This window comes from Pseudomonas sp. KH_017, assembly GCF_057840285.1.
In genome coordinates, this window is record NZ_CM174509.1 from 1294002 (window position 1) to 1515741 (window position 221740).

Here is a 221740-nt window from a genome sequence, read left to right on the forward strand (position 1 = left end):
CTGGAATTCATCCTGCCGGCCGGATGCTTCGCCACCGTATTGGTGCGTGAGCTTGTTGATCTGGTGCCGGTGGGGCAGACGGACAGCCCATGCGTATTCTGATTTCTAACGACGATGGGGTAACCGCACCCGGTCTCGCCGCGCTTTATGCTGCGCTGGCGGATTACACCGAATGCGTGGTTATCGCCCCGGACCAGGACAAAAGCGGCGCCAGCAGTTCGCTGACGCTCGACCGTCCGTTGCACCCGCAAACCCTGGCCAACGGCTTTATCAGCCTCAACGGCACGCCCACCGATTGTGTGCACCTGGGCCTCAACGGCCTGCTGGAGCGCGAAGCGGACATGGTGGTTTCCGGGATCAACCTGGGCGCGAACCTGGGGGACGATGTCCTGTATTCCGGCACGGTGGCGGCGGCCCTTGAGGGGCGTTTCCTGAAACACCCCTCGTTTGCCTTTTCGCTGGTCTCACGCCAGGTAGATAACCTTCCCACAGCTGCCTATTTCGCGCGCAAACTGGTTGAAGCCCATGCTGACCTGGATCTGCCACCGCGTACGGTACTGAACGTGAACATTCCCAATTTGCCGCTGGACCGCATCCGCGGTATCCAGCTGACCCGCCTGGGCCATCGCGCCCGTGCCGCGGCACCGATGAAAGTGGTGGATCCGCGGGGCAAGTCCGGTTACTGGATCGCTGCGGCCGGGGATGCCGAAGACGGTGGCCCGGGTACCGATTTCCATGCAGTGATGCAGGGTTATGTTTCGATCACGCCGCTGCAACTGGATCGCACCTTCAATGATGCCTTCAGAAGTCTGGACGGCTGGCTGGAGGGGCTGCGCTGATGGGTCGCGAACAAGACGATATGCTGCGTCGCGGCATCGGCATGACCTCCCAGCGAACCCGGGAGCGGCTGATCCAGCGCCTGTACGAGGAAGGTATCTCCAACGCCAGGGTGCTGGAGGTCATTCGCCGGACCCCGCGCCACCTGTTCGTCGACGAAGCGCTGGCGCACCGTGCCTATGAAGACACGGCGCTGCCGATTGGTAATAACCAGACCATCTCCCAGCCTTATATGGTGGCGCGCATGAGCGAGCTGCTGCTGGAGGCCGGTCCCCTCGACAAGGTGCTGGAGATCGGCACCGGGTCGGGTTATCAGACGGCGGTGCTGTCGCAACTGGTCGAGCGTGTGTTCTCGGTCGAGCGCATCAAGGTTCTGCAGGACCGGGCAAAGGAACGCCTGGTCGAACTGAACCTGCGCAACGTGGTGTTCCGCTGGGGCGACGGCTGGGAAGGCTGGCCGGCACTGGCGCCGTACAACGGGATTATCGTCACCGCAGTGGCCACCGATGTGCCCCAGGCTCTGCTTGACCAGTTGGCACCGGGAGGCCGGATGGTGATCCCGGTCGGGGCCGGCGAAGTCCAGCAATTGATGCTGATCATCCGCGAGGAACAAGGTTTTTCCAGGCATGTTCTGGGGGCGGTGCGCTTCGTGCCATTGCTCAATGGGCCACTGGCCTGAGCATTTGTTTCGGCACGCTGAATTCTCTTCGATTGCCTTTGTCTTACAGCGGCATTGTTCGGTTGAACGGGATTCATCGTCAGGCAGCAAACGTGTGCGCGACACCGATTCGCCACATTAAAGGTAAAGCGTGCACGGCTCGTTATACTTGCGACAGTTCATTGCCGGACTCCGGTATTTCACATTTTCAGCCACCACAGAGGGAGCGGCGGGTGAGTCTCACAGTCATTGCGCAGCGTATGAGTAAAACGAGCTTTCAGCGCCTGGTGACTGGCCTTGTCTTGAGCACGTTGCTGGTCGGTTGTTCCAGCAACAAGTCCAGCGATGTTCGTGTCCTGGACCGCAACAATGCCGCGGCTCAGCGTCCAGCCGTAACCACCGGACAATACGTCGTTCGGCCCAAGGACACCCTGTTCTCCATCGCCTTCCGTTACGGCTGGGACTACAAGGCCCTGGCTGCGCGTAACAACATTGCTGCGCCTTACACCATCCGTCCGGGTCAGACGATTCGCTTTGATGGTCGTACCGATTCAACGTCGACAGCGGTGGTCAGTTCGTCCAGTTCAACACCTTCGTCGTCGAGTAAAACCACGGTCATCCGTCGTCCGGTAAACGGTGCGACCACCAGCACAACGACGGTTTTACCGTCCGTCGCCAACAAGCCAGCACCCGCTCCGTTGCCCCCTCCCGGGCCAGCCCCGACGGGCTGGGGATGGCCATCTAATGGCATTCTGATCGGGAAATTCTCTTCAAACGGTAGTTTGAATAAAGGAATTGATATCGCCGGTGATTTGGGACAGCCTGTTTTAGCTGCGTCTGATGGGACGGTGGTGTACGCCGGGAGTGGCTTAAGGGGCTACGGCGAACTAGTGATCATCAAACACAGCGAAACTTACGTCAGTGCCTACGGACATAACCGCAGGCTGTTGGTTCGGGAGGGGCAGCAGGTCAAGGTCGGACAGACAATTGCCGAAATGGGGTCAACGGGTACAGACCGGGTGAAACTGCATTTTGAAATTCGCCGCCAGGGTAAACCTGTAGATCCGCTGCAATTCCTGCCACGTCGTTGATCGCTTACCAGCCTGTTCCGTCGCGTAGAGGGGACAGGCTCCAGCGTTGCCAGGGATGAAGGCGCCGCTTGAGCTTGAGGTCGAACTCACCAAAGGACTATAACAATGGCTCTCAGTAAAGAAGTGCCGGAGTTTGACATCGACGATGAGGTTCTCCTGATGGAGAGCAGCATCGATACGGATTCGATGTCGAATGATGAAGGGGCGGCTCCACCTTCCGTTCGTGCCAAATCCAAACACTCCGCATCGTTGAAACAACACAAGTACATTGACTACACGCGGGCACTTGATGCCACGCAGCTGTATCTCAATGAAATTGGTTTCTCTCCCCTGCTGTCCCCCGAAGAAGAAGTTCATTTTGCGCGCCTGTCGCAAAGTGGCGATCCTGCCGGGCGCAAACGCATGATTGAAAGTAACCTGCGGCTGGTGGTGAAAATCGCCCGGCGTTACGTCAATCGTGGGCTGTCGCTGCTGGACCTGATCGAAGAGGGCAACCTCGGCTTGATCCGGGCGGTGGAGAAGTTCGATCCGGAACGCGGTTTCCGCTTCTCGACCTACGCGACCTGGTGGATTCGCCAGACCATCGAACGCGCAATCATGAATCAGACCCGGACCATCCGGCTGCCGATCCACGTGGTCAAAGAGCTGAATGTGTACCTGCGGGCTGCGCGGGAACTGACGCAAAAACTCGACCATGAACCCTCACCCGAAGAAATCGCCAACCTGCTGGAAAAACCTGTGGGAGAGGTCAAGCGTATGCTCGGCCTTAACGAACGGGTTTCTTCGGTCGATGTCTCGCTGGGTCCGGATTCGGATAAAACCCTGCTCGATACCCTGACTGACGACCGTCCAACCGATCCATGCGAACTGTTGCAGGACGACGACCTGTCCCAGAGCATCGATCAATGGCTCTCGGAACTGACCGACAAGCAACGCGAAGTGGTTGTACGCCGCTTCGGCCTGCGCGGTCATGAAAGCAGCACCCTTGAAGACGTAGGCCTGGAAATCGGCCTGACCCGGGAACGGGTTAGACAGATTCAGGTGGAAGGCTTGAAGCGACTGCGCGAGATCCTGGAAAAAAATGGTCTGTCGAGCGAGTCGCTGTTCCAATAAGGCGCTCACTGCGATGGCACGAAAAACCCCGACTGGCTCGGGGTTTTTTATTGCCTGGCCAAGAGACCGAATCCCCTCGGGATTCTGGTTTCCTGCTGTAAGCCTTGGCTTACTCTTGCGTAAGTGTTCGTTATTTTTACACTCTGGCAGTCGTCCATGTTGAACTCTGACTGTATCTATCTTTTTGATTTATATAACTATTTTTTATTATTAATGACGTGTGACAGTTGGATTTCGCGCCAAAGGGCGATTGATCCAAGCGGGGAAAGGTCTAGTATTCAGGTTGTGTCGATGGACAGGCACGTCCTTCATGGATGAGGGATATGGATATCGCAGGACGCGATTCATCAGGACGATGAAAAGGAACACAGGGAATAGGGAAAAAATGTGGGCGGGTCAAACCGCCCCTTTTTTTGCCTGCAGAAAAGCAAAAAAGGCCCTTGTGAGGCCTTTTTCGCGAACGCGGGGGTAATCAGCGTTCGAGGTCTGCGATCTTGCCTTTCTTGCCATCCCACTCTTCAGCGTCGGGCATCGAATCTTTCTTCTCGGTGATGTTTGGCCAGATATCGGCCAACTCAGCGTTCAGCTCGATGAAGTTTTCCATGCCGGCCGGAACCTCATCTTCGGAGAAGATAGCCACGGCAGGGCATTCAGGTTCGCACAGCGCGCAATCGATGCACTCATCCGGGTGAATCACCAGGAAATTCGGGCCTTCGTAAAAGCAGTCCACCGGACAGACTTCTACGCAGTCGGTGTACTTGCACTTGATGCAGTTGTCGGTGACGACGAAGGTCATTTCTAATTTTCTCCTCAGGCGCGGCTTGCTGCGCCCCTTCTCGTAGGGGTCGCCAGGTTCGGGAGCGATAGTCTGCTGGCCAGGCTATTAGCCAGCAGCATCCCAAACCGCGCGAGATTCTAACAGCTTGCAAGCCGCTGCGTTAGATCCGTGTCTTTAGTGTATAGAGCATTTCGAGAGCACGACGTGGCGTCATGTCGTCCAGATCGAGCTTGGCCAGGTCATCCAGCACCGGATGCGGCAGGCTGGCGAACAGGTCGCTTTGCAGCGGTGCGGCCGGTTTGCCTTTGGCCGGTGCAGGTGTTTCATGGGGCAGGGCGGTGTCTTCCAGGCGGCTCAAATGCTCGCGAGCGCGCGTGATGACTTCACTCGGTACGCCTGCCAGCTGCGCAACGGCCAGGCCATAACTCTGGCTGGCCGGCCCGGGCAGCACGTGGTGCAGGAACACGATGCGCTCGTTGTGCTCAGTGGCATTGAGGTGCACGTTGGCCACCAGCGGTTGTGCTTCCGGCAGGACGGTCAGTTCAAAGTAGTGGGTGGCGAACAGCGTGTAGGCACGCAGATGCGCCAGGCGCTCGGCCGCCGCCCATGCCAGGGACAGACCGTCGAAGGTGCTGGTGCCGCGTCCGACTTCGTCCATCAGCACCAGGCTGCGCTCGGTGGCGTTGTGCAGGATGTTTGCGGTTTCGCTCATTTCCACCATGAAGGTCGAACGTCCGCCGGCCAGGTCATCACTGGAGCCGATCCGGGTGAAGATGCGGTCGACCAGCGACAGTTCGCAACTGGCTGCCGGCACGAAGCTGCCGATGTGCGCCAGGAGCACGATCAAGGCGGTCTGACGCATGTAGGTGGATTTACCGCCCATGTTCGGACCGGTGATCACCAGCATGCGGGTGTTGTCATCAAGGCTCAGGTCGTTGGCCACGAACGGCGTGGTCAGCACTTGTTCGACCACCGGGTGACGACCCTGGGTGATGCGCATGCACGGCTCACTGACGAAGCGAGGGCAGTTCAGGTCGAGGTTCAGCGCGCGTTCGGCAAGGTTGCTCAAGACGTCCAGCTCGGCCAGGGCGCCAGCGGTGTCCTGCAAGGGTGGCAATTGGGAGATCAGGTCTTCGAGCAGCGCTTCGTACAGCATCTTCTCGCGGGCCAGAGCGCGGCTCTTGGCTGACAGTGCCTTGTCTTCGAACGCCTTGAGTTCCGGCGTAATGAAACGCTCGGCGCCTTTGAGCGTCTGGCGGCGAATATAGTCGGCCGGTGCCGATTCCGCCTGCTTGCTTGGCAGCTCGATGAAGTAGCCGTGGATGCGGTTGTAACCGACCTTCAGGTGCGACAGGCCGGTGCGGGCCTTTTCCCGTGCCTCGAGGTCGATCAAGAATTGCCCCGCGTTTTCGCTGAGCGACTGCAGTTCGTCGAGTTCGCTGTCGTAGCCGGTTTTCAGCACGCCGCCGTCACGAATGACTGCGGGCGGGTTGTCGATGATAGCTTTTTCCAACAGTGCCGCCAGTTCCGGGTAGGTGCTGGTGATGGTGGCGAGTTGTTGCAGGTGCGGGGCTTCGAGCTCCGTCATTGCCACTTGCAGTTCCGGTAGTGCGCCGAGGGCGTCACGCAAACGGGCGAGGTCGCGCGGGCGGGCATTGCGCAGGCCGATCCGCGCAAGAATCCGTTCGATGTCACCGATTTCCTTGAGCTGCGGTTGCAGCCTTTCGAAGCGGTAACCGTCGAGCAGGCAGGTGATCGAGGTCTGACGCGCCAACAGCACCGTCAAATCGCGTAATGGGCGATTCAGCCAGCGGGTCAGCAGACGGCTGCCCATGGCGGTCTGGCAGCGGTCCACCACCGATTGCAGGGTATTGTCGCGGCCGCCGGCCAGGTTGGTGTCGAGCTCCAGGTTACGACGGCTGGCGCCATCGAGCACTACGGTGTCGTCCAGGCGCTCATGACGCAGGCTGCGCAAATGGGGCAGGGCGGTGCGCTGGGTTTCCTTGGCGTAGGCCAGCAGGCAACCGGCGGCGCCGATCGCCAGGGTCAGGTTTTCGCAGCCAAAGCCCTTGAGATCCTGGGTCGAGAATTGCTGGCACAGGCTTTTGAGCGCCGAATCGCGCTCGAAGTCCCACGGCGCACGACGACGCACACCACGGCGTTTTTCCGCCGGCAAGTCTTTGGGCCAGTCATCCGGAATCAGCAGTTCTACCGGGTTGACCCGCTCCAGCTCCGCCAGCAGATTTTCCCAACCCTTGATTTCCAGCACGCTGAAGTTGCCACTGGTGATGTCCAGCACCGCCAGGCCGAACAGGCGCTCATCACCCAGGACGGCGGCGATCAGGTTGTCCCGACGCTCGTCGAGCAGCGCCTCGTCACTCACCGTCCCCGGTGTGATGATGCGCACGACCTGACGCTCCACCGGCCCTTTGCTGGTCGCCGGGTCGCCGACCTGCTCGCAGATCACCACCGATTCGCCAAGCTTCACCAGTTTTGCCAGGTAACCCTCGGCGGCATGGTAAGGAATCCCGCACATCGGAATCGCCTGCCCGGCCGACTGCCCGCGGGCCGTCAGGGTGATGTCCAGCAACTTGGCGGCTTTCTTCGCGTCTTCATAGAAGATCTCGTAGAAGTCGCCCATGCGGTAGAACATCAGCTGGTCCGGGTGCTGGTTTTTCAGGCGCCAGTACTGCTGCATCATCGGGGTGTGGGAGGACAGGTCGGAGACGGCTTTATTCATCGGATTGTCAGGACGCTCGTTGAAAGAGATGGGGCAAAAGCGGGGCAACGGCCGGGCTTTTCCGCGATGGGCGCAAGGTTACCATGGGCGGTCTACCCGACGCAGGCATCACGGCCGGGTGACTCCTTTGCCATTTAAAATCTGGATATGCATGGGTTATGCAAATCAGCATTGTCTTCTTCGAGAAGAGCAAGCACTATGCGCGTTATGCAAAAACGCAACGTATCTACCGTATTAAGAGCATTGCTCGATCAGCACGGGATCTCCCCCACGGAGCTTCACCGTCGAACCGGCGTGCCTCAATCCACGCTCTCGCGCATTCTCAGCGGGAAAATCGTCGATCCTTCGGATAGGCACATTTCGAAAATTGCCGACTATTTTTCCGTGAGTACCGACCAGTTGCGAGGTCGCGCGGACGTCGCGTCTGCCGCTAATGCCGGGCGCACTCCTGTGCATTCGGAACTCAAGGATATAAGTCTGTGGGACGACGATACCCCTGTCGATGACGACGAGGTGTCGGTTCCCTTTCTTCGCGAGGTTGAATTGGCCGCGGGATCAGGAAGATTCGTCATCGAGGAGAGCGAGCGCTCCAGCCTGCGCTTCGGCAAACGAAGCTTGCGCCATAACGGCGTGCAGTTCGACCAGGCCAAATGCGTGACAGTGCGGGGCAACAGCATGTTGCCGGTGCTGCGCGACGGCGCCACGGTCGGGGTCAATGCCGGCAAGTGCGGCATTGGCGATATCGTTGACGGCGACCTTTATGCAATCAATCACAACGGCCAACTACGGGTGAAGCAGCTTTATCGTCTGCCGACCGGAATCCGTCTGCGCAGCTTCAATCGTGACGAACATCCAGACGAAGATTACACCTTTCAGGAAATCCAGGAGGAGCCGATTGTTATCCTCGGACATGTCTTCTGGTGGGGCATGTACGCCCGCTAACACCCCCTGCGTTCAGATAAAACCCGCTTCCCGAGCGGGTTTTTTTCGTGTGCTGAAAGCATCGGATTGTCTTCTTGTATGCGTTTGCGCATTGACTTAATATGCATAAATGCATAGTCTTGTTGCCTATCTATTCAAGAACACGGAATGACCGTTCACTCAAAGGAGGCATGAAATGACCGCTGAGCAATATGCGTTGCTGGACATGCCTTTGTGGCTGGTCATCAGCCTGCCAATACTCGGTGGTGTTGCCGGTGAAATGTGGCGTGCCGATAAAGAGGGCGTTCGTGGCTGGCCCCTTGTCCGGCGCCTGAGCCTGCGGTCTGGCTCCAGCATGATCTGCGGCGTCTCGGTCATCATGCTGCTGCACGCCGCCAATGTTTCCATCTGGGCTGCCTGTGCGGGTGGTTGTTTAGCGGCGATGGCCGGGACAGACGTGGTTCTAGGGTTGTATGAGCGTTGGGTGGCCAAGCGTATGGGGGGCGGACATCTTCCGTCCGGTGACGTCGAAGATTGATTCCCCGACAGGCCTTTTCCAGAGCCTCTGGTTCTTTACATTTTGATCGGTCCCGTCGCTTGCAAGTGCGGTCTGCTCGTGTACGGTTAACCTCATCCCGCCCGATCAGGAGATGACCGTGAACGAAATCACCCAGCTCGCCGCCGAACTCGGCAGACGCCTGCAGGTTCTCAATGCCCACGTCACCACGGCGGAGTCCTGCACCGGCGGAGGCATCGCCGAGGCTATCACCCGTATCCCCGGGAGTTCGGCCTGGTTCGAGGCCGGTTATGTCACCTACTCCAACCGGCAGAAAACCCTGCAACTGGATGTCCCGGTGGAGTTGTTCACCACCGTGGGCGCGGTCAGCCGCGAGGTGGTCGAGGCCATGGTCCGGGGGGCGCAGAAGAAAAATAGCGCGTATTTCTCCGTGGCGGTCAGTGGTATCGCCGGTCCGGATGGTGGAACGGCGAACAAGCCGGTTGGCACGGTGTGGCTGGCCTGGGGCGTCGGAGATCAGGTGTTCTGCGAGCGGCAGCACTTCCCGGGTAATCGCGACGACGTCCGCCGACAAACGGTGAAGGCCGCGCTAGAGGGGCTGCTGCGGTATGCCGCGGCAGAAATCTCAAATCAGGGGTAGGCGATCCGGAAACGCTGTGGAATAATACTGGCTACTTATACAGGTGTTGGCCGTCAGGCCTTATTGATTACGTGAGGACTTTAATGGACGACAACAAGAAGAAAGCCTTGGCTGCGGCCCTGGGTCAGATCGAACGTCAATTCGGCAAGGGTGCCGTAATGCGTATGGGCGATCAGGACCGTCAGGCGATCCCGGCCATCTCCACTGGCTCTCTGGGGCTGGACATCGCTCTCGGCATCGGCGGTCTGCCAAAAGGCCGTATCGTTGAAATCTACGGTCCTGAATCTTCCGGTAAAACCACGCTGACCTTGTCTGTGATCGCCCAGGCTCAAAAAGCCGGCGCGACCTGCGCATTCGTCGACGCCGAGCACGCCCTCGACCCTGAGTACGCCGGCAAGCTGGGCGTCAACGTCGACGACCTGCTGGTTTCCCAGCCGGACACCGGCGAGCAGGCCCTGGAAATCACCGACATGCTGGTGCGTTCCAACGCGGTTGACGTGATCATCGTCGACTCCGTGGCCGCCCTGGTGCCAAAGGCTGAAATCGAAGGCGAAATGGGTGACATGCACGTGGGTCTGCAAGCCCGTCTGATGTCCCAGGCGCTGCGTAAAATCACCGGTAACATCAAGAACGCCAACTGCCTGGTGATCTTCATCAACCAGATCCGTATGAAAATCGGCGTGATGTTCGGTAGCCCGGAAACCACCACCGGTGGTAACGCACTGAAGTTCTACGCATCGGTTCGTCTGGACATCCGTCGTACCGGCGCGGTGAAAGATGGTGATGAAGTCGTCGGTAGCGAAACCCGCGTCAAGGTTGTGAAGAACAAGGTAGCCTCGCCGTTCCGCCAGGCCGAGTTCCAGATTCTTTACGGCAAGGGCATCTACCTCAACGGCGAGATGATCGACCTGGGTGTTCTGCACGGTTTCGTCGAGAAGTCCGGCGCCTGGTATGCCTATGAAGGCACCAAGATCGGTCAGGGCAAGGCCAACTCGGCCAAGTTCCTGGCAGACAACCCGGAAGTCGCGGCAAAGCTGGAGAAGCAACTGCGTGATAAGCTGCTGTCGCCTGCATCGGTTGCGGACGCCAAAGCTTCTGCGGTCAAAGAGACCGAAGACGACCTGGCTGACGCTGATATCTGATCGAAGCGATGACCGCCGTACTCGATACACTCGTCGCGGTGCGGCGAACCGCAATGGACCTGCTCGCACGGCGCGAGCACGGTCGTGTCGAGCTGACGCGTAAACTGCGTCAGCGCGGCGCCATCCCCGAAATGATCGAAACAGCACTCGACCGGTTGACGGAAGAGGGGTTGTTGTCCGAAACCCGTTACCTCGAAAGTTTTGTTTCCTACCGTGCCCGTTCCGGTTATGGCCCTTTACGCATTCGTGAAGAGTTGGGCCAGCGTGGTCTGCAGCGCACCGATATTGAACTTGCCCTGCGAGAGAGCGGTATCGACTGGCAGGAGCAATTGATCGATACCTGGCGGCGCAAGTTCTCCGGACAATTGCCGGCAGACGCCCGGGAGCGAGCCAGGCAAGGCAGGTTCCTGGCGTATCGGGGATACTCCATGGAAATGATCAACCGCCTGTTCAGCGGTCGAGGGATGGACGATTGAACTGAAACGGCCTGCTATTTCGATAGCGGGCCGTTTTTTTATGCCTCACGAAACCTTTGACGGCTCCCGGGTGCGTTGTTGTACCTGGGGTTTTGATTGTGCCCAGTTTTCCGGCAGGTTGATGTAGTCCACAAGCTCGCGCAAGCGGCCATGATTGCGGGCGTTGAAGTTGAAGACCAGTCGCGCCAGATGGCTGAACTCGGCTTCGTCGTGTTCCTCGCCGCTGTAAGTGTGCTGATGGAAATGATCGCTCAGGCACAGGTCGGCGAAAGCCTCCTGCATGTGTTCGAGTGCGTGGTCGCTGAGTGTGTGATTCATGCGAATCAGGAACTGGTGCTTGAGCCAGCGACTGGAGTGGAAGTTACTGTAGAACTGGTTGATGTGCTCTACCGCTTCTTCGACGTTGTAGACCAGTTTCACCAGCTTCATATCAGTGGGCAGGATGTAGTGGTTTTCTTCCAGTTGCTGGTGAATGAAGTCCAGTGCGCCTTGCCAGAATTTGCCACCCGGTGCGTCGAGCAGCACCACGGGCACCAATGGACTCTTGCCGGTCTGGATCAACGTCAGCACTTCCAGCGCCTCATCCAGCGTACCGAAGCCACCCGGGCACAGCACCAGGGCGTCGGCTTCCTTGACGAAGAACAGCTTGCGGGTGAAGAAAAAGTGGAAGGGCAGCAGGTTGGTCGTGCCGTCGACAGTGGGGTTGGCATGCTGTTCGAAGGGCAGGGTGATGTTGAAACCCAGGCTGTGTGTCAGGCCGGCGCCTTCATGCGCGGCGGCCATGATGCCGCCACCGGCGCCGGTAATGACCATCATGTCCGAGCGCGTCAGAGCGGCGCCGAGTTCCCGGGCCATGCTGTAGAGCGGATGTTCCATGGGCGTACGGGCCGAGCCGAATACCGTGACCTTGCGCCGCCCCTTGAATTGTTCGAGTACGCGGAAAGCCTGTTCCAGTTCGCGCAGGGCTTGCAGGGTGATTTTGGCATTCCAACGGTTGTGGTCTTCCTGGGCCATGCGCAGCACGGTCAGGATCATGTCGCGGTAGATCGGGGTGTTCGGGCTGTTGGGTGAAATCAGCTTGAGCTGTTCTTCGACCTTGCTGATGAGGTCATGGCCGCTTTCTTCAAAATGACGGCTCAGGAGGTCATTCGGTTGGTAAGGCATTCAACTTCTCCTTCTGCACAGAACCCTCGGCCCGACAACGTACGTCGGTGCCACGACACTTCATGTGTCGCTGTCTGCCCAGGCCCATGCCTGGGCGATCTACTTGACCCGAAAGGTATCGGATCATCCAAACAGGCTCTGTTTTCCCTTGGATGAAAGAAACGTTCGCACAACACGACAAGCGACGGCCAGCCCCTTTCCAGCCTGAAAGAGTGAACGTGGATACCCTGAAATCTAGACCTTTACAGTGATTTGCGCTGTCTTGATCATTGCGCCACAAAGTCTTTCCTGGCAACCGCTTATTGACGATTTGCAAGGTGCTTTCACCGCTCGTCTGAACGTACGTCGCATGTGCGGCACTCTGATTTACTAAGTTACAGGTGTCACACGACAGCTTTGCGTCAACGGCAGGGCGCACGGTACAAGCGGTTCAAGGATTTATCGCTCAAACATGAGTGAAGTGCAGGGAGGCGGGAAACCATGACCAGAGTCGTTCTGGAGATCGATACGCAACTGTATCGATTGCTGAAGGCATCAGCCGAGACCCATCAGTTAAGTCTCGAAGAGGAGTGCTGCCGACGTTTGCGCGGTGGCGAACGTCGTTCGCATTACTTGCAGGCGCTGCTGGCGGAATTGCGCGCCGAAGATGAACAACGACGCGCCAATACCCGGTGATTACTTTTTCTTCTTCGCCGGTTGCAGGCAATCCGATTCCTGGAAGCTCGCGGAGCCGACCGGGCGGTTGGTCTTCACCTCGGTGAAGTCGTAACGCATGATCGCGCCCTTGGCCATCAGCTTGCGAAACCCTTCGTTCCTGCAGACAGAAGCTCCCAGCTGGAAGTACACGGCTTTCGGGTCTGCACGCATCTTGTCGGCGTGGCTGCTCTGCACGCTCAGATGGTTGATCAGCTGTTTGCCTTCAACGGTGTAGCCTTGATCGAGTATGTCTTCGTTGATCGCTCGTGGAGTGCCGACGCTGCTCTGGGTGGCGACGTTTTGCAGCATTTTGCTCAGTTCCGTGTCTTTCAAGGACGCAGCCTGAGCGTTGAAGGACGACGCCAGCAAAATGGCCGCGGTAGGAACGATAAGGCGCAGCATGAAACTCTCCTGGTTCAGTGATGGGGGTTGGACCCGTCACGTGACTGTGCGTTCAGTGGCGGCGAATTATAGGGGAGGCAGGCTGGACGGTACAGGCTTGCGCCGGGCGCTCTGGTAAACTGCTGGCACTTTTTACCCTGTCGAGTGTTTTTCGTGTCGATTTCCCTTCTCTGTGGGCGTTGCCCGCCATGAGTCATACCCCTGCGCGCTTTGCCTTGAATGCCGTAGCCCGCTTGCGCGATCAGCGCGAGGAGGAAGGCATCAAGCCGATTCAGGCCCGCGGCTGGCGCGCACCGCGCTGCCGTGACTGCCGGGTGATCGAGAGCCATTGCCTGTGCGCATGGCGTCCGCAGGTCGCTACCCGCTCCGGCGTGTGCCTGATCATGACCAACAAGGAAGTGTTCAAACCGAGCAACACCGGTTGGCTGATCGCCGACGTGGTGCCTGACAACCATGCCTTCATCTGGTCCCGTACCGAGATCGATCCGAAGTTGCTGGCGCTGTTGTCCGACCCGCAATGGCAGCCTTACCTGGTGTTTCCGGGTGAGTACGTCGAACCTGAGCGCGTGACAAACAGCGTGGACGTCGATGGCACGAAGCGCCCGCTGTTCATTCTGTTGGATGCGACCTGGACAGAAGCGCGAAAGATCTTTCGCAAGAGCCCCTATTTCGACCGACTGCCGATCCTCAGCCTGCTGCCGGAGAAACTCTCCCGCTACCGGTTGCGCCGCTCGACCCGCAGCGAGCATCTGTGTACGGCGGAAGTGGCGGCGCTGTGCCTCGACCTTGCAGGCGATGTCGCCGCAGCATCGGCGCTGGATGCCTATTTCGATGTGTTCAGCCAGCATTACCTCGACGCCAAACACCAGTTGGACATGAACGTTTCGACCCCGGCGCACGCCGAGTTGATGCCCTATGTCCGGTCGGTCACCCCATTGATGGACTGATTGTCGCGCATACTGCAATAAAGTGTACCGGCCATGCTGCTTGACCACCCCGGCTTCGCTGGGCATGCTTGGCGCCGATTAGGGTGCGGCCGGAATTTTCGACGCCGTTTTTTGCGTTGAGCGTGCCTTGTCAGTGCAGCTCCGTGGCTGTGTCTTGACTTGCTTTGGCGAGGTCCGAATGCATCGGGCGGCCCATGAAAAAACAGGATCATTTGAAAAATGGCCACATACGAAATCCTGATTGCCGATGACCACCCACTTTTTCGTAGTGCCTTGCATCAAGCGCTGACCCTGGGCCTTGGCCCGGACGTCCGTCTGGTGGAAGTGGCGAGCATCGCCGAACTGGAAGTCCGCCTGACGGAAAAGTCCGACTGGGATCTGGTGCTGCTGGACCTGAACATGCCGGGGGCCTACGGTTTTTCCGGACTGGTCCTGCTGCGCGGGCAGTATCCGCAGATTCCGGTGGTCATGGTCTCGGCCCAGGAAGAGCCGACCATCATGGTCAAGTCTCGTGAATTCGGCGCCAGTGGCTTCATTCCCAAATCCAGCGACTTGAGTGTGATCCAGAAAGCTGTGCGTGCGGTTCTCGATGGCGACGTGTTCTGGCCGCCGCAGGCGTTCGAAGCGGTCAGCGTCTCGGATGAGGCCAAGGCGGCCAGCGAAGGTCTTGCCAGCCTCACCCCGCAACAATTCCGCGTGCTGACGATGGTCTGCGAAGGCTTGCTGAACAAGCAGATCGCCTACGAGCTCAGTGTTTCCGAGGCGACTATCAAGGCGCACGTGACCGCGATTTTCCGTAAACTGAATGTGCGGACCCGGACCCAGGCTGCGCTGCTCTTGCAACAACTTGAGTCAATTTCCAGCCATTAAAGGCTGGCAAATTCACGCTTTTTTGACTTTGGTTGAACTAGCTTTCCCACTTCTTTTTTGTCAGTTGCCCACTCTATGTCACCTTTCAAAGGCCAGACCGGCCTGAAACGTATTCTCAATGCTTCCGGTTATTCGCTGGACGGCCTGCGTGCAGCCTTCACCGGTGAAGCCGCCTTTCGGCAATTGGTGTTGCTCAACGTCATCCTGATTCCTTTGTCGTTCTTCCTGAATGTCAGCCGGGTCGAACGGGCGTTGTTGATCGCGGTATGCCTGCTGGCGTTGATCGTCGAGTTGCTCAACTCGGCCGTGGAAGCGGCCATCGACCGCATTTCCCTTGAGCGGCACCCGCTGTCCAAGAATGCCAAGGACATGGGCAGTGCCGCCCAGGCCGTGGCATTGAGCATGATTGCCCTGGTGTGGGCGGTGATTTTGCTCTAGGCGATCGTCGGCAGCACGATCTCGTCGCTGCGCTGGACCCCGGCGGTGAAGGCGCGGCACAGATCGAGGAACTCGCGCATCGCCGAGGTCTGATATTTCTGTTTATGCCAGATGAAATAGAACTGTCGCGCCAGATCCAGATCCGGCGTCTCGACAGGCACCAGGCTGCCGCGGCGGAATGCGTCGCGCAAAGCCAGCCTGGAAATGCAACCAATCCCCAAACCAGACTCCACAGCGCGTTTGATCGCTTCGGTGTGCTCAAGCTCGAGGCGGATGTTTAACGAAGTGCGGTGATGGCGCATGGCTTGATCGAAGGTCAACCGCGTGCCTGAACCCTGTTCGCGCAAGATCCAGGCTTCGTGGCTCAACTCGTCCATGGTGGCTGTGCCACGCTTGGCCAACGGATGCTGAGGGGCGCAAAACACCACCAATTCGTCCTCGACCCAGCTTTGCACTTCGATGTCCGGGTGGCTGCAGTCGCCTTCGATTAGACCCAGATCAATTTCATAGTGGGCCACTTGTTGCACGATATTGGCAGTGTTCTGCACATGCAGCTTCACCTGGCTTTCCGGGTGGCGCTGCATGAAGCTGCCGATCAACAATGTGGCCAGGTAGTTGCCGATGGTCAGGGTCGCGCCCACGGCCAGCGAGCCGAAACCGGACTTGCCGTTGAGCAGGTCTTCGATTTCCTTGGCCTGGTCCAGCAGCGCCACCGCTTGCGGCAACAGTTGTTTACCGAGGGCGTTCAGACTCAACCGTTTGCCGGCACGGTCGAACAACTGGCAGCTGCACTGGCGCTCCAGTTCGGTGATCGAGGTGCTCGCCGCCGATTGCGAGAGGTTGAGCAGGCCCGCGGCGCGGGACACACTTTCCTGCTGGGCGACGGCGACGAATACTTGAAGTTGACGGAGAGTAAATCGCATATCGATATAACCGATAACCCTTATCTTAATAATCCATTTAACAGATATTGTCTCTGCCTTTAGAATGCGATGCAATTGCGCAGAGCTGGCTTTTTTTGCAGAGCAGGCGCCGAACACGCGCAGACAAATCTCCAGGAGTCCCACGTACATGAGCAACATGAACCACGAGCGTGTCCTCAGTGTTCACCACTGGAACGACACTCTGTTCAGCTTCAAGTGCACCCGTGATCCGGGCCTGCGCTTCGAGAACGGTCAGTTCGTGATGATCGGCCTGCAACAGCCCAACGGCCGCCCGCTTATGCGCGCTTACTCGATTGCCAGCCCGAACTGGGAAGAGCATCTCGAGTTCTTCAGCATCAAGGTGCCTGATGGTCCGCTGACTTCGCAGTTGCAGCATCTGAAGGAAGGCGACGAGATCATCATCAGCAAGAAGCCTACCGGCACGCTGGTACTGGATGACTTGAAGCCTGGCAAACATTTGTACCTGCTCAGCACCGGTACCGGCCTGGCGCCGTTCATGAGCGTCATCCAGGACCCGGAAACCTACGAGCGTTTCGAAAAAGTGATCCTGTGCCACGGCGTGCGTTACGTCAACGAAGTCGCTTACCGCGAGTTCATCACCGAGCACCTGCCGCAGAACGAATTCTTCGGTGACGCGCTGCGTGACAAGTTGATCTACTACCCGACCGTGACCCGCGAGCCGTTCGAGAACGAAGGTCGCCTGACCGACCTGATGCGCAGCGGCAAGCTGTTCAGCGACATCGGTCTGCCACCGATCAACCCGCAGGACGACCGCGCCATGCTGTGCGGCAGCCCGAGCATGCTCGACGAGACCAGCGAAGTGCTGAACAGCTTCGGCCTGAAGGTTTCGCCGCGGATGCGCGAGCCGGGTGATTACCTGATCGAGCGTGCGTTCGTCGAGAAGTAAGCAACCACTCAACGGTTCTGCTTTCCCTGTGGGAGCGGGCTTGCTCGCGAAGGCGGTGTGTCAGTCAACGTTAATGTCGACCGACACACCGCCTTCGCGAGCAAGCCCGCTCCCACAGTTGTTTATTGTGTTGAGATGTTTGCGGGAATGACTTCGAGAACGCGAATAACCCCGGCTTCGGGGTAATGCCAACGCACATCGACATCCCAGAACTGCGCGCCGTACTCCCGCTCGGGTGCAGGCGTTTGATAGGCCGGGCGCGGATCTTGCGCCAGGCATTGCTCGATCAACTCGACCAAAGGCTCTGCAAGGCGCTGGGCATGCTCGTGAGCCTGTTGTAGCGCTGTGTCCGTCCACTGCACAGGAATCAATTGCGGCGCAGCGCTGGCGATGCTGTTGACGGCGGTATCGATGATGTCGGCATAGGGCACGTAGGGTTTGATATCGAGAATCGGCGTGCCATCCAGCAGATCGATGCCCGAGATCCACAGCCGGCCGGCTTCGACCTTGTCCAGTTTCACCACCGACTGCCCGATGGCATTGGGGCGGTGGGTGGCGCGGGTGGCGAACACGCCCATGGATTTGTTGCCGCCGAGGCGAGGAGGGCGGACCTTCAGGCGAGGCTTTTCTTCCAGGGCCTGGTGGAACAGGAACAGCAGCCACACGTGGCTGACCTGCTCCAGGCCCTGCACTGCGTCCCCTTGATCGAACGGCGCCACCAGTTCCAGCACGCCACGGGCGGCCGGGGCCAGTTGCGGTTGGCGCGGAATGGCGAACTTCTCCTTGAAGCAGGAGCGCACGAAGCCGATGGGGGAAACGCTGTAGGTCATGGTTTGGGGTCGAGGCGGGAAGAGGGTGGGCATGATAACCCGACCAGCCCAAGTCAGGTGGTGACTGCTCCGGCCTCTTCGCGGGCAAGCCCGCTCCCACAGGTTTTGTGGTCTACCCAATTCCTGTGGGAGCGGGCTTGCCCGCGATGGCCGCACCGCCGATCTACAGACTGAATCCGCCATCCAAAGGAATAATATTTCCGGTCATATAGGCTCCGGCAGTGCTGGCCAGACTGATCGCCAGCGCCGCCATCTCTTCCTCGCGCCCCCAACGCTTCATCGGGATCAACGCCGTATCCTGCGCCAGCGCCTGTTCATCATTGCCAATGTGCTGGGTCATCTTGCTCGGAAAGCGCCCCGGGGCGATCACGTTGACGTTGATGTGCTGGCTCACCAGTTCGCGCGCCAGAATCCTCGACAGTTGGTGCAACGCAGCCTTGCTCGGCCCGTAGGCATACGCCTGTTCGCCGAAGGAGGAAATCCCGGCCACCGATCCGATGTTGATGATCCGCGCCGGATTCGCTTCGGAACCGGCCTTGCGCAGCAGGGGCAGGAATTGCTGGATGCAGTTGAACACCGAGGTCACGTTGAGCTGCATGACCTTCTCCCAGCCCTTGATCGGGTAGCTCTCCAGCGGCGCGCCCCAGGTGGTGCCGGCATTGTTCACCAGAATGTCCAGATGAGTGATCTGCTCGCCCAGGCGGGTGGCCAGTTGCAGGACGCCCTCTTCGGTGGCGAGGTTGGCCGCCATGGCGTGGCAGCGTCCAAGCGCTCCGAGTTCGCCAGCGGTTTGCAGGCAGGCTTCAACGTCGCGGGCGCAGACGTACACGGTGGCGCCCGCCTCGACGTAGGCCTTGGCGATCATCTTGCCGATACCACGGGTGCCGCCGGTCACCAGGGCGGTGCGGCCTTGCAGGGAAAAGTAGGGATGCATGGCGAATCCTTCAGAACTGAGGTCTTTACACCCTAGTCGTCAGCCGCCAGAAGCGGAGCCACTATTTTTGCGCGGAATGAGGGGCCATATGGCCCGGCCTTGAACTGCATGCATGCAGTTCAAGGCCGGCGGGCGTTTACTGCGGGCGAACGCGCAGGGTCAGGCCCTTGAGGAAGTTGCGCAGCAGCTGGTCGCCGCACGGGCGATAGTTGGTGTGGCCGAATTTGCGGAACAGTGCGCTCAGCTCAGGTTTGGACACCGGGAACTCGGCGGCCTTGAGGATCGCGTGCATGTCGTCTTCTTTCAGCTCGAACGCCACCCGCAGTTTTTTCAGGATGATGTTGTTGGTCACCGGCACTTCGATCGGCTGCGGCGGACGGCTTTCGTCCTTGCCGCGTTTGAAGATCACCAGGCCGTCGAGGAAGTGCGCCATGACTTCGTCCGGGCAGCGTACGAAACCTTCCTCGTCTTCCTCTTTCTTGTCGAGGTAGGTCAGCAGGTCCGGCAGGGTCACGTTCATGCCGCCGAGCTTGATGATCTCGATGACTTTCTTGTCGCTGATGTCGAGCATGTAGCGCACGCTGCGCAGTACGTCGTTATGAATCATGTGTGCAGTCCTGATATTCAGCTGTGGGCGTCGCGGCCAGGCGCGGCGCCGAAATGTGTGGCGGCGAGAAAAGCCTTAGAACTTCTCTTTGCCGGACAGGTAGCGCCATTGCCCCAGCGGCACTTTGCCGATGGACACGCCGCCGATGCGGATGCGACGGATGGCGATGACCTTGAGGCCGACCGCCTGGCAGAGCAGGGCGATGATGCCCGGTTGCGGGTTCTTCATGGCAAAGCGCAGGCGGTTCTCGTTCTGCCAGCTGGCCTTGACCGCCGGCAACTCCTTGCCCTTGTAGGTCAGGCCGTGGTTCAGGCGGTTCAGGCCGTGGGCCACCATCTCGCCTTCAACCTCGACCACATACTCTTGTTCGATCTTGTTGGAGTCGGCGGTGAGTTTGCGCAGGATTTTCCAGTCCTGGGTGAACACCAGCAGACCACTGGCGTTGGCCTGCAGGTCGGTGCTGGCGGTCAGGCGCAGGAAGTGCCCGCGCAAAGGGCGCTTGCCGTAACGGTGCTCTTCGCTCAGGGTCTCGGCGCCGAGGGTGGCCATGGCGGTGTCTGCGTCCATGCCGGCTGGCACATTCAGCAGCAGCGTCACCGGTTCCGGTGCAGTGGCCTTGGCTTCGGGATCAAGCTCGACTTTCTGGGTGTCGACCTTGAATTGCGGCTCGTCGATGACCACACCGTCGACGGTGACCCAGCCGCCCTCGATGAACAGCTCAGCCTCCCGACGGGAACAGCCGACGAGTTCGATGAGGCGTTTGGAGAGACGAATCGGGTCAGTCATGTCAGGGCCGTAACAAAAAGGGGGTGGGCATTGTACCTGCCTGGCGCCGGTTAATCCCGGTTCCATTTACGCCGTAAGGTTTTTTGTGGGAGCGGGCTTGCTCGCGAAAGGGCCATCAGCCTCAACATGTATGTTGGCTGACACACCGCCTTCGTCGGAACGCCGCCCGGAGCAAGCCCGCTCCCACATTTGATCTGTGTTGTGTCATCCGTGCCGCGATTTTTGCTGGTTCTGGCGCATACGCATGTGCAGCAGTGGATACGGCTGGCCCATGCCATCGACTTCCGAGCGACCGATGACCTCGAAGCCCTGCTTGAAGTAAAAGCCGAGGGCTTGCGGGTTCTGTTCGTTGACGTCCAGTTCGCAGGCGTTCAAGTGTTCCAGGGCATAGCGCAACAATTTCTTGCCCAGGCCTTGGCCGCGATGGTCCGGGTCGATGAAGAGCATTTCGATCTTGCCGGCCGCGACGCCGGCGAACCCGGTGATGCGCTGGTTCGAATCCTTGGTGCAGATCAGCATCACCGAGTCGAGGTAGCGGGTCAGCACCAGGTTTTTCAGCAGTTCGATGTAGCTGTCTGGCAGAAAGTCGTGGGTGGCACGTACCGAGGCCTCCCAGACCCGGGTCAGTTCTTCGTAGTCGCCGAGTTTCGGCGTGTGGATGACCGAATGCTGACGCATGCCCGTCTGCCCCTTTTGCAGTGGTTGATAGGAATCCTTCCATGTGCAAACGATAGCCGTAAAAAAGCCCCGCATCTCGTCAAGAGAGCGGGGCTTTGCGTATTTTCTGCGTTTAGATCTGTTCAGCCCACAGATCGTATTCGTCGGCGTCGGTCACTTTGCACCAGACCTTGTCGCCCGGCTTGAGGTTGCTGCCGTTGTCGATGAATACGTTGCCGTCGATTTCCGGGGCATCGAAGAAGCAGCGGCCGACCGCGCCTTGCTCGTCGACTTCATCGACCAGCACTTCGATCTCACGGCCAATGCGCATTTGCAGGCGCGCCGAGCTGATGGCCTGCTGGTGCGCCATGAAGCGGTCCCAACGGTCCTGCTTGACGTCGTCCGGGACGACTTCCAGGTCCAGGTCATTGGCCGGTGCGCCTTCTACCGGTGAGTACTGGAAGCAGCCGACGCGGTCGAGCTGGGCTTCGGTCAGCCAGTTCAGCAGGTACTGGAAGTCTTCTTCGGTCTCGCCCGGGAAGCCGACGATGAAGGTCGAACGGATGATCAGGTCCGGGCAGATTTCGCGCCAGTTCTTGATCCGTGCCAGGGTCTTGTCTTCGAAGGCCGGGCGTTTCATCGACTTCAGCACTTTCGGGCTGGCGTGCTGGAACGGGATGTCCAGGTACGGCAGGATCTTGCCGGCGGCCATCAGCGGGATCAGCTCGTCAACGTGCGGGTACGGGTAAACGTAGTGCAGACGAACCCAGACGCCGAGGGTGCTCAGGGCTTCGCAGAGTTCGGTCATGCGGGTTTTCACCGGCGCGCCGTTCCAGAAACCGGTGCGGTATTTCACGTCGACGCCGTAGGCGCTGGTGTCTTGGGAGATCACCAACAGCTCTTTGACGCCGGACTTGACCAGGCGCTGGGCCTCGTCGAGCACGTCACCCACTGGACGGCTGACCAGTTTGCCGCGCATAGACGGGATGATGCAGAAGCTGCAGCTGTGGTTGCAGCCTTCGGAAATCTTCAGGTAGGCGTAGTGGCGCGGGGTCAGCTTGATGCCTTGTGGCGGCACCAGGTCGATCAGCGGGTTGTGGTCCTGGCGTGGCGGCACGACTTCGTGCACGGCGTTGACCACTTGCTCGTACTGCTGCGGACCGGTCACGGCCAGCACGCTCGGGTGTACGTTGCGAATGTTGCCTTCTTCGACGCCCATGCAGCCGGTCACGATGACCTTGCCGTTTTCCTTGATGGCTTCGCCGATCACTTCCAGGGACTCGGCCTTGGCCGAATCGATGAAGCCGCAGGTATTGACCACTACAACATCGGCGTCCTGATAGGTGGACACGACGTCATAGCCTTCCATGCGCAGCTGGGTAAGGATGCGCTCGGAGTCGACCAGTGCTTTGGGGCAACCCAGGGATACGAAGCCAACCTTTGGATTGGCCGGCGCAGGAGTGGTGGACATGTCTAACCTCGGTATTTTGTGACGCCGCTTGCCGGGCAGGGCAAAACCGACGGACGGGCGCTTGAACTGCGCCTCTGATCAAAAAGTGCGCAATTCTAGCGATGAGTCGTTCACTTGACCAGCTTTATGCAGGGAAATACGACGAGTGCTGCGCTATGCTTCGCGCCGTTGGGCTTTACTGATTTTTTACTGTCAATAAAACGTCTGTAACGTGAAGTAAAACAGCGCATGCTGCACGACAAAGCATAGTGCTTCTTTCAAAGAAGCCTGGGTCTGAGAATCAGGAGTGGTGGATGGGTCAGGCAAGTAGTCAGGCTGCCGGTGCCGAACATTCGGCGGTGAAGCCGATCGGCATGCTGGTCGCGGCAGTCGGGGTTGTTTATGGCGATATAGGCACCAGTCCGTTGTACACCCTCAAGGAAGTGTTTTCCGGCGGCTATGGCGTGCCGGTCAACCATGACGGGGTGCTGGGGATTCTGGCTCTCATTTTCTGGTCGCTGATCTGGGTCGTGTCGATCAAGTACATGATGTTTGTAATGCGCGCCGACAACCAGGGCGAAGGCGGGATCATGGCCTTGACCGCACTGGCCCGGCGGGCGGCGGCGGGGCACGCCAAATTGCGCACGTTTCTGGTGGTCTGCGGACTGATCGGCGCAGCGTTGTTCTATGGCGACAGCATGATTACCCCGGCGATTTCCGTGCTGTCGGCGATTGAAGGCCTGGGGCTGGCCTTCGAAGGTATCGACCATTGGGTCGTGCCGCTGTCGGTGGTGGTGCTGGTCGCGCTGTTTCTGATCCAGCGTCACGGCACGGCGCGCATCGGCATTCTGTTCGGGCCGATCATGGTCACCTGGTTCCTTGTGCTGGGTGCGTTGGGCGTCTATGGCATCAGCCAGCATCCGGAAGTCCTGCAAGCGATTAACCCGGTGTGGGGCGTACGTTTCTTCGTGGTCCATCCGGGCATGGGTGTGTCGATTCTCGGCGCTGTGGTGCTGGCATTGACCGGTGCCGAGGCGCTGTATGCGGACATGGGCCACTTCGGCCGCAAGCCGATCGCTCGTGCCTGGTTCATCCTCGTGCTGCCGGCGCTGGTGCTGAATTATTTTGGCCAGGGTGCTTTGCTGCTGGGCGACCCGGAAGCTGCCCGCAACCCCTTCTACCTGTTGGCGCCAAGTTGGGCGTTGATCCCGCTGGTGGGGCTGTCGACCCTGGCGACGGTGATTGCCTCGCAAGCGGTGATTTCCGGTGCGTTCTCCCTGACCCGCCAGGCGATCCAGCTTGGTTACATTCCGCGCATGCACATCCAGCACACCTCCAGCGCCGAACAGGGCCAGATCTACATCGGCGCGGTGAACTGGGCGCTGATGGTCGGCGTGGTGCTGTTGGTGCTGGGTTTCGAATCCTCCGGAGCCCTGGCCTCGGCCTACGGTGTGGCGGTGACCGGGACCATGCTGATGACCAGCATTCTGGTGTCGGCGGTGATCCTGCTGCTGTGGAAGTGGCCTCCGGTCCTTGTGGTGCCGATCCTGTTGGGTTTCCTGTTGGTAGACGGTGTGTACTTCGCCGCCAACGTGCCGAAAATCGTTCAGGGCGGTGCATTCCCGGTCATCGCCGGTTTCGCGCTGTTTGTGCTGATGACCACCTGGAAACGCGGCAAGCAGTTGCTGGTCGAACGTATCGATGAGGGTGGATTGCCGCTGCCGATCTTCATCAGCAGCATTGCCGTACAACCACCCCATCGAGTTCAGGGCACTGCCGTGTTCCTGACGGCGCGGCCGGATGCCGTACCCCACGCGCTGTTGCACAACCTGCTGCATAACCAGGTACTGCACGAGCAAGTGGTGCTGCTGACGGTGGTGTACGAAGACATCCCGCGGGTGCCGCCAACACGACGGTTCGAGGTCGATGCCTATGGCGAAGGTTTCTTCCGGGTGATCCTGCACTTCGGCTTTACCGACGAGCCGGACGTACCGAAAGCGCTGAAGCTGTGTCATCTCGATGAACTGGATTTCAGCCCGATGCGCACCACGTACTTCCTCAGCCGCGAAACGGTCATCGCCTCCAAGCTCGAAGGCATGTCCCGCTGGCGTGAGGCGCTGTTTGCGTTCATGTTGCAGAACGCCAACGGCAATCTGCGATTCTTCAATCTGCCGCTGAACCGGGTGATTGAACTGGGGACGCAGGTGGAGATGTAAGCCCCATCAAAAAGCCCCCGTTGCCATCGCGGCAGCGGGGGCTTTTTTGTGGGCGAGTGCAAAACTGGAAGACTCTGAAGATCCAGTGTGGGAGCGGGCTGGCTCCGGGCGGCGTTCCGACGAAGACGGTGTGTCAGATACATCTATGTCGCCTGACACGCCCCCTTCGTCGGAACGCCGCCCGGAGCCAGCCCGCTCCCACAGGGGATGTGTGGTGTGTGGTGGAATGAAAAAGCCCCCGCAACCGTAAGGCAGCGGGGGCTTTTTGCTGACCGTCAGATCACTCTGTAGCAGCCGTTTCCTTCACCTGCCGCTTCTCGATCACATCCACCAGACGCTTGGCCAGCGCCGGGTAGTTCTCGTCGAAGTGGTGGCCGCCAGGCAGCTTGATGGCTTCGCCCACCGCCGTCTTGTCGGTGCAGCCACTCTCGTCGGTTTCTTCCTCGCCGTAGATGCACACCACTTTGGCGGCTGGCAGCTTGGCCATTTCCGGGCCGGTGGCGGCTTCCTTGCCGGCGTTGCCGAGCCAGCCTTCTACTTCGATCTCGAAGCTGCCGGTGCGGGCGAAGGCCAGCAGGATAATGGCGTCGACGCGTTGCTGTTCCGATTCGGTCAAGCGGTTGTAGATCGCCGGCAGTACGTCGGCACCGAATGAATAGCCGGTCAGGATGAAGCGCTTGGTGCCCCATTTCTGCCGGTAGTGTTGCATCAGTTCGGCCAGGTCCAGCGCGCTTTGCTCCGGGCTCTTGTGCTGCCAGTAGTAGCGCAGGGTGTCGATGCCGACCACCGGGTAGCCGATCTTGGCCATCTCGCCCGCCACGTCGCGGTCGAGGTCGCGCCAGCCGCCGTCACCCGACAGGAACAGGGTCACCGTGTCGCTGGCCTGGCCTGCTGGCACTTCGACCACCGGGATCTGCAGGCCGCCAGCAGCTTTGTCGCCGCCGACGAGGATCTTGCGCAGTTCGTTGTTCAGCACTTGCGGCAGGTTGATGTCGTAGTCGCTGATGCTGGTTTCGGCGTTCGGTTGATCACGCACGAAGCCGGCACTGGTGTCGTCCGGGTTGTCGTTCCACGCGACCAGCCAGTGACCGTGGGCAGCGCTTTTGGGCAGCAGGTGCGTGCAGCCGCCCTTTTCCAGAGCCAGGTCGACGGAGACGGCGTAGGCCTTGTCGTCCTTTTGCTCGGACAACCAGCGCCAGGCCAGCACGGCGCCAGGGCCGATGCCGCTGACCAGCGTCGCCGGGCCTTTCAGTTCTCGCAGGCCCGATTGCAGGGCGCGGCTTTGCAGCAGGCAGTCCTTGGGCAGGATCACCTGGACAATCTGCGCCGAAGCACTGCGGCTCAGGGTGATCAATTGCTTGTCGCTGAGTTTCTGGTCTTCGTTTACCGCCACCAGCACCTGGGCGCGTGGCGTGGTGCCGGGGATGACACGGGTCATCGCCGCACCATCGGCCGGAGTCAGCAATTCGAGGGTCGGTTCCGGTGCCGGGCGTTTCAGGTACCAGAAACCGCCACCGAGAATCAGGGCCACTATCACCAGTGTGCCCAATACATACCGCAAGGAGCGTTGAATCATCAGCGTTTCACCAATCCGGTCAAGCCGCCCGCGATCAGGGCGGCAGTGTCGGCCAGCGCAACCAGCGGATCGAGTCCGGCGGGCACGGCCATATAACGGGGTTCCCAATCAGGCTGGAACTTGTCTTTGAAGCGGCGCAAGCCCTGGAAGTTGTACAGCTGCTCACCACGGCGGAATACCATCGAGCCCAGGCGCTGGGTCAAAGGTGCGCCGCGGCGGGGTTGCAACCCCGACAACGGCACCATGCCCAGGCTGAAACGCGCGTATCCATGGTTTTTATAATGCTGAATCAGGCCGACCATCATGAACTCCATGGTCAGCTTCGGGGCATCCGGGTGGGCGCGCATCAGGTCGAGGCTGGCCAGGTCATGGCCGTAGGTCTCGAGCAGGTTGGCGAACGCCACCGGGCGACCTTCGAAACGGATCACTGCGATGCGGAAGTGCTTGAGGTAGTCATCGCTGAAGCGGCCCAGCGAAAAGCCTTTCTCCCGGACGTTCTTGCCGGTCAACCAGGCATCGGAAATCACCTTGAGTTCATCCATTGGCGCCCGGCCCGGCTCATGGATTTCCAGGGACAGGCCGTCACGGGTGCCTCGGTTCCAGGTGTAGCGCAGGTCCTTCATCTCTTTGCCCTTGGCTTCGAGATCAAAACGCTTGAGGTCGACCCGGGCTTCTTCGCCGAGCTTGATCGCGGTCAGGCCGATGTCCATGTAGTACGGCAGGTTCTCGGCGCGCACTTGATAGAACACGGGACGGGCGTGGTGGATGTCGCACAGGTCGCGGAACTGCCAGATCATTTCCGCCCGTTGCTGGCCCGGGCCGATCGGGTCATACAACGCCACCAGGCTGCGACCGCGACGGGCGTACATCAGGAACGCTTCGTCATTGGGGTGAAACAGCAGCGCCTTGTCACCGGTCAGGGCCAGGCCGCCATCCGGTTGGGCCGATGCCATGAGGATCTTGCTGGCGCGCTCCAGTTCATCGGGCGTCGGCAGGTGAATGACCGGCCGCGCGGTGCGCAGCAGCCAGGTCAGCGATACCACCACCAGTAGCACAGCAGCGCCGAGCAGCGAACGCAGGCCGCGAGGGGCATCGGCGTCGAGGGTGAACTGCCACCAGAGTTGGTGGCTGTACGGAACGTCCTGATAGGCGAACAGCAGCAACCAGATCGATGCACCGAGCACGCACAGGCTGGCCACCAGGTACAACGGCGAGAACGGTACTTCGGTCAGGCGGCTGGGGCGATAGAACGAGCGGCGGAATACCCCGAGCAGGCTCGCCGTCAGCACCATCAGGCTGGCTTCTTCCCAGTCGAAGCCTTTGAGCAGTGAGAGCAGGGCACCGACCAGCAACAGAATGGTGGTCAGCATCCATGCGGCCGACAGCCGGCGACGCAGCCCCTGGGCCAGCAACAGGCAAAGAACGCCGACCAGGCTGGCGCCAAAGTGCGAAGCATCGACCAGTCGATGGGGGATCAGAAAACCGATGTGTTCCAGACGGGTATCGATTTCCGGGGTGGCGCCGGAGAACAGCAGGACAACACCGGACAGGAATACCAGCAGCGCCAGTATCGGGGCCGCCAGGCCTGAGGCCGCGCGCAACGTCTGGCGTGTCTGGAACAGGCGCTGGCCTTCGTTGATCAGCAATAGCAGGCAGGCCACCAGCAAGGGCAGGACCACGTAGATCAAGCGATAGAGCAGCAGGGCGGCCGCCAGTGGCGCAGCGCCAAGGGTGTCGGAAAACGCCGCCAGCAAAATCGCCTCGAACACCCCGACGCCGCCCGGCACATGGCTGAGCACGCCAGCGGCCAGGGCCAGCAGGTAAACCAGAAGGAACGCACCGAAGGGCGGTGCTTCCGGCAGCAGCAGATAGAGCACGATCGCGGCGGCTGCTACGTCGAGGGCGGTGATGATCAATTGCAGGAACGTCAGGCGACGCCCGGGTAGACGCAAGGTGCGGCGCCCGACCCTGACCAGCAGGTTGTCCGGGTAAGGCTGTTCCGGCAGCCGACGACGGTAGATACCGATGGCCAGAACGGCAAACAGCACGAGCACGGCGCTCGCCACCACGCCCAGCAAAGTCTCGGAGAGACCCAGGGCGGTGGACGCAGCTGGCAGGTCGCTGAGCGTCGCCAGGGCGGCCAGCGGCGGCAGGGCGCAACCCAGCGAGAGGCTGGCGAACAGCGTCATGCGGGCGACTTCAGCCGCTCCCAGGCCATGACGGGCATAGAGGCGATAGCGAACCGAGCCGCCCGACAACATTGAAAGACCGATGGCGTTGCCGATGGCAAAGGCCGTGAAACCACCCAGCGCCAACGTGCGCGGTGCCAGGCTCACCCCGGCATAGCGGCTGGCCGACCATTCGTAGCCGAGCAGAATGATGAAGCCCACCACGGTTGCGGCCAGTGCGCCCATCAAGGCAGGTTTCGGAACTTCGAGGATTGAGTCGTGCAGCGCGTAAAGGTCGAGTTCGCTCAACAGGTGGTGACAGGCAATCAGCGCGATCGCGAACAACAGCAGGGTGACCGCCAGGCCAATGGGTTGACGGTATTTGCTCAATCGATCAAGCAGGCGCAGCCGCTCGGCATTGATCGGTTGTGTCGCTGTGACAGTGTCTTGTGAATCAGACGAGTTGGCGCGCATCAATCACCTCTTGGATTGTGCGCGACAGGATGGGGGTATCCAGCCAAGTTACCAATCCCTGCAGAAAAAAATAATCACAAATATTAACGCCTATCACCGGGCAGCGGAGACGGCGCGTCATCAGTCGTGAAGGCTTCAGCGTGCAATAGAGCATAGTCTGAACCCGGCGCATGGGGGCTCCCCAAACGGCTTGCTACACAGTGGCAGGTCATTGTTGCGAAAGGACTTTTTCAACAGATACAAAAAAGGCCACTCTTTCGAGTAGCCTTTTTTGATGTTTGGTTGCGGGAGCCGGATTTGAACCGACGACCTTCGGGTTATGAGCCCGACGAGCTACCAGACTGCTCCATCCCGCGTCTGTGTGGCGGCATTCTATAGAGATACGCCGGGGTGTCAACCGTTAATCCTGAAGCAGGTCAAAAAAACGTTGAATCGCGGCAAACGGTCGCAGGGATGGCCTAAGTTTCGGAATCAGAACGATTTCCGGTTCCGGTTCCATTGAGTGTCCAGGCCTTGTTTCGGCGTTCGGTGCTACAAAACGAGCGCGCACAAAAAAGGCCACTCTTTCGAGTAGCCTTTTTTGATGTTTGGTTGCGGGAGCCGGATTTGAACCGACGACCTTCGGGTTATGAGCCCGACGAGCTACCAGACTGCTCCATCCCGCGTCTGTGTGGCTCATTCTATAGAGATGCGCTCGGGTGTCAACCTCCAATTCCGATAAAACCTCTTCCCGTTCAATCGGTTAGCGTTCAAAAGGGGAGGGCGACCGGTCTGTGAGGCAGGCAGGACAAGGCCTGGGCGTCTATTGAAAGTAATTTTTCGATTGAAAAAATAAATTCACAATCGACTCTTCCTACGATTGGAAAAGAACATTCAGACTACTGGTGCTATATACAGGTGTCGGTGAGATACTGTTTGTCCGGCACGCCATGACGCCTTTTCTTTGCCATGAACACGGCTTTGCTATGACTCAACGCAAGATCATCCACGTCGATTGTGACTGCTTCTATGCAGCCATCGAAATGCGCGACGACCCACGCCTCGCCGGTAAACCACTGGCGGTAGGTGGGGCGGCGGACCGGCGCGGGGTCATCGCCACCTGCAATTATGAGGCGCGAGCGTACGGGGTGCGTTCGGCGATGTCCTCCGGGCATGCCTTGAAGCTGTGCCCGGACCTGACCATCGTCAAGCCACGCATGGACGCCTATAGAGAAGCGTCCAGGGAAATTCACACGATCTTTCGCGATTACACCGAGATCATCGAGCCGCTCTCGCTCGATGAGGCGTACCTCGATGTGTCGGACAGTGCGCATTTCGGTGGTAGCGCAACGCGCATCGCCCAGGACATCCGGCGCCGGGTCTCCAACCAGTTGCATATCACCGTGTCGGCGGGCGTGGCGCCGAACAAATTTCTGGCCAAGATCGCCAGTGACTGGAAAAAGCCCAATGGCCTGTTCGTCATTACTCCGGATCAGGTGGAAGACTTTGTCAGCGGTTTGCCCGTGAGCAAATTGCACGGGGTCGGCAAAGTCACCGCCGACAAGCTCGGCAGGCTGGGTATCACCGATTGCCTGCAGTTGCGCGAGTGGGACAAGTTGGCGCTGGTGCGTGAATTCGGCAGCTTTGGCGAGCGACTCTGGAGCCTGGCCCGTGGGATCGATGACCGCGTGGTGCACAACGACAGTCGTCGTCAGTCGGTCAGTGTTGAAAATACCTACGACGTTGACCTGCCTGACCTGAAGAGCTGCCTGGATAAATTGCCCGAGCTGCTGGAGACCCTGGCGGGTCGTATGGCACGAATCGACAGCAGTTATCGTCCGGGCAAGCCATTCGTCAAAGTGAAATTCCATGACTTCACCCAGACGACATTGGAGCAGGCCGGGGCAGGGCGGGATCTGGGGAGTTATCAGTTGATGCTGACCCAGGCTTTCAATCGCGGCGGTAAACCGGTGCGGTTGTTGGGGGTTGGCGTGCGGCTGGAGGACTTGCGGGGCGGGTTTGAGCAGATGGAGTTGTTTGAGCGGTAGTTGAGTGGTGAATGTGCAGACCCCTTCGCGAGCAAGTCGGATCGCCGCACCGCCGCTCCCACAATGGACCGCGTGATCAACTGTGGGAGCGGGCTTGCTCCGGGCGGCGATCCGACGAAGCTTTTAGCTTTTAGCTTTTAGTTCAGCCCCGGATTCGCCACCAGTCGCTCGCCATTCTGGGCCAGTGACTTCAGGAATTCGGTCTGCAATTCGGGGTCATTGCGCGTCAGTTCGATCAGGCTCTGTTCCAGTTCGCTGGCTTCCTCTTCAAGACCCAGCTCCGACAGGCGTTTGACCCGGTGGACCCACTGATTGACTTCGTCGCCTTCGAGATCGTCATAAATCAACCCGTGGGCTTCATAGAGCTTGCTGCGCAAGTTGCTGCTGATGGCCAGGGTGGAATCGTTGTGCACGTTGCCCTTGGCATCCTCAACACGGATCAGCAACCGGCTCAGATGATTGATGTCATGTTCGGCGAACGGGTTGTCCAACAGATTCAGACGCAATACGCCGTTTTTGTCGGTGGTCAGTTCGAAGGTTTCCTTGCCGGCCTTGACCTCGACCGGACGCTCGCTCCAGGGCAGGCTTGAGTACTCCGTGCGTTTGTCGCGCTGGACCTCACCAATAGCGGCCAGGTTTTGCTGCGCGCGGCCATGGGACTGCACGTTCATGAACGGGTTGAGCCCGGCGAAACCGTAGCTCAGCCAGTCCTTGGTCACACTGTCCGGCAGATTGCCGAGGGCGAACACATTGACCACGTTGGCACCGATACCCGCCACCACGGCTACCGCGCCCAGCGGGATTTCGTAAATCTCCCGCCAGGGTTGGTACGGCGTATAGCGATCGTAATGACGCGTGACTTCGTACTCGGTGACTTCGAAAGTCTTCTGCTCGAGAATTTTCACCCGCCGTTGCGGCAGCTCAAGCACCTTGGGCTCACCGACATCGATCTGCAGGCTGTGATCGAGCAATTTGCGCTCGATCCGCTCCTCTTGCTCGCTGCGTTGCGACATGTGGTTGGCACAGCCGCTGACCAGCAGTGCGCCGCACAAGGCGGCGCCACCGAGGCCTAAGGTGTTTCGCTTGAACATGACGTCTCTATATCTGGTATCAGCGGCGGATGCGGGCCTGAAGGAACGACAGCACGTCGGCGACTGGCAGCGCTTGTGCGTCGGCCTCGGTACGGCTCTTGTATTCCAGGTTGCCTTCGGCCAGGCCGCGGTCGCTGACCACGATCCGGTGTGGAATGCCGATCAGCTCCATGTCCGCGAACTTGATGCCCGGGCTGGTTTTCTTGTCGCGGTCGTCCAGCAGCACTTCGAAGCCGGCAGCGGTGAGTTCCGCGTACAGTTTGTCGGTGGCTTCACGAACCTGTTCGGTTTCGTAGCGCAGCGGCACCAGGGCAATCTGGAATGGCGCGAGGGTGTCGCTCCAGATGATCCCGTTTTCGTCGTTGTTCTGCTCGATGGCAGCCGCCACCACGCGGGACACGCCGATGCCGTAGCAACCCATTTCCAGGGTGACCGGCTTGCCGTTCTCGCCCAGCACTTCGCACTTCATCGCTTTGCTGTACTTGTTGCCCAGCTGGAAAATGTGCCCGACTTCGATGCCGCGCTTGATTTCCAGGGTGCCTTTGCCGTCCGGGCTCGGGTCGCCGGCCACGACGTTGCGCAGGTCGGCAACGGTCGGAACAGGCAGGTCGCGTTCCCAGTTCACGCCGAAGTAGTGTTTGTCATCGATGTTGGCACCGATGCCAAAGTCGCTCATCAGCTCGACCGAACGGTCGATGATGATCGGCAGTGGCAGGTTCAACGGGCCGAGGGAACCGGCACCGGCACCAATGGCGTCGCGCAGTTCGCTTTCCGAAGCCATGACCAGAGGGCTGGCAACGCCTGGCTGGTTGGCGGCCTTGATTTCGTTCAGCTCATGGTCGCCACGGATGATCAGGGCAATCAGCTTGCCTTTCTCTTCTGCGTGCACCACGAGGGTCTTGATGGTTTTCTCGATCGGCAGGTTGAAGCCTTCGACCAGTTGCGCGATGGTCTTGGCGTTCGGGGTGTCGACCAGGCGCAGTTCTTCGCTCGGTGCGGCACGCGAGGTCTCGCGAGGCACGGCTTCGGCTTTCTCGATGTTCGCTGCGTAGTCGGAACCGTTGCTGAACACGATGTCGTCTTCACCGGACTCGGCCAGCACGTGGAACTCGTGGGAGCCGGCACCGCCGATGGAGCCGTTGTCGGCATCAACAGGGCGGAACTTCAGGCCCAGGCGAGTGAACACGTTGCAGTAAGCCTGGTGCATGCGGTCGTAGGTGACCTGCAGCGAAGCCTGGTCAGCGTGGAACGAGTAGGCGTCCTTCATGATGAATTCGCGGCCGCGCATCAAGCCGAAGCGTGGGCGGATTTCGTCACGGAATTTGGTCTGGATCTGGTACAGGTTGATTGGCAGCTGCTTGTAGCTGCTCAACTCATTGCGCATCAGATCGGTGATGACTTCTTCGTGGGTCGGGCCTGCGCAGAAGTCGCGACCGTGGCGATCCTTGAAGCGCAGCAATTCAGGGCCGTACTCTTCCCAGCGCCCGGATTCCTGCCACAGCTCAGCCGGTTGCGTGCTCGGCATCAACACTTCGAGAGAGCCGGCGGCGTTCATTTCTTCACGAACGACGGCTTCGACCTTGCGCATTACCCGCAAGCCCATCGGCAGCCAGGTGTACAGGCCCGAGGCGAGTTTTCGGATCATGCCGGCGCGCAGCATCAGCTGGTGGCTGATCACGACCGCGTCGGAAGGCGTTTCTTTTTGTGTGGCGAGCAAAAATTGACTGGTGCGCATGGTTGGCCGTTATCGATTGCTGATGACGAGAAATGACGGAGCATTGTACGGGCGAGTTCCGCTGGCGTACAGGCGTGCGGTCGCTGGTGTGGCAGGAGGGCGCGATTCACTCGGCCCTCCGCGATTCTTCCTGCGTAAGAGCCTACGACTCTTCGACGACCGGAGTCTGCACCGGTTCCGGTGTCGGTGTCGGGCCTTCTCGGCGGTTTTCCTGGAACCAGTGCAAGGCGATCAACAGCAGGGTCGGGACGCCCAGCAGGGCGGTGATCAGGAAGAAGTCATGGTAACCGAATTTTTCCACCATGACCCCGGAGTAGCCGCCGATCAGGCGTGGCAGCAACAGCATGATCGAGCTGAGCAGGGCGTATTGGGTGGCGGAGAACTTGAGGTTGGTCAGGCTCGACAGGTAGGCCACGAAGGCCGAGGTCGCCAGGCCTGAACTGAAGTTGTCCAGGGAGATGGTCAGCACCAGCATGTTCAGGTTGGGGCCCATGTCGGCGAGCATCAGGAACAGGATGTTGGTCGCCGCGGATGCGATACCGCCGATGAACAGGATCGGCAGAATACCGAAACGCACGATCAGCAGGCCGCCCATGCCAGCGCCGACCAGTGTCATGATCAGGCCGAAGATTTTACTGACGCTGGCGATCTGGTCCTTGGTGAAGCCCTGGTCGATGTAGAACACGTTGGCCATCACACCCATGACCGTATCGGACATCCGATAGGTGGCGATCAAGCCGAGCAGCAGCAGCGCTTGCCAGCGGTATCGCAGGATGAAGTCGTTGACCGGCGTCAGCACTGGCGCCAGGCCACGACGGCCCATGGCCGAGAGGCACAGGGCGGTGAGGGTGGTGTAGAGGATCGCGCGCAGGAAGGCGCGGTCTTCGAGCAGCAGGTCAAGCAGGCTCACGCCCTGGAACAGCACGCTGGCGAAGTCGGTGTTGTAGAACTGGGTGAACATCGCCGGTACCGAAACCAGCAGCACGATCAGCACGAAGACCGACGCCAATTGATGCACGAAGCTGTAACGACCGGCCTGCAGTTGCGTGCGCAATGGCACCGGCGGTTCGCGCATGAACATGGAGGTCAGCAGTGCCGGGACCATCAGCACTCCGAACAGGATATAAGTGCCGGCCCAGGCCGAATGCTTGTAGTTGAAGCCGGTGGAGCCAAAGCCTTCGGCGAAGTACAGCGCGCCTGCAGTAGCCAGCAGCGCAGCGACCCGGTAACCGGACATGTAACTGGCGGCGAGTGCGGCCTGGCGGTTGTCTTCGGCGATTTCCAGGCGATAGGCGTCTACCGCGATGTCCTGTGTCGCTGATGCGAAAGCGACGACGACGGCAATGGCGATCAGCCAGGACAAATGCTTTTGCGGGTCGCAGAAACCCATCCCGATCAGGCCAAGGATGACCAGTGCCTGGGACAGCACGAGCCAGGATCGTCGTCGACCGAGCTTGCCGAGCAATGGCAGTCGCCATTGGTCAAGCAAGGGTGACCAGACCCATTTGAAGGCATACGCCAGGCCAATCAGGCTTGCATAGCCAATGGTTTCACGCGCCACGCCGGCTTCACGCAGCCAGACCGAAAGCGTCGAAAACACCAGCATGTAGGGCAGGCCGGCGGCGAAACCAAGCAGCAACAGCACGAGTGTCGAAGGGCTGGCATAAGCGGCGAGCGCGGCGCGCCAGGTTTTACGGGGCATGGGCTGGAGTCTGCCTCAAGAAATACGGAAACAAAGCGCGCACTCTAACCGCTGTGCTCTACCGGACGCCAGCCATGGCGCTGAATATCAACACGATTATTCAGGATACTGATGCCCTCCATGCGTAATCGTGCGCGCTGCTCATCACCCGAAGGGCTGCCCACCGGCAGGCTGATACGCCCGTTTGCGCCCAGAACGCGATGCCAGGGCAATTTGCTGTCGCTCGGCAATTGACTGAGGGTGCGGCCTACCCAGCGGGCGGCGCGACCCAGTCCTGCAAGCTCGGCCAGTTGGCCGTAGCTGACGACTTTGCCCTCCGGTACTTGGGCAAGTGTCAAATACAGCGCCGTGCGTCGGATTTGCGCTGCACTCTCGGATTCATCGGTTGGATCGGTCACGTCCGTCAGTCCTGAAGAGGTTTGCTTTACCATCTGTAGAGTAATTCCTGCGCAGGAAGTTGAGAAATGAACTCAACAGAAATAGTCGGGTCAGTCCTTGTCATGGCCTTGTTCCTACGGATAATGCCGACTTTTCTCGCAAGACTGAGCCTGTATTTTGTTTATGTTGTCCAGATCCCTGCTGTGTCTCGCCGTCCTTGGCGCATCCTCTCCCTTGCTGGCCGATACCGTGTGGTTGAAGAACGGTGACAAACTGAGCGGCAAGATCACGCTGTTCGATGGCGGCAAGCTGCTGATCCAGACCGAATACGCCGGTGCGGTGACGATCGACTGGAAACAGGTCAAGACCCTGGACAGCGATCAGGAGTTGCTGGTCAAGCAGGATGCCTACAGTGGCGAGAAAGCCAAGTCGCTGAAAGCGGCGGACGCCGGCAAGGTCACGCTGGCCAACGGCGAGACACCGAAGACGGTCGAGCTGGCAAGCATCCAGCAGATTCTCAAGCCAAAACCGGTGGTCGAGGATCTGGTGTGGAAAGGCAACGTCGATGTCGCGCTGGATTACCAGCGGGCGGAAAACGACACCGATGACTATGGCATCGATTTCAAGACCAGTGCGCGACACGGTCGCTGGCGACACACCGCTGAAGGTGAATACAACCGTGAGTTCCAGGACGAAGTGGTGACCACGGACAACTGGCGGGCGGAGTACTCCATCGACCGATTCCTGACCGACCAATGGTTTTGGCAGGGGCGCCTGGTCTACAAGCGCGACAAGGTCGAAGACCTTTCCCGGCAACGCACGGTCGGTACCGGTCCCGGCTATCAGTTCTGGGATAACGAACTCGGGGCGTTCTCCCTTGGCTCGCTGATCAACCGCACGGACTATGAATTCTCCGATGGCAGCAAGGACAATTTCTACGCCCTGGCCATGAAGTGGGACTACAACCGCTACCTGGTCGGCAAGCGTGTCGAGTTCTTCACCAATGGTGAGGTCGGCAAGCCGCTGTCGGGTGTGGCCGACTACGCACTCGATGCCGAGATGGGGTTGCGCTACAAGGTGACTGACTGGGCTTCGCTGAACCTGAAGGCGGAGCGGGACATCATCAGCGGCACCGACGATGCGGATCTGGACAAGACACGCTACACCGCAGGGTTTGGTGTGACCTGGTAAGAGAGCCAAAAGATCGCCGCCTTCGACAGCTCCCGGGTTGACCCTGCAGGAGCTGTCGAAGGTGGCGATCTTTTTTTGTGTGGACAAAACACTAGCCCACAAAAAAGCCCCGCTGTTGAGGGCGGGGCTTTTTACTAAAGCAAGTACAAGTTAGATAACTTGTACTTCTTCAGCTTGCATGCCTTTCTGACCGCGGGTAGCGATGAAAGAGACCTGTTGGCCTTCTTTCAGGCTTTTGAAGCCGTCGGACTGGATAGCTTTGAAGTGAACGAACAGGTCGTCACCGGATTGTGGAGTGATGAAGCCGAAGCCTTTTTCATCGTTGAACCACTTAACGGTACCGGTTTGGCGATTAGACATGGTGTAACTCCTTGAACAAAGATAACTGCGACTCAGGAAGAACCCTGGCCGAGACTGAGTGCAAAGAGCAGGAAAAATTCTTGTAGATGGTTGGATCGAAATTCAACATATCGTGTAGAGATTCTCAGTGACACAAGCAGCACAGTGACGCCACCTTAACCCTTTTTCCTGAACGTGCCAATGCTTCTTGCGAAGGTTTCTCTGTTTTAAGGATCGGCGGTGTGACGGTTCGTCGCCAGCGCAGGTAATTCCAGCCTGTTCGGCGAGAATTGCACCGCGGACTTTGAACCCGGCGGCGCGCCCGGTAAGATGCCGGACAGAATTTTTCGACCTCGCTATTCAGGACACCCGCCATGAGCATCAAATCGGACAAGTGGATTCGCCGCATGGCGCAGGAACACGGCATGATCGAGCCTTTCGTCGAGCGCCAGATGCGCGGCAGCGACGATAGCCGTGTGATCTCCTACGGGGTGTCGAGCTACGGCTACGATGTGCGTTGCACCAATCATTTCAAGGTGTTCACCAACATCAATTCGGCCATCGTCGATCCGAAGAACTTCGATGCCGGCAGCTTCGTCGACATCCACAGCGACGTGTGCATCATTCCGCCGAACTCCTTCGCCCTGGCCAGCACCGTCGAATATTTCCGCATTCCGCGTAATGTATTGACCATTTGCCTGGGTAAAAGCACCTACGCGCGCTGCGGCATCATCGTCAACGTCACGCCGCTCGAGCCTGAGTGGGAAGGTCACGTGACCCTGGAGTTCTCCAACACTACCAATCTGCCGGCGAAAATCTACGCGAACGAAGGCGTGGCGCAGATGCTGTTCCTTGAGTCTGACGAAGAATGTGAAGTGTCCTACAAGGACCGTGGTGGCAAGTATCAGGGCCAGCGTGGCGTGACCCTGCCGCGCACCTGAGTCAACCGTCCGGCAAATGCCGGGAATTCCTGAGCAGGCGTACACTCTATGGGGTGTACTGTTCCGATCCGCGCAAGGCGGGTCGGGCCATCGCTCAGGAGTGCCGAATGAAGATCGATCCGCGAATCAGTGCCGAACTGGCAAGGCTTGAACCCAATCAGGTTGGCGTTCTGGCCTGGTCCTTGTTGGCACATCCACCCGTCAGCATGGCAGGGGGTATCCCCGGCCAGCCTGATCCTGATACCCCGAACGAACAGCCTAATGAACCGGGCGAGCCTACGCTGCCGGATGAGCCGCCGCCTGCGCCTGTTGTCTGATTTTCGATTTCCGCTACTCATGGCCGGTGAACTGCGGTTGTCGTCTTCAGCAAGCAGGCGTGCAATCAATCAGCCTGCACATATTCGGAAGTAACTGTGTCTGTCGTGGAAACCATCCGACGGGCACGGCTGTGGTTCTATTCAGGAGCTGCGTGCCCTGGGGCCGTTAGCAGAGGGCGTCAGGCAGTTAACTTCGAATATGAAAAGGAACATTCAGATGAGCGCAAATCGATCGGGACATTTGAGTGCCGATGTAATCACGACAGACGGCTCCATGCAATTTCGCGTAACGGATGGGCTCGATTTTTATCAGCGGTCAGACATTCATTGCATTGAGGCGGATAACGGTCAGGGGACTGCGTTCTACGTGTACTTGCCGATGAGCATCCAGAGCGGCAGCTTCAACCTGGGGCTCGACGAGGGATCTCCCATGGTCATCCATGTGATCGGCAACTCGGAGGCAGAGCTTTACCCAGGAACGCTCGAGTTGACGGTGGGAGGTGACGCGCAGTTTGCCGGGCGCTTCAGTGGGACGGACGCTAATGGTCTGCAAGTGGAGAATGGCAGTTTCAGGCTGGAAAACAAGGCGGCGGCATAGCGGTTGACTGATGTTGGAAGCCGGCAACCCGGCTTCCACTTCTCCTTCCGGCGGCTATTTCAGGTTGCCACTCAGGAACTGCTTCAACCGCTCGCTTTTCGGATTGCCCAGCACGTCTTCCGGCGCGCCTTCTTCCTCAACCAGGCCCTGGTGCAGAAACAGCACCTGGCTCGACACTTTGCGAGCGAAGCTCATTTCGTGGGTCACCATGATCATGGTCCGGCCTTCTTCGGCCAGGCCCTGGATCACCTTGAGCACTTCACCCACCAATTCCGGGTCCAGCGCCGAGGTCGGTTCGTCGAACAACATGACTTCCGGTTCCATGGCCAGTGCGCGGGCAATCGCTACCCGCTGTTGCTGACCGCCGGACAGGAATGCCGGGTATTGGTCTGCCACACGGGAGGCCAACCCCACCTTGTCGAGGTAGCGCCGGGCGCGGTCCTCGGCTTCTTTCCTGTCGCAGCCCAGCACCCGGCGCGGGGCCATGGTGATGTTTTCCAGCACCGTCATGTGGCTCCACAGGTTGAAGTGCTGGAACACCATGGCCAGGCGGGTGCGAATCCGCTGCAGTTCATCGGCGTCGGCCACGTGCATGCCGTGACGATCCTTGATCATGCGGATGTTCTGCCCGTCGAGGCTCATGGCGCCGTCGTTGGGTTGTTCCAGGAAGTTGATGCAGCGCAGAAAGGTACTTTTACCCGAGCCGCTGGCGCCGATCAGGCTGATGACGTCGCCGGTTTTGGCCTTGAGCGAAACACCTTTGAGGACTTCATGGTCGCCATAGCTTTTATGCAAGTCTTCGATGGTCAATTTGTACATGGGGCGTGCATCCTCAAGGCGAAAGTAGATAGCCGCTGCGATAGGCTTCGGTGCCCGCGACGTGGGCGATCACCATGCCGGCAGTGGCCATGCGGCGCAGCGAACGGGCGTACATCAGCCCGGCTGTGGCGCAATGAACGGGAGTGACCAGATCGTTGACCGGATCAATGATCTCGGCGATCAGTTGCCCGGCTTCAAGGTATTCACCCGGCAATGCGGCGAACACCAGCAGGCCGCCGACGGGCGTGGCCACCGGCTCGACACCGGCCAGCGGTGTCGCCGGATAGGGCAGGTCGGGCAGAGGCGCGGGTTCGCCGGCGATTGCGCCGAAATGGATCAGGTAATCGATCAGTGCCTGGCAATCGAGGCTGGCCAGCGGATGATTGACGTCGCCCTGACCGCGCAATTCGACGGTCACCGAAAAACTGCCCAGCGGAATGTCGAAGTGCTCGCCGAAGCGCTCCTTCAACTGCCACCAGAGCAGGGTGAAGCATTCGTCGAACGACTGACCGCCGGAGTCGGTTGCCAGCAGGCTGGCTTCGGCGCCGATATAACGGGCCAGCGGCTCGACCTGCGGCCAGGCATCCGGCGTGGTGTAGAGGTGAGCGACGGCTTCGAAATCGCAATGCAGGTCGAGCACCATATCGGCATCGCAGGCCAATCGTTGCAGGGTCAGGCGTTGGGATTGCAATTGGGTCCCGGCGGTCTGCCGGGCCAGCGCATCGCGCAGGTTGCTGCGGATCAGTTGCAGGTTGTGCTGCGGATCGTCACCGAGCTTGCCCTCTATCGCGTTGCCGACTTCCTCACTGAGGTCGACGAACCAGCGGTTGAAGTTCTGGCCGCTTTCCAGCTCGTAGCGGCCCAGCGGCACATCCATCAGCACCTGTTCCAGGCCCACCGGGTTGGCGATGGGCACCAGCACGATTTCGCTGCGCAGGCGCCCGGCGGCTTCCAGCTCCGCCAGGCGCTGCTTGAGGTGCCAGGCCACCAGCATGCCGGGCATTTCGTCGGCGTGCAGGGAGGCCTGGATGTAGATCTTGCCGTTGGCCGGTTGAGGGCCGAAGTGAAAACTGTGGATCTGTCGTGCGGTCCCCGGCAGCGGGGCCAGCAGGTCATGTTTCAGGTGGCGCATCTGTTGTTTCCTGAAGCAGGTTGAGTGCTAGTGGGTCGGCCCGAGGAAGGCCAGCCATCGGCGTTCGGCAAGGCGGAACAGGCCGACCAGCGCAAAAGTGACGGTCAGGTAGATCAGCGCGGCGATGCCGAACGACTGGAAGGTCAGGAATGTCGCCGAATTGGCGTCCCGTGCGACTTTCAGGATGTCCGGGATGGTCGCGGTGAAGGCCACGGTGGTCGAGTGCAGCATCAGGATCACTTCGTTGCTGTAGTACGGCAACGAGCGACGCAAGGCTGACGGCATGATCACGTAGGCATACAGCTTCCAGCCGGTCAGGCCGTAAGCCTTGGCCGCTTCGACTTCACCGTGGTTCATGCTGCGAATGGCCCCGGCGAAGATCTCCGTGGTGTAGGCGCAGGTGTTCAGGGCGAAGGCCAGGATCGTGCAATTCATCGCATCGCGAAAGAATGCATCCAGTACTGGCTGAGCCCGAATGGCGGCCAGGCTGTAGATCCCGGTGTAGCAGATCAGTAGCTGGATATAGAGCGGCGTGCCACGGAACAGGTAGGTATAGAACTGCACCGGCCAACGGATGTAGAAATGCGGCGATACACGGGCGATGGACAGCGGGATCGACACGATAAAACCGAAGAAGATCGAAGCGCTGAGCAGCCACATGGTCATGGCCAGGCCGGTGATGTTGTTGCCGTCGCTATAGAGGAAGGGTTTCCAGTATTCCTGCAGGAGTTCGATCATCGTACGGCCTCCCGGGTCCCGGCGGAGTAACGACGTTCGAGCCAGCGCAGGATGAAGTTGGACGCGCTAGTGATCACCAGGTAGATCAGCGCGGCAAGCACCAGGAAATAAAACAGCTGATAGGTACTTTTACCGGCGTCCTGGGCAGCCTTGACCAGGTCGGCGAGGCCGATGATCGACACCAGGGCCGTGGCCTTGAGCATCACCATCCAGTTGTTACCGATACCCGGCAGGGCATAACGCATCATCTGCGGGAACACCACGATCCAGAAACGCTGGCCGCGCTTGAGGCCATAGGCAGTGGCCGCTTCGACCTGACCCCTTGGGACCGCGAGAATCGCGCCACGGAAGGTTTCAGTGAAATACGCACCGTAGATGAAGCCAAGGGTGATCACCCCGGCGCTGAACGGGTTGATCTCGATGTATTCCCATTCCATGTAATCGGTAAAAGAGGTCAGCCAGGTTTGCAGGCTGTAGAAGATCAACAGCATCAGGACCAGGTCCGGAACGCCGCGAATGAGTGTGGTGTAGAGCTGGGCAGGCACGCGCATCAGTTTGACTTTTGACAGCTTGGCACTGGCGCCGAGCAGCCCGAGCAACACGGCCAGCAACAGCGACAACGCCGACAACTGGATCGTCATCCAGGTGCCTTGCATCAGCAGCGGACCGAAGCCCTTGAGGCTGAAGGCAGAGAGCCCCAGATTTTCTAGTAGGTTTTCGAACATAAATCAGCAACCTGATCGGATAAAAAAAGCGCCCATCGAGAGATGGGCGCCGGGCATTATTTGCCGCTGTACAGATTCAGATCGCCAAAGTGTTTCTTCTGAATGGTGGCGTAGGTGCCATCATCGTGTAACGCTTTGATACCTTTATCCAAAAGTGCTTTCAGCTCGGTGTTACCTTTCTTAATGCCGATGGCTGTTTTGGATGGCAGCAAAGCGTTGTCGACCGGCTTGCTGACGTCGTAGTCGGCACCCTGTGGCGACTTCAGGAAGCCCAATTCGGCTTGCAGCATGTCCTGAATCCCTGCGTCGAGACGACCGGAAGTCAAGTCGGCGTAGACCTGATCCTGGTTGGCGTAGGCCTGGGTTTTCACGCCGGCCTTGTCCAGAACGGCTTTGGCATAGGCTTCCTGAATGGTGCCTTGTTCGTAGCCGACGGTCTTGCCCTTGAGCGAGGCGACGTCTTCAGTCACGCCAGAACCTTTCTTGGACACGTAGGCAGTTGGGCCGGAGAACAGTTCGCTGGAGAAATCGATGACTTTTTCACGGGCTTCGGTAACGGTCATCGACGAGATCACACCGTCGAATTTATTGGCTTTGAGGCCGGGAATCATGCCATCGAAGTCACTTTCGACCCACTTGCACTTGACCTTCAGTTCGGCGCAGATCGCGTTCCCCAGATCGATGTCAAAGCCTACCAGGCTGCCATCGGCCGCTTTCGACTCGAACGGTGCGTAGGAAGGGTCAACGCCGAAACGCAGTTCTTTGTACTCCTTCGCCATGGCGGAGCCAGCAGCCATGCACAACGCCAGTGCAGAAAGGGTCAGCAATGCTTTTTTCATTATTCAATCCCTAAAAACCAATATGAGCGCTTGTGGCGCAGAATTATTGTTACTGGAAAGCGTAAGACCTGTTGAAAGTAGCAATTTCCGAACCAGAGTGCCGAACAAGCGTTTTAAAAGGTGCTTGGAAATGGCCGGAGACAGATTTATGCACGAAAACGGGCGCAGGGAAATGGGTGCACCAAATCATCTCGCCACAAAAGAACGGTTGAATTGAGCAGATTTTGCCGGGTCACCAGGCTGTCCTTGCATCAGCGCACTGCGATAGCGGTCTGACATTCAACCTCTAATTTGAATGTCAGACCGCTATCGCGAGCAAGCTCGCACAGCTAAAGGACGCGGTTACTTTCCTGGAGTTAGCGTCAACCGCGCCTTGCCATAGGCGTTGTCGAAGTTCTGTGGCTGCATCGGCAGGCTCATGTACTGGCCCTTGAGCCACGGCTCGATGCTGTTGAGGTAGTTCGGGCTGGCCGGGTTGCCGGACTGGCCGGTACCGTTCTGCGCCATCAGCGGTTCGGACTGGCCGAAGTCGACGATAAAACGCATGGCTGGCGCCAGCGTGGTGTTGAAGTCCTGGCCCCAGGCGAAGGCAGCGGTGTTGAGTGTGGTGTGATCGCCACCGGCCGGTAGCGGTCCGCGTACGGTCTGGCCGCTGCTGTTTTTCCATTCATAGCGATGCAGTTTGCCCCACTGCCAGGCTTTGTGATCGCCGCCCAACTGGCTGTCGCCTGCGCTGATCGCGGCGGCGAGGCTGCGAGCGAGGATCGCCGGTTTGTCTTCTTTCTGTGCGGTGCGCACGTCATCCCAGAACGGGCTGTCCTCACGCCCGAGCAAGTGATCGGCCTGGGCCGCGTAGGACAACTTGCCGTCGGCGACAAAGGCTTTCCACGCCGGACTGCTTTCCGGGCCCAGTTCATCGAGGAAGATCTGCCGGGTGCTTTCCTGCAGGAACAATTCGTAGATGGCCGCATCGGTGGAGGTCGGGCCGAGCTTGCCGTCGAACGCTATCAAGCGGCTGTAGGCCTCGTGTGCCTTGGCGCGATCGGCCGCCGGCAAGGCGTCCATGGCTTGTTTGAGCGGCTGGGCCATGCCCGGCGCTTCGAACATTTTCTTCAGCTTGGCAGCGAAAGTGGTGGTCTGGTCGTATTGCATGGCGATCAGGCTGCGGCTGTCGTGTTTGCCTGCGCCGGCCAGTTCGGCCAGGCGCTCGCCGCGCTCCGGAGCGGCCCAGGAATTGGACAACTGCATGCCGTAGCCATGGGGAATGACCCGCTGGTTGGCCGTCCCGAGCCAGCCTTGGGCCGGGTCCTGGTCGTACGGGTGGAGCATCGGGTCGGCGTAACCGTCCCAATCGTATCGACCTTCCCAGCCCGGCGAGGGCAGCAGGCCTTCGCCTTCACGGCGGTTCGGGTAGCGGCCGGTGACTTGCCAGCCGATATGGCTGGCGTCGGCGAACACCAGGTTCAGCGCGATGGCGCGGATTTCGCGGCTGGCATCCGAGGCTTTCTCGACACTCTGGGCGCGGGACAGGTCGAAGAACGCGTCCAGGGTCTTGTCGTCGGTGAAGTTCGGCGTCTGCAAGGCCAGGCCGAAACCATTGGCCAGCGTGGTGCCCTGGGCGCTGTTGAGCAGCGGTCCATGGCGGGTTTCGTACACTGCTTCGCGAATCGGCCGCTGGCCTTTGACGAAATAGGTTTCGTTGCGCACGATCGCCGGCTGCCACTTCCCGGCGATTTCGTAGGTGAGCCCGTTGCCCTGGCGCTTGATCTTCTCCAGGAACAGGTCCTGATTGTCGCCCATCACGGACGTCATGCTCCACGCCACCTTGCCGTTGAAACCTCCAAGCACCATCGGCAGGCCCGCGATGGTCACGCCGGACGCCTGATACTTCGGCGCGCGAATCTGCACGTAGCTGAACAACGAAGGCACGCCCAGCGGGCCGTGACTGTCACTGGCCAACAGGCTCTTGCCGCTGCGGCTACGTTGCGGGGCGATGGCCCAATTGTTCGACGAGGTGGCGCCCAGCAGGTTGAGGTCCGACAGTTGGCCAGTGGCCTTACTGAGTTCGGCCAGCCCCGGTACTTGCCCGTTGAGCTTGAGGCCTTGCAGTTTTTCGCTTTCGGCGGCCGGCAGTTTTTCGTCGGGAGCCGACGGCGTCAGCCACGCCAGTTTGTCGGTGGTGACGGTCTGGGCCAGTACCAGCGAAGAGATTTCTTCCGGCAGGTTGGTCGACTGGCTGAAGTTCAACAGGCAGAAAATCAGCGCCGAATCCTCCGGCTGCCAGTACTCAGGCTTGTAGTCGGTGGCTGCCAGATCCGCCGGCAGTTTGTCGCGGTAACGGAACAGGTAGGCGTTGACCCCGCGCGCATAGACTTCGAAGAAACGCTTGAGGCGCGGCGAAGAAGCCTTGTACAACTCGCCAGCACTTTTCTTCAGGTTGACCGCCCGCATGTAACGGTCGGCATCCAGCAGTTCGGCGCCGTGCATCTCGGCCAAACGGCCCTGGGCCAGCAGGCGCAGGGTGACCATCTGCGTGATGCGGTCGCTGGCATGCACGTATCCGAGGGTGAACAGCGCGTCGTGGAAGCTGTTGCTTTCGATCAGCGGCATGCCCATGGCATTGCGACGCACCGAAACGTTCTGCGCCAGGCCCTTGAGCGGTTGTACGCCGGAGGTTGGCGGGAGGGTGTCCTGGGCGTTGAAGTTCTGACAACCGGTCAGGCTCAAGACACCGGCCACTGCTGCGGCAACGCCGAACCGGGGTAGAAAATGAGTAAGGGCTGGCGAGGCCATGGCAAAGCTCCTGCGGGGGTAGAGGCGGCGCGAAATAAAGGCGCTACGTTAGTGAGCGGGAGGTGGCCGCGCAAGCGGGGTACAAGGTTATTTCAGGATTTGTCTGATAAACCGGAAAGATCGCAGTCTTGCCAGTCGCAATGGGGGATGTTGAAGTGCGACACGCTCAACAATCCTGGAGAAAAGTCGGCATGGAGCTCAAGGCAAACGCGGCACTGATCATCATCGATCAACAAAAAGGCATCCTTCACCCCAGGCTCGGCCGCAGGAATAACCCTCAGGCTGAAGAGCGCATGCTGGAGCTGCTCGGCCATTGGCGGCGCACCGCTCGGCCGGTGATCCATGTGCAGCACCTGTCCCGCTCGGAGGAGTCAGTGTTCTGGCCGCAGCAGTCGGGGGTGGAGTTTCAGGAACGGTTTCAGCCAATGGCCGGTGAGCGCTTGATCCAGAAGCAGGTACCGGATGCGTTTTGTTCAACCGGGCTGGAGGCGCAGTTGCGCGAGGCGGGGATCGGGCAGTTGATCATCGTGGGCGTCGCGACCCACAACTCGGTGGAATCCACGGCGCGTACCGCGGGCAACCTGGGGTTTGATACGTGGGTGGCCGAGGATGCGTGCTTTACCTTCGACAAGGCTGATTTTTTCGGCCATGCCCATAGCGCCGAAGAGGTGCATGCGATGTCGCTGGGGAATTTGCACGGTGAGTATGCAACCGTTGTCAGTACTGCCACCCTTCTGATGAACGACTGAGTAACCATTGTGGGAGCGGGCTTGCTCGCGAAGAGTACCTCAGATTCAACATCGTTGTTGCCTGACACACCGCTTTCGCGAGCAAGCCCGCTCCCACAAGGGAACTGCATTCACACAACAGGTCTGCTCGCGAAGGCGATTCAACAGGCGAAGCAAGCCTTCGCCCGAAGCATCAAGCGCCGTGGCACTTCTTGAATTTCTTGCCGTTGCCGCATGGGCACGGATCGTTGCGGCCGACGTCTTTCAGGGCGTTGCGCACCGGTTCCTGGTGAGCGTGGCCGCAGTTCGGACCGTGGACATGGCCGTGGTCGTGATCATGGTGGTGATGGTCATGATCATGATCGTGGTTGCAGTCAGGGCCGTGGACATGGGGTTGCTGGGTCATCGGTGTTGCTCCGGAATTAAATCGGCGGCGATTATCACGCCATTGCGCGCCAGGTGCACGTAGTGGGCGATGAATATACCGGTTTCCAGTTCACCTTCCAGACGATAGGGAATGGGTTGATCGGATTTTTTCAGCAGTTTGGCCAGATCACGGACCTTGGACCACAGGTTGGTGCGGATCGGCACCTTGAAGTAAGCGCTGTGCCTGGGGCTGATGGTGAACCAGTGTTCGTGTTCGCCGTCGGCCAGCATTATGTCACCCAAGTGAACGCGATACTCCAGACTGCGCACCGTCAGGTCGCTGTCGTTGGGGTTGTCGATGCGAAAGTGCAGGAGGAGTTTCTGTTCCAGCAGTTTGGCGCTGACCACCTCGATCTTCACCAGATGGACCTCGGGTTCCGGCAAGTCGTCGTCGAACCACGACGCACAGCCGCCGAGTCCCAGTGTCAGGAACAACGTGAGCAGACAGAGTGCGCCGCGGAGGATGATCATCGTGGTGTTTCTCCCTTGAACCCCAGTCTAGACCCAAAGGATCGCAGCCTTCGACAGCTCCTGCGTGGCGGGCAGTCTATGCATGCCCTAACTGCTGAAATACCCCGCACAGCATTTCTTGAACTTCTGCCCACTGGCACATGGGCAGGCGTCATTGCGCCCGAGTTTGAGTTGCACGGTGGGGTCGATGAAATACCAGCGCCCGGTGTTCTGTACGAACGATGAGCGCTCTCGATGACTATGCTCGCCATTGCTGTCGTGCCAGCGCGCAGTGAAGGTCACGAAAGCGTGTTCAGGCTGGCCGCCCAGCACTTCGGAGCTTTCCACCTCAAGGCCCAGCCACGTGCTTTGCGTACTCCAGTCGCTGATCGATTGACGGTCGAGGCCGGCCTGTTGGGCGGGCAGAGTGGTGGCCACCAGATAGTCGATCAACCCCAACACATAGGCGCTGTAGCGCGAGCGCATCAAGGCTTCCGCGCACGGTGCCGGGTGTCCGGCATGGTAGTGACCGCAGCAGGCGTCGAGCAGGGTGCCGCTGCCGCATGGGCAAATGGATGTACTCATTGCATCACCACCAGTATTTCCCGAAGTTTTCCGGATTGGCCCAGAAGCGCGAATTGAGCCAGTCGGGGACTTGTTTGTATTCAAGCAGATCGTAGGTGAACAGGGTCAGGACTTGTTCGTCCCGTTGAAAGCGTTCGCTGGCTTGCAGGGCCAGGGAGAAAAAGTCGGTTTCCTGCCAGCCACAGGCCGGCAGGTCTGCCAGCACTGCGATGCGGCTGGCGTTGAGGTTGCGGATGCCGCCCAGCAGTTTCAGGCCATCGCGCTTGGGCAAATGCTCCAGGCAATCGACCACCAGGGCCAGGTCGAAACGGCGGGCCGCCAGCTCGGCGGGCAATGGTCCGGGGGCAGCGAAAGCGACGCAGCTGTCCGGGTGGGCGAGTTTGAAAGCTTCCAGTGCCGGGAACTCGCTGGCGCCGATCAACAACAGGCGCGCGGGGGCATATCGGTCGAGTAACGCGGCCAGTGCCTGTTGTGGCGTGCGTGAAGAAATACCTGCAATCATCGAAGATCCTCAATCAGATCTGCCAAGACTAGCCTGCCCGAACGTTCGGGCCTAGAGCGCCCTGGCGACAAAAGCGCCAAGCTGCCGTTTATACGCGAATAAACAGCGTGGCCTATTGCTGGCGGAGATTAAAACTCGGGTCTTTACTACCTGAATCGGTTCTAAGCCGATCCCTCAGGAGAAAACTAGATGAGCATAGTTCGGACAGCATTACCCTTGGTTCTGCTAACCAGTGTCTTGACTGGTTGCGCAGGTTTGCAGAAAACCGACTGGCCGACCTGTGCGGCGGTTGGTGGCGTTGTGGGGGCGGGCCTCGGTGCGACCGAAAGCTCGGCATGGGCAGGGTATGGTGCTCTGCTCGTCGGCGGTACGGCAGCGGCTTATTGCTGGGTGCACGGTGACGGCGACGAAGACGGCGATGGTGTACTGGATAGTCGCGACAAGTGCCCAGGCACACCAAAAGGCGTTCAGGTCGATGCCAACGGTTGCCCACCACCAGCGCCTGTGGTCGAAGAAGTGGTTGTGGTCCAGGAAGAAACCATCGTCATCCGCGATGTCCACTTCCAGTTTGATAAAGCCACGCTTACCTCTTCCGACAAGCAGGTACTCGACAAGATTGCCACTCGCCTGAAAGCCGAAGCCCCTACCGCTCAACTGACCGTGACCGGCCATACCGACAGCGTGGGCAGTGACACCTACAACCAGAAACTGTCGGATAAACGCGCCCACTCGGTGGTTGAATACCTCATCGAGCAAGGCGTACCTCGCAGCAACTTCGTGTCGGTTGTCGGTGCCGGTGAAAGCCAGCCGGTTGCTGACAACAAAACCGCTGACGGTCGTGCACAGAACCGTCGTACGGAAATCAAAATCCAGCGTTAAGCCCCCTCGCATCCGCGCCTTGTGCAGTCGCGGATGCGGGTCTTTACTCCTGTGTAACCGGTATTGGCCGGTACACAGGAGCTTTCAATATGATCGTTCTCACAAGGACCGTCTTGCCGGTTCTGCTACTTGGCAGCCTGTTGACCGGTTGCGCGACCCACAGCGATGGCACTGCCCCCCTCAATCAACGCACCTGGCCAATTTGCAGCCTCATCGGCGGCCTGGTCGGTGGTGGTCTGGGCGCAATCGAGAGTGGCGGTTGGGCCGCGGGTGGGGCGGCGCTGGGTATCTTGTCCGGCGGCTTGATCTGCTATGCCCAGGATGGCGACGAAGACAGCGACGGCGTTTTCGACCGACGCGACCGTTGCGCTGATACTCCCGCCAATACCCCGGTCGACCATCGCGGTTGCCCGGCGCCGCAGTACCCGGACAGCGTCCAGGCCGAGCCTGCGCAATCCGAAGTCATTACTCTGAGCGATGTACTGTTTGTCTTCAATCAATCCGAGCTGACCCCGACGGCGAAGAGTCAACTGGATGCGTTGATGAGCAAGTTCGAGGATGCCGATGTGGTCAGCATCAAGGTGGTCGGTCATACCGACAGCGTCGGTTCGGAAGTCTATAACCAGGCCTTGTCGGAGCGGCGTGCCAGCAGCGTGGCGGAATACCTGTTGAGCCAGGGTGTGGCGCCGAACAAAGTCACCAGCGAAGGCAAGGGTGAGAGCCAACCGATTGCCGACAACGAAACAGAAGAAGGTCGTGCGAAAAACCGTCGCGTGGATCTGCATATAAACCGCTGAGCCAAGAGATAGAGCCGTCGGGTGACTGGTGTGATCGCTGCGACGGCCGTTTGGCGGCCTCCATGAAGATTTTTCCGTTGCCCTCTGGCTTATCCCGCGTGGAAGCCGTTACTGTGCGCGCAAACAATAATTCTCATCGGGGGCGCGTATGAAAGTCTTATGGGGGCTGGGGCGGTTACTGACCTTGCTGTTCTGGTCGGTAGCGCTGGTCAATCTGCTCACACCGTTCGTCTTTCCGCTGCACCCGTTGGTCAATCTGGCCGGCGGCCTGTTGGGGTTCATCCATCTTCTGGAAGCGTTGCTGTGCTATCGCAGCCTTCGAGGTCGCGCCCATCCCTGGCGTGACCGCCTGAAGATCGTCATTTTTGGCGTATTCCACCTGCAAACCATTCCAGCCCCCACCGCTTCGAAGGCTTCCCATGCGTAAACTCTGTCTGCTCGCCGCACTCATCAGCCCATTGGCCAGCGCACAGGTGGTGAGTGTCGAAACCAACTCGCTGATGCGCTTGCCCAACACCGCCAGCACCCTGCAACTGGAACGCCTGGAAGTGGCCGATTACGGCACCTTGCTGATTCCTTCGAACGTCACAGAAGTCACCGTGGGTGAATTGCATCTGGGGCGTGAAGCGCGCATTGCCATCGTGCCGGGGGAACAGGCGCTGGCCCTGAAGGTCCGTCGCGCTGATTTGTCCGAAGGCAGCCAGATCACCTCCCGTGGCGCCCCCGGGACTTACCAGAAGGCCGCTCGATCCGGGCGCAACCTTGATTTGCAGATCAAGACACTGAACGCAGCGCAATTGATCGTTGATGCCCGCGGTGGTGCGGGTGCACCGGGGTTCGTTGGTCTTGATGGGGCCAACGGCCAGGAGCCGGGTTGCACCTGGGGTCAGGCGGGGCGCGGTGCCGATGGCAGTGATGGCAGCAATGGTCAACCGGGAGCACCGGGGGCGCTGGTCAGACTGGCAGTACCGCACGACTTCCCGGTAGACCGGATCAAGGTCCAGGTGGCCGGCGGTGCCGGTGGCCTGGCCGGCCCTGGCGGTAAACCGGGCGCGGGTGGCAAGGCCAAGGGCTGCCTGATTTACACGACCGATGGTGGCAAGAGCGGTAAATCTGGGGCTGATGGTCAGCCTGGTCCAGAAGGCGCGGCGGGTTCGGTGACAGTGCAGCGGATGTAAGCATCACCGAGAGCCCCCTCGCCACAAAAGCTCGGCAGATTCAAAACATCGGCCGAGCCGCAGCAATCGCCACCACCGCCGACCCCACCAGCAGATTGATCCCCACCAACCGGCGAATTCGCCCCAGTACCGCGGCCCCGGCTGGCCAATCCTGCTCGGCCACCGCGGTGCGCAGTTCCGGCAGCATCAGCGCCTGAATGCGGATAAACAGCGCGGTCATCACCACATACAGGCCCATCATCACCTGTACATAACGCGGCGCGGCTTCAAAGCCATTGAAATGCATGTGCAGCATACCCACGCCGCTGACTGGCAACAGCACCACCGCCACCCAGACCCAGCGGAAAAAACCTTGAAACACTTCTATCCATAGCTTCAGCCGGGCAGGGCCTTCAAGTGCCTTGATCGCGGCGGGGCGCAGGACCATCCAGGCGAAAAACATGCCGCCGACCCAGACCAGGGCCGCCAGTACATGCAGGCTATAAATGAGGCTAAAAGGTGTCATTGGGGTACTCCGTTCTGCGCGGGATTCATTAGCGGGGTATGATAGCGGCCGAACCGAACTACTGAAAATTTATCCAGCGTTTTTTGCGCCCGACAAACCATGATCAGCACCGAACTCAAAACCACGATCCAGGGCGCCTACTCGCGTTTTCTCGAAGCCAAGAGCCTCAAGCCGCGTTATGGCCAGCGCCTGATGATCGCCGAAGTCGCCAAGGTCCTGGGTGACATCGACACCGACGACGAAGGCCGGCGCAGTGGCGACCCCGCGATAGTCGCGGTGGAAGCCGGCACCGGTACCGGCAAGACCGTGGCCTATAGCCTGGCGGCGATTCCCACGGCGAAGGCCGCCGGCAAGCGCCTGGTGATCGCCACGGCCACCGTGGCCCTGCAAGAGCAGATCGTCTACAAGGACTTGCCTGACCTGATGCGCAACAGCGGGCTGAATTTCAGCTTCGCCCTGGCCAAGGGGCGCGGGCGCTACATGTGCCTGTCCAAACTCGACATGTTGCTTCAGGAAGGCCACGCGCAGACCGCCACGGCGCAGTTGTTCGAAGAAGAAGGTTTCAAGATCGAGGTCGACGAGGCCAGCCAGAAGCTGTTCACCAGCATGATCGAAAAACTCGCCGGCAATAAGTGGGACGGCGACCGCGACAGTTGGTCCACTGCCCTGGAAGACGCCGACTGGGCGCGCCTGACCACCGACCACAGCCAGTGCACCAACCGTCATTGCCCGAACTTTGGCCAGTGCGCCTTCTACAAGGCCCGCGAAGGCATGGGCAAGGTCGACGTGATCGTCACCAACCACGACATGGTGCTGGCTGACCTGGCGCTGGGCGGCGGTGCCGTGCTGCCGGACCCGCGCGACACCATCTATGTGTTCGACGAAGGCCATCACCTGCCGGACAAGGCCATCGGCCACTTCGCGCATTACACGCGCCTGCGCTCCACCGCCGACTGGTTGGAAACCACCGCCAAGAACCTCACCAAGCTTCTGGCCCAGCACCCGCTGCCGGGGGACCTGGGCAAGTTGATCGAGCAGGTGCCGGAGCTGGCGCGGGAGATCAAGACCCAGCAGCAGTTCATGTTCACCGCGTGCGAGCAGATTGCCGATTTCAAACCCGGCGAAGACGTCGAAGGCCGCGAGCGCCCGCGTCACCGATTCGTCGGCGGGGTGATTCCCGAGCACATGCGTGAAATGGGCATCGAACTGAAAAAAGGTTTCGCACGGCTGACCGATCTGTTCACCCGCCTGACCGAGCTGCTCAAGGAAGGCATGGACGGCGAGGTCAACATTGGCATTGCCAGCAACCAGGCCGAAGAGTGGTATCCGCTGTTCGGCAGCCTGTTGTCGCGTTCTTCCGGCAACTGGGAGTTGTGGACCGCCTTCACCGTCGAAGACCCGGAAGACAACCCGCCCATGGCCCGCTGGCTGACCCTGGCCGAAAGCGGCTCGCTGTTCGACATCGAGGTCAACGCAAGCCCGATCCTTGCGGCGGAAATGCTTCGCCGCAACCTGTGGAACGTGGCGTATGGCTGCCTGGTGACTTCGGCGACCCTGACTGCCCTCGGCACCTTCGACCGCTTCCGCATGCGTGCCGGCCTGCCGAAAAAGGCCGTGACGGCGGTGGTGCCAAGTCCGTTCCATCATGCCGACGCCGGTGTGTTGCGGGTGCCGAACCTGAACGCCGATCCCCGTGATGCAGCGGCGCATACCGCCGCGATCATTCGTGATTTGCCTGAATTGGTCGAAGGCTCACGGGGCACGCTGGTGCTGTTTTCCTCGCGTAAACAGATGCAGGACGTGTTCGACGGCCTGGACCGCGACTGGCGCAAGCAAGTGTTCATCCAGGGCAACCTGTCGAAACAGGAAACCCTGAACAAGCACAAGGCGCGGGTCGATGGCGGGGATTCCAGTGTGTTGTTCGGCCTGGCGAGCTTCGCCGAAGGGGTCGACTTGCCCGGCGCCTATTGCGAGCACGTGGTCATTGCCAAGATTCCTTTCTCGGTACCCGATGATCCGGTCGAAGCGGCGCTGGCCGAGTGGATCGAAGCCCGGGGCGGCAATCCGTTCATGGAAATCTCCGTGCCGGACGCCTCGCTGAAGCTGGTCCAGGCCTGCGGTCGCTTGCTACGCACCGAAGAAGACCGCGGCACCATCACCTTGCTCGACCGGCGCCTGGTGACCCAGCGCTATGGCAAAGCCATCCTCAATGCGTTGCCGCCGTTCCGTCGAGAAATTTCCTGAAGCACCGGTGGGCAGTTTTGCCCACCGCGTTGTCTATCTCTCTGCCATCGCTTTTCCACTGGCCCACTGAAGGTCGTTAGGGAGAATTTCGTTCTCATGATTTGCCGTTCGTTGCCTGCTGTTTTTGCCCTGCTGTTCGCAACACCGCTGTTGGCCGCCCCCGCCAGCCAGCAGACGCTGTTCAACTTTGTGCGCCCCGCCGACGTGGTCCAGGTGGCGACTCAGGACGCCAGCCTGCCGCAATCCAACGCCGAGCAAACCCCCGAGGGCGAAGTGCTGCGCCGGGTGACGTTCAACCCGGTCGCCCGGCCGACTTTGCGCCTGACCCCGCAAACCGGTTCCTGGGACTGGTCGCAGTCGGGCGTCATGAGCCTGCGGATCCAGAGCGCGATGAACTGGGCCTTGACCCTGTACGTGACCATCCAGAGCAACGACGGCAAGACACTGGTCAGCCGCGTCGATCTGCCGGCGGGGCCTGCGCAAACCCTGTTGGTGCCTTTGCAAGCGACATCACCGCTGAGCCAGGGCATGAAGGCTGGTCCGCCGATGCCGATGATGGTTGAGGGTCAGCGTGTGTTTGTGGCCAGCAGCGCTGGTGAACTGGATCGCAGCCAGGTGGTATCGGTGAGCTTGTCGATGGACCAGCCCAAAACCGCGCAAAGCATCTTGCTGGAACGTTTTGGTGTGCAGGACGGCGAGTCGGTCACCCAAGCCGTGTATGGCGGGTTGGTGGATGCTTACGGCCAGTCGACCCGGGACAAATGGCCGGAAAAAATCAGCAGCGACGAACAACTCAAAGGCGCCGCCGGCAAGGAGCAGCAGCAACTGAAAACCTGGCTGGCCGAGCGTGAGAAGTCGTCCCTGGACAAGTTCGGTGGTCTAACCAAAGGCCCGTCCTTCAAGGCCAGCGGCTTTTTCCGCACAGAGAAACGCGACGGACGCTGGTATCTGGTGACGCCGGAAGGCCATCCGTTTTATTCGCTAGGGGTTAACACCGTCGCTGCAGACGTCAACCCGACCTACGTTGCCGGTCGCGAGTGGATGTTCGAATCCCTGCCCAAGGCGGACGAGGCCTTGGCCAGTCATTTCGGCGAAGGCGACAACCGTGGCGGCAACGGTGCCGATCAGGGCCGCGGCTACAATGCCGGGCGTTGGTACGACTTCTACGGCGCCAATCTGCAGCGTCTGTATGGCGATCCGTGCGCGAAGGGTAGCGATATCAAGGCCGGCGTCGCCGAAGCGGCCAAGACCGAAGCGACAGAAGCGAAAGCCGCTGAGCAAAAACCTGTCGAACCGTGCAAGGCGCAGTTCGACGAGCAGCGCTGGGCCAGTCACACCCTTGATCGCTTGCAGGCCTGGGGCTTCAACACTATTGGCAACTGGAGCGCCCCGGTACTGGGCCACGCTGATCGCGCGCCCTACACCTTGCCGCTGTCGATCGTCGGCGACTACGCCAGCATCAGCACCGGCACCGACTGGTGGGGCGGCATGCCCGACCCCTTCGACCCGCGTTTCGCCATGGCCACCGAGCGTGCAGTGGCGATTGCTGCCCGCGACCATCGTGACGATCCGTGGCTGATCGGTTACTACGCCGACAACGAACTGGCCTGGGCCGGTCCCGGCGATGACCCGAAAGCCCGTTATGCCCTGGCCTACGGCACCTTGAAAATGACCACCGACGTGCCGGCCAAGCGCGCATTCCTCAAGCAGCTGCGTGACAAGTACCGCAATCAGGCTGGCCTGTCGAAAGCCTGGGGCATTGATCTGCCAGCCTGGGAGCTGATGGAAGATCCGGGGTTCGTGCCACCGCTGCCGAGCGCCGAGCATCCGGAAATCGAAGCCGACTTCAAATACTTCCAGAAGGTCTTTGCCGACACTTACTTCAAGACCATCTCCGACTCACTCAAGTGGCACGCGCCGAACCAGTTGCTGCTCGGCGGGCGTTTCGCGATCAGCACGCCGCAAGCCCTGGAGTCCTGCGCCCAGTACTGCGACGTGTTGAGCTTCAACATGTACACCCTGCAACCTCAGGATGGTTACGACTTCGCCAAGTTGCGCAGTCTCGACAAACCGGTGCTGATCACCGAGTTCAATTTCGGCTCGGCTGATCGTGGCCCGTTCTGGGGCGGTGTTACGCCGTTGGCGAAGGAAGAGGACCGCGGTCCGGCGTACGCCAACTTCCTCAAGCAGGCATTGAGCGAGCCGTCGATTGTCGGCGTGCATTGGTTCCAGTACCTCGATCAACCGGTTACCGGGCGCTTGCTTGACGGTGAAAACGGTCACTTCGGGCTGGTGGGTATCACTGATCTGCCGTTCCAGGGTTTTGTCGACAGCGTGCGCAAGAGCAACCTGGCGACAGTCGAGCAACTGGGCAAAGAGGCCGAGAAGGCTGCGGCCGCCGCCGACAAAGCCAGCCACGACGCCGAGGGCGGCCGCAAGGCCGAGGCCGGCAAGGGGCCGGGGAAGGGCGCCGGTGGGCATTCCGGCAAAGGTCACTAAGACCCGAAACCGAGTCATCGTTCTTCGCGAGCAAGTCGGATCGCCGCACCGCCGCTCCCACAGGAGAATGCATTCCAATGTGGGAGCGGGCTTGCTCGCGAAGGCGTCATTAGCATCACCACTGCATTTCAAGTTGATGGCAGAGCGACCGCCCAGCCCAACCCTGTTCCCAAAACCCTCAAGGGCTGGAACAATGCCGACCACTTTGTAGAGCGTTAATCCGGGGAGTTACGGGTGCAGATTCAGGGTCATTACGAGCTTAAGTTCGAAGCGGTGCGAGAGGCGTTCGCGGCGCTGTTCGACGATCCCCAGGAGCGTGGTGCAGCGTTGTGCATCCAGGTCGGTGGCGAAACCGTCGTCGATCTGTGGGCCGGCACTGCCGACAAGGACGGGGCCGAGGCCTGGCACAGCGATACCATCGCCAACCTGTTCTCCTGCACCAAGACCTTTACCGCCGTCACCGCGCTGCAACTGGTGGCTGAAGGCAAGCTGCAACTGGATGCCCCGGTTGCGCGCTACTGGCCCGAATTTGCCGCTGCCGGCAAAGAGTCCGTCACCCTGCGCCAACTGCTTTGCCATCAGGCCGGTCTTCCGGCATTGCGCGAGCTGCTGGCCCCCGAAGCCCTATACGACTGGCAAACCATGGTCGACGCCCTGGCCGCCGAAACGCCGTGGTGGACACCGGGCGAAGGCCACGGTTACGCGGCGATCACCTATGGCTGGCTGATCGGCGAATTGCTGCGCCGTGCCGACGGTCGTGGGCCGGGTGAATCCATCGTCGCGCGGGTCGCCAAACCGTTGGGCCTGGACTTCCATGTCGGCCTGGCCGACGAAGAGTTCCATCGCGTGGCCCACATTGCGCGGGGCAAGGGCAATGTCGGCGATGCCGCCGCCCAGCGCTTGCTGCAAGTGACCATGCGCGAGCCAACGGCCATGACGACCCGGGCGTTCACTAACCCGCCGTCGATCATGACCAGCACCAACAAACCCGAGTGGCGACGCATGCAACAACCGGCCGCCAATGGCCATGGCAACGCCCGCAGCCTGGCCGGGTTCTACGCCGGCCTGCTCGACGGCAGCTTGCTGGAAAGCGAAATGCTCGATGAACTGACCCGCGAGCACAGTCTCGGCGAGGACAAGACTTTGCTGACCCGGACCCGTTTCGGCCTGGGCTGCATGCTCGATCAACCGGACGTTGCCAATGCCACCTTCGGCCTTGGCCCGCGGGCGTTTGGTCATCCGGGTGCAGGCGGCTCCATCGGCTTTGCCGACCCGGAGCACGATGTGGCTTTCGGATTTGTGACAAATACCCTGGGGCCGTACGTCTTGATGGACCCGCGCGCGCAAAAGCTGGTGCGGGTTCTGGCCACTTGTCTGTAAAAGCGGCTATAGGGTTCCAGGGCTGGAACCCGATAACCATTTCAGTTTCAAAGCGTCTGTTTATACCGGCCAATGTGGCCTGATTTTTTTGACTTCATTTTTGTGGATATCCAATGTCATCCAATAAAACCCTCGCCTTGGCCCTGTGCTTCGCTATTACCGGTTGCGCACAGACTCCACAGAAAGACGCGACGGCACCTGTCGCCAAGACTGAAAGCGGCAGCCACTGGTACTGGCCGTTCGGTTCCGACGACAGTGCCGGCAAGCCCGTGGCCAAGCCGGAGGTTAAACCGGTAGTCAAACCCGTTGCGGTGGCCAAGGCCGAAGCCGATAGCGCCAGCAAGTGGTGGTGGCCGTTCGGCGGTAGCGAGCAGAGCACCGCCAAGGCTGTGCCGATGCCAGACCCGAAAGTCACCCAGGCCTGGCTTGACGATTACGAACCGCGTCTGCGCGAGGCGGTCAAGGGCAGCAACATGCAACTCGAGCGTCGCGAAAACGTGCTGGTGGTGACTGCGCCGGTCGAAGGCTCGTTCAACCCGGATCGTCCGGCCATGCTGCTGCCGGTTACGCTCGGTCCGTTTACCCGCGTTGCGAAAATCCTTGAAGCCGATCCAAAGACTGCTGTGTTGATCCTCGGCCACAGCGATACGTCCGGCACTGCGCCTGCCAACGTCAAGCTGAGCCAGGAGCGTGCCCAGTCCGTTGCGGCGATTTTCCGTCTCAGCGGTTTGCAGCGTGATCGCTTGATGCTGCGCGGCTTGGGCGGTGATGCGCCGCGTGCCGCCAACGACAGCGTGCAAGGTCGTGCGTTGAACCGTCGCGTGGAACTGCTGGTGACCCCGCAAAACACCATGGTCGCGCTGCTGAGCAAGTACAACATGCCGGCTCCGGCACCTGTGACCATGGTTGCTGCCGCGGACGCCAAGCCGGTCGCCAAGCCTGTGACACCGGCCCCTGCGACTAAAAAGGCTGCGGTTCCAGCGACGAAAAAAGCCCCCGCTAAAAAAGCGCCGGCCAAGAAAGCACCTGCGAAAACTGCAACGCCGGTGAAGAAAACCACGCCAGCCAAAGCCTCCACGGCTGACAAGAAAGTCGCCGCCACCGATACTGCAAAGCAGTGATTCGTTAACCAAAAGGAATGCGCCATGACCCAGGGCCTGGCTGATATGCGTCGTGACTACACCCGTGATGGCCTGACCGAGGCACAAGCCCCGGCCGAGCCGTTTGCACTGTTCCACCAGTGGTTCGCCGACGCGGTGAAAACCGAACAGGTGCCGGTGGAAGCCAACGCCATGACCCTGGCCACCGTTGACCAGGACGGTCGGCCGCACTGTCGCATTCTGTTGCTCAAGGGCCTGGACGAACTGGGCTTCACCTTTTTCACCAACTACGAAAGCGCCAAGGGCCAGCATCTGGCCGCGAATCCGTTCGCGGCCATGACGTTTTTCTGGCCGGCGCTGGAGCGCCAAGTGCGTATTGAAGGGCGGGTGGTGAAGGTCACGCCTGAGGAATCCGACGCCTATTATCAGGTCCGTCCGCTGGGCAGCCGCCTGGGGGCCTGGGCGTCGCCGCAGAGCCGCGTGATCGCCGGTCGTGGCGAACTCGAAATGCTGCTCAAGGATACCGAGCAACGTTTCACCGACACCCAGCCGCATTGCCCTGAACACTGGGGCGGTTATCGCCTGCTGCCGGAGCGCATCGAATTCTGGCAGGGCCGCCCAAGCCGCCTGCACGACCGCCTCAATTACCGCCAGCAGGGCGCCGACTGGATTCTTGAACGTCTGGCACCCTGAGCAATCTACCGACCGGGATAGCCTGCCGCAGCGGCCTCCAGCCACTTCGGCAGGTCTCGACGCTTGATCTTCTGCGCCTGAGCACTCGCCAATTGTTCGAGCATGAAGGCTTTTTTCTGCTCGTCCTTGCCCGCCAGCGCTAGTGCCAGGTCGCGGTCCATCCAGCGTTTGATCCGCACGTACAGCCACCAATGGAAGTACAAACCGGCAACAGTCGTGACGACGATGATAAAGTAGTCCATTGAAATCCTTGGCCAGTGGGGCAGCTTTGCGAATTTGCCGCTACTGTGTGAGTTCGTGGAGGCGCCTTAACGGAGCCTGAATCAAACCAATTTTACCCGGGCTGTGCCGTGACAGGCGTCAAGCTGCGGAGTTTAATGGATATCTGTTTTTTTGGAGTTGATGCTATGCGTAAGTCTGTTCTGCTGGTTGCTTCCTTTTCCACGATGGCGATGTTGCTCACTGGTTGCCAATCGAGCCTGACCGGTGACTCCTATTCCCGTGACGAGGCGCGTCGGGTGCAGACGGTTCGCATGGGCACCATCGAAGCATTGCGTCCGGTGAAAATCGAAGGCACCAAAACCCCGATCGGCGGCGCTGCAGGCGCAGTGGTCGGCGGCGTTGGCGGCAGCACCATTGGTGGCGGCAAAGGCAGCGTCGTCGCTGCCGTCATTGGTGCTGTGGCCGGCGGTCTGCTCGGTTCGGCCGCTGAAGAAGGCCTGACCCGCACCCAGGGCGTGGAAATTACCGTACGCGAAGACGATGGCAGCATGCGCGCCTACGTTCAGGAAGTTCAGCCGAACGAAGTGTTCCGTGTTGGCGAGCGTGTGCGCATCTCCAGTGTGGGTGGCACCAGCCGCGTTTCGCACTAAGCGCAAACACCGGATAAACAAAACCCGATCAGGTGACTGATCGGGTTTTTTGTTTTTTAGCTGCGCTGAGTCTTGATTGGCGCCAGGCGTTATCGCGGTTTATCAGGAGGCCAGCGCGGAGTTCTTGCGGCTCGCCATCGCCGTCACCACATAACCGATCAGCGCCGCCAGAATCGAACCGGTCAAGATCCCCATGCGGTCCATCCCGGCGAAATCACTCACGCCCGGCTCGAAGGCCAGCGAGCCGACAAACAGACTCATCGTGAAACCAATGCCGCAGAGAATCGCCACGCCCAGTATCTGGCCCCAATTGGCGCCTTGGGGCAGGGCGGCGATACCGGTTTTCACGGCCAGCCAGGTCAGGCCGAAGACTCCGACGGTCTTGCCCAGCAGCAGCCCGATGGCGATGCCCATGGGGACGTGGTGAGTGAAGCTCTCGACGGTGACACCGCTCAGGGACAGGCCGGCATTGGCAAAGGCGAACAGCGGCAGGATGCCGTAGGCGACCCACGGGTGCAGGGCGTGTTCCAGGGTCAGCAGTGGCGAAGGCTCGGCATTTTTCGTGCGCAGCGGAATGCAGAATGCCAGGGTCACGCCGGCCAGCGTGGCGTGGACACCGCTCTTGAGCACGCAGACCCAGAGGATCAAGCCAATGATCATGTACGGCCCGAGCTTGACCACGCCAAGCCGGTTCATCCCGATCAGCGCCGCAATACAGGTCGCGGCCAGCGCCAGTGACAGGGTCGACAACGCGCCGGAATAGAAGATCGCAATGATGATGATCGCGCCGAGGTCGTCGATGATCGCCAGGGTCATCAGGAACAGTTTCAGCGATACCGGAACCCGTTTGCCCAGCAGCGCCAGCACGCCAAGGGCGAAGGCGATGTCGGTGGCGGTCGGGATTGCCCAGCCGTTGAGGGCCGGTGGCGTGTCGCGATTGAGGTACCAGTAGATCAGCGCGGGCACCACCATGCCACCAATGGCGGCGGCACCGGGCAGGACGATTTGCGACGGTTTGGACAACTGGCCGTCGAGGACTTCGCGCTTCACTTCCAGGCCGATCAGCAGGAAGAACAGCGCCATCAGGCCGTCGTTGATCCACAGCAGCAACGGCTTGGCGATTTTCAGCGCGCCGATCTGCGCCACCACGGGGGTGTCCAGCAGGCCGTTGTACAGCCACGAAAGCGGCGAGTTGTTGATGATTAGAGCCAGAACGGCAGCGGCGATCAGTAACAGACCGCTGGCAGCTTCCAACTGAAAGAAACGCGTGAAAGTGCTACGCAGAGGCAAGGTCGCTCTCCATCTGTGAATTCAAAAGGTGTTACACCCTAACAAGTACTGTTAGTTGTTAAAACAAAAGTTATATTCTTTTTTGTTATATGTCGTTACAGAGTGATCCGCCAGCACCGACCTGAGCCTAGCAGTTGCCGGGCGTATTGGATCTCAGCTGTACCTGTGCTGGATGCAGGTTTTTTCCTAAGCTTGTTGGATGAGCCTTGCTAAAGGCCGACTCCTGCCCGATTCAACGAGAAAACCATCATGAGCGACAACCGACAGTGGTCCCGCGAAGCGATCCGGATCATCGAAGCCGATTTCCAGCGCAGCGCCGACACCCACTTGATCCCCTTGCCGCTGCCGGGTTTTCCTGGAATCGAGTTGTACTTCAAGGATGAATCCAGCCACCCCACGGGCAGCCTCAAGCACCGCCTGGCCCGTTCGCTGTTCCTTTATGCGCTGTGTAACGGCTGGCTCAAACCCGGCGCGCCGGTCATTGAAGCCTCCAGCGGTTCGACGGCGATTTCCGAAGCGTACTTCGCGCGCATGCTGGGCTTGCCGTTCATTGCGGTGATGCCGGCGACCACGTCCAAGGAAAAGATCGCGCAAATTGCCTTCTACGGTGGCCAAAGCCACCTGGTGGACGATCCGACCCAGATCTACGCCGAGTCCGAGCGTCTGGCTCGAGAACACGACGGGCACTTCATCGACCAGTTCACCTACGCCGAGCGTGCCACCGACTGGCGGGCAAACAACAACATTGCCGAGTCGATCTTTCAGCAGATGCGTTTCGAGCAGCACCCCGAGCCGAGCTGGCTGATTTCCAGCCCCGGTACCGGCGGCACCACGGCTACCCTGGGCCGATACGTGCGTTATCGCCAGCATGGCACCCGCGTGCTGTGTGCCGATGCCGAGCGTTCGGTGTTCTTCGATTACTACCAGACCGGCGATGCCAGCCTGCGACTGGACCACGGCTCGCGGATCGAAGGCATTGGCCGGCCTCGCGTGGAGGCGTCGTTTCTGCCCAAAGTGATCGACGCGATGGTCAAGGTGCCGGATGCCTTGTCACTGGCGGCCATGCATTACCTGGCAGAGCGTCTGGGACGCCATGTGGGCGGATCGAGCGGGACCAACCTGATCGGCGCACTGATGGCCGCCCAGCACATGAAGGCGGCGGGGGAGACAGGGTCGATGGTGGCGATTCTGTGTGACAGCGGCGAGCGCTATGCCACGACCTATTACGATCAGGACTGGCTCAAGGCTCAGGGGTATGAGCTGAGTGGTTTGATGGCTGCGGTGGCGGCGACGGTGGAGCGGGGTGAGCCGTTGCCGGTGTCGGTACTGCGCGCCAATATCTGAGATCTTTCAGACACTGAGTCCCCCTGTGGGAGCGAGCCTGCTCGCGATGGCGGCGTCACATTCAACACTTATGTTGATTGATCTACCGCTATCGCGAGCAAGCTCGCTCCCACAGGTTCTTGCATTGTTTCCGGGATCGCGTATCAGGCTTCCAGGCCGAGGATATCCCGAGCCACCGCCTCGGCAATGCGAATCCCGTCAACACCCGCCGATAGAATCCCGCCCGCATATCCCGCGCCTTCACCGGCCGGGAACAAGCCCTTCACGTTCAGGCTCTGCAACGACTCGTTACGGGTAATGCGCAGCGGCGAGGAGGTGCGGGTCTCGATGCCGGTCAACACCGCATCGTGCAGCGAATAACCACGAATCTGCTTCTCGAATGCCGGCAAGGCTTCGCGAATCGCTTCGATGGCGAACGCCGGCAGCGCCAGCGCCAGATCACCCAGGGCAATGCCCGGCTTGTAGGACGGCTCGACGCTGCCCAGTTCGGTGGACGGTTTGCCCGCGATAAAATCGCCGACCAGTTGCGCCGGGGCTTCGTAGTTACTGCCGCCCAGCACGAATGCGTGGGATTCCAGGCGTTCCTGCAACTCGATACCGGCCAGCGGGCCGCCCGGATAATCGACTTCCGGGGTGATGCCGACGACGATACCGGAGTTGGCATTGCGCTCGTTACGCGAGTACTGGCTCATGCCATTGGTAACCACCCGGTTCGGCTCGGAAGTCGCTGCCACCACGGTGCCGCCCGGGCACATGCAGAAGCTGTAGACCGAGCGGCCGTTCTTGGCGTGGTGCACCAGTTTGTAGTCGGCGGCGCCCAGTTTCGGGTGGCCGGCGTATTTGCCCAGGCGCGCACGGTCGATCAGCGACTGCGGGTGCTCGATGCGGAAACCCACCGAGAACGGCTTGGCTTCCATGAACACGCCACGGCCGTGGAGCATACGGAAGGTGTCGCGGGCGCTGTGGCCGAGGGCCAGGATCACGTGTTTCGAGTGGATCTGCTCGCCGCCATTGAGTTCGACGCCGACCAGTTGGCCATCTTCGATCAGTACGTCGGTGACACGCTGCTGGAAGCGCACTTCACCGCCCAGGGCGCGAATCTGCTCACGCATGTTTTCCACCACGCCGGTCAGACGGAACGTACCGATGTGCGGCTTGCTGACGTAGAGGATTTCTTCCGGGGCACCGGCCTTGACGAATTCGTGCAGGACTTTGCGGCCGAGGAATTTCGGGTCCTTGATCTGGCTGTAGAGCTTGCCGTCGGAGAATGTCCCCGCGCCGCCTTCGCCGAACTGCACGTTGGATTCCGGGTTGAGCACGCTTTTGCGCCACAGGCCCCAGGTGTCCTTGGTGCGCTGGCGTACTTCGGTGCCGCGTTCGAGGATGATCGGCTTGAAGCCCATTTGCGCCAACAACAGCCCGGCGAAAATCCCGCACGGGCCGAAACCGACGACGATCGGCCGCGCGCCAAGATCGACCGGCGCCTGGCCTACCGCTTTGTAGCTGACATCCGGCGCCACGCTGACGTTACGGTCATCGGCGAACTTGTGCAGCACCGCCGCCTCATCGCTAACGTTGAGGTCAATGGTGTAGATGAAGCACAGTTCGGAGGACTTTTTACGCGCATCGTAGCTGCGCTTGAACAAGGTGAAATCGAGCAGGTCATCGCTGGCAAGCCCTAAGCGCTGCACGATGGCAGGGCGCAGGTCTTCTTCGGGATGGTCGATCGGCAACTTGAGTTCGGTGATTCGTAACATGGCGGGATCCGGTTCGCGGGGCGCACAACTGCGCCAGGGCGTTTGAAGCCCGCGATTATAAGCCTCAAAGGCGCAGGCCCGTGAGGCTTAAACGATCAGTCGTCGCGCGATCCGCCGAAATACCCGCAGCCGCGCTGTACCTGACCGTCGATGCGCAGTTCGGCGCTCATGTGCTGGATGCTGCCGGTGCTGCTGTCGACGCAACGTTGCGGTGCAACCCACAGTTCGATGTGCTGGTTGTTGGCTTCGGTGCTGAGGTTGAAACGGCCATCGCCCAGTTGCTCCTCGACGTAAGGCACGGCCAGCGGCGGCTGGCCGGCCCGGTCGAGGACCATGCCTTTGCCGCTGACTTTCACGCTCCACTCCGGGGTGTGGCCGGCGGCGCGCAGGATCAGCAGCTTGAAATTCGGATCATCGCACGCGTTGCTCGAGCGCTCGACGCGGTACAACTGCTCCAGATCGAGCTGGCCGTCACCGCCGCTGCCTGCCACAACCCGCCCGCGCACGTCGGCAAACAGCTTGCCCTGCTTGTCCGCCAGGTTTGCGGCCTGCTGCAGGACGCTGGTACCGCCCGTGTCGTTGACCACGTAACGGTTTGCCTGGTTGCACGGCTGGAACAGCAGTTTGCCGTCTGCCGCGGTCAACTGGCCTTGCATGCGTGTCTGGCCGACATGGGAGTCGCTCTGCCGTTCACCCTCGAACAACTGGCAAGCGGCGAACAGCGGAAGCAGGACAACGAGGACTAAGGAACGGGCAACACGCATCTTGGGGTCTCCTGACAAGTGCCGCCACGTTACTCAGCCTGACCGTTCATCACAAGACTCGTGTTCGTCCGTCGCCGGATTGATGGCGGTTTCCTGCAACATTTTGTACTTTGTTGCTGCCCCGGGCAGTAGGCTGCAAAAGGTAAGCTGCGGCCTTCATTTTGCGAGGGCGAGTCATGAAGAAGTCTCTGGCCTGGAAATTCTGGGTGTTTTTCGTGGTCATGGTGGGGGCCGCGGGCACCCAGGCTGCGGAATTCAATTTCTCCTCGACAACTGACTTCATCCGGATGGAGTTGTTGTTGAAGGATATCAACGCCCCCCGCCCGGATGCCTTGACCTTGAATGTCACGCTCAGTCCCGAAGCCACCGAGCGAATGCAGCAGGTCATGCGTGATTCGATAGGCCAACGATTAACGTTTGCCATCAACGGAAGGAAGATCACTACTTCTACCGTGCATGAGGTGATTGGCCCCCAGTTCAGAATGTCGATCCCCAGAGCCGTCGCCAAAGACCTGTTGCCCACGCTGATCGATTGAGTTGTTAGCGTCTCAGCCTACGTGAAAGGTCTGTCCTGTTTGCAGGCCTTCCACGCTTTTGGCATAGGCCAAGGCCACATCCGCCGCAGGAACCGGCTTGAAGCCACGGAAGTACGGGGCGTAGCTGCCCATGGCTTCGACGAGGACAGTCGGGCTGATGGAGTTCACCCGCAGACCGCGTGGCAGTTCGATGGCGGCGGCGCGGACAAAACTGTCCAGTGCACCGTTGACCAGCGAGGCCGAAACGCCGCTACGGATCGGATCGTGGCTGAGTACACCGGTGGTGAAGGTGAACGACGCGCCGTCATTGGCGAACTCACGGCCGATCAGCAGCAAATTGACCTGGCCCATGAGCTTGTCTTTCAGGCCCAGGGCAAAGCTCTCTTCGGTCATTTCGTTGAGCGGTGCGAAGGTCACGTTGCCGGCGGCACACACCAGTGCATCGAATTTGCCGGTCTGCCCGAACAGTTTGCGAATCGAGGCGCTGTCACTGATGTCCACCTGAAAGTCGCCGCTGGTGCGACCGATACGGATGATTTCGTGGCGTTGCGACAGTTCCTTGTCGACTGCCGAACCGATGGTGCCGTTTGCGCCGATCAAAAGAATTTTCATGAAAGGTGATCCTCGTAGTGGGTTGAACGAGGTATCAGTTTAGGGTGGTTTTTTCTCCGGATAAGCGCACTAATAGGCAACCTTTGGTTTTCAAATGGAAACAATCCATGAGCGAGATGGATGACCTCGCCGCGTTCGCCGTACTGATCGAAGCGGGAAGTTTCACCCTGGCGGCGCAGCAGCTCGGTTGCAGCAAAGGCCAGCTGTCCAAGCGCATCAGCCAGCTGGAAGCGCAGTTCTCCGTGGTGCTGTTGCAACGTACCACCCGCCGCTTGAGCCTGACCGCCGCTGGTGCTGCGTTGTTGCCCCAGGCCCAGGCGCTGGTGGTGCAAGTCGAGCGGGCGCGCCAGGCCCTGGCGCGTCTGAAGGACGACATGGCCGGCCCGGTGCGGATGACGGTGCCGGTGTCGCTCGGGGAAACCTTCTTCGATGGCCTGTTGCTGGAGTTCTCCGCCAAGTATCCCCAGGTACAGATCGAACTGGAGCTCAACAACAGCTACCGTGAACTGTCTCGCGACGGTTTCGACCTGGCAATTCGTTCCGACGTGGCCATTGACCAGCGACTGGTGGCGCGCCCACTGCTGGCGTGGCAAGAGCTGACCTGTGCCAGCCCGGCCTATCTGGAGCAATACGGTGAACCGCAAACGCCCCAGGCGCTGGCCGAGCATCGTTGCCTGCTCAACAGCCATTACAGCGGTCGCGAAGAATGGCTGTATCACCAGCAGCATGAGTTGTTGCGGGTGCGGGTGTCGGGGCCGTTCGCCAGCAACCACTACAACCTGCTGAAGAAAGCCGCACTGGTCGGTGCCGGTATTGCGCGCCTGCCGTCCTACTGTTTGCCAACGGAGCTGGCGGACGGGCGTTTGCGATGGCTGCTGCGCGATTATCAGACCCGCAGCATGCCGATGTACCTGGTGCATCCGTATCAGGGCGGATTGCCCAAGCGTACGCAGGTACTGGCGGATTATTTGATTGGGTGGTTCAAGCGCAGTGGGGAGGTGCTGGATCGGCTTTAACGTTAAAGCCTGGCACGACACAAACCCTGTGGGAGCGGGCTTGCTCGCGAATACGGTTTCACATTCAGCCTTAATGTTGGCGGATGCCCCGCATTCGCGAGCAAGCCCGCTCCCACAATGGATCTTCATTGTTAGCGAGGTTGTGGCAGATATAAAAAAACGGCCCGAAGGCCGTTTTTTTGTTTACCGCAATGGCTCAACCACCGAGGTACGCTTCGCGCACTTTCGGGTCGGTCAGCAGCGCTTCACCGGTGCCTTGCATCACCACCCGGCCGTTCTCCAGAACGTAGGCACGGTCAGCGATCTTCAGCGCCTGGTTGGCGTTTTGCTCGACCAGGAATACGGTGACACCGTCCTTGCGCAGTTGTTCGATGATGTCGAAGATCTGCTGGATGATGATCGGTGCCAGGCCCAGGGAAGGCTCGTCGAGCAGCAACAGCTTGGGCTTGCTCATCAGCGCACGGCCGATGGCGAGCATTTGCTGTTCGCCGCCGGACATGGTGCCGCCGCGCTGGGCGAAGCGCTCTTTCAGGCGTGGGAAAAGTCCGAGAACCTTGTCCATCTGTTCCTGATAATCGCCCTTGGCGGTGAAGAAACCACCCATGGAGAGGTTTTCTTCCACGGTCAGGCGGGAAAACACCCGGCGACCTTCCGGTACCACGGCGATGCTCTTGCGCATGATCTGCGAAGAGTCCTGGCCGACCAGTTCCTCACCCATGTAGCGGATGCTGCCGCTGTGGGCCCGCGGCGAACCGCAAAGCGTCATCAGCAGCGTGGACTTGCCGGCACCGTTGGCACCGATCAGGGTCACGATCTCGCCCTGGCGGACTTCGACGTTGACGCTGTGCAGGGCCTGGATCTTGCCGTAGAAGGTGGAAACGTTTTCGAACTGCAGCATTTACGCTTCCCCCAGGTAGGCTTTGATCACTTCAGGATTGTCGCGGATCTGTTCCGGCGTGCCATTGGCCAGGGGGGTGCCCTGGTTGATCACGACGATGTGGTCGGAAATGCTCATGACCAGCTTCATGTCGTGTTCGATCAGCAGCACCGTCACGTTGTGCTCTTCACGCAGCACGCTGATCAGCGCCTTGAGGTCTTCGGTTTCCTTCGGGTTCAGGCCGGCGGCAGGTTCGTCGAGCATGAGGATCCGCGGACGGGTCATCATGCAGCGGGCGATTTCCAGGCGGCGTTGCTGACCGTAGGCCAGGGTGCCGGCCGGACGGTTGGCGAACTCCTTGAGGTTGACCTTTTCCAGCCAGAACTCGGCGAAATCCATGGCCTCGCGTTCGCTTTTGCGGAACGCCGGGGTCTTGAACAGGCCGGCCAGGAAGTTGGTGTTCAGGTGACGGTGCTGAGCGATCAAGAGGTTCTCGACCGCCGTCATGTCCTTGAACAACCGCACGTTCTGGAAGGTACGCACCACGCCCTTGAGGGCGATCTTGTGGCCGGGCAGGCCCTCGATCGATTCGCCATCGAGCAGGATGCTGCCGCCGCTCGGCTTGTAGAAGCCGGTCAGGCAGTTGAACACGGTGGTCTTGCCGGCGCCGTTCGGGCCGATCAATGCCACGACCTGTTTCTCTTTCACGCTCAAGGCTACGCCGTTGACCGCCAGCAAACCGCCGAAGCGCATGCTCAGGTTTTCTACTTTAAGGATCTCGCGGCTCATTTGCGCAGCTCCATGTGAGGACGTTGCATGGGCAGCAGACCCTGAGGGCGCCAGATCATCATCAGTACCATCAAGGCACCGAACATCAGCATGCGGTACTCACTGAACTCACGCATCATTTCCGGCAGCAGGATCATCACCGTGGCTGCGAGCACCACGCCCAATTGCGAGCCCATGCCGCCCAACACGACGATGGCGAGAATGGTCGCCGACTCGATGAAGGTGAAGGACTCCGGTGTCACCAGGCCCTGACGCGCGGCAAAGAAGCTGCCGGCGAAACCGGCGAAGCAGGCGCCCAGGGTGAAGGCTGAAAGCTTGATGATCGTCGGGTTCAGACCCAACGCACGGCAGGCGATTTCATCTTCACGCAACGCTTCCCAGGCACGACCCAGGGGCATGCGCAGCAAGCGATTGATGACGAACAGTGCGAACAGCGCCAGGAACAATGCGACCAGGTAAAGGAAAATCACCTTGTTGATCGAGTTGTATTCCAGGCCGAAGTACTCGTGGAACGTCTGCAGGCCTTCAGCGGCTTTACGTTCGAAGGTCAGGCCGAAGAACGTCGGCTTCTCGATGTTGCTGATGCCGTTCGGGCCGCCGGTGATGTCGGTCAGGTTACGCAGGAACAGACGGATGATTTCACCGAAGCCCAGGGTCACGATCGCCAGGTAGTCACCGCGCAGGCGCAGTACCGGGAAACCGAGCAGGAAGCCGAAAGTGGCCGCCATCATCCCGGCGATCGGCAGGCAGATCCAGAAGCTCAGGCCGTAGTAATGCGACAGCAGGGCATAACTGTAGGCGCCGACGGCATAGAAGCCGACGTAACCGAGGTCGAGCAGGCCGGCCAGGCCGACCACGATGTTCAGGCCGAGGCCGAGCATCACGTAGATCAGCACCAGCGTGGCGATATCCACCGCACCGCGAGAGCCGAAGAACGGCCAGACCAGGGCACCGGCGATCAGCGCGATGATGATCCAGCGCTGAGTGGTCGGCAGGGTCAGGAAGTTACTGGCCTTGGCCGGCATCAGCGGCATGCTTGGCGAGGAACGCCAGGCCGAGCTGATCTGCTGGTCGAACAGCACACGCAGGAACATCAGTACCGAGCACACCGCGATGGTGATCAGGGTGGCGTCGCTGGTGCCATGAACTTCGAGGTTGATGCCGACGATGGTCAGCTTCAGACCGAGTACCGGGTAGGCCACGGCCCACACCAGCAAAGCGCTGAACAGCGCCTGTTTAAGATTCCTAGTCATACCTTCTCAACCTCCGGACGGCCCAGCAGGCCGGTTGGCCGGAACAACAGCACCAGAACCAGCAGACCGAACGCCACGACGTCCTTGTACTGGTCGCCGAAGATATCGGCACCAAAGGCTTCCGCCACGCCAAGTACCAGCCCGCCGAGCATGGCGCCTGGAATACTGCCGATACCGCCCAGCACGGCTGCGGTGAAGGCCTTGAGGCCGACGAGGAAACCGGCGTTCGGGTTGATCACGCCGTATTGCATGCTCAGCAGCACGGCCGCGATGGCCGCCAGCGCCGCACCGATGACGAAGGTCAGGGCGATGATGTTGTTGGTGTTGATACCCAGCAGGTTGGCCATCTTGATGTCTTCGGCACAGGCGCGGCAGGCGCGACCCAGGCGAGAACGGGAGATGAACAGCGTCAGGCCAAGCATGGCGACAAAGGTCACCACGAACACCACGATTTGCATGTAGGAAATCAGCACTTCATGTGCACCACCTGGCCCAAAGGCAAAGTTGCCCGGAATCAGGTTGGAGATGGATTTGTCCTTGGAGTCTTGCGCCAGCAGAACGGTGTTCTGCAGGAAGATCGACATGCCGATGGCGGAAATCAGCGGGATCAGACGGTTGCTGCCGCGCAGGGGGCGGTAGGCGATCCGTTCGATGCTGTAACCGTAGGCACTGGTGACGACGATGGTCGCCAGGAAAGCGGCAGTCATCAACAGCGGAACACTGTCGAGTCCCAGCATGGCAAGCCCGGCGATGGCGATGAACGCCACGTAGGAGCCAATCATGTATACCTCGCCGTGGGCGAAGTTGATCATTCCAATGATGCCGTAAACCATCGTATAGCCGATGGCGATCAGGGCATACGTGCTGCCAATGGTCAGACCATTAACCAGCTGTTGGAAGAAGTGATAGATGTCAGGCATTACAGCGCTCCTAAAAACCTGATACGCATTTCACTGGTGGAGTCATTTTCCCGCCCGAGCCCCGTGGATCTGCATCCACTTCGAATTCGGGGTTTGCCAGCGAACCGCTGATGACGGTTTTGAGATTTTCAGGTGGGGAGACTGGCGGATCACGCCAGCGCGGCCCAATACGTTCGTAAAACAAAGCCCACGGCACGCCGTGGGCTTTGTTGGCAGTCAGTCAGGCAACGCCTTACTGAGGCTTGGCTTCAGTTTTAGGTTTGCCGAAGTGCCACTCGTAAACCACGAATTTGAAGTCTTTCAGGTCGCCTTTCTCGTCGAAGCTCAGGTCGCCGGTAGGTGTCTTGAAGGTGCCGGCGTGGATGGCTTCAGCCACTTTGGCAGTGTCTTCGGACTTGGCAGCCTTGATGCCGTCGGCGATCACGGTCACAGCCGAGTAGGCCGGGAACACGAACGGACCGCTTGGATCTTCCTTCTTGGCTTTGAACGCATCAGCCAGGGCAACGTTGGCCGGATCCTGGTCGAAGGATTTCGGCAGGGTCACCAGCAGGCCTTCGGAAGCGTCTTTGGCGATCTGCGAAATGGAGTCGTTACCCACGCCTTCCGGCCCCATGAACTTGGCTTTCAGGCCTTTTTCCGCAGACTGACGCAGGATCAGGCCCAGCTCCGGGTGGTAGCCGCCGTAGTAGACGAAGTCGACGTTGGCTTGCTTGAGCTTGGCGATCATCGACGAGAAGTCCTTGTCGCCGGCGTTGATGCCTTCGAACACGGCAACCTTGACGCCTTTGCCTTCCAGGGTTTTCTTCACGGCGCTGGCGATGCCTTCACCGTATTGCTGTTTGTCGTGCAGGACGGCAACGATCTTCGGCTTTACGAAGTCGGCAATGTAGTTACCGGCGGCAGGGCCCTGGGCGCTGTCCAGGCCGATAGTGCGGAACACCATTTTGTAACCACGGGCGGTGATGTCCGGGCTGGTGGCAGCCGGGGTGATCATGATCACGCCTTCGTCTTCGTAGATGTCCGAAGCCGGTTGAGTGGAGCTGGAGCACAGGTGACCGACCACGAACTTGACGCCGTCGTTGACGACCTTGTTCGCGACCGCAACGGCTTGTTTCGGATCGCAGGCGTCATCGTATTCAACGGCTACGAGTTTCTTGCCGTCTACGCCGCCCTTGGCGTTGATCTGTTCGATGGCCATTTTGGCGCCACTGAACTGCATGTCGCCGTATTGGGCTACAGGGCCGGTTTTAGGGCCGGCGATGCCGATCTTGATGGTGTCAGCTGCGAACGAATGGCTGGCAACCCCGGCCAGAACCATAGCGGCAAACAGTTTGGAAATCTGCTTAGTAGCCTTAGTCATAGTGCTCCACTCTTACTGTTGTAGTTTTTATAGTCCTGGCGCCGAAAGCAGCAGAACCGGGTCAGATATCTGCGACATTCCCCGGAAAAGCCCCTCGGCAACTGTACCGGTACAGTGTAGAGCGCCGATTGTCAGCCTGGGAAGGCGGCGCCGGGGGACAAAACCTGCAAGTGTCGCTTTATTGAAAGAAAAAGACAGAATTGCGGCGGGGTGTTGAGGGGCTTATAGCCGGATTCAGTGCATTCCCTGGCTTTCCTGCGCTTTTCATTTCGGTCACTCAATTGCATCCGGGTTTTTCTGCCCGGCCACCGACGTTATCATTCGCGTCGATTTCTTTTCCGGACAGTCCCATGAATCAAGAACCTAGCACCCTCTATGCCAAGCTGCTTGGTGAAACCGCATCTATTACATGGAAAGAGCTGGAGCCGTTCTTCGCCAAGGGTGCCCTATTGTGGGTCGATCCTGGCCTGGATTTGATCGCCGCCGCCGAGGCCGTGGCCCAGGATGAAGGGGAGAAAGTGGCTGCCTGGCTGGCCGCTGACAAGCTCGCCAAGCTGTCTGAGACGCGGGCGCTGGATCTTTTTGAACGTGATCCGCAGTTGTGGGCCGTGGTTGTTTCGCCGTGGATTCTGGTCCAGGAAAGGGCGCAGGCTTAAAAGGTTGCACCTGATTGGTGCGGTCCTTTCAAGGGAAAAAGTGTGTAGCCGAGTAGCGTGGTGGCATGTTGCCGTAGAGAAAGGCCACAGCTTTACGGTGACGTAAACGTAACGGGAACAGTTGAGAGGGCAGCTGAACGTCTGCTCAATTGTTTCTGGATGTTGATTTGCAGTGAATTCAAGGCCGCCTTCGTCGGATCGCCGCCCGGAGCAAGCCCGCTCCCACATTTAACCGTGTTCTTCCAGAAGGAATGCAGTCGAATGTGGGAGCGGGCTTGCTCGCGAATGGGGGGCGACGCTTAGTGAGCCGTCTTGCCCGTATGGTTGTTCAACGAAATAACCTTGGTCTTGCCGATCCGGTGACGGTAGATCTCGCGCAGGTACTTGATCGACTTCTTCACGCAATCCCGGGACAGGCGGATGTCGTTGATCGAGACAAATTTTTCCTTGTCGTTGATCAGCTCGCGGTACTTCTTCTCGTACATCGGCTTGATCGCGTACCAGTTGGTATCGAGGATCTTCGCCGGGTTCTCGAATTCGTTGAGCAAGTCGTCGATGCGGCCTTCGTCGAATTCCTCCTGGACGATGAAGTCCAGGATCGAGTTGTCCAGGGTCTCGTCGAAGCGGTACGGGTTTTTCGCAAAGCAACGCTTGATGAACGCCACGATCAGCGTCAGGAAGTCGTCCGACAGGCACGGGCTCTTGGCGATCAGGGTGGTCAGCGACAGGTTGGCCGAGGCACCGATCACCAGCGCGTAGCGCTTGAGCGTGGTGTTGGGGAACAGGCTGTTGAGATGAGTCTTCAGCCGGTTCAAATCCATGTAGGACAGCTTGTAGTCCTTCGGCAACGAAACGATCGACACCACCGACGAGCAATTCTTGAAGAAGTGCAGGTCGTGCAGGGCCGCCGCGTCGTAACCCGAGTTCTTGTACTGCTCCAGCGACGCGCGATAGCGCTTGGATTCGATCGGCAACAGGCTGATGCCTTCGATGGCCTGGGTGACCTTGTTGAAGTGCGGCAGGTCGATCGAACGGAAGAACAGGTCGTCGATGTTCAGGCGCTGTGGCTCTTTCTCGAACACCTTGAATTTGTCGCTGCTCGGCGGCGGGGTTTCCGGCACCACGGACTCGGCGTAGGCAATCGCCACCGGGCCGGCCAGGCTCATGAACAGGTCGTTGGCGTCCAGGCGGATGGTTTCGCCGATGTCGATGCCGGCGCGACGGAAATAGTTCTGGTCGTAGTCGGTGGTCACCGCCTGGGCCGTCAGAATGTTGAAGATCTGCTGCGAGATGTACTGGTTGGCATGCTTTTCCATGGCATTGACATCAATGTTCTGGATATTGCCGTCATCGTTCTCTTCGGCGTAACGCATGATGTCGTTGGAGATCAGCATCATCGCGTTCCATGGGCGGATGCGGCCCATGACGCTGGCCTCGCTGCTGTCTTCGTTGGCGAAGTTGTAGGAGAAGTCCCACTCTTCCGACAGGTATTTGCACAGCAGGCGGCCGGCGTTGATGTGCAACGCCTCGGACATTTCACTGCGGTGATCGGAAATGTTCGGCAGTACACAGATGCCACTGGTGAAGATCGGTTCGAAGACGAAGGAGTGGCCGCTCTTGCTGTCGTGCTCGTCCATCGGTTTGGTGTCGAACGTCTTGTTCATGTACGAGTGCTGCTGGGCCAGACCGAACTCCGAGGCCATGCCCGAACCGGTACCGCCGCCAGCACTGAAGATCGAGAAGTACAGGCGCGACTGGTTGGCCTTGATGCCGCAGCTGTCGATCAGGTACGAGTGAATCATTTTCCAGTCAGGGCTGGAGAAACGCTGGGTGTCCTTGTTCAGGATGATCTTGGCCAGGTACTGGCCGAGGATCGGCGCGTTGCCGGCGCCACCGGCGTGGACTTCCGACAGGTCCATGATTTTCATCTTGCTGTAGTCGCGCAGGAAGCCGCTTTTTTCGCCCTTGCGCGAGAAACGGATGCGTCCGGCGATGTCCTTGTCCAGGTCGCCGAGCATCACCAGCGGCTCGACCAGAAACACCGGCTTGGTGTTTTTGTTCTGGCCCAGGCGCAGGTTGTTGCGGATCCACTGGGCCGGGCTGTAGCCCTTTTCGGCAAAGCGCTTGTCCGGCGACAGGCGATCTTCGTTGTTGAATTCGTTGAGGTAGAACTTGCGGGCGTTGTACACCAGCTCCGCCACGTCCAGCGCGATGTTCGAGCCACAGCGGCCCAGGCCGATCAGGCACACCGACGGGAACTCCTGATCGCTGTGCTGTTCGCTGTCGCCTTCCAGGTGTGGTGCGCGCGGGAACACCATGTCGCGCAGGCCGTCGAGGTTGTCGAGGATGCGGTCGGTGTTGGTTTCGGTGAAGTACAGGTATTGCTGGGTCGCCAACGGACGTGATTGGATCAATGGCTTCGGTGATGACGGGCTGTTGGCCGCGGGGCTCAACGTCAGATCGGTTACCGCAGTGGCCGGGTTGTTTTTAGAAGTCATGGTTCGCCATCTACCTGGGCTGATTGGTTGGCCGACTCGCTGTCGTCGAACCGTCACGGAATACAATCGCGTCTTTTTTCAGCGCGTACCTGGACCATGCCTTGGTCGTTAGCCTGAGCATTGCTCGGGGTGAATCCTTTCCTAAGTCATGATGAATCGGCCAATATTCGGTGATCTTTAATCAAGAAGAGGCAAAATGATGTCAACGCTACCTTCGCTAGGGTTTGCCGGGATCGGCCTGATGGGACTGCCGATATGCCGGCGCCTGCTGGCCGCGGGATATCCGCTGGCGGCATGGAATCGCAATCCGGACAAGTGCAAGCCGCTGGTGGAGGCAGGCGCCCGCCAGGTCGCCAGCCCGGCCGAGCTGTGCCAGCACGCTGACGTGGTGATGCTGTGCCTGGCGGATACGTCGGTCGTACGCGAGGTGGTGTTTGGTCCGGCAGGCATTGTGGAGGGAGCAAAAAAAGGCCAGCTGCTGGTGGATTTCTCCAGCCTGGAGCCCAATGCCACGCGGGAAATGGCCGCAGAACTCGCTGGTAAAACCGGCATGGGCTGGCTCGACACGCCGGTATCCGGTGGCGTGGTCGGTGCCGAAGCTGGAAGCCTGGCGATCATGGTCGGCGGTGACGTACAGGATCTGGAGCGGGTCCGGCCTGTGCTGTTGAACCTGGGACAGCGTGTGACACACATGGGCGGCGTCGGGGCAGGGCAGGTGACCAAGGCGTGCAATCAGATGATCGTCGCTTGCAATGCATTGGTGATTGCCGAAGTGGTCGCGCTGGCAGAGCGTTCCGGGGTTGATGCCAGCCTGATCGCCGAAGCGCTGACCGGCGGCTTTGCCGATTCGAAACCCTTGCAGATCCTCGCCCCGCAGATGGCGCAAAACCGTTTCGAGCCGGTCAAGTGGCATGTGCGCACGTTGCTCAAGGATCTGGATACAGCGGTGAAGTTTTCCCGTGAACAAGGCTCGGCGACACCGATCAGCGGTCTGGCCGCGCAATTGATGCGCCTGCATGGGAGTCAGGGTTTCCTTGAGAAAGACCCGTCTACATTAGTGCAGATGTACCGTGAGCCAGGCTCAGCGTCGTGACGGTGTAGGCGTGCTTGCGCTGGTTGATTTCGTTCAGCACCGGATGCAACTCGGCCAGTGGCACCGGCCGGCTCAGCAGGGATGAGTCGCCGGTGCCGAAGTCATCGATTGGTGCTATTACTCAGGCGATTTTCTTCTGAGGCGTCTCGAACGCGGGTTGCAGGGCCGGCAAGCCGAAAGCGGCACGGGCCGCGTCGCAATCGGGATTAGCCAGGCCATCGACCCAGGAAGCCTCGAATTCCCGGCAGGTGCTGGAGCGTTTTTCGTAAATCGAGCACTGCACCGTACTGCCCACGTCTCCCACCAGGCTGGTGCAGCGTACGGGTTTGCAGCCGGTGCCGAGCATCGCGACCCGGCTGGGGCTGATCTGCTCGACAAGCTCATCGGGAACCGTCCCCCCGGACGAGGCGCACTCACCCCAGAAAAATGACACGCGAAAATGAGAACAGCAGGCACCGCAATTCAGACACGGACTGACTTCGGACATGGGTGATTATCTAAGGAAGAGTGGAGACACAGGGGGGAAACAAGGCCGCTATTCTAGGCTTCGCCAACGGCTTGGGAAGGGGGGCTCAAAGGTATTTTTCATCGACCGGACGGGCTGCGAAATACCCGCCCTGCGAAAGCTGCGCCTCTGTGGGAGCGGGCTTGCCCGCGAAAGCGTCGGCACATCCAGCATCTACTTATCAGACAGACCGCATTCGCGAGCAAGTCGAATCGTCGCACCGCCGCTCCCACAGGCTGTGTGCCATGGGCAGGTATCAGCCTGGCGAATAATGAAAGACAGTTGTGGACGGCCTGTCTAGATTGCAAAGTCCGGGGGCAGTGACGCCCCAAAAACAATAAAAGAGACGGACCCATGCAGAACTCGACCCAAGCGGCCAATGCCTGGCGCATCCTGTTCCTGTTGTTCCTGGCCAACCTGTTCAATTTTTTCGACCGCACCATCCCGGCCATCATCATCGAACCCATTCGCATGGAATGGCACCTCAGTGATTTCCAGTTGGGGATCATCGGGACGGCATTCACCATCGTCTACGCCATTGCCGGCTTGCCGCTGGGGCGCATGGCCGATACCGGCTCGCGCAGCAAGCTGATGGGTTGGGGATTGGCGGTGTGGAGCGGGTTGACCGCCGTCAACGGCATGGTGGGCAGTTTCTGGAGCTTCCTGATCGTGCGCATGGGCGTCGGCATCGGCGAGGCCAGTTACGCGCCAGCCGCCAACTCGCTGATCGGCGACTTGTTTCCGGCTCACCGCCGGGCGCGGGCCATGGGGATCTTCATGCTGGGGCTGCCATTGGGGCTGTTGCTGGCATTCTTCACCATCGGCGCGATGGTCAAAGCCTTCGATAGCTGGCGCGCGCCGTTCTTTATCGCGGCGGTGCCCGGGCTGATCCTGGCGATCTTCATGTTTTTCATCAAGGAACCGAAGCGCGGCGCCGCGGAGAGCGTTCAGGTTTCGCAGGAAAAGATCGATCAGCCGATCCGGCGGGTACTGGCTGTGCCAACCTTCCTGTGGCTGGTGATGGCCGGCCTGTGTTTCAACTTCGCCACCTATGCCTGCAACTCGTTTCTGGTGCCGATGCTGCAACGGTATTTCCTGATGCCGTTGCAGGAAGCGGCGGTCGCCACCGGGGTTATTGTTGGCGTGACCGGGTTGGTTGGCCTGACCCTCGGTGGCTGGATCGCGGACAAGATTCACCAACGGGTCGCCAATGGGCGGCTGTTGTTTGCGGCCTTCAGCCTGGTGGTTTCGACGGTTTGCACCGCGTGGGCGCTGCATTCCGGGCGAATCGAGATCGGTGTGTTTGTTGCGGTGTTTAGCCTGGGTTGGTTGTTCGCCTACAACTTCTACACCTGCGTGTACACGGCGATTCAGGATGTGGTCGAGCCGCGGTTGCGGGCAACGGCGATGGCGCTGTTCTTCGCCGGGCTGTACCTGTTGGGCGGTGGCCTGGGGCCGGTGGTGGTCGGGGCCTTGTCAGATCACTTTGCCCACACGGCGATGCTCGCGGCGGGTGCGCAACAGATGACTGAGGCATTTAAAGCGGTCGGCCTGCATGACGCGATGTACCTGATTCCGGTGGCGCTGTTGTTCACCGTAGTGTTTCTGTTCCTGGCTTCGCGGTGTTTCGTGCGCGATGCCAAGCGGATGAAGGAAGGGTTGGTGGTGGTGGGTGAGCCTGAAGGTTCTGCGGTGACTGCTTAACCGCCTTCGCGAGCAAGCCCGCTCCCACAGAGATCTCATAGGCACTGAAGATCCAATGTAGGAGCGAGCCTGCTCGCGAAGGGGCCATGTGCATCACAACAAAAACCTGCTAAACAAAAAGGCCCGCATCACTGCGGGCCTTCTTTTTATAGCGGTGGAGGAGCGGTGTTAACCCGCCACCAACACCCGAATCGCTTCCAGTCGCAGCGCAGCCTTGTCGAGCATGGCCAGGCCTTGCTCGCGTTGTTTGCGCAGGGCTACCAGTTCACTGTCGCGCACGGTCGGGTTGACCGCTTGCAACGCGGTAAGGCGCGCCAGTTCTTCCTCGGTATCGGCGGCCAGGCGGCGCTGCGCCTCGGCGACACGCTCAGTGTGGCGCGGCAGGATCTTCGCTTCACCGGCATTGATCCGTGGCGTCAGTTGGTCACGCTGGGCCTGGATGAACTTGTTGGCGCTGGCACGCGGCACGCTTTCGAGCTGGTCGTTCAAGGTTTCGAACGACACGCGGGCCGACAGGTCATTGCCGTTGGTATCGAGCAGGCAGCGCAGGGCGGCCGGCGGCAGGTAGCGACCCAGTTGCAGCGAGCGCGGGGCAACCACTTCACTGACATACAACAGTTCCAGCAACACGGTGCCCGGCTTCAGCGCCTTGTTCTTGATCAGCGCCACGGCGGTGTTGCCCATGGAACCGGACAGCACCAGGTCCATGCCGCCCTGGACCATCGGGTGCTCCCAGGTGATGAACTGCATGTCTTCGCGAGACAGCGCCTGGTTACGGTCGTAAGTGATGGTCACGCCTTCGTCATCGCCCAGCGGGAAACTGGCGTCGAGCATTTTTTCGCTCGGCTTGAGGATCAGTGCGTTTTCCGAATGGTCTTCGCTGTCGATGCCGAAGGCGTCGAACAGGGTTTCCATGTAGATCGGCAGCGCGAACTGGTCGTCTTGCTCAAGGATATCTTCCACCAGCGCATCGCCTTCGCCAGCGCCGCCGGAGTTCAGCTCCAGCAGACGGTCGCGACCGGTGTGCAGCTCGGCTTCCAGACGCTCACGTTCGGTGCGGGCTTCGTCGATCAGCGCTTGCCACTCGCCATCGTCGGCTTCTTCGAGCAGCGGCAGCAGGCGCGGGCCGAACTGGTGCTGCAGGGCATTGCCGGTCGGGCAGGTATTGAGGAACGCGTTCAGCGCTTCGTGGTACCACTGGAACAGGCGCTCTTGCGGGCTGGTTTCCAGGTACGGCACGTGCAGTTCGATGATGTGCTTCTGGCCGATCCGGTCCAGACGACCGATACGTTGTTCCAGCAGGTCCGGGTGGGACGGCAGGTCGAACAGCACCAGGTGATGGGAGAACTGGAAGTTGCGACCTTCACTGCCGATTTCCGAGCAGATCAGTACCTGCGCACCAAATTCTTCGTCGGCGAAGTAGGCGGCGGCGCGGTCACGCTCGAGGATGTTCATGCCCTCGTGGAACACCGTGGCCGGGATGCCGGAACGCACGCGCAGGGCGTCTTCCAGGTCCATGGCGGTTTCGGCGTGGGCGCAGATCACCAGCACTTTGGTGCGCTTGAGCATCTTCAGTTGATCGATCAGCCACTCGACGCGCGGGTCGAACTTCCACCAGCGTTCTTCTTCGCTGGCGTCCGGTTGGGCCTGGAAGCTGACTTCCGGGTACAACTCGGCGTGATCGCCCAATGGCAGTTCGAGGTATTCGTCCGGGCACGGCAGCGGGTACGGGTGCAGCTTGCGCTCCGGGAACCCCTGCACGGCGGCGCGGGTGTTACGGAACAGCACGCGGCCGGTGCCGTGGCGGTCGAGCAATTCACGCACCAGGCGCGCGCTGGCTTCGGTGTCGCCATCGTTGACAGCGGCCAACAGGGCTTCGCCTTCGTTGCCGAGGAAACCGTGGATGGTCTTGTGGGCTTGCGGCGACAGGCGCCCCTTGTCCAGCAACTCCTGAACGGCTTCAGCCACCGGGCGATAGTTTTCGCTCTCGGCGCGGAAGGCTTGCAGGTCGTGGAAGCGGTTCGGGTCGAGCAGACGCAGACGAGCGAAGTGGCTGTCCTGGCCCAGTTGTTCCGGGGTCGCGGTCAACAGCAGCACGCCGGGAATGGTTTCGGCGAGTTGCTCGACCAGGGAATACTCAGGGCTGACCTGATCTTCGTGCCACACCAGGTGGTGAGCTTCGTCGACCACCAGCAAGTCCCAGCCCGCCGCGAACAGCGCGTCCTGGGCCTTCTCGTCGTCCACCAACCACTCAAGTGCGACCAGCGCGAGCTGGGTGTCTTCGAAGGGGTTGCTGGCATCGCTTTCGATGAAGCGTTCTTCGTCGAACAGCGCGACCTGCAGGTTGAAGCGGCGGCGCATTTCGACCAGCCACTGGTGCTGCAGGTTCTCCGGAACCAGGATCAGCACGCGGTTGGCGCGGCCCGAGAGCAATTGGCGATGGATCACCAGGCCGGCTTCGATGGTTTTACCCAGGCCCACTTCGTCGGCCAGCAGAACCCGTGGCGCGATACGGTCGGCGACTTCGCGGGCAATGTGCAACTGGTGTGCGATCGGTTGCGCACGCACGCCGCCCAGACCCCAAAGGGAGGATTGCAACTGGCGACTGGTGTGTTCCAGTGTGTGATAACGCAGGGAGAACCAGGCCAGCGGGTCGATCTGGCCGGCGAACAGACGGTCGCTGGCCAGGCGGAACTGAATGAAGTTCGACAGTTGGGTTTCCGGCAGGGTGACCACTTCGTTATGCCCGTTGAGGCCGTGGTAAACCAGCAGGCCATCAACGTCATCGACTTCGCGGACGGTCAGCTTCCAGCCTTCGAAGTGAGTGATGGAGTCACCCGGCGAAAACCGCACACGGGTGAGGGGCGCATTCCTTAGCGCGTACTGGCGAGTGTCGCCAGTGGCCGGATAGAGCACGGTCAACAAGCGGCCGTCCTGTGCCAGAACGGTGCCTAAACCCAGCTCGGCTTCGCTGTCACTGATCCAGCGTTGCCCCGGTTGATACTGCTGCGCCATGCTGCCTGACTCCCACCTGAAAAAGCGGGCTATCTTAACGGAATGAGGGCTTCAGGGCCAAAGGACTCTCAGAAAAACTCACAGTCATACGTTAGCCCACCTGTGCATGACGCGCCGCCCGGTGCACTAATGAGTGCCAAATGAGTCACAGTTTGCGACCGATGGCTCAAGACGCCATCCCCGCAGCCGACAGCCTGCTGACAGGAGACTGAAAACCATGCTGCCACCGATGCTCCCCCTGAGTGCCGTGCCGATCACTTCACAGACCGACCCGATCCGTCAGCGTCCGGATATTCCACCGGTGGTGCCGGTTCAGGAAAGCTCCAGTGAAAGCACCATCGACCTGCAAAAGCGCAATCCTGAAGAGGACGGGCTGGTGCTGCGCGAGGAGCAGCGTCGCAGGCAGGAGCAGGAACGGCGCCGCCGTGAAGCCGACAATGACCCTGAGGCGCACCTGGCGATTCCCGGGGATGAGCTCAATGCCGACAACACCGTGCCGGTGGCGCCGCTGATGGAAGATCAGCCGCGGCAGGGGCTGTGGGTCGATATCGAGATTTGAGCGCAGGCTGGTCAGCGCGGCCGTCAGGCCGCATTATTGGCGCAGGGTTGCCGAACGCTACGACGGCTTAAACTCATTTCAAGCGATGCACTGACCGCCATGAGCCAAGACGACAAACTGATTGACCTCAATGCTGAACGCGCCAAGCGTGTTCATGACCTCAATGACAAGCGACTCAATGAAGTTCGCCAGGCGTTCGAGCAGGCCATGCCGTTGGGCAAGTCCGGGAAAAAGCCGAAAAACAAACCGAAAAAGCGCTGAAGTCCCCCGCATTCATTGATGCGGGTCAAATTTTTCCCTTCCTCTTGCCCAGTCTCGGGCGACATTGATCCCGGTCAATATTCTCTCCTGCCCGTTTGGTTAACTTAGCCCTATCGCAACAGGGCAAGTACAGGAGACGCGTCATGTTTTTCGACAACGTGGTGATCGCCGGAGTGCTGACTGTCAGCCTCATGTTTGTATTTTTTGCAGGGTTCGGACTTTTTATCTGGAAGGATTCGCACAAGCGGAAATAACCGTAGTTCTTTCTGGATGTAATGAGCACGCAAGGCATTTTGGGCAACTTCGGTTGCCCTTTTTTTTTGCCTGCAAAAAACTGTTGGAGTGCATAAAGCCACTGTGGGAGCGGGCTTGCTCGCGAAGGCGGTGGATCAGTCAACATCTTCGTTGAATGTAAAGCCGCCTTCGCGAGCAAGCCCGCTCCCACATTAATTGTGTAATGTCGGAAGTAGCCGGCAATAAAAAAGGCGCGATCCTTGCGGAGCGCGCCTTTTCTGGTTTGGCTGCTTATCAGCTGCCAAGTGCCTTCGATGCCAGCCAGAACAACCCGGCAGACAGGGTCACGGTGGCTGGCAGGGTCAATACCCAGGCCAGCAGGATGGTTCTGACGGTGCCGCTTTGCAGGCCGCTTTTGTTGGCGACCATGGTGCCCGCCACGCCCGAGGACAGCACGTGGGTGGTGGAAACCGGCAGGCTGAAGATGTTCGCCATGCCGATCAGGCTGGCGGTGGTGATCTGCGCCGACATGCCTTGGGAGTAGGTCATGCCTTGCTTGCCGATCTTCTCGCCAATGGTCAGTACCACGCGTTTCCAGCCGACCATGGTGCCCAGGCCCAAGGCCAGTGCAACCGCCAGGATCACCCAGAACGGAGCGTATTCGGTGGTGGTGGTCAGGTCCTTGCGCAGCTTGTCCAGGTCAGCCTTTTCACGGGGGGCGAGCGTTGGCAACTTGCTGACTTTCTTTGCCGTGTCGTCCAGGCAGAGCAGGTAGCGACGTACTTCGATGCGGCTTTCCGACGGCAGCGAGTGGTAGTCGGCTACACCCTTGAGGGTGCCGAGCAGGGCGGTGATGGTCGGTTCGGTCTGTTGCGGGTTGCAACGGAATTTCTCCGGCAGATCGCCATCCAGGCTCTTGCCCAGGGCCAGGAACTCGCCCAGGGTTTCGGAATTGCGCTGGTAGAACTGGCTCAGGTGCAGCGTGGCGTCGCGGGTCCGCTCGATCTGATAGGTCGTGCTGTTCAGGTCGAGGACGAACTGGGCCGGCACGATACCGATCAGGACCAGCATGATCAGGCCGATACCTTTCTGGCCATCGTTGGAACCGTGCACGAAACTCACGGCCATGGCCGAGATCACCAGTACCAGGCGATTCCAGAACGGCGGGTGTTTCTTGTCGTCGATCTTGCGGCGCTCTTCCGGCGTCTTGTGCATCTTCGACAGCGGACGCCACCATTTAAGACCGATCAGGATCAGTGCGGCGATCAGGAAACCGGCCATTGGTGAGAATACAAGCGACATGCCGATATCGATTGCCTTCTGCCAGTTCACACCATCGGCCAACGGAATTTCGTTGATCAAGGCGTTCGCCAGGCCCACGCCGAGGATCGAACCAATCAGCGTATGGGAGCTGGAGGCGGGGATACCGAAGTACCAGGTGCCCAGGTTCCAGGTGATGGCTGCGGCGAGCAACGAGAACACCATGGCCAGTCCGTGACCGGTGTTCACATTGATCAGCAGTTCTACCGGCAGCAGGTGGACGATGGCATACGCCACGCCAACCCCGCCCAGCAGCACGCCGAGGAAGTTGAACACCCCGGAGAAGAACACCGCCAGGTGAGGCGGCATGGCTTTGGTGTAGATAACGGTCGCCACCGCGTTAGCGGTGTCATGAAAGCCGTTGATGAACTCGAAGGCGAGGACAAAGGCCAGGGCGAGCAAGAGGCTCACAAGCACCCAAGCATCCAGTCCGCTGAATAAATCGATCATGAAGGTTTTCTGACCCGGTCATAAGGGGGCGCGATTATGCCAGAAAAGACTGCTAATCAATGCACTAGCTGCTCATCGGTAACATTCTTCAACGAATTTTTTTGCCGCAGCACCGAAAAACCCAGGGTTTTGCTGAGTTTTTTAAGTCATTGATTTTATTGAAAAAACACGCTGTCACAAAACCTTCACGACCTGGTAAGAGGGGCTTGAACGGTTGTGCGAAAAATCTGAGAAATAGGTCAGATACCGGAAATCTGCCTGATTCAACGACGGTAATGGCCGCTGCCCGCTCATAGCGGGCGCGAAAGGCAGCATCAATACATCCCGCTTTTAACGGGTGCACAGGCAGGCCTTTGTAAGGATCAGGCCAAAGCAGTCACGGCTCTTCGGCTTTGAGTTCCTTTTCCATTTTTTGAAGTTCTTGCTGGAAAACCTGATCCTGAACGGTGGCGCGTTTACGCCAGGGTTTACGTTCCGGTTCGGGTTGAGCGGCGTAAGTGGTGACTTCTCCGCCGTAAACTTCCTTGTAACGTTGTTCCTGGCGCTCTAGTTCCGCGCGCAGTTCGTCTTTCGTCACAGTGCTACCTGTTTGAGTTGAGATAAATTCTGGTGAAAACGCGCTGCATCAAATCGATCGATCACGTTCGTCGAATGGGCAATGCCCGTCAAGGCATCGTTTTTTGGCAACGACGTGATCAATACTTCCATGTCACAGGCGGCCACGGCACCAGAGATAAACAGCTGACGTAGCTTCAGTTTCCTGTTTCAGCAAGCGCACTGACAAGGTGGTTCAATGCGAGTCTGGCGCTTGCAACGGGCAACAGCGATGGAACATCGCATTGCCGGGCAGCGGGTTCGGCAAGTAAAAAACCGAAGCGCTACTGAATTGTATTATAGCGGCCGATTTGAAGAACACTATCTCCAAAGAGTTAAAAGTGGATCCTGGTGTGTGACCATTTTGTTGCTCGAAACTTTGCGATTAACTAGAGCGTCGACGGATACCAAATCGCTGCGATGCCTTTCTGACGCCATTAAGTCAGGCAAGTTACGGTATTTGGATTGCCCCATTAAGTCCTGTGTCGAGTCGACGTAAACATGGGGTCGCGAGTCAGCGAAAAACCGGACACCTGAGGATCGGGCGATTTAACCGGTGGATTGCGATTATCGGTCGAGCGTTCGATAATCGCACGGAGTTGGCAGGCCGGGCTTGAGCGTCAGGCGGTAGCCCTTTGTAATAGTCGCTGATCCGAATGGGTAAAAGGACCTTGTATGAACGATCAAATGCGCAATTCCTTCGCTTCAGTGGCTCCTCCCATCGTTGCCTCACCGGCCAAACGGATCCAGGCACTGACCGGTGACCCGGATTTCATGACGTCCCTGGCCCGTGGCCTGGCCGTGGTGCAAGCGTTCCAGGAGCGTAAGCGGCACCTGACCATCGCCCAGATCAGCCACCGCACGGAAATTCCCCGCGCCGCCGTGCGCCGTTGCCTGCACACCCTGATCAAACTCGGCTACGCCACCACCGACGGCCGCACCTATTCGTTGCTGCCCAAAGTGCTGACCCTCGGCCATGCCTATGTGTCCTCGACGCCGCTGGCGGTTTCCGCCCAACCTTACCTGGACCGCATGAGCGAGCAACTGCACGAGGCCTGCAACATGGCCACGCTGGAAGGTGATGACATTTTGTACATCGCCCGCTCCGCGACCACCCAGCGGCTGATTTCGGTGGACCTGTCGGTGGGCGGGCGCTTGCCGGCCTATTGCACGTCGATGGGGCGGATTCTGCTGGCCGCGCTGGATGACACGTCGCTGGGCGAATACCTCGACCACGCCGAATTGCAAGCCAAGACCAGCCGCACGATTCACACCCCCGAGGCATTGCTCGAATGCCTGCAAGAAGTACGACTGCAAGGCTGGTGCATCGTCGACCAGGAACTCGAGCAAGGGCTGCGTTCGATTGCCGTCCCGGTGTACGACGCGTCCGGCCAGGTAGTTGCGGCCCTCAACGTCAGCACCCATGCCGGGCGGGTCAGCCGCAATGAGCTGGAACAGCGTTTCCTGCCCGGTTTGTTGAGCGCCAGCCGCGACCTCAGCGCCCAGCTGTTTGCCTAAGCTGTTCGATAAACGCACAGAGTCGCGTTTATCGAATTGACGCTGTTTCGTCCGGATCATTACTGTCGCGGCTTCGTCAGCATCTGCTGACACCGTTCGACTGCGATCCGTGGAATAAAAATAATGAACCAGCCTCAGTCTGCTGTAGGTAACTGCCTCGACGTGCAGTCCTTCATCAATGCCCAACCCATTTCGCGCTACCAGTGGCGCGTGGTAATCCTGTGTTTCCTGATTGTCTTCCTCGATGGCCTCGACACCGCGGCCATGGGTTTCATCGCCCCGGCCCTGTCCCAGGACTGGGGTATCGACCGCGCCAGCCTTGGCCCGGTGATGAGTGCGGCGTTGATCGGCATGGTCTTCGGCGCACTGGGCTCCGGCCCTCTGGCTGACCGCTTCGGGCGAAAAGTCGTACTGGTCGGTGCGGTGCTGTTGTTCGGTGCCTTCAGCCTGGCCTCGGCCTACAGCACCAATGTCGATCAGCTGCTGGTATTGCGCTTCCTGACCGGCCTGGGGTTGGGCGCCGGCATGCCGAACGCCACCACGCTGTTGTCGGAGTACACCCCGGAGCGCAAAAAGTCCCTGCTGGTGACCAGCATGTTCTGCGGCTTCAACCTCGGCATGGCTGGCGGCGGATTTATTTCGGCCAAGCTCATTCCGGCCTTTGGCTGGCACAGCCTGCTGCTGATCGGCGGAGTTCTGCCGCTGATCCTCGCCGTCGTTTTGCTGCTCTGGCTGCCGGAGTCGGCGCGTTACCTGGTGGTGCGCAACCGCGGTACGGACAAAGTGCGCAAGGCACTGGCGCCGATTGACCCGACGGTGGTGGCCCAGGCGTCCAGCTTCAGCGTGCCGGAACAGAAAACCGTGAAGGCACGCAATGTGTTCGCGGTGATCTTCTCCGGCACCTACAGCACCGGCACCTTGTTGTTGTGGCTGACCTACTTCATGGGCCTGGTGATTGTTTACCTGTTGACCAGTTGGCTGCCGACCCTGATGCGTGACAGTGGCGCGAGCATGGAGCAGGCCGCCTTCATCGGCGCGCTGTTCCAGTTTGGTGGTGTGCTGAGTGCGGTAGGCGTGGGTTGGGCGATGGACCGGTTCAATCCGCACAAGGTCATCGGCATTTTCTACCTGTTGGCCGGGGTGTTTGCCTACGCGGTAGGGCAGAGTCTGGGCAACATCGCGCTGCTGGCGACGCTGGTGCTGGTGGCCGGGATGTGTGTCAACGGTGCGCAATCGGCAATGCCGTCGCTGGCTGCACGGTTCTATCCGACTCAAGGGCGTGCCACCGGTGTGTCATGGATGCTCGGGATCGGCCGTTTCGGCGCCATCCTTGGTGCCTGGATGGGCGCGACGCTGCTGGGGCTGGGCTGGAACTTCGAGCAAGTGCTGACGGCGCTGGTGATTCCGGCGGCGCTGGCGACGACGGCGGTGGTGATCAAGGGCATGGTCAGTCATGCGGATGCGACCTGAGTTCAGGCTTCGGAACCTTCAGTAGGTTTGATGGCCTCTTCGCGGGCAAGCCCGCTCCCACAGGGGTTGCGTTTAACCTGTGGGAGCGGGCTTGCCCGCGAAGCTTTTGGGGATCGGTAGCCAAGCAACAATATGTTCGATAATCGAACGGTTAGTCGATTATCGGATTGTTTGGCGTTTTGCACGGGCTTAATCTTCAGTCATTCCGGCGCTGCGCATCGGCGCCTTCTTCCACTGTCGGTTAACAATAAACGGGAGCCTGCCCCAATGGCTGAAATCCTTTCGCTGCACGACGCGGTGAAGCAATTCGTAAACGACGGCGATACGGTCGCGCTCGAAGGCTTTACTCACCTGATCCCGACGGCGGCGGGTCACGAAATCATTCGCCAGGGCAAGAAAGACCTGACCCTGGTGCGGATGACCCCTGACTTGATCTACGACCAGTTGATCGGTGCCGGTTGTGCCCGCAAGCTGATTTTCTCCTGGGGCGGCAACCCGGGTGTCGGCTCCCTGCATCGCCTGCGTGATGCTGTGGAGAAACAGTGGCCGCATGCGCTGGAAATCGAAGAACACAGCCATGCCGACCTGGCCAATGCCTACGTCGCCGGCGCTTCCGGCCTGCCCTTCGCGGTGCTGCGTGCCTACGCCGGTTCCGACTTGCCGAAGGTCAACCCGCTGATCAAATCCGTCACCTGCCCGTTCACTGGCGAAGTGTTGGCCGCCGTGCCTTCGGTACGTCCGGACATTACCGTGATTCATGCGCAGAAAGCCGACCGCAAGGGCAACGTGCTGCTCTGGGGCATCCTCGGCGTGCAGAAAGAAGCTGCACTGGCCGCCAAGCGCTGCATCGTTACCGTTGAGGAGATCGTCGACGACCTCAACGCACCGATGAACTCCTGTGTCTTGCCAACCTGGGCCTTGAGCGCGGTTTGCCACGTACCTGGCGGCGCGCATCCGTCCTACGCCCATGGTTACAACGAGCGCGACAACCGCTTCTACCAGGCCTGGGACCCGATTGCCCGCGACCGTGAAACCTTCACCGCGTGGATCAACGAATACATCCACGGCAGCGCTGACTTCAGCGAGTTCCAGGCCAAACTGGCCGCCGCTTCGGAGGCGAAGTAATGACTTACACCACCAATGAAATGATGACTGTCGCCGCCGCTCGCCGTCTGAAGAACGGTTCGGTGTGCTTCGTCGGTATCGGCCTGCCGTCGAAAGCGGCCAACCTGGCGCGCCTGACTTCCTCGCCTGATGTGGTGCTGATCTACGAATCGGGTCCGATCGGTGCCAAGCCAAGTGTATTGCCACTGTCGATTGGTGACGGTGAACTGGCGGAAACCGCTGACACCGTGGTCCCGACCGGCGAGATTTTCCGTTACTGGCTGCAGGGCGGGCGCATTGACGTCGGCTTCCTCGGCGCGGCGCAGGTCGACCGTTTCGGCAACATCAACACCACCGTCGTGGGTGATTACCACTCGCCGAAAGTGCGCTTGCCGGGTGCAGGTGGCGCGCCGGAGATTGCCGGTTCCGCCAAGAGCGTGTTGATCATCCTCAAGCAGTCGTCGCGCTCCTTTGTCGACAAACTCGACTTCATTACCTCGGTCGGCCACGGCGAGGGCGGCGATTCGCGCAAGCGTCTCGGTCTGCCAGGCGCCGGTCCGGTGGGGATCATCACCGACCTGTGCATCATGGAACCGGAGGAGGGCACCCACGAATTCGTGGTCACCGCACTGCACCCGGGCGTGACCCGCGAGCAAGTGGTAGCGGCTACTGGTTGGGCGATTCGTTTTGCCGACCATGTTGAGCAAACCGCCGAGCCGACTGAAGTCGAACTGACCGCGCTGCGCGACCTCGAAGCCCGTACCGCTGCCGCACACGGCCAAGCCCCCGGAGAAGCGTGATGCGTGACGTTTATATCTGCGACGCGATTCGTACCCCCATCGGCCGTTTCGGCGGTGGCCTGTCGACGGTGCGTGCCGACGATCTGGCCGCGGTGCCGATCAAGGCACTGATGGAGCGTAACCCGTCGGTGGACTGGAGCGCCGTGGATGAGGTGTTCCTCGGCTGCGCCAACCAGGCCGGTGAAGACAACCGCAACGTCGCGCGTATGGCACTGTTGCTGGCCGGCCTGCCGGAAACCATTCCCGGCGTGACCCTCAACCGCCTCTGCGCTTCGGGCATGGATGCTATCGGCACCGCGTTCCGCGCTATCGCCAGCGGCGAGATGGAGCTGGCGATTGCCGGTGGCGTCGAGTCGATGTCCCGTGCGCCTTTCGTAATGGGCAAGGCCGATGCCGCGTTTTCGCGCAACATGAAGCTCGAAGACACCACCATCGGCTGGCGTTTCATCAACCCGTTGATGAAAGCCCAATACGGTGTGGATGCGATGCCGCAGACCGCTGACAACGTGGCCGACGATTACAAGGTGTCCCGCGCCGATCAGGACGCTTTCGCCCTGCGCAGTCAACAACGCACGGCCGCCGCGCAAGCTGCCGGGTTCTTCGCCGAAGAAATCGTTGAAGTGCGCATAGCCCATAAGAAGGGTGAAACCGTGGTCAGCCAGGACGAGCATCCTCGCGCCGACACCACCCTGGAAGCCCTGACCAAACTCAAACCGGTCAACGGCCCCGACAAAACCGTCACCGCCGGCAATGCCTCGGGAGTGAACGACGGCGCCGCCGCGTTGATCCTGGCTTCGGCCGAAGCGGTGAAGAAACACGGTCTGACGGCCCGCGCCAAAGTGCTGGGTATGGCCAGCGCCGGTGTCGCCCCGCGGGTGATGGGCATTGGCCCGGTGCCGGCGGTGCGTAAACTGATCGAACGCCTCGGTGTGGCGGTCAGCGATTTCGACGTGATCGAGCTCAACGAAGCCTTCGCCAGCCAAGGCTTGGCGGTGCTGCGTGAACTGGGAATCGCGGACGACGCGGCCCAGGTCAACCCGAACGGTGGCGCGATTGCCTTGGGTCATCCGTTGGGCATGAGCGGCGCGCGACTGGTGTTGACCGCGTTGCATCAGCTGGAAAAAACCGCTGGCAAGAAAGGTCTGGCGACCATGTGCGTCGGTGTCGGTCAGGGTCTGGCCCTGGCAATCGAGCGCGTCTGACGCGCTCTGAAGACTTATAAGAACTGAGGAATGCTTCATGACTGACAAGCCTGGTTACCGTCGCCCGCAGGCGGGCACTCAGCCGGAATACCTGCACCCGGCCTATCAATCCACGAACCTGCGCTCGCCGTCGAAACCGTTGGTGTTCCTGCCTCATTCGTTGTCGGAAATTACCGGTCCGACCATCGGCGCAGAGCGCGTCAACGAGAAGGACAGCGACCTGACCGCCCAGCACGAGGGGCAACCACAGGGTGAGCGCATCATCATCCACGGCCGCGTGCTGGATGAAAACGGTCTGCCGGTGCCGGGGATTCTGGTGGAGATCTGGCAGGCCAACGCCGCCGGTCGCTACGCCCATGCCCGCGACCTGCACGACGCACCGCTGGACCCGAATTTCACCGGCACTGGCCGTACCGTGACCGACGCCGATGGCTGGTATCAGTTCCAGACCATCAAGCCCGGCGCCTATCCGTGGGGCAACCACCACAACGCGTGGCGCCCGGCGCACATCCATTTCTCGCTGTTCGGGCCGAGCATCCTGACGCGCCTGGTGACGCAGATGTATTTCCCGGGCGACCCGTTGCTGGCCTACGACCCGATCTACAACTGCGTGCCCGATACCAGCGCGAAAGAGCGCTTGATCGCCACGTTCGATCTGGAAAAAACCATCCCTTCCTATGCCCTCGGTTATCGCTGGGACATCGTTTTGCGCGGCCGCGACGCCACGCCGATGGAGAAATAAGATGACGCTGACTGCGACCACGTCCCACACCGTCGGGCCGTACTACCACATCGGCCTGACCTGGCTGAACCGCGAAAACCTGACCGTCGAACAAACCCTGGGCGAGCGCGTGGCGATCACCGGGCAAGTGGTCGATGGCAACGGCGATGTCGTCAACGACGCGATGCTGGAAGTCTGGCAGGCCAACGCCGCCGGCAAGTACGACCACCCGGAAGACGACCAGGACAAACCCCTGGACCCGAATTTCGAAGGTTTTGGCCGAGTGCCGGTGGATGCCGAAGGGCGTTTTCGTTTCACCACCATCAAGCCGGGTACGGTCGAGGGGCTCAAAGGCACGACTCAGGCACCGCACCTGGTGGTGCTGGTATTTGCCCGTGGCCTGGTCAAGCACTTGCTGACGCGGATTTACTTTGATGGCGAGGCGGCGAACGTGAATGATCCGTTGCTGGAGTGCGTGCCGGCCGAGCGCCGCAGTACGCTGCTGGCCAAGCAGGATGCGTCGGGCGTGTACCAGTGGAACGTGATTCTGCAGGGCACCGATGCCGAGACGGTGTTCTTTGATTACTGAGTGAACACCATCCCCTTGTGGGAGCGGGCTTGCTCGCGAAGGCGGTATGTCAGGCAACATTTTTATCGACTGACACTACGCCTTCGCGAGCAAGCCCGCTCCCACAGTGGATTTTTGTTGCTGACGTATTGCGGAATGGGAGTGTTACAAAGTGTGTCTAGGTTCTCACTGTCCCCATTGAGTGAAAAAATAATGACAACACCCGCAGCGCCTATAGCTCTTTATACGAGCGAAGAACGCAGCAAGCGGATCTTCGCCATTGTCGGTGCCTCGTCCGGCAACCTGGTCGAATGGTTCGACTTCTACGTCTACGCCTTCTGTGCGATCTATTTCGCACCGGCCTTTTTCCCGTCCGATAACCCCACGGTGCAACTGGTCAACACCGCTGGCGTGTTCGCCGCCGGGTTCCTGATGCGGCCGATTGGTGGCTGGATTTTCGGGCGCTTGGCGGACAAGCACGGACGCAAGAATTCGATGTTGATCTCGATTCTGATGATGTGCTTCGGCTCGCTGCTGATCGCCTGCCTGCCGACCTACAACAGCATCGGGGTCTGGGCGCCGATCCTGTTGCTGTTCGCCCGTTTGCTGCAAGGCTTGTCGGTGGGCGGCGAGTACGGCACTACCGCGACCTATATGAGTGAAGTGGCGCTCAAGGGCCAGCGCGGTTTCTTCGCCTCGTTCCAGTACGTGACCCTGATCGGCGGCCAGTTGCTCGCGGTGTCGCTGGTGGTGATCCTGCAACAGTTCCTCACCGAAGATGACCTGCGTGCCTACGGCTGGCGGATTCCCTTCGTGGTGGGTGCCATGGCGGCGCTGGTTTCGCTGTATCTGCGTCGTTCGCTGAAAGAAACCACCAGCAAGGCAATGCGCGAAAACAAGGACGCCGGCAGTATCCGCGCGTTGTTTCGCGACCATAAAGCCGCGTTCATCACCGTGCTCGGTTACACCGCCGGTGGTTCGCTGATCTTCTACACCTTCACCACGTACATGCAGAAGTACCTGGTGAACACCGCCGGCATGCCGGCCAAGACCGCCAGTTACATCATGACCGGCGCGCTGTTCCTCTATATGTGCATGCAGCCGATTTTCGGCATGCTCGCCGACAAGATCGGTCGGCGTAACTCGATGCTCTGGTTCGGCGCCCTCGGCACGCTGTTCACTGTGCCGATCCTGTTGAGCCTGAAAAGCGTGACAAGTCCGTTCCTGGCCTTTGTGTTGATTACCCTGGCGCTGGTGATCGTCAGTTTCTACACCTCGATCAGCGGTTTGGTAAAAGCCGAAATGTTCCCGCCCGAGGTGCGTGCACTGGGTGTCGGCCTGGCGTATGCGGTGGCGAATGCAATCTTCGGTGGTTCGGCGGAGTATGTGGCCTTGAGCCTCAAGGCCGTGGGCATGGAAAACTCCTTCTACTGGTACGTCACGGTGATGATGGCGGTGGCATTCCTGTTCAGCCTGCGCCTGCCAAAACAGGCGAAGTATCTGCAGCAAGACCTTTGATCTTCACGCGCGGGTCGCAAAGGCCCGCGCCTTCAGGAACTGTTTATGAACCAGCGACCGGGCAATCAATTGTTCGATGCCTATTTCACGGCCCGCGATATGCGTGAGGTGTTCTGCGATCAGGGTCGGGTCCAGGCCATGCTCGATTTCGAAGCGGCACTGGCCCGGGCCGAAGCGCGGGTCGGGATGATTCCGTCGAGTGCTGTCGCGCCGATTGAAGCGGCTTGCAGCGCCGGGCTTTACGACTTTGCGGCGTTGGGCGAGGCGATTGCCACGGCCGGTAACTCGGCGATTCCGTTGGTCAAGGCGCTGGGCAAACAGATCGCGGCCACCGATACCGAAGCCGAGCGCTATGTGCATCTGGGCGCGACCAGCCAGGACGTGATGGACAGCGGCCTGGTGCTGCAACTGCGCCGGGCGCTGGAATTGATCGAAAACGATCTGGCGCAATTGGGGCAAATCCTGGCGACTCAAGCTCAGCGTTATGTCGCGACGCCGTTGGCAGGGCGCACCTGGTTGCAACACGCGACGCCGGTCACCCTCGGCATGAAAATCGCCGGCTGGCTGGGGGCGGTGACCCGCAGTCGCCAACGCTTGGCCGAACTGAAACCGCGCCTGCTGGTGCTGCAATTCGGCGGTGCGTCCGGAACCCTTGCGGCCCTTGGCGAGCAGGCCATGCCGATTGCCCAGGCGCTGGCCGAAGAACTGCAACTGACCTTGCCTGAGCAGCCGTGGCATACCCAGCGTGATCGCGTGGTGGAATTCGGCGCCGCGCTCGGGCTGATCGCCGGCAGTCTCGGCAAGCTTGGGCGCGATATCAGCCTGTTGATGCAGACCGAGGCCGCCGAAGTGTTCGAACCCTCGGCGCCGGGCAAGGGCGGTTCCTCGACCATGCCGCACAAGCGCAATCCAGTGGGCGCGGCGGTGCTGATCGGCGCGGCGACGCGTGTCCCCGGTTTGCTCTCGACGCTGTTCAGCGCTATGCCCCAGGAACATGAACGCAGCCTCGGCCTGTGGCATGCCGAGTGGGAAACCCTGCCGGAGATTTGCTGCCTGGTGTCCGGCAGCCTGCAGCAAGCGCTGTTGATCGCCCAAGGACTGGAAGTGGATGCCGAGCGCATGGCGCGCAACCTCGATTTGACCCAGGGCCTGGTGCTCGCCGAAGCGGTGAGCATCGTCCTTGCGCAACGGGTCGGGCGCGATACCGCGCACCATCTGCTGGAACAATGCTGCAAACGCGCCGTGGCCGAACAACGTCATCTGCGTGCGGTCCTCGGCGACGAACCGCAAGTGACCGCCGAACTGTCGGCGGCTGAACTCGATCATCTGCTGGACCCCGCCCACTATCTCGGTCAGGCCAAAACCTGGGTCGAGAGGGCGGTGGCTGAACATTCTGCATTGACTGCCTGAAGGAGACTTGCTGTGGCTTTTGTACAACTCGCCGAGGGCGAACTGCATTACCAACTCGATGGACCGGTCGATGCGCCGGTACTGGTGCTGTCCAACTCCCTGGGCACGGACCTGCACATGTGGGACGCGCAGATCCCGGCGTTCTCCGGGCATTTTCGCGTGCTGCGTTTCGACACCCGTGGTCACGGCCAATCGCTGGTGACGCCGGGCCCGTACAGCATCGAGCAACTGGGCCACGACGTGCTCGCCTTGCTGGATGCCTTGCACATCGAGCGCGCGCATTTCTGCGGTCTGTCCATGGGCGGGTTGATCGGCCAGTGGCTGGGCATCAATGCCGGCGAGCGCCTGAACAAACTGATCGTGTGCAATACCGCAGCGAAAATCGGCGATCCATCGATATGGGATCCGCGCATTGAGATGGTGCTGCGCGATGGTCAGGCGGCCATGGTTGCCCTGCGCGATGCATCGATTGCCCGCTGGTTCACCCCGGACTTCTCCGAAGCCAATCCGGCGGCGGCCAAGCAGATTACCGACATGCTCGCGGCCACTTCGCCACAGGGCTATGCAGCCAACTGTGCAGCCGTGCGCGATGCCGATTTCCGTGATCAATTGTCGTCGATCAAGGCGCCGCTGCTGGTCATCGCTGGCACCGAGGACGCCGTGACGCCACCGTCCGGTGGGCATTTCATTCAAGAGCATGTGCGCGGGGCCGAGTACGCCGAGTTCTACGCAGCGCATTTGTCCAACGTCCAGGCAGGCAATGCGTTCAGCGAGCGCGTACTGGCGTTTCTGTCGGCTGATTGAGGGTATTGCAGTGGATGAGAAACAACGTTACGACGAGGGCATGGAAGTCCGTCGCGCGGTCCTTGGCGACGCCCACGTCGACCGCAGCCTGAACGCCCTGACCGAGTTCAACTCGGAGTTTCAGGAGATGATCACCCGCCACGCCTGGGGCGACATCTGGACCCGCCCGGGCCTGCCGCGCCATACCCGCAGCCTGATCACCATCGCCATGCTGATCGGCATGAACCGCGAGGGTGAACTCAAACTGCACCTGCGCGCCGCCGCCAACAACGGCGTCAGCCGTGGCGAGATCAAGGAAGTGATCATGCAGAGCGCAATCTACTGCGGGATTCCGGCGGCCAATGCGACGTTCCACCTGGCCGAGTCGGTGTGGGATGAGTTGGGGGTTGAGTCGCGGGAGTAAGCTATTTACCTGTGGGAACGCAGATTTATAGTCACAGAAGATCCAATGTGGGAGCGGGCTTGCTCGCGAAAGCGGTCTATCAGTCGATATCATTGTTGACTGATACTCCCACTTCGCGAGCAAGTCGGATCGCCGCACCGCCGCTCCCACATTTGTTTTGTGTTTACAACAGGCTGATCGGATAGCTGATGATCAAGCGGTTCTCATCGAACTCGTTATTGCTGTAATCCCGGCGCATGGTCGAGTTGCGCCATTTCAGGTTCAGGTCTTTCAGCGCACCGCTCTGCACGGTGTAGCCCAGTTCCGATTCACGTCCCCATTCCTTGCCATCGGTGATAGTGCCGGTGTGCACATTGTCACCGCTGATGTAGCGGTTCATCAGGGTCAGGCCCGGTACGCCCACGGCGGCGAAGTTGTAGTCGTGGCGCACTTGCCAGGATTTCTCCTGGGCGTTGTCGTAGCTGGAGTTGTAGCTGTCGTTGGCCAGGGTGCCGCCGCTGGTGCCGTTGACCCGCATCCAGGCGTTGTCGCCGGTGAGTTTCTGCAGACCTACATAGAACGTGTTGCCGCCGTGCTTGGCCGAAAACAAACCGTACATTGTTTTGTTGTCCAGCTCGCCGGCCCGGGCGCTGCCGTCATCCTTGCCGTAGAAGAAACCCAGGTTGGCGCCCAGGGTCCAGTCGCCGATCGGTTGGTTGTGGGTCAGGTTGATGAATTGCTGGCTGTAGATGTCCTTGAGCTCGGCGTTCCACAGACCGACCTGGGTGCGCTTGTCGTTGAACACGTACTCGCCGCCCTGGAAGTTGAAACGGTCGGAGGTGAACGCGGCTTTGCCGGTCATCGACATGTCGTTCATGCTGCTGTCGTCGCGTGGGCTGTTCTGGCGGAACTGGCCGCCGTAGAGCGTCAGGCCATTGATTTCCTTCGACGTGATCTGACCGCCACGGAAGGTTTGCGGCAGCGAACGACCGTCGTCCGAACGCAGGATTGGCAGCACCGGCATCCACTCGCCGACTTTGACTTCGGTTTGCGACAGCTTGGCCTTGAACGCGACGTTGGTGCGGCCGAAGTTGTCTGCCGGGCGACCGTCATGATCCAGTGGCAGCAGTTGCGTACCGCCTGTGCCTTTGCCGCCGTCGAGCTTCACCGAATACAAACCGAGCACATCCATGCCGAACCCGACGGTGCCCTGGGTGAAGCCGGACTTGGCGTCGAGGATGAAACTCTGCGTCCACTCTTCAGCCTTGCCCTGGGCTTTGGTCGGGTTGGTGAAGTTGCGGTTGATGTAGAAGTTGCGCAGGTTCAGGTTGACCTTGGCCCCTTCGACAAAACCCGACTCTTCGGCGTAGGCGGGCAGGGCCGCGCTGGCCAGGGCGGCGGCGATCAGGCTGGGAACGAAATACTGCGCGGTGGAAGACGTCATGAGCTCGGGTCTCTCTAATTCTTGGGGATGAAGCGGGGTGATGCCGCAACCCGGGGTTGCAGACGAATATTCGAAATCAGCACAAAACGAAGCAGGTCAGCCGGAGAGGGCAGGGCGCGGGGGCATGGTGTCGAACCTGTTGTTATTGGTTTTGTGGTTCGGATGGTGCGTGGAATGTACTGGATGGTTCAATCGTAAAAAGCGGGTTTTGGGCGATTATCGAATCGTAACATTGGTTTGGGTTTTGTGGTGTGTTGGCCGGCCTCTTCGCGAGCAAGCCCGCTCCCACATTCGACCGCATTCCTTCGGGAGAAACCCGGTTAAATGTGGGAGCGGGCTTGCTCCGGGCGGCGTTCCGACGAAGGGGCCATAACGGACAACACAGATTTTCAGGCAGCCAACAAAAAGCCCACCAAAAGGTGGGCTTCGTGTTTTCACAGCACTATCAGAAATACTTCATCTTCGGCGCTTCTTCTTTCAACGGCTCGTTCTTCGCCGTCTGTTCATTCCAGCCACCACCCAGGGCCTTGTACAGGTTGACCTGGCTGACCAACTGCGCCAGACGGTCGGTGATCAGCACCTGTTGCGCACTGAACAGCTGACGCTGGGCGTCGAGGAAGGTCAGGTTGCTGTCGACACCGATGCGGTAGCGACGCTCGGCCAGGCGGTAGTAGTCCTGGTTGGCACTGACGAAATCTTTCTGTGCCTGCAACTGCTGGACGTAGGTCTGGCGCGCGGCCAGGCCGTCGGCGACTTCCTGGAAGGCCGTTTGAATGGACTTCTCGTAGTTCGCCACGCCGATGTCTTTCTGGATTTTCGAGTAATCCAGGCTGGCGCTCAGGGCGCCGGCGTTGAAGATCGGCAGGTTGATCTGCGGCTGGAACAACCAGGTGCCCGAACCACCCTTGAACAGACCGGACAGGTCCGGGCTCAAGGTCCCCGCATTGGCCGTGAGGCTGATGCTCGGGAAGAACGCCGCCCGCGCCGCGCCGATGTTGGCGTTGGCGGCCTTCAGGTTGTACTCGGCCTGAAGGATGTCCGGACGACGATGCAGCAGGTCCGACGGCAGGCCGGGCGGAACGTCGCTCAGCAGGTCGTCGTCAAGCGGTTTGGCTGCTTGCAGGTTGGCCGGGATACCGGTGCCGAGCAGCAGCACCAGACTGTTCTCGTCCTGGGCGACCTGACGGGTGTACTTGGCCAGTTGCGCACGGGCGTTTTCCACCGAGGTGCGCGACTGCGCCAGGTCCAGGGCCGAGGCGACCCCGACTTCGTTGCTGCGGGCGGTGAGCTTGTAGCTCTCCTCGAAGGCGGCCAGGGTGTCCTGGGTCAGCTTGTACAGTTCCTTGTCGGCCTGCCAGGTCAGGTAGGCATTGGCCACACTGGCCACCAGGCTGATCTGCGTGCTGCGGCGGCCTTCTTCAGTGGCGAAGTACTTCTGCAACGCTTCTTCGTTCAGGCTGCGAACCCGACCGAACAGGTCGAGTTCGTAGGCGCTGACGCCAACAGTTGCCGAGTAGGAGCTGGTGATGCCGGCTTCGCCGGTCTGCGAAGCGTCAGCCGGAAAGCGCTGACGACTGCCGGTGCCGTTGGCCGAGACGGCCGGGAACAGATCGGCACGGGAGATGCGGTATTGAGCCGCAAACGCGTCGATGTTCAGGGCCGCGACACGCAGGTCACGGTTGTTTTCCAGGGCCACCTGGATCAGCTGTTGCAGCGCCGGGTCATGGAAAAACTGCTTCCAGCCCTGCTCGGCAGCCGCTTGCGCCGGTGCCTGGGCCGGCGAGTACGCCAGGCCCTGCGGGTACTGGCCCGCCACCGGCGCTTCGGGCTGCTGATAATCAGGTATCAGCGAGCAGCCACCGAGCACGAAGGCGGCGACTGCCAGGGAGAGTAGCGACTTGCTCATTAGCCAGCCTCTTTAGGAGTTTCAGTAGCGTCATCCTGGTCGGCGATTTTACGCTGGCCTATGGACGACACGGTAACGAAGAACAGCGGGACCCAGAAGATCGCCAGCACAGTCGCCGTGATCATACCGCCGATCACGCCGGTACCGATTGCATGCTGGCTACCGGAACCTGCGCCCGTGGATATCGCCAGTGGTACCACACCGAGGACGAAGGCGAGCGAGGTCATGATGATCGGTCGCAGACGCATGCGGCAGGCTTCAATCGCCGCATCGCGCAGGCTACGCCCTTGTTCGTGCAGTTCCTTGGCAAATTCGACAATCAGAATGGCGTTTTTCGCCGCCAGACCGATAGTCGTCAACAAACCTACCTGGAAGTACACGTCGTTGGACAAACCGCGCAGGCTGGTGGCCATCAGTGCACCGATGATCCCCAGCGGTACCACCAACATCACCGCGATCGGAATCGACCAGCTTTCATACAACGCCGCCAGGCACAGGAACACCATCAGCAGCGACAGGGCGTACAGCGCTGGCGCTTGCGAACCGGACAGACGTTCTTCGTACGACAGGCCGGTCCAGGAAATACCGACACCGGCCGGCAGTTTCTTGGCGATGGCTTCGACTTCGAGCATGGCTTCACCGGTGGAGTAACCCGGAGCCGGGGCGCCGAGGATCTCCATCGCTTCTACACCGTTGTAACGGGCCAGTTTCGGTGAACCGTAAATCCACTCGCCCTTGGCGAACGCCGAGAACGGAACCATGGTGCCGGTGGCGTTGCGCACGTACCACTTCTGCAGGTCTTCAGGGCCCATGCGAGCGCCTGGCTGGCCTTGCACATACACCTTCTTCACCCGACCACGGTCGATGAAGTCGTTGACGTAGCTACTGCCCAGGGCAATCGACAGGGTGTTGTTGATGTCGGCGATGGTAATGCCCAGGGCACTGGCCTTCTCGTCATCGATTTCCAGCTGGTATTGCGGTTCGTCGTTCAGGCCGTTCGGACGCACCTGGGTCAGGATCTTGCTTTGTGCGGCCATGCCGAGGAACTGGTTGCGCGCTTGCATCAGTTTTTCGTGGCCGATACCGGCGCGGTCCTGCAGGAACACGTCGAAACCGGTGGCATTACCCAGTTCCAGTACCGCCGGTGGCGCGAAGGCGAACACCATGGCATCGCGGAAGGTGAAGAAGTGCTGCTGGGCACGGGTCGCCACCTTGAACACGTTGTTGTCGGCGTTACGTTCGTCCCAAGGCCTGAGCATGATGAACGCCATACCCGAACTCTGGCCTCGGCCGGCGAAGTTGAAGCCGGTCACGGTAAACACCGAGTTCACCGCATCGCCTTCGCCGCCATCCTTGCCAGGGCGCAGCAGGAATTCGCGCATTTCGTCGACGACCACCTGGGTGCGCTGGGACGTAGAGCCGGCCGGGGTCTGCACCTGGGCGAACAGTACACCTTGGTCTTCTTCCGGCAGGAACGCCGTTGGAATGCGGGTGAACAGCCAGATCATGCCAACCACGATCAGCAGGTACGCCAACAGGTACGGGATCTTGCGCTGCAGGATATTGCCGACACCGCGTTCGTAGCTGCGAACGCCGCGGTCGAAATTGCGGTTGAACCAGCCAAAGAAACCGCGTTTCGGGGTGCCGTGCTCGCCTTTCGGAATCGGCTTGAGCATGGTGGCGCAGAGCGCCGGGGTGAAGATCAGCGCGACCAGTACCGACAGGGCCATGGCCGAGACGATGGTGATCGAGAACTGCTTGTAGATCACACCGGTGGAGCCGCTGAAGAACGCCATTGGCAGCAGAACCGCCGACAGCACCAGGGCGATACCGACCAGTGCGCCCTGGATCTGGCCCATGGACTTCTTGGTGGCTTCCTTGGGTGACAGGCCTTCTTCGCTCATCACCCGTTCGACGTTTTCCACCACGACGATGGCGTCGTCCACCAGCAAGCCGATGGCCAGCACCATGCCGAACATGGTCAGGGTGTTGATGCTGAAACCCGCTGCCGCGAGGATCCCGAACGTACCGAGCAATACCACCGGCACGGTCATCGTGGTGATGATCGTGGCACGGAAGTTTTGCAGGAACAGGAACATCACCAGGAACACCAGCGCGACCGCTTCGACCAGGGTGTGAACCACGCCCCTGATCGATTCCGTTACTACCGGAGTGGTGTCGTACGGGAACACCACTTCCATCCCTTCAGGGAAGAACGGCTTGAGGCTGTCGATGGTCGTGCGCAGGGCCTTGGCGGTATCGAGCGCGTTGGCACCGGTGGCCAGTTTCACCGCCAGGCCGGAAGCCGGGGCGCCGTTGAACTGGGCGTTGATGCTGTAGTTCTCGCCACCCAGACCGACTTCGGCGACATCTTTGAGGCGAACCTGGGAACCGTCCTTGTTGACCTTGAGCAGGATCTTGTCGAATTGCTCCGCAGTCTGCAGTCGGGTCTTGCCGATGATGGTCGCGTTCAACTGGGTGTCGGGCAGGGCAGGCAGGCCGCCGAGCTGGCCGGACGACACCTGGACGTTTTGCGCGGCGATGGCGGTCTTGACGTCGACCGGGGTCAGGTTGTAGTTGTTCAACTTGGCCGGGTCGAGCCAGATACGCATGGCGTACTGGGAACCGAACACCTGGAAGTCGCCGACACCGGCGGTCCGCGAGATCGGGTCCTGCATGTTCGACACGATGTAGTTGGACAGGTCGTCCTTGGTCATGCTGCCGTCACGCGACACCACGCCGATCACCAACAGGAAGTTCTTCACCGCCTTGGTGACGCGGATACCTTGCTGTTGCACTTCTTGCGGCAACAGCGGGGTGGCCAGGTTCAGCTTGTTCTGGACCTGAACCTGCGCGGTGTCGGAGTTGGTGCCTTGCTCGAAGGTCGCGGTAATGGTCATGGTGCCGTCGGAGTTACTTTCCGACGAGACATAACGCAGGTTGTCGATACCGTTGAGCTGTTGCTCGATCACCTGAACCACGGTGTCCTGAACCGTTTGTGCCGAAGCACCCGGGTAGGCCACGGAGATGGCGATCGCTGGAGGTGCAATGCTCGGGTACTGGTTGATCGGCAACCGGAGGATCGATAGTGCCCCGACCAACATGATCACCAGGGCAATTACCCAGGCGAAAATCGGACGGTCGATAAAAAATTTCGACATGGTTTACTCCCCTTTGCCGCCGGAGGCTTTATTAGCTGCCTGGGCGGGTGCCGGGTTCTTTGCGGCTACGTTGGTCGCTTCACTGGCCTTGACTTCGATGCCGGGTTTGACGAATTGCAGACCTTCGGTGATCAGGCGATCGCCGGCCTTCAGGCCGTCTTCGATCAGCCATTGGTTACCGACGGTGCGGTTGGCCTTGAGTTGACGCAGTTCGACCTTGTTGTCCGGGCCGACAACCAGTGCGGTCGGGGTACCTTTGAGGTCGCGGGTCACGCCTTGCTGCGGGGCCAGGATCGCCGCGCTGTTCACACCGGCCAGCAACTTGGCGTGCACGAACATGCCAGGCAGAAGGGTGTGGTCAGGGTTCGGGAAAATGGCACGCAGGGTGACGGAACCGGTGGTCTGGTCAACCGAGATTTCGGAGAATTCCAGCTTGCCGTCCAGCTTGTACTCGCTGCCGTCTTCGAGGGTCAGCTTGACCGACGCTGCGTTATCGCCAGCCTTTTGCAGGCGACCGCTTTCCAGCTCACGGCGCAGTTGCAACAGCTCGACCGAGGACTGCGTCACGTCGACGTAGATCGGGTCGATTTGCTGGATCACCGCCATCGCGTCGACCTGGGCATTGCTGACCAGCGCGCCTTCGGTCACCGAGGAGCGGCCGATGCGGCCGGTCAGCGGGGCATAGACCTTGGTGTAGCGCACGTTGATCTGTGCGGTTTGCAACGCGGCTTCCGATTGCAGGCGGTTGGCCACGGCGGTGTCGTATTCCTGACGGCTTACGGCTTGTTCGTCGACCAGTTGCTTGTAGCGGTCGGAAATCGACTTGGTCGAACGCAGGTTGGCTTCGGCGCTGGCGAGCGTTGCTTCATAGATCGACGGGTCGATCTGATAGAGCTGCTGGCCGGCCTTGACGTCGCTGCCTTCCTTGAACAGGCGCTTGAGAATGATGCCGTTGACCTGCGGGCGGACTTCGGCAATGCGGAACGCACTGGTACGGCCGGGCAAATCGGATGTCAGGGTGAAAGCTTGCGGTTGCAGAGTCACGACGCCGACCTGAGGCGGTGGGGCGGCCGGTGCTGCCTCTTCCTTTTTGCATCCGCTGAGTAGCGATGCCAGGGCGACGGCGGCGACCAGAGCGGTAACAGCTGGCTTGAATTGCATGAAAATCCTCGGGTCAGGCGCGCAAGGAGCGCACTAGAAAGGTGGAAGGTTGAAAAGTGTTTGCCGAGTGGATAAGTAGCTTGCTAAGGAATATACTTACGTACATGGCTGTTTGTAAATACCCAGGCTGCGTATCAACGTCGTTACATGGGCCGTTACACAAGCCGTTGAAAGGTTGGAATTGTAGGCCGGGGACGAACCCCCAGAACGTTCGCCCCACTTTTATTCAGCTGATGTTCAGGCATCGCTGAAGCACCCTGATTGAGGTTGTACTGCCATGGTCCGTCGTACCAAAGAGGAAGCTCAGGAAACCCGCGCGCAAATTCTCGTGGCGGCCGAAAAGGCCTTTTTCGAGCGAGGCGTGGCGCGCACGACCCTGGCGGACATCGCGACCCTGGCCGGCGTCACTCGAGGGGCCATTTACTGGCATTTCAGCAACAAGGCGGATCTGGTGCAGGCCATGCTCGACACCCTGCATGAGCCGCTGGAAGAAATGGCCAAGGCCAGTGAGAGCGAAGACGAACTCGATCCCCTGGGCTGCATGCGCAAACTGTTGATTCATTTGTTTCATCAAATTGCGCTGGACCCGAAAACCCGACGCATTAACGAGATTCTTTTTCATAAGTGCGAATTCACCGATGAAATGTGCGACCTGCGCCAACAACGGGTGTCAGCCAGCCTCGAATGCAATGTGCGGATCGGCCTGGCCCTGAGTAATGCCGTGAATCGTGGTCAGTTGCCGGAAAACCTCGACACCGCCCGCGCCGCCATCAGCTTGCATGCTTATATTGATGGCATCCTGTACCAGTGGTTGCTGACCCCTGACAGTTTTGAATTGCACGCCGAAGCCGAGCGTTGGGTCGATACCGGGCTGGATCTGTTGCGCTTCAGCCCCAGCCTGCGCAAATGAAACAAAATGCGTAATCGGCGTCTTGTGTGTCAACCGTTGAAGCCGAAGATGAACAGTTCTTCACGCGTCCTTCGACAATGGGGTGCTTTTATATACGTACACTCGGCAGGTTGACAGGTAGCAAGCTCAGTAATTTGTAGGGAATTTGTGTCGAGTCTGTGAGCACCTGCCGATAATCGCGGCCCCTGTGGGAGCGAGCTTGCTCGCGATAGCGGTGTGTCAGTCGACGTCTTCGTTGATGGTTACACCGCCATCGCGAGCAAGCTCGCTCCCACAGGGGATAGTCTCAAACCGTCACATATTAAAAAGCCCCGGCTCTTTCGAGTCGGGGCTTTTGCGTTTCCACGGTTGCTGATTACAGCGTCGGGTAGTCGATGTAACCGACCGGGCCCTTGGCATAGAACAGTTCCGGACGCGCGTCGTTCAACGGCGCGTCAGCCTGCAAGCGTGCCGGCAGGTCAGGGTTGGCAATGAAAGGTACGCCGAAGGCGACTGCATCGGCCTTGCCACTGGCGAGCAACGCGTTGGCGCTGTCCTTGGTGAAACGTTCGTTGGCAATGTAGGGGCCGCCGAAGGCTTCCTTGAGTTGTGGGCCGAGGCTGTCGGCACCTTCTTTCTCCCGCGAGCAGATGAAGGCAATGCCACGCTTGCCCAGTTCGCTAGCAACGTAGGTGAAGGTTTCGGCCAGGTTGTCGTCACCCATGTCATGCAAGTCGGCGCGTGGCGACAGGTGCACGCCCACACGGCCGGCCCCCCAGGTTTCGATGGCGGCATCGGTCACTTCCAGCAGCAGGCGGGCACGGTTTTCCAGGGAGCCGCCGTAGTTGTCGGTGCGCTGGTTGGTGCTGCTTTGCAGGAACTGGTCGAGCAGGTAACCGTTGGCGGCGTGGATTTCCACACCGTCGAAGCCGGCGGCCTTGGCATTTTCGGCACCGACGCGGTAAGCGTCGACGATGTCGGCGATTTCAGCGGTTTCCAGGGCGCGCGGTACCGGGAAGTCGGCCAGCGGACGCACCAGGCTGACGTGACCCTTGGGCTGGATGGCGCTCGGGGCGACCGGGGCTTCATCGTTCAGGTACAAACCGTGGGAAATGCGACCCACATGCCACAGTTGCAGGAAGATCTTGCCGCCCGCGCCATGGATAGCCTTGGTCACGTTGGACCAGCCACGTACCTGATCGTTGGACCAGATGCCCGGGGTGTCCGGGTAGCCGACGCCCATCGGCGTCACCGAAGTGGCTTCGCTGAGGATCAGCCCGGCGGAGGCACGTTGCACGTAGTACTCGGCCATCAGCGCGTTGGGCACGCGACCTTCGTCGGCGCGGCAGCGGGTCAGCGGCGCCATGATGATGCGGTTGGCCAACTCGAGGTCGCCCAGTTTGATCGGATCGAAAATAGTCGTCATTTAGTGGCTCTCTTTTGGAGATCAGTTAGAAGTAGCTGGGGCCAGATCGGGATTGCCGCTCTGACGGAAAGTAATCAGGGTCACCAGCAGGGCGAGTACCGCCAGTACGGCTGCCGCGAGCGGCACGCTGGTCAGGCCGAAGCCGTGGGCAATCACGCTGCCGCCGACCCAGGCACCCAAGGCGTTGCCGATGTTGAAAGCGCCGATGTTCAGGGTCGACACCAGGTTCGGTGCGGCCTTGCCGAAGGTCACCACATTCACTTGCAGCGCCGGTACGGCGGCGAAGCACGCGGTGGCCCAGAGGAACAGGGTGATTTCGGTCGGGATCAGCGCGACGCTGGTCCAGGTCAGCACGGTGGACACCACGGCCATGGTGATGAACACGCCGATCAGCGTCGCAGCCATGCCTTTGTCGGCCAGCTTGCCGCCAATGATGTTGCCGACCGTCAGGCCCAGGCCGATGAGCATCAGGGTCCAGGTCACGCCACGGGGCGAAACGCCGGTGACTTCGCCCAGCAGTGGCGCGACGTAGGTGAACAGGGTGAACACCGAGGCGGCGAACAGTGCGGTCATGCTCAGGGACAGCCAGATGCCGCCGCCCTTGAGTGCGGCCAGTTCGGCGCGCATGTCGAGTTTTTCTTCATCACGCTTGGCCGGCAGGAAGCGGATCAGACCGATCAGTGCGATCACACCGATCACGGTCACGGCCCAGAAAGTCGAACGCCAGCCGGCTTCCTGACCGAGGGCGGTGCCCAGCGGTACGCCGAGGACGTTGGCCAGGGTCAGGCCGGTGAACATCAGGGCCACGGCCGAAGCGCGCTTGTTCGCAGGCACCAGGCCGGCGGCAACCACTGAACCGATACCGAAGAAGGCGCCATGGCACAGGGCGGTGACCACACGGGCGAACATCAGCACGTTGTAGTCACCGGCCACTGCGCAGAGCAGGTTGCCGACAATGAAGATGCCCATCAACGCCACCAGGGCTGCCTTGCGCGGCAGTTTGGCGGTGGCCAGCGCCATGAACGGCGCACCGATGGCCACGCCCAGGGCGTAACCGGTCACCAGCCAGCCGGCACCGGGAATCGATACACCGAGGTCAGCCGCCACGTTGGGCAGCAGGCCCATGATGACGAACTCGGTGGTGCCGATGGCGAAGGCGCTCAAGGCCAGGATGAGTAGCGAGAGGGGCATTGTTTAATTCCTTTTGGCTGGCTGACGTTAAGGGTCAGAGCTCATTGCTGAAGATGCGGAGGAATTCCTGGATGGTTTCCTCATTGCGTTTGAAGAAGTGCCACTGGCCGACTTTGCGGCTGCTGATCAGGCCGGCGCGTTGCAGGGTCGCCAGGTGTGCGGACACCGTGGACTGCGACAGGCCGCAACGTTGATCGATCTGCCCGGCGCAAACGCCGTGCTCGTTACTATGCGACTGGTCGGGAAATTCGACGGTCGGGTCCTTGAGCCAGTGCAGGATTTCTCGCCGTACTGGGTGTGCCAGGGCTTTTATTATTTCGTCGAGATTGATGGTCATGATGTGGGCTCGTGATGTTTAAAACGCTATATCGCGATGAGGCGAACTTTAAATCGGTATTTCGCGATATACAAATATGATTTGGCTCTGACCAACTCGCATTTCGGTATATCGAGTTATAACGATATGTTGAGTGTAACAAGACAAGAGGGCAGTGCTAAGCTGCGCCCATGAACTATCTCGCACATCTTCACCTCGGTGGCCAGCGTCCCGGCCAGTTGCTCGGCAGTCTGTATGGCGATTTCGTCAAGGGACGGCTGCAAGGGCAGTTCGCTCCGGAAATCGAAGGGGCTATCCAGTTGCACCGCAGCATCGACGTGTTCACCGATCGCCATCCGCTGGTGGATGTCGCGCTGTCACGTTTTTCCCTGACCCGGCGTCGCTACGCGGGGATCGTGCTCGACGTGTTTTTCGACCATTGCCTGGCCCGGGACTGGACGCTGTATGCGGACCGGCCCCTGGCGTTGTTCACCTCGGACGTGTACCGCGTGCTGTCCAGCGAACGACAACTGCCGGAGCGGCTGGCGAAGATTGCGCCGTACATGGTGGCCAATGACTGGTTGGGGTCGTATCAGGAGTTCGAAGTGCTGGAGCAGGTGTTGCGCGGGATCTCGCGACGCCTGACCCGGCCGGAAGAGCTGGCGGCGGCGATGCAAGAGTTGCGGCGGTTGTATGAACCGTTGAGCGAGGACTTCAGGTTGTTCTATCCGCAGCTACAGGATTTTGCCCGGAACTACCCAACGACATAATACCCATGTGGGAGCGGGCTTGCTCGCGAAGGCGGTGTGTCAGGCGACATTGATATCGACTGACACACCGCCTTCGCGAGCAAGCCCGCTCCCACAGGGTACTTCGGTGAATCGGAGATTGAATCAAGCCGCAATGGCGGGGCGCATCGGTGCTCGTTGCGGTTCGACAATTTCACCAAACAATGCCTTCTGCACCGCCTGCTGCGCTTCGAAAGCCAGTGCCGCACGTTCCCGACCTTCGCAAGCGATCGGCTTGAGCAGGTGAATCTCCACGCCGCCACGGTCATTGGCAAACAACCGCATCAGATGCGACAGCAAGTCATCGTCGCCAATGAACGGCGCCAGCGCGCAAGGCTCGCCGTCACGCACATAACGAATCGCCACCGGCTGCATTGCCACTTCGGAATCGATGGCGGCGGACAGCAGGCGGCCATGGAAAGTACGCAGCGAACGGCCATCGGTGGTGGTGCCTTCCGGGAACATCAACAGGGGGTGTGCCTGTTCCAGGTGACGGGTCATCTGCTTGCGGATCAACTGGCTGTCACCCGAGCCACGGCGGATAAACAGGCTGCCGGCCTTGGCCGCCAACCAGCCGGCCACCGGCCAGGTGCGCACTTCGGCCTTGGACAGAAACGACAGCGGCGTGAGCATGCCCAGCAGCGGGATGTCGGTCCAGGACACGTGGTTGCTGACCCAGAGCATCGGCGTCTTCGGCAGCTCGCCGTGCACGGTCACATCGAAGGGCAGGGCGTTGCTCAGGCGGGCCATGAAAAACCGCGACCAGCGCTGACGACGCGCCATCGAATGGGCCATGCCCAGGCGCTCGAACACCCCGAACACACTGGCCATGCCCAGGCCCAGCGTCACCACCACCAGCACTCGCGCGATTCGCGCGTACACCCGCAACCGGCTCATTACACAGCCGCCTTGAAGTGTTTGGCGTAGCGCGGGCAGAGTTCGTCGCGCTTGAGCAGGATGAACACGTCGGCGACCTGGAAGTCTTCGTCCCAGCATGGCTCGCCGCAGATCTTCGCGCCCAGGCGCATGTAGGCCTTGAGCAGCGGTGGCATTTCGGCAATCACGTTCGACGGGATGTCCAGGCTTGGCAGAGGGTTTTTCGGCTCGGCGCGCAGATGTTCGGTGCACAGGTAGCGTTCGCGCAGACGCTGCATGATCGCGTGGGCCTGCACGCCGCCATCCTGCATCGGAATGCTCGCGCACCCCATCAGGTAGCTGTAGCCGCCCTGGTTCAGGACTTCGGCCAGTTCGCCCCAGAGCACGGCAATGGTGCCGCCGTTGCGGTAGGCCGGGTCGACGCAGGTGCGACCGATTTCCAGGATCGGGCCTTGCAGGTGCACCAGGCCGTGGAGGCTGAATTCTTCTTCGCTGTAGAATTTGCCCAGGCTGCTGGCCGCCGTGTGGTCGAGCAAGCGGGTGGTCGCCACCAGACGCCCGGTATTCAAGTCACGCACGCCGATGTGGGCGCAGTGAACGTCGTAGTCGTCCATGTCCAGACCCAGTTCAGCACCCTTGAGCCTGGCGTTGAATTCGCCGCTGAACACGTTGAAGCGCAAGGCCTGGGCTTCCTGCAAAGCCTCGGCACCCACCAGGCGTTCGGCTTGCAGGCGGCGTTCGTTGCCGGTGTCGCTGATGCGGGCGATCTGAGTCATGACGAATCTCCGTGCGGGCTGCTCACCCGTCTTTGGGCTACAGCGAATCGACTTTCTTTGTCGAGGGGGCGTTCTCAATTAGTTTCCCCACCGCGTTGTTGCCTTAAAGCTGGCCAGGCAAGGCGTAGGCCGCTGGGAATGGTTGTTCCCTTTCCAAGGCCTGCAACGCAGCATGGCCAGCTTTAAGGCACAACCCGAAGGGCCGGGCCTGCTGTTGTGCAGGGCTGTGTTGCTCGAAGCTGATTTGGAATAACCAAACTGCGCTTCTCGCGCCTTGCCCTGCACAACAGCAGACCCGGCGCGGTAGGGAAACTAATTGAGAACGCCCCCTAGCCGTGTTGTGCAAAGTCAGGCTATGTAGCCCCGGTGTCATCGCCATTAAGCTTTGGTGATGCTTATATGACAGCCTTCGAGGAGCCTCTTATGCCCTGGCAAACCCTGTTGAACCGCCGTGATCGCTTGCCCGCCAACCCGGATCTGGCCGAAGGTTTCGCGACTTTGTTGCAGCAGTTGGGCACGGTCGCGCCGTTTGAATTGGCGGTGCTTGGCGGGCGGTTGATGGCGACGCCGGGGCTGGCGTTCCTGGTGGGGTATCAGGCGGCCTTGCGCATGCTCTGGCCGAGCGCGCCACTGAGCCTGGGCGCGCTGTGCGCCACCGAACAGCGCAGCCTGCGCCCGGCCGACATGCAAACCCGACTGAGCGGTTTGCGCCTGAGCGGACGCAAGGATTTCGTCACCGCCGGTCATGCCGCCGACTGGCTGCTGGTGGCGGCGCGCAGCGAGGAGCCCGGCGCCGATCCACGCTTGAGCCTGGCGGTGATCTATCGCGATGAGCCGGGTGTGCGGGTGGAAAAACTGGCGCCGATCCCGTTGATGCCGGACATCAGCCATGGCCGTTTGTTTCTGGATAACGCGCTGTGCGAATTGCTGGCGGGGGATGGTTGGGATGCGTACGTCAAACCGTTCCGCACGCTGGAAGACATCTATTTACTGAGCGCCATGACGGCGTGGTTGTATGGCGTCGGCCAGGAATGCGATTGGCCGCAAGGCTTGCAATTGCGGTTGCTGGGGGTATTGGCGGGGTGCGCGGAAACCAGCCGCCAGCCACCGACCCATCCGGCCGGGCATGTGTTGCTTGGCGGGTTGTTTGCCCAGTTCGATGGGCTCAAGGCTGAGGTGTGTGAGGCGCTGGCTGGAGGGCCTCCAGAGTGGGCGACGATGTGGCAGCGGGATCAGGCGGTGATGGAGTTGGCGGCGGGGGCTCGGGGGAAGAGGTTGGCCAAGGCATTGGCGGAATCTTCACTGCCCTGACTGGCCTCTTCGCGAGCAAGCCCGCTCCCACATTGGATCTTCGGTGTGAGCGAGATCCCTGTGGGAGCGGGCTTGCCCGCGAAGACGGACTGAATGGCAGCACAAATTTCTGAACTGTCATCAACCTCGACTAGGCTCAGCAGGTTCAATCTCCGAGCCCCCGCCATGCCCAAAGGCTTGTCCCTGATTTTTCTGCTGTTGCTCAGTCTCACGGCCCGGGCCGAAAACTGGCCCGCCGAGCAATGGCCGACCGCCCCGACGCCCGCTGGCCCGGCGCTTCAAGCCTTGGAGGCCTACGCCTTTCCATCCCGCGATGACACTACTCGTCAGGGCATCCGCACCGATGCCTTGTTGGTGATCCGCGACGGCCAGTTGATCTACGAACGCTACGCCGGCCGCACGACGGCCGAGACGCCGCACCTGACCTGGTCGATCAGCAAGAGCCTGATGGCTACGGTCCTCGGTGTGGCCTACGGCGAAGGGCTGTTCAAACTCGGCGACCCTGTGGCGAAGTTTTATCCGCCCCTGCAAAAATACCCCGACATGACCATGGCCGACCTGCTGCACTGGGCCTCGGGCCTGGATTGGCAAGAGGACTATGAATACGCGCCGCTGAAGTCTTCGGTGGTGGCCATGCTCTACACCCGCGGTCACCACGACATGGCCGCGTTCACCGCGGCCCATGCGGAGTACGCAGCGCCCGGCCAGGCATTTCGCTACTCCAGCGGTGACAGCAACCTGCTGTCCGCCGCATTGAAAACCATCGTCGGCCCCAGTCGTTATCCCGACTATCCGTGGACTGCGCTGTTCGAGCCGCTGGGCATTCGCCATGCCGTTTGGGAAACCGATGCCACGGGCACTTTCGTCGCTTCGTCCTATGCCTACCTCACCGCACGGGATCTGGCCCGGGTCGGTCTGTTGATGGCCCGCGAGGGTCGCTGGGCAGACCAGCAACTGCTGCCCAAGGACTGGGTGGCGTTCAACCGCGAGCCGTTCGCTCACTATCACGCCGATCAAGACGATGCCGTCCCCGGCGGTCAGTGGTGGCTCAATCGAGCCGTAGAGGGCGCCGCACGACCCTGGCCCGATGCCCCCACCGATACCTTCGCCGCGTTGGGCCATTGGGGCCAGGCGATGTACGTGATCCCCAGTGAACAGTTGGTGATTGTCCGCTATGGCGATGACCGCGACGGCAGTTACCGGCACAACGAGTTGCTCCAGTTTGCGCTCAAGGCCTTTGCCGGGAAGGTGCAGCCATGAGCAGTTTCATTCGCCGTCGACCAGTCAGTTCCCTGTTGCTGATCCTGCTGATCGCCTTGCTCGGCTGGATCTGGCACGAGCGGGTGGCGCTGTTGGCGTTCCCCGACATCATCAGCGCCTACACCGCCAAGGAATACTGTTCGTGCCGCTACGTGATGAACAACGACGCCGAGTACTGCCACGGTTATGTGAAACAGTGGCTGCCCGTCAGCGGCTTTACCGATGACCCGGCCGGCAAGCGCGTCACGGTCAGCGGCATGGGCCGCAGCAACAGCGCCGTATGGATCGGCGAGCGCCAGGGCTGTCGCTTGCAGCCTTGATCGGGTGATGTTCTTTGGGTAGAGGTGAGCTTTTGTGGCGAGGGGGCTTGCCCCCGTTGCGCTGCGAAGCAGTGCTGAAAGCTGCAACCAAGTAAGTCCGATACACCGGGGAGGCTGGCTTTGCGTCTGCTTCGCAGTCGAACGGGGGCAAGCCCCCTCGCCACAAAGGCAGGTTTGGAGTAATAGACGGCTTGCAATGCGCTGAAGGCCAGTTAAGGTTCAGCACAGGTTTATCTGCCCTACGAGTCTCTATGTTCAAGCGCTCCACCTTCCAAACCCTCACGTTCCTGCTGCTGGCCGGCGCCGCGTTGTCGGCCCGTGCCGATTGGTACCTGGATGGCGAATCCTCACGCCTGTCATTCGTCAGCACCAAGAATGCCAATGTCTCTGAAGTGCAGCGCTTTCTGGTGCTGCACGGCAAGGTCGACCCCGAAGGGCTGGCGCAGGTCGAAGTCGAACTGGAGTCGATCAACAGCGGCATCCCGTTGCGCGATGAGCGCATGCGCAAGGAACTGTTCCAGATCGACCGGTTTCCCGATGCCTTGATCACCACGAAAATCGATCTGCGCCCGATCAACGACCTCGCTCCCGGCGCACAGCTGGAGTTGCGCCTGCCGCTGACTGTCGACCTGCACGGCAAGCAACACGAGTACCACGCCGAACTGCTGGCGACCCGTCTCGATGACCGGCGCTTTCAGGTGGTGACCCTCGAACCGCTGGTGATCAACGCCGAAGATTTCGATTTGGCTCCCGGCCTGGATTCGTTGCGCAAACTGGCCGGTCTGTCGGCCATCAGTCTTTCAGTACCGGTGAGTGCGGTGCTGATTTTCACGGCGCGCTGACATGGCCGGAGCGATTTTTCCATGGCGTGAAGGCAACCACTTCGAACTGCTGGTCGATGGTCCGCAGTTTTTCCCGCGCATGCTGGTGGCGATTGCCCGGGCTGAGGAACAGGTCGAACTGGAGCTGTACCTGGTGGAGGCGGGCGCCTGCGCCGAAGCCATGGTCCAGGCCTTGGTGCAGGCCGCCGAGCGCGGTGTGCGGGTACGCTGCCTGTTCGATGATTACGGCAGCCTCGCTTTTACCCTGACCTTGCGCCAGCGGCTGATGGCTGCCGGGGTGGAACTGCGTTTCTACAACCGGCTGAGTTGGCGGCGCTGGGTCGGCAACTTCTACCGCGATCACCGCAAGCTGTTGCTGGTGGACCAGAGCCTGGCCGTGGTCGGCGGCACCGGTGTCACTGATGAATTCTGGACACCGGGCGAAGACGTCAGCGAATGGCACGAAGTGATGGTGGAAATCACCGGCCCACTGGTGCTCGACTGGCAACTGCTGTTCGATCGTCAGTGGATTGCCAACCGCCATCGACGTGCCTGGCGATCGGCCTCGCATTTCGGTTTGCCGCGCCTGCCACGGGTGCCGTCGATAGGCGAGGGCATGGGCCGGGTAGCGTATGCCGACGCCCGTCAACACCGGGACATTCTGCAGTCGCTGGTGCGAGCCCTGAACAGCGGTCAGCGACGGATCTGGCTGGCCACGCCGTACTTTTTGCCGACCTGGAAAGTCCGTCGCTCCCTGCGCCGGGCGGCTGCCCGGGGCGTCGATGTGCGGTTGCTGCTGACCGGCCCCCGTACCGATCACCCATCCGTGCGCTATGCCGGCCATCGCTACTACCCGCGACTGCTCAGGGCCGGGGTGACGATTTACGAATACCAGCCGTGTTTCCTGCACCTGAAAATGGTCCTGATCGATGACTGGGTGAGCATCGGCTCGTGCAACTTCGATCACTGGAACCTGCGCTTCAACCTGGAAGCCAATCTGGAAGCGCTGGACCCCGGATTGACCCGAGCGGTAGCCGCGAGTTTCGAACGGGACTTCGGGTTGAGTGAGCAAGTCAGCCTGGAAGAATGGAAGCGTCGGCCACTGTGGCGGCGGGTCAAACAGCGGGTGTGGGGATGGGTGGATCGGCTGGTGGTGAATCTGCTGGATCGACGGGGTTGATCCCGATTTTCTGAACACCAAAAACCAAATGTGGGAGCGGGCTTGCTCGCGAAAGCGATCTGTCAGTCAATGATGATGTCGACTGACAGATCGCTTTCGCGAGCAAGCCCGCTCCCACAGGTACTTCATGCAGCTTTAAGGCTTAGAGCAGCTCAAAACTCTGCTGCGTCACGTCCTCTGAATCCAGGCCGATCTGCACGTTGAACTTGCCCGGCTCCGCCGCGTACTTGAGCTGGGTGTTGTAGAACTTCAAGTCGTCCTCAGTGATGGTGAAGTGCACGACTTTCTGCTCGCCAGCCTTGACCATTACTTTCTGGAAGTTCTTCAGTTCCTTGATCGGGCGGATCATCGAGCCGGCCACGTCCTGGATGTACAACTGCACCACGGTTTCGCCGTCGCGCTTGCCGGTGTTTTTCACTGTGACGCTGGCGTCGAGCTTGCCGGTCTTGTTCAGTGTGGTCGACGACAGGGCCATGTCGCTCAGGCTGAACTCGGTGTAGCTCAGGCCATAGCCGAACGGGTACAGGGGACCGGTGGTGTCATCGAAATACTGCGAGGTGTAGTTGCCCGGCTTACCCGGGGTGAACGGCCGGCCGATGGTCAGGTGGTTGTAGTAGGTCGGAATCTGGCCCACCGAGCGCGGGATGCTGATCGGCAGTTTGCCCGACGGGTTGTAGTCGCCGAACAACACGTCGGCGATGGCGTTGCCGCCCTCGGTGCCGGTGAACCAGGTTTCCAGGATCGCGTCGGCCTGTTCTTTCTCTTCGAGGATCGTCAGTGGACGGCCGTTCATCAACACCAGTACCAGCGGTTTGCCGGTGGCCTTCAGGGCACGGATCAGCTCGCGCTGGTTTTCCGGGATGTTCAGGTCGGTGCGGCTCGACGATTCGTGGGACATGCCACGGGACTCGCCGATGGCGGCAACGACGACATCAGCATCCTTGGCTGCTTTCACTGCTTCGTCGATCAGCACGTTCGCCGGGCGCGGGTCATCCACCACTTCCGGGGCGTCGAAGTTGAGGAAGTTCAGGTAGCCGAGGATGTTCTTGTCGCTGGTGATGTTGGCGCCACGGGCATAAATCAGTGTCGACTTGTCGCCCAGGGCGTTGGTCATGCCGTTGAACAGGGTCACCGATTGCGCCGGCTTACCGGCGGCGGCCCAGCTGCCCATCATGTCGATTGGCGCCTTGGCCAGCGGCCCGACCAGGGCGATTTTCGCGGTTTTCTTCAGTGGCAGGGTTTCGTTGCGGTTTTTCAGCAGCACCATGCTGCGACGCGCCACATCACGGGCCTCGGCACGGTGCAGGCGGCTGTCGGCGTAGGTGTCGACCGGATCATCCTCGGCCTTGCCGATGCGCAGGTACGGGTCCTTGAACAGGCCCATGTCGTACTTGGCGCCGAGCACCGCACGCACGGCGTTGTCGATATCGCTCTGCTGGATCTCGCCGGACTTAAGCAGCACTGGCAGCTCTTTGCCGTACAGGGTGTCGTTCATGCTCATGTGGATGCCGGCCTTGATCGCCAGCTTCGCCGCTTCGCGACCGTCGGCGGCAACACCGTGCTTGATCAGCTCGAAAATCGCCCCGTGGTCGCTGACCGCCAGGCCCTTGAAGCCCCATTCCTTGCGCAGCAGGTCGTTCATCAGCCAGGTGTTGGCCGTGGCCGGCACGCCGTTGATCGAGTTCAGCGCGACCATGACCCCACCAGCGCCGGCATCGATGGCGGCGCGATACGGTGGCAGGTAGTCCTGGTACATCTTGATCGGGCTCATGTCGACCACGTTGTAGTCGCGGCCGCCCTCGACCGCGCCGTACAGGGCGAAGTGCTTGACGCTGGCCATGATGCTGTCCGCGGCGTTGGCCCCCGTGCCCTGGAACGCCTTGACCATCACGCCGGCAATGCGCGATACCAGGTAGGTGTCTTCGCCGAAGCCTTCGGAGGTGCGGCCCCAGCGCGGGTCGCGGGAGATGTCGACCATCGGCGCGAAGGTGATGTCGAGGCTGTCAGCCGCTGCTTCCTTGGCGGCGATGCGCCCGGACAGGCCAATGGCGTCCATGTCCCAGCTCGAGGCCAGGGCCAGCGGGATCGGGAAAATGGTGCGGTGGCCGTGGATCACGTCGTAGGCGAAGAACATCGGGATCTTCAGGCGGCTGCGCATGGCCGCGTCCTGCATCGGCCGGTTTTCCGGGCGGGTGATCGAGTTGAACGTACCGCCGATGTTGCCGGCCGCGATTTCCTTGCGGATCATTTCGCGCGGCATTTCCGGGCCGATGCTGATCAAGCGCAGCTGGCCGATTTTTTCATCGAGGGTCATTTGCTTCATCAGGTTGCTGACGAAGGCTTCCTTGTTCTCCAGAGGTGCGGGCGTCGTGGCGGCCAATACGTTATGACTGGCCAGGCTGACGAACAGGCCCAGCAAACACAGCTTCTTCATGAATAGTTTTCTCAAGGGCCCAAACGGCGATGTACACGCCGGCCAGCCAAAATTTAGGGAGCGTCTATTGTTGTTCGGGTGCCGGCTCAAAAGACCAGAGCCAAAAAACCACAGCCAGATGGCGGATGCGTTTTCGCGCAGGGCCTCTTTTTAGCCCATCGGCCCGTTGCAATCCAGAGGCGCGGGCGATTATGCCCCAAGAGCCGGCTCAGTAGGATTCACGGTCGGTTTTTTCATGAAATGTACAAGGGAGCGTCAGCCTGATGAATGTAAGTCCAACCTACCGTTCGCGCCTGCAGGTCGCCACGCTGCTGGTGCTGGCTACGTTGCTGACCGCCTGCGGCATCAACAACATCCCGACGCTCGATGAGCAGGCCAAGGCCGCCTGGGGTCAGGTGCAGAACCAGTATCAGCGGCGCGCCGACCTGATTCCCAACCTGGTGGAAACCGTCAAGGGCTATGCGGCCCACGAGAAGGAAACCCTGACCGCCGTCATCGAAGCCCGGGCCAAGGCCACCTCGATCCAGGTGGATGCCTCGACCCTCGATAACCCGGAAAAACTCAAGCAGTACCAACAGGCCCAGGACCAGCTCAGCGGCGCCTTGAGCCGTTTGATGGTGGTCTCCGAGCGGTATCCGGACCTGAAGGCCAACCAGAACTTCCTCGCCTTGCAGTCGCAACTGGAAGGCACCGAGAACCGGATCAGCGTGGCCCGGCGTGATTTCATCCTCGCGGTGCAGAAATACAACACCGAGATCCGCACGTTCCCCGGTCGCCTGTGGCACACCGTGATGTACAGCGACCTGCCGGTGCGCGAGACCTTCGAAGCCGCGCCGGGTTCGGAAAAGGCCCCCGAGGTCAAATTCTGAACAGCGGTCATCGGCGTCACCACGCAAGAGGTTGCCAATGCGCGTCCTGAAAACAGGCCTGTTGCTGTTGTTGTGGGTGGTGGCGATCACGGCCAGGGCCGAGCTGAGCTTCCCGGCGCTGACCGGGCGGGTGGTCGACAATGCGCAGATGATCGAGCCATCGGTGCGCCAGCAGCTCACCCAACAACTTCAGGCCCATGAGCAAGCCACCGGCGAGCAGCTTGTGGTCGTGACTTTGCCTGATTTGCAAGGCACCGACATCGCCGACTTCGGTTACCAACTCGGCCGCCACTGGGGTATCGGGCAGAAGGACAAGAACAACGGCGCCTTGCTGATCATCGCCCGGGACGAGCGCCGGTTGCGTATCGAAGTCGGTTACGGCCTGGAGGATCGCCTGACCGATGCCCAGAGTTCGGTGATCATCAACCAGGTCATCACCCCGGCGTTCAAGACCGGCAATTTCAGTAAAGGTATCAGTGACGGCGTGGCAGCAATGCTGGTGGTGCTGGGCGGCAATCCCTTGGACGAACCCTCCACGGCGTATGAGTCCAGAGGTGATCCGGGGGACGATTTCATCGCGCGACATCCCGGTTTGTTGGTGTTTTTGGTGATGTTGTTCATCCTGACTGTTTTTGTGTCCCAGATGCTCGGTATCCTTCCCGTCGGCCGGGGCGGCTCCGGTGGATCCGGGGGCGGCTTTGGCGGTGGTGGGTTTGGCGGCGGCGGTGGAGGGGGAGGCTTCAGCGGCGGCGGGGGCAGTTTCGGCGGGGGCGGTTCGTCCGGCGGCTGGTGATAATAAAAACGAGCAGGCACTTCACGACATGGCATTACTGACTGAACACGAACAACGCAAAGTGGCCGAGGCCATTGCCCGGGTCGAGCGCGAGACCGACGCAGAACTGGTGACCGTGCTCGCGGCCCGCGCCGACGACTATGCGTACATCCCGCTGCTGTGGGCCAGTCTGCTGGCGCTGCTGGTACCGGGCATCGTGCATTACTTCACCGGTTGGCTGACCCTGCACAGCCTGCTGCTGGTGCAATGGGCCATCTTCATCGTGCTGTGCCTGGTGTTCCGCCTGCCGAAAGTCACCACCCATCTGATCCCGCGCTCGGTGCGCCACTGGCGTGCCTCGAACCTGGCGCGCCGGCAGTTTCTGGAGCAGAACCTGCACCACACCGAGGGCAGCACCGGCGTGCTGATTTTCGTTTCCGAAGCCGAGCGTTATGTGGAGATCCTGGTGGATGAAGGGATTTCCAGTCGCCTGGACAACAAGAACTGGGACGCGATCGTCGCCACTTTTACCCAGCAGGTGAAGCAGGGGCAGACGCTGCAAGGGTTTGTCAGCTGCGTCGAAGCCTGTGGCGAGCTGCTCAAGGTGCATGTGCCGGTAACCCATGTGCGCAATGAGTTGCCGAACCGCTTGGTGGTGCTCGGCTAAGTCTTGTTGTGGCGTTGTGTAGCGCCCGTCGCTACAACTCCCGTTAATTGTCCGGGTTCGGCCTTGCCATCAGAATTTCTCTCTAACAGTGGACGCCCAGCGACGGGTGTTCCCGCGAAGAGGGATTCTTATGACAACCCAACAATCGAATGACTCTTTGGCACGGGTAGTTCCTGACAGAGAGGGAAGTACGCCAACGGCGAAGCTGACGGCGAAAGAAACTCAAATCCTGATGTGGTGTTTCAAGGGCAAGACTTCCTGGGAAATCGCCAGGATCGAGAACTGCGCGGAATCTACCGTCAATTTTCACTTCGCCAATATTCGCCGAAAGTTCGCTGTCAGTTCGCGCAGTTCCGCCTTGCTCAAGGCCATCGAGTCGGGAGCGATCATCGTGGACTCGGTCGTTGCGCGAGGTGTGCATGAGCCTGACTGATTCGACCTACAACGGTATCAGTGGGCTCATGTTGGGAATGGGGATTGCAACGCTGCCAGTCGTTGATGGCGAGGCACTGTTCGGTGCAATGCTCGGAGCGTGGCTGGTCACGACCACTCGCACTGACTTCAAGGCCTGGCAGCGCATTGGTTCCTGGTTGCTGTCTGCGGGTGTCGGTTACCTCTTTACACCTGTCGCACATCCGCTGGCGCCTTTCCTGACAGGAGGCGTGACAGCCTTTCTTTGCGCACTGGTCGTTATTCCTATCAGCATCAAGCTCATGCAATGGATCGATAGCGCCGGTATCGGCGAAATCATTCGACACCTGAGAGGGCGGAAATGATGGTTCGTCAAAGGCTTGCCCTGGTGTGGGTACAGGCTGGCGTGTTATCAGCGCAGTTATACCTGTTGCCCGTGGCACGTCTTGAGGCAATGAAACTTCTGATGACATATGTCATCAAGTTTCAGTCGAGGATTTAAGTGTTGCAAGAATAGAGGCCATTTCGGAAAGTCTGAGTTCCATATCACGCAGTCTTTGCTTTTCCTCGAGTGCGTTTTGTATGGCGCAGCGATCATCTTCGTCGAGCAACCGCCAGAGCGCGAGAATGGTGTCTTCCCGTGTTGTGCTTGCCTGATCAGGCTCCGAAGAATCAGTAACTGTTTGTCTCAGGACCGGCCCTTCACCCAGCAGCAACCAGTCAAGGGAGATTCCCCGCGCTTGTGCGATTTCTACGCATAATGAGTATGGCGTGCTATCGCGGCCTCTCCAGCTACTAAGTGTCTGCGGGCTGATCTGTAGCGCGGAAGATAAAGAAGCATCGGTTTTTGTGCCAGTAACCTGCTTTAGTCGAGCCAAAACAGCTTGTGATTTTTTGCTACGCAATTTGAGCCTCTTCCTTTTGACATATGCTTTTTGAGTGCCTAATTTATGCGTAATGAGTACTTTTTTTCATAATAAGTAATCAATCATCAAAGATGAGTCAGAAGAATACGATGTCGAAACTTCTTAATGGTATCAGGGTGATTTCCTACGAGCATGGCTCGAACCCATTTCGCATCTGCCCGATGCACTTCCTTATGTCTGGCAGACACTGTTCGCAAGTCCGGAGCGCCACGATGAACGTCTCAAGCAGTATTGCGTTTGATCAGGTTGATTGCCACCCAATGACCGTCGGGAATCAAGCATGAGTACTTATAAAATGGTGTGCCCGCACTGCTTGAGCAGGATGCGCATCCGCACCAGCGAAGGCCGGCATATTTTCCTGCGGGTGGCGTATCTGCAATGCACGTCTGAAGCTTGCGGTTGGTCCGTTCGTGCCGAATTTGAAATGACCCATGAACTTTCGCCCAGTGGCATGCCCAATCCGGCCGTGCGCCTGCCTTGCGCCGGGCCCGATTTGCGTCGTGCCGCCCGGCCCGTTGCAGTCAGTCCTGCCACGACAGAAGTGCCGCAGGAGACGTGAGCATGAAGATTACCGATGAAAATGCAGGTCTGAATGAGGAGCTATTGGCGATAGCCCAGGCGTTTCTGGGGCGTCATGAAAGTGAAGGGGGGATCGATGATCAGATCCTGTTTTGTCGAGCGGTGAAGCATCTGCAGAATATGGATGTACCGATGCACCTGGCGGAAAGGCTGGTCAGCCGTGCCTATGGCGTACTCAAGTCGTGCAACGACCGGCGGCGCCTGGACATCGATGCCAGTTCCGAAACGGTCGCCGTGGTGACTGATCCTGCCAATGGCCTGACCTGGGCAGTGCCAGTGGGGCTGATCGTCAAACACATCATTAACTCACCGAATAACCGCAGGCTTCGCCTGGTGGAACCCTGAGGTTTCAACGCTTGTATTGAGGTCCTGGGCTGCATGACTGGGACCTGCCGCAAAATAACCCCGTGCCCAAAGTCCTCGTCCCCCTTAAAATACCGGCATTCTCCGATTTGCATCGCCTGAGGCCGTTTTTCCATGTCCGTCACCGCCACTCCCGCCAGCCTCGCGCCGGATCATCACGCTCAGTTCATCGACCTGCTGCAAACCAGCCTCGAGCACAATGCGTTCATCAAACTGGTGCTGGCCAAGTACGTGGGCGATGAAACGGACCTGCAGCGGATCATCATCAAGCCGGTGACGGTCAAGGCGCAGCCTTGCCTGTCTTTTGTCTACCGCTACAAGACCCGCGATATCACCAAGAACCTGCCGCTGGCCGACGGCGTGGCGAGCATTGCCGAGCTGTTGCCTGCGTCGTTCAAAAATGCGCATTTGTTGTCGCTGACCGACGAAGCCCAGCTCGAATACAGCAAAAAAGGCAAGTCATCGCTGTTCAAGAGCCAACCTCAGCAATTGCGCGAAGTGCCATCGCCCGAGCACAACCGTGAGAAAAACCGTTTTCTTGACCTGAGCCGTCCGTTTCTCGCCGACCTGGGTGTGACCAACAAGCAGCATGAACTGATCCCGGCGATGTCGCGCAAGTGGAAGCAGATCAACAAGTTCATCGAAGTGTTCAGCCATGCGCTGACGTCGTCACCCCTGGCGCTGGACAAACCGGTGCGTGTGGCGGACTTCGGTTCGGGCAAGGGCTACCTGACCTTCGCCATCCACGATTACCTGCGCAACACCTTGAAGGCCGAAGGCGAAGTGACCGGTGTCGAACTGCGTGAAGACATGGTCACCCTGTGCAACACCGCGGCTGCCAAGCTTGAACACCCCGGCCTGGTGTTCAAGTGCGGTGACGTGCGCAGCGTGGCGCCGAGCGAGCTGGACGTGATGATCGCCCTGCATGCCTGCGATATCGCCACTGACTATGCGATCCACACCGGCATCCGTTCCGGCGCCTCGATCATCATGTGCTCGCCGTGCTGCCACAAACAGATCCGCCTGCAAATCCAGAGCCCGGCGCTGCTCAAGCCGATGCTGCAATACGGCTTGCACCTGGGCCAGCAGGCCGAGATGGTCACCGACAGTTTGCGCGCATTGTTCCTTGAGGCTTGTGGTTACGAGACCAAGGTGTTCGAGTTCATCTCACTGGACCACACCAACAAGAACAAGATGATCCTGGCGGTCAAACGCGCCGAGCCGGTGGACCCGGCCCAGTTGCTGGCGAAAATCCAGGAGCTGAAGGATTTCTATCAGATCAGCGAGCACTGTCTGGAAACCTTGCTGCGCGCTGACGGTTACCTCTGATCCTGTGGGAGCGGGCTTGCTCGCGAAGGTGTTGGGTCAATCGATATTGGTGTTGAATGTGGAGCCGCATTCGCGAGCAAGTCGGATCGCCGCACCGCCGCTCCCACATGGGGTCTGATTGCGGTCTTGCGGCCCAGCATCACCGTTACGATCACCCCGCCAGCAAACAGCCAGGTAATCGGCTCCACATGTTCACCGAAGAACAGCGCCGAGAAGGCGATGGTGAAAAAGATCTGCAGCAACTGGATCTGACTGACCCGGGCAATGCCGCCCATGGCCAGCCCGGCGTACCAGGCGAAGAAGCCGATGAACTGCGAAAACAGCGAGACGTAACCGAAGGCCCACCAGGTCTTGGCGGAAATTTCGCCCTGATGCTGCAGTGCCAGATACACCACCGGGCCGATCAGCAGCGGCGTCGACAGCACCAGCGCCCAGCAGATCACCTGCCAGCCACCCATCTCCCTGGCCAGCCGGCCTCCCTCGGCGTAACCCAATCCGCCCACTGCAATGGCGCCGAGCATCAGCAAGTCACCGGCCTGAATGCTGCCGGCACCGCTGATCAGTGCATAACCGAGCACCAACGCACTGCCCAATGCGGCGCAGGCCCAGAAGGCTTTCGAAGGCCGCTCATGGGACAACCACGCGGCGTACAGCGCCACGCACAGCGGCTGCAAACCGTTGACCAGCGCACCGTGGGACGCCGGCAAGGTTTGCATGGCCCAGGCCGACAATACCGGGAAACCGAGGATCACCCCGGCCATCACCAGCGTCAGGCCTTTGACCTGTTTCCAGGTCGGCCATTTTTCTCGGTGCCACAGCAACAGCAACGCCGCCGGAACCGCCGCAAACAGTGCCCGGCCCAGGCCGTTGAGCAGCGGGTGCAGTTCCTGCACGACGATCCGCGTGAAGGGCAGGGTGAGGCTGAAGATCACAACGCCGAGCAGGCCCAGGGCCATGCCGGTGTTTTCGCGCGAGGACATGATGGCAACCAGAATATTGGGAAATGGGGTGGGGCTTCATATAGCCATAAACCGTGGGTTTCCCGCTGTTACAGCTAGGCGCTGAGTTATCCGTACAGTTTGCGGGCCTCTTCGCGAGCAAGTCGAATCGTCGCACCGCCGCTCCCACATTGGAATGCATTCCCCTGTGGGAGCGGGCTTGCTCGCGAAGAACGATAACGCGGTCCATCAGGTAGTAGCCGGTTGTTACCCGACCCACCGGATAAGGACTACCTTGAATACTCCTGCAAGCCCACTTCCAGAGGAGTCCTCCCCATGGCTGCGAAAAAAATTCTGATGCTGGTTGGTGATTACGTCGAAGACTATGAAGTGATGGTGCCGTTCCAGGCGTTGCTGATGGTCGGCCACACGGTGCACGCCGTTTGCCCGGACAAAGCCGCCGGCCAGACCGTGCGCACGGCGATCCATGACTTCGAAGGCGACCAGACCTACAGCGAAAAACCCGGCCACCTGTTTGCTCTGAACTTCGATTTCGCCAAGGTCAACGCCGCCGATTATGACGCGGTGCTGATTCCGGGCGGCCGTGCGCCGGAGTACCTGCGCCTGAATGAAAAAGTCCTGGAGCTGGTGCGCGCATTCGACAAGGCCGGCAAGCCGATCGCTGCCGTGTGCCATGGTGCGCAGTTGCTGGCGGCCGCGGGTGTTCTCGAAGGTCGCGAATGCAGCGCTTATCCGGCCTGCGCTCCGGAAGTGCGACTGGCGGGCGGTACGTATATCGATATTGCGGTGACGGACGGCCATGTCCAGGGCAATCTGGCCACGGCGCCGGCCTGGCCTGCGCACCCGAACTGGCTGGCCGGTTTCCTGGGGCTGCTGGGTACCAAAATCACGCTGTAACGAGGGATAGGTCCATGTGCGAGCTGTACGTCAAAGCCGACCCGATACTCTACGAATCGCGCTCCCGCTCGCTGCGCATCTGCGGGGTGGTCACCACCCTGCGGCTGGAGAATCAGTTCTGGGACATCCTCAGCGAAATCGCCGAAGTCGATGGCATGACCACCAATCAGTTGATCGCCAAGCTGTATGAAGAGGTGATGGACTATCGCGGCGAGGTGGTCAATTTCGCTTCGTTCTTGCGGGTGAGTTGTACGCGGTATCTGAGCCAGCGGCGGACGTCGGCGCCGGAGTTGTCGGTGGTGCGGGCAGTGGTGAAGTAGTCAAAACTGCGTCGACCCCTTCGCGAGCAAGCCCGCTCCCACAGGTTCAATGTGATCCCTGTGGGAGCGGGCTTGCTCCGGGCGGCGTTCCGACGAAGGGGCCGGTACAGGCGACAGAAACACCAGGCTGGTCTTTACTGTGAAGCGCGCAACCTTTCAATCGCCAAGGAGAAAGAGCATGTCCGGATGGTATGAAGTGAGCAAAAGCAGCAATGGCCAGTTCAGGTTTGTCCTCAAGGCGGCCAACGCCGAGACCATTCTGACCAGCGAGCTGTACACCACCCACGCCGCCGCCGACAAAGGCATCGCCTCGGTTCAGGCCAACAGCCCGCTGGATGAGCGTTACGAGAAGAAAACCACCAAGGATGGCCACCCGTATTTCAACCTCAAGGCAGGCAACCACGAGATCATCGGCAGCAGCGAGGCCTATGCCTCACCGGCGGCCATGGAAAAAGGCATTGCCAGCGTGAAGGCCAACGGCTCGTCCACGGTGGTCAAGGACAAGACGTTGCCGGTGCTTTGAGTACACCTTTCAAATCCAACACCAATCCCTGTGGGAGCAAGCTCGCTCCCACATTCGACCGCATTTTATCTGAAGGAACTCGGTCACCTGTGGGAGCGGGCTTGCTCGCGAAAGCGTCAGATCGGCCAGAACTAAACTTCGACTGGAACCGATAACTTGGGGCCACCCAACGCATGGCTCTTCGAATCAAAAAACCGCAACTCAACCCCCGTCCCCTCAAACACCTTCGCGTAATGCCGCTTCTGGTGCTGGATGAACGCCTTGCTGCGCGGGTAAATCGAGATCGCCAGCACCTGCGGTTTCGCCAGGCGCAAGGCGTGGATGATGTGGCTGTCCTGCTCCCCCAGCGCATGGCCGAAGATGCACAGTGCCTGGCCGTGACCGAGTAGTTGCTCGTAGCAGAACGACAGGTAATCCGAACTGCGAATGGTCTTGAGCTTGTCCGCACTCGACCCTTCGTTGACGAACAGTGGCACGTCGTCGAGGGTCTTGATCGTGTTGTTGATGGCGAAGTTGCCCAGCAACGTGCCCTCGGTCGACATCAGCTTGCGCGCCGTACCGTCCTGGTTGCGCACCAGGTGCAGACCGCCGTGCAGGTACAGCAAACGGGTTTTGTCGGTGGCCGTGTCGCTCAGGTCGAAACCGGGTTCGGCGCCCTGGAACAGATCGGTGATCGCCTCAGGCTGGTGTTGCACCGCCCAGTAGTTGAGCAAGTCGTAGTTGGTGGTGAACACCGTGCGGTAGCTGGCCAGTTCCTGATTGATGGTAACCAGCGTCGAAGGCACCACCAGCCGCCACGGGATATGCACCGCATGCACGGTGTTGATCAGCGCTTCCTTGATCGCGTAGTAGCGATTGCGTGGGGCGGCGGAGCTGACAGCCAGGGCCTTGTTGACCCGGCTGGTGGTTTTCAGTGCGCTCAGTACCTGCTCGAAACTGCGGGTCTGCATCGCATCGAACACGCTCAGCTCGGACGGGCTCAGGGGTTTTTCTTCAACGGTGCGGGCGTTTTCGAACAGCGACTCGTAGCCGAAATCGTCCCACACCGCGCGACTGGCACCGTTGCCCACCAGCAAACCACTGAACGAAGCGGTGCTGCGCAAGGCGTTCCAGTCTTCAAGTTGAGCATCGACATCCTGGAAATCGGTCATTGCGGTCTTCGTCTCGAGGCAAAAGGTCTGTGGGCGGCGACTTTATCACGACCGGTGCCCGGACCACGGCACGACGCGGGCGAAGAACGCTATGCTGCGACTTCGCCTGAGCCGACTTCGCCGAGTACCCGATGCTGCAAAAAAGCCTGATCCGCCGTCTCGACCTCATCACCCTGCAACTGTTCGTCGCCGTGCATGAGGAGGGCACGCTGACCCGTGCCGCCTCGCGCGAAGCGATTGCCGTCTCGGCGGCGAGCAAGCGCTTGATGGAACTGGAGGAGGCGCTGGGCATCAGCCTGTTCGTGCGCCAGGCCAAGGGCATGTCCCTGACTCCGGCCGGTGAAACCCTGCTGCACCATGCCCGGCAGATGTTGTTCAACGTCGAGAAAATGGGGCTTGAACTGGGCGAGCACAGCCACGGTGTGCGCGGCTATGTGCGGATGCTCGCCAACCTGTCGGCGATCATTCAGTTTTTGCCCGAGGACCTGCGGGATTTTTCCGAGCGTCACCCACAGGTCAAGACCGACCTCGAAGAACGTCCCAGCTCGGGGGTGATTCAAGGCGTGCTCGACGGGGTGGCCGACCTCGGGATCTGTTCCATCGACAGTGACATCAAGGGCCTGCACAGCGTGCTGTATCGCCAGGACAAGCTGGTGGTGTTGATGCCGCCGCACCATCCATTGGCGAGCCGCTCGAGCGTGGCGTTCGCCGATACGCTGGACAGTGATTACGTTGGGTTGCATGCCGCCAGTTCGATCAACATGCGTACCCACGCCGCAGCGCGCCAGGCTGGCAAGGTGCTGCGGGTTCGTATTCATGTGCCGGGGTTTGATGCGATGTGCCGGATGGTCCAGGCCAACATGGGTATCGGCATCCTTCCGCAGCGCGCCTTTGAATTGTTTGGCCGGGCACTGGGTTTGCACGCCGTGCCGCTGACGGACGAATGGTCGGACCGGGCGTTGATCCTGGTGGTGCGCGACGAGGCGCTGCTGTCGCCGGTGAGCCGGATGTTGTTTGAGCATTTGCGCGGGACGGTCTGAGAATTCTCGGCTGAATGGGCCGGCCTCTTCGCGAGCAAGTCGAATCGTCGCACCGCCGCTCCCACATTGGAATGCGTTCCTCTGTGGGGGCGGGCTTGCTCGCGAAGGCTGCCCTGAGGTCACGACAATCTCCCCGAGCGTTCGCATTTCGCGAACGCTCGTTGCCAACTGAAGGTTGGATTCCCGAGCCCCCTGTCCTCTAGCCTTGGCACATATTCCAAGAACAAGAGGTACCCCGCGATGACTGCCCCCTTGAGTGCGATCAAAGTGATCGAGATTGGCACGCTGATCGCTGCGCCGTTTGCTGCGCGCATGCTGGCCGAGTTCGGCGCCGAGGTGATCAAGATCGAAGCCATGGGCCAGGGCGATCCCCTGCGCAAATGGCGCAAGCTGCACGAAGGCACCTCGCTGTGGTGGTACCTGCAATCGCGCAACAAGAAGTCCCTGGCGCTGAACCTCAAATCCCCCGAAGGCATCGAACTGGTCAAGCAACTGGCGACCAGCGCCGATGTGCTGATCGAGAATCTGCGCCCCGGAGCCCTGGAGAAACTCGGCCTCGGTTGGGACGTGTTGCACGCGCTCAATCCCAACCTGACGCTGGTGCGGATCTCCGGTTACGGCCAGACCGGCCCGTACCGTGATCGTCCCGGTTTCGGTGCCATCGGCGAGGCCATGGGTGGGATTCGCTACACCACCGGCACGCCCGGTTCGCCACCGGCGCGGGTCGGCGTCAGCCTCGGCGATTCCCTGGCATCGCTGCACGCGGTGATCGGCGCGCTGATGTCATTGCTAAGAGTCAAGACCGGGCAGGGCGGCGGGCAAATCGTCGATGTGTCCTTGGCCGAAAGCGTGTTCAACGTCATGGAAAGCCTGGTGCCGGAATACGACATGCTTGGCCATGTGCGTGAACGCAGCGGTGGCGCCTTGCCGGGGATCGCGCCGTCCAACACCTATCTGACAGCCGACGGCGCCTACGTGGTGATTGCCGGCAACAGCGATCCGATCTACAAGCGTCTGATGCAAACCATCGGCCGCGCCGATCTGGCCGAGGCGCCGGAGTTCGCCCACAACGACGGGCGTGCAGCCAAAAGCAATCTGCTCGACGCCGCCATCACCCACTGGACCAGCAGCCTGCCCATCGACGAGGTGCTGGTCGCCCTGGAAGCCGCCGAAGTCCCGGCCGGGCGCATCTACTCGGTGGCCGACATCGTTGCCGATCCGCACTATCAGGCGCGGGACATGCTGCTCAATGCCGAGCTGCCCGATGGCGCCACGGTGAAGATGCCGGGCATCGTGCCGAAACTCTCCGAGACGCCCGGCGGCGTGAACTGGTCCGGTCCCGGACTGGGCCAGCACACCGACGGCATCCTCGCGCAATTGGGCCTGACCGCGATGGACATCGAACGCCTGAAAGTCGAAGGAGTGGTGCAATGATCAGCGATTATCCCGACAGCCTGATCGTGCAGGAAGTGTCCCCGCGCGACGGTTTGCAAATCGAGCCGACCTGGGTTGAAACCCACGACAAGATTGCCCTGATCAATCAATTGTCGCAGGCCGGATTCAGCCGCATCGAAGCCGGTTCGTTCGTGTCGCCCAAGGCCATTCCGGCGCTGCGCGATGGCGAACTGGTGTTCAAGGGCATCACCCGGCAACCGGGGGTGATCTACGTCGCGTTGATCCCCAACCTCAAAGGCGCGCAACGGGCGCTGGCATGTCGCGCCGAAGAGCTGAACCTGGTGATGTCCGCCAGCCAGACCCACAACCTGGCGAACATGCGCATGGGTTGTGAAGATTCATTGACTGCGTTTGGCGAGATTGTGCAGTTCGTTGGCGACAGTCCTGTGCGACTCAACGCCAGCATCGCCACCACCTTTGGCTGCCCGTTCGAGGGCAAGATCGATGAGGACCGCGTGCTGCAAATCGTCGACGCCTATCAGGAGCTCGGCATCCAGGGCATCACCCTGGCCGACACCACGGGCATGGCCAACCCGCGTCAGGTCGACCGGCTGGTGCGCCGGGTGTTGCAACGGGTGTCCCCGGCGGACCTGACCCTGCATTTTCACAACACCCGCGGCCTTGGCCTGTGCAACGTGCTGGCCGCCTACGAGGCCGGTGCCCGCCGCTTCGACGCGGCCCTCGGTGGCCTCGGCGGCTGCCCGTTTGCGCCGGGGGCATCGGGAAACATCTGCACCGAGGATCTGGTGAACCTGTGCGATGAAGTCGGCATCCACACCGGTATCGATTTGCCGCTGCTGCTGAAACTGTCCCGAGGACTGCCGGCGCTGCTTGGCCATGAAGTGCCCGGGCAACTGGCCAAGGCCGGGCGCAATTGTGACCTGCACCCGATCCCCACCTGACACCGCAGAGCCCCTGTGGGAGCGGGCTTGCTCGCGAAGACGGAGTGTCAGTCGACATCAATGCTGAATGTCAGACCGCTTTCGCGAGCAAGCCCGCTCCCACAATAAAAAAGCACCTCAACCAGACAACAAAAACAATCGGACACCCACGGGAAGTCCGCCTGGAGAAACGCAATGAGCCTTAATGCACTGGAGGCCGGCGCGAGCCCGGCCGTTAGCCACGACGAAGAAAAAGCCCTGGTCAGTAAAGTCGCCTGGCGTCTGATGCCGCTGATCATGGTCTGCTACCTGTTCGCCTTTTTCGACCGCATCAACATCAGCTTCGCCAAGTTTCAACTGCAGGCCGACCTGAGCCTGAGCGACACCGCGTACGGCCTCGGTGCCGGGTTGTTCGTGGTCGGTTATGTGATTTTCGAAGTGCCGAGCAACATGATGCTGTACAAGGTCGGCGCCCGGCGCTGGATCGCCCGGATCATGATGTCCTGGGGCCTGGCCACGGCGGCCATGGTGTTCGTCAACAGCGAATGGCAGTTCTATGTATTGCGCTTCGTGATCGGTGCGATGGAGGCGGGGTTTGCCCCGGGCGTGCTGTACTACCTGACCCTTTGGTTCCCGCAGCACTATCGCGGGCGCATCACCTCGATGCTGTTCCTGTCGTCGGCGTTCGCAGGCCTGGTGGGCGCACCGTTCTCGGGCCTGGTGCTGCAACACCTCGACGGCGTGCTGCAAATGCGCGGCTGGCACTGGCTGTTTCTGCTCGGTGGCGTGCCGTGTATCGGCCTCGGTTTGCTGGTGCTGACCCTGCTCAAGGATCGCATCGAAGATGCCCATTGGCTGACGCCTTCGGAGAAGACCTTGCTGGCCAGCCGCATCGCTCAGCATGAGCCGCACAAGAGTGGCGGTTCGCTGCTCGCCGCGCTGCGGATTCCGGGTTTCCTGACCTTGGGCCTGATCTATTTCCTGATTCAGGTAGCGTCCTACGGTTTGAATTTCTGGGCGCCACAACTGATCCGCAGCGCTGGTACTGAAAGTCCGGTGATGATCGGCTTGCTGACGGCCATCCCTTACATCTGCGGTGCCATCAGCATGGTGGTGATCGGACGCCTGTCCGATGCTTCTGGCGAGCGACGCAAGTTTGTCGCCGGTCTGGTGGCGGTCGGTGCGGTCGGGTTCTTCTGCGCGGGGATCTTCGCCAACCACACGACCTTCCTGATTGTCGCGTTGGGCCTGCTCGGTGCCGGGATCATCGCCTCCATCCCGAGCTTCTGGACCTTGCCGCCGAAACTGCTGGCCGGTGCCGGTGCTGGCGCGGCGGGCGGGATTGCGGTGATCAACACCCTGGGCCAGTTCGGCGGCATCGTCAGCCCGGTGATGGTCGGCCGGATCAAGGACCTGACCGGCAGCACCACACCGGCGCTGTATGTCATTGGTGTTTGTGCGCTGATTGCGGTGGCGCTGTTGCTGTGGGGGTTGCCGCAGAAGTTGCGGACTTTGGACAAGGCTTGATTGCTGCGGTGTCAGATAAATCGCTTTCGCGAGCAAGCCCGCTCCCACAGGGACCGTATACTCCCTGTGGGAGCGGGCTTGCCCGCGAAGACTGACTGAAAAACACCATAGTACTTTCGGTTTTCCCCTCAACCCGCCGTCGCCAAACCCTTGGCCGGTGCATCAAAAAATTGAATCAACACCACCCCGGCCATCAACAGCGCCACCCCAAACACCTTCGGCAAGGTGAGCTGCCGTTCCATCAACCCAAACCAGCCGAAATGATCCAGCAACAACGACGCCACCACTTGCCCCGCCAGCGCCAATGCCATGAACCCCGCGGCACCCAGCTTGGGCAGCAGCACCAATGCCAGGGAAATGAATATCACCCCAAAAGCGCCACCGGCCCACATCCAAAGCGGCGCCTTGCTAATGAATGCCAGAGACGGCAACGGCAATCGCATCGCCACGATGATCGGCAACAACACCAAAACGCTCACCAGCAACGAGGCGAGCGTCGCCCACAACGGATGGCCCAACCCGCGCCCGAGGTTGACGTTGATCGCGCTCTGAAACGGCACCACCGCCCCGGCGATCATCGCCAGCCCTATCAGACCGGCCCAATGCAACGTACTCATGATCGATCTCCAACAGGTTTTGCTGGACTCTAGGGTATTCGTCGCGCAGATTTAAATTCCGTTTTGTTATCCAGAACATGCAGCAAATGAATGATCTACGACGCATCGACCTCAACTTGCTGGTGATCCTCGACGCCTTGCTCAGCGAGCAACATGTGACCCGGGCGGCCGAGCGTCTGCACTTGAGCCAGCCAGCGGTCAGTCATGCGCTGGCGCGCTTGCGTGACCTGCTCGGCGATCCGCTGCTGGTGCGCGCCGGTGCCAGCCTTGTACCGACTCCGCGAGCGCTGGAACTGGTGGCACCGCTGGCCGAAGCCCTGGCCCAGGTGCAAGCGTTGCTGGCGCCGAACGCCTTCGATCCCGCGACCACCCAGCGCACCTTCCGCCTGGCGATGTCCGACTACGGCGCCGCCATTGTCCTGCCGGGACTGATCCGGACGTTGCGCCGCGAAGCGCCGGGCATCGACCTGCAAATCAGTCATGGCAGCCGTGAAAGCATGCTCGAAGGGGTGCTCAACGGTGACATTGACGTCGCCGCCGGTGTATTCCCGGAAATGCCCAACGAATTGCGCAGCACCCCGCTGTTCGAAGAGCACTACGCCTGCCTGGTGGACCGCAGCAGCCTGCCCGCCGATGGCGGCCTCGACCTGCCCACCTATCTGGCACGTCCCCACGTCCTGTTGGAAATGCGCGGCAGCGGCACCCCGGAGATCGAACGCGCGTTGACCGCCTTGCGCGAACGCCGGCGTGTCGCCATCAGCCTGCCGCACTGGAGCGTCGCCCCGCAGCTCATCAGCGGCACCGACCTGATCCTCACTGTCGCGTCGCGCGGCTTGCGCGATATCGATGAGACCTCATTGGTTGTCGTGCCACCGCCGTTTCACATTCCATCGTTCACTTTTGTGTTGGCGTGGCATAAGCGGCGGGGTGGGGATCAGGCGTTGAACTGGTTGAATCGGAGGATTGGGGAGGGAATCGATCGCTAGAGACTTTTCTAAAATGGCCTTTACCCATTGGACGGTGGCAGGCGACGCGTATGAAAAATTCGTAGTACCTGAAGCCGACCTTGGCGAACCCGGTAGGGAATCAAATAGGGTCGATCAGGCATGACCCATTCCCGGGAACCGGGTAAGCGTCCTTCACGACCCGTCGCTGGAAATCGGGCAAGGTGATCGACACTGGCGAGAATCGCCTGGACAAAATCTGCTGCAGCTTCTGGATTTTCGATGGCGATGTACGCGGCTTCGTCATCCAGATTCTTTAACGCCGTACGCAACCACTCAACGCGCATTCGCCGTCCACTTGTCAGCCATTGCGTTCACTTCTTCTTGTGTCGCGAAGTCACCTTCATCGGCTTCTTTCAAGGCTTGCTGAATTTCTTCGATTTGCCACGCTTCACGGGCCAGGTATTCACGCAGCGCATCCACGGCCAGAAATGATTTGCTGCGGCCCGTTGCTTTGGAAAGACTCGCGAGGGTATCGGCGATTTCGTCTGGTATGCGCAGGGACATAACTGACATGGTGGTCTCGATGTAGTGGTTTGTAATACAACATACTACACCGTCATCAGTGAGGCGGGACCAGCCCGTTCGTCTGTCGAGATGTTTCAGTCGACAGGCAATGACCTGATATAGACTGGCGACCATTCACCAAACAGTTCAAAAGGACTCCCAATGACCCCATCGTTGCTAATGGCCGTGCTTGCCTCGGGTTTTATCTACGGCATCACCCCGGGGCCGGGTGTGCTGGCAGTGTTCGGCATTGGCGCGGCCCATGGGCGACGGGCCGGGGCGGGGTTTCTGTGCGGGCATTTGCTCGGCGATGTGATCTGGTGCAGCACGGCGCTGATCGCGATTGTCGGTGCGCGGGAGATCGGCAGTACCGCGTTCGACGTGCTCGGTGTGCTCAGCGGCCTGTACCTGTTCTGGCTCGGCTGGCGTGCGGTGCGCGCCCGGCGCAGCAGCGCTGATGCGCCGCAGGGCCCGGCGCGGCAGCCGTTCTGGCACGGCATTCTGTTTGGCCTGACCAATCCCAAGGCCTATCCGGTGGCGGTGGCGACGTTCACGGCGTTGCTCTCGAGCCGCGCGGAACTGCTCAACTGGTCAATGCTGCCGGCGCTGATCGCCCTGAGTTTCGTCGGCGGGTTGCTCGCCTACGCTATTCTCATTGGCGTTGTCGGTGCGCGGCGAGTGCGCAGTTTGTACCAGCGTCATGAACTGGCAATCACCCGGTTGTGCGGGGTGATGTTCATCGGTTTCGCCATCAACGCGCTGGTCCATGCGTTGCCGGGGCTGATGCCGAACAAGGCTTGACCATGATCACAAGGATGCAAGGTCGACAGGGCAGGGATGATAGATAAGCGCTGCATTATCGGGACACCCACGCTAAACCATGGAAAACCGAAATTCCGCGCCGCTGGCGAGCTATATCGATCTGTTGCTGGACGCCGTTTGTGCGGTGGATAAACAGGGCCGCTTCGTCTTTGTCAGTGCGGCGTGCGAGCGCATTTTCGGCTACAGCGCCGATGAGATGATCGGCCAGCCGATGATCGATATGGTGCACCCGGGCGATCGCCAGCGCACCCTCGACGCCGCCCGGGAAATCATGGGCGGCGAACCCAAGCTCAACTTCGAAAACCGCTACCTGCGCAAGGATGGCCGCGTGGTGCACATCCTCTGGTCGGCGCGTTGGTCCGAGGACGATCAGTTGCGCATCGCGGTGGCCCGCGACATCACCGAACGCAAGCAGGCCGAATCCCGACAGGCAGCGTTATATGCGATTTCCGAGGCGGCCCATGCGGCAGAGGATCTGCTGGCGTTGTTCAAACGCATCCACATGATCATTGGCGAATGGCTGCCAGCACTGAATTTTTCCGTGGCGCTGTACGACGAGCACTGCGCGCGGCTGAATTTCCCTTATCACGTCGATGACCACGAGCCACGGCCCGAACAGCCCGGAACCATGACCGGGCGCTTGTGTACCGAGGTGATCCGCACGGGACAGCCGATCCTGTTGACCCCGGACCAGTGCACACCTCCTGCCGGCTTCGAAGTGCTGTTGACCGAGCAGAACGCTCCGTGTTGGCTGGGTGTGCCGCTGAACTCGCAAAACGGCACCATCGGCGCGTTGATCGTCAAAAGCATTCCGGGCGGCGAGCACTACACCGAGCAAGACATGGAACTGCTGCAATACGTCTGCGCCCAGGTCGCGACCGCTATCGAGCGCAAGCAACTGCATGCCCGCCTGCAATACATGGCCCAGTACGACCAACTGACCCAGTTACCCAACCGTGAACTGCTGCGCGACCGGCTCAAGGCATCACTGCAAGTGGCCCGGGAGAACCGCGGGCGCATGGCGCTGTTGTACGTCGACCTCGACCGCTTCAAGCACGTCAACGACACCCATGGCCACGCGGTCGGCGACATGCTGCTGCAAGCGGTGGCCAACCGCCTCAAGGGCTGCGTGCGGGAAACCGACACCGTGGCACGCATCGGCGGCGATGAGTTCGTGGTGTTGCTGCACAGCATTCGCGCTGCGGGCGATACCGACATCGTGGTCGAGAAAATCCGTCAGGTCCTGGTCCAGCCCCTGCGCCTGGACGGGCACAGCGTGAATATCCAGCCAAGTATCGGCGTCGCCCGATACCCCGATCACGGCACCGAAGAGAAGCAATTGTTCCGGCATGCCGACGAGGCAATGTACTGCGCCAAACGCGAGCATCACCTGCGACTGGTCTGAAAACCCGGGCACCGTTCGTCGTGGTATCCAGGTAATTTTCTAAACCTTTTGGGACGCGCAACTTCAGATTCTATGGGGGCTACAGCTCGCCGCGATCATCACCAAGAGGAAGAGAATCATGCCTAATTCAAGAAACTCGAACTCGGGAAACTTCACCAACGATCGAACGAAGGCCTCTGAAGCCGGTCGCAAGGGTGGGAAAACCACCACCACGACCGTCGATAAAGACCCGGCGAAACCCGACATGGGTCGCAAGGGCGGTCAGAAATCCCGCTAAAGGATGCAGGTGGTTTTGATTGAGAGGCGGGGGCGAAAGCTCCCGTTTGAACTTTTCAAGGAGGGCGCGACCATGAACCGGATGGCCACCCGATTATGCAATGCCAGTTTTGCCGCGATTCTGGGCCTGATTACCAGCAGCGCCTTTGCCCAGTCGCCCGCCGAATTCATCGACGAGGCCTCGGCCAAAGGCATGGCCGACATCGAAGCCAGTCGTCTGGCGCATCAGAAATCCGAGTCCAAAGAGGTCAAGGACTACACCATTATTGTCATCAATGACCGCACCACAGCGAACCAGCACCTGGCGAAAATCGCCAGGCAACTGGATTTGCCGGTGGCCCCGCGCGAAGAAATTGTCGAAAAGGCCAAAGCCCTGATGCCACAAGTCATGGATGGTGCGACCTATGACGAGGCCTATACAGCCAGTCAGGTGAAGACCACCCAGGAAGCCATCGATCAGCTGCAGCAGGAAGCGCAAACTACCGACGTGCCGCAAATCAAGGCGTTCGCCGAAGAAACCCTGCCCAAATTGCAAAATCATCTGCAAATGGCCAAGGCGTTGCAGGCCAGAAGTTGAGCACAAGGTTTGAACAGAAACGGCGCGGGACTTCACTCACGCGCCGTTTTTCTTTTCCGCACTGATCCAGATGTGGCTTGGGGTTGTGAATGAAAATTCGACGTGACCGAAAAGGTGATTCTCTGAAACATTTAGCGGTGCTCGCCGCGGTATCGTAGCGGCCCGAGGACAACGCACTGACAGGAGAACGCAATGAGTTGGTCCGCCAATCAATACGTCGCTTTTGAAGATGAACGCACCCGTCCCGCCCGTGACCTGCTGGCAGCCATCCCCGCCGGGGACGTGCGCTCGGCTGTCGATATCGGTTGTGGCCCCGGTAACTCCACCGAGTTGCTGGTGGAGCGTTTTGCCAACGCAACGGTGCGTGGGCTGGACAGTTCGACCGACATGATCGAGGCCGCACGCAAGCGCTTGCCGCAGGTGCAGTTCGATGTTGCCGACATCGACACCTGGAATGACAGTGGCCCGTTCGACGTGATTTTTGCTAACGCGGTGTTGCAGTGGCTGCCCGATCACGCCACGTTGCTACCGTCGCTGGTGAGCAAACTGGCGCCGGGTGGCAGTCTTGCCGTCCAGATGCCTGACAACCTGAATGAACACTCGCACCGTTTGATGCGTGAAGTCGCCGCTGATGGCCCATGGGTCGGCAAACTGGCGGGCGCCGCTGGGCAACGGACGGAAATGGCCGATGCCAGTGGCTACTATTCGATACTCAAAGCCTGTTGCACCCGCGTCGATGTGTGGCGCACCACTTACCATCATCCGATGGTGGGTGGCGCGTCTGGCGTGGTGGAGTGGTTCAAGGGCAGCGGTCTGCGGCCGTTTCTCGATCCACTGGACGAGGCGGAGCGGGTGCAGTATCTGAAGCAGTATCAGACTGCTATCGAACGGGCGTACCCGGCCCTGGCCGATGGTTCGGTGCTGTTGCCATTTCCGCGACTGTTTATCGTCGCGACCCGCTGACGCGAAAAAGGGACAGTTGATGAGCGTCGACTGTCCCTTTTTACCGCTCGGAAAAATCACTGTGGCTTGTTCTTTTTTGAGCGCCGGGCACTCAAGTACTCAAAGGCAAACGAGGCAAAGCCGAACAACCCGATCATTGAAATGATCATGATTCCCAACTCTGAATTGTGCATGTTGATCTCGGGGCGAAGGGTGAGCCGGGAGAGTAAGGGATCAACTGCCGGGCTCAACGCAGCTCTACGGCTTCTTTACTCGCATGCGGTGATCTATACGCAAAAGATATGAGTTTCTGGGTGGCAGTGTCACATTCAGCGCTGAACACTGACCCACTGTTTTGAGTCATATCAGAAGCTCCAATCAGTTCACTCGATCACGTCGATTTCCACCAATGCCCACGTACAGCCTGCGTACTTCGGATTTGCCGCATGCAGGGTAACGCTGCTGGCTGAGGGGAAGGGCGCACCGTCCTCGACGAGCATCTCGAAATGCCCCTCAATGGCTTGTTGAACCATGGCTATTGCATCTTCCAGATCTTCACCGGCGCTAAAACAACCTGGCACATCCGGGACTTCCACGCCCCACGCATGTTCGTCGTCGCCCATGGAAATCGCAATCGGGTAAAACATGTTCATGGTCCTCCGTGAACACAGCGGGTGGGGTTATGAATCCCAAAGGGCGCCCCCGAAAGGCGCCGGGTGGACTGTCAGGATGGTTCTGCATCCATACGTCGAGCGATTACATCCAGCACATCGCAACCGTCGCGCAACGGCACGCAGCAGAGCAATGCGAAGTCACTGAGTACAACCGAGTCAGAGGTCAGGTCGCCGCGCATCGCGAGGTTTTCAAGAAGCTGCGTCACGGCGCGAATTCTGTAGCAGGCGGTGCTGAGCAGGGAGTGCAGGGGTTGGGTGGTGTTGACGTAGAGGGAGGGGAGGTCGTCGGCGTTGCTGGTTAAAGCCATGAATTCTTTCATGAGTGATTTCCTTGAATCGAGGTGATCTACCACTCAGTGTCGCCAAACAATGGGTGGCAGCTGTACGCGGGTTGGCGAACCGGGACAAGGCAAACCGGTAGACCCTGGGGTCTCCCACGCACAGCCGCCAAAAAAAGGCAGGTGAGTGCGTTCAGAAACGCTCCGAGATAGCTCGGAGGTTTCTGTGCTTTGCCATCGAGTCGCCAAACCCGATACGCCATTTGGGCGCGGTCGGACTATAGGTCTCATGACAAAGGCACAGCAATGCGCAAGTCTACGGACATTTCCCAGTGTCGTGTAGGACGTTGCTTTTTCTGGCGTTGATCTCCGTTGGGCCTTTAAAAGTGGGCCCTTAACACAAGCGTTGGCAGGCGCATCACCAAATCCCGCGCACAAAAAAACCGGTCACTCGGACCGGTCTTCTTTTCAGCTGCAGTTGCACGCTATCCAGCTCTACCGAAGATCACTCTTCACCAGCCCCCAGCACTCGATCCTCAAACGCGGAACGCACTGCATCCACAACACGTTGCGCCATGCCTTCATCTTCAAGCTGCGGGTATCCTTTCTTCAGCTTTCCGGACACCATCCAGCCATTCTCCTTGATCGAACGGATGATGCGGTTGGCATCCTGATCCGGCATTTCGATCACTTCTTTGAGTTGTTCCTGCGCTCGCTGAAAGATCATCAGTACTCTGGCCTCATCTGCCATCTCCGTACGAATCGTATGTTCGACAACGCGTGCGGTGTAGAGAACGTGCTCGGTCAGGTCTGGGTACCGCCAGGCAAAGCTTGCGTCTACGTATTCATCGAAGTTGAAATTGCTAAGCGTTCCGTCCTCGTAGGTCACCAGTTCGCCAAACCGATAGGCTGCCGCGTAACGGCGCATGAACGGTCGTGAGAATACTTCAAGCGTACGATCGTAGCCGGCCCTGAAATCGATAGAGCTGGTGATCGTGGCTGACACGGGCAGAATCACTCCGTCGGGCACTGCCTTGTCCCGGATCAAGGTGTCATTGATCAGGAAGCGATGAATCCGGCCGTTGCCGTCACGCATTGGATGGATGTACACGAAGCCGAATGCAAGCACCGCGGCGCGTGCCACTGACTCGGCACCACGCGTTGCGACCTCGAACTCGTTGAGGCCTTCCAGGAGGGGGGCAAGATCTTCAAAGTGCGGGGCAATGTAATGCACGATGTCTTCGCGCATTGTGGCTTGTCCCACGAAGACAGGGGAGCGTCGCAAGCCTAGTCCGATGGCATCGTGGCCCAGAATGCCGGCTTGCAGGGACCGAAGGGTGTCGTTGCTCAATGGGGCATCTATATGGCCGCAGTGCTGGGCAATGACATGCGCAAACCGCTGGATGCGATCGGCCTGGTCGGCTTCCTTTTCGATGAGAAAGCTCGCGCGCGATTCCTTGAACGTCAGCCAACTGGCCGTTCGCATCAGGATGTCGGGACCAAAGGCTTGATCCAACTCATCCAATGCCGCACGCAGATCGAACTGCAAGGCCTCCCGCACTGGCTCGGTACGACGAACCAAGGGGCAGAAGTCGGGTGTCCCCGGCAGATTGTTATTGATTCGCCAGCGCCGCGTTCGCAACGACTCGCGACGAGTCAGGTAGTTTTGTGGTGAAAGTACATCAACATAGGCGCCATTGGTCACATCAGGCACCTCCAGACGTTCCCCTGTCAGCCATTCGTAGAGGAATCCTGTGCGACGGGCATACTGGCCAAAAGGCTCCCGTCGACACCAGTCTTCAACAGGCTGCGGGCCTATGGCCGCAAACAGGCGAGCAAAGAACTCGAGATGAATCTCTTCGTATTTGAGACCGAACTCGAAATGCCCTGCGAAATCGTCTGCAGGGCGGTAGCGTGGCGGATACCTGTTCTCCACGTTTCCGGCGCTTTCACGGCTGACACGTACGGTGCCAATCATCGACTGTACGCGCAGAGGCTGCGCCAATGCGATGTTGTAACGGTTCGCGAGGGTCTGGAAACCGACTTGCATTGACGAAATCCTTTACGGGGACAGGAAAAACGCTAACAGAACTTCAATATTATGGCGAAACGATAATTTCGTGGGTGGAAAAATACTAATGCTGGATGAAATTTGATACTGAATTCGTATTTTTGGAGAAAAACGCTAATAGCTTTCAGAGTAGTCGCCACAGCCGCGAAAGAAAGAATGTACTCACCGATCACCGGAAAGTGACCGACCAAGCTATCCACGAATCCGACGCCATCAAATTACGCCCATAAAAAAACCGGCCATCAAGGCCGGTTTTTTCTGTCTCTACATCCCCCGTCAAAACCACCCTGACGTGAGATCATAATTCGATTGGAGCGGGTGAAGGGAATCGAACCCTCGTTATCAGCTTGGGAAGCTGGAGTAATGCCATTATACGACACCCGCTCAGAGCGCTGACTTTGTACCAGATACGGCCGCGGATTTGAAGTTTTTCTTTACGTGGAGCGGGTTTAACGCAGATGTGACAAAAAAGCCCGGACCGCATGACGGTCGATCGCGGGCAAGCCTCGCGCCTGCAGAATGCGTTTAACGCAGCAGGGCGGGGCTTGCTCGCGATGACGCTACTTCAGCTTGCCAATGCATGGTGTTCCTGGACGTTGTGGTAACGCGGTCGGCTTTCGAGTTGCGCTGGTTTCAGGAAGCCCATCAGTGCGTTGCGGCTGTCTCGGCAGGCGGCTTTGTGCTCCATGTCGAGAAAGTGGCCGGTGGCCTGAATGGTACTGAACGTGCTGTGTTGCACGTGGCCGGCGAACAACCGGGCGTCGTCGGCGGCAGTGTATTCGTCCCATTCGCCGTTGAGGAACAGCACCGGCACGTCGATTTTCTTCGCCGCGTGCAGGTAGCACTGGCGATCGCTGTGCAGCACGTCGTTGATGTGGAAGTGCATCTGCCCGTACTCATGTTCGGCCAGGGAGCTGACGTGGCGATAGTTGAAGCGCTTGAACAACGACGGCAGGTGTTTGCCGATGGTGTCGTTCACCAGGTGCCCGACCCGGTCGCGGTCCAGGTTGCCGAGGTGTTCGACGCCGCGCTCGAGGTAGTCGAGCATGTGCGCGTTGATCACCGGGGAGAACGAACTGATCACGGCTTTTTCGATGCGCCGTGGCCGTTGCGACAACGCCATCATGGTCGCGGCACCGCCCCAGGAAAACGACAAAACGTGCTCGGCGGCGAAGTGGTCGATCAGCTCAAGCAGGATCAGTCCTTCGATTTCCTTGGTGAGCATTTTTTCATGCAGGTTGTGGGCTTTTGACCGGCCCGCGTAGGGCTGGTCGTAGCAGACGACGTTGAACTGCGGATGGAGGTTTTTCACGGTTTGTGCAAACGACGCAGTCGTGGCCATCGAGCCGTTGACCATAATAATGGTCTTCTCTGCGGCGTCTGCGCGATAGAACTCCGTGTAAACCCGATACTGACCCTGTATATCCAGCACAGCGATTTCTGGCCTCATGTCATAAGACTCCTGGCAAGCGGGTATGCGCGCAATAGAGATTGCACGAGCTTTGTGACAGGTAGGCATACGCCTGGAATTTGAGAGGCCCATGTCGATCCATTGCAGTCCGGTCGACGGGTATTGTTATTGGCGGGCAGTCTGCCGGATGAGGCCGGAACCCTTGAGTTCCTACCGGCAAAAAGTTTCTTAGAAGTATGTGGTGACTCGTCGGTCACATTTCGGCCGACGTCCTGATTCAAGCAGGGGTCACGTCATCGCGCAAGTGCCGTTGGTAAATTGTTCGACAACTTTCTGCTCGGCGGTAGCCTGCTTAGATCAATCCGATCTCTGCATCGCTCAGTGGGCGGTATTCGCCCGGTCTCAACGCGTTGTCGAGCACCAGCGGTCCCATGCGTTCGCGGTGCAGGCGCATCACCTTGTTGTTGAAGTGACCGAACATGCGCTTGACCTGGTGATAACGGCCTTCGACGATGCTCAGGCGTGCGCATTTTGGCCCGAGCAGCTCTAGCCCGGCCGGTTGCGTGGTGAGGTCTTCGAAGGCGAAGTACAGCCCCTGGCTGAACGTGATCGCGTATTCGGAGCCGATGTCCTGCTCGGTTTCGACGTAATAGACCTTGGGCAGTTTGTTCTGCGGTTGGGTCAGGCGTCGCGACCAGCTGCCGTCGTTGGTGATCAGCATCAGGCCGGTGGTGTTGAAGTCCAGGCGTCCGGCGATGTGCAATTCGTCCTTGTCCGGTTCATGGATAAAATCGAGCACGGTCGGGTGCTGCGGATCCCGGGTGGCGCTGACGCATCCGGCGGGCTTGTGCAACATGAAGTGGCGCAGGGGTTTACCGACTTGCAGCACCTCGTTGTCGACTTCGACGCGGCTGAATTCGCGGACTTCGCTGTGCGGGTCGCTGACGACTTTTCCGTCGACCCGGACGCGTTTTTCCACCAGCAACAGGCGCACCTGCTTGCGGTTGAAGCACGGCAGGTTGCTGAGGAAACGGTCGACACGCATGACTTAAGGATCGGTGAAGAAAGGGGCGCGCATCTTACTAGATCGATTCGGGCGCTGCATGCAACTGCGCTTCGACCTCGGCGCAGCGCGGGCACAGGCACGAGGCGTTGCGCAGTTCCGTCGGCAGCGCCTGGAGCACGGCCGGGTCGATGCTGACGCCGTAGCACCAGCAGGCGCGGTCAGCGGTTCGCGGGTCGGCCAGGGTGCAGTCGTTGGGGGCGCCGCAGGCGGGGCAGAGGTCAGGCAGGCTCATGATGAATAGTCATAGCTGGAGTGAGGATTTTCCATGCAGGTTCGTTGACGGCCACTTTGCTTGGCCCGATTCATCGCATGATCCGCCCGTGACAGCAGGCTGTGCAAGGTGTCATCGGGCTGCAGGGTGGTGAGGCCGATGCTCACCGTCATCGGCAGCTCGGTGTTGACGAGGTTGTCGCGGATCGATGCCCGGGAGGCGTAGTAACTGAGGAAGGAGGTAGCGAGAAAGCCTGCGCCCAGCAATGCGACCAGTGTGAGCACCAACGAACGTTGAGAATACCGTGGCGAGCGAAGCGGCATGGTAGTTCCATTGGCAGTCATCCGAAGGCATGCATTCTAAGGGTACTGCCGGGAAAATAACTGCTCCATGTGCGCCGCGAATGGTCGTTCCTGTGTTCCACGGAGGTTGCGCGTGCTCCGTGTGGGAGCGAGCTTGCTCCGGGCGGCGATCCGACGATGGCGGTGTATCAGGCACTTCAGGGCTGAATGCCCCACCGCTAGTGTGAGCGAGACGGCCTTTTGATGGTGCTCGTGTTCACCGCATTGGAACCTGTCCGCCGCTGATCAGGCGGTGGGTGCAACGTCGCACTTGGCAGGGGATTGCCAGTCAAAACAGGTGTAAGTCGGTGTGTGCCGACTGCTGTCACAGGTCTTTACGGAGGCCGCCATGTTGCGTCGATTGTTGTTAGGTGCAGTGCTTGGTCTTGGATTGTCTGGCTGCTACTACTACGCCGGTCCTGCCGATGTCTACGGGGGACCTTATTACTACCCCGGCTATTACTCGCCCTATTACTACGGTTACTACGGTCCACGTTATTACGGTGGTTATCGCTCCTATTACTACGGTGGGCATGGTTACTACCGTGGCCACGGCGGTGGACATCATGGCGGTGGACATCGCGGTGGCCACCGTTGATCAGGGCGTGAATGGATGAAAAACCTTTCATCGGCCAGATGTTTCTACTTGTTTCAAGGACGCACCAGATTCCGAATTCGGTGTCTGATATTTCGACAGTCTCCGAACATTTGACTGTCGCCTGCCAGCGTCGCTGGTGTGGTTTACCCGCGGTCCAGGAGGCCGCTATGTATCGCCGAATTCTTCTGCTAGCTGTGTTGGGATTGTCCCTTGGTGGGTGCGTGCCTTACTACGACGAAGGAGGCAGTTACTACAGTTCCGAGGTCTATACCTCGCCAGCGCCAACCTATTACGCCGGGGGTAGTTCCTACTATTCCAATGGTTACTACACACCACCACCTCGGTATTACGTGCCGCCAGCGCGGTATTACCAGCCGACACCGCGCTATTACTCACAGCCGCGGATCTATCATCCGTCGCGCTATTACTCGCAGCCGCGGATGTATCAACCATCGCGCCATTACCAGTCGGCCCCTCGTTACTATCATCCGTCGCGGGGCGACTACCGCATGCATCAGAACCATGGCTGGGACGGCCGTAACCGCGGGAACTGGAACAACGACTATCGCGGTAACGGTCGCGGCTATCGCAGCGGGCGGGGCGGCCATCGATAGCTTTGTATAAAACACAACTCTGAATGTGGGAGCGGCGGTGCGACGATTCGACTTGCTCGCACCGCCGCTCCCACAGTGTTGTGTGCAGTTTTCAGTATTCGGACAAATCCGCCAGCGGATGCCGACCTTCCCACGCCTTGTGAAAATGCGCCTCTACCACTGCGTCCGGCACGTTGTTGATGTCCGGCCAGTGCCAGTGCGGTTTCTGGTCCTTGTCGATCAACCGGGCACGTACGCCTTCGCTGAATTCCGGATGCCGACAACAGTTGAGGCTCAGGGTGTATTCCATCTGGAAGACTTCGGCCAGCGACAGGTGGCGGGCACGGATGATCTGCTCCCACACCAGATGAGCGGTCAGCGGCGCGCCTTCGCTCAGGGTCCTGGCTGCGCGGCTCAGCAACAGATCGGTGTGATCGCGCAAGGCGCTGATCGCCTTCCAGGCGCAACGCACGTCGCTGACATCCAGCAGCTCGTCGATCTGCTGTCGGCGCGGCAGCCACTGGGCTTCAGGCATCTGTGCCACGGCTTCCTGCTGCAAGGCCTTGAGCAGGCTGTTGAGTTGCATCGGTGTCTGTTCCTGCCAGTTCAATTGCAACAGGCCTTCGATCAACTCCGGCTGCTGCTCATCGAGCAGGAAACGATCGGCCAGGTCCAGGTCGATGGCATCGCGGCCGTTCATGTGCGCACCGCTCAGGCCCAGGAACAGCCCGAGCTTGCCGGGCAGGCGCGACAGAAACCAACTGGCGCCAACGTCCGGGTACAGGCCGATGCTGATCTCGGGCATGGCCAGGCGACTGCTCGGCGTGACGATGCGGATGCTTGCCCCTTGCAACAGTCCCATGCCTCCGCCCAGCACATAGCCGTGGCCCCAGCAGATCAGCGGTTTCGGGTAGGTATGAAGTTTGAAGTCCAGGCGATATTCCGCCGCAAAAAACTGCGCAGCCAGTGGCGGTACTTCGCCCGGATGGACGCGACAGGCTTCCACCAGGCTGCGCACTTCGCCGCCGGCGCAAAAGGCCTTGGCGCCGTTGCCGCGCAACATCACGCAGACGATCTGCGGATCCTTGGCCCAGGCCTCCAGGCGGTCGCGCAGGGCGTTGATCATTGGCAGGGACAGGGCGTTCAGGGATTTTTCGGCATCCAGGCTGGCGATGCCGATGCGCGCGCCGTCGGTGCCGGTGAGTTCTTCGAAGTGCAGATTCATCGTGACCTCGATCGGGAATTTGAGGGTTAAGTATGATCGCTGTGTGGGAAAGTGCCGGATCTGCATCAGATCAATTGACAAGCGTGATGCGCTTTCCTAGGGTTCGCCCCATTGTTTTTGCCGGATGTAACCATGACTGCTGACGACCGTATCAAACTCGAACCGAGCTGGAAGGAAGCACTGCGTGCCGAATTCGACCAGCCCTACATGGCAGAGTTGCGAAACTTCCTGCAACAGGAGCGGGCGGCCGGCAAGGAGATCTATCCGCCGGGGCCGATGATCTTCAACGCGCTCAATTCCACGCCGCTGGACAAGGTCAAGGTGGTGATCCTCGGCCAGGACCCTTATCACGGCCCGGGCCAGGCCCATGGCTTGTGCTTCTCGGTGCAACCGGGCGTGCCGGCGCCGCCGTCGCTGGTGAACATTTACAAAGAACTCAAGCGCGACCTGAACATCGACATCCCCAACCATGGCTACCTGCAGAGCTGGGCCGACCAGGGCGTGTTGATGCTCAACACCACCATGACCGTGGAGCGCGCCAACGCCAATGCGCACAAGGACAAGGGCTGGCAGTTTTTCACCGATCGAGTCATTGAAGTGGTCAGCCAACAGCAACCGCACCTGGTATTCATGCTGTGGGGCGCCCATGCCCAGAGCAAACAGAAGCTGATCGATGCCACCAAGCATCTGGTGCTGACCTCGGTGCACCCGTCACCGCTGTCGGCCTATCGCGGCTTCCTCGGTTGCGGGCACTTCAGCCGCACCAACAAGTTTCTGGAGCAGAATGGCGAGACGCCGATCGAGTGGCGGTTGCCGCCGGTTTAAGCGGCGACTTTGAGGGCCTCTTCGCGAGCAAGCCCGCTCCCACAAGGATCACGCGAACCCTGTGGGAGCGGGCTTGCTCGCGAAGCAGGCGACTCGGTCTATCAGACAGAATCTGGTTGTCGATTCCAATACTTGAACAACGGCTCCGCCAGAAACAGCACAAACAACAAGCGCATCACCTGCATCGCCGTCACCAGCGGCACCGACAGTTGCAGGGTTTCCGCCGTCAGGCTCATCTCGGCAATCCCGCCGGGCATCATGCCCAATGTCAGTGAACGCAGATCCAGATGGGTCAGCGCACTCAAACCCAATGCCGCCACCGTGGCGATCAGCATGGTCAACACCGTGCCGATCAAGGTACGCCCCATGAACGATGGCGCACGCCGGAAAAACTGCCGGTTGAAGTGACAGCCCAGACCGCTACCGATCAGCCATTGGCCAATCTGGCTACCGCCATTGGGCAAACCGATGTGCAGATCCCAGCCGATGCTGACTGCCGCGCTGACCAGCAGCGGCCCGAACAGCCAGGGGTTGGGTTGACGCAGGCGCTCCCAGATCCAGGCCGCCAACGCACCAGCGGGAAACAACACCGCCAGCCAGCGCCAATCGATGCTGCCAACGTGGGAAATCGGCGCACCGTCACCCAACAGATACTTGAAGGCTGCCGGTACGCAGAGTACGACCACCAACACCCGCAAACTCTGCCCCGCCGCCACACGGCTGAGCACCGCACCATTGCGGGCGCCGAGGTTGACCATCTCCCCGGAACCGCCGGGCATGCTGGAAAAGAACGCCGTGGCGCGATCTTCACCGGTGCGGCGCATCAGCCACACGCCGACGACCGCCGACAGGCTGGTGACCAACGCACCGAAGAAGATCAGACCGAAATGACTGAGTACCTGCTCCATCACCACTGGAGTGAAATGCAGGCCGATACCGATACCGACGATCCACTGGCCGCACTTGCGGCCGCCAGGGATTTCCGCCAATTGCCAGGGTGTCAGGCAACGCACGAGGATGATCGCCAGCAACGAGCCGACCATCCACGGCAAAGGCCAGCCGACCTGGCTGGCGAGGTAACCGCCAAGCAGGCCGACCAGCGGGGTTCCCCACCAGAGCTTGAGGGGGGACCGATCAGACATCGGCGATAACGCGTTGGGCGGCCGAACGTTTGCGCCAGATGCGGATGAGCGGCATCAGCAGCATGATCGCCGTCAGCACCCAGCAACCGAAGGTGATCGGGCTCGACCAGAGGATTTCCAGCGCACCGTTGGAAATCGACAGGGCACGGCGCAGGTTCTGCTCCATCAAACCTCCGAGGATGAAGCCCAGCAATACCGGCGACAGCGGGAAGTCCAGCTTGCGCAGGATATAACCGAAGATGCCGATGCCGATCATCAGGAACAGGTCGAACGTTGTCGCGTGCACCGCGTAGACGCCAATCCCGGTGATGATCGCGATCACCGGTACCAGCGCCCAGTTTGGCACGGCGAGGATGCGGGTGAAGATGCGGATCATCGGGATGTTGAGGATCACCAGCATCACGTTGGCAATGAACAACGAAGCGATCAGGCCCCAGACGATGTCCGGTTGCTGTTGGAACAGCAGCGGGCCCGGGGTGATGTTGTACAGCGACAGGGCGCCGATCATCACCGCCGTGGTGCCCGAACCTGGAACACCGAGGGTCAGCATCGGCACCAGCGCACCGCACGCTGCGCCACCGATGGCGGTTTCCGGCGCCGCGAGGCCGCGCATGTCGCCTTGGCCGAAAGTACCCTTGGCACCCGCCATGCGTTTTTCGGTCATGTAGGCCACGGCACTGGCCAGGGTCGCACCGGCACCCGGCAACACGCCCATGATGAAACCCAGTACGCCGCAACGGATATTCACCACGAACACCGACGCTGCTTCCTTGAAGTTGAACATCATGCGGCCGGTGGCTTTCACCGCTTCCTGGCCGTGATGGGTTTTTTCCAGCAGCAGAAGGATTTCGCTGATGGAGAACAGGCCCAGCACCAGCACGACGAACTGGATGCCGTCAGTCAGGTGGATGTTGTCCCCGGTGAAGCGATACACACCGCTGTTGGCGTCGATGCCGACGGTCGACAGGAACAGACCGATCAGCGCCGCGATGAACGTCTTCAGCGGACGGTCACCGGCCATGCCGCCGAGGCAGACAATCGCAAACACCATCAGTACGAAATATTCTGCGGGGCCGAAGGCAATCGCCCATTTCGCCAGCAGCGGGGCGAACAGCACCATGCCGCAGGTGGCGATAAAGGCTCCGATGAACGAACTCCATGCCGACAGCGACAGCGCCACACCGGCCAGGCCTTTGCGGGCCATCGGGTAACCGTCGAGGGTGGTCATCACGGTGGACGCTTCGCCCGGGATGTTCAGCAGGATCGAGCTGATCCGGCCGCCGTATTCGCAACCCAGGTACACCGCCGCCAGCAGGATAAGCGCCGACTCCGGTGGCAGGCCGAGGGCGAATGCGATCGGGATCAACAGTGCCACGCCGTTGATCGGCCCAAGGCCCGGCAACAGGCCGACCACGGTACCGATCAGGGTGCCGCACAGCGCGGTCACCAGGTTGTACGGGCTCAGCGCGACGCCGAAGCCCTGACCCAAATAGCCAAGAGTATCCATATCAGTTCTCCAGAACGTCGAGCACGCCAAGCGGCAGCGGCACGTCCATCAACTTGTCGAACAGCAGGTAAAGGCCGACGGCCATCAGGCTGATGATCACGATGCTTGGCACCCAGCGACCGCCATACAGGCGTGCCATGGGCACGCCGATCAGGATGCTGGCGACGATGAAACCCAGGGGTTCGAAAGTGCCGGCGAACACCAGCAACAGCGCCACGCAGATGCCGATTTTGGTCAGGGTTTCGCGATCCAGTGGCGGCTCGTCATCGCTGTGCTTGATCGGTGCCGGACGGAACACCATATACAACAGCGCCGAGCCCATCAGGCCAAGCATCAACAGCGGAAAGGCCCGAGGCCCCACCGGTTCGTAGGAAAAAGCCGCTTGGTACGGCCACGCCATCAATGCCAGGCCGAGACAGGCCAGCAACAGCACCGAGGCGAAAATGCGTTGTAAGAGCATGGGGAACTCCTGTGCCGCGACTCCGCCAAACGGAGCCGCGGCCGCTAGACAGAGGCGATCACTGGATCAGGCCGAACTCTTTGGCCAGCACTTTGTAGTCCGCAACCTGCTTCTTCACGTAGGTGTCCAGTTCCGGACCGGTCATGGCAAACGGGAACAGTTCACGCTGATCGCGCAGCTTGGCGAACTCGGGGGAGGCCAGCAGTTTGTCGAAGGAGTCCTTCCACCAGGCATAGTCTTCATCGCTGACTTTTGGCCCAAGGTAGAAACCACGGACCACTGGCCAGACGATGTCATAACCTTGCTCGCGGGCGGTCGGAATGTCCTTCATTTCCGGCTCGTCCAGGCGCTTGTCAGAGAACACCGCCAGCAGGCGCATGTCGCCGCTCTGGATGTGCGGCATGGAGTCGGAGATGTCGGTGCTGCCAACCTGGATGTGGCCGCCGAGCAGGGCGGTAGCAATTTCGCCGCCACCTTCGAGGGCAACGTAACGCAGGTCACGGGGGTTGATCCCGGCAGCCTTGGCGATCAGTGCGGTTTGCATCCAGTCCTGGCTGCCGACGGTACCGCCGGAACCGATCACCACTTTGCTCGGATCTTTCTTCAGTGCCTGCACGAGATCGTCCAGGGTCTTGTAGGGCGAATCGCTCTTCACTGCGATGGCGCCATAGCTGGTGCCGACGGCAGCGAGCCAGCGCACGTTGGTTTCATCGAAACGACCGAACTTGCCTTGGGCCAGGTTCAGCAGCGAACCGCTGGACCAGGCCACCAGGGTGCCGGCATCGGCCGGACGCTGGGCGACCACCGCGTTGTACGCCACCGCGCCGACACCGCCGGGCATGTAGGTCACGCGCATCGGTTTGGTCAGCAGTTTTTCGTTGACCAGCGCACTTTGTGCCAGTTTGCAGGTCAGGTCGAAACCACCGCCGGGCGAGGCCGGGGCGATGCATTCCGGGCGCTTTGGCTCGGCCATGAGTTGGCCGGCGAACAGCACGCAGCTGGCGGTGAGGGCGAAACGGCGCATTGAGCGGTTCATTTTTTTCTCCACTGGAGTTTTTGTTTTTCGGGATGATTCAGGTGCGACGATTTCGCACGGTGCTGGCGCGTTCGAATCCGCACGGACTGAACGACGAGCAGCCAGCTTTGACGCTGGCAAGCGTAAATATCGGGGCGCGAGAGAAGGGACGGGACGGGTAGGCCTGAAGCTGTGTGGACAGCATGATGCAGTACCTCGGTTATTGTTCTTATTGGCGAAAACGCTTCGAGGCGTTTTTCGGTAGTTACATGTCAAAGCACGCTTTAAAACTACGATTCGATGGTTGGCAGTCGAAACCATCCGTGGGCCGACTCTAACGTCCCAACCTTTCGCTAACCTTTCATCGGGCTTTCACGATTTTTCGGGCTTCACAGCGACGGATGCCACTGTAAACTCCGCGCCAGAGAATGGCGTCGACCATCCCGGAATGAGGTAAAGATCCATGCGTGTCCTGCTCGTCGAAGACCATTTGCAGCTCGCCGAAAGTGTCGCTCAGGCGCTCAAGAGCACCGGGCTGACCGTGGACGTTCTGCACGATGGCGTGGCAGCCGACCTGGCGCTGGGCAGCGAGGAATACGCCATGGCGATCCTCGACGTCGGCTTGCCGCGCATGGATGGTTTCGAAGTGCTGGCGCGTTTGCGGGCGCGGGGCAAGAATCTGCCGGTGTTGATGCTGACCGCCCGCAGCGACGTCAAGGACCGGGTCCACGGCCTGAACCTCGGCGCCGACGACTACCTGGCCAAGCCGTTCGAGCTGACCGAACTCGAAGCCCGGGTCAAAGCCTTGTTGCGCCGCAGCGTGCTGGGCGGTGAGCGCATTCAGCGTTGCGGTGTGCTGGCCTATGACCTGGAAACCCGGCGTTTCACCCTCGGCGAAGAATTGCTGACCCTGACCTCCCGCGAACAGGCCGTACTCGAAGCCCTGATCGCGCGCCCCGGTCGGGTGATGAGCAAGGAGCAACTGGCGTCGCAAGTGTTCGGTCTCGATGAAGAGGCCAGCCCCGATGCGATCGAAATCTACGTGCACCGCCTGCGCAAGAAGCTCGACGGCCAGCCGGTCGCCATCGTGACCTTCCGCGGCCTCGGTTATTTGCTGGAAAGCCGCGATGCATAAGCCCAGCAGCCTGCGCTGGCGGTTGTTGTGGAACCTGGCGCTGCTGCTGGTGGTGTTAATGCTGGCCAGTGGTTTGAGCGCCTACTGGAACGGCCGCGAAGCTGCCGATACGGCCTATGACCGGACCCTGCTGGCCTCGGCGCGAACCATCGCCGCCGGCGTCTCCCAGCGCGACGGCACCCTGAGTGCCGACGTGCCTTACGTGGCCCTCGATACTTTTGCCTACGACAGTGCCGGGCGAATTTTCTACCTGGTCAACGACATCAATCAGAAGCTGATTTCCGGTTACGAAAACCTGCCGGCGCCACCGCCGGGAACGCCGCGCACCGATGACTATCCGGCGCTGGCACGTTTCTACAACGCCCAGTACCGCGGGCAGAACGTGCGCGTGGTAAGCCTGCTCAAGCCGGTGAGCGAGCCGAACATGAACGGCATGGCGGAAATTCGCGTGGCGGAAACCGATGAGGCGCGGGTGAGCATGGCCCGCAGCCTGGCGACAGATACCTTGCTGCGCCTGGGCATGCTGGCGGGTGGGGCCTTGATGTTGGTGTGGTTCGCGGTGAGTGCCGCGTTGCGCCCGCTGGAGCGTTTGCGCACGGCGGTGGAAGAGCGCCAGCCGGACGATCTGCGCCCCTTGCCGCTGGTGGAAGTGCAGCGCGAATTGTGGCCGCTGGTGCGCGCGCTTAATCACTTTACCGAGCGCTTGCGCGGGCAGTTCGAGAAGCAGGCGCAATTCATCGCCGATGCCGCCCACGAACTGCGCACGCCGCTGGCGGCGCTCAAGGCGCGCCTGGAACTGGGCATGCGCTCAGCCGAGCCCGATACCTGGCGCAGCACGCTGGAGACCGCCGCCCAGGGCACTGATCGCTTGACCCATCTGGCCAATCAGTTGCTTTCCCTGGCGCGGGTGGAAAATGGCGCCCGGGCGATTGCCGAGGGCGGCGCGCAGTTACTCGACCTGAGTCAGTTGGCTCGGGAACTGGGCATGGCCATGGCGCCGTTGGCCCACAAGCGTGGTATCGCGCTGGCGCTGGAGGCGGATGAGCCGGTCTGGTTGCGGGGCGAGCCGACGCTATTGAACGAACTGCTGAGCAATCTGGTGGATAACGCACTGGCTCACACGCCGCCGGGTGGCAACGTGATTCTGCGGGTCTCGGCGCCCGCCGTGCTGGAAGTCGAAGATGATGGCCCCGGCATACCTCTCGAGGAGCGCGATCGGGTATTCGAGCGCTTTTACCGACGCAATCAGCAAGTGGCCGGTTCCGGGTTGGGTCTGGCGATTGTTGGTGAGATCTGTCGCGCGCATCTGGCGCAGATCAGCCTGCATGATGGAGAGCACGCAGGGTTGAAGGTGCGGGTGAGTTTTGTTGCGGGGGATTGATGGCGTTTGTTCGGACCTCTTCGCGAGCAAGCCCGCTCCCACATTGAACCGAGTCGCCACAGATCAAATGTGGGAGCGGGCTTGCTCGCGAAGGGGGCAACGCGGTCTTTATCAGTAAAACATCGTGCGCGTTTCTTCCAGATCGGCGCACATCGCCTTGTCGTCAAAGTCGACTCCGAGTGCCTTGTAGGCCGGTACATTCAACGCATCGGCACGGGCGATCGGGTGATCGGTGTCCTGTAGGCAATACAGACTGGCCACCTGCACCAGATCCACATAGTCGACCTGCGCAGACTGGCGTTTGAAATTCAGGTACAGCTGCGGCACTTGCACCAGCATGTCGGGAAATTCCCAGACCTTGAGCAGTTTTTCGCCGATCAGCGGATGAATCCGGTCGATCACATGGTTGAGGCTGACCGGGTCGGACAGCAGCTCATAGTGATCTTCGGCGTAGGTCAGGATCGGCAACACGCCGATCTGGTGCACCAGCCCGCCAAGGGCCGCCTGATCGGGCTTGAGTCGGGTGTAGCGGCGGCACAGGGCGTAGCTGACGCCGGCGATTTCCAGGCTTTTACGCCAGACATCGCGCATCTTCTGTTCCACCACGTCGGAGCGGGCATGGAAAATCTGCTCCATGACCAGGCCGATCGCCAGGTTACAGCTGTAGTTGATGCCCAGGCGGGTGATCGCGGTATGCAGATCGGTCACTTCCTGGGTCGCGCGCAACAGTGGACTGTTGACCACTTTGATCAGGCGTGCTGACAACGCGGTATCCCGGCCGATCACTTTACTCAGGGTACTGACGCTGACTTCCGGGTTTTCCGCGGCCTTGCGAATCTGCAGGGCCACTTCCGGTAACGTTGGCAGAACCAGGTCATCGTTATTGATGGCCTCAACCAAATCCTTTTGGACCTTTTCCGCCAGCTCGCTCATTTAGTCTCTCTAGGTGTCGCGCCAAGTGTTGCCGTTATTGCTGGATTTCGCGATCGCGGTCCAGTTCATAAGGCAGGTCGAGCAGCTGCAAGGACGGCCCTTCGAGCGCGCCCAGGTGGATGTCCCCACTGTCTGCTGCTTCGGCTTGCAACACCGCCAGGAGTTCAATGTTCTGCCCGGCGCGGGCAGCCAGCACCACTTCGCCGATGGAGCTGCCGTGGGTCGGGGAAAACAGCGGGGTACCCGGTTCAGGCAGTTCGCCAGCAGCCAGTTGCAGGCGATACAAGCGGCGCTTGAGTTTGCCCAGGTACTGCATCCGCGCGACGATTTCCTGCCCGGTGTAGCAACCTTTCTTGAAACTCACGCCACCGACCGCTTGCAGGTTGAGCATCTGCGGAATGAACAACTCGCGGGTACCGGGCATGACCTGGCCAATCCCTGCACGGACCTGGCCCAGCAGCCATTGATTCAGATCGCCTTCGCTCAGCACCGCCGATAGCTTGCCTTTGACCGCATCGGCTTGACCGGCGGCGACCCACAGTTCGGCACGTTCAGGTGAGACACGGATGGCGATCAGCCCATCGTTGCGCACGACGCTGTCGGTTTCTGCTGGCAGGTCCAGGCCGAGGCTGACCAGCGCGGCGTCGCCATGGTCAACTCCGAAGCGGACCCACGCGGCACTTTCGTCGGTCAGTTTCGACTTGGAAAACACCGCGTATTTTTTCAGGTCCGCCAATTGCGGTTCGAGCAATTCGGTGGCCATGGCCAGGACCACGCCGTCCTCTTCGAGCAGGATGCGGAAACTCGATTGCATCCGGCCTTTTTGCGTGCAGCGCGCACCGAGGCTGGCCCGGGAATCGCTCAGGTTGTTGAGGTTGCAGGTCAGCTGGCCTTGCAGGAATTTGCTGGCGTCCGCGCCGCGGACCGCGAGAACACCTTCATGAGAAAGGGTGCAGAAAAAAGCAGAATCGGCCATGGGTCATCGCAGGGTAAAGAGTCTGGTGGACATCATAAGGGGGCGCCTTGGAAATGGGTAGTTCACAAAGGATCACCGGTGCCCGACCAAAGCCGACTGTTCGACCGGGCGGGGGCCTGTATACTTGCGGCCTATTTGAGGAGCGCTCCATGGTCGAAGATGTTGAACTGAATCGCCTCTACTGGCACAGCCGCCGCGGCATGCTTGAGCTTGACGTGTTGCTGGTGCCGTTTGTGAAAGAGGTTTATCGGCACCTCAACGAGGTTGATCGCGCCTGCTACGTCAGGTTGCTCGAATGCGAAGATCAGGACATGTTCGGCTGGTTCATGGAACGTAGCGAATCGGAAGATCCTGAGCTGCAACGCATGGTTCGCATGATCCTGGATCGTGTCCAGCCCAAGTAATGGGTTCGAATGCCGCTGGCATGCCTCACGGCAGTTGCTGGCGGCGTATCTTCTGGCCCAGCTGTTCGCGTTGGGTTCTTTGTTTTTACTGTCAATTCCGGTCTGGGCCAGCTCGCTCGGCGTCGTGCTGTGCGTGGCTCACGGAGTCTGGCTGTTGCCCCGGCAAATCCTGCTGACCCACCCGCAGGCCTTTTGCGGCTTGCGGCGCGACGCCGATGGCTGGCAGTTGTGGAGTCGGGCCAAGGGTTGGCAGCCCGTGCAATTGAGGCCGGACAGCCTGGCGCTGCCGTTGGTGGTGGTACTGCGTTTCCGACTACGTGGTGAACGCCGGGTCAGGGCCATTTGCGTGCCCCGGGACGCGCAGGCGGCGGATGTGCACCGACGCCTGCGGGTCCGGCTCAAATTCAGCCGACGTAGGTGGGCGGCACCAGAATAGTGTCCAGCGCGACCGGTAACATGTTCGGGTAGTCGAGGGTGTAATGCAGGCCACGGCTTTCCTTGCGCTCCATGGCTGACAGAATCATCAGCTCGGCCACTTGGGCCAGGTTGCGCAGCTCGATCAAATCCCGGCTGACCTTGTAGTTGCTGTAGAACTCGTCGATTTCATCCAGCAACAGTTGCACGCGGTGTTGCGCTCGTTGCAGACGCTTGTTGGTGCGCACGATGCCAACGTAGTCCCACATGAATCGCCGCAGTTCATCCCAGTTGTGCGCAATGATCACGTCTTCATCGGAATCGGTGACCTGGCTCGCATCCCAGGCGGGAAGGGGAGTTGGCATCGGAATCAGGGGCAGCTGTTCGAGAATGTCCGCTGCCGCCGAGCGGGCATAGACGAAACATTCCAGCAGCGAGTTGCTGGCCATGCGGTTGGCGCCGTGCAGGCCGGTGAAACTGGTTTCGCCAATGGCGTACAGCCCCGGCACATCGGTGCGGCCCTGTTGATCGACCATCACGCCGCCGCAGGTGTAGTGCGCCGCCGGGACCACCGGAATCGGTTGTTTGGTGATGTCGATGGAAAATTCCAGGCAGCGTTCGTACACCGTCGGGAAGTGCGTCTTGATGAAGTCTTCGGGCTTGTGGCTGATGTCCAGATAGACGCAATCGATACCCAGGCGCTTCATTTCATGGTCGATGGCCCGTGCGACGATGTCCCGTGGCGCCAACTCGGCCCGAGGATCGAAGCGCTGCATGAAGCGCTCGCCGTTGGGCAACTTGAGGTGGGCACCTTCGCCTCGCAGGGCTTCGGTGACCAGGAAGCTCTTGGCTTGCGGGTGATACAGGCAAGTAGGGTGGAACTGGTTGAATTCCAGGTTCGCCACCCGGCAGCCCGAGCGCCAGGCCATGGCGATGCCATCGCCGCAGGCGCCGTCAGGGTTACTGGTGTAAAGGTAAACCTTGGCCGCACCACCGGAGGCGAGGATCACAAAGCGCGCGCCGTAGGTATCGACTTCGCCGGTGCCGCGATTGAGCACATAGGCGCCGAGGCAACGATCACCTTCGAGCCCCAGGCGTTTCTCGGTGATCAGGTCAACCGCAACCCGCTGTTCCAGCAGTTCGATGTTCGGTCGTTTCCTGGCCTGGTCGAGCAGGGTGGTGAAAATGGCAGCGCCCGTGGCATCGGCGGCGTGGATGATGCGCCGATGGCTGTGACCGCCCTCGCGGGTCAGGTGGAATTCGAACCCGCCATCTTCGGTACTCGACTGTTCATCGCGGGTAAAGGGCACGCCTTGGTCGATCAGCCATTGAATCGCTTCCCTGCTGTGCTCGACGGTGAAGCGCACGGCGTCCTTATGACACAGGCCGCCGCCGGCATTGAGTGTGTCATCGACATGGGATTCAACGGTGTCGGTGTCGTCCAGCACGGCCGCAACGCCGCCCTGGGCCCAGAAAGTCGAGCCATTGGCGAGGTTGCCCTTGCTCAGAACAGCAATGCGCAAATGACCGGGCAAGGTCAGCGCAAGGCTCAAGCCGGCAGCGCCGCTGCCAATTACCAGAACATCGTGTTGAAACTGTTGGCTCATTTCAGGATTCCGCTCAAAGCGACCCGGATCGGGGGTGGTGCAGCTGGACAGGCGAGTCAAGGCAGCCGCACAGCCACTAGTATATAGAGGGGGGGAGCGGCACAATACCCGAGCTAGCATGGCATTGTGAAACTACTGTGACGCAAAACATCGGTCGCTTCGTCGGATGTTTTTCTGCCCGTTGGGCGCGAGAATGACTGTATCGCCGATTTAACAGTCTTTTTCCCTTCACGGTTGCACAATGTCGGTTCGGTGCAACTATAAATATTTGGAACTTTTGCCAAAGGGCCAAGATCAATAGACGGTTGCCTGAAACAAGGGACAGTGTCGGCTTCAGTGGAGGATTGCAGTTCGATCCCTGCTGAAGAATCCGATGACAAGATTATCCGCGCAGCCGGGTCAACTCGCGCTGCGCTTTTCGTGCGTGCCAAATCAGAGCCCGCAGGAAACTTGCCTGGAGGGGGAGAACTTTTGCGAAAAGCCCGAGTCTATGTTTGCAAGTCTGGTGGTTTACTTCTGCAATCCTCCTCCGAGCTCATCGAGGAGTGTTCATGCTAACCCAGGAAGAGGATCAGCAACTGGTCGAGCGCGTTCAGCGCGGCGACAAGCGTGCTTTCGATCTGCTAGTGCTGAAATACCAGCACAAAATTCTCGGGTTGATCGTGCGTTTCGTGCACGACACCCATGAAGCCCAGGATGTGGCACAAGAAGCCTTTATCAAGGCATACCGTGCACTTGGAAATTTTCGCGGAGACAGCGCGTTTTATACGTGGCTTTACCGCATCGCCATCAACACGGCGAAAAACTATCTGGTTTCACGCGGCCGTCGGCCGCCGGATAGCGATGTCAGTTCCGAGGATGCAGAGTTCTACGATGGCGATCATGGCCTCAAGGATCTCGAGTCGCCAGAGCGGGCCTTGCTGCGGGATGAGATCGAAGGCACCGTCCATCGAACCATTCAGCAACTGCCGGAAGATTTGCGTACGGCTTTAACTTTACGTGAGTTTGATGGTCTGAGTTACGAGGACATTGCGAGTGTCATGCAATGTCCGGTAGGCACCGTGCGCTCCCGGATCTTCCGCGCCCGGGAGGCCATCGACAAAGCCCTGCAGCCGTTGTTGCAGGAAAACTAAAGACAGCGGCGACAGCCAAGAGAGGAACGCCATGAGTCGTGAAGCCCTGCAGGAATCGCTGTCCGCAGTGATGGATAACGAAGCGGACGAATTGGAATTGCGTCGGGTATTGAATGCCTGTGACGATGTTGAAACCCGTGAAACATGGGCTCGTTATCAGATCGCTCGGGCAGTGATGCACAAGGATCTGCTGCTTCCACGCCTGGACATCGCCGCGGCTGTTTCTGCTGCCCTGGCTGACGAAGCCGTACCGGCAAAAGCCTCCCGTGGTCCATGGCGCAGCCTGGGTCGTCTGGCGGTCGCAGCTTCCGTGACCCTGGCGGTGCTGGCCGGTGTGCGTCTGTACAACCAGGATGAGATCGCCGGTGTCGAACTGGCCCAGCAATCCAGTCAACCCGCGCTGGCCGCTCCTCAAGTAAAAGGCCCAGCCGTTTTGGCAGGCTACAATGAGAGTTCGGATGCTACCGGCCCAATGGCCAACGGCGTATTGCAAGGTCAACCAGGCTGGCACGATCAGCGTCTGCCAGGTTACTTGCGCCAACACGCACAACAGGCTGCACTGAAAGGCACTGAGAGCGCTCTGCCTTACGCTCGTGCCGCAAGCCTGGAAAACCGTTAAGGAGGATCATGCGCGCCATACCTCTACTTTCGCTTCTGCTCAGCGGCTGGTTCATCGTTCCAGCCCAAGCCGATGAAGCTCAGGACTGGTTGACCCGCCTGGGCCAGGCAGAGCAGCAGCAAAGCTTTCAGGGTGCTTTCGTCTACGAGCGTAACGGTAGTTTTTCTACCCATAACATCTGGCACCGCGTCCAGGAAGGAAAGGTCCGCGAGCGATTGATCCAGCTTGACGGTTCCGCTCAGGAGGTCGTTCGCATTGATGGGCAAACCCAATGCGTCAGCGGCACACTGATAGCAGGGCTTGGGGACTCCCCGAACTCCGCTGCCCGTGCACTCGATCCGCAAAAGCTCAAGAATTGGTATGACCTCGCCGTCATCGGCAAGTCGCGTGTCGCCGGGCGTTCGGCGGTGATCGTATCGCTGACACCACGCGATCAGCACCGCTACGGTTTTGAACTGCATCTGGACAAAGAGACCGGCCTGCCTTTGAAGTCCTTGCTATTGGACGACAAGGGACGGTTGTTGGAGCGCTTCCAGTTCACGCAACTGGATACCGCTGACGTTCCTTCCGAAAAAGACCTGCAGGCCAGTAATGATTGCAAGCCAGTCAATCTCGAAAGTGACAAGGCTTCTGCCGTCAAGTCTGCCCAGGTCTGGCGTTCCGACTGGTTGCCGCCCGGCTTCGAGCTGACCAGCAGCACCGCTCGCAAGGATCCGCAGACCAAGACCCAGGTCAATAGCCTGATGTATGACGATGGTCTGACGCGCTTTTCGGTATTCCTCGAGCCGTTGAATGGCGCAACAGTCACCGACACCCGTACTCAGTTGGGGCCGACCGTTGCGGTTTCCCGGCGCTTGGCCACGGCACAGGGTGACATGATGGTCACCGTCGTCGGCGAGATACCGGTCGGTACTGCTGAACGGATAGCGCTTTCGATGCGCACCGACGCCGCTGCAACCAAGCAGTGAGCTGAATTCGAAATGTTTCGTGAGCATTTCAATTTGCAAAAATCCCGTAAATTTCTTATAGGTCAGAGCCCCTCGGCTCTGGCCTTGTTTGTTGTTCCCGGAACAAAAATACCGGCGTATTGTTCCCGGTGTTCCTTGCTCCATATCGCTTAACCCTGCTCGTCGTAACGGGAGCCGTATGTCGATACCTCGCTTGAAGTCCTACCTTTCCATTATTGCCACCGTGCTGGTGCTCGGTCAGGCGGTCACCGCCCAAGCGGTCGAGTTGCCTGATTTTACGCAACTGGTCGAACAGGCCTCGCCTGCGGTCGTGAACATCAGTACCACGCAAAAGCTGCCGGATCGCAAAGTCAGCCAGCAAATGCCCGACCTCGAAGGCTTGCCGCCGATGCTGCGCGAATTCTTCGAACGAGGCATGCCGCCACAATCGCGCTCACCTCGCGACCGCCAGCGCGAGGCGACTTCCCTGGGCTCGGGTTTCATCATCTCTTCCGATGGCTATATCCTGACCAACAACCACGTGATCGCCGATGCTGACGAAATCCTCGTCCGTCTGGCTGATCGCAGCGAAATGAAAGCCAAGCTGATTGGTACCGATCCACGTTCAGACGTGGCGCTGCTGAAAATCGAAGGCAAGGATCTGCCCGTGCTCAAGCTCGGTAAATCCCAGGACCTGAAGGCCGGCCAATGGGTTGTCGCGATCGGTTCGCCATTCGGCTTTGACCACACAGTGACCCAAGGCATCGTCAGCGCCGTCGGTCGCAGCCTGCCGAACGAAAACTATGTGCCGTTCATCCAGACCGACGTGCCGATCAACCCGGGTAACTCGGGCGGCCCGCTGTTCAACCTGAATGGTGAGGTGGTCGGGATCAACTCGCAGATCTATACCCGCTCCGGTGGCTTCATGGGCGTGTCGTTTGCAATCCCGATCGACGTGGCCATGGATGTTTCCAATCAGCTGAAATCCGGTGGCAAGGTCAGCCGTGGCTGGCTGGGCGTCGTGATTCAGGAAGTGAGCAAGGACCTGGCCGAGTCGTTCGGTCTGGAGAAGCCGGCCGGTGCGCTGGTTGCCCAAATCCAGGATGATGGTCCGGCTGCCAAGGGTGGTCTGCAAGTGGGCGACGTGATCCTGAGCATGAACGGTCAGCCAATCGTTATGTCGGCCGACCTGCCGCATCTCGTTGGCGCGTTGAAGGCTGGCACCAAGGCCGATCTGGAAGTGATTCGTGACGGCAAGCGCAAGAATGTCGAATTGACGGTCGGCGCGATTCCGGAAGAAGGCAAGGAGCTGGACGCGCTGCCAAAATCCAGCATCGAGCGCAGCAGTAATCGCCTGGGTGTTTCCGTGGTCGAGCTGACTGACGAGCAGAAGAAAACCTACGACCTCAAAGGTGGTGTGCTGATCAAGGAAGTGCAGGACGGCCCGGCCGCCATGATCGGCCTGCAGCCGGGTGATGTGATCACCCACCTGAACAACCAGGCCATCGGTTCTACCAAGGAGTTCGCGGACATCGCCAAGGCGCTGCCAAAGAACCGCTCGGTGTCGATGCGGGTACTGCGTCAGGGGCGTGCGAGCTTCATCACCTTCAAGCTGGCTGAATAACCCGGTTTTTGTTGGTTGAATAAAAAACCGCCTCGAAAGAGGCGGTTTTTTTGTGTTCGGAGCTTTTGTCGCCGGGGCGTCAGCCCATCATGTCCTTGATCATGCGCTCCTGTTCCATCAGCTCGCGTTGCCGCGCGTCAATCCGCGAAGACAGCGGGAAGTTGCTGCCAGCCCTGCGTTTGGCGAAGTCCAGTTGCTGAATGGCCTGTTTGTAGTCCCCGACCAGCGCAAAGTATTCGGCGCGAGCCTGGTGCAGGCCGATGATATTGCCCGACAGGCCGCGCGTCTCGGCAACCTGATACCACACGTCCGGGTCATCCGGACGCGACTTGAGTAGGCTTTCGAGGGCTTTTTCCGCATCCGCGGCGCGGTTCTGCTTCAGCAGCAGGTCGACGCGCGCCTGATTCAGCGGATAGTTGCCAGGGTACTGGGCCATCAACCGCTCAACCCGGGACTGGGCGTCCGGCAGGCGATTGTTGGTGATGTCCAGGTCGACCTGAGCCAGGTTGTAGATGATCTCGTTGGGTGCCTTGGCCAGCAGCAACTTGAGGTTTTCCCGTGCTTCGTTCAGTTGGCCACCCTTGATCTGGGCAATTGCCAGGCCGTAGCGTGCCACGTCGCTTTTCGGGTTTTCGTCGAGCTGGGCGCGGAAGCGCTTGGCACCGAGCCCCGGGGTTTCTTCATAGATCAACTGGACGCGCGCGCGGATCAGTTGATAGCGCATGCTGTCTTCGATGCCACCCTGTGGTGCTAGTTCGGCGCGGTTGCGGGTGTCGGCGATACGCGATTCGGTGACCGGGTGAGTCAGCAGGAATTCCGGTGGCTTGGCATCGTAGCGATACTGACGCCCCAGGCGCTCGAACATGGTGGGCATCGACCGGGGGTCATAACCGGCCTTTTCCAGATTGAGAATGCCAATGCGGTCGGCTTCCTGTTCGTTCTGGCGGGAGAATCGACGCTGTTCCTGAATGGCCGCAGCCTGTGTGCCGGCAATGGCCGCGATCCCGGCGTCACCGGCGCCCGCGGCTGCAATCACGATACCGGCCAGCAATGCAGCCATCATGGGGACTTGCATGCGTTGCTGCGCTTCGACGCCCCGGGCAAAGTGGCGCTGCGACAAGTGAGCCAATTCGTGCGCCATTACCGAAGCGTATTCGCCTTCGGTCTGGGCGTTGAGGAACAAACCACCGTTCACCCCGACGATCCCGCCCGGCGCCGCAAAGGCGTTGAGCTGCGGGCTGTTGATCAGGATGAACTCCAGGCGCCGGTCAGTGACCTGACTGGTCTCGACCAGTCGGTAAACGCTGGATTCCACGTAATCCTTGAGTTGCGGGTCGTTGAGCTGCGAAACCTGACTGCGCAACATGGCCAGCCAGGCGCGGCCGAGCTGGTATTCCTGTTGCGGTGAGACAATGGCAGAACTGGCGTCGCCGAGTGACGGCAGGTCGTCGGCGAAGCCCGGTGAGGCGAGCAGGCAAGCGAGCGTCAGCAGGGTAGGGCGCAAAAAGGTCATGCACAAAGCCTTAGTCGACAAAGACCTTACTGTAGCCGGACACCGGCGTTGCGACCAGATATTCTAGGCAACTCAACCGCCTGACCCGGAGTGATGCAATGACCGACGCTGTAGAGCATGACGTTGAACTGGACGCCAGCGGCCTGAATTGCCCGTTGCCGTTGCTCAAGGCCAAGATGGAACTCAACCGGCTGGCCAGTGGTGCGGTGCTCAAGGTCATCGCCACCGATGCAGGTTCGCAACGTGACTTTCGCACCTTTGCCCGATTGGCCGGTCATACCCTGCTTCTTGAAGAAGAAGATGCGGGTGTTTACCGCTACTGGTTGAAAAAAGCCTGAATTCGGCTGCGTTTGCTCCTAAGGATTATTGATGTTCAAAGTGTTACGCGACTGGATTCAGCGCTATTTCTCCGATGAAGAAGCGGTGGTGCTGGCTGTCCTGCTGTTTCTGGCATTCACCATCGTACTGACCTTGGGCGGTATGCTGGCGCCGGTACTCGCGGGCATGGTGCTGGCGTATCTGATGCAGGGGCTGGTGGTGACCCTCGAGCGCCTGCGCGTGCCGGGTTGGGTCGCGGTGGGGATGGTCTTTGCGTTATTCATGGGGTTGTTGCTGGTATTCATCGTGGTTGTCGTGCCGTTGCTGTGGCACCAACTGATCACTTTGTTCAACGAGTTGCCCGGCATGCTTGCCAAGTGGCAGTCACTCTTGTTGCTGCTGCCTGAGCGCTATCCGCACCTGGTATCCGATGAGCAAGTGCTGCGGGCCATTGAAGCGGCGCGGGGCGAAATCGGCAAGTTTGGTCAGTGGGCGCTCACGTTCTCGCTATCGAGCCTGCCATTGCTTGTAAACATCATGATCTATCTGGTGCTGGTGCCGATCCTGGTGTTTTTCTTCCTCAAGGATCGGGCCATGATCGGCCAGTGGGTGCGCGGTTACCTGCCCCGTGAGCGGGCGTTGATCACCCGGGTCGCCCATGAAATGAACCGGCAGATAGCCAACTACATTCGCGGCAAGGTCATCGAAATCTTCATTTGCGGTGGCGTGACCTACATCGCCTTCGTTGTTCTTGAGCTCAACTACGCGGCGCTGCTGGCATTGCTGGTGGGGATATCGGTGGTGGTGCCTTATGTCGGCGCCGTGGTGGTGACCGTGCCCGTATTTCTGATTGCGCTGTTCCAGTGGGGCTGGAGCGATCAGTTCATATACTTGATGGCGGTCTACGGGATCATTCAGACGCTGGATGGCAACGTGCTGGTGCCCTTGCTGTTCTCGGAGGCGGTCAACCTGCACCCGGTGGCGATCATCTGCGCGGTGCTGTTGTTTGGCGGGTTGTGGGGGTTCTGGGGGGTGTTTTTTGCGATTCCCCTGGCAACACTGTTCAAGGCCGTGCTGGACGCTTGGCCGCGCAAGGAGCCGGTGGTGGCGCCGTTGCTTTAATTCACGAAGTGGATTTATGAGCTGAAGCGAAGGGCCTCATCGCGAGCAAGCTCGCTCCCACAGATGGTTTGTGGTGGACACAAAACCAATGTGGGAGCGAGCTTGCTCGCGATGGCGTCCGAAAGGGCGCTCAAAAATCAGGCTTTGCTCAGTGCCTGAGCCGCAGCCAAAACGGCATCAACATGCCCCGGCACCTTCACGCCGCGCCATTCCTGACGCAGCACGCCGTTGGCGTCGATCAGGAACGTGCTGCGATCCACGCCCATGTATTCCTTGCCGTAGAGCTTTTTCAGCTTGATCACATCGAACAGCTGGCAGATGGCTTCGTCCTTGTCACTGATCAGCTCAAAGGGGAATTCCTGTTTGCACTTGAAGTTCTCGTGGGATTTCATGCTGTCGCGAGACACACCGAACACTTCGGTGTTGGCGGCCTTGAACGCAGAGTATTGATCACGAAAACCCTGCCCCTCGGTCGTGCAGCCCGGCGTGCTGTCCTTGGGGTAGAAGTAGATCACCACCTGCTTGCCTTTCAGGCCGGCGAGGCTGACGGCTTGCCCGCTGGTGGCGGGGGCTTCGAAATCGGCAACCGGTTGGTCGATGGCAACGGCCATGAAAGCTTCCTTACATTGGGTTCTGTGGGCGCCAGGGTTCGATCAAGGCATCGAGGTTCAGCGCGTCGGCAAAATCCAGGAACTGATCGCGCAGCCAGCTGATTTGCACGCCGGCTGGCAAGGTCACGGTAAACGTGGCGTTGAGCATGGTGCCGCCGGTCTGCGGAGCCTGGTAGGTGTCGCAGGTCAGGTTTTCCAGCTCGACATTGTGGTCCATGAAGAACTGGCACAGCTCGTTGATGATGTCCGAGCGGTAGGCCGAGCTGACATAAGCGACGTACGGCAGGGCCTGGGGGCGGTTTTCCAGGGCGGCGCTGCGCACCACGTTGACCGTGAACGCATGCCGCTTGGCCAATACTGGCAGGCTGCCTTCCAGGCGCGCCAGGGCATCCCAGCTACCGGAGATTTCCAGCACCAGGGCACTGCATTCGCCATGACGGGTCAGGCGAGAGGTGACAACGGCGCAGCGGTTTTCATGGCTGGCGCGGCACAGGACGTTGGTCAGCTCCATGGGGTTGGCGCCGAGGGCACTGATAACAAGGAATTGTTCGCGAACTGTGGGGGTGGACATGCAGCATTCCTAAAGCGATGAGCGGTCGATACGTCCAGAGGGCGTTTTGTCGGGAGCCAGCCTGCGGATGCGAATTCAGAAAACCCCAAGCGGCAGGTTGCGACGTGCTCCGGCGGGGCGGGAGCGAGAGGCGGCAACGCTGGATCAGGGCTTGTGATGCCGAAAATGGAGGCTGAAACCCGACGGACGAGCTTGTCTGTACCGATCAAAGTCTGAAGGGTAGCGAAAACCGGCGCCAAGGGGAATGGCGGCAGCACAGTACTTCGCTTGTGCAAGCATCTTGGCGCCAGTACCATTACGGCTCTCTTTTTCCGGCAGGAGCGGTTTCATGATTGCGGGCAGTATGGTGGCACTGGTCACACCCATGGATGCACAGGGGCGTCTTGACTGGGACAGCCTCAGCAAACTCGTGGACTTCCACCTTGAAAACGGCACCCATGCCATTGTCGCCGTCGGCACCACCGGCGAATCGGCAACCCTCGACGTCAACGAGCACATCGCAGTCATCCGCGCTGTGGTCAAGCAGGTCAATGGCCGCATTCCGGTGATCGCCGGTACCGGCGCCAACTCGACCCGCGAAGCCGTCGAATTGACCCGTAACGCCAAGGAAGCCGGCGCCGATGCCTGCCTGCTGGTCGTGCCGTACTACAACAAGCCGACCCAGGAAGGCCTGTACCTGCACTTCAAGCACATCGCAGAAGCGGTCGACATCCCGCAGATTCTCTATAACGTTCCCGGCCGTACCTCCTGCGACATGCAGGCCGAAACCGTGATCCGCCTGTCCACCGTGCCGAACATCATCGGTATCAAGGAGGCGACCGGCGACCTCAAGCGCGCCAAGGCGATCCTCGATGGCGTAAGCAAGGACTTCATCGTCCTTTCCGGCGATGATCCGACCGCCGTCGAGCTGATTCTGATGGGCGGCAAGGGCAACATCTCCGTCACCGCCAACGTCGCTCCACGTGAAATGGCCGATCTGTGCGAGGCCGCCCTCAAGGGGGATGCCGAGACCGCCCGGGCAATCAACGAAAAATTGATGCCGCTGCACAAGGACCTGTTCATCGAAGCCAACCCGATTCCGGTGAAGTGGGCTTTGGTTGAAATGGGCCTGATGCACGAAGGCATTCGCCTGCCGTTGACCTGGCTGAGCGCACCTTGTCACGAAACGCTGCGCACGGCCCTGCGCCAGTGCGGCGTCCTGGTTTAATTGAGGAAGTACAACGCATGAAGCGAATGGCCGGACTTTCCGCACTTGCCTTGATTATCTCCAGCACCAGTGGCTGCGGATGGATCTGGGGCCCGGAAGGTTATTTCCGTGACCGTGGTAGCGATTACCTGGAAGCGCAACAGACTGCACCGATGCAAATACCGCAGGATGTCCGTACCGCCAAGCGTCTGGATCCGCTGTTGCCGATCCCGCGCAACGTGGCCGATGACACCGTCAAGGGCGAATACATCGTTCCTCGTCCGCAGCCATTGACGGCTGGGGCCGACGCCAGTCCGTACTCCCTGCAGAAGAGCGGTGATTCGCGCTCGATCCTGGCGCAAAATCCACCGGCCGAAATCTGGCCTGTAGCCGTTCAGTTCTTCCAGGACAACGGTTTCCGTCTGGATGAACAGCGTCCGCAAACCGGCGAATTCACCACGACCTGGCAGCATTCCGATGAACTGTCTACGGCCATGGCCAAGCGCCTGAGCGCGGCCGGCGTCAGCACGGACAGCGAAACCCGCGTGCGGGTGCGCATTGAGCCGGGCGTGCAGCGCAATACCAGTGAAGTCTATGTGGTCAGCGCCGAGCGTCCTGCCGGCAGCACCGCCGACGTGGCCTTCACCAACCGTTCGGTCAACACTGGCCTGGACGCGGCACTGGTCGACGACATGCTCGCGAGCATGAGCCGCATCTCGGAGAAGGGCGGTTCGGTCTCCATGCTGGCTTCGCGTGATTTCGACGCGCCAAGTCGTGTCAGCCTGAGTGAAGACGGCAGCGGCAACCCTGTGCTGAACGTCGGTACCGACCTGGATCGTGCCTGGTCGAGCGTCGGTCGTGCGTTGGAACAGGGCGAATGGCGTGTTGAAGACATCAACCGCAGCCTGGGCCTGTACTACATCAACCTGGCCGAAAAAGCCGAGAGCAAAGACGACAAGCCAGGCTTCTTCAGCAGCCTGTTCGGCAGCGCGCCGAGCAAGGAAGAGCTTGACGCCCGCGCCGAGCGTTATCAGGTTCGCCTGAGCAAGGTTGGCGAGAACGTACAGGTCACCGTCGAGAAAAACATCAACACCGTAGCGCCGGCAGATGTGGCGCGTAAAGTGTTGAGCAAGATTCAGGACAACCTGGGCTGATCCTATGCGTTTTGCCGTTCTCGGCAGCGGCAGTCAAGGGAACGGCACGCTGATAGCCAGCGCTGATACGTACGTATTGGTGGATTGTGGTTTTTCCCTGCGGGAAACCGAGAAACGCCTGCTGCGCCTGGGTGTGAACCCTGCGCAGTTGAGCGCGATACTCGTGACCCACGAACATGCCGACCACGTGCATGGCGTGGGTTTGCTGTCTCGGCGCTACAATCTGCCTGTCTACCTCAGTCGCGGGACCTTGCGCGGGATGCGCAAACCGATTGAACCCGCAGGCTTTCTGGCCGGCGGCGAGCAGCTGCAAATCGGCGACTTGAGCATCGGTGTCATTGCCGTGGCCCACGATGCACAAGAACCGACGCAATATGTGTTCAGTGACGGTTTACGGCGCTTCGGCCTGTTGACCGACCTGGGCTCGTATTGTGACAAGGTGCTGGACGGCTATCGGGACCTCGATGCGTTGATGATCGAGTCCAATCACTGCCGTGACATGCTGGCTCGCGGTCATTACCCGTACTTTCTCAAGCAACGGGTAGGCGGTGAATTGGGGCATTTGAATAACCACCAGGCGGCATTCCTGGTGGCCGAGCTGGGCTGGAAAGACCTGCAACACCTGGTCCTGGCCCATCTGAGCAGCAAGAACAACCTGCCGCGGCTGGCCCGGCAATGTTTTGTCGACACCCTCGGGTGCGACCCGGACTGGCTGCAACTGGCCGATCAAGATTCAGGGCTCGACTGGCGTCACATCGCCTAGCCCATCTACTTAGCAAGCGGAGCCCATCATGGAAAAACGTGAAGAACTCTACCGCGGCAAAGCCAAATCGGTTTACAAGACCGACGACGCTAACCGTTTGATCCTGCTGTTTCGCAACGACACCTCGGCGTTCGATGGCAAGCGTATCGAGCAGCTCGACCGCAAAGGCATGGTGAACAACAAGTTCAATGCCTTCATCATGCAGAAGCTCGAAGCTGCTGGCGTGCCGACCCAATTCGACAAATTGCTGGGCGACAACGAATGCCTGGTGAAGAAGCTCGACATGATCCCGGTCGAGTGCGTCGTGCGTAACTACGCCGCCGGCAGCCTGGTCAAGCGTCTGGGTGTCGAAGAGGGCATGAAGCTCAACCCTTACACCTTCGAGCTGTTCCTGAAGGACGACGCCAAGGGCGACCCGTTCATCAACGAATCCCACGTCGTAGCCTTTGGTTGGGGCACCGCCGAGCAACTGGTTCGCATGAAAGAACTGTCGCTCAAGGTCAACGAAGTCCTGAGCAAGCTGTTCGACGACGCCGGCTTGCTGCTGGTCGACTTCAAGCTGGAATTCGGCGTGTTCCACGATGGCTCCATCGTGCTGGGCGACGAATTCAGCCCGGACGGCTGCCGCCTGTGGGACAAGGCTACCGGCAAGAAAATGGACAAGGACCGCTTCCGTCAGGGCCTCGGTGACGTCATCGAAGCCTATGAAGAAGTCGCCAATCGCCTGGGCGTACCGCTTTAACCGACGCAAGCATCTGATAGCACAGAAATATTTCGCTTAGGGGGTTCGCTTCCTGCGAAAGTGTTGTTATGATGCGCGCCGTTGGAGAGATGCCAGAGTGGCCGAATGGGACGGATTCGAAATCCGTTGTACCTTCACCGGTACCTAGGGTTCGAATCCCTATCTCTCCGCCATTATTGAATAAGACTAAGCCCCTGAAATGGTTAAACATTTCAGGGGCTTTTTCGTTTCTGTCATATTGGTCGGGGTATTTCGTGTCCCGGAATTTTTGACGCGATACCCGTCATGCTCTTGGGATCCCCGGGTATCCATTTACCGCAGGGCTTTCTCACCATTGTTGTATCTATATGTCCAGGCGACGTGGTTTGGGTTCGCTGCTGCCCCAGTGCTTTATATAGATGCTGGAGGTTCTCGTGGTGGCAGCCCGGGCGCTTTGGTAAGGAAGAAGAATTTTCAGGTGGGGGGTTGACCACGTATTTTAATCCTGTACTATTCGCCTCCCGCTAACGAGCAGTTTGATGTTGCTCTTGGCTTAAGTAGTTGATTTTGTTGAAAAATCAGAAACTTTTAAGGTTGCAAATTGAAAAGATGCGCTGTAAGATGCGCACCTCGGTTGAGACGAAAGATCTTAACCAACCGCTCTTTAACAACTGAATCAAGCAATTCGTGTGGGTGCTTGTGGAGTCAGACTGCTAGTCAACAGATTATCAGCATCACAAGTTACTCCGCGAGAAATCAAAGATGTAACCAACGATTGCTGAGCCAAGTTTAGGGTTTTCTCAAAACCCAAAGATGTTTGAACTGAAGAGTTTGATCATGGCTCAGATTGAACGCTGGCGGCAGGCCTAACACATGCAAGTCGAGCGGATGACAGGAGCTTGCTCCTGAATTCAGCGGCGGACGGGTGAGTAATGCCTAGGAATCTGCCTGGTAGTGGGGGACAACGTTTCGAAAGGAACGCTAATACCGCATACGTCCTACGGGAGAAAGCAGGGGACCTTCGGGCCTTGCGCTATCAGATGAGCCTAGGTCGGATTAGCTAGTTGGTGAGGTAATGGCTCACCAAGGCGACGATCCGTAACTGGTCTGAGAGGATGATCAGTCACACTGGAACTGAGACACGGTCCAGACTCCTACGGGAGGCAGCAGTGGGGAATATTGGACAATGGGCGAAAGCCTGATCCAGCCATGCCGCGTGTGTGAAGAAGGTCTTCGGATTGTAAAGCACTTTAAGTTGGGAGGAAGGGCATTAACCTAATACGTTAGTGTTTTGACGTTACCGACAGAATAAGCACCGGCTAACTCTGTGCCAGCAGCCGCGGTAATACAGAGGGTGCAAGCGTTAATCGGAATTACTGGGCGTAAAGCGCGCGTAGGTGGTTTGTTAAGTTGGATGTGAAAGCCCCGGGCTCAACCTGGGAACTGCATTCAAAACTGACAAGCTAGAGTATGGTAGAGGGTGGTGGAATTTCCTGTGTAGCGGTGAAATGCGTAGATATAGGAAGGAACACCAGTGGCGAAGGCGACCACCTGGACTGATACTGACACTGAGGTGCGAAAGCGTGGGGAGCAAACAGGATTAGATACCCTGGTAGTCCACGCCGTAAACGATGTCAACTAGCCGTTGGGAGCCTTGAGCTCTTAGTGGCGCAGCTAACGCATTAAGTTGACCGCCTGGGGAGTACGGCCGCAAGGTTAAAACTCAAATGAATTGACGGGGGCCCGCACAAGCGGTGGAGCATGTGGTTTAATTCGAAGCAACGCGAAGAACCTTACCAGGCCTTGACATCCAATGAACTTTCCAGAGATGGATTGGTGCCTTCGGGAACATTGAGACAGGTGCTGCATGGCTGTCGTCAGCTCGTGTCGTGAGATGTTGGGTTAAGTCCCGTAACGAGCGCAACCCTTGTCCTTAGTTACCAGCACGTAATGGTGGGCACTCTAAGGAGACTGCCGGTGACAAACCGGAGGAAGGTGGGGATGACGTCAAGTCATCATGGCCCTTACGGCCTGGGCTACACACGTGCTACAATGGTCGGTACAGAGGGTTGCCAAGCCGCGAGGTGGAGCTAATCCCACAAAACCGATCGTAGTCCGGATCGCAGTCTGCAACTCGACTGCGTGAAGTCGGAATCGCTAGTAATCGCGAATCAGAATGTCGCGGTGAATACGTTCCCGGGCCTTGTACACACCGCCCGTCACACCATGGGAGTGGGTTGCACCAGAAGTAGCTAGTCTAACCTTCGGGAGGACGGTTACCACGGTGTGATTCATGACTGGGGTGAAGTCGTAACAAGGTAGCCGTAGGGGAACCTGCGGCTGGATCACCTCCTTAATCGACGACTCAGCTGCTCCATAAGTTCCCACACGAATTGCTTGATTCATTGAAGAAGACGAGTTGCCAGCCTTTAAGGTGGTCTGCTTCGTTAGAGTTTAGAAATGAATATTCCAGTGTGAATGTTGATTTCTAGTCTTTGACTAGTTCGTTCTTTAAAAATTTGGGTATGTGATAGAAAGATAGACTGAACGTTACTTTCACTGGTAACGGATCAGGCTAAGGTAAAATTTGTGAGTTTAATCGCGAATTTTCGGCGAATGTCGTCTTCACAGTATAACCAGATTGCTTGGGGTTATATGGTCAAGTGAAGAAGCGCATACGGTGGATGCCTTGGCAGTCAGAGGCGATGAAAGACGTGGTAGCCTGCGAAAAGCTTCGGGGAGTCGGCAAACAGACTTTGATCCGGAGATGTCTGAATGGGGGAACCCAGCCATCATAAGATGGTTATCTTGTACTGAATACATAGGTGCAAGAGGCGAACCAGGGGAACTGAAACATCTAAGTACCCTGAGGAAAAGAAATCAACCGAGATTCCCTTAGTAGTGGCGAGCGAACGGGGACCAGCCCTTAAGTGGCTTTGAGATTAGCGGAACGCTCTGGAAAGTGCGGCCATAGTGGGTGATAGCCCTGTACGCGAAAATCTCTTGGTCATGAAATCGAGTAGGACGGAGCACGAGAAACTTTGTCTGAATATGGGGGGACCATCCTCCAAGGCTAAATACTACTGACTGACCGATAGTGAACTAGTACCGTGAGGGAAAGGCGAAAAGAACCCCGGAGAGGGGAGTGAAATAGATCCTGAAACCGTATGCGTACAAGCAGTGGGAGCCCACTTTGTTGGGTGACTGCGTACCTTTTGTATAATGGGTCAGCGACTTATTTTCAGTGGCGAGCTTAACCGAATAGGGGAGGCGTAGCGAAAGCGAGTCTTAATAGGGCGTCTAGTCGCTGGGAATAGACCCGAAACCGGGCGATCTATCCATGGGCAGGTTGAAGGTTGGGTAACACTAACTGGAGGACCGAACCGACTACCGTTGAAAAGTTAGCGGATGACCTGTGGATCGGAGTGAAAGGCTAATCAAGCTCGGAGATAGCTGGTTCTCCTCGAAAGCTATTTAGGTAGCGCCTCATGTATCACTGTAGGGGGTAGAGCACTGTTTCGGCTAGGGGGTCATCCCGACTTACCAAACCGATGCAAACTCCGAATACCTACAAGTGCCGAGCATGGGAGACACACGGCGGGTGCTAACGTCCGTCGTGAAAAGGGAAACAACCCAGACCGTCAGCTAAGGTCCCAAAGTTATGGTTAAGTGGGAAACGATGTGGGAAGGCTTAGACAGCTAGGAGGTTGGCTTAGAAGCAGCCACCCTTTAAAGAAAGCGTAATAGCTCACTAGTCGAGTCGGCCTGCGCGGAAGATGTAACGGGGCTCAAACCATACACCGAAGCTACGGGTATCACCTTCGGGTGATGCGGTAGAGGAGCGTTCTGTAAGCCTGTGAAGGTGAGTTGAGAAGCTTGCTGGAGGTATCAGAAGTGCGAATGCTGACATGAGTAACGACAATGGGTGTGAAAAACACCCACGCCGAAAGACCAAGGTTTCCTGCGCAACGTTAATCGACGCAGGGTTAGTCGGTCCCTAAGGCGAGGCTGAAAAGCGTAGTCGATGGAAAACAGGTTAATATTCCTGTACTTCTGGTTATTGCGATGGAGGGACGGAGAAGGCTAGGCCAGCTTGGCGTTGGTTGTCCAAGTTTAAGGTGGTAGGCTGGAATCTTAGGTAAATCCGGGATTCTAAGGCCGAGAGCTGATGACGAGTGTTCTTTTAGAACACGAAGTGGTTGATGCCATGCTTCCAAGAAAAGCTTCTAAGCTTCAGGTAACCAGGAACCGTACCCCAAACCGACACAGGTGGTTGGGTAGAGAATACCAAGGCGCTTGAGAGAACTCGGGTGAAGGAACTAGGCAAAATGGCACCGTAACTTCGGGAGAAGGTGCGCCGGTGAGGGTGAAGGACTTGCTCCGTAAGCCCACGCCGGTCGAAGATACCAGGCCGCTGCGACTGTTTATTAAAAACACAGCACTCTGCAAACACGAAAGTGGACGTATAGGGTGTGACGCCTGCCCGGTGCCGGAAGGTTAATTGATGGGGTTAGCTAACGCGAAGCTCTTGATCGAAGCCCCGGTAAACGGCGGCCGTAACTATAACGGTCCTAAGGTAGCGAAATTCCTTGTCGGGTAAGTTCCGACCTGCACGAATGGCGTAACGATGGCGGCGCTGTCTCCACCCGAGACTCAGTGAAATTGAAATCGCTGTGAAGATGCAGTGTATCCGCGGCTAGACGGAAAGACCCCGTGAACCTTTACTATAGCTTTGCACTGGACTTTGAATTTGCTTGTGTAGGATAGGTGGGAGGCTTTGAAGCGTGGACGCCAGTTCGCGTGGAGCCAACCTTGAAATACCACCCTGGCAACTTTGAGGTTCTAACTCAGGTCCGTTATCCGGATCGAGGACAGTGTATGGTGGGTAGTTTGACTGGGGCGGTCTCCTCCTAAAGAGTAACGGAGGAGTACGAAGGTGCGCTCAGACCGGTCGGAAATCGGTCGTAGAGTATAAAGGCAAAAGCGCGCTTGACTGCGAGACAGACACGTCGAGCAGGTACGAAAGTAGGTCTTAGTGATCCGGTGGTTCTGTATGGAAGGGCCATCGCTCAACGGATAAAAGGTACTCCGGGGATAACAGGCTGATACCGCCCAAGAGTTCATATCGACGGCGGTGTTTGGCACCTCGATGTCGGCTCATCACATCCTGGGGCTGAAGCCGGTCCCAAGGGTATGGCTGTTCGCCATTTAAAGTGGTACGCGAGCTGGGTTTAGAACGTCGTGAGACAGTTCGGTCCCTATCTGCCGTGGACGTTTGAGATTTGAGAGGGGCTGCTCCTAGTACGAGAGGACCGGAGTGGACGAACCTCTGGTGTTCCGGTTGTCACGCCAGTGGCATTGCCGGGTAGCTATGTTCGGAAAAGATAACCGCTGAAAGCATCTAAGCGGGAAACTTGCCTCAAGATGAGATCTCACTGGGACCTTGAGTCCCCTGAAGGGCCGTCGAAGACTACGACGTTGATAGGTTGGGTGTGTAAGCGCTGTGAGGCGTTGAGCTAACCAATACTAATTGCCCGTGAGGCTTGACCATATAACACCCAAGCAATTTGCGTCGAAAGGCCAGATTGCGGTGTGTGAAGACGAAACGAACCGAAAGTTCGAGATACTCACAAAACACCAAACTATCACATACCCAATTTGCTGAAGCGCGGCCAACCGGTCACGACTCAGTACCCGAATTTCTTGACGACCATAGAGCGTTGGAACCACCTGATCCCATCCCGAACTCAGCAGTGAAACGATGCATCGCCGATGGTAGTGTGGGGTTTCCCCATGTGAGAGTAGGTCATCGTCAAGATTAAATTCCGAAACCCCTATCTGCGTATGCAGGTAGGGGTTTTGTTTTTGTCCCCAGGAAAGTTCGCACACGATTATTCAGGGTCGCCAGTGCGAAATATCCCCTGACATTGAAAGCAATCAGCCTGGAAGCTCCTCCTTTACTCTGGTTTCGCAGACCACTGATCTGCAGCCACCAGCTATCGCAAGGAGCGAGCAATGTATTTCGAGATTTACAGACAAATCCGCGGCACCGTTCTGACCGGCAAGGGCCAATGGCGTTGGCGGTTGAGGGCAGGCAATCATGAAACGATTGCCAGCGGGGAGGCTTACGTCAACAAGGCTGATTGTGTGCATGCAATCAGTTTGATCAAAGGGACCTGCGAGCAGACCCCGATCAAGGAAATCTAGATAGAGGGCGGTGAAGCTGCTCGTACAGAGCAGCTTCGTTTCAATCCGTCTTACGGCTGGGTATGGCCCAGTTTTCTCTTGATCAGTTCGTAGACGTCCTTGTGGGTGGAGTTGTGCAGGGATTTATCCTTGCAGGCCGAGGCTAGGAATGTCTTGACCTCTTCCCTGGCGTGCGGGTACAGGTTGGCGACGTAGTCGGCTTCGTGTGCCTGGGTGCAGTTGAAGTGTTTGTCGTCTTTGGCTTTGTCTCTGGCCATGGTGTCGCTCCTTGTGATTTCGCATGTTTTGGATGACGAGGGTGGTTTTTCACCTCGTGCGTCGCTGAGCTTAGGGGCTCGCGGGCTGCCTGCCAGGGGTTCCAGGTAAAAAGGAAGGGGCTGTAGGACAAAGCATGGAGCAGCATTTTGCTTAAACGTGAACGGCGTCAGGCTGTTGAACCTGAGTTGGATAGACGGCAGTCGCACCAGCTACCTAAACTGTCAGTAGATTTTGGGATCGGGGGCAGTGGATGAATCGCAACGAGCTTCGCAAGGCGGATATCAACCTGATGGTGGTATTCGAAACATTGATGCTCGAGCGCAATGTCACTCGGGTGGCGGAGAAACTGTTTCTCGGTCAGCCGACCATCAGTTCGGCGCTCAACCGCTTGCGTGCGATGTTCAATGATCCGCTGTTCATACGTGTTGGTCATCGCATGGAGCCGACGGCACGGGCCGAGGAGATCATCAGGCACCTGTCGCCAGCGCTGGATTCGTTGTCCGTGGCCTTGAGCCTGACCCATGATTTTGACCCGGCCAGCAGCACGATGTCGTTCCGCATAGGGCTGTCCGACGATGTCGAGTTCGGCCTGTTGCCGCCATTGCTGCGAGCTCTGCGCCAGGAGGCGCCCAACGTGGTGTTTGTGGTGCAGCATGTCGATTACTGGCGGATTCCCGACTTGCTGGCGTCTGGCGATATCACGGTGGGTATCAGCCAGACCCGTGGCTTGCCGGCCAATGCCAAGCGCAAGTTGCTGCGGCACATCCAGCCCAGCATTTTGCGCGCCGATGCCTCCGACACTCCGCTGACCCTCGATGAATATTGCGCGCGACCGCACGTGCTGGTGTCCCATACCGCCAACGTCAGTGGCTACGCCGACGAGTGGCTGGCGGACATCGGCCGCACGCGCCAGGTGGTGCTCTCGGTACCGCAATACAGTTCTTTGCCGGCCCTGCTTGCCGGGACGGACCTGATTGCCAGCCTGCCGGACTATACCGCCGAGGCGATGGCTGCATCGGGAGTGCTGTTCAAGGAACCCTTTCCGATCCAGACACCTACCCTGGACCTGTCCATGGTCTGGCTCAGTCATGTCGATACCGACCCTGCCGAGCGCTGGCTGCGCTCGCGGCTGGAAGCGTTCATGAGCGAGCGTGCGGTTTTGCCGCTGCCTGAATGAGCAGGGCGGTGCTGTGTTATATGTACGACCTTTCCACCCACTTACAGGAACTGACTCATGCCTCACCTGCACATGGAATATACCGCCAACCTGACTGATCTGAATGCCGATGTGGCATTGATGCGGTTGAACAATACATTGGTGGGTTCCGGTCAGTTTGCTGCCGAATTCGACATCAAGAGCCGCGCGGTCAAGGTCGAGACGTTCAAGGTCGGTACGGCACTGGCTGAGCGGGCGTTCGTGCATGTGAAACTGGCGCTGCTGAGTGGTCGTTCCGCAGAGATCAAGAAACAGTTGTCCGATAGCCTGCTGGCGGTAGTGCAGGACCTGTGTGAATGGCCGAGCAGCATTGAGGTCCAGTTGTGCGTGGAAATTCTCGACATCGATCGCGATTCCTACAGCAAGACCGCCATCAATAACTGAGTATCAGGCCGTTTCCTGGTCGATGCAGGCCCGGATCACTTGCGCTCGCAGCCAGGTGTTGGCGCTGTCCTGATCGACACTCTGGTTCCACTGCATGTCGAGGGTGAAACCCGGCAAGCCTTCGGGCGCTTCACAGTGATTGAAGGTGTCTGCACTGGCCAGCAATCGCTGGATGCGCCGGGGCAGGGTCAGGGCATAGTCGGTGCCGGTAATCAGCTTTAGCGCTGCACTGTAGCTGTTGGCGCGTGCGACGATCTGGCGCTGTTGTGCCTGCTGCGCGAGCCAGCCGTCGACCATGTTGGTGGCGGACGTCCAGGGTGTCGGGAACACGTGTCGACGTTCGACATAGGTTTGCAGACTCAAGCGTGGTTCCGCTGGCGTGGTGCGCTTGTCGAAAACACACACCAGATCGTCTTCCAGCAGCGTCTGCGATTTGAAATCGACGTGACTGCGATGAAAGTTCGGACCGAAGCACATCACCAGGTCGAGGCTGCCTTCGCGCAACGCTTCGGCAGGGATATCGGCTTCGAGTTTGAACACATTGACCATCACCGGAAGATCGGCGAGGTCGAAGGTTTTCAACAAGCGCGGCAGGATCAGCTGTTCGAAATATTCCGGTGCGCAGATGTTGAAGGTCACGGGTTGCAGGCCAGGGTCGAACGCGGGTGAGCTGGCGTGACACAGGTTGATGCTTTCGAGGATTTTCAGTACGTGAGGGTACATCGCGCCGGCCTTGCAGGTGGGCTGCATGCCACCGGTACGGGTATTGATGAACAGTTCGTCCTCGAAACTGGTGCGCAGTTTTTTCAAGCAGTAACTCACGGTGGACTGGCTGACGCAAAGCGTCTCGGATACGTCGGTGACGCTGTTCTGCTCATACACGGCGACGAACACCATGAGGTCCTGCATGTCGAGTTTTCTAAGCGAATTACTGTTCAGCATCCATTGCGTCTCGCTGCGTCCCTTGCGCTGACCGTGTGCAAGGGTGGGTGAATGATCCTAGCGGAATGAGCGAGCCGGGAAAATGCCTTGCAGGACGTTTCCCCCAAGACCCTGTCAGCCCTGGACCATCGCCGACACCGTGCGGCGGCTGGATATCAACAGCGCGAACATGCCAAGACCCACCAGCACCGCGCCGGCCATTTCCAGCGGCAGCGGCATCTGGCGTCCCCATAGCCAGTGAAACAAGGTGATGAACAACGTGCTCAGGTAGATGTAGGAAATCACCGAGGACGGTGCGATCACGACTATGGCCCGGTGCAGCAGCCAGAACGTTGCCAGGGTGGCGAACACGGCCAAGTACATCAGCCAATAGAAATCGTTGAGCGTCAGTAATGATGCCGAGCGCCAACCGCCACTCAATCCACAGAACACCAGCAGGAACAGCGCACCGAACAGCATATTCCAGAACGTCATGGACACCGGCCCGCGTCCCTTGAGGCTATCGGCTTTCAGGCGCTGGCTGAGGGGGGCGTAGAGCGCCATCGCCAGGCAGCCGATGCCATACACCGTCAATGCATAGGGCGATGGCAACTCGCCGGGGCCAGTGTCTTTCATGATCAACAAAACCGCCCCGGCGGCGGCGAGCAGCATCGGCACAATCCGTTGCTTCAGACGACTGTCAGGTGTTAGTACGGCTTCGAAGCCCAGAGTCATCAGCGGCACCAGCGTGAACATCGTCCCAGTGTTGACGGCCGAGGTGTAGCGCAATGCTTCGAACAACGAGCCGAAGTACAGCGCCAGCAGCAGGCCGAGTACCGCGTGACCGAGCAGCCCACGGGCGGTCATGACGGCATCGCCTTTGAGCAGCAACAGCGGTAGAAACACCAAGGCGCAAAACAGCAGACGCAAACCGGTCAGCAGGATCGGGTCGATGGCCTGGCTGACTTGCGCCGCCGCGGAAAACGATGCGGCGATCAACAAGGCCCAAAGCAGCATGCTGGCGTGAGCGATGGCGAAACCTGTGGTTTTCATGGCAGGCTCCGGGTCAATGGATGTGGCGGCTGTAGTGCCTTGGGTTGAAGCGCAAAACCATCAGCATCATCAGCGCCATGACCGCGGTGAGTGACCACCAGGCCCATTCAAAGCTGCCGAGCCGGTCGCGGATGATCCCCGCCAGCAGCGGCGACAGGCCGGCGATCAAGTAGCCGATGCCTTGCACGAATGCGGTCAGGCCACCGGCTCGCAATGGATTGTCCAAGTGGTCCAGCGATACGATCAGGCTCATCGGGAACAGGCCGCCAATGCCCAGCCCCAGCAGGCATGGCCACATCAGGCTCAAATGCTGTGGGCTCAGAATCAGTCCGCAGAAGCCGGCGATGATCAGTGTCAGCAATACCATCAGCACGACGCGGCGGTCGCGGCTGCGGTTGGCGATGACGGGCGTCAGCAGGCCCGACAGCACTTCCATGGCGGTCAGAAACCCGAGCAGCAATCCGGCGTTCTGCTCGCTCCAGCCTTTTTCCACGTAGTACGGCGCCAACCAGGCCAGAACACAGGTGTAGGACGCAGTGCCCAGGCCAAAGAAAATCGCGAGTAACCATGCGCGGGAATTGGCGAAGTACGAATTTTTGCTGGATGCCTTCGAATCCAGTGTTGGCATCCCCGCGCTTTGGCTGCGCCAGAAAAGCAACGCCAGCACGGCGAGAACGGTCCAGATCGCCAGGCCCATACGCCAGCTTCCAGTACGCGCCATCACCAGCGGCGCAAAGGAAGCCCCCATGGCGGCACCGCCCATGATCGATGTGACGTAGAGCCCCATGCACAGGGCAACGTGGTCGCTGAAGCGGGATTTGATAAGCGCTGGCATCAGGGCCTGGATCAGGGCGATCCCGATCCCTGCCAGTACTGCGCTGAGGAGCAACTCCACGGCTGAATCAAGGAACAACCGCGAAAGCGTGGCCACGCCGATGATCAGCAACGAGAACATCACCGTGCGCTGGTCGCCGAATCGCTGGCTGACGCGCAGGCCGACAAACATCGCCAGCCCCATGGCCGTCACCGGCAACATTGTCAGCAGTGAAGCCTGGCTGAAGCTCAGTGCAATGTCGTCGCGAATCGCCGAGAGCAGAGGCCCGACAGCGGCCATGGAAGGGCGCAGGTTCAGGGCAACCAGGACAATGCTGAACATGAGCCAGAGGGCAGGTCGGGAAGTGGCTCGGGTGTTTTCCATGATCGGACCTTGAACAGAAGGGTTCCGATTAGGCGCGCGAGGCCCGAAGGGGGCAAATCAGAAAGTCTGGGGTGGTATTTAGAAATCAAATACAGACCTTCTCCTACAGAAGGCATCACAAAACAGCCAAATGTTTAGTCAGACGACATCCAAGGTTCTTCAAATCCTCATTTAACGACTTAAGCCATCGTGTGACGCTGCGGGTCATCTGTTTTCTGCGGTTCTCTCTATGGGCGGTTGGCCAGTCGCAATCCACTTCAAGGCATCCATCGACGTTCGAGCGTCGAGACTTGGTCGTCGATTCACGCCCGCCACCACGCCAAATCTCTCTGCACTACCTTCTGAACTGGCTTTCTGGGCGCTGTGGCATTGCCGCCATGCGCGCCCGCCGGATTCCCGCTTTTTCCGCTGATAGTTCCTACATATTCCGCTTTATGGCGGGATTAAAGTGCGGGTGCTTTTGCGTACCTGTCTGACACGGAAAAAGAGAGTTCCCATGAGTTGTGCCACGACCTCGTTTGCCACCAAGCAAGAAGCGCTGACCTTTCTGGAGCAGAACCCGGATATTGAAATGTTCGAGCTGTTCATCCTCGACAACAACGGTGTGCCGCGGGGCAAGTTGCTGCATCGTGACGAGTTACTGGCGGTGTATGAAAGCGGTCGGCCATTGCCGAGCACCATCCTTGGCCTGACCATCAACGGCGATGACGTGGAAAACTCCGGGCTGGTCTGGGATGTCGGTGATATCGACTGCCGGGCTTACCCGATCAGCGGCAGCCTCACGCGTATGCCGTGGCGTCTGATTCCGACGGCGGCCGTGCAGGTCAGTATGCACCCGACGGAGGGAATGCCTGCCACCATTGCCGATCCTCGTCATTTGCTGGCGAAAGTCATCGAAGGTTTGCAGGCTGACGGTTATTACCCGGTCATGGCGGCGGAATTGGAGTTCTACCTGCTGGATCAGCAACGCGACACCAATGGCCGACCGCAACCGGCACGGGATGTCGATGGCGGGCGTCCGCGCGGCACCCAGGTCTATGGTTTGCGCGAGCTTGAACAGATCGAGCCGTTCCTGGCCGATCTCTACAGCGCCTGCAAACTCCAGGGGATTCCGGCGCGCACGGCCATTTCCGAATACGCGCCGGGGCAAGTGGAAATCACCCTCGAACACCGCACCGACGCGCTGCAGGCGATGGATGAAGCGGTGCGCTACAAGCGTCTGGTCAAGGGGGTGGCGCACAAGCACGGTATGACAGCCTGCTTCATGGCCAAGCCTTTCGATGACCTGGCCGGCACCGGGATGCACATGCACGTGAGCCTGGCGGACAAGGACGGCAACAACCTCTTCGCCAGCGAAGCCCCGGATGGAACGCCACTGCTCAAGCAGGCCGTCGCAGGCATGCTCAGTACCTTGCTCGATTCGCTGTTGCTGTTCTGCCCCAACGCCAACTCCTACCGTCGATTCCAGGCCAACAGCTATGCGCCCCTGGCGGCCACCTGGGGCGTGGACAATCGCACCGTAAGCCTGCGCGTACCTGGCGGGCCGGCGTATTCCCGGCACATCGAGCATCGAATCTGTGGCGCAGATGCCAACCCCTATCTGGCGGCTGCGGCGATTTTGGCCGGTATTCATCGCGGTATCCGCGAACAACTCGATCCTGGTGCGCCGGTGGAAGGCAATGGCTACGCCCAGGCAGCGAAACTGTTGCCGACCGACTGGCTGACCACCTTGCGATCGCTGGAAGGTTCGAGTTGGGCCAGGGAAGCCTTCGGCGGCGAATTCCTCGGCGTCTACCTGGCGGTGAAGCGCGCCGAATATCGTCAATTCATGGGAGAGGTCGGTGAGCAGGACTGGCGCTGGTATTTGCATCAGGCTTGAGTCGAATCTGAATCGGGGCTGAACCATTCTCAAATAGTCTGAAAGTGTCAGGCGGACTTAATAAGCCAACTAATTGTTGGCTTATTTTTCACAAAAAATTGATTGTTGGCTGCCTAAAATTACAGCTGTCTCGGTAAATGAAATTTTCACATTTGCCGAAGATACTTATTTTCAGGATCCGCCAAATATCATGCTTAAGATTAAAGCTGTGCGCCCTGAATGGGTGACACTGATTGCCAGCACGTTTTTGTTAGTTGGCTTCAATTACGTACTTTGGCAACACCTGTTCGAAATCACCGCATCCGATGGCAAAGGCATCGTCATGCGCGTAGCCTTCGGAGCGATGATCTTCGCGGCCTTCAACATTGTGCTGACCCTGCTGGCATTCCGGCCGGTGCTCAAACCGATCCTGACCCTGCTGTTCATGACCAGCGCGGGGGTGGCGTATTTCATGAGCCAGTATGGTGTTCTGATCGACACCGGCATGTTGCGTAATTTTGCTGAAACCAATGCCACGGAAGTGCGTGACTTACTGTCGCTCAAGTTGTTTGTGTATATTTTGCTGCTCGGCGTTTTACCGTCCTGGCTGTTGTGGAAGACGCCGATTAATTATCGTCGTTGGCACCGTGAACTACTCAGTAAAGTTCTTGTGGTTTTTGCCTCGGCAGCAGTCATTGGTGGTGTTGCACTGGTTAACTATCAAGGACTGTCTTCGCTGTTTCGCAATCACCACGAGTTACGCCTGATGGTGGTGCCAAGCAACTACATTGGTGCCTCGGCTGGTTTCTTGCGCGAGAAAGTAGCGACGGCACGGCAACCCTTTGTAAGAATCGGTGAAGATGCCCAGCGCAACCTCGCCTGGCAAACTCACGGGCGCAAATCCCTGACGGTTCTTGTCGTGGGTGAAAGTGCCCGGGCGGAGAACTTCGGCATCCTTGGCTATAGCCGCGACACCACTCCGACACTGAGTAAGGAAGATGGCCTGATCGCATTCACCGATGTGCATTCCTGCGGTACTGAGACCGCCGTATCGGTGCCTTGCATGTTCTCCAATATGGGACGCAAGGACTACAACGCCAGCAAGGCAAAGAACGAAGAAGGCCTGCTGGACGTGCTCAAGCATGCGGGTATCGACGTGATCTGGCGTGACAACCAGTCAGGCTGCAAAGGTACGTGCGATCGCGTCACCGTTGACGACGTCAGCAATCTGAAGGACCCGGCGCTGTGCGCCAACAGTGAATGCCGCGACGAAATCCTGCTGCAAGGGCTGCAGCATTTCATCGATACCCTGGACAAGGACACGGTATTGGTATTGCACCAGATGGGCAGCCACGGTCCGGAGTACTTCAAGCGTTATCCGAAAGAGTTCGAGCGCTTCACCCCGGTTTGCGAGAGTAATGCCCTGAACAATTGCAGTCGCGAAAGTATCGTCAATGGCTACGACAACACCTTGGTCTATACCGACCATGTGCTGTCGACCTTGATCGATCTGCTGCGCAGCAACCAGGACAAAGTGGATACCGCGATGCTGTATCTGTCGGACCACGGCGAGTCCCTGGGTGAATACAACTTGTTCCTCCACGGCACGCCTTACATGCTGGCACCGGAGCAGCAAAAGCATGTCGCCATGTTTGCCTGGTTCTCCGACAGCTATAAAAAGTCGTTTGCGGTAGACACCCACTGCCTGCAACAGAGCCGTGAAAAGCCCCTGAGCCAGGACAACCTGTTCCATTCGATGCTTGGGCTGCTGGAGGTCAACAGCAAGGTCTACAACCAGGATCTGGACATGTTTGCCGGATGTCGTGGTCCAGTGACCGACGGCGTGTTGGCCAAGGGTTGATCGCCTGTGACTCTGTTTCACGCAACGACCGCCGACCTGGTTTTTGGCCGGTGTTGGCCGGGCACGGTGATTCTCGCGACAGTCCCAGGTGCTGGGTAAGACCAGCCAACCCGGCTTTGTAGGACTATTCTGTATGTCACGCAGTAATTTTCGCTAACGCTCTTGTTCAGTGGATGCGCGGAAATCGCCGGGGGCGATATATACTGCGCGCCATTCTTCAAGGGAGAGCCGTGTGGCCATCGATATTCACTGGATTCGCGACAACGATAGCCTCGGACGGTTGTGCGCCGAGTGGCAACAGTTGCCATTCGTTGCCCTCGACACCGAATTCATGCGGGTCGACACCTTCTACCCGATCGCCGGCCTGCTGCAGATCGGTGATGGCGTTCGCGCCTATCTGATCGACCCGCTGACCATCGACAACTGGCAGCCATTGGCCGCGTTGCTGGAAAACCCGGCGGTGCTCAAAGTTGTCCACGCGTGCAGCGAAGACCTCGAAGTCCTGCTACGCCTGACTGGCAGCCTGCCGACGCCACTGTTCGATACGCAGTTGGCTGCCGCTTACCTGAACCTCGGTTTTTCCATGGGCTATTCGCGGCTGGTGCAGGAAGTGCTCGGCATCGACCTGCCCAAGGGTGAAACCCGTTCCGACTGGCTGCAACGTCCGCTTTCCGAAACCCAGATCAGCTATGCCGCCGAAGACGCCGTGCATTTGGCTGAAGTCTTCGTAAAGCTGCGTCCAAAGCTGTCTGACGAGAAATACACCTGGGTCCTGGAAGACGGCGCCGAACTGGTGGCCAACCTGCGCCGCGAGATCGACCCGTACGAGGTCTATCGCGATGCCAAGCTGGCCTGGAAGTTGTCCCGCGCTCAACTCGCCGTTTTGCGTGAGCTCTGCGCCTGGCGCGAAAAGGAAGCCCGGGTCCGCGACCTGCCGCGCAACCGGATTATCCGCGAGCATTCGTTGTGGCCGCTGGCGCGTACGCAACCGGATAACCTCGGTGCCCTGGCGAAAATCGAAGACATGCACCCGCGTACCGTGCGTCAGGACGGCGAGTTTCTGCTTGATCTGATCAAGCGCTCTGGCAGTGTGTCGCCTGATCAATGGCCGCCAGCCGTGCCGGAGCCGTTGCCGGTGGATGCCGCTGCGCTGCTCAAACAAATGAAGGCCATAGGCCAGGCCGAAGCCGAGCGCCTGAACATCGCGCCGGAACTGATGCTGCGCAAGAAAACCCTGGAAGCGCTGCTCAAGAGCGGCTTCCCCAATGGTCCCTACCAATTGCCTGATTCGCTGCGTGGCTGGCGCCGCGAATTGATGGGCCAGGCGCTGCTCGACAGCCTGGCCACCGCCGGAGAACAGCCTTGAAACGTATTTGTTCCATCTACCGCAGCTCGAAGAGAAACGAAATGTACCTGTATGTGCTCAAGAGCGATGCTCTGGAACGCGTGCCGGATCCCCTGATGGCAGCCTTCGGCAAGGCCATCCACGCGTTCGACCTGGTGCTGAGCCCCGAGCGCAAGCTGTCGCGCGAGGACATCGCGGTCGTGCTGGAAAACCTCGAAAAACAGGGCTATCACCTGCAAATGCCGCCTGCCGAAGACGAGTACATCGAGCACTTGCCGGAAGAACTGTTGCGTCGCAACGATCCGATGTGAGCGGCAGACAGACTCTGTTCAGAGTGGTTATGAAACACTGATTGATTTTGGCGATGGCTGCATCGATGGAGCAGCGCTCCGTCGGCGACCGTCTGCACCGTTTTTGAAAGGTTTGAAGCATGCGCGTCCTGATTGCTGAACACGACCACCCCGTGTACGCCCAACTGTTGCGCGAGGCGGCACCGGACCTGGAGGTGCTGACCAGCGGTGATTCCGCCGAACTGGCCAGCCAGGCCGCCGATTGCCCGGTGTGGCTCGGCCAGCCTGATTTGCTGGCGACCCTGTTGCGCCAGGGCCATCAACCACAATGGCTGCAATCGACCTGGGCTGGCATTACGCCGCTGCTGGCCGATGGTTTGCCGCGGCACTATCGGCTGACCCGTGCGGTCGGAATCTTCGGCCAGGTCATGGCCGAGTACGTGCTCACGTACATGCTCGGTCACGAACGTGAAGTACTGGCGCGACTGGTCAGCCAGGTCGAGCGCAAATGGGACAGTCGCCATGGCCAGAGCCTGGCGGGGCGCAAGGTGTTGATCGTCGGCACCGGTGATATCGGTCAAAGTGTCGCGCAGTTCCTCGTACCGTTCGGCGTCGAGTTGTATGGCGTGGCCAGCACGGCGCGGGGGCAGGCACCGTTTATCGAGGTCGGTTCGCTGGCGGATTTGCCGCGGCTGGTCGGTGAAGTCGATTACGTGGTCAACCTGCTGCCGAACACGCCGGAAACACACGATATCTACGACGCTGCGCTGTTCAAGCAGTTCAAGCCGACCGGATTGTTCATCAACGCCGGGCGCGGTGTGGCGGTGGTCGACGCGGATCTGGTGGATGCTTTGAAGGAAGGGCACTTGGCGGGCGCGGTGATCGACGTGTGCCGTCAGGAACCCTTGCCCCAGCGTCATCCGTTCTGGACGGCCTGGGGTCTGCTGTTGACCGGCCACAGCTCGGCACCGACTTCGCCTTCGATGATGGTGAAGCTGTTTGTCGAGAACCTGCGGGCGTATCAGGCGGGAGAGGCGTTGCGCGGGGAAGTGGATTTCGATCGCGGGTACTGATTCACCGCCATCAAAAATGTGGGAGCGGGCTTGCTCGCGAATGCAGGGTGTCAGTCACTGTAATTGTCGACTGACACCCTGCATTCGCGAGCAAGCCCGCTCCCACATTGGTATGTGTAGTGGCTTAGAGGGTGAAATCACCTTCAGCCGCCAACTCGCTCAACGGCCGACGCGGGCTGGGTTCTTCACGGGCTTGCAGGTAATCCGCCAGGCTCGCCTTGTCCCCCAGCTTGCCCACCGCGACGGCCGCGTGCAGGGCGTAGCCTTCAGGAATGTTCAGCTCCTTGCGGGTCAGCTCCTGGTCAAAGCCGGCCATGCCGTGGGTGTGCCAGCCGCTCAGGCTCGCTTGCAAGGCCAGGTGGCCCCAGGCGGAACCGGTGTCGAAGGTGTGCCACAGGGCCGGGGTTTCTTCGGTGGCGCCAGGCGCGGTGAAGGTGGTTTTCGAAATCACGATCACCAGGGCCGACGCATGTTGCGCCCAGCTGCGGTTGAATTCGTTCAGCAGGCCCAGGTAACGCTCCCAGTTCGGCGTGTCGCGACGTGCGTAGAGGAAGCGCCAGGGTTGCGAGTTGTAGGCCGAGGGTGCCCAGCGGGCGGCTTCGAAGAAGCTCAGCAGGGTTTCCTCTGCAATCGTTTCGCCAGTGAAGGCGCGGGGCGACCAGCGATCGGTGAACTGAGGGTGAATGGCGTAATCGGCAACGCGTGGGTTGGCGCTCATCAAGAGATTCCTGGCTACGTTTGAAAGTGGGAGCAACACAAAACCCTACTTGGCAGCGCAAAAACTGACAAGCCCGTTCTACCGACAGTCGCCAATGCTTGGCCCAAAGGGCTTCGGGCACTAGACTGGCGGCCTTTTCACCACCTGATGTCGATGCTCGAACCATGGCCGCCAAAGTAGAACCGTTCTGGATACGCAAAACCCTCGATCAACTCGATCAGGAGGAATGGGAGTCGCTGTGCGACGGCTGTGGATTGTGCTGCCTGCAAAAGCTTGAAGACGAAGACGACAACAGCGTCTATTACACGCGCATCGCCTGCAAGTTACTGGACCTGAAAACCTGCCAGTGCAAGGACTATCCCAACCGTCGTGATTCCGTACCGGACTGTATCCAGCTCACGCCGGGCAAGGCCGACGAATTCAAATGGCTGCCGCCGACCTGCGGCTATCGCCTGGTCAGCGAAGGCAAGGACCTGCCGTTGTGGCATCACCTGGTGTGCGGTGATCGCGATGCCGTTCATCACGAGCGGATTTCCCAGTCCGGGCGCATGCTCGCCGAAGGCAGCGTTCCGGAAGATGATTGGGAAGATCACCTGATTTTCCGCGCGGGCTGATTGCCTGAGGTTCAACATTTCACGAAGGAGTGTGTATGGCTGTGGGATGGCGGCAGGCGTGGATCCTTGGATTACTGGCCGTGAATTCGCCCGCATGGGCTGCGAACAAGGTCAATCTGGATTACCACGTGCGCCTGTTGCCGCAGAGCGATCAGGCCGAAGTGCGCCTGACGCTCGCCCAGGGGGCGGCGGTACGCAGCCTGGATTTCAACCTCGGCGACGGCAGCCGCTACAGCGACTTCAAGGCTGACGGCCAATGGCAGCTGACCCCCGGTAAAACGGCGCGTGGTGTCTGGCGTCCGGCCGCCGACAAGGCCAGCCTGACCTACCGCGTGAACATCAACCACGGGCGCAAGAGCGGCAGCTTCGAGACGCGCATGACGCCAAACTGGGCGTTGATGCGCGGCGACGATCTGGTGCCGGTTGCCAGGCTCGATCAACAGGACGGCATCGAACTGGTTTCACGCCTTGAATTCGAGCTGCCCGGTGGCTGGAAAAGCGTTGAAACCGCGTGGCCACGAATCGGCCCGAATAAATTCCGTATCGACAACCCTTCCCGACTGTTCGACCGGCCCACGGGCTGGATGCTCGCCGGCCAGCTCGGCAGCCGCCGTACTCGTCTGGGCGAGACCGAAGTCACTGTCGCCTCACCGCTGGGGCAGGGCATGCGCCGCATGGATGTGCTTACGCTGCTGACCTTCGTCTGGCCGCAAGTGCAGGCGCTGTATCCGCGACACCCGGGCAAACTGCTGATCGTCGGGGCCAATGATCCAATGTGGCGCGGCAGCCAGTCGGCGCACGAGTCGATCTATCTCAACAGCCGTCTGCCGTTGGTCAGCGAAAGTGGCACCAGTGCTCTGGTCCGTGAGTTGGCCCAGATGTTCGGGCGTGTCAACGGCACTCAGCGCAGTGACTGGATCAGCGAAGGCTTTGCCGAGTATTACGCCATCGAACTGGTGCGCCGGGCCGGGGGCATGAGCGATGAGCGCTACGAGAACCTGCACGGCAAACTGCTCAGGAGCAGCCAGAAAGTCACCACGCTGCGCGGTGAACAGATCACAGCGGTGCAGGTGGCCAGGGCGGTGGTGTTGCTGCAGGAGCTGGACCGTGAGATTCGCCTGAAAACCCACAACAAGCGGTCGCTGGACGACGTGTTGCGCGGGGCGATGCGGCAGGGGGATATCGATACCCAGGCGTTTGTTCAGCTCAGCGAGAGCGTGATCGGTGGTTCTTCAAAAGTGCTCAGTACCGAGTTGATTCAGTAATACCGCCATTCGCGAGCAAGCCCGCTCCCACATTTGATCTGTGCCAGACACAAAACCAATGTGGGAGCGGGCTTGCTCGCGAAGAGGCCAGTGGCTTCAGCGAAAATCCCGATTCAAACCCCGGTCTTCGGCGACTCCAACGAATCATTGCCGGTAACGGTGGCGGTTTTGGTCGCCGCCTCGGCATTGGCCTTCAACTGGCTCAGTTCTTCCCCCGCCCGCTGGATTTTCGCCCGCACGTTATTCATGTCCTGACGGCCTTTCTCCAGCAGGCTTTTCGCCGAGCTGTGGCCGGTGATACCACGGGCCAGGGCCACGCCGCCGATGGCCACCTGGATCAGGCCAAAGATCCCGCCACGCCGCAGCCCCTTGCCCACCATCACCACGCCGCCGGCCAGGGAACCGATGCGTTCCCAGCCCTGCACGTTCTGCTCGGAAGGGCTCTGGAACGGGGTGGATTCGATACGCTCGACGCGTTTGAGTTCGCTCATGGTCTGTCTCCAGGCTTCAGGGATCGATAGTCAAGCTGACAGCCGTGGCGGGCAGCTCGTTCAATCGGATGTGCGGCGATTAGCGGAATTTTGGCCCGGAGCGGGTATTGAGCCCCTTGGACATACGGTCGTAGAGCACGACGTTGACCGTGGCGGCCAGGTTCATGCAGCCGGTGGTCGGAATGTAGACCACGTCTTCGCACCAGTCGCGAATCTCTTTATCCAGCGATCCGTCTTCCGGGCCAAAGATGTAGAGCGCGCGATCCGGGTGGGTGTATTCCGGCAACGGGCGGGCGCCGTCGACGAGTTCCACGGCGACGGGCACACAGTTGAGGGGCAGGATTTTCTTCAGGTCGTCGATGCCGATCAGCGGGATGTCGTAATGCACGCGCTTGGTATCGGTGACGAAGTCGGCGGCGCGCTCATAGCGCTTGCCGGTGTAGAACACCGACGCCACGCCATAACAGCCAGCGGCGCGCATCACCGAACCGACGTTCTCCGGTGATTTGGGGTTATACAAACCAATGCAGCTGTACCGTTTGTCTGCCACGAGCGGGGTGCCTTTCGGAAAAAAGCGCGATTATACGGGGATTGGGCAGCAGCGGTCAGTTTGGAGATTGGCGGTGGCAGGGCTATTGCTATCGCGAGCAAGCTCGCTCCCACAGTGGATCTGTGTCGTTCACAAAATCAAATGTGGGAGCGAGCTTGCTCCGGGCGGCGTTCCGACGATGAGGCCAGATCAGGCGCTGAAAGTCTTCAGTCTTCTTTCTTCATCAACCCGGCGAGTGCGGCAAACGGGTTGTGCGTGGCCTTGGCGATTTTCGGCGTGCTCAGCGAGCCTTCGTCGAAATACTGCTGGTCGGTGTAACGCGAGTGCTCGTTATCGTGGCAGTACAGGCACAACAGCTCCCAGTTCGAGCCGTCCTGCGGGTTGTTGTCGTGGTTGTGGTCACGGTGGTGCACGGTCAGTTCGCTCAGGCGCTTGCCGGAGAATTCACGGGCGCAGCGGCCACAGACGTGCGGGTACATCTTCAGGGCCTTGTCGCGGTAGCCCATTTCCTTGTCGCGCTGGTTGTCGGCGAGGATGCGATCCAGCTTCGAAGTGTTGGTCGGGGTGGACGAACTCATGGGTTCACCTTTGTAGAAAGACTAATGACGGTTATAGGGTGAAGTTTAGCCTAGCCCTTGAGCTTCTCGGCAATCCAGATGGTGTGGCGGGTGCCCTTGTTGCCGTGGGCGAAGACCTGCACTTCCTCGGCCTTGAAACCCGCCTTCTTCAGTTTGTCGGAAAATTGCCGGTCAGCGCTGGCCGACCAGACGGCCAGCACACCTTTGGGGCGCATGGCTCTGGCGCAGGCATTCAGTCCGGCGGCGGAATACAGCCAACTGTTGGTTTTCTGGGTCAGGCCTTCGGGGCCGTTGTCGACGTCGAGCATGATCGCATCGAAGCCCTGGGGCTCGGCTTGCAGGACTTTGGCCACGTCTTCCATGCGAATCACGGTCCGCGGGTCTTGAATCGGGTTTCCGGCTTTCTCGCCGAGTGGCCCGCGATTCCATTCCACAACGCCAGGCACCAATTCAGCGACCACCACTTCGGCGGTCTTGCCCAAGTGCTTGAGCGCCGAAGCGAGGGTGAAACCCATGCCCAGGCCGCCGATGAGCACCCGTGAATTCGGTCGGCCGGCGACCTTGCGACACGGGATTTCGGCCAGGGCATCTTCGGAACCGTGCATGCGCGTGTTCATCAATTGTCCGCCATCGCCACCCTGGATCTTGATGACGAAATCCTCGCCGTATTCGAACAGGCACAGGGCACCGCCGTTTTCAGGAATGGGGGTGGTGTCCAGCAGAACGAAACGTTTCATGGGGCTCACTTGAAGAAAATTGGCAGAACTCGGGAGGGCAAACAGACGCAGTTGGGAGTAGCCTGTTTATGACGACAAGGTCAACGGAGCCATTGATGAAGCGCACCATTCTAACGGTCATTGCCCTGGCCGCGCTCTCGATAACTGCAGTGCAGGCTCAACAGCTGCAATCGATTCCCGTCAGCCCCGCGCCGATGCCCGGTTCGCCCGGCACCGCGACGCCCACGCCGTACCCGCAGATCAGCCCGGCGCCATTACCTAAAGTCGGCCCCGGCAGTAGCGGTCCGCCGTTGGTGCCGATCGAAATGCCGAGCCCGCCGACCAAAGACCAGCCGATACCGGGCCTGGAGCCCAATCCGCCGAAACCCAAGTCACCGGGCGGCTAGACCTGCTGCGAAAGCAGTTGGCCGTCGGCCATGCGCAGGCGTTTGGAAAGAGACACGGCGAGGGCGCGGATGATCTTGGCGGCGATTTTCGGTGCGTCGTTGAGCATCTTTTCCAACGAGTCCTTGCCCAGGTTGAGCAACTGGCAGTTGCTCGCGGCCACGCAACTGGCCGAGCGCCGTTCGCCGTCGAGCACGGCCATTTCGCCGAACGAGCGGCCGCTGCGCAAGGTGGCGATGGTGACTCGTTGCCCGTCAGCGGTGGCTTTCTGCACAGCCACCTGACCGGTGTGGATGATGCACATGAAACTCCCCGCATCGCCCTCCTGGAAGATCTCCTCGCCCTGGGCAATGGTGCTGATACTGAAGTAGCCCGAAGCCGCGGCAAAGTCCGCCGGCAGCAGTTGATTGAACAGGCCGCAATCCATCAGCCAGTCGCGAATTTCGTTGTTCAGAAAGGTTGGTTCAGACATGTCGTCACGGTCTTTTTTGTGATTGTTGCTGACTTGAATTCACCGCAAATCCCCTGTGGGAGCGGGCTTGCTCGCGAAGGCGGTGTGTCAGTCAACATCTCTGCTGAATGTTGCGGCCCCTTCGCGAGCAAGCCCGCTCCCACAGGTGTTGTATCGGCTACCAGTGTCCGGAATTAAGACCGGCACACCGCGCCAGGTTCCTCAGGCAATGCCCAAAACCTTGAACAAAAATGCATATTCGAGTGCCACGTCACGCAATCCCTGATATCGACCGCTCATCCCGCCATGCCCGGCACCCAGCTCAGTCTTGAGCAGCAGGGGGTTGCTGTCGGTCTTGGTCGCGCGCAATTTCGCCACCCACTTGGCCGCTTCCCAATACTGCACGCGGCTGTCGTTGTAGCCGGCGATCACCAGGGTCGCCGGATAAGCTTGTGCGGTGACGTTTTCGTACGGGGCGTAGGCCTTGATCCGATCATGAACGTCCGGTTCTTCAGGGTTGCCCCACTCGTCGTATTCCGTCACGGTCAATGGCAGGTCAGGGTCGAGCATGGTGTTGAGTACGTCGACGAACGGCACTTCGGCGATGGCGGCGCCAAACAGCTGCGGCCGTTGATTGAGCACCGCGCCGATCAGCAAACCGCCGGCACTGCCGCCGCTGATCGCCAACTGCGGTGCAGTGGTGAAGCCTTGGGCGATCAGGTGTTCGGCGCAGGCGATAAAGTCGCTGAAGGTGTTGTGCTTGTGCTCCTGCTTGCCGGCGCGATACCAGGCTTCCCCCAGTTCGCCGCCACCACGCACGTGGGCAATGGCAAACGCCATGCCGCGATCCAGCAGGCTCAGGCGCGCATGGGAAAACCACGGGTCGAGGCTTTCGCCATAGGCACCATAGCCGTAGAGGTACAGCGGCACGGGTTTGCCCAGGTCTGTGCGTTTGATCACCAGGCTGATGGGCACTTGCGTGCCGTCCGGCGCAGTGGCCCACAGGCGCTGGCTGACGTAGGCGTCGGCATCGAACGGGCCGAGCACCGGGGTTTGCTTGAGCACTTTCTGCTCACTGGTCGCCAGTTCAAGCTGGCGGATTTGCGCCGGACGGTTCAACGCTTCGTAGCGCAGGCGAATCTGGTCGCTTTCGAACTCCAGGCTGTTTTGCACGTGCAGGCTGTAGGCTGCGTCTGGCAGTTGCACGCGATAAGGCGCCAGGCCTTGCGGGTGAACTTCAATGACCGGCAAGCCGCCTACCCGCAGGCTGAGGGTCATGGCCCCGGTGTTCAGGCTGATGCCGTCGATCATCACCGTGTCACTGTGGGGGATCAGGTTCTGCCAGTCGGCTTCGGTGGGCGCGGCACCGGTATCTACAGCGGTGTACAAGGCAAAATTGATGCCGTCACGGTTGCTGCGAATGAACCAGGTCCATTGACCGTCGAGTACGCCGTGGTCGACGTCGTACTCATGCTCCTCGACCCGTGGCGCGATGCAGGTAAAGGCTTGCAGCGGCTGGTTGGCGTCGAGGACCCAGGCTTCGCTGGTGGTCTTGCTGCCCACGGACAGCAGCAATTGCTGCTCGGAGCTTGAACGATAGCAATGCATGAAGAAGCGTCCGTCCGGCTCATGGAACACTTCTTCGGCCGCCGTGCCGTCCAGTCGATAGCGATACAGCTTGTGTGGACGATGGGTATCGTCCAGTTCGCCAAAGAACAGCGTCAGGCTGTCGTTGGCCCAGGTCATGCTGCCGTCGCAGTCCTGGAATTCCAGTTCACTGACACGGCCGTCGGACAATTCCTTCACGAACAGCGTGTAAATCTCCTCGCCACTGGAGTCGATGCTGTAGGCCAGACGCTGGTGGTCCGGGCTGATGCTGAACGCCCCGAGCGAAAAGAAACCGCCGTTGGCCAGTTCGTTCGGGTCCAGCAATAGTTGTTCGCGGCTTTCGTCGAGGGTCAGGCTGTCATCGGCCGGGCGCGGGCAGCGGTAGTGCCGGGCGTACTCATCGCCCGCCGTGGTGCGGGTGTAGTACAGATACGGTCCCCACGGCGAGGGCAGGGACAGATCGGTCTCGAGAATCCGGCCCTTGATCTCTTCGAACAGGGTTTCACGCAGCTCGGCCTGGTCGGCGGTTTGTGCTTCCTGATAGCTGTTTTCGGCCTTCAGGTAGTCGAGCACTGCCTTGGTGTCGCGCTCTTGCAGCCAGGCATACGGGTCGGAGCCATCAGCCATGTGGGCAATCGGAGCGTCGTGAATGTTGGCGGATAGGGGCATGAAGGGCTCTCGAACAGTGTACGGAATAGGGGCTGGCAACCTGTGGGAGCGGGCTTGCTCGCGAAGGCGTTGGGTCAGTCAATATCATTGTTGAATGATAAGCCGCATTCGCGAGCAAGCCCGCTCCCACATGGATAGCGCCCAACAGTCAGGCATTGATGCAGCCTGATGGGCGAAAAGCCGTTATCATAAGCGCCTCTTTGCCTGCCTTGCCATGGACACCATGACCGAGAACGACTATCTGATCGCTTGGGGCCTCTACGCCTTCGCCGCTTTGGGCTGCCTGTTGGTGTGGATGCGCTTGACCCGCTGGATGTGGCGTTGGCTGCGTGAGCCATTGCGGCTGGCGATGGTCGTGCTGCTGTTCAGCCCGACCATCATCGACCCGGTCAAGGATAAAATCGCACCGGCCATCGCCATTACCGCGCTCGACCTGCTGTTCAAGGTCGGCAATAACGCCTGGCGGGCGATTTCCGATCTGTTGATGTACGGCATGATCGCGTTCGGCCTCTATCTGGTGCTGGTGGCGATCCGTTTCCCCATCGAGCGCGCCTCGAACGCCCGCAAGGAGCAGGCTGCCGCCGCCAAAGCCGCTGTCCGTGCCGACGAGCCTGAGGATGATCAACCGTTCGGCGGTGCCGGCGATGATCGTTACGGACGTCCACCCGTGCCGAGCAGCCCTCAGCGGATGCGAGTCGAACCCCGTCTGTAACTTTGCCCCTGCGATTGAGCGAGAGTCCGAGCATGTGTGAGTTATTGGGCATGAGCGCCAATGTCCCGACCGATATCGTGTTCAGCTTCACCGGGCTGATGCAGCGCGGCGGACGCACCGGCCCGCACCGCGATGGCTGGGGCATTGCCTTCTATGAAGGCCGTGGGCTGCGGTTGTTCCAGGACCCGGCGGCGAGCTGCGAGTCGGAAGTCGCGAATCTGGTGCAGCGCTATCCGATCAAGAGCGAAGTGGTGATCGGGCACATCCGCCAGGCCAACGTCGGCAAGGTTTCCCTGTCCAACACGCATCCGTTCGTCCGTGAGCTGTGGGGGCGCAACTGGTGTTTCGCCCATAACGGCCAGTTGGCGGATTTCCAGCCGGCGGCCAGTTTCTATCGCCCGGTTGGCGATACCGACAGCGAAGCGGCGTTCTGTGATTTGCTCAACCGTGTGCGTGCGGCGTTCCCCGAGCCGGTCGAGGTCGAAGCATTGCTGCCGGATCTGGTGGCCGCTTGCGCCGAATACCGCAGCAAAGGCGTATTCAACTGCCTGCTCAGCGACGGCGACTGGCTGTTCTGCTATTGCTCGACCAAACTGGCGCAAATCACCCGTCGCGCACCGTTTGGCCCGGCGCGCTTGAAAGATGTCGACGTGATCGTCGATTTTCAGGCCGAAACCACGCCGAACGATGTGGTCACCGTCATCGCCACCGAACCCCTGACCGAAAACGAAACCTGGACCCGTTACGAACCGGGTCAATGGAGCCTGTGGCGACGCGGCGAATGCGTCAGCCAGGGCCAGACCTCATAAGGATTCAACCCCCATGTTGCTCAGTTATCTACGGCTGGTGTTGTTTGCGGCGGGCCTGTTGATCGGTGTCCAGGTGCCGGGCTTCATCAGCGATTACGCCAAGCGGGTAGAGGCGCATCTGATCGAGGCGCAAGCCGGGTTGAGTGGCTTTCAGAACACCGCCAATCAGTTCTTCAAGGGTGACATGCAGGCCCTGGTGGCCCACTACCGCGCCAGTGAAGACCCGATTTTTCGCAGCGATGCCGACAGCCTGAGCAACCTGCTGACCCGTCAGGTGGCGTTGGACAAGCAATTCCAGGCGATGCAGGGCCCGTGGTACATCCGCTTCCTGCAAGTGGTGTTGGCCGCCGATCCGGATATCCGCAAGGAAACCTGGAATGGCTACAGCTACCAGATCCTGTTGACGCCCGAGGCGATGGTCTGGGGCATGAGCGGCGCGTTGCTGCTGTCGTTCGGGATCGAGTGCCTGTTCCGTCTGATCGACTGGGTGGTGCTGGGCGGCAAGCGTCTGCGCCAGAGCCGGCCGATCGAAGAGCGGGATTTACGCGGCCTATAACACCGGCGAACGTCAAGGAGCCGGTAAGCCGACTCCTTGCTTGATTACCAATCGATCGAATAGGTCATGCTCAAGGTACGGCCTTCGGCGTTGGGGAATGGCGCTCTGGCGTTGGCCTGGGCGAACAGGTTGACGTACGTGCGGTCGGTCAGGTTGTACACCCCGCCTTCCAGGCGACCGACCGGCAAGTACACGGAGCCGAGCAGGTCCACCAGTGTATAGCCTTCGATGTCGCGCCCGTTGTTGTCCTTGGCGGCAGCGTCGTAACTGGACAGGTGCATGCCTTGCAGACGCAGGGAGTAGTCGTCTTCGGTGTAGCCGACGAACAGCGTGGTTTTGGCCGGTGAAATGCGTGTCGCCGGCAGATCGATCCATTTCCCGTTCTGCTGGGTCTCGCCTTTGGCCCAGGCATAGGTGCCACCCACCGACCATTGATCGGTCGCGCGGTAGGTCAGGCTGTTTTCGATGCCGCGAACCCGCTCCTTCTGGTTGATCAGACGCAAGACACGGTCATTGGCATCGTAGAACTGAGTCACGTCCGAGGTGTTTTCATAGACGGTGACGTCGGCCTGCCACCGGTCCCAGTCACCGCGCCAGCCCAGCTCGTAGCTATCGACCTTGATGGCCTGGGCGTTGAGGCTCTGGATGTCGAAGGTGCTGTTCACGTCACGCAAGAAGCGCTGGATGTCCGGCAGCGAAAACCCCTGGCTGTAATTGGCGAAGACGTCCTGATGTTCGCTCAGGTGATAGACCGCGCCCAGGTTATAGAGCGTGGCGTCGTATTTGAGGGTGTCACCGGGCAGGATGGCACGTACGCCGGTCTGGACGATCTGACCGTAGGCGATGCTGTCGGAGACCTCGCTTTCGATCCATTCGCGGCGCACACCGCCACGCAAGGTCCAGTCACCGATGTCCCAGGACATCTGCCCGAACAGCGCCTTGGTGGTGGTTTCGATATCCGGGCCCAGCTCGTAAGTGGTGCCAGTCTTGGTGTAGGTCAGCCCTTTGAGGGTGTATTGGTCACCGCGCTGGCGGGAGCGTTCGTGATCATAGTCGGCGCCCCAGACCAGGTTGCCTGTGGCACTGCCAATGGCCGGCAACGGCGTGTCGATAGCCGCACGCAGGCCATACACATCCTGCACGCTGTTGTTGTCGGCGATCCCAGCCTTGCCCCGCGACAGGTCCGGGAAGAACAGCGCGTCGGCCCGGCGCCAGTAGCTTTCCAGTTGCAGGCCCTGACCGTAGAAGTCGTTGTCGGTGTAGTTGAGGTTGGCCGCCTGGTTATGGGTGTAGGGCTGGTCGTCGAGTTTCAGTCCTTTGACCGCCTCGGCCTCTTGCAGGTTTTTCGGGTTTTTTGTGTAGTCAGTGTCCTGCTGGTCCTTGTAGTCCTGCAGCGACAGGCTGAGTTTTTTATCGGCATCCAGTTCGTAACCGAAACGACCTTGCAGGTCATAGGTGTCGGTGTCCATGTTGCTGCCCTGGGACGTGTCCTGAGGGATGCGATTGCCATTGCCGTCGTACTGATCGTTGCGCTGGGTCAGGTCGGCGGACACGTACCAGTCCAGGGCATCCTTGCGCCCGGTCGCACTCTGAAAGGCCTCGTAGGCGAAACCCTTGCTGTTGAGGTTGTTGCCAGTGGTCAAGCCCAGTTTGCTGCTGTAGGCAAGGTCCTGCCCCTGGTTGCGCTTGGTGATGATGTTGATGATGCCGCCCGAAGCACCGGCGCCATAAATGCTGCTGGCGCCGGAAACCACCTCGATGCGTTCGATACTGGCCGGCGCAATGCTGTTGAGCTGGCGGAAGTTGTCACGCGTGGCGTTCTGCGACACGCCGTCGATCAACACCAGCATGTTGCGCCCGCGCAGGGTCTGGCCGAAGTTGCTCATCCCGCCGCTGGACGGCGCCAGGCCGGGAACCAGTTGCCCCAGGATGTCGGAGACCCGACGCCCGGCGCCACTCTGTTGGCGGATCTGTTGTTCGTCGATCACCTGGACCGAGCCTGGAATCGAGGCAATGGTCGCTTCGCTGCGCGTCGCGGAAACGACGGTGGCCTGCATGTTCAATGTGCCCGGTTGCTGGTCGGTGTCCTCGGCCCAGGCCTGGGCGCTGAAGGAGCCGAGTAGCGGAATCATCAAAGAAAGTTTGGTTCGGGTCATGAGTTGGTCTTTTTTTTAGTCGTGATAAGTGTGGGTAGACAAGATTGCGGGGTCAGGTGTGGAGGTGAATGAGCGCACCCAACGGATTCCGAAGGCAGCCAGTGCGTAGGTCAGCGCCACCAACCAGAAACTGTGGGCCAGGCCGACCAGCCCCATGCCGATCCCGCCGAGGACGGCACCGAGCAGAGCGCCAGCCTTGGCCGCGCTGTTGCCCAGGCCGAGGGCAAAACCCTGCTGGCTTGAAGACACGGTGTTGGCGATCAGCGCATAGGCGACGGGGAGCAGTGCGCCTTGCCAGATGCCCCAGACCAACCGGCTGACGAGAAAACCCAGCCATTCGTTAGCCAGTGCCGTGGCCGCGAGCGTCAGGGCGCAGAGCCAGGCAACGCCTTCGATGACGCGCAAGGTGTAAGCCGGCTGCCAGCGGTCGAACAGACGCCCCCACAGCGGGGCGGAGATGGCCAGGGTCGCGGCGCTCGCCGCGTAAGTGGCGCCGATCAGCCAGCCCGGTGCGTGCAGAATGTCGGCGACGTACAGCGCGTAGAAGGGTTGCGGCATCATCTTCGCGGCTTGAATCAACACGATCACCAACAGGATTCCACTGAGCCAGCCTTTAGGCAGGGCCACAGGCGCAACCGGTTTCTTCGTCGAGGCTCGCGCCTTGTCGGCCGGCAGGAAAAAGCTCCCCAGTGCACACAGCAGGCAAATCGCCGACGCGCCATAACAGAGCAGGGCAAACCCCGAGATATCCATCAGCCAACCGCCCAGTACCGGGCCGATCAACGAGCCGACGGCGGTCGCCGATTGCAGACGGGCCAGGGTGTGACCGCGCCGGGAACTGTCGCAGCAGGCCAGGGCATAGGCTTGCGCGGCGGCGAGAAATCCGGCCAATGCGCCTTGCATCACGCGAATGCCCACCAGCAGCCACGGGTCGAGGGTAATCGCCGCCAGCCCTTGGCACAGCGCAAGTGCCAGCAACGCCCGAACGATCATCGGCTTGTGCCCGGTGCGATCACCCAAGCGTCCCCACGCGGGCGTCAGCAGCATGGCCGCCAGCATCGGGCCGGCATACACCAGCGCCGATAGCAGCGCGGTGTAGTCGGCGCCCTCTGGCCCAAGCAGATGCTGGATCTGCAAGGGCCAGAACGGGCCGCTCATTTCCATGGCACCCATGGAGACAAACTGGATGACGATCAGCAGTCGCAACGCACGACCATCAGCGAGCATCGGCGATGGTTCGCAGCGGATTACTCAGGCGTCCGACGATGTCGGCGTGGCTGTCGTGCAAGCGCATGCGCATGAACGATTTGGCCGGCCAATCCTGTTCCAGCAGGGCCTGGCGTTCGCTTTCCCAGCGTGCCGGTTCGACGTGCTCGCGCACGCTCTCGAAGCACTGTTCGACGTGCGTGGCCAAGCGCTCCCAAAGGCTGTTTTCCGGCACGTTCCAGTGGCGGGCGCAGAGCAACGTCAACTCACCGAGGTGGCACATGAACGTGGTGTGCAGGAGCTTGTCGCGGACAAAACCAGCGTCGTCGTACAGGGTCATTTTCGGATCGTGCAACTGGATATCCAGACCCTTGGCGTGCAGGGTTTTGCGATCGATGCGAATGTCGCCGAAGTCACGCAGCAGCAGCCGATTCAACTGCCCGTCAGCACCCATCACCATGAAGCTGTTTTGCTGGTGCGCTTCGAACGCCACGCCATACATCAGGTAGATGCCCAGCAGGCTCGGGACGGCAATCGACAGGTAATCATCGAAGAACGCCAGCATGGCCTCGCTGTCGTCACGGCCCTGAGCCAGCTGCACCCAGTCACGCAGCAACGGTTGTTCGAATTCGTTGACGGCGAACAGGCTGCCGACCGGCACGGCCAGTTCGCCTTCTTGCAGCAGGGTCAGCGGGTTGTCGCGGTACAGCACGGCGGCATGTCGGGACCGTTCGTCATTGGCCGGTTGTGGCGCGTAGTGCACGCCGATGCGCTCCGGCACGATGTTCAGCAGGCGCTGAATCTGCGGTTCATGATCGAGAATCTGCAGTATCAGTTGGCTGATGCGCGGACCCATCCGGGCCGAGCGCGGCGACACGGTGCGCTGCACGCTGGTCAGTCGCAAGGCCACCGGCAATTTGACCATCGGCGCAACGCGGCTGGCCTCTGGTACGACCGTGCGGAAGGACATGGTCGGGTGGCCGGTGAAGGCAACGATGTCGGTGACGATCAGCAGGTTGTCGGCGATCTCGCCGGCGAACGAATTGGGCAGTTCTTCATTGGCTTGCCATGGGTGCGACGGCAGCGGGAGGTAGTCCGTTGCTTCCAGGCCCCGTTGCTGCAAATAGTGCTGCAATTGTTCGGCGGCCTGCGGGAAGTGGCCCTGCCACCAGTCCCAGTAATCGGCGGTGCCGGCCAGTGACTCGACGTATGTGTACTGACGGTGCAGGGCGCACAGCACAATCGGAAAACTCGCTTCGAATTCCGGTGAGAAAGCGATGACCTGCGCAGCGCTCAAGCCCAGTTTGGTCTTGTAGTTCGGATGCCAGGGGTGGCCGAGCGTGCCCCACTGTTCGAGCAGTGACGTCGGGTTCTGGTGGTCGGGGCTGGCTTTGAGCCAGGCGAACAGATTGTCGTTGTGCTCGGTGTCGATCTGCTCTCTCAGGCGCTCGGTCCATCCATGGTGGAACGCCAGGCACAGAGTGTCGTTGCTGTAGCTATCGTCCAGCTCGCGGGCCAGACGTTCCAGTACCTGCGGGGAGGCGGGCGGGTTGAGCTGAGTGCTGAGGTGAGCGAGCAGTTCGCTGGGCAACTGGATTTTCTGGGGCAGGCTGTCGGGGGTGTGCAGGACGACGCTGCCACGCACGTCCCAGCTGTTCATTCTTCCGCCCGTCAGGTGATCGAAGCAAAGCTGCGCACCGTCGCCAAGCGGCAGCCAGCAACGATTGTTGTCGTCGTATTCGCAGGCGTCGGAGTTGATCAGACCTTCGCGAAACAGCGCCTGGATCAGGCGTTGGAAGCAGCGCTGGGCGGCGGGCTCCAGGGCATTGCTCAAATGGTCGAGGGTGATGCGGTGGGACTGGAAGGCCGGAGTGCCGAGGGCTTCGCTCCAATTTGAGAGCAATTGCTGCTGTTTTTGCGTGTAAGCGCGCATCAAGTCCGACTCCTTCAGGACAGTGGTTTAGCTGAATGCGCGCAGAGAATACATTTTTCAAATATTAATGCAAATGATAGCGATTGCTACTTGTGATGTGGGAAGCTCCTTTTCAGAGTCTGGCCTGGGGTTTGCTCAAGACCATGTAGTGCTTGCCTACCTTTTGCGCATAGTGCTCCACCACGTGCTGACATAACGTCACGATCTCTTCGACCCACTCAACGCCCACCCGCCACGACACCACCACCTGCAAGTCGGGTGGTCGTTGATCGATGTCCAGCAAGGTCAATTCGTCGCGCGCCAGTTCCTCGGCCACCAGCACCGGCGGCAATGCGCCGATGCCAAAGCCGTCGCGCAGCAGCCGGGTAATCGCCGACACCGAGTTCACGCAGTTCAGACGTGGCGCCGTTACGCCATTGGCCTGCATCAGGGCGAGCACTTCCTGATGCGGGTGAGAGTTTTTCGAGTAGGTAATGATCCGCTCTTTCGCCAGATCGGCGACGCCTGAATACTCACGGTTGTACAGGGAATTGCTGGCGACAATCCAGCCCATGGGGTGGCTGGCCAGTTCCAGGCTGCGCACGCTTTCCTGGCGCAGCAGGTCGGTTTGCAGGATCACGTCGAGAAAGCCTTTTTGCAGCTGATCGCAGAGGTTCAGCGAGGTATCGGCCACCAGCTCGATTTCCACCAGCGGGTAGTGATCGGTCATCTGCGCCACCAACGGGCTGAGCCAGGTGTGGATTACCGTGTCCATCACGCCGATGCGCACCCGTCCGGCCTTGCTCGAACGGGTCTCGATCGACTGCTTGAGTGCTTGCATGGTGTCCATCATCTGCTCGGCGTAATCAAGCACTTTCAGGCCTTCCGGCGTCAGGCTCACACCGCGCGAATCGCGCAGAAACAGCTTTACCCCGAGCTCGCCCTCAAGCACTGCGATGCGGCTGGAAATCGAGGCCTGGGTGGTGAAGAGCTTGTCGGCGGTCAGGCGGAAACTCTTGAGTCGGGCGACCCAGACGAAGGTCTCGAGAAACTTCAGGTTCATGGGATAAGGATTTCTTATGTCTAAGGCGGGTTTTTATTAGTTGGACGCAGCAGGGGCGCGCGTCCAAAAATCGACGCATCCGGTTCCCACGATAGGCGTCGTCGGGGCTCAGAACAATACCAATAAAATCAGCGCGGAGATTTGCCATGAGTGCGCCCGACACCACCGCCATTCCGAAAGCCTCGGCCCGTCCGGGACCTTTCGACTGGTATCGCAATATCAATCAGCAGGAACGCCGCACCTTCTGGAGCTGCAAGATCGGCTATGGCCTGGACGGCATGGACACCCAGATGCTCAGCTTCGTGGTGCCGACCCTGATTGCCATGTGGGGCATCACCACCGGCCAGGCCGGGCTGATTCACACCAGCACGCTGATCGCTTCGGCCATCGGTGGCTGGGTGGCGGGGATTCTCTCCGACCGCATTGGTCGTGTGCGCACCTTGCAACTGACCGTGCTGTGGTTTGCCTTCTTCACCTTCCTCTGCGGCTTTGCCCAGAGCTACGAGCAACTGCTGATTGCCCGCACGTTGATGGGTTTCGGTTTCGGCGGCGAGTGGACGGCCGGCGCGGTGCTGATCGGCGAGGTGATTCGTGCCCAGGACCGTGGCAAGGCTGTGGGCATGGTGCAATCCGGCTGGGCGCTGGGTTGGGGGCTGACCGCGATTCTGTATGCGCTGCTGTTCTCGGTATTGCCACCGGAAGACGCCTGGCGCGCGCTGTTCATCCTCGGCATCGTGCCGGCAGTCTTCGTGATATTCGTCCGCCGTCTGGTCAAGGACCCGGAAATCTATCGTGAAGCCAAAGCCAGACAGGAGCCGAGCAATCCGTCGAAGTTCTACGAGATCTTCGCCCCCGGCATGCTCTTCACCACGATTCGTGCATCGTTGCTAACCACCGGCGCGCTGGGCGGCTACTACGCGATCACGTCCTGGCTGCCGACTTTTCTAAAAAACGAGCGCGGTTTGAGCGTACTCGGCACCGGCGGTTATCTGGCGATGGTGATCATCGGGTCCTACGTCGGTTACGTCATCAGCGCTTATTTGACTGACATCCTCGGACGTAAAAAGAACTTCATCCTGTTCGCCGTCGGCTCGTTCACCATTGTCTTGCTGTACACGCAACTGCCGGTCAGCAACGGCGTGATGCTGTGGCTGGGCTTTCCGCTGGGCTTCTTCGCCTCGGGGATCTTCAGTGGCATGGGCGCGTTTCTGACCGAATTGTTCCCTACCCGCATTCGCGGTTCGGGCCAGGGTTTTTGCTACAACATCGGCCGGGCGCTGGCGGCGTTGTTCCCGCTGCTGATCGGCCTGCTCAGCCAGACCGTGCCGCTGAGTGTAGGCATCGGTGCCTTTGCGGCGGTTTCCTACGGCGTGGTGATCCTCGCGGCCCTGAGCCTGCCGGAAACCCGTGGCAAGCAACTCGACGCCCAGTAACTGATAACCTGCGGGACTGTCTTACAGATATGTCCCGCAGCTGAAAAGAATAAAGCCTACAGGAGTGTTCAGCGTGAGCCGCCTGCTATTGAACTGCGACATCGGCGAGAGTTTCGGCAGCTGGACCATGGGTCTGGACGCGGAAATCATGCCCTTCATCGATTGCGCCAACATCGCCTGCGGTTTTCACGCCGGCGACCCGAGCATCATGCGCAAGACCGTCAGCCTGGCCTTCAGCCACGGTGTGCAAGTTGGCGCGCATCCGGCCTATCAGGACCTGGTGGGGTTCGGCCGTCGCTCCATGGCCTATGCCACCCAGGAACTTCAAGACATTCTGCATTACCAGATCGGCGCCCTCGACGGCATCTGCCGAGCCCAGGGCGGACGGGTCAGTTACGTCAAACCCCATGGCGCGATGTACAACGACATGATGGCCAACCCGGCGCAATTACGCGCTGTGCTGCAAGCGGTAGCGTCCTATGACCGCAGCCTGCCGCTGATGTTGATGGCGACCCGCGACAACAGTGCGGCCCAACAACTGGGCGATGAATACGGCGTGACCCTGTGGTTCGAGGCGTTCGCCGACCGCGCTTACGACAGCGCCGGCAGGCTGGTGTCACGACAACTGCCGGGAGCGGTGCATCACGATCCGGAAAAAATCATCGAGCAGGCGCTGACCATCGCCCGTGGCGATCCGCTCACCGCCAGCGACGGCAGCGCCCTGCATTTGCAGGCCAATACCCTGTGCGTGCACGGCGACAACGCCAGTTCGGTCGCTGCCGTGCAACGCATCCGTGAAGCCTTGAACCGGCAGAGCGCGTCATGAAGCTGCGGGTAGAAGTGGTGGCGCTGGATTGCCTGATGGTGCGCCTGTTCGATGAAATTGCCGAATCCAACATGCCGTGGATGCTGGCAGCCAGTGAAAGTCTGCGCACGGCGTTCGCCGGGCATCTGATCGATCTGGTGCCGTCCTACACCACCTTGATGGTGCATTACGACTTGACCGCGCTGAGTCCCGCCCAGGCCCGGGAATTGATTGCCCAGGCGCTGATCGATCTGTCGCCCAATGCGCGTACGCGCGGTACCTGCCATGTGTTGCCGGTGTGGTACGACTTGAGCGTTGGTCCGGAATTGAACCTGTTGTCGCAACGCAGCGGGTTGGCGGTGGAGGAGGTGATCCGTCGTCACTGCGAGCGTGAATATCAGGTGTTCGCCTTGGGCTTTGCGCCGGGCTTCGCCTTCATGGGACTGGTAGAAGAGGTGCTCGCCGCGCCGCGTCTGAACACGCCACGCAAGAAAGTCGCGGCCGGCAGTGTCGGCATCGCCGAACGGCAGACGGCGGCTTACCCGGTGGTGTCGCCGGGGGGCTGGAATTTGATCGGCCGCACGCCGGCCAAATTGTTCGATCGCCACCGTGACGGCTACAGCCTGATGCAACCCGGTGACACCGTACGGTTCGAAGCGGTCGGCCATGCCGAATTCATTAACCTGGGCGGTGACGATACGCCACTGGAGGCCCAGGCATGAGCTGTCTGATGATTGAAGCGAGTACGGCGCTGTGCCTGTTGCAGGATGCCGGGCGTTTCGGCGTGCGGCATCTGGGCGTGACCCAGGGTGGAGCCGCCGATTGGCGTTCGATGTCGTGGGCCAACTGGCTGCTGGGCAACGGGCTGGATGCGACGGTGATTGAAATCACCCTCGGCGGGTTCACTGTCGTGGCCGAGGATGATTGCGTGTTGGCGCTGGCCGGAGCGGATTTGGGTGCGCAGGTGGATGGCGAGGCGTTGGCCCCGTGGCGCAGTTTCAGGCTGCACAAAGGTCAGCGTTTGCAATTCACCCGGCCGTTGCTCGGGGCCAGGGCTTATCTGGCGGCGCCGGGTGGGTTTGATGCACCGAAAGTGCTGGGCAGCAGCGCGACGGTGGTCCGTGAGGAGCTCGGCGGCCTGGACGGAATGGGCCATGCGCTGGGTAAAGGCGCGTCCTTGAGCTATTCGGGGAGCTCGCTGGTATTGCTGCGCGAGTTGCCGAGCCAATGCATACCGGATTTCACCGGCGACCCAGTGCTGGATCTGGTGCTCGGTGCACAGATTGGAGAGTTCAGCGGGCAGAGCCTGTTCGACGCGTTCAACAGCGTGTGGAGCCTCGACAGCCGAGCCGACCGGATGGGGGTTCGCCTGTTGGGCACGGCGCTGCAGTACCAGGGCAAACCGATGATTTCCGAAGGTATCCCGCTGGGGGCTGTTCAGGTACCGCCCGACGGGCAGCCGATTGTGTTGCTCAATGATCGGCAGACCATCGGTGGTTATCCGCGATTGGGGGCGTTGACACCGTTGGCGCTGGCGCGGCTGGCGCAGTGTTTGCCGGGGGCGCGGGTGCGGTTGCGGCCGGTGGTGCAGGATGTCGCTCATCGTGAGCATGTCGAGTATTTGCAGCGCTTCACACACCGCTAAAAGCTTCGTCGGATCGCCGCCCGGAGCAAGCCCGCTCCCACATTTGATCTGTGTCGTGCACAAAACCAATGTGGGAGCGGGCTTGCTCGCGAAGAGGCCTTCACAGGCGACGAATTTCTACTTGGAAAGAAACCGCATCCCTTCTTCCAACCCGCGAAGAGTCAGCGGATACATCTGGTCCTCGATCAAATCCCGCACGATATTGGTCGACGAGGTATAGCCCCAGGTGTCCTTCGGATACGGGTTGATCCAGATGAGCTTCTTGTACTTCTCCTTGAACCGCTGCATCCACACGTAACCTGCTTCTTCGTTCCAGTGCTCGACGCTGCCGCCCGCCTGGGTGATTTCGTAGGGCGCCATGGCGGCGTCGCCGATGAAGATCACTTTGTAGTCGGCGCCGTACTTGTGCAGCAGGTCCATGGTCGAGGTGCGCTCGGAGGTGCGGCGCATGTTGTTCTTCCACACCGATTCATAAATGAAGTTGTGGAAGTAGAAGTACTCCAAGTGCTTGAACTCGGTCTTGCAGGCCGAGAACAATTCCTCGCAAATCTTCACATGGGCGTCCATCGAGCCGCCGATGTCGAACAGCAGCAACAGCTTGACGGTGTTGCGCCGCTCCGGCCGCATCTGGATGTTCAGCAGGCCGGCATCCTTGGCGGTGTGGTCGATGGTGCCATCGATGTCCAGTTCTTCCGCCGCGCCCTGACGGGCGAACTTGCGCAAGCGCCGCAGGGCGACCTTGATGTTGCGCGTGCCCAGTTCGACAGAATCGTCGAGGTTCTTGTATTCGCGCTGGTCCCAGACCTTGGCCGCCTTGCCCTGGCGCTTGCCGGCATCGCCGACCCGAATGCCTTCCGGGTTGAAACCGCCGGAACCGAACGGGCTGGTGCCACCGGTGCCGATCCACTTGTTGCCGCCGGCGTGGCGTTCCTTCTGTTCTTCGAGGCGTTTCTTGAACTCTTCGATCAGCTTGTCCAGGCCACCCAGGGACTGGATCGCCGCCCGCTCTTCGTCGGTCAGCGAGCGTTCGAACTCCTTGCGCAGCCAGTCTTCGGGAATCAGCGCTTGCAGGTGGTCGTCGAGCTTTTCCAGACCGTTGAAGTAGGCACCGAAGGCTCGGTCGAACTTGTCGAAATGCTTTTCATCCTTCACCAGAATCGTCCGGGACAGGTAGTAAAACTCGTCCATGTCGGCGAAGGTCACGCGCTGTTTCAACGCGTTGATCAGGTCCAGAAGCTCGCGTACCGAAACCGGCACCTTGGCTGCACGCATTTCATTGAACAGGTTGAGCAACATGGCATCAGTCTCTTAGCGGGTGCCGCGACGGCTCATGAACGCCAGACGCTCCAGCAGTTGCACGTCCTGTTCGTTTTTCACCAGCGCCCCGGCCAGCGGCGGGATGGCCTTGGTCGGATCGCGTTCACGCAGCACCGCTTCGCCGATGTTGTCGGCCATCAGCAGCTTCAGCCAGTCCACCAGTTCGGAGGTCGATGGCTTTTTCTTCAGGCCCGGCACCTTGCGCACGTCGAAGAACACGTCCAGCGCTTCGCTGACCAGGTCTTTCTTGATGTCCGGGTAATGCACGTCGACGATCCGCTGCATCGTGACGCGATCCGGGAAGGCGATGTAGTGGAAGAAGCAGCGGCGCAGGAACGCGTCCGGCAGCTCTTTCTCGTTGTTGGAAGTAATGATGATGATCGGGCGTTTCTTGGCCTTGATGGTCTCGTCGATCTCGTAAACGTAGAACTCCATCTTGTCGAGTTCTTGCAGCAGGTCGTTGGGGAACTCGATATCGGCCTTGTCGATTTCGTCGATCAGCAGGATCACCCGCTCCTCGGACTCGAAAGCTTCCCAGAGCTTGCCCTTTTTCAGGTAGTTGCGAACGTCGTGAACCTTTTCCGTGCCCAGTTGCGAGTCGCGCAGGCGGCTGACCGCGTCGTACTCGTACAGGCCTTGATGGGCCTTGGTGGTGGATTTGATGTGCCAGGTAATCAGCTTGGCGCCAAAGGATTCGGCCAGTTGCTCGGCGAGCATGGTCTTGCCGGTGCCCGGTTCGCCCTTGACCAGCAACGGCCGCTCCAGGGTGATGGCGGCGTTGACCGCCAGCTTCAGGTCATCGGTGGCGACGTAGGCCTGGGTGCCTTCGAACTTCATCTGCTAATCCTCGAACGGTAACGCCGACCTGAACGAGGCAGGGCGGGGGGCGCAATAAAAGAGTCAGCCCCGACTATAACGCGGTGCCCGGTCGACTGTGAACGCAGACGGCTTATTCAGTCTCTGAATGGGGCGTCACATCTTGACTCAGTCTCGGCTGCTGGCCAGTATTGAGCTATCGCCATTTTGGCGATAGCTTGCCGGGCATGTCTACTAAATACCGATTTCGAGATACATATCGCATTCAATTGCGCGAAAAGGATCATCCACCGCCTCACGTTCATCTAACTGGTGGCGGGCTGGACGTCATGCTCAGCCTGGAAACCGTCGAGGTGATGGTAGGCAGGGCTCCGCCCCTGATCATCAGGGAAGCACTGGATTGGGTCAGGGCCCATCAGGCGCAACTGCTCGAGGACTGGAAACGATGTTACCCATGAAACGACCACGACTGCTGGCCGTACAGGCACTGCCGGAGTATCGCCTGGCGTTGACCTTTATTGACGGCCAGCAACTGACTCTCGACCTGAGCCGGGATTTGCTGGCCTTACCAGGCTTGCAACCACTGCAGGGACGCGCGTTCGATGGCGCGGCTCTGGCTGATGATGGCTGGTGCGTCGAGTGGCCTGAGCAGGACATCCAGATTGGTGCAGACACGTTGTACCTGGATGCGATCGCACAAAATGCCTGCGACGAAAATACCCGGATCTTCATCGACTGGCGCGCTCGCACCGGGCTGTCACTCACACAGGCCGCCGAGGCACTGGGGATCAGTACCCGCAGCATCAGTCGTTACAGCCGTGGCAAGGAAGCGGTGCCGCGGTCCCTGGCACTGGCCTGTCTTGGGTGGGATTTCTTGCAGTTGCAAGCGAACGCGCCGCGGGCGGCCGAGGAAACAGGCCGCTACATCATCACGCGCAAAAATTAACCGGCATCCGGCTTGGGCCGTTCATACCGCGCATTGAACGCCTGGATGAATCCATTGCGTAAAATCTGCAAAAAAGCCTGAAACGCGCTGATATCTTGCTGATGCACGTTGCCGTGCAGTTCGACTTTTGTCGCAAACTGGTTTTTGCCCTGGTTTTTCAACACGGTCTCGGTGCCGCCGACGAGGGCTTCCCAAATCGAGCGGAACAGCCCTTTGTCCTCGCATTGCACATCCTGCTGCCAATTGAACACATCAACATCGCGCAGCAGTGGCTTGATATAGCCGGTCAGTCGTCCCTTGTTGGCTGAGGCTTCGATCACCACGTCGCCATGGCCGGCATTGAAGTCGAACTTGCCGTAGGCTGCGGCGAAGTCGTTCAAGCGCTTGAGCTCGATATCCGTGGTGCGCAAGCGAAACTCGAAGTCTTCGAAGTCGCTCAAGGGATCGAAAGTGGCCGTGGTTTCCAGTGGCGCGTGCCCCAGCAGCAGGGCTTTGCCTTCGAAGCGCGCATCACGCTTGCCTTTGGTGTCGACCACGTTGGTCAGGTTGTAGAGGTTGGCATCCACGTTTGTGGCATTCATGTTCACAGGTGGTTTGGAGTTGAAGTTGCGAAAACTGATCTTGCCGTCGTTGATCCGCACTTCGTTCAGGGTAATGGGCAGCAGCTTGCCTAATTGTGCACGCCAGTCGGTACCCTCGCCGGTCTGGGAATTTTGCTTGTTGGCCCCGCCATCGACGAAGTTGACCTCGGGATTGATGAACTGCACCTCGGCTACTACCGCCCGGTCGTACCACAGCGAATGCCAACTGACCGAGAGGTCGATCAACGGCGCGTTGACGAAAGGCACCGGAACCTTGCCATCGATCTTGACGATTTTCAGTCCGTTGATTTTGTAGGCCCCGCGCCACAGGGCCAGGTCCACGTCGGTGATTTGGCCGCGGTAGTCGCCCATGTTCGCCAGTCGCTCATTGAGGTAGTCGCGCACCAGATAGGGCAAGGCGATGTGGAGCGCTATCAGCAACAGAACGAGGCCGATGAGGGTCCGCAGGGGCCAACTGTATCGACGTTTCATGGCGGCAAATCTCTGACGATCTAAAGCCATTGACTGCACTGATAAGCGGACGTTCGACCTGACTGGACGCCTGCGGGCAAGAGGGCTTACCTTGATGCCCTATTTCAATGCTGTCGTTAAGGACCCAGCCATGAGCCGCATTTTCGCTGACAACGCCCACTCCATCGGCAACACGCCGCTGGTGCAGATCAATCGCATTGCGCCGCGTGGTGTGACCATTCTGGCCAAGATCGAAGGGCGCAACCCGGGTTACTCGGTCAAGTGCCGGATCGGCGCGAACATGATCTGGGATGCCGAGGGTAGTGGCAAACTCAAGCCGGGCATGACCATCGTCGAACCCACCTCCGGCAATACCGGCATCGGCCTGGCCTTCGTGGCCGCCGCCCGTGGCTACAAACTGATGCTGACCATGCCGGCGTCCATGAGTATCGAACGCCGCAAGGTGCTCAAGGCTCTGGGTGCCGAACTGGTGTTGACCGAGCCGGCCAAAGGCATGAAGGGCGCCATCGAGAAAGCCGGTGAAATCGTTGCCGGCGACCCGTCGAAGTACTTCATGCCGGCGCAATTCGACAACCCGGCCAACCCGGCCATCCACGAAAAAACCACCGGCCCGGAAATCTGGAACGATACCGACGGCGCGGTCGACGTGCTGGTGGCAGGCGTCGGAACCGGTGGAACCATCACCGGGGTTTCACGCTATATCAAGAATACCCAGGGCAAGCCGATACTCTCGGTAGCGGTGGAGCCGGCGGTGTCGCCGGTGATCACCCAGGCCCTGGCCGGTGAAGAAATCAAGCCGAGCCCGCACAAGATCCAGGGCATTGGTGCCGGTTTTGTGCCGAAGAACCTCGATTTGTCGATCGTCGATCGGGTGGAACTGGTCAGCGACGAAGAGTCCAAGGCCATGGCCTTGCGCTTGATGCAGGAAGAAGGAATTTTGTGCGGGATTTCCTGCGGCGCTGCCATGGCAGTGGCTGTAAGACTGGCGGAGACCCCGGAAATGCAGGGTAAGACCATCGTCGTGATCCTGCCGGATTCCGGTGAGCGTTACCTGTCGAGCATGCTGTTCAGTGATCTGTTTACCGAGCAGGAGAATCAACAGTAAGCGCTGAACATTGGCGGGTCGTGGCTGGCGGTGATGGTTGAGGCGTTGTCGCGGGTTGCGATCCATTGAACTGGTCCGGTTGATGATGGATTTGCATCAGCCGGCGATCAGGCACCTTATGTTAAGAAAAGCTTTGTTGCACATTCATTAACATTGAATGTTGAAAAGTGCAGGTTTTCACCGGGTCGGTAGTGTTTATCATGCTGGCAGCCATGTCGGGCAATGGACGTGGTGGCATATCGTTTATCTTCAAAGGAGTTGTTGATGACCTTATCGTTTGCCGCGAAGGCCTCGTTGTTGCTGCTGTTTCTCGGCAGCACCCTCTATGTGCATTTACGCGGCAATGCGCGTCTGCCGGTTTTGCGCCAGTTCGTTAACCATTCGGCACTGTTCGCACCCTATAACGCCTTGATGTACCTGTTTTCCAGTGTGCCTTCGAAACCGTATCTGGATCGCAGCAAGTTCCCGGAACTGGATGTGCTCAAGGACAACTGGGAGGTGATTCGCGACGAAGCGATGCACTTGTTCGACGAGGGGTATATCCGCGTGGCGGCAAAAAACAACGACGCCGGTTTTGGCTCGTTCTTCAAGAAGGGCTGGAAGCGTTTCTATCTCAAGTGGTATGACAAACCGCTGCCTTCCGCCGAAGCCTTGTGCCCGAGAACCGTGGAACTGGTCAGTAGCATTCCCAGTGTCAAAGGCGCCATGTTCGCGCTGCTGCCGGGCGGCAGCCACCTCAACCCGCATCGCGATCCGTTTGGCGGCTCCCTGCGTTATCACTTGGGACTGTCCACCCCCAATTCCGATGATTGCCGCATCTTTGTCGACGGGCAGGTTTACGCCTGGCGCGATGGTGACGATGTGATGTTCGACGAGACCTACGTGCACTGGGTCAAGAATGAAACACAAAAGCCCCGAGTCATCCTGTTCTGCGATATCGAACGTCCGCTGAGCAATCGCTTCATGACCTGCATCAATCGCAGTATCAGTGCCTGGCTGGGTCGCGCCACCGCCCCTCAGAACCTGGACGACGAGCGTGTGGGCGGGATCAACCAGGCCTACGCCTGGAGCAAGAGCTCCAGCGATAAATTCAGTGGTGTGATCAAGCAATGGAAGCGGCGCAACCCCAAGGCCTACCGTGTACTACGTCCAGTGCTGGCGGTGGTGGTGCTGACGTTGTTGGGGTATTGGTTGTTTGGCTGAAGCCGGTTTCAGAATAAAAGAACCGCTCGTTGTGAGCGGTTTTTTTTTTTGCTTGCGAGTTTTAAGGGCGTCCGGCGAGAAGGCTAGGTTCTTCGCCGTCGATGCCTGTTACAAGTATTTTTAGAAGACGCTGCTGACTGGCAGTCAGCTCTACAGCGGCGGTCTTTTTTTCCGTAAGACGCGAGCTTTTCCTTGTGGGGGATTTTTTGATTACTTTGCGCATTTTCCCTCCGCTGCTGGTTATTAATTGAACACTTTTCACGATGCAAGGTTCTCCAGGGTTTTGACAAGACGGCCTTCGTATTACCGCCAGGCGTTGGCATCTCGGGCTGATCAGCTGCCTTCTGCTGTTCCCCATGCCTGCCTGATGTTTCGTTTCGTCATCGCCCTATGCGGTCTGGTGTTGCTGGTGCCGTTGCTCAAGCTGAAATTGCCCAAGGGCGGCAAACCGATGCTGTATGCGATGACTACCGGTGTGGTGTTGTTGGGGGCTTATCAGATTTTCTATCTGCTGGCCCTCGACCTTAAAGTCACCCCCGGGGTGATGGCGACCATCATGGGCGTGCAGCCGATCCTCACCGTGGTGATGATGGAGCGCCAGCGTTCCTGGCGCCGGATGTTCGGCCTGGCCCTGGGGCTGACCGGGTTGATCATGGTGGTCTATCAGGGCATCGGTCTGGCCGGGATGTCGTTGGCCGGGATGCTGTACGGGTTGCTGGCGCTGTTGAGCTTGTTCGGCATGCTGTTGATCATCGTCGGTCTGGTATTCGTCTTCCGTAAAACCGCGTAATTGCAAGGAAGCCCGACAAGGCCTGGAGCAATGCTCCGGGCCTTTGTGATTTTTGGCGTCTGATCAGCCGCCTTCGCGGGCAAGCCCGCTCCCACAGTGATTGATGTCGTACACGGATTTTGCGTACAACACGGAACCCTGTGGGAGCGGCGGTGCGGCGATCCGACTTGCCCGCGAAGGCGTCATCCGCAACGCAACAGTTCTATCGGTCAGCCACCAATTGCGGTTTCACAGCAGCCGGCTTCAACACCAGCCACAACGCCAGCGCAATCAACAACCCGCCATAGATATGCGCCATCGACAGCGGCTCATCGAGAAACAATGCCCCCCACAACACACCGAACAGCGGGATCAAAAAGGTCGTAGTCATCGATTTCACCGGACCAATCGAGCTCAGGAGCCGGAAGTAAATAATGTACGCAAATGCCGTGCATCCCAGGCCCAACCCCAGCAACGAGAGCCAGACACTCCAGCCGCCCCAGGTCGCGGGTGGTTGGTTGATCACGCTGTAGCCGAACAGCGGCAGCAGGAACAACGTCGCGCCGAGCATGCTGCCCACTGCCGACAAACGGCTGTCGAGACCACCGGCCTGATCGAGCCAGCGGCGGGCCAGAAACCCCGCAAATCCGTAGCAAGTGGTCGCGAGCAGGCAGGCGACGGCACCCATCAGCAGTTTCAGATCGAACGCCACCGGACCGGCTCGGGTCAGCACGCCCACGCCGAACAGCCCCAGGAACACGCCGCCGAGTTTGGCGCCAGTGAGCCTTTCATGGAAAAACAGGCCGCCAATCAGCACGCCCATCAAGGGGGTCGTGGCATTGAAAATCGACGAGTAACCGGCCGGCAGCACCTGTGCGGCCACCGAATAGAGCGTCGCCGGAATCCCGGAGTTGATCACCCCGAGCAGCATCACGGTCTTGAGTTTGCCCTTGAAATCCCAACTGATGCGCATCAGGCCGAGAATCACCAGCAGTCCGGCAGCGGCTATCGATACACGGAAAAAAGCGGTAGGAATGCTGCCGATCACCGGGGCGATGATGCGCATGAACAGAAAACTCGCACCCCAAATGGCCGCCAGGGACAGTAAACGGAAAATATCGACGGGGTTCACAGCGAGGTCCTTCCTTGGGGGAGGGGCGAAAGTGTTGCTGAGTGTGTGATCGATGGCAACCGAAAACCGGGCATTTAATTCACCCGGAAAATTACGCTTCTCCTGCACCCGGTTCACTGGCTAAGCTCAAGCCTCCCGAATTCCCGCAGAGGTCTCACCATGCCGCAGCAATGGCCAGCCGCCGACATCGCCCGCTTGATCCTCGATGGCTTTGACGATTACCGCGAGCATTTTCGCCAGATCACCGACGGCGCCCGGGCTCGCTTCGAACAGGCAAGGTGGCAAGAGACGCAATCGGCGTCGGCGGCACGGATCAACCTGTACGAAGACAAGGTCGGTGAAACGGTGGAGCGACTGCGCACCGCGTTTGACGCCGACACGCTGGACGTCAGCTGCTGGCCGCTGGTCAAAAGCGCCTACATCAGCCTGATCGACCTGCGCTTCGACGATGAACTGTCCGAGACCTGGTACAACTCGATTTTCTGCGGGCTGTTCAGCCATGACCTGATCAGCGATGGCTGCATGTTCATCCACACCACCCGGCCGAGCCTGCGCCGTGCCCGGGCCGCGCAAACCCGCACCTACAAGCCGCAAGGCCAATTGTCGGCCATGCTCGCCAGCATCTTCGCCGACTACCGCTTCAGTGAGGATTACGCCGACCTGTCCGGTGACCTGAAACGCCTCGACGCGCAGTTGCGCGAGAACCTGCCGGATTGGGTGTGCAAGGACCCGGAGCTGAGCGTCGAGCTGTTTTCCTCGGTGCTGTACCGCAATAAAGGCGCGTACCTGGTGGGGCGCATCTACACCGCCGACGAACAATGGCCGCTGGCGATTCCATTGCTGCACCTCGAGGGTCGCGGCATCCAGATCGATGCGCTGATCACCGATGAGGCGGACGTGTCGATCATCTTCTCGTTCACCCGCTCGTATTTCATGGTGGATGTGCCGGTGCCGGCAGAGTTCATCGGCTTCCTGCGGCGTATCCTGCCGGGCAAGCACATTGCCGAGCTGTACACCTCGATTGGCTTCTACAAGCACGGCAAGTCGGAGTTCTACCGGGCGCTGATCAATCACCTGGCCAACACCGACGACCAGTTCATCATGGCCCCCGGCGTGCGCGGCATGGTCATGAGCGTGTTCACCCTGCCGGGTTTCAACACCGTGTTCAAAATCATCAAGGACCGTTTCTCGCCGTCGAAAAACGTCGACCGCGCCACCGTGATCGAAAAGTACCGCCTGGTGAAAAGCGTCGACCGGGTCGGACGCATGGCCGATACACAGGAGTTCGCCGACTTCCGTTTCCCGCTGAGCAAGTTCGATCCGGCGTGCCTGGAAGAACTGCTGGAGGTCGCGTCGTCCACGGTGTCGGTGGAAGGCGACACGGTGCTGATCCGCCACTGCTGGACCGAGCGCCGCATGACCCCGCTGAACCTGTATCTGGAAAACGCCAACGAGGCGCAGGTACGCGAAGCCCTGGAAGACTACGGGCTGGCGATCAAGCAACTGGCGGCGGCCAACATCTTTCCCGGCGATATGCTGCTGAAGAACTTCGGCGTCACCCGTCACGGTCGTGTGGTGTTCTACGACTACGACGAGATCTGCTTCCTCACCGAGGCCAACTTTCGCCATATCCCGCTGCCTCGCACCCCGGAAGATGAAATGGCGTCCGAACCGTGGTACTCGATCGGGCCGCTGGACGTGTTCCCGGAAGAGTTTCCGCCATTCCTGTTTGCCGATTTCGGGCAACGCAAGTTGTTCGATCAGTTGCATGGCGAGCTGTACAACGCCGACTACTGGAAAAGCCTGCAGGAAGCGATTCGGGCGGGGAAGGTGATTGATGTGTTTCCGTATCGGCGTAAAGGCCTGGACAACGAGTAGTTCTCACCGACGCCATCGCGAGCAAGCTCGCTCCCACATTTGACTGCAGAGTGCCCCGATTTTGTGGTCGCCATAGATCCAGTGTGGGAGCGAGCTTGCTCGCGATCGGCCGCGCAGCGGTCGTAAAATCTGCGACAATCGCCCCCCTTGCGCCACTAGACGACTGAATTGCGTACCCGATGACCGACGAATCGCCCTCCATCGACAAACTGCTGAAAAACCTCGATCACGCCATGCTCGCCGACCGCCACCGGCTGCGGCGGCAGTTGCTTGAGCTGCGCAAGAAACCCGACGAGGCCAGGCTGGGCCAGTGGGTGACGCGGATGCAGGCGTCCTGTGAGCAAGTGCTGGCGCGCAAGGCCAGCCTGCCGGTGATTCGTTACGACGACAGTCTGCCGATTGCCGCCAAACGCGACGAAATCAAAAAGGCGCTGGAAAAGCATCAGGTGCTGATCATCGCCGGTGAGACCGGCTCGGGTAAAACCACCCAGTTGCCGAAGATCTGCCTGGAAATCGGTCGCGGCCAGCATGGCCTGATCGGCCACACCCAGCCGCGCCGGATCGCGGCGCGCAGTGTCGCCAGCCGGGTCGCCGAAGAGCTTGGCACGCCGCTGGGCGCGCTGGTCGGCTATCAGGTGCGCTTCGAGGATCAGAGCGATTCCAGCACCCTGATCAAGCTGATGACCGACGGTATCCTGCTGGCGGAAACCCAGAACGACCGCTACCTGGAACGCTACGACACGATCATCGTCGACGAAGCC

Annotated in this window: 219 protein-coding genes, 4 tRNA genes, 3 rRNA genes and 3 pseudogenes (2 of these 229 only partly in view); 126 read left to right on the top strand and 103 right to left on the bottom strand. The window is 59.8% G+C overall.

The genetic code is table 11. The annotated features are described in order from the left end of the window. The 5 genes from truD to rpoS form a co-directional block, all read left to right on the top strand. Positions 1-102, top strand: the final stretch of a protein-coding gene (gene truD / locus AC3IT6_RS05770; protein WP_489354588.1) for a tRNA pseudouridine(13) synthase TruD. It extends 957 nt beyond the left edge of the window; the window shows 102 of its 1059 coding nt (coding positions 958-1059); the start codon falls outside the window, past its left edge; its stop codon occupies positions 100-102. Continuing rightward, positions 90-839, top strand: a complete 750-nt coding sequence (gene surE / locus AC3IT6_RS05775; RefSeq protein ID WP_150727669.1) for a 5'/3'-nucleotidase SurE — start codon at positions 90-92, stop codon at positions 837-839. The genes truD and surE overlap by 13 nt, the downstream gene beginning before the upstream one ends. A 41-nt stretch (positions 840-880) precedes the next feature. Continuing rightward, entirely contained in the window at positions 881-1516 is a 636-nt protein-coding gene (locus AC3IT6_RS05780; RefSeq protein ID WP_172435346.1) for a protein-L-isoaspartate(D-aspartate) O-methyltransferase, read from the top strand. 212 nt (positions 1517-1728) lie between these two features. Further along, positions 1729-2586: a peptidoglycan DD-metalloendopeptidase family protein gene (locus AC3IT6_RS05785; protein ID WP_150727668.1), complete on the top strand. Its 858-nt coding sequence runs from the start codon at positions 1729-1731 to the stop codon at positions 2584-2586. 105 nt (positions 2587-2691) lie between these two features. Next, positions 2692-3699 (top strand): RNA polymerase sigma factor RpoS, encoded by a 1008-nt coding sequence (gene rpoS, locus AC3IT6_RS05790; RefSeq protein WP_007990225.1) that lies wholly within the window; start codon positions 2692-2694, stop codon positions 3697-3699. 472 nt (positions 3700-4171) lie between these two features. Here rpoS and fdxA read toward each other — a convergent pair whose 3' ends face one another. Both fdxA and mutS read right to left on the bottom strand, forming a co-directional pair. Beyond that, positions 4172-4495 carry a ferredoxin FdxA gene (gene fdxA, locus AC3IT6_RS05795; protein ID WP_150727667.1) on the bottom strand — a complete coding sequence of 108 codons (324 nt, stop codon included), beginning with the start codon at positions 4493-4495 and terminating at the stop codon, positions 4172-4174. 142 nt (positions 4496-4637) lie between these two features. After that, the gene (mutS, locus tag AC3IT6_RS05800; RefSeq protein ID WP_477777451.1) at positions 4638-7217 is read right to left on the bottom strand and encodes a DNA mismatch repair protein MutS; all 2580 of its coding nucleotides are present in this window, start codon (positions 7215-7217) and stop codon (positions 4638-4640) included. A gap of 207 nt (positions 7218-7424) precedes the next feature. On the opposite strand from mutS, the gene AC3IT6_RS05805 reads away from it, so the two are divergent. From AC3IT6_RS05805 to recX, 5 genes are all read left to right on the top strand, one after another. Beyond that, positions 7425-8159, top strand: a complete 735-nt coding sequence (locus AC3IT6_RS05805; RefSeq protein WP_150754274.1) for a LexA family transcriptional regulator — start codon at positions 7425-7427, stop codon at positions 8157-8159. Positions 8160-8334: 175 nt separating this feature from the next. Next, positions 8335-8676, top strand: a complete 342-nt coding sequence (locus AC3IT6_RS05810; RefSeq protein ID WP_489354589.1) for a phage holin family protein — start codon at positions 8335-8337, stop codon at positions 8674-8676. A 118-nt stretch (positions 8677-8794) separates the two neighbouring features. Then, positions 8795-9295, top strand: coding sequence for a CinA family protein (locus tag AC3IT6_RS05815; protein WP_056722269.1), 501 nt, complete (start codon positions 8795-8797; stop codon positions 9293-9295). An 83-nt stretch (positions 9296-9378) separates the two neighbouring features. Then, the gene (recA, locus tag AC3IT6_RS05820; protein ID WP_223442801.1) at positions 9379-10437 is read left to right on the top strand and encodes a recombinase RecA; all 1059 of its coding nucleotides are present in this window, start codon (positions 9379-9381) and stop codon (positions 10435-10437) included. 8 nt (positions 10438-10445) lie between these two features. Then, complete coding sequence (gene recX / locus AC3IT6_RS05825; protein WP_223442804.1) at positions 10446-10913, top strand: recombination regulator RecX; 468 nt, start codon at positions 10446-10448, stop codon at positions 10911-10913. A 45-nt stretch (positions 10914-10958) separates the two neighbouring features. Here recX and AC3IT6_RS05830 read toward each other — a convergent pair whose 3' ends face one another. After that, positions 10959-12077 (bottom strand): LOG family protein, encoded by a 1119-nt coding sequence (locus AC3IT6_RS05830; RefSeq protein ID WP_223442807.1) that lies wholly within the window; start codon positions 12075-12077, stop codon positions 10959-10961. 480 nt (positions 12078-12557) lie between these two features. Here AC3IT6_RS05830 and AC3IT6_RS05835 point away from each other — a divergent pair, with 480 nt between their 5' ends. Next, positions 12558-12752, top strand: a complete 195-nt coding sequence (locus AC3IT6_RS05835) for a hypothetical protein (RefSeq protein WP_150754186.1) — start codon at positions 12558-12560, stop codon at positions 12750-12752. Here AC3IT6_RS05835 and AC3IT6_RS05840 read toward each other — a convergent pair whose 3' ends face one another. Continuing rightward, entirely contained in the window at positions 12753-13175 is a 423-nt protein-coding gene (locus AC3IT6_RS05840; protein ID WP_150727660.1) for a quorum-sensing-regulated virulence factor family protein, read from the bottom strand. Between the two features lie 188 nt (positions 13176-13363). On the opposite strand from AC3IT6_RS05840, the gene AC3IT6_RS05845 reads away from it, so the two are divergent. The 3 genes from AC3IT6_RS05845 to AC3IT6_RS05855 all read left to right on the top strand — a co-directional run bounded on the left by AC3IT6_RS05845 (position 13364) and on the right by AC3IT6_RS05855 (position 15430). Next, positions 13364-14122, top strand: coding sequence for a tRNA-uridine aminocarboxypropyltransferase (locus AC3IT6_RS05845; RefSeq protein ID WP_223442813.1), 759 nt, complete (start codon positions 13364-13366; stop codon positions 14120-14122). A gap of 219 nt (positions 14123-14341) precedes the next feature. After that, a complete protein-coding gene (gene erdR / locus AC3IT6_RS05850; protein ID WP_008054094.1) occupies positions 14342-14992 on the top strand; it encodes a response regulator transcription factor ErdR in 651 nt (216 codons plus the stop codon). A gap of 75 nt (positions 14993-15067) precedes the next feature. Continuing rightward, the gene (locus AC3IT6_RS05855) at positions 15068-15430 is read left to right on the top strand and encodes a diacylglycerol kinase (RefSeq protein ID WP_150754183.1); all 363 of its coding nucleotides are present in this window, start codon (positions 15068-15070) and stop codon (positions 15428-15430) included. Here AC3IT6_RS05855 and AC3IT6_RS05860 read toward each other — a convergent pair. After that, positions 15427-16353, bottom strand: a complete 927-nt coding sequence (locus AC3IT6_RS05860) for a LysR family transcriptional regulator (RefSeq protein ID WP_046041182.1) — start codon at positions 16351-16353, stop codon at positions 15427-15429. The genes AC3IT6_RS05855 and AC3IT6_RS05860 overlap by 4 nt on opposite strands. 148 nt (positions 16354-16501) lie before the next feature. Here AC3IT6_RS05860 and fpr point away from each other — a divergent pair, with 148 nt between their 5' ends. Then, the gene (gene fpr / locus AC3IT6_RS05865) at positions 16502-17281 is read left to right on the top strand and encodes a ferredoxin-NADP reductase (protein ID WP_008054100.1); all 780 of its coding nucleotides are present in this window, start codon (positions 16502-16504) and stop codon (positions 17279-17281) included. Positions 17282-17403: 122 nt separating this feature from the next. On the opposite strand, the gene tsaA is transcribed toward fpr, so the two are convergent. The 6 genes from tsaA to rimO all read right to left on the bottom strand — a co-directional run bounded on the left by tsaA (position 17404) and on the right by rimO (position 22566). Further along, positions 17404-18111 carry a tRNA (N6-threonylcarbamoyladenosine(37)-N6)-methyltransferase TrmO gene (gene tsaA, locus AC3IT6_RS05870; protein WP_489354590.1) on the bottom strand — a complete coding sequence of 236 codons (708 nt, stop codon included), beginning with the start codon at positions 18109-18111 and terminating at the stop codon, positions 17404-17406. A gap of 163 nt (positions 18112-18274) precedes the next feature. Further along, positions 18275-19045 (bottom strand): SDR family oxidoreductase, encoded by a 771-nt coding sequence (locus AC3IT6_RS05875; protein ID WP_489354591.1) that lies wholly within the window; start codon positions 19043-19045, stop codon positions 18275-18277. Between the two features lie 136 nt (positions 19046-19181). Beyond that, the gene (locus AC3IT6_RS05880) at positions 19182-19652 is read right to left on the bottom strand and encodes a YehS family protein (RefSeq protein WP_108216691.1); all 471 of its coding nucleotides are present in this window, start codon (positions 19650-19652) and stop codon (positions 19182-19184) included. Between the two features lie 75 nt (positions 19653-19727). Further along, complete coding sequence (locus AC3IT6_RS05885) at positions 19728-20438, bottom strand: rRNA pseudouridine synthase (protein WP_150727653.1); 711 nt, start codon at positions 20436-20438, stop codon at positions 19728-19730. A 204-nt stretch (positions 20439-20642) separates the two neighbouring features. Continuing rightward, on the bottom strand, positions 20643-21116 hold the full coding sequence (locus AC3IT6_RS05890) for an acetyltransferase (RefSeq protein ID WP_489354592.1): 474 nt from the start codon (positions 21114-21116) through the stop codon (positions 20643-20645). Positions 21117-21228: 112 nt separating this feature from the next. Next, positions 21229-22566, bottom strand: a complete 1338-nt coding sequence (rimO, locus tag AC3IT6_RS05895) for a 30S ribosomal protein S12 methylthiotransferase RimO (RefSeq protein WP_034146797.1) — start codon at positions 22564-22566, stop codon at positions 21229-21231. 293 nt (positions 22567-22859) lie between these two features. Here rimO and AC3IT6_RS05900 point away from each other — a divergent pair, with 293 nt between their 5' ends. Further along, positions 22860-24761: a potassium transporter Kup gene (locus AC3IT6_RS05900; protein WP_489354593.1), complete on the top strand. Its 1902-nt coding sequence runs from the start codon at positions 22860-22862 to the stop codon at positions 24759-24761. A 280-nt stretch (positions 24762-25041) separates the two neighbouring features. Here AC3IT6_RS05900 and AC3IT6_RS05905 read toward each other — a convergent pair whose 3' ends face one another. The 4 genes from AC3IT6_RS05905 to AC3IT6_RS05920 all read right to left on the bottom strand — a co-directional run bounded on the left by AC3IT6_RS05905 (position 25042) and on the right by AC3IT6_RS05920 (position 29644). Next, entirely contained in the window at positions 25042-26337 is a 1296-nt protein-coding gene (locus AC3IT6_RS05905) for a virulence factor family protein (protein ID WP_489354594.1), read from the bottom strand. After that, on the bottom strand, positions 26337-28979 hold the full coding sequence (gene mprF / locus AC3IT6_RS05910; protein ID WP_489354595.1) for a bifunctional lysylphosphatidylglycerol flippase/synthetase MprF: 2643 nt from the start codon (positions 28977-28979) through the stop codon (positions 26337-26339). The genes AC3IT6_RS05905 and mprF overlap by 1 nt, the downstream gene beginning before the upstream one ends. Before the next feature lie 279 nt (positions 28980-29258). Then, a tRNA-Met gene (locus tag AC3IT6_RS05915) sits at positions 29259-29335 on the bottom strand. Positions 29336-29567: 232 nt separating this feature from the next. After that, positions 29568-29644: transfer RNA gene (locus tag AC3IT6_RS05920), tRNA-Met, on the bottom strand. 300 nt (positions 29645-29944) lie between these two features. On the opposite strand from AC3IT6_RS05920, the gene dinB reads away from it, so the two are divergent. Continuing rightward, positions 29945-31006 (top strand): DNA polymerase IV, encoded by a 1062-nt coding sequence (gene dinB / locus AC3IT6_RS05925; protein ID WP_489354596.1) that lies wholly within the window; start codon positions 29945-29947, stop codon positions 31004-31006. Between the two features lie 137 nt (positions 31007-31143). Here the strand turns inward: dinB and AC3IT6_RS05930 are convergent, their stop codons facing one another. The 4 genes from AC3IT6_RS05930 to AC3IT6_RS05945 all read right to left on the bottom strand — a co-directional run bounded on the left by AC3IT6_RS05930 (position 31144) and on the right by AC3IT6_RS05945 (position 35932). Continuing rightward, complete coding sequence (locus tag AC3IT6_RS05930) at positions 31144-32097, bottom strand: hypothetical protein (protein WP_223444300.1); 954 nt, start codon at positions 32095-32097, stop codon at positions 31144-31146. Between the two features lie 19 nt (positions 32098-32116). Next, positions 32117-33832 (bottom strand): proline--tRNA ligase, encoded by a 1716-nt coding sequence (locus tag AC3IT6_RS05935; RefSeq protein ID WP_458370743.1) that lies wholly within the window; start codon positions 33830-33832, stop codon positions 32117-32119. Positions 33833-33974: 142 nt separating this feature from the next. After that, positions 33975-35534, bottom strand: a complete 1560-nt coding sequence (locus AC3IT6_RS05940; RefSeq protein WP_489354597.1) for an AmpG family muropeptide MFS transporter — start codon at positions 35532-35534, stop codon at positions 33975-33977. Between the two features lie 44 nt (positions 35535-35578). Next, a complete protein-coding gene (locus AC3IT6_RS05945; RefSeq protein WP_150727643.1) occupies positions 35579-35932 on the bottom strand; it encodes an MGMT family protein in 354 nt (117 codons plus the stop codon). Positions 35933-36095: 163 nt separating this feature from the next. Here AC3IT6_RS05945 and AC3IT6_RS05950 point away from each other — a divergent pair, with 163 nt between their 5' ends. Continuing rightward, the gene (locus AC3IT6_RS05950; RefSeq protein WP_489354598.1) at positions 36096-37103 is read left to right on the top strand and encodes a DUF481 domain-containing protein; all 1008 of its coding nucleotides are present in this window, start codon (positions 36096-36098) and stop codon (positions 37101-37103) included. A gap of 150 nt (positions 37104-37253) precedes the next feature. Here the strand turns inward: AC3IT6_RS05950 and AC3IT6_RS05955 are convergent, their stop codons facing one another. Beyond that, positions 37254-37463, bottom strand: coding sequence for a cold-shock protein (locus AC3IT6_RS05955; RefSeq protein ID WP_002554837.1), 210 nt, complete (start codon positions 37461-37463; stop codon positions 37254-37256). Between the two features lie 353 nt (positions 37464-37816). Between AC3IT6_RS05955 and dcd the strand changes: the two genes are divergently transcribed. The 3 genes from dcd to AC3IT6_RS05970 all read left to right on the top strand — a co-directional run bounded on the left by dcd (position 37817) and on the right by AC3IT6_RS05970 (position 39298). Beyond that, positions 37817-38383: a dCTP deaminase gene (dcd, locus tag AC3IT6_RS05960; RefSeq protein ID WP_007940589.1), complete on the top strand. Its 567-nt coding sequence runs from the start codon at positions 37817-37819 to the stop codon at positions 38381-38383. Between the two features lie 107 nt (positions 38384-38490). Next, positions 38491-38700: a hypothetical protein gene (locus AC3IT6_RS05965; RefSeq protein WP_008052149.1), complete on the top strand. Its 210-nt coding sequence runs from the start codon at positions 38491-38493 to the stop codon at positions 38698-38700. 217 nt (positions 38701-38917) lie between these two features. Then, positions 38918-39298, top strand: coding sequence for a hypothetical protein (locus tag AC3IT6_RS05970; RefSeq protein WP_489354599.1), 381 nt, complete (start codon positions 38918-38920; stop codon positions 39296-39298). 54 nt (positions 39299-39352) lie between these two features. On the opposite strand, the gene AC3IT6_RS05975 is transcribed toward AC3IT6_RS05970, so the two are convergent. The 6 genes from AC3IT6_RS05975 to AC3IT6_RS06000 all read right to left on the bottom strand — a co-directional run bounded on the left by AC3IT6_RS05975 (position 39353) and on the right by AC3IT6_RS06000 (position 46344). Next, positions 39353-40117: an ABC transporter ATP-binding protein gene (locus AC3IT6_RS05975; RefSeq protein WP_489354600.1), complete on the bottom strand. Its 765-nt coding sequence runs from the start codon at positions 40115-40117 to the stop codon at positions 39353-39355. 13 nt (positions 40118-40130) lie between these two features. Beyond that, entirely contained in the window at positions 40131-41249 is a 1119-nt protein-coding gene (locus tag AC3IT6_RS05980) for a succinylglutamate desuccinylase/aspartoacylase family protein (protein ID WP_489354601.1), read from the bottom strand. Positions 41250-41276: 27 nt separating this feature from the next. Beyond that, the gene (locus tag AC3IT6_RS05985) at positions 41277-41987 is read right to left on the bottom strand and encodes an ABC transporter permease (RefSeq protein WP_046029299.1); all 711 of its coding nucleotides are present in this window, start codon (positions 41985-41987) and stop codon (positions 41277-41279) included. Further along, complete coding sequence (locus AC3IT6_RS05990; protein ID WP_223444311.1) at positions 41984-42712, bottom strand: ABC transporter permease; 729 nt, start codon at positions 42710-42712, stop codon at positions 41984-41986. The genes AC3IT6_RS05985 and AC3IT6_RS05990 overlap by 4 nt, the downstream gene beginning before the upstream one ends. 56 nt (positions 42713-42768) lie before the next feature. After that, complete coding sequence (locus tag AC3IT6_RS05995) at positions 42769-43551, bottom strand: transporter substrate-binding domain-containing protein (RefSeq protein WP_008052144.1); 783 nt, start codon at positions 43549-43551, stop codon at positions 42769-42771. Positions 43552-43893: 342 nt separating this feature from the next. Beyond that, entirely contained in the window at positions 43894-46344 is a 2451-nt protein-coding gene (locus AC3IT6_RS06000) for a penicillin acylase family protein (RefSeq protein ID WP_489354602.1), read from the bottom strand. Between the two features lie 191 nt (positions 46345-46535). Here AC3IT6_RS06000 and AC3IT6_RS06005 point away from each other — a divergent pair, with 191 nt between their 5' ends. After that, positions 46536-47093: a cysteine hydrolase family protein gene (locus AC3IT6_RS06005; protein ID WP_489354603.1), complete on the top strand. Its 558-nt coding sequence runs from the start codon at positions 46536-46538 to the stop codon at positions 47091-47093. 172 nt (positions 47094-47265) lie between these two features. Here the strand turns inward: AC3IT6_RS06005 and AC3IT6_RS06010 are convergent, their stop codons facing one another. From AC3IT6_RS06010 to AC3IT6_RS06025, 4 genes are all read right to left on the bottom strand, one after another. After that, positions 47266-47478 (bottom strand): SEC-C metal-binding domain-containing protein, encoded by a 213-nt coding sequence (locus tag AC3IT6_RS06010; RefSeq protein WP_015093814.1) that lies wholly within the window; start codon positions 47476-47478, stop codon positions 47266-47268. Beyond that, entirely contained in the window at positions 47475-47969 is a 495-nt protein-coding gene (locus AC3IT6_RS06015; RefSeq protein WP_489354604.1) for an LEA/WHy family protein, read from the bottom strand. The genes AC3IT6_RS06010 and AC3IT6_RS06015 overlap by 4 nt, the downstream gene beginning before the upstream one ends. An 87-nt stretch (positions 47970-48056) precedes the next feature. Then, positions 48057-48533: a YchJ family protein gene (locus tag AC3IT6_RS06020; RefSeq protein ID WP_150757323.1), complete on the bottom strand. Its 477-nt coding sequence runs from the start codon at positions 48531-48533 to the stop codon at positions 48057-48059. A 4-nt stretch (positions 48534-48537) separates the two neighbouring features. After that, a complete protein-coding gene (locus AC3IT6_RS06025; protein WP_489354605.1) occupies positions 48538-49035 on the bottom strand; it encodes a DUF6231 family protein in 498 nt (165 codons plus the stop codon). 189 nt (positions 49036-49224) lie between these two features. Between AC3IT6_RS06025 and AC3IT6_RS06030 the strand changes: the two genes are divergently transcribed. The 4 genes from AC3IT6_RS06030 to AC3IT6_RS06045 all read left to right on the top strand — a co-directional run bounded on the left by AC3IT6_RS06030 (position 49225) and on the right by AC3IT6_RS06045 (position 51889). Beyond that, positions 49225-49914, top strand: a complete 690-nt coding sequence (locus AC3IT6_RS06030) for a PA1041 family peptidoglycan-binding anchor lipoprotein (RefSeq protein ID WP_150727632.1) — start codon at positions 49225-49227, stop codon at positions 49912-49914. Positions 49915-50003: 89 nt separating this feature from the next. Continuing rightward, positions 50004-50711 carry a PA1041 family peptidoglycan-binding anchor lipoprotein gene (locus AC3IT6_RS06035; RefSeq protein ID WP_489354606.1) on the top strand — a complete coding sequence of 236 codons (708 nt, stop codon included), beginning with the start codon at positions 50004-50006 and terminating at the stop codon, positions 50709-50711. Between the two features lie 148 nt (positions 50712-50859). Further along, a complete protein-coding gene (locus AC3IT6_RS06040; protein WP_489354607.1) occupies positions 50860-51138 on the top strand; it encodes a DUF1145 domain-containing protein in 279 nt (92 codons plus the stop codon). Further along, positions 51131-51889 carry a collagen-like triple helix repeat-containing protein gene (locus tag AC3IT6_RS06045; RefSeq protein ID WP_489354608.1) on the top strand — a complete coding sequence of 253 codons (759 nt, stop codon included), beginning with the start codon at positions 51131-51133 and terminating at the stop codon, positions 51887-51889. The genes AC3IT6_RS06040 and AC3IT6_RS06045 overlap by 8 nt, the downstream gene beginning before the upstream one ends. A 40-nt stretch (positions 51890-51929) precedes the next feature. On the opposite strand, the gene AC3IT6_RS06050 is transcribed toward AC3IT6_RS06045, so the two are convergent. Beyond that, positions 51930-52394 (bottom strand): CopD family protein, encoded by a 465-nt coding sequence (locus AC3IT6_RS06050; RefSeq protein ID WP_489354609.1) that lies wholly within the window; start codon positions 52392-52394, stop codon positions 51930-51932. 99 nt (positions 52395-52493) lie between these two features. On the opposite strand from AC3IT6_RS06050, the gene dinG reads away from it, so the two are divergent. From dinG to pdxH, 5 genes are all read left to right on the top strand, one after another. After that, positions 52494-54638: an ATP-dependent DNA helicase DinG gene (dinG, locus tag AC3IT6_RS06055; RefSeq protein ID WP_007992389.1), complete on the top strand. Its 2145-nt coding sequence runs from the start codon at positions 52494-52496 to the stop codon at positions 54636-54638. A gap of 96 nt (positions 54639-54734) precedes the next feature. Continuing rightward, positions 54735-57137 carry a beta-galactosidase gene (locus AC3IT6_RS06060; protein WP_489354610.1) on the top strand — a complete coding sequence of 801 codons (2403 nt, stop codon included), beginning with the start codon at positions 54735-54737 and terminating at the stop codon, positions 57135-57137. Between the two features lie 234 nt (positions 57138-57371). After that, positions 57372-58517, top strand: a complete 1146-nt coding sequence (locus AC3IT6_RS06065) for a serine hydrolase domain-containing protein (RefSeq protein WP_489354611.1) — start codon at positions 57372-57374, stop codon at positions 58515-58517. A 113-nt stretch (positions 58518-58630) separates the two neighbouring features. After that, complete coding sequence (locus AC3IT6_RS06070) at positions 58631-59638, top strand: OmpA family protein (RefSeq protein WP_489354612.1); 1008 nt, start codon at positions 58631-58633, stop codon at positions 59636-59638. A 24-nt stretch (positions 59639-59662) separates the two neighbouring features. Continuing rightward, positions 59663-60310 carry a pyridoxamine 5'-phosphate oxidase gene (gene pdxH / locus AC3IT6_RS06075; RefSeq protein WP_489354613.1) on the top strand — a complete coding sequence of 216 codons (648 nt, stop codon included), beginning with the start codon at positions 59663-59665 and terminating at the stop codon, positions 60308-60310. Positions 60311-60315: 5 nt separating this feature from the next. Here the strand turns inward: pdxH and AC3IT6_RS06080 are convergent, their stop codons facing one another. Beyond that, a complete protein-coding gene (locus AC3IT6_RS06080) occupies positions 60316-60552 on the bottom strand; it encodes a hypothetical protein (RefSeq protein ID WP_116262154.1) in 237 nt (78 codons plus the stop codon). Between the two features lie 165 nt (positions 60553-60717). On the opposite strand from AC3IT6_RS06080, the gene AC3IT6_RS06085 reads away from it, so the two are divergent. Then, on the top strand, positions 60718-61182 hold the full coding sequence (locus AC3IT6_RS06085; protein WP_150727622.1) for an outer membrane lipoprotein: 465 nt from the start codon (positions 60718-60720) through the stop codon (positions 61180-61182). 102 nt (positions 61183-61284) lie between these two features. On the opposite strand, the gene nhaA is transcribed toward AC3IT6_RS06085, so the two are convergent. Next, positions 61285-62472 (bottom strand): Na+/H+ antiporter NhaA, encoded by a 1188-nt coding sequence (nhaA, locus tag AC3IT6_RS06090; protein ID WP_489354614.1) that lies wholly within the window; start codon positions 62470-62472, stop codon positions 61285-61287. A 246-nt stretch (positions 62473-62718) separates the two neighbouring features. Between nhaA and AC3IT6_RS06095 the strand changes: the two genes are divergently transcribed. Further along, a complete protein-coding gene (locus AC3IT6_RS06095) occupies positions 62719-63816 on the top strand; it encodes a PLP-dependent cysteine synthase family protein (RefSeq protein ID WP_489356488.1) in 1098 nt (365 codons plus the stop codon). Between the two features lie 143 nt (positions 63817-63959). Here the strand turns inward: AC3IT6_RS06095 and AC3IT6_RS06100 are convergent, their stop codons facing one another. Both AC3IT6_RS06100 and AC3IT6_RS06105 read right to left on the bottom strand, forming a co-directional pair. After that, complete coding sequence (locus AC3IT6_RS06100; RefSeq protein WP_489354615.1) at positions 63960-65573, bottom strand: NAD(P)/FAD-dependent oxidoreductase; 1614 nt, start codon at positions 65571-65573, stop codon at positions 63960-63962. A 95-nt stretch (positions 65574-65668) separates the two neighbouring features. Beyond that, positions 65669-66337 carry a COG3650 family protein gene (locus AC3IT6_RS06105; protein ID WP_489354616.1) on the bottom strand — a complete coding sequence of 223 codons (669 nt, stop codon included), beginning with the start codon at positions 66335-66337 and terminating at the stop codon, positions 65669-65671. Between the two features lie 176 nt (positions 66338-66513). On the opposite strand from AC3IT6_RS06105, the gene AC3IT6_RS06110 reads away from it, so the two are divergent. Beyond that, positions 66514-66873, top strand: a complete 360-nt coding sequence (locus AC3IT6_RS06110; RefSeq protein WP_223444342.1) for a hypothetical protein — start codon at positions 66514-66516, stop codon at positions 66871-66873. Positions 66874-66885: 12 nt separating this feature from the next. Here the strand turns inward: AC3IT6_RS06110 and AC3IT6_RS06115 are convergent, their stop codons facing one another. Then, positions 66886-67485: a short chain dehydrogenase gene (locus AC3IT6_RS06115; protein ID WP_489354617.1), complete on the bottom strand. Its 600-nt coding sequence runs from the start codon at positions 67483-67485 to the stop codon at positions 66886-66888. Positions 67486-67592: 107 nt separating this feature from the next. Between AC3IT6_RS06115 and AC3IT6_RS06120 the strand changes: the two genes are divergently transcribed. Then, a complete protein-coding gene (locus tag AC3IT6_RS06120; protein ID WP_046041267.1) occupies positions 67593-68501 on the top strand; it encodes a LysR family transcriptional regulator in 909 nt (302 codons plus the stop codon). Positions 68502-68697: 196 nt separating this feature from the next. Here the strand turns inward: AC3IT6_RS06120 and AC3IT6_RS06125 are convergent, their stop codons facing one another. From AC3IT6_RS06125 to AC3IT6_RS06145, 5 genes are all read right to left on the bottom strand, one after another. After that, on the bottom strand, positions 68698-69399 hold the full coding sequence (locus AC3IT6_RS06125; RefSeq protein WP_223444345.1) for an ABC transporter ATP-binding protein: 702 nt from the start codon (positions 69397-69399) through the stop codon (positions 68698-68700). Then, positions 69400-70167, bottom strand: a complete 768-nt coding sequence (gene livG, locus AC3IT6_RS06130) for a high-affinity branched-chain amino acid ABC transporter ATP-binding protein LivG (RefSeq protein WP_489354618.1) — start codon at positions 70165-70167, stop codon at positions 69400-69402. It lies immediately after the preceding gene. Further along, a complete protein-coding gene (locus AC3IT6_RS06135; protein WP_223444349.1) occupies positions 70164-71420 on the bottom strand; it encodes a high-affinity branched-chain amino acid ABC transporter permease LivM in 1257 nt (418 codons plus the stop codon). The genes livG and AC3IT6_RS06135 overlap by 4 nt, the downstream gene beginning before the upstream one ends. After that, positions 71417-72340, bottom strand: coding sequence for a high-affinity branched-chain amino acid ABC transporter permease LivH (gene livH, locus AC3IT6_RS06140; RefSeq protein ID WP_150812950.1), 924 nt, complete (start codon positions 72338-72340; stop codon positions 71417-71419). The genes AC3IT6_RS06135 and livH overlap by 4 nt, the downstream gene beginning before the upstream one ends. Positions 72341-72572: 232 nt before the next feature. Next, a complete protein-coding gene (locus AC3IT6_RS06145; RefSeq protein WP_489272419.1) occupies positions 72573-73700 on the bottom strand; it encodes a branched-chain amino acid ABC transporter substrate-binding protein in 1128 nt (375 codons plus the stop codon). A 350-nt stretch (positions 73701-74050) separates the two neighbouring features. On the opposite strand from AC3IT6_RS06145, the gene AC3IT6_RS06150 reads away from it, so the two are divergent. Continuing rightward, a complete protein-coding gene (locus AC3IT6_RS06150; RefSeq protein WP_046043985.1) occupies positions 74051-74356 on the top strand; it encodes a DUF2288 domain-containing protein in 306 nt (101 codons plus the stop codon). 299 nt (positions 74357-74655) lie between these two features. Here AC3IT6_RS06150 and AC3IT6_RS06155 read toward each other — a convergent pair whose 3' ends face one another. After that, positions 74656-76854, bottom strand: coding sequence for a hypothetical protein (locus tag AC3IT6_RS06155; RefSeq protein WP_489354619.1), 2199 nt, complete (start codon positions 76852-76854; stop codon positions 74656-74658). 196 nt (positions 76855-77050) lie between these two features. Between AC3IT6_RS06155 and AC3IT6_RS06160 the strand changes: the two genes are divergently transcribed. Continuing rightward, positions 77051-77947 (top strand): NAD(P)-dependent oxidoreductase, encoded by an 897-nt coding sequence (locus AC3IT6_RS06160; RefSeq protein WP_489354620.1) that lies wholly within the window; start codon positions 77051-77053, stop codon positions 77945-77947. A 121-nt stretch (positions 77948-78068) separates the two neighbouring features. Here AC3IT6_RS06160 and AC3IT6_RS06165 read toward each other — a convergent pair whose 3' ends face one another. Next, positions 78069-78434 carry a YkgJ family cysteine cluster protein gene (locus AC3IT6_RS06165; protein WP_489354621.1) on the bottom strand — a complete coding sequence of 122 codons (366 nt, stop codon included), beginning with the start codon at positions 78432-78434 and terminating at the stop codon, positions 78069-78071. 372 nt (positions 78435-78806) lie between these two features. Here AC3IT6_RS06165 and AC3IT6_RS06170 point away from each other — a divergent pair, with 372 nt between their 5' ends. After that, positions 78807-80156: a spinster family MFS transporter gene (locus AC3IT6_RS06170; protein ID WP_489354622.1), complete on the top strand. Its 1350-nt coding sequence runs from the start codon at positions 78807-78809 to the stop codon at positions 80154-80156. A gap of 168 nt (positions 80157-80324) precedes the next feature. Here AC3IT6_RS06170 and rapA read toward each other — a convergent pair whose 3' ends face one another. After that, entirely contained in the window at positions 80325-83171 is a 2847-nt protein-coding gene (gene rapA / locus AC3IT6_RS06175) for an RNA polymerase-associated protein RapA (protein ID WP_489354623.1), read from the bottom strand. Between the two features lie 217 nt (positions 83172-83388). Here rapA and AC3IT6_RS06180 point away from each other — a divergent pair, with 217 nt between their 5' ends. The 3 genes from AC3IT6_RS06180 to ccoM all read left to right on the top strand — a co-directional run bounded on the left by AC3IT6_RS06180 (position 83389) and on the right by ccoM (position 84245). After that, positions 83389-83730, top strand: coding sequence for a hypothetical protein (locus AC3IT6_RS06180; RefSeq protein WP_007998360.1), 342 nt, complete (start codon positions 83389-83391; stop codon positions 83728-83730). 99 nt (positions 83731-83829) lie between these two features. Further along, complete coding sequence (locus AC3IT6_RS06185; protein ID WP_191624892.1) at positions 83830-83991, top strand: hypothetical protein; 162 nt, start codon at positions 83830-83832, stop codon at positions 83989-83991. A 143-nt stretch (positions 83992-84134) separates the two neighbouring features. Next, positions 84135-84245, top strand: a complete 111-nt coding sequence (ccoM, locus tag AC3IT6_RS06190) for a cytochrome c oxidase subunit CcoM (protein ID WP_007976669.1) — start codon at positions 84135-84137, stop codon at positions 84243-84245. Positions 84246-84519: 274 nt separating this feature from the next. On the opposite strand, the gene AC3IT6_RS06195 is transcribed toward ccoM, so the two are convergent. The 3 genes from AC3IT6_RS06195 to AC3IT6_RS06205 form a co-directional block, all read right to left on the bottom strand. Beyond that, positions 84520-85995, bottom strand: a complete 1476-nt coding sequence (locus tag AC3IT6_RS06195; RefSeq protein WP_458370778.1) for an inorganic phosphate transporter — start codon at positions 85993-85995, stop codon at positions 84520-84522. 376 nt (positions 85996-86371) lie between these two features. Further along, positions 86372-86572 (bottom strand): hypothetical protein, encoded by a 201-nt coding sequence (locus AC3IT6_RS06200; protein ID WP_007986337.1) that lies wholly within the window; start codon positions 86570-86572, stop codon positions 86372-86374. Further along, positions 86569-86703, bottom strand: coding sequence for a hypothetical protein (locus AC3IT6_RS06205; protein WP_489354624.1), 135 nt, complete (start codon positions 86701-86703; stop codon positions 86569-86571). Before AC3IT6_RS06205 ends, AC3IT6_RS06200 begins: the two co-directional genes overlap by 4 nt. A 561-nt stretch (positions 86704-87264) precedes the next feature. On the opposite strand from AC3IT6_RS06205, the gene pcaR reads away from it, so the two are divergent. The 11 genes from pcaR to pcaC all read left to right on the top strand — a co-directional run bounded on the left by pcaR (position 87265) and on the right by pcaC (position 98107). Beyond that, entirely contained in the window at positions 87265-88107 is an 843-nt protein-coding gene (pcaR, locus tag AC3IT6_RS06210) for a pca regulon transcriptional regulator PcaR (RefSeq protein WP_008054175.1), read from the top strand. Between the two features lie 123 nt (positions 88108-88230). Next, the gene (gene pcaK, locus AC3IT6_RS06215; RefSeq protein WP_489354625.1) at positions 88231-89577 is read left to right on the top strand and encodes a 4-hydroxybenzoate transporter PcaK; all 1347 of its coding nucleotides are present in this window, start codon (positions 88231-88233) and stop codon (positions 89575-89577) included. Between the two features lie 267 nt (positions 89578-89844). Then, positions 89845-90702, top strand: coding sequence for a CoA transferase subunit A (locus AC3IT6_RS06220; protein ID WP_008054173.1), 858 nt, complete (start codon positions 89845-89847; stop codon positions 90700-90702). Then, a complete protein-coding gene (locus AC3IT6_RS06225) occupies positions 90702-91481 on the top strand; it encodes a CoA-transferase subunit beta (RefSeq protein ID WP_056720807.1) in 780 nt (259 codons plus the stop codon). Before AC3IT6_RS06220 ends, AC3IT6_RS06225 begins: the two co-directional genes overlap by 1 nt. Beyond that, positions 91478-92683 (top strand): 3-oxoadipyl-CoA thiolase, encoded by a 1206-nt coding sequence (pcaF, locus tag AC3IT6_RS06230; protein WP_423505207.1) that lies wholly within the window; start codon positions 91478-91480, stop codon positions 92681-92683. Before AC3IT6_RS06225 ends, pcaF begins: the two co-directional genes overlap by 4 nt. Before the next feature lie 37 nt (positions 92684-92720). Continuing rightward, the gene (pcaH, locus tag AC3IT6_RS06235; protein ID WP_150727601.1) at positions 92721-93425 is read left to right on the top strand and encodes a protocatechuate 3,4-dioxygenase subunit beta; all 705 of its coding nucleotides are present in this window, start codon (positions 92721-92723) and stop codon (positions 93423-93425) included. 1 nt (position 93426) lies between these two features. Next, a complete protein-coding gene (gene pcaG / locus AC3IT6_RS06240) occupies positions 93427-93993 on the top strand; it encodes a protocatechuate 3,4-dioxygenase subunit alpha (RefSeq protein ID WP_150727600.1) in 567 nt (188 codons plus the stop codon). A 192-nt stretch (positions 93994-94185) separates the two neighbouring features. Beyond that, positions 94186-95490, top strand: coding sequence for an MFS family transporter (locus AC3IT6_RS06245; protein WP_489354626.1), 1305 nt, complete (start codon positions 94186-94188; stop codon positions 95488-95490). Between the two features lie 45 nt (positions 95491-95535). After that, complete coding sequence (locus tag AC3IT6_RS06250; RefSeq protein ID WP_489354627.1) at positions 95536-96900, top strand: 3-carboxy-cis,cis-muconate cycloisomerase; 1365 nt, start codon at positions 95536-95538, stop codon at positions 96898-96900. A 12-nt stretch (positions 96901-96912) separates the two neighbouring features. Further along, complete coding sequence (pcaD, locus tag AC3IT6_RS06255) at positions 96913-97704, top strand: 3-oxoadipate enol-lactonase (protein ID WP_489354628.1); 792 nt, start codon at positions 96913-96915, stop codon at positions 97702-97704. A gap of 10 nt (positions 97705-97714) precedes the next feature. Continuing rightward, the gene (gene pcaC / locus AC3IT6_RS06260) at positions 97715-98107 is read left to right on the top strand and encodes a 4-carboxymuconolactone decarboxylase (protein ID WP_150754136.1); all 393 of its coding nucleotides are present in this window, start codon (positions 97715-97717) and stop codon (positions 98105-98107) included. A gap of 163 nt (positions 98108-98270) precedes the next feature. Here the strand turns inward: pcaC and AC3IT6_RS06265 are convergent, their stop codons facing one another. The 4 genes from AC3IT6_RS06265 to AC3IT6_RS06280 form a co-directional block, all read right to left on the bottom strand. Further along, positions 98271-99530, bottom strand: a complete 1260-nt coding sequence (locus AC3IT6_RS06265) for an OprD family porin (protein ID WP_489354629.1) — start codon at positions 99528-99530, stop codon at positions 98271-98273. Positions 99531-99975: 445 nt separating this feature from the next. Further along, positions 99976-101436, bottom strand: coding sequence for an efflux RND transporter outer membrane subunit EmhC (gene emhC / locus AC3IT6_RS06270; RefSeq protein ID WP_223444383.1), 1461 nt, complete (start codon positions 101434-101436; stop codon positions 99976-99978). Next, positions 101436-104597 (bottom strand): efflux RND transporter permease subunit EmhB, encoded by a 3162-nt coding sequence (gene emhB / locus AC3IT6_RS06275; protein ID WP_489354630.1) that lies wholly within the window; start codon positions 104595-104597, stop codon positions 101436-101438. The genes emhC and emhB overlap by 1 nt, the downstream gene beginning before the upstream one ends. Before the next feature lie 3 nt (positions 104598-104600). After that, positions 104601-105758, bottom strand: a complete 1158-nt coding sequence (locus AC3IT6_RS06280) for an efflux RND transporter periplasmic adaptor subunit (protein ID WP_150757343.1) — start codon at positions 105756-105758, stop codon at positions 104601-104603. A gap of 277 nt (positions 105759-106035) precedes the next feature. Between AC3IT6_RS06280 and emhR the strand changes: the two genes are divergently transcribed. After that, on the top strand, positions 106036-106668 hold the full coding sequence (gene emhR / locus AC3IT6_RS06285) for an efflux system transcriptional repressor EmhR (RefSeq protein ID WP_150727591.1): 633 nt from the start codon (positions 106036-106038) through the stop codon (positions 106666-106668). A gap of 355 nt (positions 106669-107023) precedes the next feature. Here emhR and AC3IT6_RS06290 read toward each other — a convergent pair whose 3' ends face one another. From AC3IT6_RS06290 to AC3IT6_RS06300, 3 genes are read right to left on the bottom strand one after another with little or no spacing between them, the layout of a single operon-like run. Beyond that, positions 107024-108073: an alkene reductase gene (locus AC3IT6_RS06290; RefSeq protein ID WP_489354631.1), complete on the bottom strand. Its 1050-nt coding sequence runs from the start codon at positions 108071-108073 to the stop codon at positions 107024-107026. Between the two features lie 21 nt (positions 108074-108094). After that, entirely contained in the window at positions 108095-109264 is a 1170-nt protein-coding gene (locus AC3IT6_RS06295; protein ID WP_223459332.1) for an MFS transporter, read from the bottom strand. Between the two features lie 34 nt (positions 109265-109298). Further along, positions 109299-109601: an ArsR/SmtB family transcription factor gene (locus tag AC3IT6_RS06300; RefSeq protein WP_150717722.1), complete on the bottom strand. Its 303-nt coding sequence runs from the start codon at positions 109599-109601 to the stop codon at positions 109299-109301. Positions 109602-109771: 170 nt separating this feature from the next. Here AC3IT6_RS06300 and AC3IT6_RS06305 point away from each other — a divergent pair, with 170 nt between their 5' ends. Beyond that, positions 109772-110350, top strand: coding sequence for an acyl carrier protein phosphodiesterase (locus AC3IT6_RS06305; RefSeq protein WP_489354632.1), 579 nt, complete (start codon positions 109772-109774; stop codon positions 110348-110350). Between the two features lie 123 nt (positions 110351-110473). Here AC3IT6_RS06305 and AC3IT6_RS06310 read toward each other — a convergent pair whose 3' ends face one another. Further along, complete coding sequence (locus tag AC3IT6_RS06310; protein WP_489354633.1) at positions 110474-111265, bottom strand: lysophospholipid acyltransferase family protein; 792 nt, start codon at positions 111263-111265, stop codon at positions 110474-110476. Continuing rightward, positions 111265-112020, bottom strand: coding sequence for an L-ornithine N(alpha)-acyltransferase (gene olsB / locus AC3IT6_RS06315; protein WP_057400777.1), 756 nt, complete (start codon positions 112018-112020; stop codon positions 111265-111267). The genes AC3IT6_RS06310 and olsB overlap by 1 nt, the downstream gene beginning before the upstream one ends. A gap of 423 nt (positions 112021-112443) precedes the next feature. Here olsB and AC3IT6_RS06320 point away from each other — a divergent pair, with 423 nt between their 5' ends. The 5 genes from AC3IT6_RS06320 to AC3IT6_RS06340 all read left to right on the top strand — a co-directional run bounded on the left by AC3IT6_RS06320 (position 112444) and on the right by AC3IT6_RS06340 (position 116912). Beyond that, positions 112444-113331 (top strand): acyl-CoA dehydrogenase family protein, encoded by an 888-nt coding sequence (locus AC3IT6_RS06320; RefSeq protein WP_489354634.1) that lies wholly within the window; start codon positions 112444-112446, stop codon positions 113329-113331. A 165-nt stretch (positions 113332-113496) separates the two neighbouring features. After that, positions 113497-114591 carry a serine hydrolase domain-containing protein gene (locus AC3IT6_RS06325; RefSeq protein WP_489354635.1) on the top strand — a complete coding sequence of 365 codons (1095 nt, stop codon included), beginning with the start codon at positions 113497-113499 and terminating at the stop codon, positions 114589-114591. Continuing rightward, positions 114588-114911: an amidase gene (locus AC3IT6_RS06330; protein WP_489354636.1), complete on the top strand. Its 324-nt coding sequence runs from the start codon at positions 114588-114590 to the stop codon at positions 114909-114911. The genes AC3IT6_RS06325 and AC3IT6_RS06330 overlap by 4 nt, the downstream gene beginning before the upstream one ends. A 251-nt stretch (positions 114912-115162) precedes the next feature. Beyond that, positions 115163-115753, top strand: coding sequence for a YceI family protein (locus AC3IT6_RS06335; protein WP_150727583.1), 591 nt, complete (start codon positions 115163-115165; stop codon positions 115751-115753). A gap of 1 nt (position 115754) precedes the next feature. Continuing rightward, on the top strand, positions 115755-116912 hold the full coding sequence (locus AC3IT6_RS06340; RefSeq protein ID WP_150757351.1) for a phospholipase D-like domain-containing protein: 1158 nt from the start codon (positions 115755-115757) through the stop codon (positions 116910-116912). 142 nt (positions 116913-117054) lie between these two features. On the opposite strand, the gene bglX is transcribed toward AC3IT6_RS06340, so the two are convergent. After that, positions 117055-119346: a beta-glucosidase BglX gene (gene bglX, locus AC3IT6_RS06345; protein ID WP_489354637.1), complete on the bottom strand. Its 2292-nt coding sequence runs from the start codon at positions 119344-119346 to the stop codon at positions 117055-117057. 263 nt (positions 119347-119609) lie between these two features. Here bglX and AC3IT6_RS06350 point away from each other — a divergent pair, with 263 nt between their 5' ends. The 5 genes from AC3IT6_RS06350 (at position 119610) to AC3IT6_RS06370 (ending at position 122430) form a co-directional block, all read left to right on the top strand. Then, entirely contained in the window at positions 119610-120215 is a 606-nt protein-coding gene (locus AC3IT6_RS06350; protein ID WP_489354638.1) for a LemA family protein, read from the top strand. Between the two features lie 37 nt (positions 120216-120252). After that, positions 120253-121008, top strand: coding sequence for a TPM domain-containing protein (locus AC3IT6_RS06355; protein ID WP_489354639.1), 756 nt, complete (start codon positions 120253-120255; stop codon positions 121006-121008). A 28-nt stretch (positions 121009-121036) separates the two neighbouring features. Then, a complete protein-coding gene (locus AC3IT6_RS06360) occupies positions 121037-121654 on the top strand; it encodes a TPM domain-containing protein (protein ID WP_150727578.1) in 618 nt (205 codons plus the stop codon). Between the two features lie 130 nt (positions 121655-121784). Next, positions 121785-122087: a helix-turn-helix transcriptional regulator gene (locus tag AC3IT6_RS06365; protein WP_489354640.1), complete on the top strand. Its 303-nt coding sequence runs from the start codon at positions 121785-121787 to the stop codon at positions 122085-122087. Continuing rightward, positions 122074-122430, top strand: coding sequence for a putative holin (locus AC3IT6_RS06370; RefSeq protein WP_150727576.1), 357 nt, complete (start codon positions 122074-122076; stop codon positions 122428-122430). Before AC3IT6_RS06365 ends, AC3IT6_RS06370 begins: the two co-directional genes overlap by 14 nt. Positions 122431-122544: 114 nt before the next feature. On the opposite strand, the gene AC3IT6_RS06375 is transcribed toward AC3IT6_RS06370, so the two are convergent. Then, positions 122545-122970: a helix-turn-helix domain-containing protein gene (locus AC3IT6_RS06375; protein WP_489354641.1), complete on the bottom strand. Its 426-nt coding sequence runs from the start codon at positions 122968-122970 to the stop codon at positions 122545-122547. Between the two features lie 301 nt (positions 122971-123271). Between AC3IT6_RS06375 and AC3IT6_RS06380 the strand changes: the two genes are divergently transcribed. The 3 genes from AC3IT6_RS06380 (at position 123272) to AC3IT6_RS06390 (ending at position 125262) form a co-directional block, all read left to right on the top strand. Beyond that, positions 123272-123550 carry an Ogr/Delta-like zinc finger protein gene (locus tag AC3IT6_RS06380; RefSeq protein WP_150727575.1) on the top strand — a complete coding sequence of 93 codons (279 nt, stop codon included), beginning with the start codon at positions 123272-123274 and terminating at the stop codon, positions 123548-123550. A gap of 2 nt (positions 123551-123552) precedes the next feature. Continuing rightward, a complete protein-coding gene (locus tag AC3IT6_RS06385) occupies positions 123553-123915 on the top strand; it encodes a hypothetical protein (protein WP_150727574.1) in 363 nt (120 codons plus the stop codon). A gap of 132 nt (positions 123916-124047) precedes the next feature. Beyond that, positions 124048-125262, top strand: coding sequence for a class I SAM-dependent methyltransferase (locus AC3IT6_RS06390; RefSeq protein WP_489354642.1), 1215 nt, complete (start codon positions 124048-124050; stop codon positions 125260-125262). Here the strand turns inward: AC3IT6_RS06390 and AC3IT6_RS06395 are convergent. Then, positions 125253-126242, bottom strand: coding sequence for a DMT family transporter (locus AC3IT6_RS06395; protein WP_489354643.1), 990 nt, complete (start codon positions 126240-126242; stop codon positions 125253-125255). The genes AC3IT6_RS06390 and AC3IT6_RS06395 overlap by 10 nt on opposite strands. A gap of 294 nt (positions 126243-126536) precedes the next feature. Here AC3IT6_RS06395 and AC3IT6_RS06400 point away from each other — a divergent pair, with 294 nt between their 5' ends. The 3 genes from AC3IT6_RS06400 to AC3IT6_RS06410 all read left to right on the top strand — a co-directional run bounded on the left by AC3IT6_RS06400 (position 126537) and on the right by AC3IT6_RS06410 (position 127961). Then, entirely contained in the window at positions 126537-127118 is a 582-nt protein-coding gene (locus tag AC3IT6_RS06400; protein WP_223446078.1) for a DJ-1/PfpI family protein, read from the top strand. 14 nt (positions 127119-127132) lie between these two features. Further along, complete coding sequence (locus tag AC3IT6_RS06405) at positions 127133-127438, top strand: ribbon-helix-helix domain-containing protein (RefSeq protein WP_008051823.1); 306 nt, start codon at positions 127133-127135, stop codon at positions 127436-127438. Between the two features lie 178 nt (positions 127439-127616). Next, positions 127617-127961 (top strand): YegP family protein, encoded by a 345-nt coding sequence (locus AC3IT6_RS06410; protein WP_489354644.1) that lies wholly within the window; start codon positions 127617-127619, stop codon positions 127959-127961. 131 nt (positions 127962-128092) lie between these two features. Here the strand turns inward: AC3IT6_RS06410 and AC3IT6_RS06415 are convergent, their stop codons facing one another. Further along, positions 128093-129112, bottom strand: coding sequence for a DUF4917 family protein (locus AC3IT6_RS06415; protein WP_489354645.1), 1020 nt, complete (start codon positions 129110-129112; stop codon positions 128093-128095). Positions 129113-129243: 131 nt separating this feature from the next. Here AC3IT6_RS06415 and AC3IT6_RS06420 point away from each other — a divergent pair, with 131 nt between their 5' ends. From AC3IT6_RS06420 to AC3IT6_RS06435, 4 genes are all read left to right on the top strand, one after another. Then, a complete protein-coding gene (locus AC3IT6_RS06420; protein WP_489354646.1) occupies positions 129244-130152 on the top strand; it encodes a LysR family transcriptional regulator in 909 nt (302 codons plus the stop codon). Between the two features lie 240 nt (positions 130153-130392). Further along, a complete protein-coding gene (locus AC3IT6_RS06425; RefSeq protein WP_489354647.1) occupies positions 130393-131586 on the top strand; it encodes a CaiB/BaiF CoA transferase family protein in 1194 nt (397 codons plus the stop codon). Beyond that, positions 131583-132509: a hydroxymethylglutaryl-CoA lyase gene (locus AC3IT6_RS06430; protein WP_489354648.1), complete on the top strand. Its 927-nt coding sequence runs from the start codon at positions 131583-131585 to the stop codon at positions 132507-132509. Before AC3IT6_RS06425 ends, AC3IT6_RS06430 begins: the two co-directional genes overlap by 4 nt. Before the next feature lie 174 nt (positions 132510-132683). Further along, the gene (locus AC3IT6_RS06435; protein ID WP_489354649.1) at positions 132684-134015 is read left to right on the top strand and encodes an MFS transporter; all 1332 of its coding nucleotides are present in this window, start codon (positions 132684-132686) and stop codon (positions 134013-134015) included. Positions 134016-134143: 128 nt separating this feature from the next. On the opposite strand, the gene AC3IT6_RS06440 is transcribed toward AC3IT6_RS06435, so the two are convergent. After that, positions 134144-134632: a DMT family transporter gene (locus tag AC3IT6_RS06440; RefSeq protein ID WP_489354650.1), complete on the bottom strand. Its 489-nt coding sequence runs from the start codon at positions 134630-134632 to the stop codon at positions 134144-134146. A gap of 77 nt (positions 134633-134709) precedes the next feature. Here AC3IT6_RS06440 and AC3IT6_RS06445 point away from each other — a divergent pair, with 77 nt between their 5' ends. Next, a complete protein-coding gene (locus tag AC3IT6_RS06445) occupies positions 134710-135618 on the top strand; it encodes a LysR family transcriptional regulator (protein ID WP_489354651.1) in 909 nt (302 codons plus the stop codon). 20 nt (positions 135619-135638) lie between these two features. Here AC3IT6_RS06445 and AC3IT6_RS06450 read toward each other — a convergent pair whose 3' ends face one another. Further along, complete coding sequence (locus AC3IT6_RS06450) at positions 135639-135923, bottom strand: type II toxin-antitoxin system RelE/ParE family toxin (protein WP_489354652.1); 285 nt, start codon at positions 135921-135923, stop codon at positions 135639-135641. Then, complete coding sequence (locus AC3IT6_RS06455; protein WP_489356490.1) at positions 135913-136152, bottom strand: CopG family ribbon-helix-helix protein; 240 nt, start codon at positions 136150-136152, stop codon at positions 135913-135915. Before AC3IT6_RS06455 ends, AC3IT6_RS06450 begins: the two co-directional genes overlap by 11 nt. 153 nt (positions 136153-136305) lie before the next feature. Here AC3IT6_RS06455 and AC3IT6_RS06460 point away from each other — a divergent pair, with 153 nt between their 5' ends. The 5 genes from AC3IT6_RS06460 to tam all read left to right on the top strand — a co-directional run bounded on the left by AC3IT6_RS06460 (position 136306) and on the right by tam (position 140186). Beyond that, positions 136306-136944, top strand: coding sequence for a LysE family translocator (locus AC3IT6_RS06460; protein ID WP_108227804.1), 639 nt, complete (start codon positions 136306-136308; stop codon positions 136942-136944). Positions 136945-137023: 79 nt separating this feature from the next. Then, positions 137024-138370 carry a sensor domain-containing protein gene (locus AC3IT6_RS06465; RefSeq protein WP_489354653.1) on the top strand — a complete coding sequence of 449 codons (1347 nt, stop codon included), beginning with the start codon at positions 137024-137026 and terminating at the stop codon, positions 138368-138370. A gap of 118 nt (positions 138371-138488) precedes the next feature. Continuing rightward, positions 138489-138647, top strand: coding sequence for a KGG domain-containing protein (locus AC3IT6_RS06470; RefSeq protein WP_150727559.1), 159 nt, complete (start codon positions 138489-138491; stop codon positions 138645-138647). 72 nt (positions 138648-138719) lie between these two features. Next, entirely contained in the window at positions 138720-139223 is a 504-nt protein-coding gene (locus AC3IT6_RS06475) for a DUF4142 domain-containing protein (protein ID WP_489354654.1), read from the top strand. A gap of 192 nt (positions 139224-139415) precedes the next feature. After that, entirely contained in the window at positions 139416-140186 is a 771-nt protein-coding gene (tam, locus tag AC3IT6_RS06480) for a trans-aconitate 2-methyltransferase (protein WP_489354655.1), read from the top strand. 371 nt (positions 140187-140557) lie between these two features. On the opposite strand, the pseudogene AC3IT6_RS06485 reads toward tam, so the two are convergent. The 9 genes and pseudogenes from AC3IT6_RS06485 to AC3IT6_RS06525 all read right to left on the bottom strand — a co-directional run. Further along, a pseudogene (locus tag AC3IT6_RS06485) lies at positions 140558-140812 on the bottom strand (type II toxin-antitoxin system HicB family antitoxin); the annotation flags it as partial. 77 nt (positions 140813-140889) lie between these two features. Next, on the bottom strand, positions 140890-141159 hold the full coding sequence (locus AC3IT6_RS06490; protein ID WP_489354656.1) for a short-chain dehydrogenase: 270 nt from the start codon (positions 141157-141159) through the stop codon (positions 140890-140892). Positions 141160-141622: 463 nt separating this feature from the next. After that, positions 141623-143167: a Fic family protein gene (locus tag AC3IT6_RS06495; protein WP_489354657.1), complete on the bottom strand. Its 1545-nt coding sequence runs from the start codon at positions 143165-143167 to the stop codon at positions 141623-141625. Between the two features lie 331 nt (positions 143168-143498). Further along, a tRNA-Gly gene (locus tag AC3IT6_RS06500) sits at positions 143499-143572 on the bottom strand. 181 nt (positions 143573-143753) lie between these two features. Next, positions 143754-144638, bottom strand: a complete 885-nt coding sequence (locus AC3IT6_RS06505; RefSeq protein WP_489354658.1) for an alpha/beta fold hydrolase — start codon at positions 144636-144638, stop codon at positions 143754-143756. A 313-nt stretch (positions 144639-144951) separates the two neighbouring features. Continuing rightward, complete coding sequence (locus AC3IT6_RS06510; protein WP_489354659.1) at positions 144952-145644, bottom strand: pseudouridine synthase; 693 nt, start codon at positions 145642-145644, stop codon at positions 144952-144954. A 37-nt stretch (positions 145645-145681) separates the two neighbouring features. Then, entirely contained in the window at positions 145682-145897 is a 216-nt protein-coding gene (locus AC3IT6_RS06515) for a cysteine-rich CWC family protein (protein ID WP_489354660.1), read from the bottom strand. After that, a complete protein-coding gene (locus AC3IT6_RS06520) occupies positions 145894-146037 on the bottom strand; it encodes a hypothetical protein (protein WP_489356492.1) in 144 nt (47 codons plus the stop codon). Before AC3IT6_RS06520 ends, AC3IT6_RS06515 begins: the two co-directional genes overlap by 4 nt. Beyond that, positions 146011-146199: pseudogene (locus AC3IT6_RS06525) on the bottom strand (GGDEF domain-containing protein); the annotation flags it as partial. The gene AC3IT6_RS06520 and the pseudogene AC3IT6_RS06525, both read right to left, overlap by 27 nt. Positions 146200-146566: 367 nt before the next feature. Here AC3IT6_RS06525 and AC3IT6_RS06530 point away from each other — a divergent pair. Further along, on the top strand, positions 146567-146815 hold the full coding sequence (locus AC3IT6_RS06530) for a hypothetical protein (RefSeq protein WP_150727543.1): 249 nt from the start codon (positions 146567-146569) through the stop codon (positions 146813-146815). A 167-nt stretch (positions 146816-146982) separates the two neighbouring features. Beyond that, on the top strand, positions 146983-147429 hold the full coding sequence (locus AC3IT6_RS06535; RefSeq protein ID WP_489354661.1) for a hypothetical protein: 447 nt from the start codon (positions 146983-146985) through the stop codon (positions 147427-147429). 91 nt (positions 147430-147520) lie between these two features. Here AC3IT6_RS06535 and AC3IT6_RS06540 read toward each other — a convergent pair whose 3' ends face one another. Then, complete coding sequence (locus AC3IT6_RS06540; RefSeq protein ID WP_223446023.1) at positions 147521-148633, bottom strand: enoyl-CoA hydratase/isomerase family protein; 1113 nt, start codon at positions 148631-148633, stop codon at positions 147521-147523. Positions 148634-148765: 132 nt separating this feature from the next. Between AC3IT6_RS06540 and ung the strand changes: the two genes are divergently transcribed. Then, positions 148766-149458 (top strand): uracil-DNA glycosylase, encoded by a 693-nt coding sequence (ung, locus tag AC3IT6_RS06545; RefSeq protein WP_085724659.1) that lies wholly within the window; start codon positions 148766-148768, stop codon positions 149456-149458. 101 nt (positions 149459-149559) lie between these two features. Here ung and AC3IT6_RS06550 read toward each other — a convergent pair whose 3' ends face one another. From AC3IT6_RS06550 to AC3IT6_RS06565, 4 genes are read right to left on the bottom strand one after another with little or no spacing between them, the layout of a single operon-like run. Then, a complete protein-coding gene (locus AC3IT6_RS06550; protein WP_489354662.1) occupies positions 149560-150600 on the bottom strand; it encodes an AbrB family transcriptional regulator in 1041 nt (346 codons plus the stop codon). After that, the gene (locus AC3IT6_RS06555) at positions 150593-152107 is read right to left on the bottom strand and encodes a tripartite tricarboxylate transporter permease (RefSeq protein ID WP_056720684.1); all 1515 of its coding nucleotides are present in this window, start codon (positions 152105-152107) and stop codon (positions 150593-150595) included. The genes AC3IT6_RS06550 and AC3IT6_RS06555 overlap by 8 nt, the downstream gene beginning before the upstream one ends. A gap of 1 nt (position 152108) precedes the next feature. Further along, positions 152109-152567, bottom strand: coding sequence for a tripartite tricarboxylate transporter TctB family protein (locus AC3IT6_RS06560; protein ID WP_095945109.1), 459 nt, complete (start codon positions 152565-152567; stop codon positions 152109-152111). Between the two features lie 58 nt (positions 152568-152625). Next, entirely contained in the window at positions 152626-153603 is a 978-nt protein-coding gene (locus tag AC3IT6_RS06565) for a Bug family tripartite tricarboxylate transporter substrate binding protein (protein WP_489354663.1), read from the bottom strand. A 442-nt stretch (positions 153604-154045) separates the two neighbouring features. Between AC3IT6_RS06565 and AC3IT6_RS06570 the strand changes: the two genes are divergently transcribed. Together AC3IT6_RS06570 and AC3IT6_RS06575 are read left to right on the top strand one after the other, a co-directional pair. Beyond that, complete coding sequence (locus tag AC3IT6_RS06570; protein WP_007979804.1) at positions 154046-154717, top strand: response regulator; 672 nt, start codon at positions 154046-154048, stop codon at positions 154715-154717. After that, a complete protein-coding gene (locus tag AC3IT6_RS06575; RefSeq protein ID WP_223533470.1) occupies positions 154710-156098 on the top strand; it encodes a sensor histidine kinase in 1389 nt (462 codons plus the stop codon). Before AC3IT6_RS06570 ends, AC3IT6_RS06575 begins: the two co-directional genes overlap by 8 nt. Positions 156099-156209: 111 nt before the next feature. On the opposite strand, the gene AC3IT6_RS06580 is transcribed toward AC3IT6_RS06575, so the two are convergent. Together AC3IT6_RS06580 and ygfZ are read right to left on the bottom strand one after the other, a co-directional pair. Then, positions 156210-157031 carry an HDOD domain-containing protein gene (locus AC3IT6_RS06580; RefSeq protein ID WP_489354664.1) on the bottom strand — a complete coding sequence of 274 codons (822 nt, stop codon included), beginning with the start codon at positions 157029-157031 and terminating at the stop codon, positions 156210-156212. Positions 157032-157065: 34 nt separating this feature from the next. Further along, positions 157066-158007: a CAF17-like 4Fe-4S cluster assembly/insertion protein YgfZ gene (gene ygfZ / locus AC3IT6_RS06585; protein ID WP_489354665.1), complete on the bottom strand. Its 942-nt coding sequence runs from the start codon at positions 158005-158007 to the stop codon at positions 157066-157068. A gap of 149 nt (positions 158008-158156) precedes the next feature. Between ygfZ and AC3IT6_RS06590 the strand changes: the two genes are divergently transcribed. Further along, a complete protein-coding gene (locus AC3IT6_RS06590; RefSeq protein WP_057716026.1) occupies positions 158157-158411 on the top strand; it encodes an FAD assembly factor SdhE in 255 nt (84 codons plus the stop codon). After that, positions 158395-158847 carry a protein YgfX gene (locus AC3IT6_RS06595; RefSeq protein WP_489318726.1) on the top strand — a complete coding sequence of 151 codons (453 nt, stop codon included), beginning with the start codon at positions 158395-158397 and terminating at the stop codon, positions 158845-158847. Before AC3IT6_RS06590 ends, AC3IT6_RS06595 begins: the two co-directional genes overlap by 17 nt. On the opposite strand, the gene nadB is transcribed toward AC3IT6_RS06595, so the two are convergent. Further along, the gene (gene nadB, locus AC3IT6_RS06600) at positions 158816-160432 is read right to left on the bottom strand and encodes an L-aspartate oxidase (protein ID WP_489354666.1); all 1617 of its coding nucleotides are present in this window, start codon (positions 160430-160432) and stop codon (positions 158816-158818) included. The two genes, AC3IT6_RS06595 and nadB, sit on opposite strands and share 32 nt — an antisense overlap. A 551-nt stretch (positions 160433-160983) precedes the next feature. Here nadB and rpoE point away from each other — a divergent pair. From rpoE to AC3IT6_RS06620, 4 genes are all read left to right on the top strand, one after another. Continuing rightward, positions 160984-161565, top strand: a complete 582-nt coding sequence (rpoE, locus tag AC3IT6_RS06605; protein ID WP_003172477.1) for an RNA polymerase sigma factor RpoE/AlgU — start codon at positions 160984-160986, stop codon at positions 161563-161565. Positions 161566-161596: 31 nt separating this feature from the next. Then, entirely contained in the window at positions 161597-162184 is a 588-nt protein-coding gene (locus AC3IT6_RS06610; RefSeq protein ID WP_150727531.1) for a sigma-E factor negative regulatory protein, read from the top strand. Between the two features lie 8 nt (positions 162185-162192). Next, a complete protein-coding gene (locus AC3IT6_RS06615) occupies positions 162193-163152 on the top strand; it encodes a MucB/RseB C-terminal domain-containing protein (protein ID WP_489354667.1) in 960 nt (319 codons plus the stop codon). Positions 163153-163330: 178 nt separating this feature from the next. Continuing rightward, positions 163331-164755 carry a DegQ family serine endoprotease gene (locus AC3IT6_RS06620; RefSeq protein WP_150727529.1) on the top strand — a complete coding sequence of 475 codons (1425 nt, stop codon included), beginning with the start codon at positions 163331-163333 and terminating at the stop codon, positions 164753-164755. A 79-nt stretch (positions 164756-164834) separates the two neighbouring features. Here AC3IT6_RS06620 and AC3IT6_RS06625 read toward each other — a convergent pair whose 3' ends face one another. Then, positions 164835-166268, bottom strand: a complete 1434-nt coding sequence (locus tag AC3IT6_RS06625; RefSeq protein ID WP_223446003.1) for a M48 family metalloprotease — start codon at positions 166266-166268, stop codon at positions 164835-164837. A 98-nt stretch (positions 166269-166366) separates the two neighbouring features. On the opposite strand from AC3IT6_RS06625, the gene AC3IT6_RS06630 reads away from it, so the two are divergent. Then, on the top strand, positions 166367-166606 hold the full coding sequence (locus tag AC3IT6_RS06630) for a sulfurtransferase TusA family protein (RefSeq protein ID WP_223463000.1): 240 nt from the start codon (positions 166367-166369) through the stop codon (positions 166604-166606). A gap of 31 nt (positions 166607-166637) precedes the next feature. Further along, positions 166638-167708 carry an AI-2E family transporter gene (locus AC3IT6_RS06635; RefSeq protein WP_489354668.1) on the top strand — a complete coding sequence of 357 codons (1071 nt, stop codon included), beginning with the start codon at positions 166638-166640 and terminating at the stop codon, positions 167706-167708. A gap of 137 nt (positions 167709-167845) precedes the next feature. On the opposite strand, the gene AC3IT6_RS06640 is transcribed toward AC3IT6_RS06635, so the two are convergent. Both AC3IT6_RS06640 and AC3IT6_RS06645 read right to left on the bottom strand, forming a co-directional pair. Then, a complete protein-coding gene (locus tag AC3IT6_RS06640; protein WP_489354669.1) occupies positions 167846-168319 on the bottom strand; it encodes a peroxiredoxin in 474 nt (157 codons plus the stop codon). Between the two features lie 10 nt (positions 168320-168329). After that, entirely contained in the window at positions 168330-168890 is a 561-nt protein-coding gene (locus AC3IT6_RS06645) for a glycine cleavage system transcriptional repressor (RefSeq protein ID WP_007979776.1), read from the bottom strand. A gap of 328 nt (positions 168891-169218) precedes the next feature. On the opposite strand from AC3IT6_RS06645, the gene dapA reads away from it, so the two are divergent. The 9 genes from dapA to AC3IT6_RS06690 all read left to right on the top strand — a co-directional run bounded on the left by dapA (position 169219) and on the right by AC3IT6_RS06690 (position 178921). Continuing rightward, positions 169219-170097, top strand: coding sequence for a 4-hydroxy-tetrahydrodipicolinate synthase (gene dapA, locus AC3IT6_RS06650; RefSeq protein WP_223445998.1), 879 nt, complete (start codon positions 169219-169221; stop codon positions 170095-170097). A 17-nt stretch (positions 170098-170114) separates the two neighbouring features. Beyond that, positions 170115-171230, top strand: coding sequence for an NlpB/DapX family lipoprotein (gene bamC / locus AC3IT6_RS06655; protein WP_489354670.1), 1116 nt, complete (start codon positions 170115-170117; stop codon positions 171228-171230). A 4-nt stretch (positions 171231-171234) separates the two neighbouring features. Then, a complete protein-coding gene (locus tag AC3IT6_RS06660; protein WP_095945094.1) occupies positions 171235-171993 on the top strand; it encodes an MBL fold metallo-hydrolase in 759 nt (252 codons plus the stop codon). A 28-nt stretch (positions 171994-172021) separates the two neighbouring features. Continuing rightward, the gene (gene purC, locus AC3IT6_RS06665) at positions 172022-172735 is read left to right on the top strand and encodes a phosphoribosylaminoimidazolesuccinocarboxamide synthase (protein WP_007944067.1); all 714 of its coding nucleotides are present in this window, start codon (positions 172022-172024) and stop codon (positions 172733-172735) included. An 83-nt stretch (positions 172736-172818) separates the two neighbouring features. After that, positions 172819-172908 (top strand) — tRNA-Ser (locus AC3IT6_RS06670). Positions 172909-173533: 625 nt separating this feature from the next. Further along, positions 173534-175070: ribosomal RNA gene (locus AC3IT6_RS06675) — 16S ribosomal RNA — on the top strand. Positions 175071-175371: 301 nt separating this feature from the next. Continuing rightward, positions 175372-178265 (top strand): 23S ribosomal RNA (locus tag AC3IT6_RS06680). Between the two features lie 151 nt (positions 178266-178416). Continuing rightward, positions 178417-178532, top strand: a 5S ribosomal RNA gene (gene rrf, locus AC3IT6_RS06685). Together the 16S, 23S and 5S rRNA genes form the textbook arrangement of a ribosomal RNA operon. A gap of 197 nt (positions 178533-178729) precedes the next feature. After that, positions 178730-178921: a YegP family protein gene (locus AC3IT6_RS06690; protein WP_150724330.1), complete on the top strand. Its 192-nt coding sequence runs from the start codon at positions 178730-178732 to the stop codon at positions 178919-178921. A 50-nt stretch (positions 178922-178971) separates the two neighbouring features. Here the strand turns inward: AC3IT6_RS06690 and AC3IT6_RS06695 are convergent, their stop codons facing one another. Next, positions 178972-179178 (bottom strand): hypothetical protein, encoded by a 207-nt coding sequence (locus AC3IT6_RS06695; RefSeq protein ID WP_223448965.1) that lies wholly within the window; start codon positions 179176-179178, stop codon positions 178972-178974. A gap of 251 nt (positions 179179-179429) precedes the next feature. Here AC3IT6_RS06695 and AC3IT6_RS06700 point away from each other — a divergent pair, with 251 nt between their 5' ends. Next, positions 179430-180356: a LysR substrate-binding domain-containing protein gene (locus tag AC3IT6_RS06700; RefSeq protein WP_056721301.1), complete on the top strand. Its 927-nt coding sequence runs from the start codon at positions 179430-179432 to the stop codon at positions 180354-180356. A 57-nt stretch (positions 180357-180413) separates the two neighbouring features. Beyond that, positions 180414-180779 (top strand): 5-carboxymethyl-2-hydroxymuconate Delta-isomerase, encoded by a 366-nt coding sequence (locus tag AC3IT6_RS06705; RefSeq protein ID WP_489354671.1) that lies wholly within the window; start codon positions 180414-180416, stop codon positions 180777-180779. 3 nt (positions 180780-180782) lie between these two features. Here the strand turns inward: AC3IT6_RS06705 and AC3IT6_RS06710 are convergent, their stop codons facing one another. The 3 genes from AC3IT6_RS06710 to AC3IT6_RS06720 all read right to left on the bottom strand — a co-directional run bounded on the left by AC3IT6_RS06710 (position 180783) and on the right by AC3IT6_RS06720 (position 183951). Continuing rightward, positions 180783-181721 (bottom strand): LysR family transcriptional regulator, encoded by a 939-nt coding sequence (locus AC3IT6_RS06710; protein WP_489354672.1) that lies wholly within the window; start codon positions 181719-181721, stop codon positions 180783-180785. Positions 181722-181835: 114 nt separating this feature from the next. Beyond that, entirely contained in the window at positions 181836-182753 is a 918-nt protein-coding gene (locus AC3IT6_RS06715; RefSeq protein ID WP_489354673.1) for a DMT family transporter, read from the bottom strand. A gap of 13 nt (positions 182754-182766) precedes the next feature. Then, the gene (locus AC3IT6_RS06720) at positions 182767-183951 is read right to left on the bottom strand and encodes a cyanate transporter (protein WP_489354674.1); all 1185 of its coding nucleotides are present in this window, start codon (positions 183949-183951) and stop codon (positions 182767-182769) included. Positions 183952-184447: 496 nt separating this feature from the next. On the opposite strand from AC3IT6_RS06720, the gene AC3IT6_RS06725 reads away from it, so the two are divergent. The 5 genes from AC3IT6_RS06725 (at position 184448) to AC3IT6_RS06745 (ending at position 190378) form a co-directional block, all read left to right on the top strand. Continuing rightward, a complete protein-coding gene (locus tag AC3IT6_RS06725; RefSeq protein WP_489354675.1) occupies positions 184448-185830 on the top strand; it encodes a glutamine synthetase family protein in 1383 nt (460 codons plus the stop codon). 190 nt (positions 185831-186020) lie between these two features. Next, positions 186021-187670 (top strand): phosphoethanolamine transferase, encoded by a 1650-nt coding sequence (locus tag AC3IT6_RS06730; RefSeq protein WP_489356494.1) that lies wholly within the window; start codon positions 186021-186023, stop codon positions 187668-187670. Between the two features lie 232 nt (positions 187671-187902). Beyond that, positions 187903-189036, top strand: a complete 1134-nt coding sequence (gene rnd / locus AC3IT6_RS06735) for a ribonuclease D (RefSeq protein WP_150755678.1) — start codon at positions 187903-187905, stop codon at positions 189034-189036. Continuing rightward, the gene (locus AC3IT6_RS06740; protein WP_489354676.1) at positions 189033-189326 is read left to right on the top strand and encodes a YcgL domain-containing protein; all 294 of its coding nucleotides are present in this window, start codon (positions 189033-189035) and stop codon (positions 189324-189326) included. Before rnd ends, AC3IT6_RS06740 begins: the two co-directional genes overlap by 4 nt. A gap of 119 nt (positions 189327-189445) precedes the next feature. Continuing rightward, complete coding sequence (locus AC3IT6_RS06745; protein WP_489354677.1) at positions 189446-190378, top strand: D-2-hydroxyacid dehydrogenase; 933 nt, start codon at positions 189446-189448, stop codon at positions 190376-190378. Between the two features lie 124 nt (positions 190379-190502). Here the strand turns inward: AC3IT6_RS06745 and AC3IT6_RS06750 are convergent, their stop codons facing one another. Next, complete coding sequence (locus AC3IT6_RS06750; protein WP_489354678.1) at positions 190503-191096, bottom strand: nitroreductase family protein; 594 nt, start codon at positions 191094-191096, stop codon at positions 190503-190505. Positions 191097-191260: 164 nt separating this feature from the next. Here AC3IT6_RS06750 and AC3IT6_RS06755 point away from each other — a divergent pair, with 164 nt between their 5' ends. Beyond that, a complete protein-coding gene (locus tag AC3IT6_RS06755) occupies positions 191261-191710 on the top strand; it encodes a YcgN family cysteine cluster protein (protein ID WP_095945369.1) in 450 nt (149 codons plus the stop codon). A gap of 35 nt (positions 191711-191745) precedes the next feature. Further along, on the top strand, positions 191746-192975 hold the full coding sequence (locus AC3IT6_RS06760; RefSeq protein ID WP_489354679.1) for a hypothetical protein: 1230 nt from the start codon (positions 191746-191748) through the stop codon (positions 192973-192975). Positions 192976-193088: 113 nt separating this feature from the next. Here AC3IT6_RS06760 and AC3IT6_RS06765 read toward each other — a convergent pair whose 3' ends face one another. The 4 genes from AC3IT6_RS06765 to AC3IT6_RS06780 all read right to left on the bottom strand — a co-directional run bounded on the left by AC3IT6_RS06765 (position 193089) and on the right by AC3IT6_RS06780 (position 195331). Further along, entirely contained in the window at positions 193089-193466 is a 378-nt protein-coding gene (locus AC3IT6_RS06765; protein ID WP_489354680.1) for a YgaP family membrane protein, read from the bottom strand. A gap of 79 nt (positions 193467-193545) precedes the next feature. Continuing rightward, complete coding sequence (locus AC3IT6_RS06770) at positions 193546-194016, bottom strand: RNA methyltransferase (protein WP_150724345.1); 471 nt, start codon at positions 194014-194016, stop codon at positions 193546-193548. 206 nt (positions 194017-194222) lie between these two features. Beyond that, positions 194223-194594, bottom strand: coding sequence for a YajD family HNH nuclease (locus AC3IT6_RS06775; RefSeq protein ID WP_007898702.1), 372 nt, complete (start codon positions 194592-194594; stop codon positions 194223-194225). Between the two features lie 50 nt (positions 194595-194644). After that, positions 194645-195331: a spermidine synthase gene (locus AC3IT6_RS06780; RefSeq protein ID WP_489354681.1), complete on the bottom strand. Its 687-nt coding sequence runs from the start codon at positions 195329-195331 to the stop codon at positions 194645-194647. Positions 195332-195426: 95 nt separating this feature from the next. On the opposite strand from AC3IT6_RS06780, the gene AC3IT6_RS06785 reads away from it, so the two are divergent. Beyond that, on the top strand, positions 195427-195717 hold the full coding sequence (locus tag AC3IT6_RS06785; protein ID WP_489354682.1) for a hypothetical protein: 291 nt from the start codon (positions 195427-195429) through the stop codon (positions 195715-195717). Here the strand turns inward: AC3IT6_RS06785 and AC3IT6_RS06790 are convergent. Together AC3IT6_RS06790 and AC3IT6_RS06795 are read right to left on the bottom strand one after the other, a co-directional pair. After that, positions 195714-196187 (bottom strand): cyclic nucleotide-binding domain-containing protein, encoded by a 474-nt coding sequence (locus tag AC3IT6_RS06790; RefSeq protein WP_489354683.1) that lies wholly within the window; start codon positions 196185-196187, stop codon positions 195714-195716. The genes AC3IT6_RS06785 and AC3IT6_RS06790 overlap by 4 nt on opposite strands. A gap of 201 nt (positions 196188-196388) precedes the next feature. Then, the gene (locus tag AC3IT6_RS06795) at positions 196389-198443 is read right to left on the bottom strand and encodes a S9 family peptidase (protein WP_489354684.1); all 2055 of its coding nucleotides are present in this window, start codon (positions 198441-198443) and stop codon (positions 196389-196391) included. Positions 198444-198657: 214 nt separating this feature from the next. Here AC3IT6_RS06795 and AC3IT6_RS06800 point away from each other — a divergent pair, with 214 nt between their 5' ends. The 3 genes from AC3IT6_RS06800 to AC3IT6_RS06810 are packed head-to-tail and all read left to right on the top strand — an operon-like array spanning position 198658 to position 200520. Then, the gene (locus AC3IT6_RS06800; RefSeq protein WP_489354685.1) at positions 198658-199155 is read left to right on the top strand and encodes an MFS transporter; all 498 of its coding nucleotides are present in this window, start codon (positions 198658-198660) and stop codon (positions 199153-199155) included. Between the two features lie 32 nt (positions 199156-199187). After that, entirely contained in the window at positions 199188-199964 is a 777-nt protein-coding gene (locus AC3IT6_RS06805; protein WP_223445837.1) for a class II glutamine amidotransferase, read from the top strand. A 13-nt stretch (positions 199965-199977) separates the two neighbouring features. After that, a complete protein-coding gene (locus AC3IT6_RS06810) occupies positions 199978-200520 on the top strand; it encodes a DUF2937 family protein (protein WP_150724352.1) in 543 nt (180 codons plus the stop codon). 44 nt (positions 200521-200564) lie between these two features. Here AC3IT6_RS06810 and AC3IT6_RS06815 read toward each other — a convergent pair whose 3' ends face one another. The 4 genes from AC3IT6_RS06815 to AC3IT6_RS06830 all read right to left on the bottom strand — a co-directional run bounded on the left by AC3IT6_RS06815 (position 200565) and on the right by AC3IT6_RS06830 (position 206857). After that, entirely contained in the window at positions 200565-202676 is a 2112-nt protein-coding gene (locus tag AC3IT6_RS06815; RefSeq protein WP_489354686.1) for a TonB-dependent receptor, read from the bottom strand. Between the two features lie 15 nt (positions 202677-202691). Continuing rightward, positions 202692-203903, bottom strand: coding sequence for an MFS transporter (locus AC3IT6_RS06820; protein WP_489354687.1), 1212 nt, complete (start codon positions 203901-203903; stop codon positions 202692-202694). Continuing rightward, on the bottom strand, positions 203893-205815 hold the full coding sequence (locus tag AC3IT6_RS06825) for an IucA/IucC family protein (RefSeq protein ID WP_489354688.1): 1923 nt from the start codon (positions 205813-205815) through the stop codon (positions 203893-203895). The genes AC3IT6_RS06820 and AC3IT6_RS06825 overlap by 11 nt, the downstream gene beginning before the upstream one ends. Positions 205816-205927: 112 nt before the next feature. Then, complete coding sequence (locus AC3IT6_RS06830) at positions 205928-206857, bottom strand: LysR family transcriptional regulator (RefSeq protein ID WP_489354689.1); 930 nt, start codon at positions 206855-206857, stop codon at positions 205928-205930. 146 nt (positions 206858-207003) lie between these two features. Between AC3IT6_RS06830 and AC3IT6_RS06835 the strand changes: the two genes are divergently transcribed. The 4 genes from AC3IT6_RS06835 to AC3IT6_RS06850 all read left to right on the top strand — a co-directional run bounded on the left by AC3IT6_RS06835 (position 207004) and on the right by AC3IT6_RS06850 (position 210740). Then, positions 207004-208290, top strand: a complete 1287-nt coding sequence (locus AC3IT6_RS06835) for an MFS transporter (protein WP_489354690.1) — start codon at positions 207004-207006, stop codon at positions 208288-208290. 73 nt (positions 208291-208363) lie between these two features. After that, complete coding sequence (locus tag AC3IT6_RS06840; protein WP_489354691.1) at positions 208364-209116, top strand: 5-oxoprolinase subunit PxpA; 753 nt, start codon at positions 208364-208366, stop codon at positions 209114-209116. After that, a complete protein-coding gene (locus AC3IT6_RS06845) occupies positions 209113-209817 on the top strand; it encodes a 5-oxoprolinase subunit B family protein (protein WP_489354692.1) in 705 nt (234 codons plus the stop codon). The genes AC3IT6_RS06840 and AC3IT6_RS06845 overlap by 4 nt, the downstream gene beginning before the upstream one ends. Beyond that, entirely contained in the window at positions 209814-210740 is a 927-nt protein-coding gene (locus AC3IT6_RS06850; RefSeq protein WP_489354693.1) for a 5-oxoprolinase subunit C family protein, read from the top strand. The genes AC3IT6_RS06845 and AC3IT6_RS06850 overlap by 4 nt, the downstream gene beginning before the upstream one ends. A gap of 117 nt (positions 210741-210857) precedes the next feature. Here the strand turns inward: AC3IT6_RS06850 and AC3IT6_RS06855 are convergent, their stop codons facing one another. Both AC3IT6_RS06855 and AC3IT6_RS06860 read right to left on the bottom strand, forming a co-directional pair. After that, the gene (locus AC3IT6_RS06855; RefSeq protein WP_046043874.1) at positions 210858-212036 is read right to left on the bottom strand and encodes a vWA domain-containing protein; all 1179 of its coding nucleotides are present in this window, start codon (positions 212034-212036) and stop codon (positions 210858-210860) included. A gap of 12 nt (positions 212037-212048) precedes the next feature. After that, on the bottom strand, positions 212049-212894 hold the full coding sequence (locus AC3IT6_RS06860) for an AAA family ATPase (protein WP_007984829.1): 846 nt from the start codon (positions 212892-212894) through the stop codon (positions 212049-212051). Between the two features lie 206 nt (positions 212895-213100). On the opposite strand from AC3IT6_RS06860, the gene AC3IT6_RS06865 reads away from it, so the two are divergent. Next, complete coding sequence (locus AC3IT6_RS06865) at positions 213101-213331, top strand: DUF4160 domain-containing protein (protein ID WP_191624905.1); 231 nt, start codon at positions 213101-213103, stop codon at positions 213329-213331. Then, positions 213319-213819: a DUF2442 domain-containing protein gene (locus AC3IT6_RS06870; RefSeq protein WP_223445853.1), complete on the top strand. Its 501-nt coding sequence runs from the start codon at positions 213319-213321 to the stop codon at positions 213817-213819. Before AC3IT6_RS06865 ends, AC3IT6_RS06870 begins: the two co-directional genes overlap by 13 nt. Here the strand turns inward: AC3IT6_RS06870 and AC3IT6_RS06875 are convergent. Continuing rightward, complete coding sequence (locus AC3IT6_RS06875; protein WP_489354694.1) at positions 213816-214892, bottom strand: DUF748 domain-containing protein; 1077 nt, start codon at positions 214890-214892, stop codon at positions 213816-213818. The genes AC3IT6_RS06870 and AC3IT6_RS06875 overlap by 4 nt on opposite strands. 130 nt (positions 214893-215022) lie before the next feature. On the opposite strand from AC3IT6_RS06875, the gene cysK reads away from it, so the two are divergent. Together cysK and AC3IT6_RS06885 are read left to right on the top strand one after the other, a co-directional pair. Continuing rightward, positions 215023-215997 carry a cysteine synthase A gene (gene cysK / locus AC3IT6_RS06880; protein WP_150724362.1) on the top strand — a complete coding sequence of 325 codons (975 nt, stop codon included), beginning with the start codon at positions 215023-215025 and terminating at the stop codon, positions 215995-215997. Positions 215998-216261: 264 nt separating this feature from the next. Next, positions 216262-217200, top strand: coding sequence for an aspartyl/asparaginyl beta-hydroxylase domain-containing protein (locus AC3IT6_RS06885; RefSeq protein ID WP_489354695.1), 939 nt, complete (start codon positions 216262-216264; stop codon positions 217198-217200). A 61-nt stretch (positions 217201-217261) separates the two neighbouring features. On the opposite strand, the gene AC3IT6_RS06890 is transcribed toward AC3IT6_RS06885, so the two are convergent. Beyond that, positions 217262-217423 (bottom strand): hypothetical protein, encoded by a 162-nt coding sequence (locus AC3IT6_RS06890; protein WP_489354696.1) that lies wholly within the window; start codon positions 217421-217423, stop codon positions 217262-217264. Between the two features lie 114 nt (positions 217424-217537). On the opposite strand from AC3IT6_RS06890, the pseudogene AC3IT6_RS06895 reads away from it, so the two are divergent. After that, positions 217538-217948: pseudogene (locus tag AC3IT6_RS06895) on the top strand (EamA family transporter); the annotation flags it as partial. Between the two features lie 244 nt (positions 217949-218192). Here the strand turns inward: AC3IT6_RS06895 and AC3IT6_RS06900 are convergent. Further along, positions 218193-219101 carry a DMT family transporter gene (locus tag AC3IT6_RS06900; RefSeq protein ID WP_489354697.1) on the bottom strand — a complete coding sequence of 303 codons (909 nt, stop codon included), beginning with the start codon at positions 219099-219101 and terminating at the stop codon, positions 218193-218195. Between the two features lie 159 nt (positions 219102-219260). On the opposite strand from AC3IT6_RS06900, the gene aceK reads away from it, so the two are divergent. Then, positions 219261-220979, top strand: a complete 1719-nt coding sequence (gene aceK, locus AC3IT6_RS06905; RefSeq protein ID WP_489354698.1) for a bifunctional isocitrate dehydrogenase kinase/phosphatase — start codon at positions 219261-219263, stop codon at positions 220977-220979. 179 nt (positions 220980-221158) lie between these two features. After that, positions 221159-221740, top strand: the 5' portion of a protein-coding gene (gene hrpA / locus AC3IT6_RS06910; RefSeq protein ID WP_489354699.1) for an ATP-dependent RNA helicase HrpA. 3330 nt of this gene lie beyond the right edge of the window; the window shows 582 of its 3912 coding nt (coding positions 1-582); it begins with the start codon at positions 221159-221161; the stop codon falls past the right edge of the window.

Excerpts from the sequence above, each read along its gene's own strand:
- surE (WP_150727669.1), top strand. The coding sequence starts at position 90 with ATGCGTATTCTGATTTCTAACGACGATGGGGTAACCGCACCCGGTCTC.
- AC3IT6_RS05780 (WP_172435346.1), top strand. The coding sequence starts at position 881 with ATGACCTCCCAGCGAACCCGGGAGCGGCTGATCCAGCGCCTGTACGAG.
- rpoS (WP_007990225.1), top strand. The coding sequence starts at position 2,692 with ATGGCTCTCAGTAAAGAAGTGCCGGAGTTTGACATCGACGATGAGGTT.
- fdxA (WP_150727667.1), bottom strand. The coding sequence starts at position 4,495 with ATGACCTTCGTCGTCACCGACAACTGCATCAAGTGCAAGTACACCGAC.
- mutS (WP_477777451.1), bottom strand. The coding sequence starts at position 7,217 with ATGAATAAAGCCGTCTCCGACCTGTCCTCCCACACCCCGATGATGCAG.
- AC3IT6_RS05805 (WP_150754274.1), top strand. The coding sequence starts at position 7,425 with ATGCAAAAACGCAACGTATCTACCGTATTAAGAGCATTGCTCGATCAG.
- AC3IT6_RS05810 (WP_489354589.1), top strand. The coding sequence starts at position 8,335 with ATGACCGCTGAGCAATATGCGTTGCTGGACATGCCTTTGTGGCTGGTC.
- recA (WP_223442801.1), top strand. The coding sequence starts at position 9,379 with ATGGACGACAACAAGAAGAAAGCCTTGGCTGCGGCCCTGGGTCAGATC.
- recX (WP_223442804.1), top strand. The coding sequence starts at position 10,446 with ATGACCGCCGTACTCGATACACTCGTCGCGGTGCGGCGAACCGCAATG.
- AC3IT6_RS05830 (WP_223442807.1), bottom strand. The coding sequence starts at position 12,077 with ATGCCTTACCAACCGAATGACCTCCTGAGCCGTCATTTTGAAGAAAGC.
- AC3IT6_RS05835 (WP_150754186.1), top strand. The coding sequence starts at position 12,558 with ATGACCAGAGTCGTTCTGGAGATCGATACGCAACTGTATCGATTGCTG.
- AC3IT6_RS05840 (WP_150727660.1), bottom strand. The coding sequence starts at position 13,175 with ATGCTGCGCCTTATCGTTCCTACCGCGGCCATTTTGCTGGCGTCGTCC.
- AC3IT6_RS05845 (WP_223442813.1), top strand. The coding sequence starts at position 13,364 with ATGAGTCATACCCCTGCGCGCTTTGCCTTGAATGCCGTAGCCCGCTTG.
- erdR (WP_008054094.1), top strand. The coding sequence starts at position 14,342 with ATGGCCACATACGAAATCCTGATTGCCGATGACCACCCACTTTTTCGT.
- AC3IT6_RS05855 (WP_150754183.1), top strand. The coding sequence starts at position 15,068 with ATGTCACCTTTCAAAGGCCAGACCGGCCTGAAACGTATTCTCAATGCT.
- AC3IT6_RS05860 (WP_046041182.1), bottom strand. The coding sequence starts at position 16,353 with ATGCGATTTACTCTCCGTCAACTTCAAGTATTCGTCGCCGTCGCCCAG.
- fpr (WP_008054100.1), top strand. The coding sequence starts at position 16,502 with ATGAGCAACATGAACCACGAGCGTGTCCTCAGTGTTCACCACTGGAAC.
- tsaA (WP_489354590.1), bottom strand. The coding sequence starts at position 18,111 with ATGACCTACAGCGTTTCCCCCATCGGCTTCGTGCGCTCCTGCTTCAAG.
- AC3IT6_RS05875 (WP_489354591.1), bottom strand. The coding sequence starts at position 19,045 with ATGCATCCCTACTTTTCCCTGCAAGGCCGCACCGCCCTGGTGACCGGC.
- AC3IT6_RS05880 (WP_108216691.1), bottom strand. The coding sequence starts at position 19,652 with ATGATTCATAACGACGTACTGCGCAGCGTGCGCTACATGCTCGACATC.
- AC3IT6_RS05885 (WP_150727653.1), bottom strand. The coding sequence starts at position 20,438 with ATGACTGACCCGATTCGTCTCTCCAAACGCCTCATCGAACTCGTCGGC.
- AC3IT6_RS05890 (WP_489354592.1), bottom strand. The coding sequence starts at position 21,116 with ATGCGTCAGCATTCGGTCATCCACACGCCGAAACTCGGCGACTACGAA.
- rimO (WP_034146797.1), bottom strand. The coding sequence starts at position 22,566 with ATGTCCACCACTCCTGCGCCGGCCAATCCAAAGGTTGGCTTCGTATCC.
- AC3IT6_RS05900 (WP_489354593.1), top strand. The coding sequence starts at position 22,860 with ATGGGTCAGGCAAGTAGTCAGGCTGCCGGTGCCGAACATTCGGCGGTG.
- AC3IT6_RS05905 (WP_489354594.1), bottom strand. The coding sequence starts at position 26,337 with ATGATTCAACGCTCCTTGCGGTATGTATTGGGCACACTGGTGATAGTG.
- mprF (WP_489354595.1), bottom strand. The coding sequence starts at position 28,979 with ATGCGCGCCAACTCGTCTGATTCACAAGACACTGTCACAGCGACACAA.
- dinB (WP_489354596.1), top strand. The coding sequence starts at position 29,945 with ATGACTCAACGCAAGATCATCCACGTCGATTGTGACTGCTTCTATGCA.
- AC3IT6_RS05930 (WP_223444300.1), bottom strand. The coding sequence starts at position 32,097 with ATGTTCAAGCGAAACACCTTAGGCCTCGGTGGCGCCGCCTTGTGCGGC.
- AC3IT6_RS05935 (WP_458370743.1), bottom strand. The coding sequence starts at position 33,832 with ATGCGCACCAGTCAATTTTTGCTCGCCACACAAAAAGAAACGCCTTCC.
- AC3IT6_RS05940 (WP_489354597.1), bottom strand. The coding sequence starts at position 35,534 with ATGCCCCGTAAAACCTGGCGCGCCGCGCTCGCCGCTTATGCCAGCCCT.
- AC3IT6_RS05950 (WP_489354598.1), top strand. The coding sequence starts at position 36,096 with ATGTTGTCCAGATCCCTGCTGTGTCTCGCCGTCCTTGGCGCATCCTCT.
- AC3IT6_RS05955 (WP_002554837.1), bottom strand. The coding sequence starts at position 37,463 with ATGTCTAATCGCCAAACCGGTACCGTTAAGTGGTTCAACGATGAAAAA.
- dcd (WP_007940589.1), top strand. The coding sequence starts at position 37,817 with ATGAGCATCAAATCGGACAAGTGGATTCGCCGCATGGCGCAGGAACAC.
- AC3IT6_RS05965 (WP_008052149.1), top strand. The coding sequence starts at position 38,491 with ATGAAGATCGATCCGCGAATCAGTGCCGAACTGGCAAGGCTTGAACCC.
- AC3IT6_RS05970 (WP_489354599.1), top strand. The coding sequence starts at position 38,918 with ATGAGCGCAAATCGATCGGGACATTTGAGTGCCGATGTAATCACGACA.
- AC3IT6_RS05975 (WP_489354600.1), bottom strand. The coding sequence starts at position 40,117 with ATGTACAAATTGACCATCGAAGACTTGCATAAAAGCTATGGCGACCAT.
- AC3IT6_RS05980 (WP_489354601.1), bottom strand. The coding sequence starts at position 41,249 with ATGCGCCACCTGAAACATGACCTGCTGGCCCCGCTGCCGGGGACCGCA.
- AC3IT6_RS05985 (WP_046029299.1), bottom strand. The coding sequence starts at position 41,987 with ATGATCGAACTCCTGCAGGAATACTGGAAACCCTTCCTCTATAGCGAC.
- AC3IT6_RS05990 (WP_223444311.1), bottom strand. The coding sequence starts at position 42,712 with ATGTTCGAAAACCTACTAGAAAATCTGGGGCTCTCTGCCTTCAGCCTC.
- AC3IT6_RS05995 (WP_008052144.1), bottom strand. The coding sequence starts at position 43,551 with ATGAAAAAAGCATTGCTGACCCTTTCTGCACTGGCGTTGTGCATGGCT.
- AC3IT6_RS06000 (WP_489354602.1), bottom strand. The coding sequence starts at position 46,344 with ATGGCCTCGCCAGCCCTTACTCATTTTCTACCCCGGTTCGGCGTTGCC.
- AC3IT6_RS06005 (WP_489354603.1), top strand. The coding sequence starts at position 46,536 with ATGGAGCTCAAGGCAAACGCGGCACTGATCATCATCGATCAACAAAAA.
- AC3IT6_RS06010 (WP_015093814.1), bottom strand. The coding sequence starts at position 47,478 with ATGACCCAGCAACCCCATGTCCACGGCCCTGACTGCAACCACGATCAT.
- AC3IT6_RS06015 (WP_489354604.1), bottom strand. The coding sequence starts at position 47,969 with ATGATCATCCTCCGCGGCGCACTCTGTCTGCTCACGTTGTTCCTGACA.
- AC3IT6_RS06020 (WP_150757323.1), bottom strand. The coding sequence starts at position 48,533 with ATGAGTACATCCATTTGCCCATGCGGCAGCGGCACCCTGCTCGACGCC.
- AC3IT6_RS06025 (WP_489354605.1), bottom strand. The coding sequence starts at position 49,035 with ATGATTGCAGGTATTTCTTCACGCACGCCACAACAGGCACTGGCCGCG.
- AC3IT6_RS06030 (WP_150727632.1), top strand. The coding sequence starts at position 49,225 with ATGAGCATAGTTCGGACAGCATTACCCTTGGTTCTGCTAACCAGTGTC.
- AC3IT6_RS06035 (WP_489354606.1), top strand. The coding sequence starts at position 50,004 with ATGATCGTTCTCACAAGGACCGTCTTGCCGGTTCTGCTACTTGGCAGC.
- AC3IT6_RS06040 (WP_489354607.1), top strand. The coding sequence starts at position 50,860 with ATGAAAGTCTTATGGGGGCTGGGGCGGTTACTGACCTTGCTGTTCTGG.
- AC3IT6_RS06045 (WP_489354608.1), top strand. The coding sequence starts at position 51,131 with ATGCGTAAACTCTGTCTGCTCGCCGCACTCATCAGCCCATTGGCCAGC.
- AC3IT6_RS06050 (WP_489354609.1), bottom strand. The coding sequence starts at position 52,394 with ATGACACCTTTTAGCCTCATTTATAGCCTGCATGTACTGGCGGCCCTG.
- dinG (WP_007992389.1), top strand. The coding sequence starts at position 52,494 with ATGATCAGCACCGAACTCAAAACCACGATCCAGGGCGCCTACTCGCGT.
- AC3IT6_RS06060 (WP_489354610.1), top strand. The coding sequence starts at position 54,735 with ATGATTTGCCGTTCGTTGCCTGCTGTTTTTGCCCTGCTGTTCGCAACA.
- AC3IT6_RS06070 (WP_489354612.1), top strand. The coding sequence starts at position 58,631 with ATGTCATCCAATAAAACCCTCGCCTTGGCCCTGTGCTTCGCTATTACC.
- pdxH (WP_489354613.1), top strand. The coding sequence starts at position 59,663 with ATGACCCAGGGCCTGGCTGATATGCGTCGTGACTACACCCGTGATGGC.
- AC3IT6_RS06080 (WP_116262154.1), bottom strand. The coding sequence starts at position 60,552 with ATGGACTACTTTATCATCGTCGTCACGACTGTTGCCGGTTTGTACTTC.
- AC3IT6_RS06085 (WP_150727622.1), top strand. The coding sequence starts at position 60,718 with ATGCGTAAGTCTGTTCTGCTGGTTGCTTCCTTTTCCACGATGGCGATG.
- AC3IT6_RS06100 (WP_489354615.1), bottom strand. The coding sequence starts at position 65,573 with ATGTTACGAATCACCGAACTCAAGTTGCCGATCGACCATCCCGAAGAA.
- AC3IT6_RS06105 (WP_489354616.1), bottom strand. The coding sequence starts at position 66,337 with ATGCGTGTTGCCCGTTCCTTAGTCCTCGTTGTCCTGCTTCCGCTGTTC.
- AC3IT6_RS06110 (WP_223444342.1), top strand. The coding sequence starts at position 66,514 with ATGAAGAAGTCTCTGGCCTGGAAATTCTGGGTGTTTTTCGTGGTCATG.
- AC3IT6_RS06115 (WP_489354617.1), bottom strand. The coding sequence starts at position 67,485 with ATGAAAATTCTTTTGATCGGCGCAAACGGCACCATCGGTTCGGCAGTC.
- AC3IT6_RS06120 (WP_046041267.1), top strand. The coding sequence starts at position 67,593 with ATGAGCGAGATGGATGACCTCGCCGCGTTCGCCGTACTGATCGAAGCG.
- AC3IT6_RS06125 (WP_223444345.1), bottom strand. The coding sequence starts at position 69,399 with ATGCTGCAGTTCGAAAACGTTTCCACCTTCTACGGCAAGATCCAGGCC.
- livG (WP_489354618.1), bottom strand. The coding sequence starts at position 70,167 with ATGAGCCGCGAGATCCTTAAAGTAGAAAACCTGAGCATGCGCTTCGGC.
- AC3IT6_RS06135 (WP_223444349.1), bottom strand. The coding sequence starts at position 71,420 with ATGACTAGGAATCTTAAACAGGCGCTGTTCAGCGCTTTGCTGGTGTGG.
- livH (WP_150812950.1), bottom strand. The coding sequence starts at position 72,340 with ATGCCTGACATCTATCACTTCTTCCAACAGCTGGTTAATGGTCTGACC.
- AC3IT6_RS06145 (WP_489272419.1), bottom strand. The coding sequence starts at position 73,700 with ATGACTAAGGCTACTAAGCAGATTTCCAAACTGTTTGCCGCTATGGTT.
- AC3IT6_RS06150 (WP_046043985.1), top strand. The coding sequence starts at position 74,051 with ATGAATCAAGAACCTAGCACCCTCTATGCCAAGCTGCTTGGTGAAACC.
- AC3IT6_RS06155 (WP_489354619.1), bottom strand. The coding sequence starts at position 76,854 with ATGACTTCTAAAAACAACCCGGCCACTGCGGTAACCGATCTGACGTTG.
- AC3IT6_RS06160 (WP_489354620.1), top strand. The coding sequence starts at position 77,051 with ATGATGTCAACGCTACCTTCGCTAGGGTTTGCCGGGATCGGCCTGATG.
- AC3IT6_RS06165 (WP_489354621.1), bottom strand. The coding sequence starts at position 78,434 with ATGTCCGAAGTCAGTCCGTGTCTGAATTGCGGTGCCTGCTGTTCTCAT.
- AC3IT6_RS06170 (WP_489354622.1), top strand. The coding sequence starts at position 78,807 with ATGCAGAACTCGACCCAAGCGGCCAATGCCTGGCGCATCCTGTTCCTG.
- rapA (WP_489354623.1), bottom strand. The coding sequence starts at position 83,171 with ATGGCGCAGCAGTATCAACCGGGGCAACGCTGGATCAGTGACAGCGAA.
- AC3IT6_RS06180 (WP_007998360.1), top strand. The coding sequence starts at position 83,389 with ATGCTGCCACCGATGCTCCCCCTGAGTGCCGTGCCGATCACTTCACAG.
- AC3IT6_RS06185 (WP_191624892.1), top strand. The coding sequence starts at position 83,830 with ATGAGCCAAGACGACAAACTGATTGACCTCAATGCTGAACGCGCCAAG.
- ccoM (WP_007976669.1), top strand. The coding sequence starts at position 84,135 with ATGTTTTTCGACAACGTGGTGATCGCCGGAGTGCTGACTGTCAGCCTC.
- AC3IT6_RS06195 (WP_458370778.1), bottom strand. The coding sequence starts at position 85,995 with ATGATCGATTTATTCAGCGGACTGGATGCTTGGGTGCTTGTGAGCCTC.
- AC3IT6_RS06205 (WP_489354624.1), bottom strand. The coding sequence starts at position 86,703 with ATGGAAGTATTGATCACGTCGTTGCCAAAAAACGATGCCTTGACGGGC.
- pcaR (WP_008054175.1), top strand. The coding sequence starts at position 87,265 with ATGAACGATCAAATGCGCAATTCCTTCGCTTCAGTGGCTCCTCCCATC.
- pcaK (WP_489354625.1), top strand. The coding sequence starts at position 88,231 with ATGAACCAGCCTCAGTCTGCTGTAGGTAACTGCCTCGACGTGCAGTCC.
- AC3IT6_RS06220 (WP_008054173.1), top strand. The coding sequence starts at position 89,845 with ATGGCTGAAATCCTTTCGCTGCACGACGCGGTGAAGCAATTCGTAAAC.
- AC3IT6_RS06225 (WP_056720807.1), top strand. The coding sequence starts at position 90,702 with ATGACTTACACCACCAATGAAATGATGACTGTCGCCGCCGCTCGCCGT.
- pcaH (WP_150727601.1), top strand. The coding sequence starts at position 92,721 with ATGACTGACAAGCCTGGTTACCGTCGCCCGCAGGCGGGCACTCAGCCG.
- pcaG (WP_150727600.1), top strand. The coding sequence starts at position 93,427 with ATGACGCTGACTGCGACCACGTCCCACACCGTCGGGCCGTACTACCAC.
- AC3IT6_RS06245 (WP_489354626.1), top strand. The coding sequence starts at position 94,186 with ATGACAACACCCGCAGCGCCTATAGCTCTTTATACGAGCGAAGAACGC.
- AC3IT6_RS06250 (WP_489354627.1), top strand. The coding sequence starts at position 95,536 with ATGAACCAGCGACCGGGCAATCAATTGTTCGATGCCTATTTCACGGCC.
- AC3IT6_RS06265 (WP_489354629.1), bottom strand. The coding sequence starts at position 99,530 with ATGACGTCTTCCACCGCGCAGTATTTCGTTCCCAGCCTGATCGCCGCC.
- emhC (WP_223444383.1), bottom strand. The coding sequence starts at position 101,436 with ATGAGCAAGTCGCTACTCTCCCTGGCAGTCGCCGCCTTCGTGCTCGGT.
- emhB (WP_489354630.1), bottom strand. The coding sequence starts at position 104,597 with ATGTCGAAATTTTTTATCGACCGTCCGATTTTCGCCTGGGTAATTGCC.
- AC3IT6_RS06280 (WP_150757343.1), bottom strand. The coding sequence starts at position 105,758 with ATGCAATTCAAGCCAGCTGTTACCGCTCTGGTCGCCGCCGTCGCCCTG.
- emhR (WP_150727591.1), top strand. The coding sequence starts at position 106,036 with ATGGTCCGTCGTACCAAAGAGGAAGCTCAGGAAACCCGCGCGCAAATT.
- AC3IT6_RS06290 (WP_489354631.1), bottom strand. The coding sequence starts at position 108,073 with ATGACGACTATTTTCGATCCGATCAAACTGGGCGACCTCGAGTTGGCC.
- AC3IT6_RS06295 (WP_223459332.1), bottom strand. The coding sequence starts at position 109,264 with ATGCCCCTCTCGCTACTCATCCTGGCCTTGAGCGCCTTCGCCATCGGC.
- AC3IT6_RS06300 (WP_150717722.1), bottom strand. The coding sequence starts at position 109,601 with ATGACCATCAATCTCGACGAAATAATAAAAGCCCTGGCACACCCAGTA.
- AC3IT6_RS06305 (WP_489354632.1), top strand. The coding sequence starts at position 109,772 with ATGAACTATCTCGCACATCTTCACCTCGGTGGCCAGCGTCCCGGCCAG.
- AC3IT6_RS06310 (WP_489354633.1), bottom strand. The coding sequence starts at position 111,265 with ATGAGCCGGTTGCGGGTGTACGCGCGAATCGCGCGAGTGCTGGTGGTG.
- olsB (WP_057400777.1), bottom strand. The coding sequence starts at position 112,020 with ATGACTCAGATCGCCCGCATCAGCGACACCGGCAACGAACGCCGCCTG.
- AC3IT6_RS06320 (WP_489354634.1), top strand. The coding sequence starts at position 112,444 with ATGCCCTGGCAAACCCTGTTGAACCGCCGTGATCGCTTGCCCGCCAAC.
- AC3IT6_RS06325 (WP_489354635.1), top strand. The coding sequence starts at position 113,497 with ATGCCCAAAGGCTTGTCCCTGATTTTTCTGCTGTTGCTCAGTCTCACG.
- AC3IT6_RS06330 (WP_489354636.1), top strand. The coding sequence starts at position 114,588 with ATGAGCAGTTTCATTCGCCGTCGACCAGTCAGTTCCCTGTTGCTGATC.
- AC3IT6_RS06335 (WP_150727583.1), top strand. The coding sequence starts at position 115,163 with ATGTTCAAGCGCTCCACCTTCCAAACCCTCACGTTCCTGCTGCTGGCC.
- AC3IT6_RS06340 (WP_150757351.1), top strand. The coding sequence starts at position 115,755 with ATGGCCGGAGCGATTTTTCCATGGCGTGAAGGCAACCACTTCGAACTG.
- bglX (WP_489354637.1), bottom strand. The coding sequence starts at position 119,346 with ATGAAGAAGCTGTGTTTGCTGGGCCTGTTCGTCAGCCTGGCCAGTCAT.
- AC3IT6_RS06350 (WP_489354638.1), top strand. The coding sequence starts at position 119,610 with ATGAATGTAAGTCCAACCTACCGTTCGCGCCTGCAGGTCGCCACGCTG.
- AC3IT6_RS06355 (WP_489354639.1), top strand. The coding sequence starts at position 120,253 with ATGCGCGTCCTGAAAACAGGCCTGTTGCTGTTGTTGTGGGTGGTGGCG.
- AC3IT6_RS06360 (WP_150727578.1), top strand. The coding sequence starts at position 121,037 with ATGGCATTACTGACTGAACACGAACAACGCAAAGTGGCCGAGGCCATT.
- AC3IT6_RS06365 (WP_489354640.1), top strand. The coding sequence starts at position 121,785 with ATGACAACCCAACAATCGAATGACTCTTTGGCACGGGTAGTTCCTGAC.
- AC3IT6_RS06370 (WP_150727576.1), top strand. The coding sequence starts at position 122,074 with ATGAGCCTGACTGATTCGACCTACAACGGTATCAGTGGGCTCATGTTG.
- AC3IT6_RS06380 (WP_150727575.1), top strand. The coding sequence starts at position 123,272 with ATGAGTACTTATAAAATGGTGTGCCCGCACTGCTTGAGCAGGATGCGC.
- AC3IT6_RS06385 (WP_150727574.1), top strand. The coding sequence starts at position 123,553 with ATGAAGATTACCGATGAAAATGCAGGTCTGAATGAGGAGCTATTGGCG.
- AC3IT6_RS06390 (WP_489354642.1), top strand. The coding sequence starts at position 124,048 with ATGTCCGTCACCGCCACTCCCGCCAGCCTCGCGCCGGATCATCACGCT.
- AC3IT6_RS06395 (WP_489354643.1), bottom strand. The coding sequence starts at position 126,242 with ATGTCCTCGCGCGAAAACACCGGCATGGCCCTGGGCCTGCTCGGCGTT.
- AC3IT6_RS06400 (WP_223446078.1), top strand. The coding sequence starts at position 126,537 with ATGGCTGCGAAAAAAATTCTGATGCTGGTTGGTGATTACGTCGAAGAC.
- AC3IT6_RS06405 (WP_008051823.1), top strand. The coding sequence starts at position 127,133 with ATGTGCGAGCTGTACGTCAAAGCCGACCCGATACTCTACGAATCGCGC.
- AC3IT6_RS06410 (WP_489354644.1), top strand. The coding sequence starts at position 127,617 with ATGTCCGGATGGTATGAAGTGAGCAAAAGCAGCAATGGCCAGTTCAGG.
- AC3IT6_RS06415 (WP_489354645.1), bottom strand. The coding sequence starts at position 129,112 with ATGACCGATTTCCAGGATGTCGATGCTCAACTTGAAGACTGGAACGCC.
- AC3IT6_RS06420 (WP_489354646.1), top strand. The coding sequence starts at position 129,244 with ATGCTGCAAAAAAGCCTGATCCGCCGTCTCGACCTCATCACCCTGCAA.
- AC3IT6_RS06425 (WP_489354647.1), top strand. The coding sequence starts at position 130,393 with ATGACTGCCCCCTTGAGTGCGATCAAAGTGATCGAGATTGGCACGCTG.
- AC3IT6_RS06430 (WP_489354648.1), top strand. The coding sequence starts at position 131,583 with ATGATCAGCGATTATCCCGACAGCCTGATCGTGCAGGAAGTGTCCCCG.
- AC3IT6_RS06435 (WP_489354649.1), top strand. The coding sequence starts at position 132,684 with ATGAGCCTTAATGCACTGGAGGCCGGCGCGAGCCCGGCCGTTAGCCAC.
- AC3IT6_RS06440 (WP_489354650.1), bottom strand. The coding sequence starts at position 134,632 with ATGAGTACGTTGCATTGGGCCGGTCTGATAGGGCTGGCGATGATCGCC.
- AC3IT6_RS06445 (WP_489354651.1), top strand. The coding sequence starts at position 134,710 with ATGCAGCAAATGAATGATCTACGACGCATCGACCTCAACTTGCTGGTG.
- AC3IT6_RS06450 (WP_489354652.1), bottom strand. The coding sequence starts at position 135,923 with ATGCGCGTTGAGTGGTTGCGTACGGCGTTAAAGAATCTGGATGACGAA.
- AC3IT6_RS06455 (WP_489356490.1), bottom strand. The coding sequence starts at position 136,152 with ATGTCAGTTATGTCCCTGCGCATACCAGACGAAATCGCCGATACCCTC.
- AC3IT6_RS06460 (WP_108227804.1), top strand. The coding sequence starts at position 136,306 with ATGACCCCATCGTTGCTAATGGCCGTGCTTGCCTCGGGTTTTATCTAC.
- AC3IT6_RS06465 (WP_489354653.1), top strand. The coding sequence starts at position 137,024 with ATGGAAAACCGAAATTCCGCGCCGCTGGCGAGCTATATCGATCTGTTG.
- AC3IT6_RS06470 (WP_150727559.1), top strand. The coding sequence starts at position 138,489 with ATGCCTAATTCAAGAAACTCGAACTCGGGAAACTTCACCAACGATCGA.
- AC3IT6_RS06475 (WP_489354654.1), top strand. The coding sequence starts at position 138,720 with ATGAACCGGATGGCCACCCGATTATGCAATGCCAGTTTTGCCGCGATT.
- tam (WP_489354655.1), top strand. The coding sequence starts at position 139,416 with ATGAGTTGGTCCGCCAATCAATACGTCGCTTTTGAAGATGAACGCACC.
- AC3IT6_RS06490 (WP_489354656.1), bottom strand. The coding sequence starts at position 141,159 with ATGAAAGAATTCATGGCTTTAACCAGCAACGCCGACGACCTCCCCTCC.
- AC3IT6_RS06495 (WP_489354657.1), bottom strand. The coding sequence starts at position 143,167 with ATGCAAGTCGGTTTCCAGACCCTCGCGAACCGTTACAACATCGCATTG.
- AC3IT6_RS06505 (WP_489354658.1), bottom strand. The coding sequence starts at position 144,638 with ATGAGGCCAGAAATCGCTGTGCTGGATATACAGGGTCAGTATCGGGTT.
- AC3IT6_RS06510 (WP_489354659.1), bottom strand. The coding sequence starts at position 145,644 with ATGCGTGTCGACCGTTTCCTCAGCAACCTGCCGTGCTTCAACCGCAAG.
- AC3IT6_RS06515 (WP_489354660.1), bottom strand. The coding sequence starts at position 145,897 with ATGAGCCTGCCTGACCTCTGCCCCGCCTGCGGCGCCCCCAACGACTGC.
- AC3IT6_RS06530 (WP_150727543.1), top strand. The coding sequence starts at position 146,567 with ATGTTGCGTCGATTGTTGTTAGGTGCAGTGCTTGGTCTTGGATTGTCT.
- AC3IT6_RS06535 (WP_489354661.1), top strand. The coding sequence starts at position 146,983 with ATGTATCGCCGAATTCTTCTGCTAGCTGTGTTGGGATTGTCCCTTGGT.
- AC3IT6_RS06540 (WP_223446023.1), bottom strand. The coding sequence starts at position 148,633 with ATGAATCTGCACTTCGAAGAACTCACCGGCACCGACGGCGCGCGCATC.
- ung (WP_085724659.1), top strand. The coding sequence starts at position 148,766 with ATGACTGCTGACGACCGTATCAAACTCGAACCGAGCTGGAAGGAAGCA.
- AC3IT6_RS06550 (WP_489354662.1), bottom strand. The coding sequence starts at position 150,600 with ATGTCTGATCGGTCCCCCCTCAAGCTCTGGTGGGGAACCCCGCTGGTC.
- AC3IT6_RS06555 (WP_056720684.1), bottom strand. The coding sequence starts at position 152,107 with ATGGATACTCTTGGCTATTTGGGTCAGGGCTTCGGCGTCGCGCTGAGC.
- AC3IT6_RS06560 (WP_095945109.1), bottom strand. The coding sequence starts at position 152,567 with ATGCTCTTACAACGCATTTTCGCCTCGGTGCTGTTGCTGGCCTGTCTC.
- AC3IT6_RS06565 (WP_489354663.1), bottom strand. The coding sequence starts at position 153,603 with ATGAACCGCTCAATGCGCCGTTTCGCCCTCACCGCCAGCTGCGTGCTG.
- AC3IT6_RS06570 (WP_007979804.1), top strand. The coding sequence starts at position 154,046 with ATGCGTGTCCTGCTCGTCGAAGACCATTTGCAGCTCGCCGAAAGTGTC.
- AC3IT6_RS06575 (WP_223533470.1), top strand. The coding sequence starts at position 154,710 with ATGCATAAGCCCAGCAGCCTGCGCTGGCGGTTGTTGTGGAACCTGGCG.
- AC3IT6_RS06580 (WP_489354664.1), bottom strand. The coding sequence starts at position 157,031 with ATGAGCGAGCTGGCGGAAAAGGTCCAAAAGGATTTGGTTGAGGCCATC.
- ygfZ (WP_489354665.1), bottom strand. The coding sequence starts at position 158,007 with ATGGCCGATTCTGCTTTTTTCTGCACCCTTTCTCATGAAGGTGTTCTC.
- AC3IT6_RS06590 (WP_057716026.1), top strand. The coding sequence starts at position 158,157 with ATGGTCGAAGATGTTGAACTGAATCGCCTCTACTGGCACAGCCGCCGC.
- nadB (WP_489354666.1), bottom strand. The coding sequence starts at position 160,432 with ATGAGCCAACAGTTTCAACACGATGTTCTGGTAATTGGCAGCGGCGCT.
- rpoE (WP_003172477.1), top strand. The coding sequence starts at position 160,984 with ATGCTAACCCAGGAAGAGGATCAGCAACTGGTCGAGCGCGTTCAGCGC.
- AC3IT6_RS06610 (WP_150727531.1), top strand. The coding sequence starts at position 161,597 with ATGAGTCGTGAAGCCCTGCAGGAATCGCTGTCCGCAGTGATGGATAAC.
- AC3IT6_RS06615 (WP_489354667.1), top strand. The coding sequence starts at position 162,193 with ATGCGCGCCATACCTCTACTTTCGCTTCTGCTCAGCGGCTGGTTCATC.
- AC3IT6_RS06620 (WP_150727529.1), top strand. The coding sequence starts at position 163,331 with ATGTCGATACCTCGCTTGAAGTCCTACCTTTCCATTATTGCCACCGTG.
- AC3IT6_RS06625 (WP_223446003.1), bottom strand. The coding sequence starts at position 166,268 with ATGACCTTTTTGCGCCCTACCCTGCTGACGCTCGCTTGCCTGCTCGCC.
- AC3IT6_RS06630 (WP_223463000.1), top strand. The coding sequence starts at position 166,367 with ATGACCGACGCTGTAGAGCATGACGTTGAACTGGACGCCAGCGGCCTG.
- AC3IT6_RS06635 (WP_489354668.1), top strand. The coding sequence starts at position 166,638 with ATGTTCAAAGTGTTACGCGACTGGATTCAGCGCTATTTCTCCGATGAA.
- AC3IT6_RS06640 (WP_489354669.1), bottom strand. The coding sequence starts at position 168,319 with ATGGCCGTTGCCATCGACCAACCGGTTGCCGATTTCGAAGCCCCCGCC.
- AC3IT6_RS06645 (WP_007979776.1), bottom strand. The coding sequence starts at position 168,890 with ATGTCCACCCCCACAGTTCGCGAACAATTCCTTGTTATCAGTGCCCTC.
- dapA (WP_223445998.1), top strand. The coding sequence starts at position 169,219 with ATGATTGCGGGCAGTATGGTGGCACTGGTCACACCCATGGATGCACAG.
- bamC (WP_489354670.1), top strand. The coding sequence starts at position 170,115 with ATGAAGCGAATGGCCGGACTTTCCGCACTTGCCTTGATTATCTCCAGC.
- AC3IT6_RS06660 (WP_095945094.1), top strand. The coding sequence starts at position 171,235 with ATGCGTTTTGCCGTTCTCGGCAGCGGCAGTCAAGGGAACGGCACGCTG.
- purC (WP_007944067.1), top strand. The coding sequence starts at position 172,022 with ATGGAAAAACGTGAAGAACTCTACCGCGGCAAAGCCAAATCGGTTTAC.
- AC3IT6_RS06690 (WP_150724330.1), top strand. The coding sequence starts at position 178,730 with ATGTATTTCGAGATTTACAGACAAATCCGCGGCACCGTTCTGACCGGC.
- AC3IT6_RS06695 (WP_223448965.1), bottom strand. The coding sequence starts at position 179,178 with ATGGCCAGAGACAAAGCCAAAGACGACAAACACTTCAACTGCACCCAG.
- AC3IT6_RS06700 (WP_056721301.1), top strand. The coding sequence starts at position 179,430 with ATGAATCGCAACGAGCTTCGCAAGGCGGATATCAACCTGATGGTGGTA.
- AC3IT6_RS06705 (WP_489354671.1), top strand. The coding sequence starts at position 180,414 with ATGCCTCACCTGCACATGGAATATACCGCCAACCTGACTGATCTGAAT.
- AC3IT6_RS06710 (WP_489354672.1), bottom strand. The coding sequence starts at position 181,721 with ATGCTGAACAGTAATTCGCTTAGAAAACTCGACATGCAGGACCTCATG.
- AC3IT6_RS06715 (WP_489354673.1), bottom strand. The coding sequence starts at position 182,753 with ATGAAAACCACAGGTTTCGCCATCGCTCACGCCAGCATGCTGCTTTGG.
- AC3IT6_RS06720 (WP_489354674.1), bottom strand. The coding sequence starts at position 183,951 with ATGGAAAACACCCGAGCCACTTCCCGACCTGCCCTCTGGCTCATGTTC.
- AC3IT6_RS06725 (WP_489354675.1), top strand. The coding sequence starts at position 184,448 with ATGAGTTGTGCCACGACCTCGTTTGCCACCAAGCAAGAAGCGCTGACC.
- AC3IT6_RS06730 (WP_489356494.1), top strand. The coding sequence starts at position 186,021 with ATGCTTAAGATTAAAGCTGTGCGCCCTGAATGGGTGACACTGATTGCC.
- AC3IT6_RS06745 (WP_489354677.1), top strand. The coding sequence starts at position 189,446 with ATGCGCGTCCTGATTGCTGAACACGACCACCCCGTGTACGCCCAACTG.
- AC3IT6_RS06750 (WP_489354678.1), bottom strand. The coding sequence starts at position 191,096 with ATGAGCGCCAACCCACGCGTTGCCGATTACGCCATTCACCCTCAGTTC.
- AC3IT6_RS06755 (WP_095945369.1), top strand. The coding sequence starts at position 191,261 with ATGGCCGCCAAAGTAGAACCGTTCTGGATACGCAAAACCCTCGATCAA.
- AC3IT6_RS06760 (WP_489354679.1), top strand. The coding sequence starts at position 191,746 with ATGGCTGTGGGATGGCGGCAGGCGTGGATCCTTGGATTACTGGCCGTG.
- AC3IT6_RS06765 (WP_489354680.1), bottom strand. The coding sequence starts at position 193,466 with ATGAGCGAACTCAAACGCGTCGAGCGTATCGAATCCACCCCGTTCCAG.
- AC3IT6_RS06775 (WP_007898702.1), bottom strand. The coding sequence starts at position 194,594 with ATGAGTTCGTCCACCCCGACCAACACTTCGAAGCTGGATCGCATCCTC.
- AC3IT6_RS06780 (WP_489354681.1), bottom strand. The coding sequence starts at position 195,331 with ATGAAACGTTTCGTTCTGCTGGACACCACCCCCATTCCTGAAAACGGC.
- AC3IT6_RS06785 (WP_489354682.1), top strand. The coding sequence starts at position 195,427 with ATGAAGCGCACCATTCTAACGGTCATTGCCCTGGCCGCGCTCTCGATA.
- AC3IT6_RS06790 (WP_489354683.1), bottom strand. The coding sequence starts at position 196,187 with ATGTCTGAACCAACCTTTCTGAACAACGAAATTCGCGACTGGCTGATG.
- AC3IT6_RS06795 (WP_489354684.1), bottom strand. The coding sequence starts at position 198,443 with ATGCCCCTATCCGCCAACATTCACGACGCTCCGATTGCCCACATGGCT.
- AC3IT6_RS06800 (WP_489354685.1), top strand. The coding sequence starts at position 198,658 with ATGGACACCATGACCGAGAACGACTATCTGATCGCTTGGGGCCTCTAC.
- AC3IT6_RS06805 (WP_223445837.1), top strand. The coding sequence starts at position 199,188 with ATGTGTGAGTTATTGGGCATGAGCGCCAATGTCCCGACCGATATCGTG.
- AC3IT6_RS06810 (WP_150724352.1), top strand. The coding sequence starts at position 199,978 with ATGTTGCTCAGTTATCTACGGCTGGTGTTGTTTGCGGCGGGCCTGTTG.
- AC3IT6_RS06815 (WP_489354686.1), bottom strand. The coding sequence starts at position 202,676 with ATGACCCGAACCAAACTTTCTTTGATGATTCCGCTACTCGGCTCCTTC.
- AC3IT6_RS06820 (WP_489354687.1), bottom strand. The coding sequence starts at position 203,903 with ATGCTCGCTGATGGTCGTGCGTTGCGACTGCTGATCGTCATCCAGTTT.
- AC3IT6_RS06825 (WP_489354688.1), bottom strand. The coding sequence starts at position 205,815 with ATGCGCGCTTACACGCAAAAACAGCAGCAATTGCTCTCAAATTGGAGC.
- AC3IT6_RS06830 (WP_489354689.1), bottom strand. The coding sequence starts at position 206,857 with ATGAACCTGAAGTTTCTCGAGACCTTCGTCTGGGTCGCCCGACTCAAG.
- AC3IT6_RS06835 (WP_489354690.1), top strand. The coding sequence starts at position 207,004 with ATGAGTGCGCCCGACACCACCGCCATTCCGAAAGCCTCGGCCCGTCCG.
- AC3IT6_RS06845 (WP_489354692.1), top strand. The coding sequence starts at position 209,113 with ATGAAGCTGCGGGTAGAAGTGGTGGCGCTGGATTGCCTGATGGTGCGC.
- AC3IT6_RS06850 (WP_489354693.1), top strand. The coding sequence starts at position 209,814 with ATGAGCTGTCTGATGATTGAAGCGAGTACGGCGCTGTGCCTGTTGCAG.
- AC3IT6_RS06855 (WP_046043874.1), bottom strand. The coding sequence starts at position 212,036 with ATGTTGCTCAACCTGTTCAATGAAATGCGTGCAGCCAAGGTGCCGGTT.
- AC3IT6_RS06860 (WP_007984829.1), bottom strand. The coding sequence starts at position 212,894 with ATGAAGTTCGAAGGCACCCAGGCCTACGTCGCCACCGATGACCTGAAG.
- AC3IT6_RS06865 (WP_191624905.1), top strand. The coding sequence starts at position 213,101 with ATGTCTACTAAATACCGATTTCGAGATACATATCGCATTCAATTGCGC.
- AC3IT6_RS06870 (WP_223445853.1), top strand. The coding sequence starts at position 213,319 with ATGTTACCCATGAAACGACCACGACTGCTGGCCGTACAGGCACTGCCG.
- AC3IT6_RS06875 (WP_489354694.1), bottom strand. The coding sequence starts at position 214,892 with ATGAAACGTCGATACAGTTGGCCCCTGCGGACCCTCATCGGCCTCGTT.
- cysK (WP_150724362.1), top strand. The coding sequence starts at position 215,023 with ATGAGCCGCATTTTCGCTGACAACGCCCACTCCATCGGCAACACGCCG.
- AC3IT6_RS06885 (WP_489354695.1), top strand. The coding sequence starts at position 216,262 with ATGACCTTATCGTTTGCCGCGAAGGCCTCGTTGTTGCTGCTGTTTCTC.
- AC3IT6_RS06890 (WP_489354696.1), bottom strand. The coding sequence starts at position 217,423 with ATGCGCAAAGTAATCAAAAAATCCCCCACAAGGAAAAGCTCGCGTCTT.
- aceK (WP_489354698.1), top strand. The coding sequence starts at position 219,261 with ATGCCGCAGCAATGGCCAGCCGCCGACATCGCCCGCTTGATCCTCGAT.